This is a genomic window from Streptomyces sp. NBC_00400 (assembly GCF_036048035.1).
Lineage (GTDB): Bacteria > Actinomycetota > Actinomycetes > Streptomycetales > Streptomycetaceae > Streptomyces.
Genome location: NZ_CP107940.1, coordinates 226,721 through 455,765 on the forward strand (window position 1 = coordinate 226,721; position 229,045 = coordinate 455,765).

Annotated in this window: 200 protein-coding genes and 13 pseudogenes (1 of these 213 only partly in view); 101 read left to right on the top strand and 112 right to left on the bottom strand. The window is 70.9% G+C overall.

The genetic code is table 11. The features are described 5' to 3' along the window. Positions 1–207 carry the 5' portion of a hypothetical protein gene (locus OHS81_RS01030; RefSeq protein WP_328381526.1) on the bottom strand. Its footprint begins 117 nt before the window's first position, so the window shows 207 of its 324 coding nt (coding positions 1–207); it begins with the start codon at positions 205–207; its stop codon lies off the left edge, out of view. A 502-nt stretch (positions 208–709) separates the two neighbouring features. Here OHS81_RS01030 and OHS81_RS01035 point away from each other — a divergent pair. Further along, entirely contained in the window at positions 710–1,666 is a 957-nt protein-coding gene (locus OHS81_RS01035) for an NAD-dependent epimerase/dehydratase family protein (protein ID WP_328381527.1), read from the top strand. Positions 1,667–1,730: 64 nt separating this feature from the next. Here OHS81_RS01035 and OHS81_RS01040 read toward each other — a convergent pair whose 3' ends face one another. Continuing rightward, positions 1,731–2,267 carry a DUF4232 domain-containing protein gene (locus OHS81_RS01040; RefSeq protein WP_328381529.1) on the bottom strand — a complete coding sequence of 179 codons (537 nt, stop codon included), beginning with the start codon at positions 2,265–2,267 and terminating at the stop codon, positions 1,731–1,733. Between the two features lie 425 nt (positions 2,268–2,692). Between OHS81_RS01040 and OHS81_RS01045 the strand changes: the two genes are divergently transcribed. Then, the gene (locus tag OHS81_RS01045; protein WP_328381531.1) at positions 2,693–5,005 is read left to right on the top strand and encodes an FUSC family protein; all 2,313 of its coding nucleotides are present in this window, start codon (positions 2,693–2,695) and stop codon (positions 5,003–5,005) included. 65 nt (positions 5,006–5,070) lie between these two features. Here OHS81_RS01045 and OHS81_RS01050 read toward each other — a convergent pair whose 3' ends face one another. The 5 genes from OHS81_RS01050 to OHS81_RS01070 all read right to left on the bottom strand — a co-directional run bounded on the left by OHS81_RS01050 (position 5,071) and on the right by OHS81_RS01070 (position 11,776). Continuing rightward, on the bottom strand, positions 5,071–5,307 hold the full coding sequence (locus OHS81_RS01050) for a Rid family hydrolase (RefSeq protein ID WP_328381532.1): 237 nt from the start codon (positions 5,305–5,307) through the stop codon (positions 5,071–5,073). Further along, positions 5,277–6,005 (bottom strand): ribonuclease H family protein, encoded by a 729-nt coding sequence (locus OHS81_RS01055; RefSeq protein WP_328381534.1) that lies wholly within the window; start codon positions 6,003–6,005, stop codon positions 5,277–5,279. The genes OHS81_RS01050 and OHS81_RS01055 overlap by 31 nt, the downstream gene beginning before the upstream one ends. Before the next feature lie 52 nt (positions 6,006–6,057). Next, on the bottom strand, positions 6,058–6,735 hold the full coding sequence (locus OHS81_RS01060; RefSeq protein ID WP_328381536.1) for an AIM24 family protein: 678 nt from the start codon (positions 6,733–6,735) through the stop codon (positions 6,058–6,060). A gap of 377 nt (positions 6,736–7,112) precedes the next feature. Further along, positions 7,113–7,805 carry a hypothetical protein gene (locus OHS81_RS01065; RefSeq protein WP_328381538.1) on the bottom strand — a complete coding sequence of 231 codons (693 nt, stop codon included), beginning with the start codon at positions 7,803–7,805 and terminating at the stop codon, positions 7,113–7,115. Beyond that, complete coding sequence (locus OHS81_RS01070; RefSeq protein WP_328381540.1) at positions 7,802–11,776, bottom strand: virulence factor; 3,975 nt, start codon at positions 11,774–11,776, stop codon at positions 7,802–7,804. Before OHS81_RS01070 ends, OHS81_RS01065 begins: the two co-directional genes overlap by 4 nt. A 451-nt stretch (positions 11,777–12,227) precedes the next feature. On the opposite strand from OHS81_RS01070, the gene OHS81_RS01075 reads away from it, so the two are divergent. Together OHS81_RS01075 and OHS81_RS01080 are read left to right on the top strand one after the other, a co-directional pair. Next, the gene (locus tag OHS81_RS01075; RefSeq protein ID WP_328381542.1) at positions 12,228–13,139 is read left to right on the top strand and encodes an FG-GAP repeat domain-containing protein; all 912 of its coding nucleotides are present in this window, start codon (positions 12,228–12,230) and stop codon (positions 13,137–13,139) included. A gap of 667 nt (positions 13,140–13,806) precedes the next feature. Further along, positions 13,807–15,204: a sugar transferase gene (locus OHS81_RS01080; RefSeq protein WP_328381544.1), complete on the top strand. Its 1,398-nt coding sequence runs from the start codon at positions 13,807–13,809 to the stop codon at positions 15,202–15,204. A 76-nt stretch (positions 15,205–15,280) separates the two neighbouring features. Here OHS81_RS01080 and OHS81_RS01085 read toward each other — a convergent pair whose 3' ends face one another. Then, entirely contained in the window at positions 15,281–16,225 is a 945-nt protein-coding gene (locus OHS81_RS01085) for a GDP-L-fucose synthase family protein (protein ID WP_328381546.1), read from the bottom strand. A gap of 177 nt (positions 16,226–16,402) precedes the next feature. On the opposite strand from OHS81_RS01085, the gene gmd reads away from it, so the two are divergent. Genes gmd through OHS81_RS01100 form a run of 3 tightly spaced genes read left to right on the top strand, consistent with a single transcriptional unit; the run spans position 16,403 to position 19,094 of the window. After that, on the top strand, positions 16,403–17,416 hold the full coding sequence (gmd, locus tag OHS81_RS01090; RefSeq protein ID WP_328381548.1) for a GDP-mannose 4,6-dehydratase: 1,014 nt from the start codon (positions 16,403–16,405) through the stop codon (positions 17,414–17,416). After that, positions 17,413–17,973 (top strand): putative colanic acid biosynthesis acetyltransferase, encoded by a 561-nt coding sequence (locus tag OHS81_RS01095; RefSeq protein WP_328381550.1) that lies wholly within the window; start codon positions 17,413–17,415, stop codon positions 17,971–17,973. The genes gmd and OHS81_RS01095 overlap by 4 nt, the downstream gene beginning before the upstream one ends. Next, on the top strand, positions 17,970–19,094 hold the full coding sequence (locus OHS81_RS01100) for a glycosyltransferase (protein WP_328381552.1): 1,125 nt from the start codon (positions 17,970–17,972) through the stop codon (positions 19,092–19,094). Before OHS81_RS01095 ends, OHS81_RS01100 begins: the two co-directional genes overlap by 4 nt. Before the next feature lie 273 nt (positions 19,095–19,367). Here OHS81_RS01100 and OHS81_RS01105 read toward each other — a convergent pair whose 3' ends face one another. Continuing rightward, on the bottom strand, positions 19,368–20,576 hold the full coding sequence (locus tag OHS81_RS01105; protein WP_328390822.1) for a glycosyltransferase: 1,209 nt from the start codon (positions 20,574–20,576) through the stop codon (positions 19,368–19,370). 185 nt (positions 20,577–20,761) lie between these two features. Between OHS81_RS01105 and OHS81_RS01110 the strand changes: the two genes are divergently transcribed. The 5 genes from OHS81_RS01110 (at position 20,762) to OHS81_RS01130 (ending at position 27,608) form a co-directional block, all read left to right on the top strand. Further along, entirely contained in the window at positions 20,762–22,267 is a 1,506-nt protein-coding gene (locus OHS81_RS01110) for a hypothetical protein (RefSeq protein ID WP_328381554.1), read from the top strand. Further along, positions 22,264–23,949 (top strand): polysaccharide biosynthesis tyrosine autokinase, encoded by a 1,686-nt coding sequence (locus OHS81_RS01115; RefSeq protein WP_328381556.1) that lies wholly within the window; start codon positions 22,264–22,266, stop codon positions 23,947–23,949. The genes OHS81_RS01110 and OHS81_RS01115 overlap by 4 nt, the downstream gene beginning before the upstream one ends. Beyond that, positions 23,946–25,514, top strand: coding sequence for an oligosaccharide flippase family protein (locus OHS81_RS01120; protein ID WP_328381558.1), 1,569 nt, complete (start codon positions 23,946–23,948; stop codon positions 25,512–25,514). Before OHS81_RS01115 ends, OHS81_RS01120 begins: the two co-directional genes overlap by 4 nt. Positions 25,515–25,632: 118 nt before the next feature. Further along, positions 25,633–27,141 carry a fibronectin type III domain-containing protein gene (locus OHS81_RS01125; RefSeq protein WP_328381560.1) on the top strand — a complete coding sequence of 503 codons (1,509 nt, stop codon included), beginning with the start codon at positions 25,633–25,635 and terminating at the stop codon, positions 27,139–27,141. A gap of 38 nt (positions 27,142–27,179) precedes the next feature. Beyond that, a complete protein-coding gene (locus OHS81_RS01130; RefSeq protein ID WP_328381562.1) occupies positions 27,180–27,608 on the top strand; it encodes an adenylyltransferase/cytidyltransferase family protein in 429 nt (142 codons plus the stop codon). 66 nt (positions 27,609–27,674) lie between these two features. Here the strand turns inward: OHS81_RS01130 and OHS81_RS01135 are convergent, their stop codons facing one another. Next, positions 27,675–28,406, bottom strand: a complete 732-nt coding sequence (locus OHS81_RS01135; RefSeq protein ID WP_328381564.1) for a CDP-alcohol phosphatidyltransferase family protein — start codon at positions 28,404–28,406, stop codon at positions 27,675–27,677. Positions 28,407–28,446: 40 nt separating this feature from the next. On the opposite strand from OHS81_RS01135, the gene OHS81_RS01140 reads away from it, so the two are divergent. From OHS81_RS01140 to OHS81_RS01155, 4 genes are all read left to right on the top strand, one after another. After that, entirely contained in the window at positions 28,447–29,751 is a 1,305-nt protein-coding gene (locus tag OHS81_RS01140) for a glycosyl hydrolase family 28-related protein (RefSeq protein ID WP_328381565.1), read from the top strand. Positions 29,752–29,942: 191 nt separating this feature from the next. Further along, positions 29,943–31,004, top strand: a complete 1,062-nt coding sequence (locus tag OHS81_RS01145; RefSeq protein WP_328381567.1) for an HpcH/HpaI aldolase/citrate lyase family protein — start codon at positions 29,943–29,945, stop codon at positions 31,002–31,004. A 5-nt stretch (positions 31,005–31,009) separates the two neighbouring features. Continuing rightward, a complete protein-coding gene (locus OHS81_RS01150; RefSeq protein ID WP_328381569.1) occupies positions 31,010–31,885 on the top strand; it encodes an HpcH/HpaI aldolase/citrate lyase family protein in 876 nt (291 codons plus the stop codon). Between the two features lie 139 nt (positions 31,886–32,024). Continuing rightward, positions 32,025–32,417, top strand: coding sequence for a hypothetical protein (locus tag OHS81_RS01155; protein WP_328381571.1), 393 nt, complete (start codon positions 32,025–32,027; stop codon positions 32,415–32,417). A 152-nt stretch (positions 32,418–32,569) separates the two neighbouring features. On the opposite strand, the gene OHS81_RS01160 is transcribed toward OHS81_RS01155, so the two are convergent. Next, positions 32,570–32,965, bottom strand: a complete 396-nt coding sequence (locus OHS81_RS01160) for a hypothetical protein (RefSeq protein WP_328390824.1) — start codon at positions 32,963–32,965, stop codon at positions 32,570–32,572. Between the two features lie 231 nt (positions 32,966–33,196). After that, positions 33,197–34,480 (bottom strand): helix-turn-helix transcriptional regulator, encoded by a 1,284-nt coding sequence (locus OHS81_RS01165; RefSeq protein ID WP_328381573.1) that lies wholly within the window; start codon positions 34,478–34,480, stop codon positions 33,197–33,199. Positions 34,481–34,814: 334 nt separating this feature from the next. On the opposite strand from OHS81_RS01165, the gene OHS81_RS01170 reads away from it, so the two are divergent. From OHS81_RS01170 to OHS81_RS01185, 4 genes are read left to right on the top strand one after another with little or no spacing between them, the layout of a single operon-like run. Beyond that, positions 34,815–36,185, top strand: coding sequence for an ATP-grasp domain-containing protein (locus OHS81_RS01170; protein ID WP_328381575.1), 1,371 nt, complete (start codon positions 34,815–34,817; stop codon positions 36,183–36,185). Next, positions 36,182–38,194 carry a PEP/pyruvate-binding domain-containing protein gene (locus OHS81_RS01175; RefSeq protein ID WP_328381576.1) on the top strand — a complete coding sequence of 671 codons (2,013 nt, stop codon included), beginning with the start codon at positions 36,182–36,184 and terminating at the stop codon, positions 38,192–38,194. The genes OHS81_RS01170 and OHS81_RS01175 overlap by 4 nt, the downstream gene beginning before the upstream one ends. Further along, positions 38,191–39,516, top strand: a complete 1,326-nt coding sequence (locus tag OHS81_RS01180; RefSeq protein ID WP_328381578.1) for an MFS transporter — start codon at positions 38,191–38,193, stop codon at positions 39,514–39,516. The genes OHS81_RS01175 and OHS81_RS01180 overlap by 4 nt, the downstream gene beginning before the upstream one ends. A gap of 22 nt (positions 39,517–39,538) precedes the next feature. Next, positions 39,539–40,360, top strand: coding sequence for a class I SAM-dependent methyltransferase (locus tag OHS81_RS01185; protein ID WP_328381579.1), 822 nt, complete (start codon positions 39,539–39,541; stop codon positions 40,358–40,360). 77 nt (positions 40,361–40,437) lie between these two features. Here OHS81_RS01185 and OHS81_RS01190 read toward each other — a convergent pair whose 3' ends face one another. Continuing rightward, entirely contained in the window at positions 40,438–41,577 is a 1,140-nt protein-coding gene (locus tag OHS81_RS01190) for an agmatine deiminase family protein (RefSeq protein WP_328381580.1), read from the bottom strand. A gap of 92 nt (positions 41,578–41,669) precedes the next feature. Here OHS81_RS01190 and OHS81_RS01195 point away from each other — a divergent pair, with 92 nt between their 5' ends. The 8 genes from OHS81_RS01195 to OHS81_RS01230 all read left to right on the top strand — a co-directional run bounded on the left by OHS81_RS01195 (position 41,670) and on the right by OHS81_RS01230 (position 56,244). Next, a complete protein-coding gene (locus OHS81_RS01195; RefSeq protein ID WP_328381581.1) occupies positions 41,670–42,245 on the top strand; it encodes a TetR/AcrR family transcriptional regulator in 576 nt (191 codons plus the stop codon). Between the two features lie 383 nt (positions 42,246–42,628). Beyond that, a complete protein-coding gene (locus tag OHS81_RS01200) occupies positions 42,629–43,945 on the top strand; it encodes an MFS transporter (RefSeq protein WP_328381583.1) in 1,317 nt (438 codons plus the stop codon). Positions 43,946–44,094: 149 nt separating this feature from the next. Further along, positions 44,095–45,384 carry a non-ribosomal peptide synthetase gene (locus OHS81_RS01205; protein WP_328381584.1) on the top strand — a complete coding sequence of 430 codons (1,290 nt, stop codon included), beginning with the start codon at positions 44,095–44,097 and terminating at the stop codon, positions 45,382–45,384. A 145-nt stretch (positions 45,385–45,529) separates the two neighbouring features. Further along, complete coding sequence (locus OHS81_RS01210) at positions 45,530–48,751, top strand: non-ribosomal peptide synthetase (RefSeq protein WP_328381586.1); 3,222 nt, start codon at positions 45,530–45,532, stop codon at positions 48,749–48,751. Then, on the top strand, positions 48,748–50,685 hold the full coding sequence (locus tag OHS81_RS01215; protein WP_328381588.1) for a non-ribosomal peptide synthetase: 1,938 nt from the start codon (positions 48,748–48,750) through the stop codon (positions 50,683–50,685). Before OHS81_RS01210 ends, OHS81_RS01215 begins: the two co-directional genes overlap by 4 nt. A gap of 1 nt (position 50,686) precedes the next feature. Continuing rightward, entirely contained in the window at positions 50,687–52,603 is a 1,917-nt protein-coding gene (locus OHS81_RS01220) for a non-ribosomal peptide synthetase (protein ID WP_328381590.1), read from the top strand. Beyond that, on the top strand, positions 52,593–55,448 hold the full coding sequence (locus OHS81_RS01225) for a condensation domain-containing protein (RefSeq protein WP_328381592.1): 2,856 nt from the start codon (positions 52,593–52,595) through the stop codon (positions 55,446–55,448). The genes OHS81_RS01220 and OHS81_RS01225 overlap by 11 nt, the downstream gene beginning before the upstream one ends. A gap of 289 nt (positions 55,449–55,737) precedes the next feature. Beyond that, positions 55,738–56,244, top strand: coding sequence for a mycothiol transferase (locus tag OHS81_RS01230; protein ID WP_328381594.1), 507 nt, complete (start codon positions 55,738–55,740; stop codon positions 56,242–56,244). A gap of 80 nt (positions 56,245–56,324) precedes the next feature. On the opposite strand, the gene OHS81_RS01235 is transcribed toward OHS81_RS01230, so the two are convergent. Beyond that, positions 56,325–56,828 carry a metallophosphoesterase family protein gene (locus tag OHS81_RS01235; protein WP_328381595.1) on the bottom strand — a complete coding sequence of 168 codons (504 nt, stop codon included), beginning with the start codon at positions 56,826–56,828 and terminating at the stop codon, positions 56,325–56,327. Between the two features lie 47 nt (positions 56,829–56,875). Continuing rightward, positions 56,876–57,694 (bottom strand): SDR family oxidoreductase, encoded by an 819-nt coding sequence (locus OHS81_RS01240; RefSeq protein ID WP_328381596.1) that lies wholly within the window; start codon positions 57,692–57,694, stop codon positions 56,876–56,878. Positions 57,695–57,911: 217 nt separating this feature from the next. On the opposite strand from OHS81_RS01240, the gene OHS81_RS01245 reads away from it, so the two are divergent. Both OHS81_RS01245 and OHS81_RS01250 read left to right on the top strand, forming a co-directional pair. Beyond that, positions 57,912–58,415, top strand: a complete 504-nt coding sequence (locus OHS81_RS01245) for a hypothetical protein (protein ID WP_328381598.1) — start codon at positions 57,912–57,914, stop codon at positions 58,413–58,415. Positions 58,416–58,559: 144 nt separating this feature from the next. Further along, the gene (locus OHS81_RS01250) at positions 58,560–58,955 is read left to right on the top strand and encodes a thiol-disulfide oxidoreductase DCC family protein (RefSeq protein WP_328381600.1); all 396 of its coding nucleotides are present in this window, start codon (positions 58,560–58,562) and stop codon (positions 58,953–58,955) included. Between the two features lie 159 nt (positions 58,956–59,114). Here the strand turns inward: OHS81_RS01250 and OHS81_RS01255 are convergent, their stop codons facing one another. After that, positions 59,115–59,846: a L,D-transpeptidase family protein gene (locus OHS81_RS01255; RefSeq protein WP_328381602.1), complete on the bottom strand. Its 732-nt coding sequence runs from the start codon at positions 59,844–59,846 to the stop codon at positions 59,115–59,117. A gap of 111 nt (positions 59,847–59,957) precedes the next feature. After that, a complete protein-coding gene (locus OHS81_RS01260) occupies positions 59,958–60,380 on the bottom strand; it encodes a hypothetical protein (protein ID WP_328381604.1) in 423 nt (140 codons plus the stop codon). A gap of 347 nt (positions 60,381–60,727) precedes the next feature. On the opposite strand from OHS81_RS01260, the gene OHS81_RS01265 reads away from it, so the two are divergent. Next, complete coding sequence (locus tag OHS81_RS01265; RefSeq protein ID WP_328381606.1) at positions 60,728–61,207, top strand: EF-hand domain-containing protein; 480 nt, start codon at positions 60,728–60,730, stop codon at positions 61,205–61,207. A gap of 259 nt (positions 61,208–61,466) precedes the next feature. Here the strand turns inward: OHS81_RS01265 and OHS81_RS01270 are convergent, their stop codons facing one another. Both OHS81_RS01270 and OHS81_RS01275 read right to left on the bottom strand, forming a co-directional pair. Next, positions 61,467–62,324, bottom strand: a complete 858-nt coding sequence (locus tag OHS81_RS01270) for an urea carboxylase-associated family protein (protein ID WP_328381608.1) — start codon at positions 62,322–62,324, stop codon at positions 61,467–61,469. Then, the gene (locus OHS81_RS01275) at positions 62,314–63,141 is read right to left on the bottom strand and encodes a GntR family transcriptional regulator (RefSeq protein ID WP_328381610.1); all 828 of its coding nucleotides are present in this window, start codon (positions 63,139–63,141) and stop codon (positions 62,314–62,316) included. The genes OHS81_RS01270 and OHS81_RS01275 overlap by 11 nt, the downstream gene beginning before the upstream one ends. 712 nt (positions 63,142–63,853) lie before the next feature. On the opposite strand from OHS81_RS01275, the gene OHS81_RS01280 reads away from it, so the two are divergent. Continuing rightward, a complete protein-coding gene (locus tag OHS81_RS01280; RefSeq protein WP_328381612.1) occupies positions 63,854–64,576 on the top strand; it encodes a transglycosylase family protein in 723 nt (240 codons plus the stop codon). 96 nt (positions 64,577–64,672) lie between these two features. Here OHS81_RS01280 and OHS81_RS01285 read toward each other — a convergent pair whose 3' ends face one another. Continuing rightward, entirely contained in the window at positions 64,673–65,110 is a 438-nt protein-coding gene (locus OHS81_RS01285) for a CBS domain-containing protein (RefSeq protein WP_129297968.1), read from the bottom strand. Between the two features lie 304 nt (positions 65,111–65,414). Between OHS81_RS01285 and OHS81_RS01290 the strand changes: the two genes are divergently transcribed. Then, a complete protein-coding gene (locus OHS81_RS01290; RefSeq protein ID WP_328381615.1) occupies positions 65,415–67,337 on the top strand; it encodes a M3 family metallopeptidase in 1,923 nt (640 codons plus the stop codon). 93 nt (positions 67,338–67,430) lie between these two features. On the opposite strand, the gene OHS81_RS01295 is transcribed toward OHS81_RS01290, so the two are convergent. Then, the gene (locus OHS81_RS01295) at positions 67,431–68,048 is read right to left on the bottom strand and encodes a maleylpyruvate isomerase family mycothiol-dependent enzyme (RefSeq protein ID WP_328381617.1); all 618 of its coding nucleotides are present in this window, start codon (positions 68,046–68,048) and stop codon (positions 67,431–67,433) included. A 116-nt stretch (positions 68,049–68,164) separates the two neighbouring features. Between OHS81_RS01295 and OHS81_RS01300 the strand changes: the two genes are divergently transcribed. Next, positions 68,165–69,166 carry a LysR family transcriptional regulator gene (locus OHS81_RS01300; RefSeq protein WP_328381618.1) on the top strand — a complete coding sequence of 334 codons (1,002 nt, stop codon included), beginning with the start codon at positions 68,165–68,167 and terminating at the stop codon, positions 69,164–69,166. On the opposite strand, the gene OHS81_RS01305 is transcribed toward OHS81_RS01300, so the two are convergent. The 3 genes from OHS81_RS01305 to OHS81_RS01315 all read right to left on the bottom strand — a co-directional run bounded on the left by OHS81_RS01305 (position 69,145) and on the right by OHS81_RS01315 (position 74,062). Beyond that, the gene (locus tag OHS81_RS01305; RefSeq protein ID WP_328381620.1) at positions 69,145–70,605 is read right to left on the bottom strand and encodes an SDR family NAD(P)-dependent oxidoreductase; all 1,461 of its coding nucleotides are present in this window, start codon (positions 70,603–70,605) and stop codon (positions 69,145–69,147) included. The genes OHS81_RS01300 and OHS81_RS01305 overlap by 22 nt on opposite strands. 284 nt (positions 70,606–70,889) lie before the next feature. Next, on the bottom strand, positions 70,890–73,514 hold the full coding sequence (locus tag OHS81_RS01310; RefSeq protein WP_328381622.1) for an MFS transporter: 2,625 nt from the start codon (positions 73,512–73,514) through the stop codon (positions 70,890–70,892). Further along, positions 73,511–74,062: a MarR family winged helix-turn-helix transcriptional regulator gene (locus tag OHS81_RS01315; RefSeq protein WP_328381624.1), complete on the bottom strand. Its 552-nt coding sequence runs from the start codon at positions 74,060–74,062 to the stop codon at positions 73,511–73,513. Before OHS81_RS01315 ends, OHS81_RS01310 begins: the two co-directional genes overlap by 4 nt. 225 nt (positions 74,063–74,287) lie before the next feature. Between OHS81_RS01315 and OHS81_RS01320 the strand changes: the two genes are divergently transcribed. After that, positions 74,288–74,680 (top strand): PPOX class F420-dependent oxidoreductase, encoded by a 393-nt coding sequence (locus OHS81_RS01320; RefSeq protein WP_328381626.1) that lies wholly within the window; start codon positions 74,288–74,290, stop codon positions 74,678–74,680. Positions 74,681–74,759: 79 nt separating this feature from the next. On the opposite strand, the gene OHS81_RS01325 is transcribed toward OHS81_RS01320, so the two are convergent. Together OHS81_RS01325 and OHS81_RS01330 are read right to left on the bottom strand one after the other, a co-directional pair. After that, positions 74,760–76,136 (bottom strand): nucleotidyl transferase AbiEii/AbiGii toxin family protein, encoded by a 1,377-nt coding sequence (locus OHS81_RS01325; protein WP_328381628.1) that lies wholly within the window; start codon positions 76,134–76,136, stop codon positions 74,760–74,762. Beyond that, entirely contained in the window at positions 76,133–76,828 is a 696-nt protein-coding gene (locus OHS81_RS01330) for a hypothetical protein (RefSeq protein ID WP_328381630.1), read from the bottom strand. The genes OHS81_RS01325 and OHS81_RS01330 overlap by 4 nt, the downstream gene beginning before the upstream one ends. A gap of 233 nt (positions 76,829–77,061) precedes the next feature. Between OHS81_RS01330 and OHS81_RS01335 the strand changes: the two genes are divergently transcribed. Next, the gene (locus tag OHS81_RS01335; protein WP_328381632.1) at positions 77,062–78,063 is read left to right on the top strand and encodes a pyridoxal-phosphate dependent enzyme; all 1,002 of its coding nucleotides are present in this window, start codon (positions 77,062–77,064) and stop codon (positions 78,061–78,063) included. Positions 78,064–78,089: 26 nt separating this feature from the next. On the opposite strand, the gene OHS81_RS01340 is transcribed toward OHS81_RS01335, so the two are convergent. Both OHS81_RS01340 and OHS81_RS01345 read right to left on the bottom strand, forming a co-directional pair. Further along, positions 78,090–78,701 (bottom strand): TetR/AcrR family transcriptional regulator, encoded by a 612-nt coding sequence (locus tag OHS81_RS01340; RefSeq protein WP_328381634.1) that lies wholly within the window; start codon positions 78,699–78,701, stop codon positions 78,090–78,092. A 115-nt stretch (positions 78,702–78,816) separates the two neighbouring features. Continuing rightward, positions 78,817–79,407, bottom strand: a pseudogene (locus OHS81_RS01345) (3-hydroxyacyl-CoA dehydrogenase family protein); the annotation flags it as partial. Between the two features lie 7 nt (positions 79,408–79,414). On the opposite strand from OHS81_RS01345, the pseudogene OHS81_RS01350 reads away from it, so the two are divergent. Further along, positions 79,415–79,807, top strand: a pseudogene (locus tag OHS81_RS01350) (aldehyde dehydrogenase family protein); the annotation flags it as partial. A gap of 199 nt (positions 79,808–80,006) precedes the next feature. On the opposite strand, the gene OHS81_RS01355 reads toward OHS81_RS01350, so the two are convergent. Then, the gene (locus OHS81_RS01355; protein ID WP_328381636.1) at positions 80,007–80,309 is read right to left on the bottom strand and encodes a TetR-like C-terminal domain-containing protein; all 303 of its coding nucleotides are present in this window, start codon (positions 80,307–80,309) and stop codon (positions 80,007–80,009) included. A gap of 1 nt (position 80,310) precedes the next feature. Here OHS81_RS01355 and OHS81_RS01360 point away from each other — a divergent pair, with 1 nt between their 5' ends. Then, positions 80,311–80,547 (top strand): hypothetical protein, encoded by a 237-nt coding sequence (locus tag OHS81_RS01360; RefSeq protein WP_328381638.1) that lies wholly within the window; start codon positions 80,311–80,313, stop codon positions 80,545–80,547. A 103-nt stretch (positions 80,548–80,650) separates the two neighbouring features. On the opposite strand, the gene OHS81_RS01365 is transcribed toward OHS81_RS01360, so the two are convergent. Next, positions 80,651–81,577: a DMT family transporter gene (locus tag OHS81_RS01365; protein ID WP_328381640.1), complete on the bottom strand. Its 927-nt coding sequence runs from the start codon at positions 81,575–81,577 to the stop codon at positions 80,651–80,653. A gap of 426 nt (positions 81,578–82,003) precedes the next feature. Between OHS81_RS01365 and OHS81_RS01370 the strand changes: the two genes are divergently transcribed. The 9 genes and pseudogenes from OHS81_RS01370 to OHS81_RS01410 all read left to right on the top strand — a co-directional run bounded on the left by OHS81_RS01370 (position 82,004) and on the right by OHS81_RS01410 (position 91,842). Next, entirely contained in the window at positions 82,004–82,774 is a 771-nt protein-coding gene (locus OHS81_RS01370; RefSeq protein ID WP_328381641.1) for a GntR family transcriptional regulator, read from the top strand. A 110-nt stretch (positions 82,775–82,884) separates the two neighbouring features. Next, positions 82,885–83,112 carry a 4Fe-4S dicluster domain-containing protein gene (locus tag OHS81_RS01375; protein ID WP_328381643.1) on the top strand — a complete coding sequence of 76 codons (228 nt, stop codon included), beginning with the start codon at positions 82,885–82,887 and terminating at the stop codon, positions 83,110–83,112. 13 nt (positions 83,113–83,125) lie between these two features. Further along, positions 83,126–84,577: an ABC transporter substrate-binding protein gene (locus OHS81_RS01380; RefSeq protein ID WP_328381645.1), complete on the top strand. Its 1,452-nt coding sequence runs from the start codon at positions 83,126–83,128 to the stop codon at positions 84,575–84,577. After that, positions 84,574–85,479: an ABC transporter permease gene (locus OHS81_RS01385; RefSeq protein ID WP_443058634.1), complete on the top strand. Its 906-nt coding sequence runs from the start codon at positions 84,574–84,576 to the stop codon at positions 85,477–85,479. Before OHS81_RS01380 ends, OHS81_RS01385 begins: the two co-directional genes overlap by 4 nt. Further along, positions 85,476–86,234: an ABC transporter ATP-binding protein gene (locus tag OHS81_RS01390; protein WP_328381647.1), complete on the top strand. Its 759-nt coding sequence runs from the start codon at positions 85,476–85,478 to the stop codon at positions 86,232–86,234. Before OHS81_RS01385 ends, OHS81_RS01390 begins: the two co-directional genes overlap by 4 nt. Before the next feature lie 144 nt (positions 86,235–86,378). Next, positions 86,379–89,128, top strand: a pseudogene (locus OHS81_RS01395) (fumarate reductase/succinate dehydrogenase flavoprotein subunit). 664 nt (positions 89,129–89,792) lie between these two features. Then, a pseudogene (locus OHS81_RS01400) lies at positions 89,793–90,419 on the top strand (PP2C family protein-serine/threonine phosphatase); the annotation flags it as partial. Positions 90,420–90,732: 313 nt separating this feature from the next. Beyond that, positions 90,733–90,918: a hypothetical protein gene (locus OHS81_RS01405; protein WP_244417136.1), complete on the top strand. Its 186-nt coding sequence runs from the start codon at positions 90,733–90,735 to the stop codon at positions 90,916–90,918. Between the two features lie 633 nt (positions 90,919–91,551). Then, a complete protein-coding gene (locus OHS81_RS01410; protein WP_328381650.1) occupies positions 91,552–91,842 on the top strand; it encodes a hypothetical protein in 291 nt (96 codons plus the stop codon). A 143-nt stretch (positions 91,843–91,985) separates the two neighbouring features. Here OHS81_RS01410 and OHS81_RS01415 read toward each other — a convergent pair whose 3' ends face one another. Both OHS81_RS01415 and OHS81_RS01420 read right to left on the bottom strand, forming a co-directional pair. Next, complete coding sequence (locus OHS81_RS01415; RefSeq protein ID WP_328381652.1) at positions 91,986–93,287, bottom strand: MFS transporter; 1,302 nt, start codon at positions 93,285–93,287, stop codon at positions 91,986–91,988. Further along, positions 93,284–93,763, bottom strand: coding sequence for a MarR family winged helix-turn-helix transcriptional regulator (locus OHS81_RS01420; protein ID WP_328390830.1), 480 nt, complete (start codon positions 93,761–93,763; stop codon positions 93,284–93,286). Before OHS81_RS01420 ends, OHS81_RS01415 begins: the two co-directional genes overlap by 4 nt. Before the next feature lie 430 nt (positions 93,764–94,193). Here OHS81_RS01420 and OHS81_RS01425 point away from each other — a divergent pair, with 430 nt between their 5' ends. Further along, positions 94,194–96,011, top strand: a complete 1,818-nt coding sequence (locus tag OHS81_RS01425) for a M4 family metallopeptidase (protein ID WP_328381654.1) — start codon at positions 94,194–94,196, stop codon at positions 96,009–96,011. A gap of 132 nt (positions 96,012–96,143) precedes the next feature. Next, entirely contained in the window at positions 96,144–97,343 is a 1,200-nt protein-coding gene (locus OHS81_RS01430; RefSeq protein WP_328381656.1) for an MFS transporter, read from the top strand. Between the two features lie 50 nt (positions 97,344–97,393). Here the strand turns inward: OHS81_RS01430 and OHS81_RS01435 are convergent, their stop codons facing one another. Beyond that, positions 97,394–98,641 carry a cytochrome P450 gene (locus tag OHS81_RS01435; RefSeq protein ID WP_328381658.1) on the bottom strand — a complete coding sequence of 416 codons (1,248 nt, stop codon included), beginning with the start codon at positions 98,639–98,641 and terminating at the stop codon, positions 97,394–97,396. 279 nt (positions 98,642–98,920) lie between these two features. Here OHS81_RS01435 and OHS81_RS01440 point away from each other — a divergent pair, with 279 nt between their 5' ends. After that, a complete protein-coding gene (locus OHS81_RS01440) occupies positions 98,921–99,217 on the top strand; it encodes a hypothetical protein (protein WP_328381660.1) in 297 nt (98 codons plus the stop codon). Between the two features lie 235 nt (positions 99,218–99,452). Here the strand turns inward: OHS81_RS01440 and OHS81_RS01445 are convergent, their stop codons facing one another. The 8 genes and pseudogenes from OHS81_RS01445 to OHS81_RS01480 form a co-directional block, all read right to left on the bottom strand. Continuing rightward, entirely contained in the window at positions 99,453–99,671 is a 219-nt protein-coding gene (locus tag OHS81_RS01445) for a hypothetical protein (protein WP_328381662.1), read from the bottom strand. Between the two features lie 182 nt (positions 99,672–99,853). Further along, a complete protein-coding gene (locus OHS81_RS01450) occupies positions 99,854–101,191 on the bottom strand; it encodes an MFS transporter (RefSeq protein WP_328381664.1) in 1,338 nt (445 codons plus the stop codon). Then, a complete protein-coding gene (gene pdxA / locus OHS81_RS01455; protein ID WP_328381666.1) occupies positions 101,188–102,279 on the bottom strand; it encodes a 4-hydroxythreonine-4-phosphate dehydrogenase PdxA in 1,092 nt (363 codons plus the stop codon). Before pdxA ends, OHS81_RS01450 begins: the two co-directional genes overlap by 4 nt. Positions 102,280–102,304: 25 nt before the next feature. Next, positions 102,305–102,532: pseudogene (locus tag OHS81_RS01460) on the bottom strand (nucleotide-binding domain containing protein); the annotation flags it as partial. Between the two features lie 15 nt (positions 102,533–102,547). Then, entirely contained in the window at positions 102,548–103,651 is a 1,104-nt protein-coding gene (locus tag OHS81_RS01465; protein ID WP_328381668.1) for a four-carbon acid sugar kinase family protein, read from the bottom strand. 118 nt (positions 103,652–103,769) lie between these two features. Next, positions 103,770–104,606 (bottom strand): DeoR/GlpR family DNA-binding transcription regulator, encoded by an 837-nt coding sequence (locus OHS81_RS01470; RefSeq protein ID WP_328381670.1) that lies wholly within the window; start codon positions 104,604–104,606, stop codon positions 103,770–103,772. 151 nt (positions 104,607–104,757) lie between these two features. Continuing rightward, entirely contained in the window at positions 104,758–105,153 is a 396-nt protein-coding gene (locus OHS81_RS01475; RefSeq protein WP_328381672.1) for an SHOCT domain-containing protein, read from the bottom strand. A gap of 52 nt (positions 105,154–105,205) precedes the next feature. Further along, positions 105,206–107,935: a SpoIIE family protein phosphatase gene (locus tag OHS81_RS01480; protein WP_328381673.1), complete on the bottom strand. Its 2,730-nt coding sequence runs from the start codon at positions 107,933–107,935 to the stop codon at positions 105,206–105,208. 448 nt (positions 107,936–108,383) lie between these two features. On the opposite strand from OHS81_RS01480, the gene OHS81_RS01485 reads away from it, so the two are divergent. Further along, on the top strand, positions 108,384–108,722 hold the full coding sequence (locus OHS81_RS01485) for a hypothetical protein (protein ID WP_328381675.1): 339 nt from the start codon (positions 108,384–108,386) through the stop codon (positions 108,720–108,722). Positions 108,723–108,791: 69 nt separating this feature from the next. Here OHS81_RS01485 and OHS81_RS01490 read toward each other — a convergent pair whose 3' ends face one another. Continuing rightward, positions 108,792–110,237 (bottom strand): APC family permease, encoded by a 1,446-nt coding sequence (locus tag OHS81_RS01490; protein ID WP_328381677.1) that lies wholly within the window; start codon positions 110,235–110,237, stop codon positions 108,792–108,794. A gap of 318 nt (positions 110,238–110,555) precedes the next feature. Continuing rightward, positions 110,556–112,640 carry a SpoIIE family protein phosphatase gene (locus OHS81_RS01495; RefSeq protein ID WP_328381679.1) on the bottom strand — a complete coding sequence of 695 codons (2,085 nt, stop codon included), beginning with the start codon at positions 112,638–112,640 and terminating at the stop codon, positions 110,556–110,558. 471 nt (positions 112,641–113,111) lie between these two features. Here OHS81_RS01495 and OHS81_RS01500 point away from each other — a divergent pair, with 471 nt between their 5' ends. After that, positions 113,112–114,656: an AMP-binding protein gene (locus OHS81_RS01500; protein ID WP_328381681.1), complete on the top strand. Its 1,545-nt coding sequence runs from the start codon at positions 113,112–113,114 to the stop codon at positions 114,654–114,656. A 55-nt stretch (positions 114,657–114,711) separates the two neighbouring features. Here OHS81_RS01500 and OHS81_RS01505 read toward each other — a convergent pair whose 3' ends face one another. Then, positions 114,712–115,056, bottom strand: a complete 345-nt coding sequence (locus OHS81_RS01505) for a hypothetical protein (protein ID WP_328381683.1) — start codon at positions 115,054–115,056, stop codon at positions 114,712–114,714. Between the two features lie 418 nt (positions 115,057–115,474). Here OHS81_RS01505 and OHS81_RS01510 point away from each other — a divergent pair, with 418 nt between their 5' ends. Then, positions 115,475–116,407 carry an EamA family transporter gene (locus OHS81_RS01510; protein WP_328381684.1) on the top strand — a complete coding sequence of 311 codons (933 nt, stop codon included), beginning with the start codon at positions 115,475–115,477 and terminating at the stop codon, positions 116,405–116,407. Positions 116,408–116,501: 94 nt separating this feature from the next. Here the strand turns inward: OHS81_RS01510 and ligD are convergent, their stop codons facing one another. Continuing rightward, positions 116,502–117,515 (bottom strand): non-homologous end-joining DNA ligase, encoded by a 1,014-nt coding sequence (gene ligD, locus OHS81_RS01515; RefSeq protein ID WP_328381686.1) that lies wholly within the window; start codon positions 117,513–117,515, stop codon positions 116,502–116,504. A 117-nt stretch (positions 117,516–117,632) separates the two neighbouring features. On the opposite strand from ligD, the gene OHS81_RS01520 reads away from it, so the two are divergent. Continuing rightward, the gene (locus OHS81_RS01520) at positions 117,633–118,694 is read left to right on the top strand and encodes an ATP-dependent DNA ligase (RefSeq protein WP_328381688.1); all 1,062 of its coding nucleotides are present in this window, start codon (positions 117,633–117,635) and stop codon (positions 118,692–118,694) included. Between the two features lie 58 nt (positions 118,695–118,752). Here OHS81_RS01520 and OHS81_RS01525 read toward each other — a convergent pair whose 3' ends face one another. The 4 genes from OHS81_RS01525 to OHS81_RS01540 form a co-directional block, all read right to left on the bottom strand. Next, complete coding sequence (locus tag OHS81_RS01525) at positions 118,753–119,739, bottom strand: MASE1 domain-containing protein (RefSeq protein WP_328390832.1); 987 nt, start codon at positions 119,737–119,739, stop codon at positions 118,753–118,755. A gap of 64 nt (positions 119,740–119,803) precedes the next feature. After that, entirely contained in the window at positions 119,804–120,637 is an 834-nt protein-coding gene (locus tag OHS81_RS01530) for a PP2C family protein-serine/threonine phosphatase (protein ID WP_328381690.1), read from the bottom strand. 271 nt (positions 120,638–120,908) lie between these two features. Then, positions 120,909–122,537, bottom strand: coding sequence for an APC family permease (locus tag OHS81_RS01535; RefSeq protein ID WP_443058635.1), 1,629 nt, complete (start codon positions 122,535–122,537; stop codon positions 120,909–120,911). A gap of 185 nt (positions 122,538–122,722) precedes the next feature. Further along, the gene (locus OHS81_RS01540) at positions 122,723–123,478 is read right to left on the bottom strand and encodes a helix-turn-helix domain-containing protein (RefSeq protein WP_328381692.1); all 756 of its coding nucleotides are present in this window, start codon (positions 123,476–123,478) and stop codon (positions 122,723–122,725) included. A gap of 136 nt (positions 123,479–123,614) precedes the next feature. Here OHS81_RS01540 and OHS81_RS01545 point away from each other — a divergent pair, with 136 nt between their 5' ends. Continuing rightward, positions 123,615–125,030, top strand: coding sequence for an MFS transporter (locus OHS81_RS01545; RefSeq protein WP_328381694.1), 1,416 nt, complete (start codon positions 123,615–123,617; stop codon positions 125,028–125,030). 57 nt (positions 125,031–125,087) lie between these two features. On the opposite strand, the gene OHS81_RS01550 is transcribed toward OHS81_RS01545, so the two are convergent. Beyond that, positions 125,088–125,576 (bottom strand): acyl-CoA carboxylase epsilon subunit, encoded by a 489-nt coding sequence (locus OHS81_RS01550; RefSeq protein ID WP_328381696.1) that lies wholly within the window; start codon positions 125,574–125,576, stop codon positions 125,088–125,090. Positions 125,577–125,905: 329 nt separating this feature from the next. On the opposite strand from OHS81_RS01550, the gene efeB reads away from it, so the two are divergent. Then, a complete protein-coding gene (gene efeB, locus OHS81_RS01555; protein WP_328381698.1) occupies positions 125,906–127,132 on the top strand; it encodes an iron uptake transporter deferrochelatase/peroxidase subunit in 1,227 nt (408 codons plus the stop codon). A 72-nt stretch (positions 127,133–127,204) separates the two neighbouring features. Here the strand turns inward: efeB and hypE are convergent, their stop codons facing one another. The 15 genes from hypE to OHS81_RS01625 all read right to left on the bottom strand — a co-directional run bounded on the left by hypE (position 127,205) and on the right by OHS81_RS01625 (position 141,757). Then, positions 127,205–128,329 carry a hydrogenase expression/formation protein HypE gene (gene hypE / locus OHS81_RS01560; protein ID WP_443058636.1) on the bottom strand — a complete coding sequence of 375 codons (1,125 nt, stop codon included), beginning with the start codon at positions 128,327–128,329 and terminating at the stop codon, positions 127,205–127,207. Further along, a complete protein-coding gene (gene hypD, locus OHS81_RS01565) occupies positions 128,322–129,446 on the bottom strand; it encodes a hydrogenase formation protein HypD (RefSeq protein ID WP_328381700.1) in 1,125 nt (374 codons plus the stop codon). Before hypD ends, hypE begins: the two co-directional genes overlap by 8 nt. Further along, positions 129,443–129,829: a HypC/HybG/HupF family hydrogenase formation chaperone gene (locus OHS81_RS01570; RefSeq protein ID WP_328381702.1), complete on the bottom strand. Its 387-nt coding sequence runs from the start codon at positions 129,827–129,829 to the stop codon at positions 129,443–129,445. Before OHS81_RS01570 ends, hypD begins: the two co-directional genes overlap by 4 nt. A 50-nt stretch (positions 129,830–129,879) precedes the next feature. Further along, a complete protein-coding gene (gene hypF, locus OHS81_RS01575) occupies positions 129,880–132,330 on the bottom strand; it encodes a carbamoyltransferase HypF (RefSeq protein WP_328381704.1) in 2,451 nt (816 codons plus the stop codon). Beyond that, positions 132,327–133,247 carry a hydrogenase nickel incorporation protein HypB gene (hypB, locus tag OHS81_RS01580; protein WP_328381705.1) on the bottom strand — a complete coding sequence of 307 codons (921 nt, stop codon included), beginning with the start codon at positions 133,245–133,247 and terminating at the stop codon, positions 132,327–132,329. Before hypB ends, hypF begins: the two co-directional genes overlap by 4 nt. A 3-nt stretch (positions 133,248–133,250) precedes the next feature. Further along, positions 133,251–133,631: a hydrogenase maturation nickel metallochaperone HypA/HybF gene (locus OHS81_RS01585; protein WP_328381707.1), complete on the bottom strand. Its 381-nt coding sequence runs from the start codon at positions 133,629–133,631 to the stop codon at positions 133,251–133,253. A 126-nt stretch (positions 133,632–133,757) separates the two neighbouring features. Next, positions 133,758–133,862: a DUF6893 family small protein gene (locus OHS81_RS37295; RefSeq protein WP_443058637.1), complete on the bottom strand. Its 105-nt coding sequence runs from the start codon at positions 133,860–133,862 to the stop codon at positions 133,758–133,760. After that, the gene (locus tag OHS81_RS01590; protein WP_328381709.1) at positions 133,856–134,425 is read right to left on the bottom strand and encodes a hydrogenase maturation protease; all 570 of its coding nucleotides are present in this window, start codon (positions 134,423–134,425) and stop codon (positions 133,856–133,858) included. The genes OHS81_RS37295 and OHS81_RS01590 overlap by 7 nt, the downstream gene beginning before the upstream one ends. Then, on the bottom strand, positions 134,422–135,843 hold the full coding sequence (locus tag OHS81_RS01595; protein ID WP_328381711.1) for a hypothetical protein: 1,422 nt from the start codon (positions 135,841–135,843) through the stop codon (positions 134,422–134,424). Before OHS81_RS01595 ends, OHS81_RS01590 begins: the two co-directional genes overlap by 4 nt. Beyond that, complete coding sequence (locus OHS81_RS01600) at positions 135,840–136,562, bottom strand: DUF6084 family protein (protein WP_328381713.1); 723 nt, start codon at positions 136,560–136,562, stop codon at positions 135,840–135,842. Before OHS81_RS01600 ends, OHS81_RS01595 begins: the two co-directional genes overlap by 4 nt. After that, complete coding sequence (locus OHS81_RS01605) at positions 136,559–137,227, bottom strand: DUF5947 family protein (protein ID WP_443058638.1); 669 nt, start codon at positions 137,225–137,227, stop codon at positions 136,559–136,561. The genes OHS81_RS01600 and OHS81_RS01605 overlap by 4 nt, the downstream gene beginning before the upstream one ends. Continuing rightward, entirely contained in the window at positions 137,224–137,835 is a 612-nt protein-coding gene (locus OHS81_RS01610) for a hypothetical protein (protein ID WP_328381714.1), read from the bottom strand. The genes OHS81_RS01605 and OHS81_RS01610 overlap by 4 nt, the downstream gene beginning before the upstream one ends. Then, positions 137,832–139,616 (bottom strand): nickel-dependent hydrogenase large subunit, encoded by a 1,785-nt coding sequence (locus tag OHS81_RS01615; RefSeq protein ID WP_311622119.1) that lies wholly within the window; start codon positions 139,614–139,616, stop codon positions 137,832–137,834. The genes OHS81_RS01610 and OHS81_RS01615 overlap by 4 nt, the downstream gene beginning before the upstream one ends. An 86-nt stretch (positions 139,617–139,702) precedes the next feature. Then, entirely contained in the window at positions 139,703–140,791 is a 1,089-nt protein-coding gene (locus tag OHS81_RS01620; protein WP_328381719.1) for a hydrogenase expression protein HypE, read from the bottom strand. Between the two features lie 219 nt (positions 140,792–141,010). Further along, the gene (locus OHS81_RS01625) at positions 141,011–141,757 is read right to left on the bottom strand and encodes a DUF4232 domain-containing protein (RefSeq protein ID WP_328381721.1); all 747 of its coding nucleotides are present in this window, start codon (positions 141,755–141,757) and stop codon (positions 141,011–141,013) included. A 480-nt stretch (positions 141,758–142,237) separates the two neighbouring features. Between OHS81_RS01625 and OHS81_RS01630 the strand changes: the two genes are divergently transcribed. Beyond that, positions 142,238–142,771 carry a GNAT family N-acetyltransferase gene (locus OHS81_RS01630; protein ID WP_328381723.1) on the top strand — a complete coding sequence of 178 codons (534 nt, stop codon included), beginning with the start codon at positions 142,238–142,240 and terminating at the stop codon, positions 142,769–142,771. Positions 142,772–142,842: 71 nt separating this feature from the next. Here OHS81_RS01630 and OHS81_RS01635 read toward each other — a convergent pair whose 3' ends face one another. Together OHS81_RS01635 and OHS81_RS01640 are read right to left on the bottom strand one after the other, a co-directional pair. Continuing rightward, positions 142,843–145,296: an MFS transporter gene (locus tag OHS81_RS01635; protein WP_328381724.1), complete on the bottom strand. Its 2,454-nt coding sequence runs from the start codon at positions 145,294–145,296 to the stop codon at positions 142,843–142,845. A 603-nt stretch (positions 145,297–145,899) separates the two neighbouring features. Beyond that, positions 145,900–146,574, bottom strand: a complete 675-nt coding sequence (locus tag OHS81_RS01640) for a ScbR family autoregulator-binding transcription factor (RefSeq protein WP_328381726.1) — start codon at positions 146,572–146,574, stop codon at positions 145,900–145,902. 172 nt (positions 146,575–146,746) lie between these two features. On the opposite strand from OHS81_RS01640, the gene OHS81_RS01645 reads away from it, so the two are divergent. Beyond that, positions 146,747–147,730: a ScbA/BarX family gamma-butyrolactone biosynthesis protein gene (locus OHS81_RS01645; protein ID WP_328381728.1), complete on the top strand. Its 984-nt coding sequence runs from the start codon at positions 146,747–146,749 to the stop codon at positions 147,728–147,730. 202 nt (positions 147,731–147,932) lie between these two features. Next, positions 147,933–148,697, top strand: a complete 765-nt coding sequence (locus OHS81_RS01650; protein ID WP_328381730.1) for an SDR family NAD(P)-dependent oxidoreductase — start codon at positions 147,933–147,935, stop codon at positions 148,695–148,697. A gap of 43 nt (positions 148,698–148,740) precedes the next feature. Here the strand turns inward: OHS81_RS01650 and OHS81_RS01655 are convergent, their stop codons facing one another. The 4 genes from OHS81_RS01655 to OHS81_RS01670 all read right to left on the bottom strand — a co-directional run bounded on the left by OHS81_RS01655 (position 148,741) and on the right by OHS81_RS01670 (position 151,935). Beyond that, positions 148,741–149,481 (bottom strand): 2OG-Fe(II) oxygenase, encoded by a 741-nt coding sequence (locus OHS81_RS01655; RefSeq protein ID WP_328381732.1) that lies wholly within the window; start codon positions 149,479–149,481, stop codon positions 148,741–148,743. Positions 149,482–149,591: 110 nt separating this feature from the next. Next, positions 149,592–150,104, bottom strand: coding sequence for a methylated-DNA--[protein]-cysteine S-methyltransferase (locus OHS81_RS01660; RefSeq protein WP_328381734.1), 513 nt, complete (start codon positions 150,102–150,104; stop codon positions 149,592–149,594). Next, positions 150,101–151,621, bottom strand: coding sequence for an AlkA N-terminal domain-containing protein (locus OHS81_RS01665; RefSeq protein WP_328381736.1), 1,521 nt, complete (start codon positions 151,619–151,621; stop codon positions 150,101–150,103). Before OHS81_RS01665 ends, OHS81_RS01660 begins: the two co-directional genes overlap by 4 nt. A gap of 86 nt (positions 151,622–151,707) precedes the next feature. Continuing rightward, on the bottom strand, positions 151,708–151,935 hold the full coding sequence (locus OHS81_RS01670; protein ID WP_086717821.1) for a hypothetical protein: 228 nt from the start codon (positions 151,933–151,935) through the stop codon (positions 151,708–151,710). Positions 151,936–152,102: 167 nt separating this feature from the next. On the opposite strand from OHS81_RS01670, the gene OHS81_RS01675 reads away from it, so the two are divergent. Beyond that, positions 152,103–153,401 carry a cytochrome P450 family protein gene (locus tag OHS81_RS01675; RefSeq protein ID WP_328381738.1) on the top strand — a complete coding sequence of 433 codons (1,299 nt, stop codon included), beginning with the start codon at positions 152,103–152,105 and terminating at the stop codon, positions 153,399–153,401. A 114-nt stretch (positions 153,402–153,515) separates the two neighbouring features. On the opposite strand, the gene gcl is transcribed toward OHS81_RS01675, so the two are convergent. Next, on the bottom strand, positions 153,516–155,297 hold the full coding sequence (gene gcl, locus OHS81_RS01680; RefSeq protein WP_328381740.1) for a glyoxylate carboligase: 1,782 nt from the start codon (positions 155,295–155,297) through the stop codon (positions 153,516–153,518). A gap of 866 nt (positions 155,298–156,163) precedes the next feature. Beyond that, complete coding sequence (locus OHS81_RS01685) at positions 156,164–157,426, bottom strand: acyl-CoA dehydrogenase family protein (RefSeq protein WP_328381742.1); 1,263 nt, start codon at positions 157,424–157,426, stop codon at positions 156,164–156,166. 163 nt (positions 157,427–157,589) lie between these two features. On the opposite strand from OHS81_RS01685, the gene OHS81_RS01690 reads away from it, so the two are divergent. Next, positions 157,590–158,237 (top strand): TetR family transcriptional regulator, encoded by a 648-nt coding sequence (locus OHS81_RS01690; protein ID WP_328381744.1) that lies wholly within the window; start codon positions 157,590–157,592, stop codon positions 158,235–158,237. Between the two features lie 60 nt (positions 158,238–158,297). On the opposite strand, the gene def is transcribed toward OHS81_RS01690, so the two are convergent. Continuing rightward, positions 158,298–158,855, bottom strand: a complete 558-nt coding sequence (def, locus tag OHS81_RS01695) for a peptide deformylase (RefSeq protein ID WP_328381746.1) — start codon at positions 158,853–158,855, stop codon at positions 158,298–158,300. Positions 158,856–159,040: 185 nt separating this feature from the next. Here def and OHS81_RS01700 point away from each other — a divergent pair, with 185 nt between their 5' ends. The 5 genes from OHS81_RS01700 (at position 159,041) to OHS81_RS01720 (ending at position 163,625) form a co-directional block, all read left to right on the top strand. Further along, positions 159,041–160,279 carry a MurT ligase domain-containing protein gene (locus OHS81_RS01700; RefSeq protein ID WP_328381748.1) on the top strand — a complete coding sequence of 413 codons (1,239 nt, stop codon included), beginning with the start codon at positions 159,041–159,043 and terminating at the stop codon, positions 160,277–160,279. 37 nt (positions 160,280–160,316) lie between these two features. After that, positions 160,317–161,045, top strand: coding sequence for a type 1 glutamine amidotransferase (locus tag OHS81_RS01705; RefSeq protein WP_328381750.1), 729 nt, complete (start codon positions 160,317–160,319; stop codon positions 161,043–161,045). 191 nt (positions 161,046–161,236) lie between these two features. Continuing rightward, positions 161,237–162,262 carry a 6-phosphofructokinase gene (locus OHS81_RS01710; RefSeq protein WP_328381752.1) on the top strand — a complete coding sequence of 342 codons (1,026 nt, stop codon included), beginning with the start codon at positions 161,237–161,239 and terminating at the stop codon, positions 162,260–162,262. A 142-nt stretch (positions 162,263–162,404) separates the two neighbouring features. Further along, positions 162,405–163,364 (top strand): cytochrome c oxidase assembly protein, encoded by a 960-nt coding sequence (locus tag OHS81_RS01715; RefSeq protein WP_328381753.1) that lies wholly within the window; start codon positions 162,405–162,407, stop codon positions 163,362–163,364. 102 nt (positions 163,365–163,466) lie between these two features. After that, positions 163,467–163,625: a hypothetical protein gene (locus OHS81_RS01720; RefSeq protein WP_328381755.1), complete on the top strand. Its 159-nt coding sequence runs from the start codon at positions 163,467–163,469 to the stop codon at positions 163,623–163,625. Between the two features lie 73 nt (positions 163,626–163,698). Here the strand turns inward: OHS81_RS01720 and OHS81_RS01725 are convergent, their stop codons facing one another. After that, positions 163,699–164,088, bottom strand: a complete 390-nt coding sequence (locus tag OHS81_RS01725; protein ID WP_328381756.1) for an SSI family serine proteinase inhibitor — start codon at positions 164,086–164,088, stop codon at positions 163,699–163,701. A 253-nt stretch (positions 164,089–164,341) separates the two neighbouring features. Next, positions 164,342–165,031 carry a hypothetical protein gene (locus OHS81_RS01730; RefSeq protein ID WP_328381758.1) on the bottom strand — a complete coding sequence of 230 codons (690 nt, stop codon included), beginning with the start codon at positions 165,029–165,031 and terminating at the stop codon, positions 164,342–164,344. Between the two features lie 154 nt (positions 165,032–165,185). Here OHS81_RS01730 and OHS81_RS01735 point away from each other — a divergent pair, with 154 nt between their 5' ends. The 4 genes from OHS81_RS01735 to OHS81_RS01750 all read left to right on the top strand — a co-directional run bounded on the left by OHS81_RS01735 (position 165,186) and on the right by OHS81_RS01750 (position 169,070). Continuing rightward, positions 165,186–165,941: a type 1 glutamine amidotransferase domain-containing protein gene (locus tag OHS81_RS01735; RefSeq protein WP_328381760.1), complete on the top strand. Its 756-nt coding sequence runs from the start codon at positions 165,186–165,188 to the stop codon at positions 165,939–165,941. A 296-nt stretch (positions 165,942–166,237) separates the two neighbouring features. Continuing rightward, positions 166,238–166,972 (top strand): lysophospholipid acyltransferase family protein, encoded by a 735-nt coding sequence (locus tag OHS81_RS01740; RefSeq protein WP_328381762.1) that lies wholly within the window; start codon positions 166,238–166,240, stop codon positions 166,970–166,972. An 84-nt stretch (positions 166,973–167,056) separates the two neighbouring features. Beyond that, on the top strand, positions 167,057–168,109 hold the full coding sequence (locus tag OHS81_RS01745) for an NAD-dependent epimerase/dehydratase family protein (RefSeq protein ID WP_328381764.1): 1,053 nt from the start codon (positions 167,057–167,059) through the stop codon (positions 168,107–168,109). A 136-nt stretch (positions 168,110–168,245) separates the two neighbouring features. Further along, positions 168,246–169,070: a TIGR02452 family protein gene (locus OHS81_RS01750; protein WP_328381766.1), complete on the top strand. Its 825-nt coding sequence runs from the start codon at positions 168,246–168,248 to the stop codon at positions 169,068–169,070. A 154-nt stretch (positions 169,071–169,224) separates the two neighbouring features. Here the strand turns inward: OHS81_RS01750 and OHS81_RS01755 are convergent, their stop codons facing one another. Then, positions 169,225–170,865 (bottom strand): alpha/beta hydrolase, encoded by a 1,641-nt coding sequence (locus OHS81_RS01755; RefSeq protein WP_328381767.1) that lies wholly within the window; start codon positions 170,863–170,865, stop codon positions 169,225–169,227. 640 nt (positions 170,866–171,505) lie between these two features. Between OHS81_RS01755 and OHS81_RS01760 the strand changes: the two genes are divergently transcribed. From OHS81_RS01760 to OHS81_RS01775, 4 genes are all read left to right on the top strand, one after another. After that, complete coding sequence (locus tag OHS81_RS01760; protein ID WP_328381769.1) at positions 171,506–171,889, top strand: hypothetical protein; 384 nt, start codon at positions 171,506–171,508, stop codon at positions 171,887–171,889. Positions 171,890–171,931: 42 nt separating this feature from the next. After that, complete coding sequence (locus OHS81_RS01765; RefSeq protein ID WP_328381771.1) at positions 171,932–172,780, top strand: hypothetical protein; 849 nt, start codon at positions 171,932–171,934, stop codon at positions 172,778–172,780. 70 nt (positions 172,781–172,850) lie between these two features. Beyond that, the gene (locus tag OHS81_RS01770) at positions 172,851–173,231 is read left to right on the top strand and encodes a roadblock/LC7 domain-containing protein (protein WP_328381773.1); all 381 of its coding nucleotides are present in this window, start codon (positions 172,851–172,853) and stop codon (positions 173,229–173,231) included. 161 nt (positions 173,232–173,392) lie between these two features. Then, positions 173,393–173,767 (top strand): hypothetical protein, encoded by a 375-nt coding sequence (locus tag OHS81_RS01775; RefSeq protein WP_328381775.1) that lies wholly within the window; start codon positions 173,393–173,395, stop codon positions 173,765–173,767. A 16-nt stretch (positions 173,768–173,783) separates the two neighbouring features. On the opposite strand, the gene OHS81_RS01780 is transcribed toward OHS81_RS01775, so the two are convergent. The 6 genes from OHS81_RS01780 to OHS81_RS01805 all read right to left on the bottom strand — a co-directional run bounded on the left by OHS81_RS01780 (position 173,784) and on the right by OHS81_RS01805 (position 178,465). Continuing rightward, positions 173,784–174,596, bottom strand: coding sequence for an urease accessory protein UreD (locus OHS81_RS01780; RefSeq protein ID WP_328381776.1), 813 nt, complete (start codon positions 174,594–174,596; stop codon positions 173,784–173,786). Next, complete coding sequence (gene ureG / locus OHS81_RS01785; RefSeq protein ID WP_328381778.1) at positions 174,593–175,303, bottom strand: urease accessory protein UreG; 711 nt, start codon at positions 175,301–175,303, stop codon at positions 174,593–174,595. Before ureG ends, OHS81_RS01780 begins: the two co-directional genes overlap by 4 nt. A gap of 55 nt (positions 175,304–175,358) precedes the next feature. After that, entirely contained in the window at positions 175,359–176,033 is a 675-nt protein-coding gene (locus OHS81_RS01790; RefSeq protein ID WP_328381780.1) for an urease accessory protein UreF, read from the bottom strand. Between the two features lie 86 nt (positions 176,034–176,119). Then, positions 176,120–177,841, bottom strand: coding sequence for an urease subunit alpha (locus OHS81_RS01795; RefSeq protein ID WP_328381782.1), 1,722 nt, complete (start codon positions 177,839–177,841; stop codon positions 176,120–176,122). After that, positions 177,834–178,145: an urease subunit beta gene (locus tag OHS81_RS01800; protein WP_328381784.1), complete on the bottom strand. Its 312-nt coding sequence runs from the start codon at positions 178,143–178,145 to the stop codon at positions 177,834–177,836. Before OHS81_RS01800 ends, OHS81_RS01795 begins: the two co-directional genes overlap by 8 nt. Before the next feature lie 17 nt (positions 178,146–178,162). Continuing rightward, positions 178,163–178,465: an urease subunit gamma gene (locus OHS81_RS01805; protein ID WP_026170153.1), complete on the bottom strand. Its 303-nt coding sequence runs from the start codon at positions 178,463–178,465 to the stop codon at positions 178,163–178,165. A gap of 533 nt (positions 178,466–178,998) precedes the next feature. Here OHS81_RS01805 and OHS81_RS01810 point away from each other — a divergent pair. Then, positions 178,999–179,943, top strand: a complete 945-nt coding sequence (locus OHS81_RS01810; protein ID WP_328381786.1) for a M28 family metallopeptidase — start codon at positions 178,999–179,001, stop codon at positions 179,941–179,943. 40 nt (positions 179,944–179,983) lie between these two features. Here the strand turns inward: OHS81_RS01810 and OHS81_RS01815 are convergent, their stop codons facing one another. Together OHS81_RS01815 and OHS81_RS01820 are read right to left on the bottom strand one after the other, a co-directional pair. After that, a complete protein-coding gene (locus tag OHS81_RS01815) occupies positions 179,984–180,298 on the bottom strand; it encodes a type II toxin-antitoxin system Phd/YefM family antitoxin (protein WP_328381788.1) in 315 nt (104 codons plus the stop codon). A 123-nt stretch (positions 180,299–180,421) separates the two neighbouring features. Beyond that, positions 180,422–180,955 carry a patatin-like phospholipase family protein gene (locus tag OHS81_RS01820; RefSeq protein WP_328381790.1) on the bottom strand — a complete coding sequence of 178 codons (534 nt, stop codon included), beginning with the start codon at positions 180,953–180,955 and terminating at the stop codon, positions 180,422–180,424. A gap of 343 nt (positions 180,956–181,298) precedes the next feature. Here OHS81_RS01820 and OHS81_RS01825 point away from each other — a divergent pair, with 343 nt between their 5' ends. Beyond that, positions 181,299–182,249 (top strand): DUF6192 family protein, encoded by a 951-nt coding sequence (locus OHS81_RS01825; protein ID WP_328381791.1) that lies wholly within the window; start codon positions 181,299–181,301, stop codon positions 182,247–182,249. A 2-nt stretch (positions 182,250–182,251) separates the two neighbouring features. Next, the gene (locus OHS81_RS01830) at positions 182,252–182,788 is read left to right on the top strand and encodes a hypothetical protein (RefSeq protein ID WP_328381792.1); all 537 of its coding nucleotides are present in this window, start codon (positions 182,252–182,254) and stop codon (positions 182,786–182,788) included. A 165-nt stretch (positions 182,789–182,953) separates the two neighbouring features. Here the strand turns inward: OHS81_RS01830 and OHS81_RS01835 are convergent, their stop codons facing one another. Beyond that, on the bottom strand, positions 182,954–183,328 hold the full coding sequence (locus tag OHS81_RS01835; protein ID WP_328381793.1) for a DUF6192 family protein: 375 nt from the start codon (positions 183,326–183,328) through the stop codon (positions 182,954–182,956). A gap of 803 nt (positions 183,329–184,131) precedes the next feature. Between OHS81_RS01835 and OHS81_RS01840 the strand changes: the two genes are divergently transcribed. Next, a complete protein-coding gene (locus OHS81_RS01840) occupies positions 184,132–185,379 on the top strand; it encodes a hypothetical protein (RefSeq protein ID WP_328381794.1) in 1,248 nt (415 codons plus the stop codon). A gap of 841 nt (positions 185,380–186,220) precedes the next feature. Here OHS81_RS01840 and OHS81_RS01845 read toward each other — a convergent pair. Both OHS81_RS01845 and OHS81_RS01850 read right to left on the bottom strand, forming a co-directional pair. Beyond that, a complete protein-coding gene (locus OHS81_RS01845; protein ID WP_328381796.1) occupies positions 186,221–187,072 on the bottom strand; it encodes an IS5 family transposase in 852 nt (283 codons plus the stop codon). Positions 187,073–187,120: 48 nt separating this feature from the next. Then, on the bottom strand, positions 187,121–187,492 hold the full coding sequence (locus OHS81_RS01850) for an IS110 family transposase (RefSeq protein WP_328390840.1): 372 nt from the start codon (positions 187,490–187,492) through the stop codon (positions 187,121–187,123). Between the two features lie 580 nt (positions 187,493–188,072). On the opposite strand from OHS81_RS01850, the gene OHS81_RS01860 reads away from it, so the two are divergent. Continuing rightward, positions 188,073–189,716: a histidine decarboxylase gene (locus OHS81_RS01860; RefSeq protein ID WP_328381798.1), complete on the top strand. Its 1,644-nt coding sequence runs from the start codon at positions 188,073–188,075 to the stop codon at positions 189,714–189,716. Between the two features lie 230 nt (positions 189,717–189,946). On the opposite strand, the pseudogene OHS81_RS01865 reads toward OHS81_RS01860, so the two are convergent. Beyond that, positions 189,947–190,402: pseudogene (locus OHS81_RS01865) on the bottom strand (NADP-dependent oxidoreductase); the annotation flags it as partial. Between the two features lie 2 nt (positions 190,403–190,404). Further along, positions 190,405–191,182, bottom strand: a pseudogene (locus OHS81_RS01870) (Tn3 family transposase); the annotation flags it as partial. A 100-nt stretch (positions 191,183–191,282) separates the two neighbouring features. Here OHS81_RS01870 and OHS81_RS01875 point away from each other — a divergent pair. Then, positions 191,283–191,462: a hypothetical protein gene (locus OHS81_RS01875; RefSeq protein ID WP_328381800.1), complete on the top strand. Its 180-nt coding sequence runs from the start codon at positions 191,283–191,285 to the stop codon at positions 191,460–191,462. 105 nt (positions 191,463–191,567) lie between these two features. On the opposite strand, the gene OHS81_RS01880 is transcribed toward OHS81_RS01875, so the two are convergent. Continuing rightward, positions 191,568–191,720, bottom strand: coding sequence for a hypothetical protein (locus tag OHS81_RS01880; protein WP_328381802.1), 153 nt, complete (start codon positions 191,718–191,720; stop codon positions 191,568–191,570). Between the two features lie 171 nt (positions 191,721–191,891). Further along, positions 191,892–192,326, bottom strand: coding sequence for a hypothetical protein (locus tag OHS81_RS01885; RefSeq protein ID WP_328381804.1), 435 nt, complete (start codon positions 192,324–192,326; stop codon positions 191,892–191,894). A 149-nt stretch (positions 192,327–192,475) separates the two neighbouring features. On the opposite strand from OHS81_RS01885, the gene OHS81_RS01890 reads away from it, so the two are divergent. The 3 genes and pseudogenes from OHS81_RS01890 to OHS81_RS01900 form a co-directional block, all read left to right on the top strand. Then, a complete protein-coding gene (locus tag OHS81_RS01890; protein WP_328381806.1) occupies positions 192,476–195,589 on the top strand; it encodes a polymorphic toxin-type HINT domain-containing protein in 3,114 nt (1,037 codons plus the stop codon). A gap of 25 nt (positions 195,590–195,614) precedes the next feature. Next, the gene (locus tag OHS81_RS01895; protein ID WP_328381808.1) at positions 195,615–196,112 is read left to right on the top strand and encodes a hypothetical protein; all 498 of its coding nucleotides are present in this window, start codon (positions 195,615–195,617) and stop codon (positions 196,110–196,112) included. Positions 196,113–196,281: 169 nt separating this feature from the next. Beyond that, a pseudogene (locus OHS81_RS01900) lies at positions 196,282–196,731 on the top strand (helix-turn-helix domain-containing protein); the annotation flags it as partial. Between the two features lie 27 nt (positions 196,732–196,758). Here OHS81_RS01900 and OHS81_RS01905 read toward each other — a convergent pair. Continuing rightward, positions 196,759–197,805: a transposase gene (locus tag OHS81_RS01905; RefSeq protein ID WP_328381810.1), complete on the bottom strand. Its 1,047-nt coding sequence runs from the start codon at positions 197,803–197,805 to the stop codon at positions 196,759–196,761. A gap of 732 nt (positions 197,806–198,537) precedes the next feature. Between OHS81_RS01905 and OHS81_RS01910 the strand changes: the two genes are divergently transcribed. Continuing rightward, positions 198,538–198,915, top strand: a complete 378-nt coding sequence (locus OHS81_RS01910; protein ID WP_328381812.1) for a DnaB-like helicase N-terminal domain-containing protein — start codon at positions 198,538–198,540, stop codon at positions 198,913–198,915. Between the two features lie 439 nt (positions 198,916–199,354). Here OHS81_RS01910 and OHS81_RS01915 read toward each other — a convergent pair whose 3' ends face one another. After that, positions 199,355–199,555: a hypothetical protein gene (locus OHS81_RS01915; RefSeq protein ID WP_328381815.1), complete on the bottom strand. Its 201-nt coding sequence runs from the start codon at positions 199,553–199,555 to the stop codon at positions 199,355–199,357. A 78-nt stretch (positions 199,556–199,633) separates the two neighbouring features. Between OHS81_RS01915 and OHS81_RS01920 the strand changes: the two are divergent. Together OHS81_RS01920 and OHS81_RS01925 are read left to right on the top strand one after the other, a co-directional pair. Further along, positions 199,634–199,921, top strand: a pseudogene (locus OHS81_RS01920) (DUF317 domain-containing protein); the annotation flags it as partial. A 23-nt stretch (positions 199,922–199,944) separates the two neighbouring features. Beyond that, positions 199,945–200,433, top strand: coding sequence for a DUF317 domain-containing protein (locus OHS81_RS01925; RefSeq protein WP_328381817.1), 489 nt, complete (start codon positions 199,945–199,947; stop codon positions 200,431–200,433). Between the two features lie 710 nt (positions 200,434–201,143). Here OHS81_RS01925 and OHS81_RS01930 read toward each other — a convergent pair. Beyond that, on the bottom strand, positions 201,144–202,769 hold the full coding sequence (locus OHS81_RS01930) for an AMP-binding protein (RefSeq protein WP_328381819.1): 1,626 nt from the start codon (positions 202,767–202,769) through the stop codon (positions 201,144–201,146). Between the two features lie 135 nt (positions 202,770–202,904). Continuing rightward, positions 202,905–203,000 (bottom strand): annotated as a pseudogene (locus tag OHS81_RS01935) (transposase); the annotation flags it as partial. A gap of 455 nt (positions 203,001–203,455) precedes the next feature. Between OHS81_RS01935 and OHS81_RS01940 the strand changes: the two are divergent. Beyond that, positions 203,456–203,581 (top strand): hypothetical protein, encoded by a 126-nt coding sequence (locus OHS81_RS01940; RefSeq protein ID WP_328381821.1) that lies wholly within the window; start codon positions 203,456–203,458, stop codon positions 203,579–203,581. Positions 203,582–203,803: 222 nt separating this feature from the next. Here the strand turns inward: OHS81_RS01940 and OHS81_RS01945 are convergent, their stop codons facing one another. Further along, entirely contained in the window at positions 203,804–204,412 is a 609-nt protein-coding gene (locus OHS81_RS01945) for a hypothetical protein (protein ID WP_030992798.1), read from the bottom strand. Between the two features lie 688 nt (positions 204,413–205,100). Between OHS81_RS01945 and OHS81_RS01950 the strand changes: the two genes are divergently transcribed. The 3 genes from OHS81_RS01950 to OHS81_RS01960 all read left to right on the top strand — a co-directional run bounded on the left by OHS81_RS01950 (position 205,101) and on the right by OHS81_RS01960 (position 207,285). Beyond that, positions 205,101–205,265, top strand: a complete 165-nt coding sequence (locus OHS81_RS01950) for a hypothetical protein (RefSeq protein WP_167538004.1) — start codon at positions 205,101–205,103, stop codon at positions 205,263–205,265. Positions 205,266–205,339: 74 nt separating this feature from the next. Then, the gene (locus OHS81_RS01955; protein WP_328381825.1) at positions 205,340–206,572 is read left to right on the top strand and encodes a JmjC domain-containing protein; all 1,233 of its coding nucleotides are present in this window, start codon (positions 205,340–205,342) and stop codon (positions 206,570–206,572) included. Then, positions 206,488–207,285 carry an aldo/keto reductase gene (locus OHS81_RS01960; RefSeq protein ID WP_328381827.1) on the top strand — a complete coding sequence of 266 codons (798 nt, stop codon included), beginning with the start codon at positions 206,488–206,490 and terminating at the stop codon, positions 207,283–207,285. Before OHS81_RS01955 ends, OHS81_RS01960 begins: the two co-directional genes overlap by 85 nt. A gap of 81 nt (positions 207,286–207,366) precedes the next feature. Here OHS81_RS01960 and OHS81_RS01965 read toward each other — a convergent pair. Then, positions 207,367–208,224: pseudogene (locus OHS81_RS01965) on the bottom strand (hypothetical protein). An 856-nt stretch (positions 208,225–209,080) separates the two neighbouring features. Here OHS81_RS01965 and OHS81_RS01970 point away from each other — a divergent pair. Beyond that, positions 209,081–209,338, top strand: a complete 258-nt coding sequence (locus OHS81_RS01970) for a hypothetical protein (RefSeq protein ID WP_328381828.1) — start codon at positions 209,081–209,083, stop codon at positions 209,336–209,338. A 2,192-nt stretch (positions 209,339–211,530) separates the two neighbouring features. Here the strand turns inward: OHS81_RS01970 and OHS81_RS37300 are convergent. From OHS81_RS37300 to OHS81_RS01990, 5 genes and pseudogenes are all read right to left on the bottom strand, one after another. Next, positions 211,531–211,909 (bottom strand): annotated as a pseudogene (locus OHS81_RS37300) (transposase); the annotation flags it as partial. 373 nt (positions 211,910–212,282) lie between these two features. Beyond that, the gene (locus OHS81_RS37305; RefSeq protein ID WP_443058825.1) at positions 212,283–212,798 is read right to left on the bottom strand and encodes a transposase; all 516 of its coding nucleotides are present in this window, start codon (positions 212,796–212,798) and stop codon (positions 212,283–212,285) included. Continuing rightward, positions 212,759–213,310: pseudogene (locus tag OHS81_RS37310) on the bottom strand (transposase); the annotation flags it as partial. The pseudogene OHS81_RS37310 and the gene OHS81_RS37305, both read right to left, overlap by 40 nt. Beyond that, the gene (locus OHS81_RS01985; protein WP_328381834.1) at positions 213,280–213,513 is read right to left on the bottom strand and encodes a hypothetical protein; all 234 of its coding nucleotides are present in this window, start codon (positions 213,511–213,513) and stop codon (positions 213,280–213,282) included. The gene OHS81_RS01985 and the pseudogene OHS81_RS37310, both read right to left, overlap by 31 nt. Before the next feature lie 163 nt (positions 213,514–213,676). Continuing rightward, positions 213,677–213,991, bottom strand: a complete 315-nt coding sequence (locus OHS81_RS01990) for a hypothetical protein (RefSeq protein ID WP_328381836.1) — start codon at positions 213,989–213,991, stop codon at positions 213,677–213,679. 416 nt (positions 213,992–214,407) lie between these two features. Between OHS81_RS01990 and OHS81_RS01995 the strand changes: the two genes are divergently transcribed. The 3 genes from OHS81_RS01995 (at position 214,408) to OHS81_RS02005 (ending at position 216,313) form a co-directional block, all read left to right on the top strand. Next, positions 214,408–215,043, top strand: a complete 636-nt coding sequence (locus OHS81_RS01995; RefSeq protein ID WP_328381837.1) for an ATP-dependent Clp protease proteolytic subunit — start codon at positions 214,408–214,410, stop codon at positions 215,041–215,043. A 5-nt stretch (positions 215,044–215,048) separates the two neighbouring features. After that, positions 215,049–215,357: a hypothetical protein gene (locus OHS81_RS02000; protein ID WP_328381840.1), complete on the top strand. Its 309-nt coding sequence runs from the start codon at positions 215,049–215,051 to the stop codon at positions 215,355–215,357. A gap of 482 nt (positions 215,358–215,839) precedes the next feature. Next, the gene (locus OHS81_RS02005) at positions 215,840–216,313 is read left to right on the top strand and encodes a C40 family peptidase (protein ID WP_328381841.1); all 474 of its coding nucleotides are present in this window, start codon (positions 215,840–215,842) and stop codon (positions 216,311–216,313) included. 239 nt (positions 216,314–216,552) lie between these two features. Here the strand turns inward: OHS81_RS02005 and OHS81_RS02010 are convergent, their stop codons facing one another. Continuing rightward, the gene (locus OHS81_RS02010; RefSeq protein ID WP_328381843.1) at positions 216,553–217,221 is read right to left on the bottom strand and encodes a LysE family translocator; all 669 of its coding nucleotides are present in this window, start codon (positions 217,219–217,221) and stop codon (positions 216,553–216,555) included. 71 nt (positions 217,222–217,292) lie between these two features. Between OHS81_RS02010 and OHS81_RS02015 the strand changes: the two genes are divergently transcribed. Continuing rightward, positions 217,293–218,207 carry a LysR family transcriptional regulator gene (locus tag OHS81_RS02015; protein WP_328381845.1) on the top strand — a complete coding sequence of 305 codons (915 nt, stop codon included), beginning with the start codon at positions 217,293–217,295 and terminating at the stop codon, positions 218,205–218,207. Positions 218,208–218,675: 468 nt separating this feature from the next. Here OHS81_RS02015 and OHS81_RS02020 read toward each other — a convergent pair whose 3' ends face one another. Beyond that, a complete protein-coding gene (locus tag OHS81_RS02020) occupies positions 218,676–219,902 on the bottom strand; it encodes an 8-amino-7-oxononanoate synthase (protein ID WP_328381847.1) in 1,227 nt (408 codons plus the stop codon). Between the two features lie 156 nt (positions 219,903–220,058). On the opposite strand from OHS81_RS02020, the gene bioB reads away from it, so the two are divergent. The 4 genes from bioB to OHS81_RS02040 all read left to right on the top strand — a co-directional run bounded on the left by bioB (position 220,059) and on the right by OHS81_RS02040 (position 224,224). Further along, complete coding sequence (gene bioB / locus OHS81_RS02025; RefSeq protein ID WP_328381849.1) at positions 220,059–221,240, top strand: biotin synthase BioB; 1,182 nt, start codon at positions 220,059–220,061, stop codon at positions 221,238–221,240. Beyond that, the gene (locus tag OHS81_RS02030) at positions 221,233–222,537 is read left to right on the top strand and encodes an adenosylmethionine--8-amino-7-oxononanoate transaminase (RefSeq protein WP_328381850.1); all 1,305 of its coding nucleotides are present in this window, start codon (positions 221,233–221,235) and stop codon (positions 222,535–222,537) included. The genes bioB and OHS81_RS02030 overlap by 8 nt, the downstream gene beginning before the upstream one ends. A gap of 24 nt (positions 222,538–222,561) precedes the next feature. Then, positions 222,562–223,344: a dethiobiotin synthase gene (bioD, locus tag OHS81_RS02035; protein WP_443058639.1), complete on the top strand. Its 783-nt coding sequence runs from the start codon at positions 222,562–222,564 to the stop codon at positions 223,342–223,344. 181 nt (positions 223,345–223,525) lie between these two features. Next, positions 223,526–224,224: a class I SAM-dependent methyltransferase gene (locus tag OHS81_RS02040; RefSeq protein WP_328381853.1), complete on the top strand. Its 699-nt coding sequence runs from the start codon at positions 223,526–223,528 to the stop codon at positions 224,222–224,224. Positions 224,225–224,371: 147 nt separating this feature from the next. Here the strand turns inward: OHS81_RS02040 and OHS81_RS02045 are convergent, their stop codons facing one another. The 4 genes from OHS81_RS02045 to OHS81_RS02060 form a co-directional block, all read right to left on the bottom strand. Then, on the bottom strand, positions 224,372–224,743 hold the full coding sequence (locus tag OHS81_RS02045) for a fic family toxin-antitoxin system, toxin component (protein WP_328381855.1): 372 nt from the start codon (positions 224,741–224,743) through the stop codon (positions 224,372–224,374). Then, positions 224,740–225,012 (bottom strand): toxin-antitoxin system HicB family antitoxin, encoded by a 273-nt coding sequence (locus OHS81_RS02050; RefSeq protein ID WP_088801450.1) that lies wholly within the window; start codon positions 225,010–225,012, stop codon positions 224,740–224,742. The genes OHS81_RS02045 and OHS81_RS02050 overlap by 4 nt, the downstream gene beginning before the upstream one ends. A gap of 312 nt (positions 225,013–225,324) precedes the next feature. Further along, positions 225,325–225,588, bottom strand: coding sequence for a CAP domain-containing protein (locus OHS81_RS02055; protein ID WP_328381859.1), 264 nt, complete (start codon positions 225,586–225,588; stop codon positions 225,325–225,327). A 175-nt stretch (positions 225,589–225,763) separates the two neighbouring features. After that, entirely contained in the window at positions 225,764–226,024 is a 261-nt protein-coding gene (locus OHS81_RS02060) for a hypothetical protein (protein ID WP_328381861.1), read from the bottom strand. Between the two features lie 5 nt (positions 226,025–226,029). On the opposite strand from OHS81_RS02060, the gene OHS81_RS02065 reads away from it, so the two are divergent. Next, complete coding sequence (locus tag OHS81_RS02065) at positions 226,030–226,200, top strand: hypothetical protein (protein WP_328381863.1); 171 nt, start codon at positions 226,030–226,032, stop codon at positions 226,198–226,200. A 168-nt stretch (positions 226,201–226,368) separates the two neighbouring features. Here OHS81_RS02065 and OHS81_RS02070 read toward each other — a convergent pair whose 3' ends face one another. The 3 genes from OHS81_RS02070 to OHS81_RS02080 form a co-directional block, all read right to left on the bottom strand. Then, positions 226,369–226,842 carry a nuclear transport factor 2 family protein gene (locus OHS81_RS02070; protein ID WP_328381865.1) on the bottom strand — a complete coding sequence of 158 codons (474 nt, stop codon included), beginning with the start codon at positions 226,840–226,842 and terminating at the stop codon, positions 226,369–226,371. A gap of 26 nt (positions 226,843–226,868) precedes the next feature. After that, the gene (locus OHS81_RS02075; protein ID WP_328381867.1) at positions 226,869–227,603 is read right to left on the bottom strand and encodes an SDR family oxidoreductase; all 735 of its coding nucleotides are present in this window, start codon (positions 227,601–227,603) and stop codon (positions 226,869–226,871) included. A gap of 146 nt (positions 227,604–227,749) precedes the next feature. Beyond that, the gene (locus OHS81_RS02080; protein WP_328390842.1) at positions 227,750–228,205 is read right to left on the bottom strand and encodes a DUF6194 family protein; all 456 of its coding nucleotides are present in this window, start codon (positions 228,203–228,205) and stop codon (positions 227,750–227,752) included. A 47-nt stretch (positions 228,206–228,252) separates the two neighbouring features. Here OHS81_RS02080 and OHS81_RS02085 point away from each other — a divergent pair, with 47 nt between their 5' ends. Continuing rightward, entirely contained in the window at positions 228,253–228,990 is a 738-nt protein-coding gene (locus tag OHS81_RS02085) for a MerR family transcriptional regulator (RefSeq protein ID WP_328381869.1), read from the top strand. The last annotated feature ends 55 nt before the right edge of the window (positions 228,991–229,045 follow it).

The following is a 229,045-nucleotide window of genomic DNA, read 5'->3' on the forward strand; positions in this document are numbered from 1 at the left end:
CCGGCCGGGCAGCGCCACGGAACACGGCTCGATCCAGGACGGCAGCAACGGCACCCACCGCAGATAGCAGTCCGGACCGGCCCCGGCGGGCGGCACACCGTACAGACGCAGCGCCGCCTGCGGACGGGCGTCGAGCACCACGCGCTGCGGCACCGCCGATGCCGCGACCGTCACCGACGTCGACCCTTCCGTGAAACCGACACCCATGACATACGCCCTTCACCTCGCGCTCCACTGGTCCGGGCGCCGCCCGTGCCGCGTAAAGCGCCCCGAACGGGGCGGCGTTCCGCCGTGGCGTCGGGGCCGTCCCGGCACCACGGCCGACCGGCCGGCGGACCCGGGGGCCGCCTGGCCGGGCACACGACCGATGCCCACGCCGACCCTGCACTCCCCCGCCCCGGCACTCCACACACCACGCACGGCGCCGCTCCCCTCTGACACCAACGGCGGCAGCCACCGATGCCGCCGGGCGAGTCCGCCGCGCGCCTTTGCCCCGCACTGATCCGGTGCCGCTCGGCGGCCTGCCGGGGTGCGCGCCTGGGCCATGGCCGGGACTGGCCACACCTCTATCGCTATGACCCATCACTAGCGTTATAGTCTCTAACAGAAGCGAGATGGCGGAGCGAAGCTCCTCTCGCCTCCCAGCTCCTGGCTCCACGGTCATCAGCCCCTCAGCCACCGGCCACCGGCCCATAGAGAAGGAATCACCATGTCTGCCGCAGAACGCCTCCTCCATGCAGTCCTGGGCGCCGGGCCCGCCGGTACCGCGCTCGCCGGCGAACTCGTCCGCCGCGGTCACGCCGTACGCCTGGTCAGCCGCTCGGCTCCGGACAACCCTGCCGAGGGCATCGAGCGATGCGCCGCCGATGTGAGCACGCCCGAGGGGGCGCTGGCCGCCATCGAGGGCGCCGCCGTCGTGTACCACTGCGTGAATGTCGACTATCACCGCCAGATCGAGGTGATGCCGCAGGTCCAGCGCGCGGTGCTGGCCGCTGTCGAGACCACGGGCGCCCGCCTGGTCGTCCTGGACACGCTGTACCCGTACGGCCCGACGCACGGCGAGGTGATGACGGAGGACACTCCGTGGCGGGCGACCAGTCGCAAGGGGCGGATGCGGGCCGAGCTGGACGAGCGTTATCTCGCCGCCCACCGGGCGGGCCGCGCCCGGGTCGTCCTCGGGCGGTCGGCGGACTTCGTCGGCCCCGGTGTGCTCAACTCCACGCTCGGCGGAGCGGTCTTCCCCGGCGCGCTGACCGGAGGGGAAGTCCTCGGCATGGGCGATATCGACCTGCCGCACAGCTACACGGACATCCGCGATGTGGCGGCCGGCCTCGCCACCCTCGGCGAGCACCCGGAAGGCGACGGCAGGGTCTGGCATCTGCCCACCGCGCCCGCCGCCACCACCCGCGAGATCCACTCGATGATCGAGGAGCGGGTGGGCCGCCCGCTGCGGCGCGTGGTCCTTCCCGAGCCGCGCCCCTTCGGGCCGTTCGATGCGGCCTTCATGGACGAGTACGCGGAGATGTTCTACCAGCACACCGAGCCACAGATCGTGGACTCCGCGGCCTTCACGCGGACCTTCGGCGTCCACCCGACGCCGCTGGGTGCCACCCTCGACGCCACCGTCGACTGGTACCGCACGCTGACGTCCGGCGCCCGGAGCTGACCCGGCCGCGGCATGCCGGAGGCCCGACGCGCGGTGCGTCGGGCCTCCGGGCTGCCACCAGCGGTCAGGAAGCGCTGGGCGGCGTCGCCGACCAGGCCGTCACGGACAGCTTCCCGCCGTCAACGGCCTTGTCGAACGCCACGACGCCGTGCGAGTTGCTGCCCGTCGGAGACACCTGCAGGTACTTGGCCTGCACGGACGGGCCGGCGTGCGTCCAGACCAGGTCGGCGAAGGCGCTCTTGCCCGGCTTCAGGGTGATGCCGTGCGCGCCCGGGTCCTTGGCGAAGTAGGTGTCACCGTGGTGCGCAGTGGTCTTCAGGGCCGTGTGACCGGCCCCCTCCAGCGCCAGCCCCGGGTAGCCGCCTATCGCGCACGCGCTCGTGCCGGTGTTGGTCACCTTGAGGTAGGTGCCCTCGTGATTCATTCCGACCTGGCTCGAACCCGCGCTGGTGGTCGTGACCTTCAGCGTCCCCGGCTCGCACGCGCCGGCCGCGCCGGATCCTGCCGCACCGGCCGCGGAAGCCATACCGGCACCCACTCCCACGGCAAGGGCCACAGCGGCGGTGACGGTGGCGGCGGTACGCAGACCACGCATGGTCATCAGTCATCAACTCCCTTTTCTCCGGCATCCGGAGAAACCTCGGTGTGTCCCACCCGCCGTCCGGCCCGCACGGCCCTCCCCGGCCCCCGCGATGACGCGCACGGGAGAGCCGGCCACGGGACCGGCCGGTGGGTGCTGGTTCGTTCGCGACCCACCCTGGGTGCCACCACTGCTGATCGGCTAACGCCTGGCTAACACCCGCAGAACCGGAGGGCGGCGCCGGGAAGGCGGAGGAGTGCCCGGGTGCGGGGAAGTTCGTGAGGCCAAAGCTCGCGAGGGCCGGGAGGCAGTTCGCGGGGTACACGGGTACGGACCCGCACATGCCGCACAGCGGCCCCCGAGACGATGCGGATGAAAGCCTTCCGATCAGGCGTGCGATGCTGGAGCACCCCTGATCATGGCAAGAAGTGGGAGTGTACGGCACCGTGAGGGCAGCGATACGGCGGGCTGGGACGAGAACCTGGGACCGCTTCGCGGCATCCGACCCAGGGCTGCTACGGCTGAAGGCGGGGCTGCGGACGGTCGGGGCGATCGTGCTCACCCTCGTCGTCCTCGCCCTGCTCGGCACCGGCGTCACCCTGATGGTCGCGGGGGCCATGGCGGCCATGGTCGCCACCTTCGCGATCAGGGAGAAGGAGGTACGCGGCCAGGCGATCACGCTGGCGCTGGGCCTGCCCGTCGCGCTGGCCGCCATGTCGCTGGCGGCGCTGCTGCACACCCTGGTCATCGCCGGTGACGTGTTCTTCGTCCTCCTGATCTTCGGCGCCGTCTACTCCCGGCGGTTCGGCGACCGCGGCACCGCGCTCGGCCTGATCGGCTTTCAGGTCTACTTCGTCTCGCTGTTCGTCCACGCCACCGTCCCCGCCCTCCCCGAGCTGTATCTGACCCTGGGCATTGCCCTCGCGTGCAGCGCGGTCGTACGGTTCGCCGTCGTCCCGGAGACACCGCAGCGCACCCTGGGCCGGCTGCGCGAGGCCTTCCGCGCGCGTCTCGCCCAACTGCTGGCCACCCAGCTGGAGCTGCTGGACGCCGGCCCCGAGGAACTGGACAAGGTCCTCGACGACCTGCGGCGGCACACCGCCCGGCTGCACGAAGCGGCCTTGATGATCCAGGGCCTCCTGGAGGAGGGCACACAGAGCGCCGCCGCGGCGGGGCTGGTGCAACGCCGCGTCGCGGATGCCGAGATCGCCGCCGAACGGCTGGGCATGCTGATACTCAACGCCCGCAGCGCCGAGCGGGCGGACACCCTCACCATGCATCTGCCGCACGCCCCCGTGCCGGCCACGGCGACCCGTACCCCGGCCGAGGACGCGGCGACCGTCACCCTGCGCCGGGATCTGAACTCTCTGCTCCTCCTGGTCGCCCGGCGCGCATCCGACGACCGCGGCACCGCGCTCGCCCATGTACGCAACAGGCTGCTCGGCTACCGCGACGAGGACAATCTGCCGCGCGCCTCGTCCGTCGTCCAGGACGTCTTCCGCGGGGTCGGTGAGAGCGCGCGGGCCGTGCTGGGTCTGCGGCTGGCGCTGGACGGGCCGCAGGACGAGTCGGACGACACCCCGGCCACCACACGCTCACGTGAAGAGTTCGACGCCGAGGATCTGGCGATCGTCGCGGCCGAGGAGACCGAAGAGGCGGAGGAGGACCGCACCGGGCTCCAGAGGCCGACCACCCGTGCCGCGTGCCAGGTCGCGGTGGGCTCGACGCTGGCCATCATCGGCGGTGAGTTCCTGTCCAGCCAGCGCTGGTACTGGGCGGTGCTGACCTGCTGGGTCGTCTTCCTCAACACCGCGTCCACGGGCGAGATCCTGGTCAAGGGCTACCGCCGGCTGGTGGGCACGGTCCTCGGCGTGGTCGCCGGTGTCGCGCTCGCCGGGCTGGTCGGCGACCACACCTGGCCCGCGTTCGCCCTCGTGCTGCTCTGCATCTTCGGGATGTACTTCACCGCACCGCTGTCGTATGCGCTGATGTCCTTCTTCGTCACGGCGATGCTCGGGCTGCTCTACACCCTGCTCAACACCTACAGCCTGACCGTGCTGGTGCTGCGCATCGAGGAGACGGCGCTGGGCGCCGCGTGCGGGATCATCGCCGCCGTACTGGTACTGCCGGTGCACACGGACCGCCGCACGGACGAGCAGCTGGGCACGGTGCTGGTCCGGCTGCGGGATGTCGTCGCCGCCGCGGTGGAACAGCTCAGCGGCGGGCCGGCCGTCGACCTGCTGGGCAAGGCCCGCGATCTGGACACGGCGCTGGACGATCTCCGTGCCTCCACCCAGCCCCTGACCCATCCGATCACCCCGCTGCGCGTGCGGCGGCGGACCGCCCGGTACCTGGTCGCGCTGCTGGAGACCGCCGCCTACCACGCCCGTTCCCTGGCGGCGACGGCGGAACTCGTGCCGTACAGCAAGACCATCGCGGCCGACCCGCGCCTGGAGCGGGCCGGCCGCCGGATCGCGCAGAACATCGATCTCATCGTCGCGCGCGTGCTGGAGGAGAGCACCGAGGGCGAGGTGGAGTCCGGCGTCAGCATCGCGGCGATGCTGGATGCCGCCGGTTCCGGGGCGCTGCGTTCGGGCACGGTCACCTTCCGCGTGCTGCGCCACCTCCAGCGCCTCGACGAGGGAGTGGTGGGCATCGCCCGCCCGCTCGGCGTACCGGTGGCGAGCCCCAAGGGCGGCAAGGGCGGCTCGGGACACCAGGCGAGTGGCGCGGCCGATGCCGCAGCGGCTCGTGGGTGACCCGGATTGCCGGACCCTCGCGTTCTCGCACCGGTGGGACCGAGCTGCAGCGCAGAACCGGCCGCTCAGCTCGGTCCGCTGCCGGTCACTGCGTCGACTTCCACTTCGACGAGCCAATGAGGATCAATGAACCGGGAGACCTCTACGACGGTGCAGGCCGGCCGGACAGAGGCAAAACGCTCGCCGTGGGCCCGTGAGGCGTCTTTCCACTGCGACACGTCCGTCAGCATGATGCGGGTCCGCACCGCCTCCTCGTTTGCTGCCGTGGAGCTCAGTCGGTGCTGCCGGTGCCCGAGCGGCACGCGGGGTGTCCCCAGCCGTCCGGGTTCTTGGTGATGGGCTCGCCTGCTGCGTAGGAGCGTCCGCAGCGGCAGCGTCCGGGGAACTTGGCGTTGAGGGTCCGCGTCGTGTTCCCCGTTCGCCGCTTGGGTGAGGACGCCGTCTTTGCGGCCGCGGCGGAGGCGCCCCGGCGCGGGCCGGCGGGCCGGGCGGGCGGGGAGGCCGGTGGTGGCTGCGGGGAGCCGAGCTCGCTGCCGGCGGCCTCCTGGACGATCGCGGCCTGGCTGGCGGCCCGGTCGGCGAAGTCGTTGAGCGGATCGCCGTCCACTTGGTGCGCCGGTACGTACCGGAACTGCACGGAGCGGTCGGTGAGCAGCGCGTCGATGCGCATCACGAGTTCCTGGTTGGCGACGGGCTTGCCCGCGGCGGTCTTCCAGCCCTTGCGCTTCCAGCCGGGCAGCCAGGTGGTGACGGCCTTCATGGCGTACTGGGAGTCCATCCGGATTTCCAGGGGTACGGCCGGTTCGGTGGCCGCCAGCAGGCGTTCCAGGGCCGTGAGTTCGGCGACATTGTTCGTTGCGGTGCCCAGCGGCCCGGCCTCCCACCGCACGACGGCTCCCTCACCATCGGCGATGACCCAGGCCCAGCCCGCGGGCCCGGGGTTTCCTTTCGACGCGCCGTCACAGGCGGCGATCACGCGTTCAGCCATGGGCGCGATCATGCCAGCCGGTGGCCCGACGGGCGAAGTCGCCTCTGCCGCTGCCCGGTGCCGATCAGTTGCCGGCCGCTTTCTCCGGGCGGAGTTCACTGGGCCGTACGATCACGAAGCCCTCGCCGTCGAGACGGAGTTGGACGGCCTCGCCGGAGCCGCCGCGGAGCATCGAGCCGAGGCTCTGCGAGCGGTGGAGCGTGGTCTGCAGGCTGCTGCTCCAGCCGACCACGGCGTCGGTGTCGACGAAGACCGGGGACTGCGGGGACACGGGTATGACCAGGGGATTGCCCTCGCACATCACCGCCAGTTTGCCCTGCCCGCTGAAGACGGAGTTGAAGAGCCCGCTGCCGACCATGCCGGCGCCCTTGACGACCTTGATCTCGTAGGAGAGCGACGGGTCGAAGCACAGCACATTGCGGCCGTTGACGGTGAGGCCGTCGCGGGGGGCGAGGTCGATGACGAAGCAGTTGGCGGCCTCGTGCGCGAACCACACCTCGCCGCGGCCCCGTACGGCCATCAGCGCCAGCCCCTCGCCGGTGACCGCGCGCTTGAGGAACTTGCCGACGCCCTGCCCCTGCTTCTCGAATTGCAGATCACCGCGGTAGGCGATCATCGAGCCCTGTCGCGCATAACACTCACCGTCCAGGACGTACTTGATGGACTTGGCGTTCTGCTGGATCATGCCGGGCGCGGTGGTGGGCGCGGCCATGTTCTCGGCGGAGAAAAGATCGCTTTTCATGGCCCGCATGCTAGCGACCCCGAGTGCGATTGGCCGGTCCTGCCGGTTCACGGATGCCCAGGCCGGCCACCTCGTCGTCGACGAACTGGCACCTCACCGGCGCCGAAATCGCCGCCCAGTCGGCCGTCCACGGGAACCGACTGGTCCACGAGACCACCATCGCGTGGTGCCCAACCCGTCATTGCGGTGCCAGGCCGGAAAGACGAGTGTGGTGGGCGCCCTGGGAGAGCACCCACCACACTCAGCTGCCTGGCACGTGTGGGATCACCGGCAGCAGTCACACTTGGCTCAGTGTTCCGACGTCCCGACAACGGTCAACCGGTCCGGCCGGCGTTTCCGGCTCAACGGCCTTGGATCGCGGCTTGCGTGAGGGGATTTCAGGCGAGTCCGCCGTATGTCACCGTCCGCCCCGGTTTCAACGCACGGGCGACCCGATGAGCCAACTCCTCGCCGCTGCACTCCAATTCGATACATCGAGCGTTATGCCCGTCTTCGTCGCGCTCTGTCACGTACCGATCTATCTCGGCGTCATAGTCGCCGGCCCAGGTGTACAGGTCGTCCACCAGATCGTCGGGCAGGTCGACGGCAGCCGCGGGGTCATCCGGCATGAAGTCACCGAACCCCTCCGCGCGGAAAGGCCCCCACTGGTACTCGGCCATCAAGGTCATGTGAAGGGGATGCGGTGGAGTGCCATGTGACTCCAGAGTCCAGTGCAGGCGTGAGCACCCCCAGCACACGAACTTCGCCGTGCCGTGCCGAGCGTCCCAATAGCGCACAACCCACTCCGGCCCCAGGTGCCGCGCCAGGGATTGAGCAAGTTCGAGGCCGGTCTTGACGTGTTTACGCAGCGCGGCCTTGGCGGTGGGGCCTTCCGGTGGAAGAGCGGAGTTCCAGGCGAGGAGGCCGTCCGCCATGCCATCGGAAAGGGCCAGGGCGGGATCGCCCACCGGCACGCCATTCGTGAAGTCGTCCGGGGCAACCGCATGGAATCCCGCGGTCGAGGTGAACAGGGGGGATTCCTCTCCTCGTGCGCGCACCAGGAGATGACGAGGCGCCTCTTGCTCGTTCATGCCGGATTTGCTCCTATGATGAAACCGTTGTTGCCCACCGAGATGGCGACGCGATGGGTCCTGCCGTTGAACACGGTCTCATAGATCGGCCGACCGTCACCCGCACCCTGTTGCACGCCAACGACCTTTCCTTCGCCCAACGCTTTCGCGAGAAGTTTCGGAAGATCTTCCGAGGCCACTCCCCTGTCGATGAATTCACCTGCGTGCCGAAAGATGATGTGGATGAGACCGGAGCGCGCATTGCCGGACTCCAGCCAGGCCACCGGAACGCCCGGCCTGGAGAAGCGTACCGCCATGATTACCTTCGACCGGTTTATTTTGGCGCCACTGGCCTCGAGCTTCCTGACCAGATCCAAGTCGACACCGTTGGCCGCCTTGGCGCGGTCAGTCATACGCTCGGAAATTCGAAGGGCCATCCCCGCGAAGCTCTCCGGATTGAGCAGATCCACTGTCGACGGTTTTTCTCCGAAGATTTTCTTCAAGTCCGCGAGGAGCTTTTCGGCACCGACCCCGGTCTTGATCGCATCCTCTACCTTGACTGCGTACTTAACAGCTTGCAGGACCTTCTCGCCGGGCACGAACGCGACAGCGGCCCAGGCGCATCCAGAAAGGCTGCCCCCGTCGTTCCCCGGAGTGATCTGGTGGTAGCAGTCGACGAAGTCCTGGGTCAGAGCCTTCCAGATACCCGCGAGGAATGCCTTGTCGACCTCCTTGACGATGTCAAGGTTCGAAAAATGCTTGGAGATCTTCTTGGTGAGTCCCTTGTAGGACTGCGTGTCGAGGAAAAGGGCGTCCGATGCCCGGCATCCTGACTCGGTGGCGGGCACGTTCGGGTTCAGGCACAGATAGAAGCTGACTGTGGCGTCGAAATGCAGGGTAAACGTCACATCGCAGCCCGAGTTGCCCATGCCCAGTACGCATGGAGTCACGTCCGGCTCGCCTGTCGGCGTGACCTTGTCCACGACGGAGAAGGTGCGATCGATCCCGGTACCGGCCCCCTTGGCGACCTGCTTGTTGGCTTGGTTTCGTTCGGCCTCGTCCGCGGCCTTCTGGGCACTCTCCGCGTAGCTCTTCGCGTCCTTGGCCGCTTCTTCGGCGGCGGTGGCGTCCGCGTCCGCGCGGTTGGCCGCTTCGCGGGCTTCGTGGGCCGCCTGTTCCGCCGCATCGGCGGCGTTGCGGGCCGCTTCGGCATCGAGGGCCGCCGCATCGGCGGAGGCCCGGGCGTCCTTGGCATAGCCCTCGGCCCTGCCTGCGGCCGCGTCGGCCGCGGCGGCGTCCTCCGTGGCCTGCCGGTCGTAGTCGACGGTACGGGTCAGTGACTGCGCGGCCTTGGACGCCGCTTCGGCGGCCTCGGCGGAGTAGCCGAGTGCCTCATTGGCGTAACCACGGGCCTCTGACGCGTAGCCGGCGGCATTCGCGGCGCTCTGTGAGGCGGCCTTCGCATCCCCGGCGGCCTTGTCCGCGAGGCTCTGGGCGAGTGCCGCTTCCTTCTTGGCGTTCTTGGCATGCGCCTCGGCCACAGCGAGCTGCTGCTCGGCGATGGTCTTCGCCCCCTGGCCGGAGAGCACGACCAGCGGGGCGGCGGAGTCGGTGGTGACGAAGGGCGAGCCCAACTGGATCGCGTCGTTGGCCGGCTTGGCGACCTGCGCCGCCGCCTGGCGGGCGTCGACGGCTGCCTGGGCGGTGGCATAGGCGAATCCGGCTGCCTTGGCCGCGGCCAGCCGGGCTTTGACGGTCTCCTTCCTGGCTTCGTCGGCATGAGACCTGGCGTCCTTGGCATGCTGTTCGGCCTCATCGGCGTCCTTGACCGCGGCCTTGGCCTCGGCAGCGGCATGCTGGGACGCGGCGATGGCATCGGCGGCGGCACTGGTGGCCGTCCTTACCGCGGCGTCGGCCTTGAGCTTGTCGGCCTGGGCCGCGTCGGAGGCGGCTCGGGCCCGGCCGGCGGCGGCTTCGGCACGCGTGGCGGCGACATCCGCCTCCACTGCGGCCTGCGTAGCCGCGTTGGCTTCGTTACGCGCCGAATGCGCCGCCGATTCGGCAGTGGTGGCTGCGCGATCCGCGGTATCGGCTGCCGCGCGGGCCTCGGTGGCGTTGTCATCGGCCTCGTGTGCGTCGGCGTACGCGTCCTTCGCGTCCGCCTTGGCACGTGCGGCGTCCGCTCTTTGCTCGGCGTCCCAGGCGTCGTCCCGCTCGGTCTTGGCGTTGTCGCGGGCCGTCTCCGCCGCTTTGCGCCTTTCGGCCGCGGTGCCGGCCGCGGAGTCAGCTTTCTGCTTCGCCTCTTCCGCCGTGGATTGATAGTTCTCGGCGTTGCGCCGGTGCTGGGCGGCCTCGGCCTTTTTGGCGTCAGCTCTCTCCTTCTCCGCCTTGGCCGTCTTCTCCTCGGCCTCCGCGGTCAGCCGCTTGGCGTGCGCACCGGCTGCCGCGGCCTTGGCGTCGGCCTCTGCCTTGAGGGCATCCCGCAGCTTGGCTTCGGCAGTCTCCTTGTCCTTCTTCGCGTTGTCGCGGTGTTCCTTCGCGGAGGCGGCCGAAGCCTTGGCCTGCTGCTCGGCGTACTGTGCCGCCTGCTTACGGAACGCGGCCTTCGACTGCGCGGCCTGAGCCAGCGCGCGCTGCGCGATCGTCGCGCTGTCGGAGGCCGAAGCGCGCGTGGCCGACTCAGCCGTCTGGGCGGCGCCGACCATCGCCTCCAGCGCCGCCGCCGCGCCATGGGTGACCTGCGCCTTTTGCCGGGCGGCCAGCAACCCACGCCCGCGCGGCGCCCCGTTGGTGTCGGCCGTGGCGTAAGCGGCCTGCTCGGCGGTGTCGGTGGCGGTGACCGCCCGCTTGGCCGCGACTTCCTGCTGCTTGAGCAGAATCAGTTGGGCCTTCGTCACCGACTGGGCGGCGGCCAGGCTCTTCTTGGCCTGGTCGAACTGCGCCGCGCCGGGCTTGGCGGGCTTGCTGCTGCCGGCTCCGCCGGGTGACCAGTAGGACTGCCACCGGGCGACATGATCGGCCACCCAGGAGTTGCCCAGCATGTTGCCGAGGATCTTCGCTCCGTTGGCGAGGGCCTTGGCCGCGTCGGTGTTCGCGTCCAGGATCCGGTTGCGCTGTGGGGCCTGTGAGGCGATCTCCTGCTGCCACTCCTCGGCAGCGTTGTTCACCTCGTCACCGAGTACCTTCTCGGGGTCGATCGGGTCGCGCCACGCGCAGGCGGCATAGCGGTTTTTCAGGTTCTCGACCGCGATACGGAATTCGGCGCTGTCCGGCTGCGGTGCCGACTTCGGAAAGCTGCCCGACTCCAGGAAGATCCGGGCGTCGTCGGCCCCCATCGGCTCGAACGCATCGCCTGACAGGGAGGTGTACGCATCGTGTACGGCGTTGGCCTGGTTCCACTCGTCGGGCGGCAGGCTCGGGTCCGGATCCTTGGAGTACAGCGGGTCGCCCAGGGCGGTCACCGCATTCTTGGTGGCCTCGTCGGCCAAGGGGGTGGAGTCCTTGTAGAAATCCTCCTCCTGCCCCCAGAAACGGCCTGTGTGCCACTGCCAGAGACCAGTCTGGTAGTAGAAATGCTTCTTCCCGTCGCCCGGAAGACCCGGCGGCCAGTGGAAGTCGGTCTCCGTGAAACCGCCTGGCGTGTCCAGGCCTTCGAGGGGCGCCTTCCATCCCTGGACCAAGGCTTCGAGAGACCGCATCGCCTTGTCCGCGGCGCCTTTGTCACTGTCATACGCCCGCCCGAGCGGGGTGTCCTGCCAGTGCCGGCGGTCTGCCAGAGCCTGCAGCTTGTCCGGAGGCTGGTTGAGGCCGTCCTGGGCGGCCGCGGCCATCGACGTTCCGCCCAGCCGCAGTACGTCGTTCATCAGGCACTGGTCCCGTCGCAGCTGCTCGGCCGCGGTGACCTCGTGCCAGTCGTAGGAGTCAGCGACCGTGCCGGTGCCCCTCTCCTGCTTTGCTGTCAGGTCTCCCGGCTGAACGGCCAGACCGGCCAACAGCGCCAGCGCGGTGACCGGAGTCAGCGCCGGCGCTAAGCGGGCAAGTCTTCGCTTCCCGCGTCTCCCTGCCGTACCTCTGGGGGGCAACTCGGCTCCTTCCGCACGCCGCCATCGGCAGCGCGAAGCATGTGTGTGGCATATCCGGTGAACTCCGTGCCTCCTGTGCCGCGTTGACGCCAGGACGTGAGCAAATGAGTGGGACGTCCGGTTGCGCCGAAAGACGCTCTTCGTCGGCAAGTCACAGGATCTACACACTAGGCACACTGAATGCGCATATGACAAGATCCGCGAGACGGTTGACCCGGATCGTGACCGTGGCGGGACCTCCATCAAGACGCACGGTCATGGGCGTCCGCCGCGATGGCCCCGTTGGCGTCAATCAGCGGCCCGTGAGGACCCTGCCGAGTCCGACCGCCGTCTGTTGTCCGATCCCGTTCAGAGGAGACCCATGTCCGGCCTCACCAACCACTGGCGTCACAGACGGTTCCCACGACTGACCGTCATGCTCGTGGCCGCCACCTTGCTGACGGCAGCAGGCAGTACCGCATCGGCGGACAACGGGACATCGCCCAAGGCACCCAACGCCTCCGAAGTGACCGAAGCGGCCCGCCACGCAGCGTCGAGGTTCTCCCGCTCGTCGACAGCTGCGACTTTCGGCATGTTCGCCATCGACGCCCAGGGCAAGCTCTACTCCTACGCCCCCGACCAAGCGCGGATTCTCGCTCCCCGAGAGCTCCTCGCCACCGACTACGGCGATGTGCGGACAGCGAGCAGCGCCGATGACGACGGGGACGGTGTCGCCGACGACACCTGGATCTGGACCACCGACGGCGGCATGTCCAGCAGCTACGGATACGTCGGAGGCGGATGGAACATCTACGACACCGTCCTCTCCCCCGGCAACCTCGCCGGCACCCCCGGCTACGACGTACTGGGCCGAGACGCATCGGGCGTCCTGTGGCTGTACCTCGGCCACGGCGACGGCACCGTCACCGACCGCCGCAGGATCGGCGGAGGCTGGGACGCCTACACGCAGATAGCCGGCAAGGGCGACCTCACCGGCGACACGTGGCCCGACATCGTCGCCCGCGACAGCTCCGGAGTCCTGTGGCTCTACCAGGGCACCGGCGACACAGCCGACCCCTTCACGGCACGTACGAAGATCGGGGCCGGCTGGAATGCCTACGGTGCCCTGGTCGCCCCAGGCGACATCGACCTCGACGGGAAAGCCGACCTCATCGCCCGTCAGCCCAACGGCGACCTCTCCCTCTACAAGGGCACCGGAATCGCAGCCGCTCCTTATGAGGCAAAGCGAAACATCGGTTCCGGTTTCCAGACCTACCGCGTGCTGTTCTCCTGACCCCGGGCCGGCCGGGCGTCGGGGGTATGCATGTGACCGGTCCGGCGTCGGCGTGGTGCGTATCTCCTTGGCGGACCGGGCGGTTGATCGGTGCGCTCTGTGCGGCCGGACCGTGCCGGTGGATTCGGCCGCCTGCCAGGCCCGTCAGCGGCCGTGCTGCGGCGGCCGCCATTGCCTGCGCTCGGCGTTGGTGTGCACCACACGGATCCGGGCGGAAGAGTCGCTCTCCGACAGGTTGCGCAGCAGCCACAACTGGGGATGAGTGCCGCCGAGTTCGGGTATCCGGGCACAGTGTCGTCAGCAGGGTGCGGGCGGCGCACACCGGAACGTCCGGCGGCCGCGTACGAGCGGTGCGGCGCGCCCGGTCCGGGCGCCGGAACAACGGCCGAAATCGGATCACGCGACCGTTGGCTTGTAAACAATCGGACACAAGAACACTCAAAATAGGTAAATCACAGCAGTCGGGCGCACCGTGCTCTAGCGTCACGTCCGACACGGAGGCGGTTGTATGGCCGGGGGGCTCCAGCCGCGCCGGAATGAGGGGACGACCAAGTGGGGGGCCATGGGGTTGTTCGAAGCTGCCGGGTCTCGGGTGATCGAATCACCTGCCGGAACAGCCGAGGTGGATCGCACGCCGCAGCGTAGCGAGTCAGGCAGGCACCAACCGATGGAACGCTGGCTGGTGCGGCTGGCGTGGGCCGTGGACGCCTTGGGCGCCCTGGTGCCGGTCGGCATGCTCTGTGCCGTGACGCGGCAGCCGCAGCCGTGGCTCACGGCGGTGCTGGCCGGTCTGTCGTGGCTGGCCGTCGGCATAACGAAGAATCGTTACACCAGAGAGGAGCTGAGCAACGGCAACACGGTGCTGCCGGTCGTGCGGGACTGGCTGACCATGCTGGGCGTGCTGGCCGTCGTCTGTGTCGGGGCGCGGATCGAGGTCGACCTCGGGGTCTGTGTGCTCGCGCTGCTGCCCTGCCTGGGACTGAGCATGGTCCGGCGCCGGCTCGTCCACCGCTATCTGCTGGCCATGCGCCGTCGTGCGCAGGCGCTGCGACGCGTCCTGGTGGTAGGGGAGGCGGGCGCCGTCGATGTGGTGCTCGCGGAGCTGGCGCACCGTACCGACCACGAATACGTCGTCGTCGGCAGCTGTCTCGTGGGAGAGGAAGCCACCGACTCGGCGCTGCCCGTCCCCGCCCGGCTCGCCTGCGACGGGGAGGCACCCGAGGGGGCGCCGGACGGGGAGACCGTCCTCAGGTGCGCCGCTCAGCTCGATGCCGATCTCGTGTTCGTGGCGCCGGGGCGTCAGCTCTCCGCCGCGCGGGTGCGTCGACTGGCCTGGGCGCTGCACGACGGGGGGCGGAATCTGGCCATACTTCCGGGACTCATCGATGTGTCACAGCACCGGGTCCGGCTCGCCAAGGCGGCGGGCCTGACGGTGATGCACATCGACCCGGCGGGCCGGCGGCGGCTTCCGGTGTTACTGAAGCAGGTCACCGATCGGTTGGGTGCCCTGCTGCTGCTCGTGCTGCTCTCCCCCGTCTTCGCCGCCGTGGCCGCGGCCATAAGGCTCACCACCGCAGGACCGGTGTTCTACGGGCAGATCCGGATCGGCCGGGATCTGATGCCGTTCCGGATGTGGAAGTTCCGCACGATGGTGGTCGCCGCCGATCGGATGCGGGGCGCGCTGGAGCCGGCGAACGAGCACGACGGGGCGATGTTCAAGATCCGGCGGGACCCCCGGGTGACCCGGGTGGGCCGTCTGCTGCGGCGCTTCTCGCTGGACGAACTGCCCCAGCTGTTCAACGTCCTGACCGGCCATATGTCCTTGGTCGGGCCGCGGCCGCCGCTTCCCGAGGAGGTCGAGCGGTATGACGGGACCGAGATCCGCCGGTTATCCGTCAAGCCGGGACTCACCGGTCTGTGGCAGGTCAGCGGCCGGTCCGACCTCTCCTGGGACGAGACCGTCGCGCTGGATCTGAGCTATGTGGACAACTGGTCCTACGGCAGGGACATCGGTGTGCTGGTCCGGACCGTGCGCGCCGTGGTGGACGGGCGCGGTGCCTACTAGCCGCACAGGGCTCCGGTGTGCGGCCGGCGCCTCGCCGAGGGGCGGGCGCCGGACGCACACCAGGGGACGGGCCCGCTCACACCCGGGCCGCCTCCTCCCGCCACGCCCGGTAGGTCCGCGTGATGCCTTCGGCCAGCGGGATGGTGGGCGACCAGCCCAGCGCATGCATCCTGCTGATGTCGAGCAGCTTGCGCGGGGTGCCGTCGGGGCGGGACGGGTCGAAGGCGATCCGCCCCTCATAGCCCACCGCGGAGGCGACACAGGACGCGAGGTCGGCGATGGTCAGGTCCTCGCCGCAGCCGACGTTGACGGTGTCGTCACCGTCATAGCGGCGCAGCAGCACCTCGCAGGCCGCGGCCAGGTCGTCGACGTGCAGGAACTCACGCAGGGGGGTGCCGGTGCCCCAGAGCGTGAGTTCCTCCTGCCCTTTCTCCTTCGCCTCGTGGAAGCGGCGGATGAGCGCGGGCAGGACGTGCGAGGTCTCCAGGTCGAAGTTGTCGCCGGGCCCGTAGAGGTTCGTCGGCATGGCCGAGATGAACGAGGCTCCGTACTGCCGGCGGTAGGAGCGGATCTGGACCAGTCCGGCGATCTTGGCTATCGCGTACGCCTCGTTGGTGGGTTCCAACGGCCCGCTCAGCAGGGCGTCTTCGGTGATGGGCTGCGCGGCGTGCTTGGGGTAGATGCAGCTCGATCCGAGGAACAGCAGACGGCGGACTCCGGCCTGGTGCGCACCGGCGATGACGCTGAGCTGGATGCTCAGGTTGTCCTCCAGGAACTGCACGGGGTAGGTGCTGTTGGCCATGATTCCGCCGACTTTGGCGGCTGCCAGGACGACGGCATCGGGCCGTGCGGCGCGCAGGAACTCTGCGGTGGCATCGGCATCTCGCAGGTCGAGCTCAGCGTGTGTACGGGTCACCACGTCATAGCCCTGGGCGGTCAGCCGCCGGGCCACGGCGGATCCCACCAGGCCTCGGTGGCCCGCGACGAAGACACGGGCGGGTGTGGGCAGCAAGTCATCCATGGGGCGGATTGTGTCAGCCATCCCGATACGTCCATCGGCTATTTCAGGAAATATCTGCCGCACTCCGCTCTCGACCACCGGCCACGGAGCGGGTAGCGTCCACGCCCCGCGGTCCGCCGGCGCGTGGGAATTCGATCGACCGATCCCGATGTACATCACTTCTCGTGGGGGGAAGCCATGCCGAAAACCGCGGTTATCACCGGTATTACCGGACAGGACGGTTCTTATCTCGCCGAATTGCTGCTCGGTAAGGGCTATGAGGTGCACGGGCTGATGAGACGCTCGTCGAGCTTCAACACCGAGCGCATCGACCACATCTACCAGGACCCGCACACCCCGGACCGCAGACTGCTGCTGCACCACTGCGACCTCTCGGACGGGGTCGCCCTGGTGAACCTGCTGCGTGATGTGCAGCCCGACGAGGTCTACAACCTCGGGGCCCAGTCCCATGTCCGGGTCTCCTTCGACGCCCCGCTGTACACCGGCGATGTGACCGGGCTGGGCGCCGTACGGCTGCTGGAGGCCATCCGCGCCAGCGGAGTGCAGACCCGCCTCTACCAGGCCTCGTCCTCGGAGATGTTCGGCGCCACCCCGCCGCCGCAGAACGAGGCGACGCCCTTCCACCCGCGCAGCCCGTACGGCTGCGCCAAGGTGATGGCCTACTGGTCCACGGTCAACTACCGTGAGGCCTACGGCCTGTTCGGCGTGAACGGGATTCTCTTCAACCACGAGAGCCCGCGGCGGGGCGAAACCTTCGTCACCCGCAAGATAACCCGCGCGGTGGCCCGCATACAGGCAGGACTGCAGGAACACCTCTACCTGGGCAACCTCGACGCCGTCCGCGACTGGGGCTACGCCCCGGAGTACGTGGAGGCGATGTGGCTGATGCTCCAGCGGGACGAGCCCGACGACTATGTGGTGGCGACCGGTGTGGCCGCGACCGTGCGTGACTTCCTCCAGGCCGCCTTCGCCACCGTGGAGCTGGACTGGGAGCGCCATGTGCGCTTCGACCCGAAGTACGAGCGCCCCTCCGAGGTGGATGCGCTCATCGGCGACGCGTCCAAGGCCAAGAGCCTGCTGGACTGGTCGGCGAAGGTGCAGTTCGACGAACTCGCCCGGATCATGGTCGAGTCGGATGTACGGCAGCTGGCGGACGAGCTCTCCGGCCACCGGGTGCGGGTGGACCGATGACCTCTACCTCGGCTTCTCCCTCTGCCTCTGCCGCCACCGACCGCCGGCTGCGCGGTTTCACCGGCGCCGGTTACGACAAGGGCCGGGGGCTGCTGACCCAGGCCGCCTGGTTCGCCGTGCTGAACCTGGTGTTCATGAAGTGGTGGTGCCCGCCGCGGCTGCGGCCCCCGCTGCTGCGGGCCTTCGGCGCCCGCGTCGGCGAACGGGTGCTGATACGGCACCGGGTGCGGGTGCAGTGGCCGTGGAAACTGACGGTCGGCGACGACGTCTGGCTCGGTGAGGACTCCTGGCTGATCAACCTGGAGCCGATCAGCATCGCCCGTGACGTCTGCGTGTCCCAGGGCGCCGTGCTGTGCACCGGAAGCCATCAACGGCGCTCGCCCACCTTCGAGTTCGACAATGCGCCGATCCATCTGGCGGAGGGGTCCTGGGTGGCCGCCCGCGCCATGGTGCTGCGCGGTGTCACCGTCGGGGCGGGTGCGGTGGTCGGCGCCGGTGCGGTGGCCCACCGCGATGTGCCCCCGGGTGCCGTGCACACCACCGGGGGTGCGGTATGAGGATCACCCATGTCGTGACCCTGGTCAGCGATGACGGGGCGTACGGCGGCCCGGTGAGCGTGGCCACGGGGCAGCTGGGCGAACTGGCCTCGCGCGGCCACGGGGTGGAGCTGATCTCGCTGTGGCGGGGGCGGGGCGCACCCCCGCGGTCCGTGGACGGAGTCCCGCTCCGGGCCCGGCCGGCCCGCACCCTGGTGCCGGGGCAGGGGTTCCTCGGCCTGTTCCACCCGGGGCTGCTGCCGCTGCTCTGGCGGAGTGCCGGACGGGCCGAGGCGCTGCATCTGCACACCGGGCGCGATCTGGTCTCGCTGGCCGCGCTCGCGGTGGCCGTGATGCGCCGCCGCCCCTTCGTGGTGCAGACACACGGCATGGTCCAGCCGCGCCGCTCGGCGGTGGCCCGGATCTTCGACCGGGTGTATGTCCCGCTGCTGCGCCGGGCGGCGGCGGCACTGGTGCTCACCGACGAGGAAGAGGCCGGGCTGCGGCAGGTGCTGGGGCCGCGCGGTCCGCGCCTGGTCAGGCTGCCCAACGGAGTCCGTACCCGGCCCGGCGACGCGGAGCGGAGCGCGGCCGATGTGCTGTTCCTCGCCCGCCTGCAGAGCCGCAAACGGCCCGAGGCCTTTGTACGGATGGCGGCGCTGGTGCACCGCAAGCGGCCCGAGGTGTCCTTCACCCTGCACGGTTCGGACGAGGGGCGGCTCGCGGAGGTCCGGCGGCTGATCGCCGGGGAAGGGCTCGGCGAAGTGGTGACGTACGGCGGGGCCCTCGATCACGACGCCGCCGTGCGGCGGACCGCACGGGCCACCGTGTACGTCCTGCCCAGCGTTGACGAACCGTTCCCGATGAGCGTGCTGGAGTCCCTGTCGGTGGGCACGCCGGTGGTCTGCACGGACAGTTGCGGTATCGCCCCGGCCCTCCAGCGGCGCGAGGCCGCTCTGGTGACCGACGGTTCGCCGGAAGCGCTGGCCGATGCGGTGCTGCAACTCCTGGAGGACCGCCCGTTGCGGGAGCGCGTCACCCGCGCGGGCCGGGAGGCCGTCGAGGCGGAGTTCTCGCTGACGGCCGTGGCCGACCGGCTGGCGGAGCTGTACGGCTCGCTCGCCCGGCCCGGCGCCGGGTGATCTGGAGCCTGTCTTCAAAGTCCCGCCTGCCTCGCGGTGTCTGGCACGCGCGCTCGCCGCGTTGTCGGGATCTCCCCGGTACACCCAGTACCGGGAAGACCCTCCGCCTTGCGATCGCGCTCGGCATCCACGGACTTCATAAGGAGCCGAGACGGAGCGAGCGGAGCGAGTGAAGTGCACCAGACACCGCGAGGCCGCCCTACGGGCGAACGACGCGACTTTGAAGACAGGCTCCAGGGCGGCGGGGACGGACACCGCCCCCGCCGCCCGCGGCTACCGGCCTGTCGTCGCGCTCCGCAGCAGCGCCGTGATCCGCTCCAGACCGGCCCGGCTGCTCAGCCGCTGCTCGACGTACTGCGGGCCCCGTGCTCCCAGCCGGGCCGCCCGCCCGGGGTCGTCGGCGAGCGCCCGCACCTCCGCCAGCAGGGCCTTCGGGTCCTCGGGGGCGATCACCGACCCGGCACCCGAGCGCAGCACCTCCTGGGCGGTCCCCCCTTCGGCGGCCACCGACGCGATCACCGGCCGGCCCGTCATGAAGTACGAGGTCAGCTTGGACGGCAGGCTCATGTCCAGCACGGAGGCCTTCTGGGTCACCGCGAGCACATCGGCGGCGGCAAGCACCTCGGGGAACTCCGCGGTGTCGGCGGGTGGCAGGAAGGACAGCGAGGAGACGCCCTCGGCGAGCTGTTGCAGGTGCGCGCGCTGGTTGCCGTCGCCCATCAGCACGATCCGTACCGGCGCGGCTTCCTGATCGGCGAGCCGGGCGGCCTCGACCAGTACCTCCAGTCCCTGCTTGAGGCCCATGTTGCCGGCGTGCAGCACCACGGTCTCCTGCTCGGACCAGCCCAGCCGTGCCCGGGTCCGTTCCCGGTCGCCGCTCGGGCCCTGCACATGCGTCCAGTTGGGCACCACCTGCACCCGGGCGCGCGGCACGCCCATCGCCGTGACCCGGTCCACGAACGATTCGTGCACCACCCCGACGACGGCCGCCCCCCGCAGGACCCTGGCCTCCACCGCTCCGGCGAGGGCGGCGGCCCGTCCGCCGCCCTGGATACCGCTCTGTTCGGCGGCGGCCCCCATCAGGTCCTGGACGACCACGACATGGGGCACCCCCGCCTGTCGCGCGAGGCGCCCGCCCAGTACTCCCCCGGCCAGACTGGGCATCTGGGTGAGCACCACGTCGGGGCGGATGCGCGGTGGTGCCACGGCGCCGTGCGCCAGGATGCCGGCCTCGAACAGCGCGCGGCGCAGGGCGGTCTGACGCCGCGGTACGGTGTGCCGCCGCCGGTGCACCGTGACCCCGCCGCGGCGCTCGCGTATCCGCCACCGGCCGCGGTAGCCCTCGGCCACCCGCCAGGCCGGGTAGTGCGGCATGCCCGCGAGGACGTGGGTGTCGGCGCCGGATGCGGCCAAGTGCTCGGCTATCTGTGTCGAGTACGGCCCTATGCCGGTGTGTTCGGGCGCGTAGTTGGTCGAGACCACCAGCACACACCGGCCCGCAAACGAGTCTTCCAAGACTGGCCCCCTCAGGATGTGCGGTCATCGTAGGAGGCAGCCGGGGCCCGCGGGCTGTGAATTGGGTTGCGATTGTGTCCCGAAGGCGACCTTGTTCTCCCGATGTCCCTTAGATTGTGATCGCTGGTGGGGAGTTGGGGGGAGGTGAGCCGATGAGGCAGGGGAAGCGGCCGGGCGCCGTGGCGCCGGTGCGTGGCATCGCCGCACTGTGCTGCTGGGCGCTGCTGCTGGTGGTGCTGCTGCCGGTGCTGATCCTGCAGTCGCTGGACGCGCGCCTCGGTGCCGCGCTCGCCGTGCAGTGCGTGGTGGTGCTGCACACCGGTGGGGCGCTGGCCCGGGTGCTGACGGATGTCCGGGCCCGGGTGATCGCCTTCGGCTTCTGGCTCTTCGCGTATGTCTGGCTGGGTCTTGCGCCGCTGGCCATGCTCGCGACGGATGCGTATCCGCGGGGGTTCATGGTCGACGCGAACACCGCGTTCGTGACAACGGCCGTGGTGGAGGCGGGACTTCTGGCCTACAGCGGGGGCTCGGCGCTGGCGTCCTGGCGGTCGGCGCGCTCCTCCGTGGTCCTCGAACCGCTCCTGGCCCGCCGGCTGTCGCCGGTGCGGGTGCTGCTGCTGTGTGGCCTGGCACTGCTGCTGGCCGTCGTGCTGATTCCCGGTCAGGGCGGGTTATCGGCGTTCTTCCTGAGCCGGCAGGCGGCCAACGAGGCGGCGGCAGCGGCGGAGCCGGCCGGATCCGCGGACCGCGCCATGGCGGCCTGGGCACTGTCGGTACCGGCGTTCTGGGCGCTGGTGGCGCTGGTGCACGTCCCGCGGTTCTCCGAGGGCGACCGGACCCTGCGCGGATTACGGTGGCTGCTGCTGCCGCTGCTGATCGCGGTGAACGTCGTGGTCAACAACCCCATCAGCCAGCCGCGTTTCTGGGCCGGGACGGTCCTGCTGGCGCTGGTCTTCAGCGCGTCCTGGCTGCGGGGGCCGCGCGCCTTCCGCTTCGGTGCGGCGGCCGTGGCGGCGGTGGTGCTGGTGGTCTTCCCGTACAGCGACTACTTCCGCTACGACAAGCGGGAACCGGTCCATGTGGTCTCGCTCGCCGAGCAGTTCACCTCCAACGGCGACTATGACGCGTTCCAGCAGATCGAGACGGGCGTGGACTACGTCCGTACTCATGGCTTCACCCCGACGGCCGCGCTGGGCCCGCCGCTGTTCTTCGTGCCGCGCGCCGTATGGTCCGGCAAGCCCGATGACGCGGGCATCCTGCTCGCCCGGCACGCGGGCTACACCTTCACCAATCTGTCCGCGCCGCTGTGGGTCGAGACCTATATGTGGGCCGGTTTCCCCTCGGTCATCGCGGTCTTCGGCCTGGTCGGCGCGGTGGGACGGCGCATCGACATCCTCCGGCACCGGCTGCGGCGGCGCCGGGGCACCCTCGCGGCGCTGCTGGTGCCCGCCTTCGGCTTCTACCAGCTGGTGCTGCTGCGCGGCAGTCTGATGGCCATCGTGGGCCCGCTGGCGCTGCTGGTGTGCATCCCCCTACTGATCACCCGTAAGGCGGGACGGCGGGTCCTGCCGCCGTCCGCGCAGGAGACCGCGTGCGCACCGGCATCCCCGGCGCACCGCGTCACCTCACCTCAACCCACAGGAGGAGCACGTACGTGAGCGTCTTCGACGAGCCCGCGGAGGAGCCGGACCAGATCCGCGACCAGCTGCGCCAGCTCCTCCGCTATCGCGCTTTGCTGGTGCTCGGGCTGGTGCTGGGCATGCTCGGCGGCGCCGCCGTGTCCGTGCTGGGCGGCTCGACGTACACAGCGACGGGTGAGGTGGTGGTGCATGCGATCAGCACGGCGCCCTTCGAGGCCGGCGGTGTCTCGGTGGACAAGCAGATCAGCATGGGCACCGAGCGGCAGATCGCCCAGAGCGCGTCGGTCGCGGCCGGTGCGGCCAAGGCCCTCAAGCTGGACGCCGACCCGGCCACGCTCCAGCGCGATCTGCGGGTGAGCAATCCGCCCGAGACCCAGACCCTGATGTTCGAGTACAGCGCGGACTCCGCCGACCAGGCGTCCGCGCGGGTCAACGCCTTTGTGCATGCGTACCTCGACTACCGTCAGGACGCCGCGACCCAGCGGATCGACAAGACCGTCAGCAAGCTCGGCGAGGAACTGAAGCCCCTTCAGGAGCAGCGCAAGGTACTGGACCGGCGGATCGCGGGGGCGAGCGGGTCGGGGCGGGCCACCGACGAGTCCGAGCGCAGCAATCTGGTGTCGGAGATAGCCGATCTGCAGGGCCGGATCTCCAGTCTGAAGTCCCTCGACACCACGCCCGGCGACATCGTCCGCAAGGGTGATCCGCCCGCCTTCCCGTCCAGTCCCGGTCTCGTCGTGCTGCTGCTGGCGGGCGCCGTGATCGGGCTGGTGCTGGGCATCCTGGCGGCCTGGGTCCGCTCGGTGCTGGAACCGCGGGTCCGGTCGGTGGCGGATGTGCAGGACAACCTGCGGGCGCCGGTGCTCGGCATCCTGCCGCGCCGGCAGGGGGGAACGGAGCTGCTGGAGGTCGGCCGGAACGGCCGCGGCAACCGGGCGGAGGCCTACCGCACGATCGCCTTCCGGCTGGTGCACGACCAGCGGTTCGCCGGGCGGGGCAGTCTGCTGATCGTCGCCCCCAGGGAGAACGCGGACGCCGTGTCGGTCGCGGTCAACCTGGCCGGTGCATTCGCCGAGATCGGCAACGACATCCTGCTGGTCGAGGCCGATCTGCGCACCCCCCGGCTCGCCCAGCGGCTGCCGGTGCACCCCGGCCACGGCCGTCCGGTGCCGGGCAGTTGGGCGGACGGCGAACGGCTCGCCGTGGACGCGGGCGTCGACGGGCGTTTCGATCTGCTGCCCGGCCGGGAGGTCCCCAACCCGGCGCGCACGCTGTCCTCCCCGCAGTTCGCCCGGCTGCTCAACGCGCCCTCGGGGCCCAACGAGAACGTCGTGGTGTTCACGGGTCCGCTGCTGTCACACGCGGACGGCCTGGCCGTTGCCAAGCAGGCCGCGGGCGTCGTGGTGGTGTGCGATATGAACGAAGTCCGCCGGGACGACCTGGACCGGGTGTGGGAGCTGATCACCACGGCCGGCGGGCACATCCTGGGTGCCGTCCTGGACAAGGGCAGCCACGGGCCGTCGCTGCGCCGGCTGACGGACGGCGGGCCCACCCACCGCAAGCGCGGCCGGAGCCACGCCCGCGCCGCCGCGGTGGCACCGCCTGCTCAGCAGCTGCCCGGCCCGCCGCCGCCCGCCGCCGGCCCCGCGCCGGTGGGCAGAGGGCCCCTGGACGCCGACACCACCTCGCTGCGCAGGTGACGGCCATCCGCCCGGCGGACTCCGGCCGGCCCGCACCGACGGCCCGCGGTCCGGCCGCGGGCGGCGGGCGCGGGGTCGCCACGACCGCCCGCGGCAGTCTCTTCGGCCTGGCGGGCTCGGCGGCGAACGCGCTGTTCGGGTTCGTCCTCGTCGCCGTGGTCACCCATGGGCTCGGGGCCCGCGGGGCCGGCGCGGTCTTCACCGGTGTGGCGGCCTTCACCATCCTGAGCAATACGCTCAAGCTGGGGGCCGATACCGCCCTGGTCCGCTTCGTCTCCCGGGACCTCGAACTCAGCGGCGGGGGCGGGGTACCGGGTCTGCTGCGCATCTCGGTGCTGCCGACGCTGCTGGCGAGCACCGCGGGGGCGGCGGCGCTGCTGTTCTCCCCGGGGCTGGCCGGCCTGCTGCTGCCCGATCTGGCACCGGGAGAGGCCGCCGCGCTGATCCGGCTGTTCGCGGTGTTCCTGCCGGTGACGACGGTGGCGTTGGTACTGCTCGGGGCCACCCGCGGGTACGGCTCGGTGGTGCCGTTCGTGGGCGTCGAGCAGATCGGCAAACCGGCACTGCGGGTCCTCCTCGCGGTGCCGCTGGTCCTGCTCGCACCGAGTGTGGCCGCGCTCTCCGCGGCCTGGCTGGTGCCGGGGGTGCTGGGTGCGGTGGCGGCCTGTCTCTCGCTGCGCAGGTCCCGCCGTACGCATCCGGGCACCGGCCGGCCGCCGCCACAGGCACGCGAGTTCTGGGCGTTCGCCGGTCCGCGGGCCATCTCGTCGGTGTTCGACATCACCGCGGTGTGGACCGGAGTGATCCTGCTGTCGGCGCTGGGCACCGCCGCCGAGGCCGGCGTCTACACCGCGATCGGGCGGCTGGTCACCGCGGGGACACTGCTCCAACTGGCGATCCGGCTGGCGGTGGCCCCGCAGATCAGCCGCCTGCTCGCGGGCGGCGACGCCCCGGGCGCCCAGCATCTGCACCGGCTGTCGACCCGCTGGATCGCGCTCTTCTCCTGGCCCGTGTTCCTGGTCCTCGCCGCCTACCCGCGGACCGTGCTCTCGCTCTTCGGGCCCGGCTTCTCCGGTGGAGCGCCGGGCCTGGTGGTGCTGGCGGCCGCCTGTCTGGTGAACGTCGGCGTGGGCAACGCGCAGACGGTCATCCTCATGGCCGGCCGGAGTGTCTGGAATCTGGCTGTTGCCGGCGCCGCGTTCGTGGTCCAACTGGGCAGCGCCGTATGGCTGGTTCCGCGGTACGGGGTACTGGGGGCGGCGGTCTCCTGGGGCCTGGCGATCGTGGTGGACAACGGCGCCTCGGCACTGCTGGCCCGCTACCGGCTGGGCTTTCGCACCGTCGACCGCGGCTATGCGGGTGCCGCGCTGGTCGGCGTGGTGGCGGTGGCGCTCCCGGTGTTCGCCATGCGGACATTTCTCGGTGACAGCGTCCCTGGCGCGTTCTTGGGAATTGTTTTGTCCATTGGGGCTTTCGGGGCCGCCGTCTGGCGCTATCGTTTGCCGCTGGGGGTAGGGGAGTTCTTCGGTGCGCTACGCAAGCGTGGTTCGGAAAACTCGCGGTGAACACCGGACTCATTTCCGCACAGAAATCGTCTCGTTCCCGCTTCCTTCCCCGACAATTCCCATCGCGCCATGCTTCCAGGGGGGACCTGTGCGCCAAAGAAACAGAACCATCCATCTCGTGCTCGCGGCCGCGGTACTGGGTACCGCGTCCACGGCACTGACCGCCGGTCCCGCTCAGGCCACCGGTGAATCCACACTGACCGCCGATCCGCTGAGCACCTGGCAGACCGACGGCATCGTGTGGGCCATGGCCTATGCCAAGGGCATCGTGTACGTAGGAGGTACTTTCAGCCACATCCGTCCGCCGGGTGCGGCCCCGGGCACCGGTGAGGTCGCCCGTACGAACTTCGCGGCCTTCGACGCCAAGACCGGTCAGCCGCTGCCGTGTGCGCCGGCGTTCACCGGCGGCACGGGCACCATCCGGGCCATGAAGGCCTCGCCCGACGGCTCGAAGATCTACATCGGCGGCTCGTTCGGGAAGGCCGGCCCGGCGGGGCGGTCCAACACGGCCGCCCTCAACACCGCCGACTGCACGATCGGGGCGGACTGGAAGCCCACGGTCAGCTCGACCGTACGGGCCATCGACGTCACCGACGACGCCGTCTACCTCGGGGGTGGCTTCGGCACCGTCCAGGGGCAGACCCGCGAGCGGGTCGCCGCCCTGCGGCCCGACAGCACCCTGCTGCCGTTCAAGGCGACGATCCGGGGTTCCTCGGTCGGCAACGACCCCACCCCGGCGGTCAACGCCCTCACGGTCGCCCCCAAGCTCAACAAGATCATCATCGGCGGCCGGTTCACCTCGGTGAACGGGAGCCTGTTCGGCGTGCACGCGCTGGCCGGACTGGACGCGACCACCGGCAAGGTCGTCAACTCCTTCACCGGCTGGATCCCCAACCGGTCGGCCGTCAAGACGCTCGTCAACGACGGCACCAACTTCTACCTGGGCGCCGAGGGCACCGGCGGCGGGGTCTTCGACGGCCGGGCGGCCGGGCGGCTGTCCGACGGCTCGCAGCTGTGGAAGGACACCTGCCTGGGCGCCACCCAGGCGGTGCTGCCGTACAAGGGTGTGCTCTACAGCGGGTCGCACGCGCACGACTGCTCCGACACCCCGGGCGGCTTCACGGACATCAACAACCGCCAGCACTTCCTGGCGCAGTCGATCTCCGACAAGACGATCCTGCCCTGGTTCCCGGACACCAACGACGGGATCGGCGAGCAGATCGGCCCGCGGGCGCTGACCATGGCGGACGGGATCCTGTGGGCGGGGGGCGAGTTCACCACCGTCAACGACGCACCGCAGCAGGGCCTGACCCGGTTCGCGGCGGCGCCGGACACGGGGGCGCCGCAGGTGCCGCTGCTCAGCGGTTCCAGCGGCTCGCGCGGAAAGATCACGCTGAACTGGAAGGCATCCTGGGACCGGGACAACGGCGTCCTGACCTACAAGATCTACCGTGACGGCGCGTACCTGACCTCGCTCAACCAGGACTCGCGCTACTGGAACCGGCCCAATATGAGCTTCACGGACACCGTCGAGCCCGGGTCCCAGCACCGTTACTCGATCGAGGTCACCGACGGCACCAATGTCTCGGGACGCAATGGCCCGGTCTATGTGACCGCCAGGAACTGACCGCAGGGCAAGTGGGGGTAAGGGCAAGTGGGGGGTAAATGACGCACCGAGTAGGTTACGCACCCGGGGTCTACGACCTATTCCACGTCGGGCACCTGAATATTCTCCGGCACGCCAAGAGCCAGTGCGACTATCTGGTGGCCGGTGTGGTGTCGGACGAGATGGCGACGCAGGCCAAGGGGAAGGCACCGGTTATTCCGCTCACCGAGCGGCTGGAGATCGTGCGCAGTGTCCGGTTCGTGGACGCGGCGTTCGTCGAGACGGTGCCCGACAAATTGGAGACCTGGCAGCAGGTGCGGTTCGACGTCCTCTTCAAGGGCGACGACTGGCGGGGGACGCCCAAGGGTGAAAAGCTCGAGCGGGATTTCGCGACGGTCGGGGTCGATGTGATCTATTTCCCCTACACCGTGCACACGTCGAGTTCCTTGTTGCGCAAGGTACTCGACGGGCTTGCGCATCCGGCATGAACCCGCTGGGCTGACCTCCGCCGCACCCGGGCAGCACGCCCGGGTGCGTTGTCCGTCCCCGGCCCGTCAGCGGCCGGGGGCGGACAATTCGCGGTACCACTTGACCAGGAACGCCACCATGAAGAGCACATGGGCGACGAGCAGGCAGCAGTACAGCACCGTGAACAGGTCCCGGCTGCCGAACAGCAGGAATATCGCGCAGAAGACCCCGTAGTCGACCGGAAGCAGGGCAACGGAGCGCAGCATGGAGGCCGGCGGTGCGGCTGCGGGTCCGCCCGTGCCGCTCTTCTGCCGTTCGGCGCGCCGGAGTTGTTCGGTGAGGATGCCGCCGAAGAAGACCACCACCGCGGCGAACTGGAAGACGACGGGAAGGAGCAGACAGCGAGGGTCGGAGAAACCGAAGTAGCGGTAGAACGAGACCAGTACGGCCATGTGGACCGCCAGCATTTTCGCGCAGTCGACCACATGGTCCAGCCACTCCCCCGCGGCGCTGCCGGTCCGGGTCAGCCGGGCGAGCTGTCCGTCGGCGGAGTCGAGGGCGAAGCCGGTGACCAGGGCCGCGAATATACCGGCCGCCACGGCGAAAGAGGGCCGCAGCGTCGCAATCATGACCACGCCGGCAAAGGTGAACACGGCACTGATCAAGGTGATGTGATTGGGTGTCAATTTCAGCGTGTAGCCCGCGGCAGCTAACACCCGGCCGGCCGGCCGGTTCACATAACGCGAGTACAGGGACACTCCCTTCGAGGATTTCTGGGCGGCCGACAGCTGTCTGATCGCATATCCGAACTGGCTCATGTCCCCCACCTGATGAATGGACCCCCGAAGGAGCAACATCATGGCAGGCAGAACCTCCCCGTCAACCGGTGGCGCCACCCGCCGGTCCGTGCTGGCGGGATCGGCCGCCGCGCTGGCAGCGGCCCTCACCGGGTGTGACGACTCCTCGCCGCCCCCTGCCACCCGGCAGTCGTCCGACGACGCCAAGGTGCCCCCGGTCACCGGTCACAAGCCCAAGGGCAAGGACGTCATCGACGTGGTGGCGGATTTCGGCGCCAAGGGCGACGGGCGCACCGACGACAGCCGGGCGTTCGCCCGCGCCTACGCGTACGCGGCGGGCCGGGTGTGGGACCACATAGGCCGGACCGTGATCGATGTGCCCGCCGGCACCTACCTGATCCGCTCCCCCAACGCCCTGCTCGACGCGCAGGGGGGAAAGCTCAAGGCCAACGGTTTACGGTTCCGCGGGGCCGGCAAGCGCATGACCCAGTTGCTCTTCGCGCCGCGCCGGGCCGAGAACACCTATCTGTGCCGCAACGAGGACAGCTGGGCGAATGTGATGTTCGAGCAGATCGGCTTCGCCGCCGTCACCCCCGGCGCCTCGTTCTTCTACTCCTACTCGACCGGGCAGGCCCAGGACTACCGCTTCACCGAGTGCGAGTGGACCGGCGAGTGGACCTACGGCCTCGCCCTCGACGGCAGCAACACCAACTCGGAGATGCGCTGGGACGCCTGCCGGGTGGGCGGTGCCTACCGCAAGGCGTTCCTGTACTCCGGGCTGTCCCAGAAGTCGCTGAGCCGCCCGCAGCAGGACCAGTTCCTGAACTACTGGTTCAACGACATGAAGGTCGAGTACGCCTGGGGCAACTTCCTGGAGTTCCCCTACGGCGGCTCCATCACCTGCCGCGGCGGCTCCTACATCGTCACCGGACGCCGCCCCGAGGACTCCGGCGACTACGGGCACACCAGTACCTTCTTCCGCTTTCCGCGCGGTCCGCACCACGACTCCGTACAGCGCTTCCACGCCGAGGACATCCGCTTCGAGGTGCGCGACCCGGACACCGTCGTGATCGACTGCGCCTGGGACAGCGGAACGGTGCACTTCAACGACTGCGACGACACCGCCCAGGCGTTCAAGTCCTTTGCCCAGGACAGCAGTCCGCACCGCTACCGCATCGGCGCCCAGGGCCCGCTCGTGCGCTACGACTCGTGCCAGCTGTCCGGGCAGCACGCCTACGAGGCGGAGAGCGGCGGGTCCGGTGCCCGGGCCCGCTACGACATGTGCCGCCTGCGCAATCACTCCCAGCAGGACTTCATCAAGGGTGCGGGCGACCGGGTGTCGTTCGTCGACTGCCTGGGGTCCTGAGGGGCCGGCGGCGGTGGCGGGCAGCAGGCGCAGCGCGGGGCATGTCCGGCAGGCACCCCGGCTGCCGACGGTGATCAACGGCACACGTACTGGCCAGTAGCATTCTTCCGGCGCGGGCCTAGAGTGAGGGCCGAATGGCGCCGCCGGGCACCCGGCGGCGGCCCGCCCTCCGAGCCGACCAGGGAGACTGCATGCGCTCTCCGAAGGACTTCTTCCGCCCGCTGGCCGTCGGGGCGCCGATCCCGGTACGCGAGGTACCGTTCCGGCCGTCCCGGATGATCCACTTCTTCGATCCGGGCAACGAGAAGATGGCCGCGAAGGTGCCGTCCATCGCGCCCACCGTGGACGTCCTGCTCGGCAACCTCGAAGACGCGGTCGCCGCCGACCGCAAGGAAGCGGCCAGGTCCGGTCTGGTGAAGATCGCCAAGGCCACGGAGTTCGGCGACACCCAGCTGTGGACCCGTATCAACAGCCTGGACTCGCCCTGGGCGCTGGACGATCTGCTGACGCTGGTCACCGAGATCGGCGACAAGCTGGACGTGATCATGGTGCCCAAGGTCGAGGGCGCCGAGGACATCCACTACGTCGACCGGCTGCTGGCTCAACTGGAGGCGAAGGCACAGGTCCGGCGGCCGATCCTGGTGCACGCCATCCTGGAGACCGCCACCGGCGTCGCCAACGTCGAGGAGATCGCCGGCGCCAGCCCCCGGATGCAGGGCATCTCGCTCGGCCCCGCCGACCTCGCCGCCAGCCGCCGGATGAAGACCACGCGGGTGGGCGGGGGCCACCCCGGATACCTGGTGCGGGAGGACCCGCACGGCGCGGACGGCGCCGCACCGCGGGCCACCTTCCAGCAGGACCTGTGGCACTACACCCTGGCGCGGATGGTCGACGCCTGTGCGGCGCACGGCATCCTGCCGTACTACGGCCCGTTCGGTGACATCAAGGACACCACCGCCTGCGAGGACCAGTTCCGCAACGCCTTCCTGCTCGGCTGCGTCGGCGCGTGGAGCCTGCACCCGGTGCAGATCGGCATCGCCAAGAAGGTCTTCTCGCCCGCTCCCGCCGATGTCGCCTGGGCCCGCCGGGTCATCGAGGCGATGGGGGACGGCACCGGTGCGGTGATGATCGACGGCAAGATGCAGGACGACGCCACGTACAAGCAGTGCCAGGTGGTCGCCGAACTCGCCGACGCGCTCGCCGCCCGTGACCCCGAGCTGCGCGACGCCTACGCCGCGGCCGAAAAGGAGTAGGTCCCGTGTCCGACGCGATCCTGCGGCCGCGCCGCTCCGTGCTCTACATGCCCGGTGCCAACGAACGCGCGCTGGAGAAGGCCAAGTCCCTGCCCGCCGACGCGCTGATCCTCGATCTGGAGGATGCCGTCGCCCCGGACGCCAAGGCCGACGCCCGGATGCGGGTCGCGGCCGCCGCGGCCTCCGGCGAGTACGGCTACCGCGAGGTGACGATCCGGGTCAACGCACCGGGCACCGCCTGGCATGCCGACGACCTCCGGGCCGCCGCCGAGGCCGGTCCGGACGCGGTGGTGGTGCCCAAGGTGGAGTCCGCCGAGACCGTGCGGGAGGTCGAGCGCGCGCTGGAGGCCGCCGGCGCTCCGGACCACACCGCCCTGTGGGCCATGGTCGAGACGCCGCGCGCCATGCTGGACGCCCGTGCGGTGGCCGCGGCCGGCGAGCGGCTGACCGTACTGGTGATGGGCACCAACGACCTGGCCAAGGAGCTGCACGCGGAACACGTCCCCGGCCGCGCGCCGCTGCTGACCGGCCTGTCGCTGGCGCTGCTGGCGGCGCGCGAGAGCGGCAAGGTGATCCTGGACGGCGTCTACAACGACGTGAAGAACCCCGAGGGGTTCGAGGCGGAGTGCGTCCAGGGGCGGCAGTTCGGTTTCGACGGGAAGACGCTCATCCATCCGTCCCAGGTCGAGCCCTGCAACCGGGTGTTCGCCCCCTCGACGGAACAGATCGCCCGCTCCCGCAGGATCATTGACGCGTTCGACGAGGCCACCCGTGAGGGACGCGGGGTCGTCACCGTCGACGGACGGCTGATCGAGAACCTGCATGTCGAGGACGCCCGCCGGATCCTCGCCCTCGCCGAAGCGCTCGACGGGCGCGGGTAGGTCCGTGCCCTCCACGGCCGTCCAGGGCCGTATCGGTGAATCCCATCATCGGACGGGGTGAACATGTGAGGCGGGCCGTTGCTCCTGCTAGGTCGTTGCGGGCATCCGGGATACCAAACGTCCGGGGACCATCAATGAGGTGCAGGAGCACACTGTGAAGAACATGGCACGCGTCAATTTCGTGATGGCAGGAGCCTGTGGCCTGCTCCTGGCCGCAGGCGGAGCCGCGCCCACCCTGGCGTGGGCCGAATCGTCCGGCGGCGACGGGATCTCCAACAGCGACACCGTTGCCCGCTTCGACGCCCGGACCCACTGCGGGCACCGGACCAGGTTCTGTGTCAACGGCCCGGTGCTCAGCGGAAACCCCAGGCAGTCGCAGAACGTCCATGTCTCCGGCTCCAACAGCAACAGCGGCAGCCCGAAGACCTCCCAGGGGAACACCAACGACGACAGCGGCGGCACCACCGGAGCCGCGAAGAAGTCCAGTAACAACCAGCAGGCCATCGGCTCCTACGGCACCCAGAAGCTGTGACGGCACACTGATTCCCGCCGGCCCCGGGACTCTTGGGGCCGGCGGGGTGCCGGAAGCGGAAACGACGATCGCCCGGCGGATGTCCGCCGGGCGATCGTGTGACGTCCCGGTCCGTGCCGGGTGGTGCCGGGTCCGTCAGTGCCTTGTCCGGATCAGTGGACCAGGAGTCCGAGGATCCGCTGCACGTGGTTGGAGCTCCCCGAGGAAGCACCCGTGACGGAGTTGGCGCCGTTGGTGGTTCCGTTGGTGTTGGAGAGATTGCCGCTGTTGTTCGGGTTCCCGTGGTTGATGAAGTTGCCGCTGTTGAGGCTGTTGCCGCTGTTCACCGGCCCGTTGATACAGGCGTGGGGCGATGCGAGCACCGGGGACTTGTAGTGGACCTGGCCGAGGCGGTTGTTGCAGACCACGCCTTGGACCGTGCCGGTCACGGTGCCGACATCGGCGTCCGCCACCGTCGAGAGCAGGGAGTCCGGGATGCTCACCGCCTGGGCGGCCCCGGCGCCGAGCAGTACCAGCCCGCACGCCCCGACCACGCTTCCCGCACGCATCATTCTTCTCACGTCGCTCCTCGCCGCCTCGTCCGTCTGCTGCCAGACGTATCGTGCTGCCGTTGCCGTCCCGCAGCCCCGTTCAACCCGCGGGGAGTGAAACGCCCGTCGGCCACAATCAGCCGGGTGGCCCAACCATGCGCTGTCGGCCGCCGCGGGAGGGGGCGCGAAGGCCCCGGCCTGTCGTCCGACGCCCGGTTCGCTGAGCGACGGCGCGGCCGGCCCGCCCCTTCAGGTGGTGCTGTGCGGATGGCAGGCCGTGGCGGAGCGGGGCGGCCACGTCTGGGGGTCGAGGATGCCCAGGACATAGGCGCGGGCGACGAGGGCGGGGCGGGTCGGTGCGTCCAGGAGGTCACGCAGACGGCTGAGGTGGTAGTCGACGGTCTGCCGGGAGAGATGCAGGAAGGTGGCGATCTCCGCATTGCTGCGGCCGGCGGCCAGCAGGGACAGGATGCGTACCTGACTGGCCGTCAGCTGGGGGTGTGCTTCATGGGCGAGTCCCTGGTGGGTGACGATCGCCCAGACGCTCGTGGCACGGTCCGCGCTCCGGCCGACCGTCGTCAGATGCAGCCGGGCGCGGCGCTGCCGGCCGCGGGCGTCCTGGAACACGGCGGAGGTCTGGATCCGCCGGCTGCGGCGGGCTATCAGATCGTGCCAGCTGCGCCGCAGCGCTCCTAACTCCGGGGCGGGCGCCAGCACGGTGTGCGCACGGCGGCCGACGAGATCCGACAGCCGGGTCTGCAGCAGTTCGGCGGCCGCGGCGCTCGCCTGCTGGATCCGCCCGCCCGCGGAGATCAGGGCGCAGGCCAGTCCGCTGTGATCGCGCAGCGCGTGCAGGTTCTCCTCGGCCTCCCGGCGCTGGCGCAGGGCGCGGGTGTAGTCACTGATGTCGACGTAGATGCCCGCGACACAGGTCTGGCCCCCTTCCCTGACGGGGAAGCGGTGGCCGGCCGCCTGGCCGCTGGTGCCGTCGGAGCGGTGGTAGGTGAGGGTGTGCCGCACGGGCTTGCCGCGGGCGAGTACTTCCCGGTCCAGGGCGAGGACCTGCGGCGAGTCGGCGGGGCCGTCGATGTCCGCGACAAACGCGCCGATGACGTGCTCCGGTGTGGTCCCGTACAGATGGGCATAGGCGTGGTTGGCCCAGAGGTAGCGGCCGTCCGCGTTCCGGATGAAGGCCGCGGCGGGGGCGAGGTCCGCGAAGGCGTCGTAGCGGCGGACGCCGGAGGCCCGCGTGGCGACTTCCACCGCCAGGCCACGGGAGCGGCCCTGCCGGGGCACGCCGAGGGGCCAGTTCACATCGAAGACACGACCGTCGAACTGGGCCTGCCAATGGCTGGATTCGGGTGCCGCGGCGGGCTCGGGGAGCTCTCTTCGCACGGTGTCGAGGAACCGCTGGGCCGTCACCGTGTCGTCGAAGGCGCCACCGCCGCTGTCGATCACGCGCAGCTCACGATCGGCCTCCCACCAGGACACCGGAAGGTGTTCGAGCAGCGACTTCAAACTGGTCTCGTCCACGACGGGCCCCTTTGTGGTGAAGAGTTCAACGGTTTTGGACGGCGCGCCATCGCCATGCGTATCCCCCAGCGCTGCGCGGCATGCCCGGTTCTCGGCCGATCTGGCGGCGTCCGCGCACCTCCAGGCCGCTGCGCACGCCATACGGCATCACGAAACCTTCACCGATGATCAACGGTATCCACAACTCTGGCATTTGCCTGAGCGGTTGCGGCCCGATGCGGGGAACGGTGTGCCGCATGGCTGCTTCGCTTGAAGCATGGCGTCCGGATGTGAGAGTCGGGCGTCCCCGGCCGTTTCGAAGGCCCCTACCCGTATGAAGAGGAGTCGGATTCCAGTGAGCAAGGTGCTGTTCGTGTATGCCAAGGGTGGTCCGCCCTTGGGGTACGCCCTGTCACGGGTCGCCGCACGGTCGGCAGTGCACCTGCTGGCACTCAGCGCGCTCCCGCCCACCGTGGCCGCGTCCGCTGACCGGCTGTGCGCTTCGGTGCTGAGCCCTTCCGAACCCGAACGGCAAGACCTGGTGTCTCTGATCGCCTCCCGGGCCCAGGCGGTCGGGGCGGACGCGGTCGTCACCTTCTCCGAGTACGCGGTCGTCGCGGTCGCGGAGGCCTGCGAGAAGCTCGGCCTCGCCGGTGCGGGCAACTCCTGTGCCCTCGCCCGCGACAAGCGCATGATGCGGCGCACCTGGCAGGACCAGGGCATATCCCAGCCCCGGTTCCGCCCCGTCGCCACCGAGCGGGACCTGCACGACGCGGCCGCCGAGCTCCGGTTCCCCCTGCTGCTCAAGGCCGCCTGGAGCGCCGGCTCCACCGCCCACCGGACCATCCGCCACGCCGACGAGGTTCCGGCGGCCTGGGAGCGGGCCCGGGAGGTGATGGCCGAATCCGCGCAACTGGGGTACGCCGAGCTCCATGTGGCCGGTGCCGGGGCGGACTTCCTCGTGGAGGAGATCGTGCAGGGCACCGCGTCGGAGTGGTTCGGCCAGGAGGGCTGGGGCGACTACGTCAGCGTCGAAGGCGTCGTCGTGGACGGCGACTTCCGCCCGGTGTGCCTGAGCGGGCGGATGCCGACGGTGGAGCCGTTCACCGAGCGGGCCGGGATCACCCCCGCCGCGCTGCCGCACGACGCCCAGCGGCGCATCGTGGCCCTCGCGCGCGACGCCGTCGACGCGCTGGGGCTGCGCAACTGCGGGACGCACACCGAGATCAAGCTCGGCGCCGACGGGCGCATGTGGGTGATCGAGACCGCCGCCCGGTTCGGCGGGGCGATGACCGTCCCGCAGATCGAGGAGGTCTTCGGCCTGGACCTGATCGGCATGCTCACCGACCACCTGCTGGGACGTCCGGTCACCTGGCCCGACGGGGCCCGTACCCCGCAGGAGGCGGACGGCGCGGCCGGATCGCTGGTCGTCCTGGCCGTCGACGGCGAGGGGGAGGCCTGGCCTGACCGGCGCATCTGGGACTTCCCGACCGTGCGCGAGGCGGTGCCCGTCAGCGCGGGCAGCCGGCTGTCCGTGGTGGCCGAGAACTCGCTCCCGGACGGCACGCTGGTGCCGGTGTACGACCCGGCCGCGGGCGCCAACACCATGGCGGCGCTGTGCCTGCTGTCCGCCGCCGACCCGGAGACCGTGATCCGCGACTTCCGGACCCTGGTGGACGCTCTCCCCCAGGTCCTCCCGCACGGCAGCACGGAGGCGCAGTCATGACCACCACCGTCCTGCCGTCCGGCGCGCCGGGCCCGGTCACCGATCGCACCGTCGTCGGCGAGAACCTGTCCCTGCCGCTCTTCCGCACCCTCTCCGGCGTCCTGGCCGGCCACCCCTACCTCAAGGTCGTGGTGGACCGCATCGAGAACACCTGGCACCTGCTCGACACCGCGGCCCACCCGTTCCACGTCAACTACATCGCCACCCGGGTGCTCGGCATGGAGCTGGCCGATCTGGACTCCTGCCTGGACGCGTTCAACGCCTCGGTCTACATGGATCCCGAGCGCCGCTTCCTGCTGGGTGTGCTCTCGCTGCACACCGACGAGGACACCGAGGGCCGGGAGCGGCCCTTCCTCGTCCTGGAGACGACCGAGGCCGACACCATGAACGGCCTCCTGCTGGAGGAGTTCTACACGTTCGTCCGCCACCGGGTCGACGGCCGGCTGCCGCTGCTGCTCAAGCCCGCGAACCACGGGCAGGAGCACGAACTCGCCGCCATCAGCGATGTCCATGTGCCCCGGATCCTGGGCCATGAGCTCTTCGGCAACCGCACCCGTACCCCGCTCAACCCCGGCGAGGCGGTCGGGCGGCTGCGCTACTTCCGGACCCAGGAGGAGTACGCGGCCGCGGCCGGCGGGCTCGGCTGGTCCGACATCGTGGCCATGGCGTCGCTGCCGGACGATGTGCCGCGGGTGGCGGGCTTCCTCAACACCGCGCCCGGCACACCGCTCTCGCACACCAATGTCCTCGCCTCCGGCTGGGGCATCCCCAACGCGATCGTCCGCGACCTGGACCGCCTCGTCGAGGCGGACGACCTGGACGACGCGTGGATCCGCTACCGGGTGCAGGACGACGAGATCACCCTCGTCCCGCTGGGCCATGCCCCGGCGCTCGAGGCCCCGGCCTGGCACCAGCAGCGGATCCGGATGGAACCGCCCCTGCTGGAGGACGTACCCGCGCTGTTCCTGCACCGGCTGCGCCGCGCCGACCAGGACCGGTACGGCACCAAGGCGGCCAGCCTCGGGGAGCTCCATCATGTCCTCGACAGCCGCTCCGTCGACCTCACCACCTTTTACGGGCAGCCGAGGCCGCCCCGCGCCGACCTCTTCGGCCACCTCGCGGCCCGCCTGGGCACCCCGGACGCGACGCCCGCCGAACTGCGCGACCTGGCCGCCGACTTCGTGGCCGCCACCGTCGCGGCGCCCGACGGCATCGCCCTTCCCTTCGCCCTGCAGCACCGCTTCCTGACGTCCTCGCCGGCCGTGCAGCAGGGCCTGGGCAAGCTGAAGATGGCCCTCGAACTCGACGCCGTCGACGTCCTGGACGCGCTCTGCCTGCATCTGCAGCAGCTCATCCGCAACACCCCCATGCCCGACGAGGTGACCCGGCAGATCACCCAGGCGCTGCCCGACGGTCCGGACGGCGGGGGCCGTCTCGTGGTGCGCTCCTCCTCCAATGCCGAGGACCTGCCCGGCTTCTCCGCGGCCGGGGTCTACGACTCGGTCAGCACTGTCCACGGCGCCGACGAACTCCTCGATGCGGTGCGCCAGGTGTGGGCCTCCCTGCTGTCGCCGCGCAGCGTCCGGCTGCGCCACCAGGCGGGCATCTCCCTCGACGACACCTACATGGGCGTGATCATCCAGCGGTATGTGCCGGCGGAGCTCGGCGGGGTGCTGGTGACCTGCAACCCGACCCGGCGCACGGACTTCCGCAACGTCTACGTCAACTGCTCCCCCGGTTCGCCCGAGACGGTCGTCGACGGAACGACGCTGCCGCTGCAGTACCTGTACAACACGGTCGAGGGCGGCGGCCGCACCGTCGCACTCGGCTCGTCCGGCAAGGACCTGCCCGTCGGCACCCGCGACAAGCTGGCCCGGCTGGCCCTGACCGGGCGGCTGCTCCAGTCGCACTTCAGCGACGGTGAGGTGGACCATCCGCTCGACATCGAATGGCTGATGACCGATCAGGGGGACTTCCGCCTGGTCCAGATCCGCCCCTACGCGCTGTGATCCGCCCGTTCGCCGGCCTGCGGACGGCCCGTGGCCCCCGGGCCGCCGGGGTGTCCCTGACCCCCCGGGCCCGCCGGATCATCCGGCTCAACAACGGCTTCCAGCTGCTGTTCAACCTGCTGTGGTGGATGCCGGTCTTCTACGCCTACCAACGGGAGGCCGGGCTCTCCGACGGGCAGATCTTCGGCATCCAGAGCATCTACTACATCGCGTTCTGCCTCTTCGAGATCCCGACCGGGATCGTGGCCGACCGGATCGGTGCCCGCAACTGTCTGCGGGCCGGTGCCGTCGTGATGACCGCGGCGAACCTGGCCCCGGTTCTGGCCCCCAGCTACACCGGCTTTCTGGTGCACTTCCTGGCCATCGCCGCGGGCCGCTCGCTGACCTCGGGCGCCGCCAGCGCCTATCTCTACGACGGCCTGGCGGCCGAGGGCGCGGGAGAGCACTATCTGAAGGCCGAGGGGCAGGCGCGGGCGCTGGGGCTGGCCGCGAAGGTGCTGTGCTGGCCGCTGGTCGGTCCGTTGATGGCCCTCGCGCACCCCACACCGTATGTGCTGAGCGCCGTGAGCGCGGCGGGCTCGCTCGTCTGCGCCGTGGTGCTGCCGCGGCAGGCGGCGCCCGCCGGCCGGGCCGGGGCGAAGGCGACGTCGCGCGGCGGGCTCGCGTTTCTGCGCGATGCCACCACGGCGCTGCGCTGTGTGTGGGCCACGCCCTGGCTCGCCCTGCTGATGGTGCAGGGCGTGGCGGTCTTCACGCTCTCGCGGATCTGCCAGGTGAACCTCTTCCAGCCGGTGCTGATGGATCACGGCATCCCGGAGGGCTCGCACGGCGGAGTGCTGGCTGCCATGACGGTCGCGGAGGCGGTGGCCTCGGCCCGTCCGCAGTGGCTGGGCTCGCGGCTGTCACCGGTGGCGTGGGTCTCGCTGCTCAGCCTCGCGATGGCGGCGGCGCTGGCGGGGAGCACCCTCGGCGGGCCCTGGACCGTGGTCGCCCTGCTGTGCGTGTTCGCCGCGGTCACCGGATTCGCCTATCCGCTCCAGCGCAAGCTGGTCAACGATGCGATTCCGGCGGGTGCGCCACGGGCCACCCTGCTGTCCGTCGAGAGCATCGTGGACCGGGCCGTGTGCGCGCTGGCGGCCGTGGCCGCGGGCGCCTATCTCTCCGCGGGCCGGCTGGACGCCCTGCTGTGGCACAGCGCGGTGGTGACCGGCGTGGTGATGCTGGTCCTGCAGCTGGTGCTGCGGCGGGCCCCGGGACGGCCGCGGAAGCAGCCGGCACCGGAGCCGGTTCCGGAGCTGGTCACCACAGCAGGAAACCCCTGAGCCGCACCGTCATACTGGGAACGTGCGGGGTACGGACACCGGGCGCTACGGCGAAGGTCTGTTCCGCCCGGAGGTGACCGGCGAGGCCGGTCGTATCGACCTGGGAGCGCTCGCCTACGACGAGGTGAGCGCCGCCCGGCTGACGGCGTTGGGAGCCGGTCCCGGCTGGAACTGCCTGGACGTGGGCGCGGGAACCGGCACCCTCGCGCGGTGGCTGCTGGAGTCGGCCGGTGTCACGACGGTCCTCGCGGTGGACCGTGACACCCGGTTCCTCACCACGGACGGGACACCGGGCCTGACGACGCTGGACGCCGACATCACCGCCCCGGACTTCGATCCCGGCCGGTTCCGGCTGGTGCACGCGCGGTTCGTCCTGATGCATCTGCGCTCGTGGCGTCGCATGATCGCCAAGCTGGTCTCGCTGGTCGCGCCCGATGGTGTACTGGTGCTCAGCGACGCCGTGGACCTGACGAGCGCCACCGCGCCGGGCACCCCGTACACCACGGTGATGCGGGCGATGTGGCAGGCGCTGCGGGAGACCATCGGCACGGACATCTCCTGGGTGCCGGACTACCCGCAGCTCCTGCACGAGGAGGGGCTGTTCCACGTGGCCGCCGAGATCCACGTTCCCCCGTTGGTGCCGGACAGTGCGATCAGCCGCTTCTGGGCCGATACGTGGGGCCGTTCACGGGACGCCATGCTGGCGACGGGGCGGGTGGACGAGGCACAGATCGCGCGGGCGGTGCACGAGCTGTCCTCGCCCCGGTGCGCCGGCCTCTCTCCCGGGATGCTCACCGCGTGGGGGTGGAAGACCGAGGAGGCCGCCCGGGGCCGGCCCTGCTGACCGGGCGCGGCGCCCCTGACCGCTGCCGCGCCCGGCCCCGGGCAAGGGTTGCGCACCGCCGTCCCGGGCGGTGACGTTCAGCGCGCCTTGGGGAGTTGCTGGGTGGAGCAGTGGATGCCGCCGCCGCCCTCGCCGAGGTTGTCGACGGGCAGGGGCACCACCTTCCGCCCCGGGTAGAGGTCCCTCAGGGTGGCCGCGGCGTCGCCGTCGGCCTTCCGGTCGCCGAAGCGGGGCATGATGACCGCTCCGTTGGCCACGTAGTAGTTCGCATAGCAGGCCAGGAAGTCCTTCCCCCGTCGCCCGATATCGGCCGGCTCGACGAGCTCGACGACTTCGAGCCGCTTCCCCCGGGCGTCGACGGCGCGCTCCAGGACCGAGCGGGCCTGTTCGTAGGCGCCGGTGAAGTCGTTCCGGGGGGCGTCGGGTGACGGGGTGCTCAGGACCACGACGCCCGGTTCGGAGAACCGTGCCAGCGCATCGATGTGATAGTCCGTGATGTCCTTGCCCTTGACGCCCTTCACCCAGATCACCGTGGTGGCGCCGAACAGGTCCTTGAGCGCCCGCTCGATGTCCTTGCGGGACGTGCCGGGGTTGCGGTTGCCGTTGACCAGCGAGCTCTCGGCCGCCATCAGGGTCCCGTGCCCGTCGCCCTCCACGGCGCCGCCCTCGGCGGTGATCGGTGCCTCGATCCTGGTGATCCGCTCGTCGTCCAGGATCGCGCGGGCGACCCGGCTGTCGCGGCCGTGGGCCTGCTTGTTGCCCCAGCCGTTGAAGTGGAGGTCGACTCCGGCGATGCCGTCGGGCCCGAGGACGAAGACCGGTCCGCTGTCCCGCATCCACAGGTCGTCCACCGGGACCGGGACGACCTCCACCCCGGACCCGCACGCCCGCCGGGCCGCCGGCGCCTCCCGTTCGTTGGCCAGGAGGTATACCGGCTCGAACTCGGCGATGGTCCGGGCGATACGGGCGATGTCGTCGCGTACGCCGGTGACGTCCGGCCCCCAGATCGTGCGGGTGGGCCATGCCATATACGTCGCCTCGTGCGGATGGGCCTCGTCGGGCAGCCGCCATCCGCCGGCCGGCTTCGCGCCTGCGGGGACGGCCCGCGCACCCCGCGGCGCCGGCCGGCCGCCGTCCTGGGCACCGCAGGCGCCCAAGGCCCCGCCCACGGCGGCGACGACCGCCGCTTGCAGTGTCTGACGTCGGGATATGTCCATGCTCAGCTCCCTGACTGAAATTTTGGTCAGGACGATCGTAGGGCATGATCGGAGCCGAGCCACCTTGATTCCTCGGACCGCGGGAGCATGCGATGCCGGACAGGCCCACCCAGATCCTCGAAGCCGCCGCCCGGCTGATCGCCCGGCGCGGCGTCCGCGGGCTGCGCGTCGAGGAGGTGTCCGCGGAGGCCGGCGTCTCGACCGCGCTGATCTACTACCACTTCAAGGACCGCACCGGACTGCTGCGCCGCACCCTGGAGTTCATCAACCAGCGCGCGGTCCGCTACACCGACGCCGCTCTCGGCCTCTCCGACGATCCCCGCACCCAGCTCACCGAGATCCTGCTGCGGGAACTGCAGGACGTGCCCCACGTCAGGGAGAACAGCGCGGCGTGGGGCGAGCTGCGCGCCACCGCCGTCTTCGACCCGGACCTGCGGGAGCTGCTGGCCACCGCGACCCGCGAGTGGAACGACGACCTCGCCGAACTGATACTCCGGGCCCAGACCGCCGACCCGGCGCTCGCCCGCACCGATCCGCATGCGGCGGCCGAACGGCTCACCGCCCTGGTCGAGGGCGTGAGCGAGCGCTGGCTGAGCGGTACCACCTCGCTCCGGCGGGCGCACGAGCTGATCCGTGGCGCCGTCGAGGCGGAACTCCGGCCGGGCTAGACCGGGCCGGGACTCCGGCACGCCCCGGGGGCTCCCTTCGCCCCGCCCGGCCCCGCGGCCCCCACGGCCTGCGGAGCCGGGCTCTTCTTCATGGCGGGGCGCCATAGCGGAGGAAATGAGCGCTTCGGTCAATAAGAGGACATCGACGGCTGTTTTCGGTCGGATTCCGGTACGTGACGCTCCGTACACGGTCGCCCGGTCGCGCCGCACAACCGCCGCGGAATCCCCTTCTCACACACAGGGGCGCCATGTGGCAGTCATGCGGTGATTGCCGGGATCTGGCGAAGAATTTTCTGTTCTGGTGAGTAAATGGTGAAGAAAGCCGACCGAAAGTGTGCATCGGGTTTTGACCCCCGATCAGCCGTTCGGCGATCGTCCACCACATGCCCGACATACCCCGACCCGCGGCCAGCGGCCCGCTGCGCCTGCGCGACTTCCGTCTTCTGCTCGCCGGTGCCGCGGCCGGACAACTCGGCGCCCAGGTCACCCTGGTCGCCCTGCCGCTCGTCGCGGTGCTCGAACTCGACGCCCCCGCCTTCCAGGTGGGGTTGCTCACCGCCGCGGAGACCGCCGCGTTCCTGCTGGTCGGGCTGCCGGCCGGGGCCTGGGTCGACCGGATGCGCAAGCTGCCGCTGATGATCCGCGCCGATGTGGTGCGGGCCCTGACGATGGCGAGCATCCCGCTGGCCGCCGTCGCCGGTGTGCTGACGATGGCGCAGTTGTACGTCGTCGCCCTGGTGACCGGCGTGGCGACGGTCTTCTTCGACATCGCCCACCAGAGCTTCCTGCCCCAGCTGCTGCCCAAGGACCAGCTGGTCTCGGGCAACGGGGCGCTGGAGACGATCCGTTCCTCGGCGCAGGTCGCGGGTCCCGGCATCGGTGGCGGTCTCGTCCAGCTGCTGGGGGCCGCGCTGGCCATCGTCACCGACGCGGCCGGCTATGCGCTCTCCGCACTGTTCCTGTGGCGCATCAAGCGTCCTGAAAGCCTCCCCGAACGCCGTCCGGACGCCTCGCTGCGCCGGGACATCGGTGAGGGGCTGCGCTTTGTGTGCGGGCACCGCCTGCTGCGCGTGATCGCCGTGACGACCGGGCTGGGCAACTTCTTCGCCGCGGTGCTGATGGCCACGCAGTCCGTCTTCCTGGTCCGGGTGCTGGGCCTTGCGCCCGGAGTGGTCGGCCTCGTGCTGGCCGCCTCCGCCCTGGGCGGACTGGCCGGCGCGCTGTGCGCGGGCCGGCTCGCCGCCCGGGTCGGCCAGGCCCGGCTCATCTGGCTGTCCCCGCTGGTCACCGGCCCGTTCGCGCTGCTGTGGCCGCTTTCCGGGCGCGGCGCCGGGGCAGCGCTGTTCGCCCTCGGCTCCGGTGTGGTCTTCTTCGGCACCGTGGTCTACAACGTCGCACAGGTGAGCTTCCGCCAGACCCTGTGCCCGCCCCGGCTGCTCGGCCGGATGAACGCCACACTGCGGTTCCTGATGTGGGGCACCCTGCCGCTCGGTGCCCTGGCCGGCGGTGCGCTGGCCGATGCCTTCGGGGCCCGGGTGGCGCTGGTGTGGTGTGCGGCCGGATTCCTGGCCGTACCGCTGCCGCTGCTGCTCTCCCCGCTGCGGCGGATGCGTGACCTGCCCGCCGCGGGGTCTGCCGAGGACCCGGAGGCCGACCCGTCGGACTCCGCCGGCGCGGCCGAACCCGCCGCCCTCGGCTGACGGCCGGCCACCGCGTCCTGCCTCACCCCTCCTGCCTCACCCCTCCTGCCTCACCCCTCCTGCCTCACCCCTCCTGCCTGCCCCCGCGCACGGCCTTCCCCCGCGCATCGCTTCAGGCGATGCGGCTCCGTCATGTCAGAGAGGATCACGTGCTCAGCATCACGAGCCAGTACCTGGCCCGCTACCGGCGACTCGACACCGGCGACGGGGCCCCGGTCCTGCTGCCCGTCACGGGCGCCCAGCGTCGCTTTGCACTGGTGCGTGCCATGGACCCCGCCGGGCGGCCGGATCTCGTGCCGATGTTCTTCGCCTTTCCGCGCGGCACGGTGGATCCCGTACGCCTCACGGCGGCCGCGAACCGGCTCGCCGCCCTGCACCCCGTGCTGCGCTCCCACCTCACCGTGCTGCGCGGCACCCCCGCGCTGCGCCCGGAGGAGCCACGGGTACCCGTGACCCGCCTGGCCTGCGGGTCCGGTGAGGACGCGGCCGCCGTGCTGCGTCGCGCCCTGGCCGGCTGGGCCCCGCAGGGTGCGCCGCTGCGGCTGTTCCTGGTGCAGGACGGGCCGCAGGGCGCGGAAGACGTGCTCGCCGTGGTCCTGGACCACGCCGCGTGCGACGGCCAGTCGCTGGCCCGGATCGTCGCAGAACTCGGCGCGGCCTACGACGAGGACGCCGGCGCCGAGCGGCCCTCCGCCTCCGAGGTCGCGGCCGAGCTGGCCGCCTACCGGGACGCCGTGCTGCTCCAGCTCGACGCGGAGGAGCGCGCGGGCGCACCGGCGGCGATGGCGTACTGGGGCGAACGGCTGCGCGCGGTTCGCGAACAGGCCGCCGCGCCACGGCCCCTCTCCGCCGGGACCACGCCGAGCGGTGCGGCCGCGGTGCGGATACCCGCGCCGCCGGCCGGGGTGCCCTTCCCCGAACTGCTGGGCGCCTGCCGGGCGGCCGCGGCGGTGCTGTTCGGAGCGGGGCATGTGGTGCCGCTCGGCTACCCGTGGGGCGGCCGGCCGCCCGGTGCCGCTCCGGTGCTCGGCTGCTTCCTCAACACCGTGGTCTTCCCGACCGCCACCGGGGACGCTCCCGCGCCGTCCGCCACGGCCGAAGCCTGGTGGGACGACCTCGACCATGCCGCCACCCCGTTCGACGCCGTGGTGCACGCCGCCCGCGCGGCCGGCTCCGGCTGGACCGGCCGGCTCGACGGCATGCTGACCGTCGACGACGCCCGGCGGCACCCCCCGCTGCGGCTGGGCGGGGTGACGGGCCGTGAGATCCGTATCGACGGCAGGGCGGTGCGCGGCCCCTTCGCGGTCTCCGTCACCCAGGGTCCCGAGCTGCAGCTGCGCATGGTGTGGGACCGCGCGCTTCTCCCCGACGACACCGCCGAGAGCGCCTTCACCGCGCTCGCCGGCGCGCTGCGAACCCCGGCACCGACGGTCGGCTGACCCTTCCCGGGGCTCCGCCCCGCCTTTGCTCACCGAACACCGCCAGACCGGCCGCGCGATCCGCGGCCGGACTGCGCCCCCCCCAGGCCGGGCCCGACCACGCCCCGGCCGGAGAAACCCGCCCCGACAACCTCAGGGACCGCCCATGCTTCCGCTCTCCTCCTCGCAGGAGATCGTCTGGCTGCACGAACAGGTGCAACCGGGCAGCCGCGCCTACAACTTCACCGCCGCACTCGACCTGTGGGGCACCCTCGACACCGAGGCACTGCGCCGCGGCCTCGCCGCCACCCTCGACCGGCACCCCGGGCTGCGGCTGGAACTCGTCGCCGTCGACGGGGCGATGCCGGGGCAGCGGGTAGCCGAGGCCTGTGTGCCGCGGCTGCACACGGTGGACCTGAGCGGGGAGGCGGACCCGGAGGCCGCGTTCCAGGAGCTGCTGCGCACCGAGGCGGAGACCCCGCTCGACACCTTCGAGGCACCGCTGCTGCGCTGGACGCTGGTCCGGCTCGCGGCGGAACGTCACCGGCTCATCCATGTCGAGCACCATCTGATCCACGACGGCCACTCGTTCGCGATCCTGCTGCGCGACGTGTTCAGCGTCTACCGGGGCCACGTTCTGGGCGAGCCGGTGGAGCTGCCGGCCGCGCCCTCGTACGCCGACCACGTCCGGACGAGTACCCGGGACGAGGAGAGCGGGGAGCGGCGGGACGGTCTGGAGTTCTGGGCCGGTGAACTGCGCGAGATGTCCTACGACATGCCGCTGCCGGGTCTGACCCGGCCCGGCTCCCGGCGCCGGCACCACGGCGGCCAGCTGCGGCAGTCGATCGGCGCGGATCTGGCTCAGGCGCTGCGCGCCCATGCCCGGGAGCGCGGTCTGACGCCGTTCGCCACCCTCCTGGGGCTCTTCGCCGAACTGCTGCGCCGGCACAGCGGCCGCTCGCAGATGGTGATCGGCACCGCGGTCGGCAACCGCCCGCGCGGTTTCGAGGACGCGGTGGGCATGTTCGTCAACACCATCCCGCTCGCGCTCCGGCTGGACCCGGCCGCTCCGGCCGAGGAGTCCATGGACGAGGTGACCGACACCCTCATCCGTGCACTGCCGCACCAGGAGGTGCCGATCCAGGAGCTGACCCGCACGCTCGGTCTGCACACCTCGGGCGCCGACAACCCGCTGTTCAGCGTCATGTTCAGCGCCCACGACGCCGAGCTGCCCGAGATCGACGTCCCCGGTCTGGACATCACCCTGTTCGAGGGCTTCAACACCGGCACCACACGCTTCGACCTGGACGTGGTGCTGCTGCCGGACGACCGGCGCGGGGTCAGCCTCCGGCACGGCGCGGCCGGGATGACCCTGGTCTGGGACTACGACGCCGATATGTTCGGCGAGGACGTGGCGAAGCTGCTCGCCGGGCGGTTCCTGGACCTGCTGCGGGCCTACCTCGACACTCCCGGCGCCGCACTGGCGGACCTGGCGCCGCCGGCCCCGCCGCAGGCCCTCCCGGCCGCCGCGCCGCCGGCCCCGGCACACGATCCGCTCGACCCGGCCACCGCACACGACCCGTCCCTGCCCGCGCTGCTCGCCGGCGCCCGCCGGATCACCTACGGCGACCTCGAGGAGCGGGTCGGCTCGCTGGCGCAGCGGATGCGGGCGGCGGGGGTGAGTGCCGGGCAGCCGGTGGCCGCCGTGCTGCCCCGCGGTGCCGATTCGGTCGTGACGTTGCTGGCGTGTCTGCGGACCCGTGCGGTCTACTGCCCGCTCTCGCCGTCCGACCCGCCGGCCCGCCTGGAGCTGCTGCTGGGCCGGCTGGGTCCGGCGCTGGTGCTGACCTCCGCGGACGCCCCCGTCACCCTGCCCGCCGGGCTGCCGACGGCCACCGTCGACGCCCCGGTCCTGCCGCCGGCGCGGCCGGCCGATCCCGTCCCCGGTGCCGCGTACATCATCCACACCTCCGGTTCGACGGGCATCCCCAAGCCCGTCGCCGTCGGCCGTGCGGCACTGGAGAACCATCTGACGGGCGCCGCCGACCGGTTCGGCCTGGGCCCGGGTGACCGGGTGCTGCTGTTCGCGCAGCCGACGTTCGACGTGGCCCTCGAAGAGGTGCTGCCGTCGCTGTACGCCGGGGCGTGTCTGGTCGCCCCCGAGCGCGAGGTGCTGACCGGCACCGAGCTGGCCGCGCTGCTGGTCTCCGCCCGGGTCACCGTGGCCAACCTGCCGACCAGTTACTTCCTCGCCACCCGCGCGGAGATGCGCCCCGTGCTGCGCGACGGGCACTGGGCACCGCGGCTGCTGGTGCTCGGTGGTGAACGCCTCCCGGCGGACGTGATGCGTGCGTACCTGGCCGACACCGACAGCACCGTGCTCAACGTCTACGGCGTCACGGAAGCCGCCATCAGCTCCACCGTCCACGAGCTCACCCTGGACGGCCTCACCGACGGTGCGGAGATCCCGCTCGGCACCGAGCTGCCCGGCGAACGGATCCATGTCCTGGACGCCCACCACCGGCCGCTGCCGGACGGCGCGGTCGGCGAACTGGCCATCGCCGGGGCCGGCTTGGCCGAGGGCTACGTCGGCAACCCGGAGACCACTGCCGCCCGGTTCACCGGCGTCGAGGCCCTGGGCGGCGAGCGCGTCTACCTCACCGGTGACCTCGGCTACCGCGGCCGCGACGGGCTGCTGTACTTCCTGGGACGACGCGACCACCAGATCAAACTGCGCGGCTACCGCATCGAACTGGAGGAGGTCGAGGCCGCCGCCTCGGCCGCGCTCGGCGGCCGGTCCTGCGCCGTCGTCCTGGACCGTGCGGCCCCGGGCGGGCCCCGGCTGGTCGGTTTCCTGGAGGGCACGGACGACGGTGCGCCGTGGGACGAGCAGGCGTTGCACACCGAGCTGAGCCGCCGTCTGCCGAGCGCCCTGGTACCGGGGCGCTGGGCACGGCTCGACGCCATGCCGCGGCTGGCCGGCGGCAAGCCGGACCGCACCGCGCTGACCCGCCGGGCCGCCGCACTGGAGCCGGCCGCCCCCGCCGAGGAGAGCCCCGGCGCACCGGCGCAGCTGCCGTCCGACCCGACGCTGCCGTCCGACCCGATGACGGAACTGCTCGCCGAGGGCTGGCGGGAGGCACTGGGCCACGGCCGTTTCGACGCCTCCTCGGACTTCTTCCGGGCCGGCGGCCACTCGCTGCTCGCCGCGCAGCTGGCGGCCTGGCTCGAACCGCGGCTGGGGCAGCGCCCACCGCTGCGGCTGCTGTTCCAGAACCCGGTGCTGGCCGACCAGGCCACCGCGCTCGCGGCCGTCGGCGCCCCCGCCGTGCCCTCCGCCGCCGTGCCCGCTCCCGCCGCTTCGACCACCGTGACGGAGTCCCGATGACCCAGCCGATGACCGCCCGGACGCCGGCCCCGACGACCGCCCCCGGCACCCGGCTGACCGCGCCGCAGGGCTCGCTCAGCATCGCCCACGGCGCGGCCCCCGCCACGGAGGGGACCAACGGGGTGCTCTCCCGCTTCGAGGAGTGGACCCGCAGCTCCCCCGAGGCCCCCGCAGTGATCGACGGTGCCCACCGCTGGACGTACCGGGACATCGACGCCGCCGCCGACGAGGCCGCACGGGCACTGCGGGACCGGGTACGCCCGGGAGACCTGGTCGGCGTCTGCCTCGACCGTTCGGCCGCCCTCGTGGTGACCGCCGTCGCGCTCGCCAGGATCGGCGCCGTCTATCTGCCGCTGGGTCCGCGCCCGGGTGAGCGCCGTACCGAGGCCGTCACCGAGGACCTGAACGTCGTCTGTCTGATCGGCGATCCCGAGGTGCTGCCGCCCCGGCACCGGAGCGCCGAGCACCTGCCGCTGGCGCTGCCGGGCGAGGGCGCCAACGCCACCGCCACGGTGGTGGCGGCCTTCGCCGCCCCCGGCACCACGGCCCGTTCCGCGCCTACCGGGGCGTTCTACGCCGTGCTGACCTCCGGCTCCACCGGCCGTCCCAAGGCAGTGGCCGTCGGCGAGCCCGCGCTCGGCGGCCTGCTGGACTGGTACCGCGCGACGAGCGGGCTGGCCCCCGGCGACCGGCAGTCCCTGCTGATCGGTGTCGCGTTCGACCCGCATCTGATGGAGCTGTGGGCCGGGCTGACGTCCGGGGCGGCTCTGGTGCCCGCGCCGGACGAGGTCCGCTGGGACCCGGTCGTGCTGGCCGACTGGTGGCGGGAGTCCGCGGTGACGGTGGTGGCCGCGGCCACGCCGATGGTGGAGCCGCTGCTGGAGCGGCCCTGGCCACAAGACCTGACGCTGCGTCACCTATTTGTGGGCGGTGACCGGATGCGGCGCCGGCCCGGCAAGGACGTGACCACCACCGTCCACAACGCCTACGGTCCGGCCGAGGCCACCGTGGTCTCCACCGTGTACGCCATGCACGGCACGGACGGCGCTGCGGGCACCGATGCCGCGCCGCCGATCGGCCACCCCCTCCCGGGCGTGACCGTGGTCGTCGCCGACGCGGACGGCAGGCCCGTCGCACGGGGCACCGAGGGTGAACTCCTCATCGGCGGAAGCGGCCTGGCCCTCGGCTACCTCGATCCCGACCTGACCGCGCGCCGCTTCCTGGCCGTGCCCGAGGGGGTCGATCTGCCGGGTGTGGAGCGCCTGTACCGCACCGGGGACCGGGTGCGGATGCCGGACGACGGTGCGCTGGAGTTTCTCGGCCGCCTCGACGACCAGGTCAAGATCAGCGGGGTACGGATCGAACCGGCCGAGGTGGAGGCCGCGTTCGAGAAGGACCCGGCGGTCCTCGGCGCCGTCGTCACCGCGCCGCGTACCGCCGGCGGCCACACCCGGCTGGTGGCGTACGTACGGCCGGCGGCCGGCGCGGTGCTCACCGCCGACGCGCTGCTGCCGGCCGTACGCGCCTGGCTCCCGGAGCAGGCGGTGCCCTCGGACGTACGGATCGTGGACTCCTTCCCGCTGGACGCCAACGGCAAGGTGGACCGCGCCGGACTGGCCCGGCAGGCAGCCGCCGAGGCACCCCGTCCCGGCGATGCCCCCGCGGACGGCGGGCGGCCCACCGGCACCACTCCCGGCGAGCAGCTTGTGCTGAGCGCCGTACGCGATCTGCTCGCCCGGTCCGAGATCTCGCTGACCGAGAGCTTCACCGGCGCCGGCGGCACCTCGCTGCTCGCCGCCCGGCTGCTGACCGTCATCGAGAAGGAGAGCGGTGTCCGGCTGCGCGCCCCCGAGCTGCTGCGCCAGCCGGACCTGCGCGCCGTCGCGCTGCTCGTCGACACCCGCCTCGCCGCCCGGCAACCGGCAGGAGCCTGAGATGACCACCCGCACCCCGTACTCCCCCGACACCCGGAAGGAAGAGCCCGTGCCCACCGAAGGCGCCCCGCAGGACGAGCGCATCCCGGCCGGTGACCACCCCGCGCCCGTCCCGGAGGCCGGGCGGCCCGCACCCGCGGCCGGACTGACGGCCCTGGTGGCCCGGCATGCCGCACGGACCCCGCAGGCCCTGGCCGTGGCGGACGGCGACACCACGCTCACCTACGCCCAGCTCGTCTCCTCGGCCCGGGCGCTCGCCGCCCATCTGCGCGAGCACGGCGTGCGCCAGGGTGACGCCGTGGCGCTGCTGATGCCGCGCTCCGCCCGCACGGTCGTCGCCCAGCTCGCGCTGTGGTGGGCGGGCGCCGTGTGCGTACCGCTCGATCCGGCGCATCCGCGCTCCCGTTCGGAGGCACTGGCAGCCGACGCGGGCGCCACACTGACCGTCGGCGACGGCAAACTCCTCGAATCGGCGGACCTTTCCGGTGCCACGCTCGCGCTGCCCGGTGAGCCGCTGGTGGACGGCGGGGACCTGCCCGGGGCCGAACTCGCGCCGGACGCCGCTGCGTTCATCATGTTCACCTCGGGCTCGACGGGCCGGCCCAAGGGCGTGGCCGTGCCGCACCGGGCGATCGCCGAGCTGGTCCGTGACCCGGCGTACGTCACCCTCACGTCCCGCGACCGGGTGCTCTTCCACTCGCCGATGACCTTCGACGCCTCGACGTTCGAGGTGTGGGGAGCCCTGGCCAACGGGGCCGCCGTGGTGGTGTGCACCACCGAACGGCCCTCGTTCGAGGACCTGGCCCGGCAGGTGGAACGCCACGGCGTGACCGTCGCCTTCTTCACCACCGCGCTCTTCCACCAGCTGGCCGGCCGCCGCTCGCGGATCTTCGCGCAGCTGCGCACGGTGATCGTGGGCGGTGAAGCGCTGTCCGCGCATCACGCCCGCGAAGTGCTCCAGGCCTTCCCCTGGCTGGAACTGGTCAACGGCTACGGACCGACGGAGGCGACGACCTTCACCACGGCCCACCGCGTCACCCTCGCCGACTGCGACGGCCAGGTGCCCATCGGCCGGCCGATCGCCGGGGCGACCGTGCACCTGCTGGACGACGACGGCCGGCCGGTCCCGTACGGGGAGCTGGGCGAACTGTGGATCGGCGGCAGCCGGCTGGCGCACGGCTACACCGGGCAGCCGGAGCTGACCGCCGAGCGCTTTGGCGACCACCCCGAACTGGGGCGCCTCTACCGCTCCGGCGACCTCGTCTCCCGGCGTCCGGACGGCACCCTCGATTTCCACGGGCGGACGGACGACCAGGTGAAGATCCGTGGCTTCCGGATCGAACCGGCGGAGATCGAACACGCCCTGCGGGAGCAGCCCGAGGTGGCGGACGCGGCCGTGACCGTGCACCGCCCCTCCCCCGACGACGCCCGCCTGGCCGCCTTCGTCGTGGCCTCGCCCGGCCCGGTGCCGCGCCCCGTCACCCTGCGGGACCGGCTCGCCGCCGTCCTGCCCGCCCATCTGGTCCCCGACGAGGTGCAGGTGGTCGACGCGCTGCCGCTCACCGCCTCGGGGAAGGTCGACCGCCGCGCGCTGACGGACCTCGTCACCGCGGACCGGCCCGACGCGGCGGCCGGACCGCTGGGTCCGCTGGAGCAGGCCGTCGCCGAGATCTGGGGCCGGTCGCTGGGCCGTGAGGTCACGCGTCCGGATGCCGACTTCCTCGCGCTGGGCGGTCATTCGCTGCTCGCGCTCGCGGTCACCGACGACCTGCGCGAGGAGCTCGGCGTGGAGCTGACGCTCGCCGACTTCTTCGCCGCCCCCACGGTGGCGGGGCACGCCGCGCTGGTCGAGCGCGCGCTCCTCGCCGCGCACAGCGATCTGCACCCCGGCACCCCGGAGGACACCGATGGCCACTGACACCCCCGCCGCCGCGGCGCTCCAGGAAGAGCTGCTGCGCCGGGCGCGCTCCCGTGCCGCCCGTCCCGCCGCCGCTCCCGCAAGCGTCCGCCAAGGACCCGCGCCGCTCTCCCACGCCCAGCGCCGTATGTGGCTGATGGACCGGCTGGGGCACGGTGACGCCTCGTACAGCGTGCCCTTCGCCACCCGGCTGCGCGGTCCGCTCGACCTGGACGCGCTGGCCGCCGCGCTGACCTCGCTGGTACGCCGTCACGAGATTCTGCGTACCCGCTACGGGCAGCGGGACGGTGAGCCGTATCAGGAGGTGCTGCCGGCTCCGGAAGCGATCGCACTGCGCGTCGTGGAGGCGGACGCGGACGGCTCGGGCGCACTGCTGGCCGAGGAGGCGCGCCGCCCCTTCGACCTCGCCGCCGGTCCCCTTCCGCGCGCCCTGGTCCTGCGGCACGGGGAGCAGGACCACACCGTATTGCTGACGTTCCATCACATCGCTATCGACGGGGCCTCGTTGGAGACCGTGGCCGGGGAACTGGCCCGGACCTACGCGGCCGCCGCCGGGGGCACCGCGGCACAGGCGCAGCCGGCACCGGCGCAGTACGCAGACTTCGCGCGCCACGAGCAGGCGGCCGCCGACCGTCTGGAAGCGGGCCTGGACCACTGGGCCGGCCGCCTCGACGGCGTCCGCCCGCTGCGTCTGCCCCGCCCCGCGCACCCGCCCGCCGACGCCGGCGCCCGCCCGGCCGGTGTCCACAGCGCCCCGCTCGCCCCACGGGTGCCGGCCGCCCTGCGCGCACTCGGCGGCCGGCACCGGGCCACCCTGTTCACCGTGGCGCTCGCCGCGTCCTTCGCCGCGCTGCACCGCTTCACCGGCCAGGACGACCTCGTGATCGGGGTGGCCGGCACCCACCGGCAGGGCCCGGAGATGCGCGGCCTGGTCGGACTGTGCGTCAACACCCTCCCGGTCCGCGTGAACACCGCCGGCGACCCGTCCTTCACCGTTCTTCTGGAGCGGGTACGGGAGGCGCTGCTGGACGCCCAGCAGCACCGCGAGGTCCCGTTCGACCTGATCCTCGACCGCCTCGGCGCCGCCGCCCGCAACGCGGACGGGACGGCGCTGATCCGGGTGACCGCGGACGTCCTGGGCGCACCCACGACGCTGCGGCTGCCCGGCCTGGCGGACACCTACGTCGAAGTCGGCGCCGGGGAAGCCAAGTTCGACCTCTCCTTCGGCATGGTGGACACCGACGCCCCCGCCGGAATCGTCCAGTACAGCCGGACCGCGCTGGACGAGGAGGCGGCGGCCGCTCTCGGTACGCACTACGCCGCCCTGCTCACCGCGGTGGCCGACGACCCGGGGCTCCTGCTGTCCCACCTGCCCGGCGGGCTGCCGGCGCCCGGGGCCGAAATCGGCGCACACCCGGCCGAGGTGCTGCTGCGCTCGCACCCCGAGGTGGCCGAGGCCGCCGTGGTCGAACCGGCCGGCGGCCCGCTGCTGGCCTATGCCGTGCTGCGCGGCATCGGCGGCCCCACCCCCGCCGAGCTCCGCTCCCGTCTGCGCACGGCGCTGGCCCCTGATCTGGTGCCCGCCGCGGTGACCCTGCTGGACACCCTGCCGCGCACGGCCGACGGCACGCCGGATCCGGCCCGGCTCCCGGGGTTCCCGACGGCCCCCGCACCACAGGGGGCGCACGCGGATGCCGTGACCGAAGGGTTCACCGACCTCCTGGGGAACCCTCCCGGACCGGACGACGACTTCTTCCTCCTCGGCGGCCACTCGCTGGTCGCCGTCCAGCTCGCCGAGCGGCTGCGCCAGGCGCTGAAACTGCCGCTGACCGGCCTGGACATCATGCAGGCCCGCACTCCGCGCGCGGTCACCGCGCTGCTGGCCGCACGTGAGGCGGAGCGGGCCGCCGCACAGCCGGCCGTCTCCTCCCGCCCGCGGCGCACCCGCGAGGGCACGGTGCTGGTCACCGGCGGCACCGGCGGGGTCGGTGCTTTCGTGCTGCGCGAACTGGCCGCCCGGGGACGTCCGGTCCTGGCGCTGGCCCGCCCCGAATCGGCCCACCTCGTGGCCGGGGACGGTGTGGACGTCATCGAGGGCGACCTCACCGACCTGGACGGCCTGCGCAAGGCCGTCGACAGCGCCGATGCGGTGATCCACGCGGCCTGCACCTTCACCCGTCCCGAGGTCGATGTGACGGCGATGGCCGCGATGGTCGGCACCTGGTCGCGCGGCCCGTTCGTCTTCGTCAGCAGTGTGGACGCCTACGGGCACCCGGCCGGCGAGTGGGTGGCGGAGGAGTCCGCCTCGCGGCAGCCGCTGAGCGGGTACGGGCAGGCGAAGACCGACTGCGAAGGGCTGCTGCTGCAGGCGGCCGGCGCCCAGGGCCGGGGAGGCGCGAGCGCCGTCCGTTCCCCGCTCGTCTGGGGAGCGCACCAACGGCTGCGGGACCAGTTGCGCTGGGGTGCGACCGGGGTGCTCTACCAGGCGGCGCAGGAGGGCCGGCCGATCGTCCTTCCGCGGCCGGGGACGCACGGTCATGCGTGGTACGGCGCGGCCTGGGTCCATGCCGCTGCCCTGGCCCGGGCCGTGGTCTCCTGTCTGGACTCGCCCGTCCACGGCGTCGCCAATGCTCTCAGCGGCCACCTCGCCTGGCGGGACCTCGCCACCGGGCTGACCGAACTGCTCGGCAGCGACAGCGAGATCCAGGAGACGGACGAGGTCCACCCGGACCTCGACCACCGCTGGCACTACCACGCCGACCGGCTGGCCCCGTCCCTGCGCGCACGGCCGGGCGAGGACTGGCGCTCCGTGCTGGCCGCAATGACCGGACCTGCCGGGCGCTGAGCCCGGCAGGTCGGCACGAGACGCCCGGTGGCCCGTGGGGGGCCACCGGGCGTCTCCCCGTTGCCGCCCCTTCCGGCGCGCGATCGAGTTCCCCGATCCGGGAAAATCCCGCCTCTCGGCCTGCCCCGCACCGATTCCCGGGGCCGGCTTGCGACCATGGGCGGGCTGCCGGGGCCGACGCCCTCCGGGTGACCGGCCGCCACCGGAGCGCAACACCTCGGTCAACCGGTACCGGTATCCGCGGACCTTCCGCGCGAGGACCTCCGCCGCCGCCGCAAAGGAGCCCTGAATGAACGCCAGCACGGATCTGCTTGTCGACGCCTTCGGACGCATCCGTGAGGTCGTCGAAGACGTGGTCTCCGGGCTCGACCCCGACGAGCTCAGCACCCGCCCCGACGACGCCAATTCGATCGCCTGGCTGGTCTGGCACCTCACCAGGATCCAGGACGATCACCTCGCCGGGGTGGCCGGCACCGAGCAGGTCTGGACCGCGGACGGCTGGTACGACCGCTTCGGGCTCCCCTTCGCGGCCGACGACACCGGCTACGGCCACTCCGGCAAGGACGTGGCGGCCGTAGGGGACCTGAGCGCACAGCTCCTGACGGACTATCACGGCGCCGTCCACGACAACACCGTGCAGTACCTCGCCGGGATCGACGACAAGGACATGAAGCGCGTCGTCGACCGCGGCTGGACACCGCCCGTCACCCTGGGAGTCCGCCTGGTCAGCGTGATCGCGGACGATCTGCAGCACGCCGGCCAGGCCGCCTACGTCCGCGGCCTGCTCGGCCTGTGAGGAGTCCGCGGGCCGACCGGTGAGGAGCGCGCGGGCCGGCAGGTGAGGAGTGCGCGGGCCCTGCGGCGGTCACCGCGGGCTCATCGGGCGCGGGGCAGACGGTGCAGCTCCACCCCGGCGAGCCGGCCCTGCCCCAGCTCCGCCGTCATGTAGGTGCAGAACGGCTGCCGGCGGCGGTCGGTCGGCGACCCCGGGTTCAGCAGGCGCAGCCGGTCGTCCGCCGTGGAGTCCCAGGGAATGTGGCTGTGGCCGAACACCAGCACATCCAGCCCGGGGAACCGTGCGGCGCAACGGCGCTCCCGCCCCTGCGCGGGGCCCGTCTCGTGCACCACGGCGAACCGGATGCCCGCCAGTTCCGCGTACGCCACCTCGGGCAGCCGGGCCCGCAGCTCCGGACCGTCGTTGTTGCCGTACACCCCGATCAGCCGCCGGGCGCGGGCCTGCAGCAAGTCCAGCGTGGCGGTGTCGACCCAGTCGCCGGCATGCACGACGACATCGGCGCGGGGCACTTCGTCGAGCAGCTGTGACGGCAGCACCTTGGCGCGCTTGGGCAGATGGGTGTCGGCGATGAGCAGAAGTCGCACGGGGCCTCTCCTCGGCTGTGCCACGGACGCGGGGGCGCGCGCGGTGGTCAATGTTCCTGGGCGGTCGGCCGCACGGCGATCTCGTTGACCGCCATATGCGGCGGCTGGGTGACCATGAACGTGATGACGCGGGCGATGTCCTCGGCGTGCAGCCAGCGTTCCTGCGGCATCCCGTGGGCCGATGCGGCCTGGCTGCCGCCACGTGTCATCTCCGTCGAGGTCATGCCCGGTTCGACGAGTCCGACCCGGACCTGCCGTCCGGTCACTTCCTGGCGCAGCGCCTCGCTGAAGGAGCACACCGCATGCTTGGTGGCCGAGTAGACGCTGTTGTCCTTGCGGGGCACCCGGCCCGCGACCGAGCTGACGGTTACCAGGTCGGCGACGCCCCGGGGCCCGTCGTGTGCCGCGTGCAGCAGATACGGGAGCGCCGCGTGCGACATCCGCAGAACCGCCGTGAAGTTCAGGCCGACCATCCGGTCCCAGTCCTCCGGGTCGCTGTCCTCCACCGCGCCGCGCGCACCAAAACCCGCGTTGTTCACCAGGACGTCCAGCCGCCCGAAGTGGTCGACGGTCTCCTCGACCACCCGCCGTGCCTGCGTCGCGTCACCGAGATCGGCCGTCAGGGCGAGGGATGCCCCTCCCCGCTCGCCGATGGTCTGCGTGAGGTGCTCCAGCCGCTCGCGACGGCGGGCGACCAGGGCGAGGGAAGCGCCCTCCCGGGCCAGCGCCAGGGCGGCGGCCGCACCGATACCGCTGGAGGCCCCGGTCACCAGCGCCACGCTGCCCGACAGCGCAGCCCCGCCGCCACTCGCCCCACCACCGTCCTGACGCCCCGTCACCGGCTCCCCGGACGCTGAACTGGTCATCGCCTTCGCACTCCTCCCGTCCGCTCTCTTCGGCCCGCAGCGGCCGAACCCGGTCCGCACACCCGTACCCCGCCGAGCGCCCGCGGTCCCTCCCCCTCCGCCATCTGCCCCTTGCCCTCCACCGTCGCCTGCCGCCACGCCCCCACCGCGGAGGGTGCGCACGCCATGACAGCGGGTATTACCCACGGGAACCCCCCTTTGGCTCTGGGAGCTGCTCATGAAGCACACCCATCCCCTGCCGGGCGACATCGGACTCACCCGGATACCCGGCGTCACCGGCCAGTTGATCCGCTTCGGACAGTGGATCAACGGAGACGGCTTCACCGACTACGAACACGCCTTCCTGGTCCTGCCCGGCAACCGGCTGCTGGAGGCCGAGCCGGGCGGCGCCCGCATCCTGTCCCTCACCGCCTACGCCGACGCGGACGTGGTCTACGTCTGCCCGGAACGGCTCACCGAGCGGCAGCGCACCGGCATCTGCGCCGCCGCCACCCGCTACGTCGGGGTGCCCTACAGCTTCCTGGACTACCTGGCGATCGCCACGCACCGCTTCCATCTGCCCGTTCCGGGGCTGCGCCGCTATGTCGCCAGCACCCGGCACATGATCTGCTCCCAACTCGTCGACCAGTGCTACCTGGACGCCGGTGTCCATCTCTTCGCCGACGGCCGCTGGCCCGGCTACGTCACGCCGATGGCCCTGTACCACCTGCCGGCCGCCTGACCCGACCACCCGCGCACCCGGCCCCGGCCACCCGGCACGGTCCGCATACGGCCCGGGGCGCGGGTGCACCGCTCCGCGGATCCTCGCGGAGCGGTGCACCTATCATGGTGATCGCCAGGGCACCGGTGCGAAGGGGACGGGAAGATGCGGCGGCAACCCGTACTTGTCTATGACGGCGACTGCGCCTTCTGTACGTCCTCGGTCCGGTTCGCCAAGCGGCGTCTGCGGCCGCGCTGTGAGGCCACCCCCTGGCAGTTCACCGACCTCGCACGGCTCGGCATCGCCCAGCAGCGCGCCGAACACGAAGTGTTGTGGGTGACCCCGGCCGGTTCCGTGCACGGTGGCGCCCAGGCCGTCGCCAAGCTGCTGATGAGCGCGGGCGGCGGATGGCCGGTCGTGGGAGCGCTGCTCACGCTCCCGCCCGTGCGGTGGGCCGCCCAGGGCGTGTACCGGATCATCGCGAGGAACCGTCAGCGGATGCCGGGCGGTACGGCGGCCTGTGCGCTGCCGCCCTCCCGCGGTGGCCGGGGGAGGCAGTGAGCGTACGGTCCGGCTGAACGGTGCCGGTCCGACGCACGGACGGCACGGCGTACGGACGACGCGGGGGCCGGACGACGCGGCGCCCGGTGGCGTTCCGCCATCGGGCGCTCTCTCCTCTCCGCAGCCGGGCCCGGCCCGCCCGGTCCGCTCGCTCAGGGCTCAGGTGCCGGACTTACGGCCGTAGACGTAGACGTCGTCACCGTTCTTGAGCAGGGACCAGTACTTCTTGGCGTCGTTGCTGCGCATATTGACGCAGCCGTGCGAGCCGGGGGCCGACCAGACGCTGCCGCTGATGGAGTGGAACGCCTGCCCGCCGTCGAAGAACTGGCTGTACGGCATGGCCACGTGGTAGATCGTCGATACGTGGTGCAGGTTGCGCCAGTAGATCTTCTTGGCGCCGGTGCGGGTCTCGTACCCGTCGCGTCCGGTGCGGACCGGGACCGGCCCGAACACCAGCTTCGATCCGTCCTGGATCCAGCTGAGCTGGCGGGTGAGGTCGACGCAGGCGATGCGGCCCTTGTCCGTGGGGCACTTGTGCGCCGTGTTCGGGTTGCCCCCGGCCGCCTGCTGCTGCGCCACGAGGCTCATCACGCCCCAGGTGACGGGACCGGCGTAGCCGATGTTCGGGGTGATGCCGTGGCTGGTCTGGAAGGCACGGATCGCCCGGCAGTCGGCCGCCGACTGCCGGCCGTCCACGGTCAGCCCGAGGAACTTCTCGGCCTGCTTCTGATAGGGGCCGCGGCTCGCGGTGCAGGACGACGCGGTGGCGGCCTGGGCCGTGGAGCCGAAGGCCACCGTCAGCGGGAGGGCCAGCGCCGTGAGGGCGAGCGTCGCGCCCGCGCGGCGTCCGGCGCCGGACCTCCGTATCCGCAGGTTCAGTTGTCTTTTCATGCCCCGTAGGACCGTTTGCCCGACCCGTCGGTTGCAGGCGTGACCGACCCGAAATATCTGATAGGTCGTGCCATGCCCCGGCCGGGGCGACGGCCGCGCTGACCGCACCGCCTACAGCACCACTACGGTCTCCTGGCGGGCGTAGCTGAAGCCGTCGTTGTCGAAGTAGAAGATCGCGACCTTCACCTTGTCGCCCTTGTCGAAGGTGGAACCGACGGCCGGGCGCATGGTGATCTGCGCCGTATGGCTGCTGTAGTCGCAGGTGAGCTTGTCCGTCTTGAGGGTGCCTGCGGCGACCGACCCGTCGTGGCCGGTCTGGCTGGCCGCATTGGCGACCAGCTGGTGGTTCATGCCGGGGTCACAGGAGTAGGTGACCTTCACCTGCACACCGGGCGCCTTCAGGGCGACCTTGTCGATGGCCAGGAGGTTGGCCTTGGCCACCGCGGAGGGCGCCGCGGTCAGTACGCCCGCGCCGACCAGGACGGTGACGGCTGCGGTACCGGCGAGGCGACGCCGGAGACGGGCTGCGTTCATCGAGGTTTCCTTCCCCCCTGCGCCGTCACCCCGGTCCTGAACGGTGGAGAAATATCCGCCTGTGCGGGTGACTGCGACAGATGTTCACTTTGGCTCGTGATCCTATGCGGTCTCCCCCGCGAAACCGCACACCTTTCCGCCCTCACGACCCGCCCCCGTACGCCACACCCACGTCGTCCCCGCCCCGCCCTCCCAAGGCCGGGAGTCCGAACACGCCCTCCGTCATAACCCTCTGCCATCACGCGGGCACTTAATGTGCTCATGGTGGCGGGTGGGCGCGGCACCCCCGCGCGCGGCCGGCCGCCTCTCCGGGATCCGCCGGAACCCACCTCCGAAAGGGATGACGCATGATCTCCGATGCCCTGCGTGCCGAGTACGAGCACCGCTTCTCCACGTACGACACCGATGGCGACGGCTACCTGACCGCACAGGACTTCACCGAGCGGGCGCGCGTGCTGACGGAAGCGGTGGGCGAACCCGCGGATTCCGCCAAGGCGCAAGCCCTCCGTGCGGGGATGCGCAACACCTTCGACGAGCTCGCCGCCCTGGCGGACGTGGACGGTACGGGGCGCCTGGACCGGGAGCAGTTCGTCGCGGCGTTCGCCCGGGCCGGCACGTCGGGGATGCTCGGCAAGGTCGTGGGGCCGTCGGTCGCCGCGACCGTCGCCCTGGCCGATGCCGACGGGGACGGTGTGGTCAGCCTGGCGGACTTCACGGCCGTGCACCGGGCGGCCGGATACTCGGCCGCCCAGGCGGAGGCGGCTTTCACGGCGCTGGACGAAGACGGCGACGGGCGGCTGATGGTCGCCGCGTGGCAGACGCCGTGAGCGAGCGGCGGCCGGCCGCGCCCGCCGCCGTCGCCGGGCGCGGCCGGCCGCCGCTGCGGTACGGAAGATCAGCGCGAGCTGCGCCGGCAGCTCCGGACCGCTCGCCCGGGCGGGGCGCAGCCCCACATAGCCGTCGGGCCGGATGAGGAATGCTTCGCCGCCGTGCGCGCCGTACATCTGCCGGCAGTCGTCACGGCTGTCCCTGCGCACGACCCCTTGCGCGCGAGCGCACGCGGCCTCGCGCGGCTGCCGCGCTGCGCTATGTCCAGCTGGGCAGGGTCACCCCGTGCAGATTGCGGTAGGCGGCCGGCTGCGGGGAGGCCCAGCCTTCGAGGAGAGCGTCATCGACCTCGTAGACCTCGATGCCGATCGGGTGGCACACCTCCAGCGGGTCGCCCGCGTCCGGCCCCCACAGCGGCACGGACAGATCGCCGCCCGGGCAGGTGGACAGCGCGCACAGCAGGTCGAGTTCGGCGAAGAACTCGAAGTGGTCGCCGGGCCGGGCCGGGCAGGCCTTCATGAAGTACTGGTCGTCCTCGTTGAGTCCGGTGCACTGGAAGACATTGAGGACGTCGTGCACGTCGAACTCCGTGAGCCCGTACGGCAGGACGGCGCGGACCAGGTTCGAGTGGCAGTGGAAGTCGAAGTCCTCGCCGGTGAGCATGCGGTTGACGTACGGGTCGCAGCGGGTGCCCAGCAGGTCGTGAACCCTGCCGCCCGTGTCATCGGTGCCGTAGTCGGCGAGCGTGTCACCGGTGACGGTCAGCAGCGGGCGCAGGAAGGGGAGGGTGGACCACAGGCGGTCGTAGGTGCTGACGTGGGCGCGCTGCAGCTGACGGGTGCGGGACGCCCAGAGGCGTTCGCGCGGGTCGTGGCGGTTCCATACGTTGAAGTCCCCGACCTGCGGCCCGTCCACGGTGACGATGCGGCACAGATGGCCTGCGGGTACTTCCCAGGCGCGGCCGGAGCGTATCGGGATGGTGAAGCTGTCGACCAGGCGGCGGCCGCCGGAGCTGCCGGAGCTGCCGGAGTTGCCCGAGACCCGGTCGTAGAAGGCCTTGTCGACATCCAAGGGGCCGCCCTTGGTGGCCTGGTAGGCGGCTTCGTTACTGACCATCGGTGTGCTCACTTTCCTGGGAGGCCCGCCGGGCGGCAGGGGGTGCGGTCGAGGGGGCAGATCGGGTCGGGTCATCGGGTCGGGTCATCGGGTCGGGGTCATCGGGTGGGTGGTTATCGGGTGGGCCGGGCTTCCGCCAGGTGCAGCGGGCCGCGCGCACGATGTCGACGACCTGGCACTCCGAGTCGTCGAGGTAGCGGGCGAGCGCGGCGGCCGCTTTGGTGCGCCGCCCGCCGCGGAGCAGATCGCACAGCTCACGGTCGCGTGGCACCCATTGGCGCTGGAATTCCGGTTCATGCGGCACCTCGGCGAAGGCCAGGCGCAGTTGGGCGACGGTCGTACGGAAGAAGCGGTTGAGCCGTTCACTGCCGAGCAGGTGCACCACGTCCCGGTGGAAGTCCAGCGAATGCGTGGCCGTGCAATCCCACCGACCGGCCGCTGCTGCCTCTTCGGCGGCTGACACATACCGGTCGAGTCCGTCGAGAGCCGCCTGGGGAGCGGTGAAGCTCTGCTCCGCGGCCCGGAGTTCCAGAGCCCGGCGGGTGGTGTAGATGTCATGGACATCCTCGACATCGAGGCATGTGACCGCGGCGCCCTTGTAGAGCCGGTGGACGGCGAGACCTTCGTACACCAGCAGCCGTACGGCCTCGCGCAGGGTGTTGCGCGAGACGCCGAACTCCTCGGCGAGAGCCGCATCGCGCAGGGGGTGACCCGGCATGAGCACACCGGTCGTGATCCGGTCGCGCAACCGGTCGGCGACCGCCTCGGCGGCGAGGTACAGGGGTGCCGCACCCGTGTCGTTCGTTTTATCGGCCACAGAACGAAGCTACTCAGGATTGTTCAGCAATATGCAGCAATCCAGAGATCCACATGGGCCGCCGCCGACCCGCAGTGGCGAATAGATACAGGTCATGACTACCTTCCGTCGCATTGGGCGCCACGGAAACACTCCACCCTCTGACAGGATCGTTCAAACATTTCCGGCTTCATCGCCGTCGCCGCCCGCTTCCGTCGGTTTCCGCCTCCGCTGACGGCGCCCGTCCGCGCCGCCGGACCCCCGACAGGGGCGATCCACGTCGCCGTACCCGTGTGCAATGCGCCGTTGCACCGGGGCAGAACGGGCCGTTGCACCGCCACAAGCCCGTGCGCGGTGCATGCGGACCTGCGCAGCGCGTGCCTCGAGTGCGCCGGTTGCGCTCGGCGGACACCCCCCGGGCCGGGCAGGTGATCACCGGCCGCGGGGGTGTGATGCGCCCGCGGTCAGACGGGTGCGCCCCTGCCCGTCTGAACAGGTGCGCACGGCCCAAGCACGGCCACGCCCCGGCGGCAAGGGTGCAGGCCGGGCCGCGGCGGCGCTACCGCGCGCTCTGCCCAGGCGAACTCGGGGCGTGGTTGTCTCTTCCCCGTCAAATTCATGGCGCCGCACGGAAATCGCGGTTCGAGCACCATTCGAACGCGTACACCGCATACGCGCCAGGATTCCTGAATGACCGCCAGGCAACTGCGCGGCGAGCGACGGGAGTAAGGGCATGGAATTTCCGCAGGCAGCAAAAGCGCCTGCCCGGAGTGAATTCCGGGGCTATGGTGTCCGGGGCATCACAGCAGCAGCGGTCCTGCTCGCGGCCGGCGCGCTGAACCTGGCATCCGGGCAGCCCGCCGAGGCCCGCTCCGGCGGCACCTGGGACCGCCTGGCCGGGTGCGAGAGCGGAGGCAACTGGCGTATCGACACGGGCAACGGGTTCTCCGGAGGGCTGCAACTCGCCCACTCCACCTGGCACTCCTTCGGCGGCGGCGCCTACGCGACACGGGCGGCGCGGGCGACCCGGTCCCAGCAGATCCAGGTGGCCCAGAGGGTACTGGCACGTCAGGGCTGGGGCGCCTGGCCGGCCTGCTCGGCCTCGCTGGGACTCAACTCGGCCGACACACACCGCACTGTGCGAAGCGCCCCGGCACGCCCCGCGCCACAGCGGCAGGCAGACCCGTCGGCCCGGGCGCGGGCCCGCCATCCCCAGCCCCGCCATCCGCAGCCCCGCCATGCCCAGTCCCATGAGAAGCGATACAAAGTGGGCCGCCATCGGAGTACCGGCGGCTCGGTCGTCGTCAACCCCGGCGACACGCTGAGCGGTATCGCGTACGCGCACGGCCTGGGATGGCGGGAATTCTACCGGCTGAACCGACAGGTGATCGGGGCGAATCCGCATCTGATTTTCCCCGGCACTCGTCTCGCTGTACCACACTCCGGCACCCACTGAGCGGGTAACGGAAAACTCGGAATTCCCCTGGCCCACAGCCGGGGGAATTCCGCCAATTCCCCGCTCTTTCACGCCACGGCGGTGCGGGCAGAGCAGTCAGCCCGCGGTCGCGTACACGCGGTTGGCGAACTCCGCGATCTCCGCGTCGCTGAGGTTCTTGGCGAGGTTCGCCTCGGTGATCATTCCCACCAGTTGGTGGCCGCCTTTGACATCGATCACCGGCAGGCGCTTGATGTGGTGGTCCTCCATGGTCCGCAGGACCTCGGAGGCGTCCGCATCGGCGTCGATCCAGTGCAGCTTGCCGCCCATGGAACCGGCCTGCACCGTCGCCGGGTCGACACCTTCGGCACAACAGGTGACGACGATGTCGCGATCAGTGATCATCCCCATGAGCCTGTTGTTGTCACCGCAGATGGGCAGGCAGCCGACGTTCAGGTCCCGCATCATCTTCGCCGCATCCATCAACGATTCATGTGCACCCACACAGCGCGCTCCGCCGGACATGATGTCGCGGGCTCGCAGCTTGCTGGCCATGATTCCTCCTGTCTCAGGAGTGTTGGTTGCCCCGCTTCGATCACATCACGGATGACCCCACGACGCTCCCCGGGGACGGGACCGGCCGCCGCCGCGCGGCCGCTCCACACGTTCGGGCTGTCAACTACCCGCGCACGCAAGCGTCGTCATAGGACGACTGCGGGACCGGACGTCACCTGCGGGCGTAGTGTCAGCCTCTGTGACGACGTCGAATCCATTCTTCGAGCCGAGTGATCTGCCCTACGCGCTGCCGCCATTCGCGCGGATCCGGAACGATCATTTTCTTCCGGCCTTTGCACGCGGCATGGCCGATCAGCTGGACGAGATCGCGGCGATCGGTGACTGCGCCGAACCGGCGACCTTCGAGAACACCGTGGAGGCGCTGGAACGCAGCGGCGCGCTGCTGGGCCGGGTAAGCAGGGTGTTCTTCAACAAGGCGGCGACGGATACCGACGAGGAGATCCAGGCGGTCGAGGTCGAGATCGCTCCCCGGCTGGCCGCCCACGACGATGCGCTGCTGCTCGACTCCGCGCTGTTCGCCCGGCTGGACGCGCTCTACGGGCGACGCGAGCAGTCCGGATGGGACACGGAGCAGTTGCGGCTGCTGGAGCGGCACCACACGAACCGGGTCCGGGCCGGCGCCCGCCTCGCCCCGGAGCAGCAACAGCGCCTGCGCGAGCTGAATGCCGAGATCGCCGCCCGGTGCACCGAGTTCGGGCAGAACCTCCGGGCGGCCACCGCGGACGCCGCGCTCGTACTGGACCGTGCCGAGGACCTGGCCGGCCTGCCCGCGGACCAGATCGCGGCCGCCGCCGCGAACGCCCGGGCACTGGGGCACGAGGGCAAGTACGTGCTCAGCCTGAAGAACTTCTCCCAGCAGACCGAGCTCGCCGCGCTGGACGACCCTGCGCTGCGCGAGCGGCTGCTGGCCGCGTCCCTCGGTCGCGGTACCGACACCAACGGCCCGGTCGCCGTCGCGCTGGCCGCCGTGCGCGCCGAGCGCGCCGCCCTGCTCGGCTACCCCAGCCATGCCGCCTGGGAGGTCGCGGACCGGACCGCCGGCACCACGGACGCCGTCGAGGAACTGCTCGGCCGGCTGGTCGCCCCCGCCACCGCCAATGCCGAGCGGGAGGGCGCGGCCCTGGCCGAGGCGGCCGGCGTGGCCACGATCCGCGCGGCGGACTGGCAGTACTACTCCGAGCGGGTGCGCAGGGAGCGGTTCGCGCTCGACGCGTCGGTGCTGCGGCCCTATCTGGAGCTGGAGACCGTGCTGCACGACGGTGTCTTCCACGCCGCCGAGCTGGTCTACGGGATCACCTTCACCCCGCGCCCCGACCTGGTGTCGTACCACCCGGACGCGCGCATCTATGAGGCGCACGACGCCGACGGCAGCCCGCTCGGGCTGTACATCGGCGATTTCCACGCCCGTGAGTCCAAGCGGGGCGGCGCCTGGATGGACGCTCTCGTCCCGCAGTCCCGTCTGCTCGGCCACCAGCCGGTCGTGGTCAACAACCTGAATATCGCCAAGCCTCCGGCAGGCGAGCCGGTGCTGCTGACCTGGAGCGAAGTCAACACGCTGTTCCACGAGTTCGGGCATGCGCTGCACGGCCTGTTCTCCGATGTGCGCTACCCGCTGCTGTCCGGCACCCGGGTGCCGCGTGACTTCGTCGAGTTCCCCTCCCAGGTCAACGAGGTGTGGGCGGACTGGCCGGAGATCCTGTCCCACTACGCCCGGCACCACGTCACCGGCGAGCCGATGCCGGCCGCACTGCCGGCCCGGCTGCGCGAGGCGGAGAACTTCGGCGCGGGCTTCCGGATGGTGGAGCACCAGGCCGCCGCGGTACTGGACTGGGCCTGGCACTCCCTCTCCCCCGGCGAGGCACCGGCCGCCGACGAGGCCGAGGCGTTCGAGGCGGCCGCGCTGGAGCGCTACGGGCTGTCGGTGTCCGCGATCCCGCCGCGCTATCGCACCGGCTACTTCGCCCATATCTTCAGCGGCGGCTACGCGGCCGGGTACTACGGATACCGCTGGGCGGAAGTGCTGGACGCCGACACCGTGCGCTGGTTCCGCGAGAACGGGAAGACGATCCGCGAGAGCGGTGAGATCTTCCGCCGGGAACTGCTCGGCAAGGGCGGCAGCGTCGACCCGCTCGGGGCGTTCCGTGCGGTGGTCGGCCGGGACCCGGACCTCGCGCCGCTGCTGGCGCGCCACGGACTGGAGGGCTGATCGCGGCAGGCCGCGCGGGCGCCGGGGCCGGTGGTGCGGGACCGGGGGTTGCCGTGTGGTGGCACGAGCCGCCGCCGGCCTGCCGGCCAGGTCTCAGGCGGCGACGAACCGGTGCTGCCGCTCCCCGTGGAGACGGCCCGGCGGGAGCTTGCGGCCGAAGGCGACCAGCAGCAGATCCTGGGCAGCGCCGGACAGCGGTGTGCCGGTGCCGAAGGACCAGTCGAGGTCGTCGGCGCGCAGCTCGACTCCGCTCAGGTCGGCTCCGAAGAACCTGGCGGACCTGAGGGTGACCTTCTCCAGGAGGAGGCGTACCCGGTCTTCGGGAACGCGGCGGTCGAGGCCGAGGGCGACCGTGATGTCCAGGCCGTGGACCACATCGTGCCCCAGTGCCGACGCGAGGCCGCCGACCGGCGGTGTCCAGGGGTGACGGGCGTTGTCCCGGAGGAAACCGGCGAGTTCACCCGTGGTGGCGGCTGCCGCGTCCCTGCGGGCACACCGGTCGGTCATCCGGTGGAGGCTGCCGCGCGCTCTGACGAGTTCGGCGGCCACCTTGGGGAGCGAGTAGCGGAACCCCATCGACATATGGGCCGCGACCTCGCGTACCCGCCACCCCGCGCACAGTGTCGGCGCCGCCCACTGCTCGGCCGTCAGACCGTCCAACAGGTCTGCCAGTTCCCGGCGTTCGGCCGCTATCGCCGCTTCGATGCTCATCCGGCTGCTCCTCCCCCATGAGGGTTCTTCTCGCGAACTGCCTCCGGTTTCCATGATCTTGCGCACTTCGCCATAAGTCCAAGAGCTAGCTGTTCTCGTCTCTAGAATCAGCAGTTATGGAACTTCGGCAGCTGCAATACTTCGTCGCCGTGGTGGAGGAGGCGGGCTTCACCCGTGCGGCCGCCCGGCTGCATCTGGCGCAGCCCGGGGTGAGCGCCCAGATCCGGCAGCTCGAAAGGGAGTTGGGGCAGCCGCTCCTGGACCGCTCCGGCCGTACGGTGACCACGACGGAGGTGGGCCGGGCCGTCCTCACCCATGCGCGGGCGGCGCTCGCCGCCGTCGAGGGGATACGGCAGACCGTGGACGAGTTCAGCGGGCTGCTCCGCGGTCGCGTCCGGGTCGGTCTGGTCTCCGGCGCCAGTACCCGCAGATTCGATCTGGCGTCGCTGCTGGCCGATTTCCACGATGCGCATCCGCAGGTCGAGATCTCCCTCACCGAAGAGACGGCGGAGCGGATGCTCGCGGCCCTGCTCGGCGGTGCACTCGACATCGCCGTGACCGGGCTGGCGGACGAGCGGCCACCGGCCGGCATCTCCTTCCGGCCCGTGATCGACGACCCCCTGGTCGCCGCCATCGCGCCGGGCGACCCGCTCCTGGCGGGGAACGCCGACCGTACGAGCGTGCCGCTGGCCGCGCTCCGCGAGCGCCCGTTGATCAGCCTGCCGCGCGGTACCGGTCTGCGCGGGGTGCTCGAACGCGCCTGTGCACAGGCCGGGTTCCGCCCCCGCATTGCCTTCGAGGCGTCCGTCCTGCCGGTGCTGGCGCGGCTTGCGGCCCGTGGCCTCGGCGTGGCCGTCGTCCCGGCGCTGCCGGCGAACGAGGCGGCGGCCGCCGGGCTGCGGACGCTGGAGATCACCGGACCGCGGCTGCGCGGCCGGGTCGCCCTCGCCTGGCGGACGGAGGGGCCCGCCGGCCCGGCGGCGAGAGCCCTGCTGGGACGGCTGCGTACCGCCCTTCCCGAACCGGGAAGCCGCGGGGAGCCACCGGCCACGCCGCGGACCGGGAACGCCCGGACCGCGGCGGCCGGCGGCCGGGATCACCAGTCCGCGGGCGCGTAGTCCTTCAGGAAGCAGCCGAACACATCCTCGCCCGACTCACCGCGGACGATCGGGTCGTACACCCGGGCCGCGCCGTCGACCAGGTCGAGGGGGGCGTGGAAGCCCTCTTCGGCCAGGCGCATCTTGTCGGGGTGCGGGCGTTCATCGGTGATCCAGCCGGTGTCCACGGCCGTCATGAGGATGCCGTCGGTCTCCAGCATCTCCCGGGCGCTGGTGCGGGTGAGCATGTTCAGCGCCGCCTTGGCCATATTGGTGTGCGGATGGCCGGCGCCCTTGTAGCCGCGGCTGAACTGGCCTTCCATCGCCGAGACGTTCACCACGTACTTACGGCGTGCGGAGGCCGCCGCCATCGCCGGGCGCAACTTGCTCACCAGCAGGAAGGGCGCGGTCATATTGCACAGCTGGACTTCCAGCAGCTCGATGGGTTCGACCTCGTCCACCTTCTGGATCCAGGTGTTGGTCGGGTGCAGATCCGGTACGAGGCCGCCGGCGTCGATCGCGGTGCCCGCCTCGATACGGGCGGGGGTGGCGGAGCCCGTGGTCAGGGCGAGGGAGGTGACGTCCTCGGCACTCAGCACGCCGGCGGTGGCGGAGGCGGCGGTGAGGGCGGCGGGCGTGCCGCTGCCGAAGTGGCCGAGGACGACGGAGGCGGGCAGCTCCCCGGCGGGCAGCGGGGCGGACTCGGCGGTGATCAGCTGTCCGTAGGCCTCGGGAGAGCGGCGGACGGTCTGGGCGGCGTTGTTGATCAGAATGTCGAGGGGGCCCTCGGCGCTCACCGTGTCGGCGAGCGCGATGACCTGGGCCGGGTCGCGGAGATCGATTCCGACGATCTTCAGCCGGTGCAGCCACTCCGCACTGTCCGGCATCGCCTTGAAGCGGCGGATGGCGTCGTTCGGGAAGCGGGTGGTGACGGTGGTGTGGGCGCCGTCCCGCAGCAGGCGGAGGGCGATATACATGCCGATCTTGGCCCGGCCGCCGGTGAGCAGTGCGCGCCGGCCGGTGAGGTCGGTGCGGGCGTCGCGGCGGGAGCGGTTCTCCTCGGCGCACGGCGGGCAGAGCTGGTGGTAGAACGCGTCGACCTCGACGTAGCGCGACTTACAGGTGTAGCAGGACCTGGGGCGCTGCAGGATGCCGGCGATCTGGGTGGTCACGGAGCTGGTGAGGGCCAGTCCCTGGGTCTCGTCGTCGATCCGGTCGGGCGCACCGGTGGCCGTGGCCGCGGTCACCGCCCGGTCGTTGGCGGTCTTGGCCGCCCGGCGCTCCTGCCGGCGGCGCTGCTTGACCTTGCGGTAGATCCCGGCGGTGGCGCGCCGTATCGCGATCGCGTCCGGGTGGTCGACGGGCAGCGCGTCGAGCTCTTCCAGCACGCTCAGGCAGACCGCCATCCGCTCCGAGTCGATACCCGTGCCATCGGCCCGGCCTGTTTCGGTCACCGTCATTGCCGCTGCCGCTTTCCTGGGATCGTGTGTTCTATTTACGCTTCGGCGGAACTTTACGTAGCGGGGGGCCGCGGCGCCAAACCCGATGGGGGCGCTCGCACTGGTGAGCGCCCCCAGGGGCGGCAGCGGCCGGTGAGCACCGTGCCGGGGACCCGACGGCCGGGGAGCGCCACACCCCCTGCTCCGGGCCGGTCACGGCCGAGGGGCCCGGCGCTCCCCGCACCGGGCCCCTCGCCCTTGCCGATTCCCCCGCATCGGGCGACGTCCGCCTCTACCGGCGTCCGTCAGCTCGCCGGGTCGTGGTTCAGCTCGATGTCGAACGCGCTGTTCCCGTCGGCCCCCAGGTGCAGCGGGGCGGCGACCGGCGGATAGCCGGCGGCGATCAGGGTGTACTCGCCGCTGTCGAGGTCGGTGAAGACGTACTCACCGTCCTGACTGCTGGTGGCGCTGGCCACCACATTGCCCGCCGGGTCCAGCAGGGTCACCCGGGCGTCGTCCACCGGGCCGCGCACCGTACGGACGGTGCCGCGGACCTGGGCGCCGAGCGTCAGCCGCACCTCGTACCAGTTGCGGTTGCCCGAGGTGACCTCCACCTGGAGGGCGGACGGGCGGTGCTGCTCGGCGCTGACGGCCAGGGTGTAGCTGCCCGGGGTCAGCTCACCGAACGCGAAGCCGCCGTCCTGGCCGGCCACGCCCGAGGCCACGACCTCGCCGCGTACGTCGGTGGCCACGACGAGTGCGCCGGGCACCGGTTCGTCGCCCTTCTCCTCGCGGACCTCACCGGAGAGACCGGCCGCGCCGCTGAGAGTCAGGTCGAACGAGACGGGCTCGCCGCCCACCACCACGGTCACGGCCTGCGGCCGGCGGGCCCCGGCGGAGCCGATCAGCACATAGGTGCCGGCGCCCGTCGTGGGCAGGGTGTATCCGCCGTCGGCCGCGGTCGACGTCCGGCCGAGCTGCCGGCCGCCGACGCTGATCAGGGTGACCGCGGCCTGCGCCACCGGCCTGCCGTCGCCGTCCCGCACCGTTCCCCGGATCACCGGGCCGCTCGTGCCGGTTGTGCGGTCCGCGGAGCCCGAGGGGACCGCGGCGCGTACCGGTACGGCGTCGGCGACCGGGTCATCGGCCGGCGCATACGGGTCCGCACCACCGGCTCCTTCGGCCGCACCCCCGTCGCCGTTCGCCGCACCGTCGACGACGTCCCCCGCGCGCTTGGCGGACTGCTCCTCGGCCTCGGCCTGTGCACGTGCCTGCAGGCCGGAGATCTGCCGCAGCGGCATCTCCTTGATGAACCACATCAGCACGAAGGCCAGGGCGACGACGATCGCGCCCATCAGGAAGACCGTGTGCATCGAGTCGGCGAAGCCGCGCTTGAACGGCTCGGCCAGCCGCGGATCGAGGTGCTGGATGAACGACGAATCGCTCAGCACGCCCGAGGAGTTGCCGTTGCCCGGGTGCTTGAGCATGTCCAGCACGGGCTTGTTGGCGGGGTCGTTCAGTACCGCGGGGTCGTGCAGTGCGGCCTGGAAACGCTCGGTGGACGCGGCGTCCTTGAACGCCGAGGAGATCTTGTCGCCGACCGTGCTGAACAGCACGGACAGGAAGATCGCGGTACCTGCCGTGGCGCCCATCTGCCGGAAGAAGGTGGACGAGGCGGTCGCCACGCCCATGTCCCGCGGCGGCACCGCGTTCTGCACGGCCAGCACCAGGGTCTGCATACAGCCGCCCAGGCCCAGGCCGAAGACCAGCATGTAGACCATGGTCTCCCACAGCGGGGTGTCCCACTGGACCCGGAAGTGGAAGAGCAGCATCGCCGCGATCATCAGCGCGGTGCCGATGATCGGGAAGATCTTGTAGCGGCCGGTCTTGGCGGTGATCTGGCCCGACGCGATGGAGGCGATGAACATGCCCGCCATCAGCGGCAGCATTTCCAGACCCGACTTGGTGGGGCTGGCGCCCTTCACGATCTGGAGGTACTGCGGGATCATCAGCATCCCGCCGAACATGCCCATACCGATCAGCACGGACAGCAGGCTGGTCTTGCTGAAGGTGCCGTTGCGGAACAGCCGCATCGGGATCAGCGCATCGTCGCCGATCCAGCGCTCGACGAAGATCCAGGCGATGATGCCGACGACCCCGATGGCGTAACAGGCGATCGACCGGGACGAGTCCCAGCCCCACTCCCGGCCCTGCTCCGCGACGAGCAGCAGCGGTACGACGCCGACGGAGATGGTGAGCGCTCCCCACCAGTCGATGCGGTGATCGCGCCGGGTGTGCGGGATGTTGAGCACCTTCGCGACCACGAACAGCGCGATGATGCCGATCGGTACGTTGACCAGGAAGACCCAGCGCCAGCCGGTGATGCCCAGCAGCTGGTCCTGTCCGGCGAGCGCCCCGCCGATCAGCGGGCCGGCCACGCTGGAGGTGGCGAAGGTGCCCAGCATGTAGCCCTGGTACCGGGCACGTTCGCGGGGCGGGACGATGTCACCGATGATCGCCAGCGCCAGCGACATCAGACCGCCGGCGCCCAGGCCCTGCACCGCCCGGAAGGCGGCGAGTTCGGTCATCGAGGTGGAGAACGTGCACAGCACCGAACCCGCGACGAAGATGCTGATCGCGGCCAGGTAGTACGGCTTGCGGCCGTACAGGTCGGACAGCTTGCCGTACAGCGGGGTGGCGATCGTCGAGGTGATCAGGTAGGCGGTGGTCGCCCAGGCCTGCTCGCTGAGGCCGTGCAGATCGTCGGCGATGGTCCGGATCGAGGTGCTGACGATGGTCTGGTCGAGCGCGGCGAGGAACATCCCCAGCATCAAGCCGCTGAGGATGGTGAGGATCTGACGGTGACTCAGGGTTCCGGGTTCGGGTATCGCCTCGGCTCCCGCGGCGGGCGGGGAGGTGGCTGTGCTCATGTACGTATGTCTCCCTGCTCCACGGCGGCGCCCTGGTCTCCCCCGGGGCCCAGCCGTGTGTGTTGTCGTTCTGCCATGTCTTCGTTGAGACGGCCCAGCAGCCGGATCAGGTCGGCCCGGTCCTCGGGCGACCACGGTTCGAGCAGCGCGGCCAGTTCGGCATCGCGCTGACGGCGGTAGTGCGCGAAGGCCGCGCGCCCCGCGTCGGTCGCCGCCAGCAAGGACCCGCGGCGGTCCTCCGGGTCGGGGCGACGGGTCACCAGTCCCCGCTCGACCAGCGAGCGCACCTGGCGGCTGACGGTCGACAGATCGAGGAACGCGTCGGCGGCCAGGTCGGTCGCCCGCTGGTCCCCGCCGACGACCAGCCTGGCCAGCAGCACCCGGTCGGCGGCGCCTCCGTCGGTCTTGGCGCGCTGTTTCCACGCGGCGATCAGCCGCGAGAACCGGACGATCTCCGTTCCCAGCCCGGCGGCCGCCTCGTCCAGCCCCGACGAGGCGGTGACCTGCACAGCAGCCCGGTCGCAGGCGTGGACCGTGCCCTTACTCATCGTCGTGATCCTTCGCGGTGAAGTGGTCGATCCGCTGCATGCATTCGAATACATTGCTTGTATCCAGCAAGCATAGCGGCTGGAAGTGAGTGCTGCGCACCACTCGATACCGGGCCATGGGAGAGGGATGGGAGGCAGGGGAGACGGGGTGGGGGTGAGAAGGTACGTCCGGCGGACCGGCAGACCGGAGAGCCCTCCGCCCCCTCGACCGGCCGGGAGACCGCTGTGCACCTTCCCCCTGAACTACTCGCGCTGCTCCGCCGGCCGAGCACCTGCTTTCTGGCCACCTCGATGCCGGACGGCTCCCCGCAGGTGACCCAGACCTGGGTCGACACCGACGGCACCCATGTGCTGATCAACAGCGTCCGGAGCCATGTGAAGACCAAGAACATCGGCCGCGATCCCCGCGTGGCCGTTGCCGTCAGCGACCCTGACCACCCCGCGCGCTACTTCCAGGTGCGCGGCCGGGTGGTGGAGACCACGACCGAGGGCGCGGTCGAGCACATCGAACAGCTCGCCCGGAAGTACCTCAACGCGCCCTACCCCTGGTACGGCGGCCGCGACGAGGAGCGGGTGCTCTTCGTCATCGCGCCGGAGAGCATCAGCGGCACGGGCTGAGGCGCGCCTTGGGGATCAGCCCGGAGCACCGACGCAGCGGCGCTCCGGGCTCCACCGGTCCCGGCGAGGGGGAGCCCGCTCAGTCCGCAGCGCCGGCCTCGTCTCCGCTCAGCCGCTGCACCACCTCATCGGGATCCTTGAGCAGCCACGCCCGCCGGCCCACGGCCGGATGGTCCTCGCGGAAGTCCGCCACCACCGCGGCCGCGTCCCGCAGGGCACAGCCGGCGCGGCCGGACAGCTCCCGGGTGATGACGACCGCGGTCTCGAACGGCATGATCCGCTCCAGCAGCAGGTTCTGCACCGCGTCCATGCCCCGCTCGGCGAGGACACCCGCGCACTCCGCGGTGAGCGAGCCGAACCAGGCCACCCGTTGCTGGTAGGCGGCGGGGGCGCCACTGCCGTCGTCCATGGCGAAGGTGGGCTCCAGAGCCGTCACGAGCCGGTAGGCGTACCCGTGCTCGACGACCCGGTTCGGGGTCGTGAACGCGGTACGGTCCGGGTACTCCTTGCGGAGCTCGAACCAGTCGGCCTCGATCCCGTCAAGACTCTCCGGCAGTACCGGATAGCGGTCGAAGGTGCCGTCGTCCACTCCCCGGAACACCTCGCGGAGCAGGGCGAACGGCAGCTCGGTGCACTCGGCGAGCAGGACGGCGTCGTAGAGGTCCTTGCCCTCGGGATGCACGTCGCTCACCAGCCAGAGCACCTTCCAGGCGAGCGAGAGCGCACGGGTCGCCGCACCGACCACCACCGGTGCCGTGCCCTGCGGTCCGCGGATCTCGGCGGGCTCCGGGGGCACGGGCAGACGCTCGTTGAAGACGAAGTCGAGCTGCACGCTTCCGGGCGGCACACCCTCGGCCTCGGCGGTCCACGGGATGACGAGCCGCCGGCCCGGCACCCGGTCGTACGACCAGATCTCGTCGCCGACCGCGGCGTGCGCGTCCAGGCGTACCGGACCGCCACGGTGGGACAGCGCCTCGGCCGCGGCGGCGATGCCGTCCAGCATCCGGTCCGTACGGTCGTCCGTGAGCTGCCAGGTCTCCGGCACCACGACGAAGTCGAGGTCCCCCGGCTCGCGCGCCGCGTCCCCGAACCACGACGTGAGCAGCATGCTGCCGCGGAGGACCAGATGACCGGCCCACGGAGACTGCGCGAGGGCGGTCAGGACGTGGTGCAGCGCATGGCGCCGTGCCTCGTACCAGCGCTCGCCGACCACCGCGTCCGTGAAGCTCGGCTCGCCCAGGCGCATCCCGAAGGCATGATGGGTTGCGGCGGGGTCGAACACCGGGCGCTGCACCACACCGTCGTCCGGTACGGGAACCAGCGTGGCCGGCAGATCCATGTCTGCTCGCGTCGCCTCGTCGGGCCGGGTCCGGGGCACGACGGCCGTGTCCTCCCACGGGCCGTACCGGAACGCCTGCCACTGCGCCGCCGCGCCCGTGTCGTCGGTACCCGTCATGAGCCCGCCCTCTCCCCCGTCATCGCGCACTCCTCGTCCAGCCAGCCCGCGTCGAGCGCGAGATTCCCGTCGTGGACCACGAACTCCCGCTCCACGGCGGCTATGTGGTGGCCCCTGGCCCGTAGCTGCCGCGACAACGCGTCCAGGCGCTGCCCGGCGGTCGCACGGCCCACCCCGCGGCACCGCTGTGTCACGAACCGCTCCACCCGGCCGTCGGGCCGTACCCGCCGTGCGTTGCGCGAGAGGTGCGCGCCGTGTCCGACGACGAGGGCGAGCAGGGAGCCGACGGGAGCGGAGCGGGCCAGTACCAGCTTGAGGTGATGCTCGAAGTAGTAGTCGGGGCCGAGCCCCGCGGCCTCCTCATCGGTGCCGGGTACGCCCGCGCTCCACGGCGTGGCCTCGATCTTCGTCCGCAGCACGTCGAACCCCGCGGCCCGCAGCCCGTCCGCCGTCGCGGCGGCCTCGGCCCTGACCTTCTCGTACGTCCCGGCCCCGCGCAGCGTCAGCATCGGCTGTGAGGGCACCTCTCCCTGCTCCAGCAGGATGTGGACGCACTTCATGCCATGCGCCGCCGCATAGGCGGCCAGGCGCGTGGCCGCCTCGCGGTCCCCGTCGTCCCGGACGGTGAGATGCACCTCGAACTCCCCCGCGAAAGCGGGCCTCCCGGCCGCTTCCGTCCGGCCTGCGGGCATCACTGTCCCGTCCTCGTCCTCATCCCGAGATGATCACACAGCATCCGGCGGCAGCGCTCCGGCATATCCCGCGGGGCCGCTTCAGGTGACGGCGGCCGTCATGTTCGTGGGCCTGATGGACGACGCCGGGGCGGGGGCCGGCGGGGCGGGGGCCGGCTGACCGGGGGCCGCCCCGCCGGGTACGGCATGGCACCCTGGCCGGCGGACCGGCACTGCAAGGCAGACGGAAGGGCATGACGATGAGTTCGGACCACGGCACCCCCCGGCGGGCAGCGCTCGCGACCTGGCCGACCCCGCTGGAGCCGGCGCCACGGCTGGCCCGCGCGCTCGGCCTCGGGGCGGACGACCTCTGGATCAAGCGCGACGACCTCACCGGTCTCGGTGGCGGCGGGAACAAGGTCCGCAAACTGGAGTGGATCTGCGGTGCGGCGCTCGCCGAGGGCGCCACGACCCTGGTGACGACCGGCGCCGCCCAGAGCAACCACGCCCGGCTGACCGCGGCCGCCGGCGCGCGGCTCGGGCTCGATGTGGTGCTGGTGCTGGCCGGTGCGGCCGGCTCCTCGGCCTCCGGGAACCTGGTTCTCGACGGCCTCTTCGGGGCCACCGTCGTCTGGGCCGGGGAGGTGGGGGGCACCCAGCTCGCGGCCGCGGCGGAGGAGGTGGCCGCGCGGCTCCGGCAGCGGGGAGCCGTCCCGGCGCTGATTCCGCTGGGCGGTTCCAGCCCGCTCGGCGCGTACGGCTATGCCGAGTGCGGGCGCGAACTCCTCGGCCAGGCCCCCGACCTGGACACCGTCGTCGTCGCCCTGGGATCCGGGGGCACGATGGCCGGCCTGGTGGACGCCCTCGGCCCCGGCAAGGTGCTGGGCGTCGACTGCGGCGCGGTGCAGGACCCGGCGGGCACCGTCACCGGCCTGGTCACCGCGCTGTCCGGCACCGTCCACGCACCGGAGACGCTGCGTCTGCGACAGGATCAAGTCGGCGCCGGTTACGGCACGTTGACCGAGGAGTCGATGGACGCCCTGACGCTGGCGGGCCGTACGGAGGGCATCGCGCTCGACCCGGTCTACACCGGGCGGGCGCTGGCCGGACTGCGGGCGGCGGTGCGGGACAAAAGCGTGGCACCCGGGCGGCGCACCGTCCTGCTGCACTCCGGCGGGCTGCCCGGTCTGTTCGGCCACGGAGACGCCGTCGCACGGTGCCAGGAAGCGCTCACGGTCCTTCCGGTCGACGGGTGAGCGCGGCGGGCTGTCCGGGGTGAAGGTCAGATCTCGGGGAAGGCGTCGGGCACGCCGAGCGTCCCGGCGACCGCCCGCCAGATGGCTGCCTGAGCGGCGGGGAGGTCGGTCCTGGGGTCGCCCAGCATCACCCGGATGCCGAAGCCGTCGCTCAGGGCGAGCAGGAGCGTGCTGGTGGCGTCCACATCGCAGTCGGTGAACTCGCCCGACGCGATGCCCCGCCGGATGGCCTGGCCGATCCACGAGTGCAGCTGGTCGTACAGGTCGACGGCCAGATGCTGGGCGGTCTCGTCGCGCAGGGCCCGCACCCACAGTTCCTGCCACAGCCGCCAGTCCTGCCGCAGCTCGGGGTCCGTGGGCAGCATGGTGTGCAGGATGCGGGCCAGGACCACCGAGGCGGGCACCGTGTCGGCGTCCCGGTCGAGTTCGGTGCCGGTCTGCGCGAAGGAGTGGGTCATCGCCTCGGCGAAAAGCCGCTCGCGGTTCTCGAAGTGGTAGTGGAGCAGGGCGGTGGACACCCCGGCGTGTTCCGCGACCATCCGCATGCGGATCTTCTCGAAGCCGGCCTCGGCGATCACTTCGCACGCGGCGGACAGGATCCGTTCCCGCGTTTCGAGAGTGCGTTCAGCCTTGGCCACGTGAGTGCTCCCCGGGTCGGTGTCGGTGTCGGTGTCCTCGGCGGGCCCGTCCGGCCCGTCCCGTCCGTCTTCCCGCATCACCGCCTCCGGCTGTCCGTCGCAGGGTGACCTCACATCGGTAGTGGTGGAAACCCCGGCCCGACTTGCGGCCGAGGAGGCCCGCGTCCACCATCCGGGCCAGCAGCGGCGGGGGCGCGTAGCGGGGTTCGCGGAACTCCTCGTACAGCGACTCGGCGATCGACCGCGTGGTGTCCAGGCCGATCAGGTCGGCCAGTGCGAGCGGGCCGAGCGGGTGGGCGCAGCCCAGCCGCATCCCGCGGTCGACGTCGTCCGCCGAGGCGGCGCCGGACCCGACCATCCGTACCGCGTCCGGCAGGTAGGGGACGAGCAGGGCATTGACGATGAACCCGGCACGGTCCGCGGCGTGCACGACGTCCTTGCCCAGGACGTCGGCGGCGAAGGTGCGGGTCCTGCGGGTGGTGTCGTCGCCGGTCAGCAGGGAGGGCACCAGCTCGACGAGCGGCAGCACCGGGACGGGGTTGAAGAAGTGCAGGCCGATGACCTGCTGGGGGCGGGCGGTGGCGACGGCCGGGCCGGTCTCGACGACGCACACCTCCCGGCCCGCGCGGGCGCACACCTCGGCGATGCCGGAGCCCATCAGGCCGCAGCCCACGACCCCGATTCTCTCGATTGCGCTCTCGGACATCGCTCCTCATGCCGAGGTGGTGGCGGGAGGTACGGCACCGGACGGGCCGGGCTGGTTCCACTCCCCCACGGTCGTTGCCGGGGTGCGCCAGGACGACGAGATCGTGCAGGAAGAGATCTTCGGCCCGGTCGTCACGGTGCAGCCCTTCACCGACGAGGCCGAAGCCCTCCGGCTGGCGAACGGGGTCCGGTTCGGCCTGGCGGCGAGCGTGTGGACCACCGGCCACGCACGTGCCATGCGGGCCACCCGCGCCCTGCACACCGGGATCGTCTGGGTGAACACCCATGGCACGACGGTGTCGGAGATGCCGCACGGCGGGGTCAAGCACTCCGGCTACGGCAGCGACCTGTCCCTCGCGGGCCTGTTGGACTACACCCAGGTCAAGCACGTCATGCTGTGAAGCGGCGGCCGGGGCCCGCGCCCAGGGGCACGGCGGGTGTGCAGGCATCCCCCGCATGGCCTGGTCGACAGACGCTGCGCATCCGAAAGGCGAAGGAACGCAACGGCGGGGAACGCAGCATCTCGTGACATCCAATTGATCACCACGGACCACCGCCCCAGCAAGGACCGGGAGGGCCCGGATACCGGCCCTGATCCTGTCAAGGCGCGAGTTCGGCTTGGCGAAGGCTGCGGAACACCGCCGGGGTCGCCCATCCGCGCAACGTGGCGTGCATCGCCGGCCGGAATGCGGCCTCGGCCGTGGCGGCGTCGAGGGCCCCGGCCGGTTCGAGCGTCACGAGCCCGTGCAGGGCGGCCCAGATCGACAGGGCGATCGACGTCGCTTCGCCGACGAGGACGGGCGCTGCCAACGCGCGATCGATCGTCGTGAGGAGCGGACGGATCGGGTCGCCGGTACCGACCTCCCCCGACGGGTCGAAGGACTGCACGCCACCGAACAGCACCGTGTACAGGTACTCCTCCCAGGTCCGTCAATGGGCGACCGCCATCCTTGCCCATGACCCCGCCATCCAGCGCACGCACCACATGCCAGGAGTGGGACACCACATGTGGAACGGCCTGGACAGCAACAATGACCGAGCCGCCACCGTCATCACTGCGTTCCTCCGGAACAAGCCGGCACCCCTGCCCAACCACCCGACCCGCGACGAGATCCCTGCCTTCCTGCGCGACCACACTTGACGACGTTGCAGCCCGCCACCGGCAACGACGGACGAACCCCCGAAGCCGTCCGCGCCTCGCGCCAAATAACAGTCAACGACGGCATCTTGGTCCGGGAAAGCGCTCAGGGGCACGGCGGCTCCGTTTCGGCGGCACCCTCGCCGGGAGCCGCGGCGGGAGTGTCCTGTGCGCCCGTCAGGTCCCGGGCCAGGGCGACGCGGGAGAGCAGCATCGCGCCCCACAGGACCAGGGCGACGCCCAGGGCCTCGGGCAGCAGCCACCAGCCGGTCCGTACCCGCTCGTCGTAGAGGGTGACGCCCAGCGACAGGCTCACCAGCGCGTCCCCGAGGGTGAGCACCGGCTGGGAGGCGGTCAGCGGGCCCGATTGCATGGCGTTCTCCAGGAGGAAGACGGCCATGATCCCGACCACGGCGAAACCGTAGGTCTGCCACGCGGTGAAGAACGCGCCGGGGCCGCCGGACAGCCAGGCGTGGGTCGCATCCTTCATCAGGGCCGCGGTCAGCGCGTAGGCGACGGCCGTGGCCCCGGCGAAGCAGGCCGCCCGGACGCCGCCCGCGCCGCGGCGCAGGGCGGCGCCGACCGCTGTCGCGATCACTGCGGCGCAGACCACGAGGGCCGGCACCCAGCGGCCGAACGGGGCGTGGGCGGTGCCGATGGTGGGTGCGGCGGCGGCGAGGGCTGAGCCGAGTCCGACGACGAGCAGCACCACCCCCGCCCAGCCGCTGCGGGGGATCCGTCCGCCGAGCAGGACCCGGCCGATGAGCAGCGCGAGCGGCAGTTCCAGGACGAAGAGGGGCTGCACCACCGACAGCGCGCCCTGCGACAGTGCCAGCGCCTGGAAGCACGCCGCGGCGACGACCGCGAGCATCCCGCCGAGCCAGACGGCACGGTGCAGCAGGTCGACGAGCAGCCCCAGGCGCAGCCCGGCGGACAGCGGGACGGTACGGGCCGCGCGCCGCTGCAGCACCGTGGCCAGTGCGTTGCTGGCCGCGGCGAGCAGCGCGAACAGCACGGACGGCCATGTGGCCACGCGCCCACCTCCTCGTCGGCCCCCGGTCACCGGGCGGTGCCGCGCCGCCCGGTGACCGTGTCGCCGGGGCGGTGTGGCGCCGTGGTGGGCTTCGACGCTAGCGGCAGCCTGCGCCGGCGCACCGGCGACACGGATGCCGGGCGGCCGCATTCGCTGAGCTGGACGGTGGTCGCCGGGGTGGCGGGGGCCGCGTCCCGGATGCGGCACGGCCGTAGCCCGCATTCCGCATGGCCGTGCCCGGGTGCGGCGCCGCCGTGCCGGGGGGCCGCCCGGCCGCGTCCGAGGTGCCGCACGGGTGTGCCCGCAGTGGCAGATCTTGGCTCGTCGGCGGCGAACCAGCAGGTCACAGCCGCCGGAAGGAGGGCGGCAGGTGGCGCAATACTGCGGCAACACCACGGGCCGGACCCGGTCGGTAGGGTCCACCGCATGCCAGCCGAACGCACCCGCCAGCACACCACTCCGGTCGCCGCCGCCCGTCGGCGCCGGCTGCGTGCGGACCGCGCCCGGCAGCTCGCCGACCTGCTGCGCCACCAGGTGCTCGCGGGCCGCTTCCCCGACGGCGTCCTGCCGCACGAGGAGGAGATCGGCACCGACTTCGGCGCGTCCCGCAACACCGTGCGCCAGGCCCTGGACCTGCTGCGGGCCGAACAGCTCGTGGCCCGCCAGCCGGGTGTGGGCACGGTCGTGGTGTGCCGTAAGTACCCGCACGCCCTGGACCGGTTGCAGGGGCTCGCCGAGACCCTGCACCCGCACGGGAGGGTCACCAACGAGGTGCGCACCATCAGCCCGGTCGCCGCACCGGGCCCGGTGGCGGACCGGCTGCGGATCCCGCCGCGCAGCGAGGTGCTGTACGTGGAGCGGCTGCGCCGGCTGGACGGTCTGCCGCTGTCCCTGGACCTCACCTATGTCCCGATGGACCTCGGCCTGTCGCTGCTCGACGCCGACCTGGAGAACAACGATGTGTTCCGGCTGATCGAGGAGGCCGCCGGACAGCCGCTGGGCACCGCCGAGATCAGCCTGGAGGCCGTCAACGCCGACCCGCACTCCGCCGCCGTGCTGGAGGCGCCGCGCGGCACCGCCCTGCTGATGCTGGAGCGCCTCACCCAACTCGCCGACGGCTCCCCCGTCGACCTGGAGTTCATCCGCTTCCGCGGGGACCGCCTCACCATGCGGGGCCTGCTGCGCCGCACGCTCTGAGTCCCGCCGCCCCCGCGCGCCGCTCACCCCGCCCCGACTCTCCCCTCCCCTCCCCTCCCCTCCCCTCCCCTCCCCGCCCTGCCCCTGCCCCGCCCTGCCCGGAGACCGCCATGCCTCTTGTGCCCCAACGCGGCGATGTGCCCGTGACCATCGACGAGTCCCTGTGCATCGACGGCTGCACGCTCTGCGTCGACATGTGCCCGCTGGACTCGCTCGCCATCGACCCGTCGAGCAACAAGGCCTCTATGCACGTCGACGAGTGCTGGTACTGCGGCCCGTGCGCCGCGCGCTGTCCCACCGGCGCGGTCACGGTCAACATGCCCTATCTGCTGCGATGAGAGGCCCCCGTTCATGAGCTCCCGATTCCCGGGCTCCCCGCTCGTGCCGTCCCCGTCCCCGTCCCCCTTCCCGCGTCCGCCGGCCCCTCCTTCCGCCGGACCGCGCACCCGACGCCGCAGGGCGTTCGCCGCGGCGCTCACGGCCGCGCTGCCGGCGGCGTTGCTCAGCGGCTGCGGCAGCACCGCGGACGCCTCGGACGGCAGGACCGTCACCGTGACCGTCGGCTACCAGTCCAAGACCATCAACACGGTCACCGCCGGCACCCTGCTGCGTTCGCTCGGTTCCTTCGAGCGTGCGCTGCGCGCCCAGGGAAAGCGGGACGGCAAGGTGTACAAGGTGCGGTGGCAGGACTACGCGACCGGTGCGCCGATCACCGCACAGATGGTCGCCGGGAAGGTCGACATCGGCTCGATGGGCGATTTCCCGCTGCTCCTCAACGCCGCCCGCGGTACACAGCTGCACGCCCCGACCCGGCTGGTCTCCGTCACCGGCTACAACCTGCGCGGGGCCCTCAACACCATTGTCACCAAGCCCGGTTCGGCCCTGCACTCGCCGGCGGACCTGCGCGGCAAGAAGGTCTCCAGCAGCGTCGGCTCGGCCTCCGACGGCACTCTCGTACGGGCCCTGCAGCGGGCCGGGATCGATCCGGAACACGGCATCCACAAGCTCAACCAGCAGCCGGCCGTGGGTGCCTCGGCGCTCCGGTCGGGCGGCGCGGACGCCCTGTCGCAGTTCGTGGCCTGGCCGGGGCTGCTCGCCTTCCAGGGCACGGCGCAGGCGCTCTACGACGGGGGCGCGCTCGGCCTGCCCACCTTTCACGGTGTGGCCGTACGGGACGCCTTCGCCGGACAACGCCCCGCCGTGGTCAGGGCGTTCCTCGCCGCACAGCGGGATGCGACGCGCTACCTGCAGGCCCACCCCGTCGACGCCGCGCAGCGGGTCGCCAAGGCCACCGGGCTGCCGCCCGAGGTGGTCTACCTCTACAACGGCGCCGGCGGTCTCGCCACCTTCGATCCCACGCTCAAGCCACAGCTGATCGCCGCGCTGAAGAAGGATGTGACGGTACTGCGCGCGGCCGAGCTGACCGGGCCGGTCAATGTTGACTCATTTGTCAATGACCATTACGTCAAACAGAGTTACGGCAGCGGGTATGCCAAGGCCCGGAGCAGCACCGCGCACCCGTCGCCCGACGAGGTGTGGCTGCGCGGTGAGGACCGCACCCACTCCTTCAGCAGCCCACAGGCCCTGCTGCGGTTCGCCGCCGCCCATCGCGGCGCGGTGCGGGCCGCGAATGCCGCCGACGCGACGACCGGCACCCGCTGGTTCGCCGACAAGTCGGTCTGGGTCCGCGACGGCGCCCGGCTGCTGCCCTTCGCCACCCGCGCCACCGCCGACACCTGGACCCGGCACCACCACGGTGCCCGCACCCTCAGCTACGCCGCCGCCCTGGAGCAGGCCCGGTGAGCGCGCCCGACGCCACCGCCACCGCCTCGGCGGCCGGTACCGGCCGGGCGGGCCCGCGCCGCCGGGCGTGGACCCGCCGGGCCCGGCGCACCGCAGCGGTCCTCGCGGCACTCGCGGTGTGGCAGGTGCTCGCCCAGTTCCGGGTCAACCTGTGGCTGCGGTTCTCCCAGTTCCCGACCGTCACCGAGACGGCTGCCGCGTTCGCCCGCCGGCTCGGCACCGCCGCGTACTGGCAGGACGTCACCGACAGCCTCACCCGGATCGTCGGCGGCTTCGCCCTCGCGGCCGTCCTCGGCACCGCCGTCGGCGCCGCCGTCGCCCGCTCCCCGCTCGCCTCCGACCTCCTCGGCCCGCTGCTCGAAGTGCTGCGCCCGATACCGGCGATCGCGCTGGTGCCGGTGGCGATCCTGCTGTTCCCCAGCAACGAACAGGGCATCGTGTTCATCACGTTCACCGCCGCGTTCTTCCCGGTCACGGTCTCCACCCGGCACGCGGTGCGGGCACTGACGCCCGTCTGGGAGGAAGCGGTGCGCACCATGGGCGGGGGCCGGTGGCGGGTACTGCGGTCGGTGGTGCTGCCGGGAGCGTTGCCCGGCATCCTCGGCGGGCTGTCGGTGGGCATCGGTGTCTCGTGGATCTGTGTGATCTCCGCCGAGATGATCTCCGGAGAGTACGGCGTGGGATACCGGACCTGGCAGGACTACACCATCGTCGACTACCCGGGGGTCTTCGTCGGGATGGCCACCATCGGCCTGCTCGGCCGGTTCACCTCCACGGCGGTGGAACTGCTGGGGCGCCGGCTGACCCTGTGGCTGCCGCGGACCGCCGACGACTTCCCTCCGCCCACGGGCGGCCGGGGCCGGTGGCGGGTGGGCCGGACGGCGCTCGGGGAGTCCTCATGACCGGCACCGGGATCATCACGGCGGCCCCGGCGCCGGAAGCCCTCCCGGGTCTCCGGCTGGCCCTCGGCGCCGCCGTGCTGGAGGGCCTGGACCTCGATGTCGCCCCCGGCGAGATCCTCACCGTCGTCGGACCGTCCGGCTGCGGCAAATCGACCCTGCTGCGCACGCTGGCCGGTCTGCTGCCGCTGCTCGGCGGCCGGCTGAGCCAGGACGGCCGGCCGGTCGAGGGGCCCGCGGCCGACCGGGCGCTGGTCTTCCAGGAAGATGCGCTGCTGCCCTGGCGCACCCTGCGGGCCAATGTGGAACTCCCCCTGGCGGTCCGGGGCGTGGCACGCGCCGAGCGCCGGACGCGGGCGGACGACTGGCTGGCCCGGGTCGGACTCGGCGAGCACGCCACGCGCCTGCCGCACCACGTCTCCGGCGGCCAGCGGCAGCGCACCCAGCTGGCCCGCGCGCTGGCCGGGCGGCCGCGTGCGGTCCTGATGGACGAACCGTTCGGGGCGCTCGACGCGCAGACCCGGGCCGGCATGCAGCAGTTGCTGGTGACGGCGCTGCGCGGCACCGGCGCCACCGTCGTCTTCGTCACCCATGACGTGGACGAGGCGCTGTTCCTTGGCGACCGGGTCGCCCTGCTGGGCACCGGCCGGGTGCTGGACGTCCCGCGGCCACGCGCCCGCGCGGCGCACGCCGAACCGGCGACGGTCGCCCTGCGCCGCGAAGTCCTCGCTTCACTGACCGACCGGCCCGCCCCCTGACCCGGTGCCGACCCCCTCATGACCCGACGAACATGACCCGATGCGACCGGCACGTCATACGACGTGACCGGGCAACCGAAAGGCACCGCCATGCCGCACGGCACCGCCCCGGAGACCACGCAAGCCGCGGAAACCACGGCAGCCATGGAGATCCCCTCCCTCGACGCCGCCGAAGAGCTGTCCTGCGACGTCCTCGTGATCGGCGGCGGCACCGCCGGGACCATGGCGGCCCTCACCGCCGCCGAACACGGCGCCCGCGTTCTGCTGTTGGAGAAGGCCCATGTCCGCCACTCCGGTGCGCTCGCCATGGGCATGGACGGGGTCAACAACGCCGTCGTCCCGGGCCGCGCGGAACCCGACGACTATGTCGCCGAGATCACCCGCGCCAACGACGGCATCGTCGACCAGTCCACCGTCCGGCAGACCGCGACCCGCGGCTTCGCGATGGTGCAGCGGCTGGAGTCGTACGGCGTGAAGTTCGAGAAGGACGAGCACGGGGAGTACGCGGTGCGCCAGGTGCACCGTTCCGGCTCGTATGTGCTGCCGATGCCCGAGGGCAAGGAGGTGAAGAAGGTCCTCTACCGGCAGTTGCGCCGCCGCGAGATGCGGGAGCGGATCCGTATCGAGAACCGCGTCATGCCGGTGAGGGTGCTGACCTCCGGCGGCCGGGCGGTCGGGGCGGCGGGCTTCCACACCCGCACGGGGCACTTCGTCACGGTCCGCGCCGGCGCGGTGATCCTCGCCACCGGTGCCTGCGGCCGCCTCGGCCTGCCCGCCTCCGGCTACCTCTACGGCACGTACGAGAACCCCACCAACGCGGGCGACGGCTACGCCATGGCGTACCACGCGGGCGCCGAACTGACCGGCATCGAGTGCTTCCAGATCAATCCGCTGATCAAGGACTACAACGGCCCGGCCTGTGCGTATGTCGCCAACCCCTTCGGCGGCTACCAGGTCAACCGGCACGGCGAGCGGTTCGGGGAATCCGACTACTGGTCGGGGCAGATGATGGCGGAGTTCGCGGCCGAGGTCGCCTCCGAACGCGGTCCGGTCTACCTGAAGCTGAGTCACCTCCCGGAGGAGTCCGTCTCCGCACTGGAGACCATCCTGCACACCACCGAACGCCCCACCCGCGGCACCTTCCACGCCGGACGCGGCCACGACTACCGCACCCACGACGTGGAGATGCACATCTCCGAGATCGGCCTGTGCGGCGGGCACTCGGCCTCCGGCGTACGTGTCGACGACCACGCCCGCACCACCGTGCCGGGTCTGTACGCGGCGGGTGACCTGGCCTGCGTCCCGCACAACTACATGATCGGCGCGTTCGTCTTCGGCGACCTGGCGGGCGCCGACGCGGCTCAATACCGGGCGTACCAGGGTGCGTTGCCCGCCGACCAGCTGCAAGCCGCCCACGAACTGGTCTACCGTCCGCTGCGCCACCCCGACGGCCCGCCGCAGCCCCAGGTCGAATACAAGCTCCGCCGCTTCGTCAACGACTATGTCGCCCCGCCCAAGAGCGGCGCCCGCCTGTCGCTGGCCGTCGAGCACTTCGCGCGGATGCACGCCGAGATCGCCGGCATGGGCGCCCGCACCCCGCACGAGCTGATGCGCTGCGCGGAGGTCGGCTTCATCCGGGACTGCGCCGAGATGGCCGCCCGGTCGTCGCTGGCCCGCACCGAGTCCCGCTGGGGCCTGTACCACGCGCGCACGGACCATCCGAAGAGCAACGACGACGACTGGCTGCACCACCTCGACCTGCGCAAGTCACTCACCGGAGCAATGGAGTTCACGGCCCGCCCGGTCGCGCCGTACCTCGTCCCGGTCGACGAGTACACCCCCGTGGGCGGCACCCCCCGGTTCCTCGGCGAGGTCCACCCGGAGCAGGTCGCCACCGCGGGGCGCAGGGACACGCCGCCGGTGGGGTCCACGGGTTCCGGAGCGGAGGCGGCGGACGAAGCGGGGCCGGGCGCCGGCACCACGACCGCCACCGGGCCCGGTACCGGGTCCGCGCCCGGCGCGTCCCCCCGCATCCTCGAACTCCTCGCCCTCACCGAGGACCAGCCGGATCTCGGCACCCTGCACCCCTACCTCACCGACGCCGATCCGGCCGTCCGCCGCGCCGCCGTCGATGCGCTCACCGAGAGCGTCCCGCCCGGCACGGGCCGGGCCCTCGCCGCCGCTCTCGCCGATCCCGCCCCGGCCGTACGAGCCGCCGCCGCTGCCTCGCTGCGGGAGTTGACCGAGGTCCTGACACCGGACCCCGGCCTGCGTACACCGCTGGCCACCGCCCTGCACGGAGCCGACGCCGTGGTCCGCTCGGCAGCCGTGGAGGTCCTGCGCACGCTCCGCCTCGGCGACCGGGCCCTGTGTTCGCCACCGCGCTCACCGACCCGGCCGTGGAGGTACGTCTCCAGGCCGTCCGCGGCCTGGTCTCCGTCGACGCCTCCGACGGACTGCAGAGCGCCGCCACGGACCCCTCCCGCGAGGTCCGGGTGGCCGCCGCGCACGGCCTCGGCACGGTCGGCGGCCCCGGCGACCTGGTGGTGCTGCTGCGCGACGATGACCTCCTCGTGCGGGCCGCTGCGCTCGCGGCGCTGGCCACCACCGGCTGCCCGCCGCCGTACGCCGCGGCGGCCGTCGCGGCGCTCGGCGACCCCGCCTGGCAGGTCCGCGCCGGTGCCGCCACGGCCCTGGCGGCCGCCAACCCCGAGCTCGCCGTGTCCGCGCTGCGCTCCGCGCTCCGCGACGAACACGCGGACGTGCGCAAGGCCGGGGTTCTCGCGCTGCGTGCGCACTCCGGCCGCGAAGACGCCCACCGGGCCTGGGCCACGGTCGCGGACGACCCGGACGCCGAGGTCCGCGCATACGCCCGGCTCGCCTCGAAGGAGTGACACACGTTCGGGCCACCCCACCACACCGGTGGCCGGAGGCTGTGGACGCACGGGGGCCGGCCGGGCGAGCCGCGAGCCTCGCCCGGCCACCGGAGCACGCTGTATAAATCTCCCCAGAACAGGCATATTCCTGCTACCCGACATGGACGGCTGGTCAGGAATCCCTATGCCCCCTTTCTCTCCGCGATGGCCTCGATATGTCCGGTTCGCTCCGAGCGTCCTGGTCGCCGGAGGGCTCGTCTGGGACGCGTTCTCGCCGGCGGACTACTGGGGCGACCCGATGCTGACGGCCGCCAGCGTCACGGCCGGCGCGCTGCTCTCCCTGCGGCACACCCTGGCGATCGGCGCCGCCATCGTCGTGGGCGTCCTCGCGCTGACGGTGAAGGACGGCACCGCCGACAGCCTCGAAGGCCATCTGGAGCTCGTCAACACCCTCTTCGCCGCGCTGATGGGCGTCGGGGTCAATCGGGTGATCGCCCGCCACGGACGCCATCTGGATGTCGTCCGTTCGGTGGCGGAGGCGGCCCAGCGTGCCGTACTGCCCGCCCCGCCGGAACACATCGGCCGGCTGGCCATCGCCGCCCGTTACCAGGCCGCGCAGAGCGAGGCCCGGATCGGCGGCGACGCCTACGCCGTCCAGCGCACGCCGTTCGGCGTACGGCTGATGATCGCCGATGTGCGGGGCAAGGGACTCGGGGCGGTGAGCGCGGTATCGGTGCTGCTGGGCGCGTTCCGTGAGGCCGCCGAGCAGGAACTGGACCTGAGGGCGCTGGCCGCCCGGATGGAGCACGCACTGCTGCGGGAGAGCGAGCACACCTCGGAGGAAAACCGGCTCGAAGGCTTCATCACGGCCCTGATCTGTGAAGTCCTCCCGGGGGCGGCAGGGCTGCGGCTGCTGAACTGCGGCCACCCCGCGCCCTACCTCTGCCACGACGACGAGGTGCGCGCCCTGGAGGTCGACGATCCTGGCCTTCCACTGGGGATGGGCGCCCTGGGCGCGGCACGGACCGGGCCCACCGACTGGCCGTTCCCGGCGGGCAGCACACTGCTGCTGATCACCGACGGCGTGACGGAGGCCAGAGACCACGCCGGAACGTTCTACGACCCCGCGACGCAGCTGGCGGACCACGGCCCGTTCCGGGGACCCCGGGAATTGATCGACCGCTTGGCGGCGGACGTCGAGCACTGGACCGGCGGGCCGCGCGACGACGACATGGCGGTCCTCGCGATCACCCGGCAGGTACCGGGCCGCGGGAGGCCCGCCCCGGGGGGAAGCAGCGCAGAACACTGAGACGTGTTCGCGGACGCGACCTGCGTAAGCGAACCCGGGTCACCGCTGCCCGGCCCGCCGGCCCAGGCAGCGCGCCCTTGCACTGCCTGACCACACCACAAAACCGGCCGTCCAACGGGAGTTCGGCGACCTTCCGGCCTCCGCACCCGCGCCCGCACCAGGCCCGCCTTGACTCCTTCCTTGACTCTTTCCGTGACTCTTTGCGAATTTCCTCGTGTGCTGCCGAAAATCCGGTGAGTGGGATGAGAAGATCAGTCAGAGCATCAGCATCCGCACCGAGCGATCCGTCGCTCCCGCGCAGATCGGAGTTGATGTGTCCGACAACAGATCAACCCTGCTGAGTCAGCGCGCCGCTGTCATCTTCCTGCTCGGCGCCCTCACCGCTATCGGCGCCGGTGTGCTCACGTTCTTCAACGGCGGCACCCCGGCTTCCGCCACTCTCGTCGGCGGCGCTGCCTTCGGGGCCGCCGTCACCTTCTTCCATACGGTCATCGACTGAGATTCCGCCGCGGCATCGGCCCTCCCCGGCCCGGCTGCTCACCGGGCCCCGGACGCTCATGGTCGACAACGAGCGCGGTGTTGCCCAAGTCCCGCACCTGGCACAGCACTTGGACCAGGCGTCCGATGCCGGAGGGACGCAGGCCGAGGGGTGGCCGTCGAGCACGTGGAGCCGCGTAGAGCACAGAGAGCGCCTCGATCACGTAGAGCACCCCGGTGCGGGCGGGCGACCGGGCAGGGCGGCCGGGCGTCGGCGTCCGACCCCGCCCGCGCGGCTCCGGGAGGTCGCGCACCGGACGGTGCACCTCGATGGCGCTTCGCCGCTCACGCGATACCAGGGCGGGACGGCCTGCCCCCGCGCCGGGCACGGACGGTGACCGATGCGGGCCCGGCGCAGCCACCCACCTCACCGAGAACAGCCCCGCCACCGCGGACCGAGACGCCGCCCGCTCCGGCCCGGTGGCGCCCTGAGTGCCTGCGCGTACGCCCCACCGGACGCGGGGCCGAGCCGCGGCCCACCCGCCGCTAGCGGAATCCGTGCCGCCGCATGCGGTGCGCTCCCGCACCTCAAGTGCCAAACTTGAGTCACCGCGCCCGGCCGCCGGCCGGGGCCCTTGTCGCCGAGGGGAACATCATGACCTGGGCATCTTGGACCACTGTGGGGATCCACGCCCTACCCGGCGCGGTTCACACCGCGGAGATCGGCGTGATCAACGGCGACCTGACCATCCATACGACCTGGTCGGACGACCTGGCTCATGTAGCTGTGCAGTACACCGGAGCCACGGACTGGTACACCATGGCCGGCAGCCCCGTCCCGTGCCATTCCGAAGAAGCCAGCCGCGCCTTCCACCAGGCCGTCGTCGAAGCCGCCCGCGGCGGAGACCGAGCCGAGGCCTCCCTGGAAGAGCTTTTCCACCGGTAGCCCGCCACGGCCCGGCAGGCAGGCAGGCAGGCAGATCAAGCATCCACTGCGCGATCCGGACGCCGCCGACCAGGAATGGCGAGGGGTCGTCAGCGGCACAGGACGCCGACGGCCCCTCGCCGGGCGTCAAGGCTGGAGGCGAATCAGCAGCCCTCACCAGCGGCCGCCGCCGCGTCGGCGACTCCGGGGGCGGTCGGCTGGGCGGCAGCAGGCGGCGTGCGGTAGGCGCGGAGGGGGGCATTGGTCGCGGACACGGCGGCGACCGCCAGGACGGCGGACAGCCCGCCGAAGACCAGGGCGAAGGGGGCGGAGGTGGCCGACGCCAACAGGCCACCACGGAAGTTGCCGAGTTCGGGGCCCGCGACACCGATGACGTGTTCCACCGAGGAGACCCGCCCCCGGTACGCGTCCGGGGTCTCCCACTGCACCAGGGCACTGCGGGTCACCACCGACACGGTGTCGGCAGCGCCCGCCACAGCCAGGCAGCCGAGCGCCGGCCACAGCGCCCCCGCCAGACCGAAGCAGGCCAGCGCCAGGCCCCAGACACCGGCCGCGGACAGCTGTACCAGGCCGCCACGGCGCCGGCGCGTCACCGTGCCGGAGAGCAGACCGGCCGCGATCCCCCCCACCGCGACGGCCGAGAGGAACAGGCCGAGGGTCTGCGGGCTTCCCCCGAAGCGGACCTCGTTGACCAGCGGGAAGAGCGCGATGGGCATGGCGAGCAGCGTTGCGGACAGGTCGGTGGCCATCGAGCCCCACAGCGTCGGGCGGCGCAGGACGATCCGCCAACCGCCACGCTGCGGCCGGCGCCTGCCGCCGGCCGCGTCGGCGCCTTCGGGCCGCACGGCAGGCAGGCGGATCACCGCGAGCATCGAGACTGCCATGGCCATGGCCTGGGTCGCGTATGCGGCAGGGAAATTCCAGCGCGCGATGATCAGCCCGGCCATCGCGGGACCGGCCAGCATCGCTGCCTGGAAGGAGACATTGGTCAGCGCAAGACCGGCCGCGACCTGGTCGCCCGGCAACAGCCGGACCGGGAAGGTGCGCCGGGCAGGAGCGCCGAGAGCACTGCAGCTCGTCCCCATGGCGACCAGGGCGAGCAGCAGCAGGACGTTTCGGTTGTCCGCCAGGGCCTGGACACACAGCCCTGCGGCGGCCAGCAGTTGACCCGCCGTGGTGGCCCGCACCACCGCACGGCGGTCAACGGTATCGGCCAACGTCCCGCCGAGCAGCCCGAACAACACCATCGGCAGGCCGGTGGCGAGCCCGATGGCGCCGGTGCCCGCCGGGCTGCCGGTCAGGTCCCAGACCTGGGCCAGCACCGCCACATTGGCTATCTGTCCGCCGAGTTGAGAGACCGAGGTGCCGATCCACAGGTCGCGAAACGACTGACTGCTGCGCAGCGGGCGGGTGTCGAGGAACCGGGCACGGACACGCCCCCTCATCTCGGCGGCTCGACAAGGTGACGGAGGATCCGCTGCCGCATCGACCGGCGTTCCAGCGCCCTTCGCACCTCCTCGACAACAGTGGTCATCGCGTACGGGACCTCGCTGTCCAGCTCGGCGACCGTCTCGTGGGTGGCGCGCCACTCCGCCTCCAGGAACGGCACCAGCGACCGGCCGCGCTCGGTCAGGTCGATCCGCCGGGTGCGGGCGTCAGGCCCCGGCTCGGAGGTGACCAGATCCTCTTTGCGCATGGCGGCGATGGTCTGGCTCACCGCGGAGTGCGAACGGTCCAGGGACTCCGCAAGCTCGCGAATGGTCAGTGGTCCGGTATGCGCAAGCCGGATCAGCGGATAGGCGAACCGGGGCCGCACCCCCTCGATGCCACGCTCGGCGTAGATCTGCTCGATCTCGGCGTCCATGGCTGCCAGAAGCTCGTGCAGGGAGTGCCAGGGGTCAGGTAGCGCTGTGGGATCCATAGATGTCACAGCGCTAATATAACAGCGCTGCGATAATCACCCTCGCAAGGCAAGGCAAGGCAAGGCAAGGCAAGGCAAGGCAAGGCAAGGCAAGGCAAGGCAAGGCAAGGCAAGGCAAGGCAGGGTCGAACAGGGCAGACGATGCCGAATCGCCCGCGGTTCACAGTTCGCCGCGACTCCCGAGCAACCAACTGGCGTCACTCCATGTCTCTCCCCATGGAGCACTGTTGGTCACCTTCTGGCCACCCAAAGCTCGCCAATTGTTAAATCTCAACCATAAATCTCGCATTCTGATCATTTCTCTTTACATGCGCATGCCAGGCATACCAGGGTTCGCGCGGGGCCCCACGGCCCCCGTGGTGCACAACAGCACCGCGCGTACGGGCGGTTGGCCAGCCGACCGCCCCCGCAGCGCTAAGGACCCACAGCAGTGCGTAGACCCCACATACGCGGGCGCCGCCTGGCCATCGCCGTCGCCGTGACGACGGCCGCCACTCTCACCGCGGGGGCGGCGGGCAGCGCCTTCGCCGGCCCCGCGGCCTCGTCGGCCGCTTCCCCCTCCGCCTCAACTCCCGCTCCCCAAAAGGCCGTGGAGGCGGCCCGCGCCGCCGCGTATGCCCACGCCTCGGCCACCGGAGTCGGCAAGAAGGACACCCTCAAGGTCACGGACACGCTCACCGATCCGGACGGGCGACAGCATGTCCGTTTCGTCCGCACGCACCGCGGGCTGCCGGTGCTGGGTGGCGACCTCGTCATCCACCTGAGCGCCAAGTCGGCGTACGAGAGCGTGACCCGGGCCTACCGTCACCAGGTCGATGTGCCCGACGCGCACCCGAAGCTGTCGGCCGGTCAGGCCAGGACGAAGGCCGCCGCCGTGGCGAAGGGCCGCGCCGGCGAGCCCGAACTGGTCGTGGACGCCCGCGGGAACCGGACCACGCTGGCCTACCGGGTGCAGGTGGCCGACAGCCGCATCTCCGAGGCCGGCGGCGCCCGTACGCTCGTCCTCGACGCGGCCTCCGGTGCGGTGCTCAGCAACACTGCGGTCGACGACTCCTTCCTGTCACCCGCCGTCCAGGCCAAGTTGCGCGCCCGGGGCGAACGGCTCAGCCCCGCCACCGGCCTGGGTTCCACCGCCCCTTCCGCCCCGTCCGCCACGGAAAAGGCGGCCGGGAGCGCCGGCTTCCCGTCCGCGGCCACCGGCTCCGGTGCCTCCCTCTTCGTCGGCAAGGTACCGCTGTCCACCACCCGGACCGCACAGAAGTCCTTCACCCTCAAGGACTCCACCCGCGGGAACACCGAGACCCGGGACGCCGGCGGCAAGGAGGCGAAGAAGTTCACCGACGGCAAGGCGTTCACCAGCACCACCAACCGCTGGGGCAACGGCACCACGAACGACCGGACGACCGCCGCCGTCGACGCCCAGTACGGCGTCACCAGCACCCTGGACTTCTACAAGAAGACCTTCGGCCGTAACGGCATCAAGAACGACGGCCGCGGGGCACACGCCCTGGTGCACTTCGGCGAGAAGGTGGGCAACGCCTACTGGAGCCCGGACTGCGGCTGCATGCTCTACGGCGACGGCGACGGCAAGACGTTCACCAAGCCCTTGGTCGTACTGGACGTCACCGGCCATGAGCTCACCCACGGTGTCGTCGAGGCAACGGCCAACCTGCAGCCCACCCGCACCGACGAGGAAGGGAACGGGTTCGGCGAACCCGGTGCCCTCAACGAGTCGCTGGCGGACATCTTCGGCAGCGCGGTCGAGTTCTCGGCCGACAACCCGAAGAACCCGCCGAACTACCTGATGGGCGAGAAGCTGGGCCTCGACCAGAAGTTCCTGCGCCGTCTGGACAAGCCGTCCCTCGACAAGCTCGAAGGAACGGTCGACTACTGGTCGAAGGCGTCCTACGACGCCGAGGTGCACGGCGGTTCCGGTGTCTCCTCGCACGCCTTCTACCTCCTCGCCGAGGGCAGCGGCAAGAAGACGATCGGTGGCGTCGCCTACGACTCCCCCACCTACAAGGGCTCGAAGGTGACCGGCATCGGCCGGAACAAGGCGACGGCGATCTTCTACCGGGCACTCACCCGGTACATGGTCTCCACGACCGACTTCCATGACGCCCGGACCGCGACGCTGCACGCGGCCAAGGACCTGTACGGCGCCGGGAGCACCGAGTACAAGACGGTGGACAAGGCCTGGGCCGCCGTCAATGTCACGGCGGACAACGCGCCCACCGCCCAGCACTGACCCTCCGGGCCGGATGCAGTGTGGTGCCCCCGCCGCGCGCGGGGGCACCACGTGCCTCCCGTCCACGGCCGGCCCGCGGGTCCTTGCCGCGGTTCTCGACGCCACGGCGGGCGGGCGCCTACGTTGGGGACCATGATCAGCGATCGCACAGGCGGCCCCCGGCGGCTCGGCTATCCGGTAGCGGCGGGCGTGTTCGCGATCGGCATGGCCGGGACGACGCTCCCCACCCCGCTGTACGGGCTCTACCGCGAGCAGCTGGGATTCTCCGAGCTGACGGTGACCGTGGTCTTCGCCGTGTACGCCCTCGGCGTGATCACGGTGCTCCTCCTCGCGGGCCATCTCTCCGACGAGGTGGGCCGGCGCCCGGTGTTGTTCTGCGCCCTGGGGCTGTCGGCGGCGAGCGCCCTGTGCTTCATCTTCGAGGGCGGGCTGCCGATGCTGCTGCTGGGGCGGATGCTGTCCGGGTTTGCCGCGGGGCTGTTCAGCGGCGCCGCCACGGCGTGTGTGCTGGAGCTCGCGAAGTCGGGCCAGGAAGCGCGGGCGGGATTCGCCGCCACCGCCGCGAACATGGGCGGTCTCGGCTGCGGCCCGTTGCTGTCGGGGCTGCTGGCCCAGTACGCACCGTGGCCGTTGACCCTGCCGTTCGTGGCGCACCTGGTGCTGCTGGCCGTGGCGGCCGCGGCGACCTGGCGCCTGCCGGAGACCGTCGGGCATCCGCACCGTCCACGGACACTGCGGCCCCAGGGCCTTCGGCTGCCGCCCGAAGTGCGGGGCGTCTTCACCCCGTCGGCCGTCGCCGCCTTCGCCGGTTTCTCCCTCCTGGGGCTGTTCACCGCGGTCGCACCGAGCTTCGTCGGTCAGACCCTGGGCGTCCACAATCTGGCCGTTGCCGGGCTCATCGTCTTCACGGTGTTCCTGGGATCGACGGCCGGACAGTCCCTCACCGAACGGATCGGTGTGCGCAGGGCCCTGCCGGGCGGTTGCCTGGTGCTGGTGGTGGGGCTCGTGCTCGTCGCCGCCTCCCTGGCCGTGACCTCACTTCCGGTGCTGGTCATCGGCGCGGTGTGCGGTGGTATGGGCCAGGGCCTGGCGTTCCGCGCCGGTCTGACCGCCGTGGGCCGCGCGGCACCGCCCGAGCACCGGGGCGGCACCATCTCGGCCTTCTTCCTCGTTGCCTACCTCGGCATCTCCCTGCCGGTCGTCGGCGTCGGAGCGCTCACGCTGGTGCTCGGCCTGCGCGGCGCGGGCCTGACCTTCTCCGCCTGCGACATCGCGCTCGCCGTCACCGTCGGCCTCTACGTACTGCGCCGGCCACTGACGGCCGCCGGCTGAACTGCCCCGGCCCTGCCTGCCATACGGTCCCGCTGACGGCGCATACCGCCTCAGGCAGTACCGGCAGACCGTGCCGCGCCTTCGCCCGGGCGGAGCCGCACCCGAAGCCGCGCCGGTCCCCGGGTGAACACTCCCTCGTCGGCGGGCGCGGTGTCCTCCGCGAAACTCATGGCCGGGAATGCGTCGAGCAACCGGTTGACGCCGACTTCGATCTCGGTCTTGGCCAGGAGTGCGCCTACGCAGAAGTGCCGGCCCAGGGAGAAGGCCACATGATCGGCGGCGGCGCTGAAGGCCGTGGCGGTGGTCAGATCGGTGCGGAAGAGGTCGAAGTCGGCGGGCCGTGCGTAGTGGCGCTCATCGCGGTTCGCGGAGCCGATGAGACAGGTGACCGTGGCGCCCGCGGGGACCGTGCCACCGCTGAGGGTGACCTCGGCAGCGGGCTGACGCATGATCATCTGGACCGGTGGGGTGTAGCGCAAAGTCTCGGCGAAGGCCGCGGGAATGAGCGACCGGTCGGCCCGTACGGCGGCGAACTGGTCGGGGTGGGCCAGCAGGTTACGGAACAGGGCGGCGAGGACCTTGTCCGTGGTTTCGCCGCCGGCGGCCAGCAGCAGGCTGACGAACGAGGTGATGTCCTGATCGTTCATCCGGGTGCCCTCGACCTCCGCGGTGCAGAGGCCGGAGAGCAGGTCGTCGCGGGGTGCGGCACGCCGTTCGGCCAGGATCGGCCGCAGGTAGGCGGCGAGCTCCTCACCGGCGCGCCGGCCGGCGGCCGCAATCCCGGGGTCCTGGGCCAGGTTGGACAGGAACCCGACGACGGATGCGTACCAGCCGTGGAAGCGGTCGTGGTCGGCCCGGTCCAGACCGAGCATGTCGACGATCACGTTGATCGGGAAACGGGTGGCGAACTGCCCCACCAGATCGGCTTCCGCGTCGTCGCGGAACGCGTCGATCAGTTCCCTCGCGTTGCGCTCGATCACCGGCAGGAATTTCTCCCGCAGCTCCCGGCCGCGGAAGGCGGGCGCCACCAGGGCGCGGCGCACGGCGTGTTCACGGCCGCTCATCTGAGGAAGGGTCCGGCCACCGTGCGCCGGTTCGAGCTGCCACTCATAGTTGTCGGTGGTGAACACCGGCTCGCGGAAGGCCCGTGCCACGTCCTCGTACCGCGAGAGCAGATAGCTGTCGGTTCCCTTGTCGTGGAACAGCGGGTAGTGCTCACGCAGGATGCGGTACGCGGGATAGGGGTCCGCCGCGAACTCCGGTGACAGGATGTCGGGCGGCTGCGGGACAGTGGTCACTACGCGTCCTCGGCTTCCCTGGGTGGAATCGGCCCCGCGCGGTGGGGCCCGGCCGGCTTGTGACGCTAGGGCACGGCGCCGGGCCCGTCCAGAGCGCTTCGTTGAGCGACCGGCGGGGGCGCCGGGATGCACCGCAGGGCCGGTCACCACTCGGATGGGCGGCCGTCTTCACTCTTCTGCCTTCCACGGGACGCTCTTCCGGCCGCAGCCGGAAACGCTGGGATCCGGCACATCCTCGATCCAGCAGCCTCCCTGTCGAGGCGGAGAAGTGAGCATCGCATGGCCGCACCACCCGCCCCGGGCCCGCTGGGCCGTCTTTGCCGTGGGCATCTCCCCGTCGCTCTCCTCACCGCTCTGCTCGTCGCGGTGTGCGCCGCCTTCGGACCGGCCTCGGCCTCGGCCGCGGGCCGTGCCGCCAGGCCGGCCGCGAAGCCCGCCGAGGCGGCGACGGGGACCAAGCCCCTGGTGTTCATGGGCTTCGGCACGATGGCCGGTCTGACCCTGCTGGCCGGCGTGGGGCTGGTCGCGAACGCCCGCAGACGGCGGGGCAACGGCCCGCCGGCTGACCGCTGTTGAGGGGCCCGAGAGCCGCCGCCTCCCGGCCCCGCGGCCCCCTCAAGGTCTGCCCGGGTGTGCCGCACGGCCTCTCGGCGGTCGGCAGGTACAAGTGAAGACTTCCGCGCCGATCTGCCGGCCTTCCTGGCCGGCTGACACAGACTCCGGGCCGGCGAGCAGCCCGGACATACAGCCGGTGCCGACCGAAGCGGACCCCTGGTCCTCTCGGCCGGCACCGGCTGGACAGCGCTCTGGATTACCGCCGGTTGCCGCCGCCCCAGCCGCCCCTCTCGCAGCCCTCGCTGAAGACCGGGCCGACATGGTCGAGCACACCCGCGGAGAGCCAGCAGGAGGCGTAGTGACCGTGGTGGTTGTGGTGGTGGCGGTCCTTGCCGTGAGCCAGGGCGGCGCTCGCACCGCCCATGACGATAGTGGTGGCAAGGGCGCTGGCTGCGATCGCGGCGCGGATGCGCATGTGTGCTCCTCAGGAGGATCAAAGGGGTATATCGACCTTTTCAGGCATCACCTTCACAGAACCTCCCAAAACCTGACTCATCGCTAATTGCGTGAGTCGGAGTAATCGCGCTCAATTGAATCTGATTATCCGTCAAAATACGTGCAACACCTCCACGCTGAAGCTATGTCAGGTCAGGCGAATCAGGCTCCCTCCGGTGCCTCCCCGGCCACCTTCCGTACGGGGCGTACCCCCGGTCGCAGGCCCAGGGTCACCAGTGCCACGGCCACGGCGAGGAAGGCGGACAGCACCGCGAAGCCGGTCACGCTGGATCCGGTGGCGTCGGTCAGCCAGCCGACCAGGTAGGGGCCGGCGAAGCCGCCGAGGTTTCCGAGGGCGTTGATCAGCCCCATGGCGACGGCCACCACCTCGAAGCGCAGCAGCTCGCCGGGGATCGCCCAGAACGGTCCGTACGGTGCGTAGACCGCGGCGGCCGTCACACACAGCAGCAGCATCCGGGGCAGGGCGCCGTCCACGGCCTGTCCCAGCAGCAGTGCGGCGACGCCCACCACGAGCGGGACGGCCACCGCCTGGCGTCGTCTGCCCGTGCGGTCGGACCAGGCGGCGTTGGCGATCATCACGGCCAGTGCCACGGTGAACGGGATCGCGGTGAGCAGTCCGACCTCGGTGGACGAGCCGTCGTGTGTCAGCTCTTTGATGACCGACGGCAGCCACAGGTTGAAGCCGTAGAAGCCGGTGATCCAGAAGAAGTAGACGCCGATGAGGACGAGGACCGGCTTCTGTTTGACCGCGTCGAGGTACGAGCCGCCGCCCGCCGAGGATTTGGCGGCTTCGTCGGCGGCGATCGCGCGCTCCACGTGACCGGCCTCGGCGCGGGAGATCCACCGGGCCTGGGCCGGCCGGTCGGCGACCGCGAACCACCAGACCACCGCCCACACCAGGGGCGGGACACCCTGCAGCACCAGCACCCACCGCCAGCTGCCCTGGTCGAGCATCCACCCCGACAGCGGCGCCATCAGTACCGAGGAGAGCGGCAGGCAGGCCATCCACAGGGCGTTGGCCCGGGCCCGCTCCCGCAGCGGGAACCACGAGGCGAGCAGGATGAGTACGGCGGGCCAGACGCCGCCCTCGAAGAGGCCCAGCACGAAACGGGCCACGTAGAACTGTGACCTGGTCTGCACCAGACCGGACAGTGACGCGGCCACCCCCCACGCCAGCATGAGGAGGAGGACGGTCTTCCGGGCGCTCCAGCGCTGGGCGAGGATCGCGGCCGGGATCTGCAGGAAGACATAGCCGAGGAAGAAGACGCCGCCGACCAGCCCCTTGTCCGCGTTGGACAGCCGTAGTTCGCCGTGCATGTAGGGGAGGATGACGGAGACGTTGTTCCGGTCGAGGTACGCCAGCATGTACATGATGGCGGCGACCGGGATGACGTACGCCCAGCGCTTGGCGGGCGGTGCGGGGGCCGCGGGGGCCGTGGGCGGCGACTGCGGAATCGGCTGCCGGCCGGTGTCCGTCACCGGGCGACCGCCGTTCCGTAGGCGGCGCGGATCCGGTCGGTGAAGCGGCTGAAGCCGGCGGCGGCACGGAAGGCGGCGGCCATGGTGCCGTGCGAGGCGCGGCCGCTGCCGGCGATGTCGAACGCGGTGCCGTGGTCGACGGAGGTGCGCAGGATCGGCAGGCCCACGGTGACGGACACGGTGCCGTCGAAGTCGACCGTCTTGGCGGGGATATGGCCCTGGTCGTGGAAGTGGGACAACACCCCGTCGAAGCGGCCTTCGAGGCCCTGGTGGAAGACCGAGTCCGCGGGGATCGGGCCCACGACGCCCAGCCCCTCGGCGGCCGCCTTCTCCACCGCCGGGCGCAGGACGGCGATCTCCTCGTCGCCGAAGTGGCCGCCCTCGCCGCCGTGCGGGTTGATCGCGGCCACGGCGAGCCGCGGGTCGTCATGGCCGAAGACGCGCAGTGCGGTGGCGGCGTGACGGATGCCCGCGGCGACCCGCTCCTCGGTGATCTGGTCGAGCGCCTTGCGCAGCGAGACATGGCGGGTGGTGAAGAAGATCTTGAGTCCGCGGACCGCGAACATGGTGTCGACGTGTGCGGCGCCGGTGAGTTCGCCGAGCATTTCGGTGTGGCCGAGGTGCTGCGAACCGGCCGCCCAGATCGCCTCTTTGTTGATCGGTGAGGTGACGATGCCGTCGACCTCGCCCGCCAGCGCGGCGCCGGTGGCGGCCTCGATGGCGGCCACGGCGGAACGGCCCGCCACCGCGTCGACCGTGCCCCAGGGGAGATCGGCGGGGGCGATCTGGAGGTCGAGCACATCGATGGTGCCGGGCTCGAAGCGTGCCTCACCGGGGGTGCCGACCGCGTTGACCTCGACGTCCAGCCCGCAGACGGCGACGGCGCGGCGCAGGACGGCGGCGTCACCGACGGCCAGTCCACGGCCGAGGGCGGAGGTCGCCGGGTCGGCGAGGGTGCGGGCGGTGATCTCGGGGCCGATCCCGACGGGATCGCCGAGAGTGACCGCGAGGAGGGGCAGCGGGCCGTCGGAGGCGGGACGGCCGGCGGCGGCCGTCCGGTCGTCGGTCGCCTGTTGGGGCTGGGTCATGGGAGCGCCTTTCGGGGTGCGGTGTTCAGGTGGTGCTCAGGGTGGGGCCGAGGGGGTGCCGGGTGCAGGCCGCGCGCAGGTGTTCCAGGCAGTCGCGGGCGGCGTCGGGGCCGCCGATCAGGCCGCCCTTCGTGGCGAAGAGCAGACCGTCGTGGGGGCCGCCCACCAGACGCCCCGCGATGGCGAGCGGCAGCACCTCGGTCTCGATGGCGAAGCCGTCGGCGCCCAGTGCCGAGGTGACCGCGGCGGCGACATCACCGCCCGAGGCTTACAGGCCGCCGGGGCACAGCTCGACGACCGCGCGCCGGGCGATCTCGGCGAGTGCGCGCAGGATGCGGGCGGCGGCGCGAGGGGCGGATTCGACAGCGGTCCCGGTGGCGGCCCCGGTGACGGATTCGGCAGCGGACCCGGCAGTGGGTCCGCCGGCGGGGGCCGGCGGGCCGGGGGCCACCCGGACGCCGAGTACCGTGGCACCCTCCGCTGCCGCCGTGCGCAACCGGGCCAGCACCGCGCCGGGGTCCGGGGCGGCGGGGTCGAGGTCGGCCCAGCGGGCGCCGAGCGCGGTTTCCGTGCGGCTGAGCTGGGTGCGGGTGCGCTCGGTGACACTGCCGACGACCGCCAGGATGCGGGCGGGCGGGCCGCCCGCGGGCCGCAGTCCCAGCTCACCGGCGAGGGCGGCGCCGAACGGGCCGGAGTCCAGCGCCACCCAGCGGATCCGGTCCTCGACGGCGAGGCGGGCGGCGGCTCTCGCGACCGTGTGCAGATGTCCGTTCTCGGTGGCGTCGCAGACCACGGTTTCGGCCGGGCTCTGCCGCAGCGCCGCGGCGACCGCGTCGGGCCCCCGCTCCACCACGTCCAGGGCGAGTTCATCCGTGCTGCGCCTGCTCTGCGCGCCGAGCACGTCCGCGACCCGGGAGTGCCGGACGGGATCGAACGGGTCGCGGGCCACGGCCGTACGGGTCAGCGGAACGCCGTCGACCAGATGCAGTCCGCCGACCGTGGTCCGGCCCGCGTCGGGAAAGGCGGGCACGGCCAGCGTCCGGATCCTGGCCGCGGGCTCACGGGCGGCCAGGACGTCCACCAGCGCGTCGAGTTCGCTGCCGGGGTTGCCCCGCAGCGTGCTGTCGACGCGCTTGACGATCAGGGGTGCCGCGCCCGCTGTCCCGGCGGCGGCCCGGACGGCCGCGGCGGCGTGGTGCGGGAGCCGGTGCCGCGATGCGGTGTTGACGACGAGGACGTCCACCCGGTCGGCGTAGCGCTCCACTTGGACGAGTGCACCGACCGTGACGGCCCGCAGGCCCAGTCGCGCATAGAGCGCGCCGGTGGCATTGCTGCCGGTGAGGTCGTCCGCGATGACGAGCACCTGGGCCACGAGGTCTCCTCCTGTCGGCTCCGGGGTCGGGTCGTCTGCACACCCCGAAGTGACCGGACCACGCATTATTGATTGCGTGGTTCACGCAATTCAGAGTGGCGACTCGTCGAACGGACTGTCAAGAGGTGTGCGGTCGGGCGCTCCCGACGGGCGCCGGGCCACCGTCCACGGCGGCGCACACCGGCCATCCCTCGTCCGTGAAGGCGGCCAGCTCCCGCTCGCCGCCCCCGGAGATCAGGCCCGTACCGGCCGGCATCGCCGCCCAGTAGGGGAATCCCCCGACGCCGCTCCCGCCCCCGCTTTCTCCCCCGCCGAGCTTGGAGTGGTCGGCGAGCACCCAGGCGGCCCGGGCGCACTCGGCCATCGTCTCCTTCAGCGCGGCCTGTTCGGGGTCGGGGCAGTTGATGCCGCGGCGGGGATCGAGACCGTCGACACCGAGGAAGGCGATGTCCGGGGTGAGCCGGCGCAGCGCCTGATCGGTCCGGGTGCCCAGCAGCGACTCGTTGGGGCGCCGCAGCCGGCCGCCGAGCACCACCACCTCCACCTCCGCGTCCGCCAGCTCGACGAGCGTGGAAAGGCCGTTGGTGACGATCGTGAGGTCGCCGCGGTCCCGCAGCTCATGGGCCAGCCGGGCGACGGTGGTGCCCGCGTCGAGGAGGACGACGTCGCCGGCGCGGACCAGCGCCGCGGCGGTGCGGGCGATGGCGTCCTTCTCGCCCCGCTGTTCGCGTTCCTTGTCGTGCCAGGAGCGCTCCACCGCCCGGTGGTCGACCGCGCCGCCGTAGGTACGGGTGATCCGGCCGAGCGCGGCGAGGGTGGCGAGGTCCCGGCGGACGGTGGACAGCGAGACGTCGAACTCGGCGGCGAGGTCGTGCACGCTGATGTCGCCGGCGCCGAGGAGTTCCACCATCCGCTCGCGTCGGCGCCGGGTGGCCGAGCGTTCCCCACTGGTCACTTCGCTGCCCGCCTCTGCCTGCCGTCGCCTGCAGGGCGCCCCGCGCGGGACACCCCTCGAAGTTGCGTGTTTCGCGCAATTCGAGGTTAGCAGTCGAGCAGCCGGCCGAGGAGGCCCCGGCAGGAGCCATCCGCCGGGACGGGGCCGCGGTTCAGGCGAGGATCTTCGCCTTGGCCTTCTGGAACTCCTCCTCCGTGATGTCGCCGTGGTTCTTCAGATCGGCGAGCTTCGCCAGGGCGTCGGCATGCCCGCCCGCCTCACCACCGGTCGCGGCGGTGTCCCTGAGGTAGGCCCGCAGTTGCTTCTGCTGCCGTTCGGCCTGCGCGACCTCCCGTTCGCTCATGCCGTGGCCGCGCGCGATGACATAGATGAAGACGCCCAGGAAGGGCAGCACGATCACCAGGATCAGCCACCCCGTCTTGGCCCAGTTGTTGAGGTCACGGCTGCGGAAGATGTCGCCGATGATCCTGAACAGCAGGATCAGCCACAGGATCCACAGGAAGATCAGGCACATGGTCCAGAAGGCGTTGAGCAGCGGGTAATCCATCACGGCCTCCTCAGGCACTCACTCGGGCCCCCGGACTCGTCCGTCCCTCGGCTCAAGCATCCCCGCCGTCGGTCTCCTCCGCGACCAGATCGAGGCCGGTGAGCGCCTGCTCCGTCCAGATGACCTTGCCGCCGCTCGTGTAGCGGGTTCCCCAGCGTTCCGCCAGCTGGGCGACCAGGAAGAGGCCGCGGCCGCCCTCGTCCATCGAGGCGGCCTGCCGCAGATGCGGAGAGGTGCTGCTGCGGTCGGAGACCTCGCAGATCAGGGAGGTGTCACGGATCAGCCGTACGCGGATGGGCCCCGCGGCGTACCGGATGGAGTTGGTGACCAGCTCGCTGAGGATCAGCTCGGCGGTGAACGCCTCCTCCGCCAGGCCCCATTCGATCAGCTTGCGGACCGCGGCGGCCCGTATCTGGGCCACGGCCGAGGGGTCGGGCGGCACGTCCCAGTCGGCGACGTGCCCGGTGCCCAGCACCCGCGTGCGGGCCACCAGCAGCGCGATGTCATCGCTGGGGCGCTCCGGCAGCAGCGCACCGAGCACCGCCTCACAGGTCTCGTCCGGTGTCCGGCCCGGCCCGCCGGACAGCGTACGGCTCAGCAGCGCCATGCCCTCGTCGAGGTCCCGGTCCCGGTCCTCGACGAGTCCGTCGGTGAAGAGCACCAGACGGCTCTCCTCGGGCAGTTGCCGCTGCCAGGTCTCGAACGGCAGACCGCCCAGGCCGAGGGGCGGGCCGCCGGGCACATCGGCGACCTCCGCGGTGCCGTCCGGCAGCACGAACATGGGCTGGACGTGCCCGGCGCGCGCCATGGTGCAGTTCCCGGACGCCGGGTCGTAGATCGCATAGAGGCAGGTGGCTCCGGTGACCGAGCCCTCGGCCTCCTCGGCGCTCTCGTCCTGGTCGATACGGGTGACGAGTTCGTCGAGGTGCCAGAGGATCTCGTCGGGCGGCAGGTCCAGGTTGGCGAAGTTGTGCACGGCCGTGCGCAGCCGGCCCATCGTGGCGGCGGCGTGCAGTCCGTGTCCCACCACATCGCCGACGACGAGCGCCACCCGGGCGCCGGGCAGCGGGATGATGTCGAACCAGTCGCCGCCGACGCCGCCGAGCCCGCCGAGCCCGGCCTGTGCGGGGAGATAGCGGTAGGCGGCCTCCACGGCGTTCTGCTCGGGCAGCCCGCGCGGCAGCAGACTGCGCTGCAGGGTGACGGCCATGGTGTGCTCGCGGGTGTAGCGGCGGGCGTTGTCGATGCTGACCGCCGCGCGGGCGACCAGTTCCTCGGCGAGGGAGAGCTCCTCGTCCTCGAACGGTTCCGGTTTGTCCGAACGCCAGAAGATCGCCACGCCGAGGACCACGCCGCGGGCCCGCAGCGGGACCGCGATCCTCGAATGGATGCCGTGCGCGACGATCTTCCTGGCCCGGCCGGGACTTTGCAGATGCCAGCCGGAGAACGCCGCCAGATCCGCTTCGAGGGCCGCTTTTCCGCTGGTGAGGCTGGCGCCAAGGGTGGTGGCCTGCTCGAACCGGATCAGCTTGCCGACGGGGTAGAGGCCGCTGTCCGCCGGGGCGCCGCTGGTGGCCGTCCGCCGCATCTCGATGGCCGCGCCGGTGGGGGGCGTGGGCTCCTCGCCGATCAGCACGTCCTCGGCCACGTCGACGGTGACGATATCGGCGAAACGGGTCGCGCCGAATTCCGCGAGCTCCTCGCAGGTGCGCACCACGTCGAGCGTGGTGCCGATCTCCGTGCCGGCGTCGTAGAGCAGCTTCAGCCGGCCGCGGGCCACATCGGCCCGGCCGGTGAGCGCCCGGAGCTCTGTGGTGTCCCGCAGCGTCGTCACGCTGCCGGGTGGTCCGCCCGCCTGGTCCGTGGAGCGCTGGTTGATCGCCAGCAGCCGCTCGCCGACCGGGTGGACCTCGTCGGTGGCGGCCCGGCCGGAGGCCAGCAGGCGGGCGGTGGCGGGGTCGAGCCCGAGGTCGCCGACCTGGCGTCCTTCGACGTCCGGCGGCAGGTCGAGCAGGCGGCGCGCCTCGTCGTTGACCAGCAGCAGACAGCCGTCGCCGGCCACGATGATCACGCCTTCGCGTACCGCGTGCAGCACCGCGTCGTGGTGCTCGTACATCCGGGTCATCTCGGCGGGGCCCAGGCCATGGGTCTGGCGCCGCAGGCGGCGGCTCACCAGCGCCGTGCCGCCGGTGGTGAGGAGGAGAACGCCGGCGGCGGAACCGAACAGCAGGGGGAACTGGTCGTCGACGACACCGCTCACCCGGTTGACGGTGATCCCTGCGGAGACCAGCCCGACGACCTTTCCCTTGTCCTTGCCGCTGTGGCCGAAGACCGGCACCACGGCCTGGACGAGGGGCCCGATGGTTCCGGTGATCCGCTCGGTGACCACCCCGCCGGACAGCGCCGGCTGCAGCGTTCCGACGAACTTCTTGCCGATCCGGTTGGGGATCGGGTGGGTGTAGCGGATGCCCTGGGTGTTCATCACGACGATGAAGTCGACCTCGGAGCGCTTGCGGGCGGCCTCGGTCCGCGGCTGCAGCACCAGCGTCGGATTGGCGCTTTTCAGTGCTTCCTCGATGCCCGGCGCATTCGCGAAGGCCTCTGCCACGGCGACGGATCTGTTGCGGGCCTCGCGGTCTCCGTCGGCCCTGGACTGGAGCACGAGCGCCGCGATGGCGGCGGCGACGAGCAACACCACGATCGCCACCTGCAGGAGAAAGACCTGACCTGCGACAGTTCGCATCCTGAGAACCGAACGCGGGCGGCCGTAGCGTCCGGCCATGTCCTCTTTCTACACCTCCCGCATACGGTGGGCGAGCCGCGCGATGCGGAGCGCAGCAGCAGTCAGGGCCCGCGCTGCGCCGGGCGGCCTCACGGGCTGTTCGAGGATCGTCCCGTGATCCGGGGCCGGGCGCCAGAGGGCGGGAAGACCCCCGGGTAGGTTTTCCCGCTGCGCATAGGCGAACCTCTTCGACGAAGGGGACATACGCGGCGCCCCTGTCGCGCCACGCCGCAGGGAACAAATCGCCCAGAGCGTGCATGGTTCATGTAACTCTTCCCACAGGCCCGGCCGCTTGTCCGACGGGCGTCTGCCGGTCGGGTGAGCCGGGCGCGGACACAACGTGCCTGGTCAGCCCCGCTCACCGAGAACAGCGCGCCGGCCGGCGGGCGGCAGCGGGACCCCCGCGACGCCATCCGCCCCGCCGAGGCGGTATGAGACGTTCGTGGGCATGCATGTTCCCGAGGAGATCCGAGCCGAGGCGGCCGCGCTCATCGACCACCACGCGCTCGGACTGTGGAAGCCGAACGACGCGGACCGGCGAGCCGCCGTGGCGTTGTACCGCTTCCTCGAAACCGGTCAGCCGCTCACGGGCGAGCAGATCCGGTCCGCCCTGGCACACGCGGAAACGGCGGCCGACGCGGACGAGCGGCTGCTGAAGCTGCTGCAGGAGACCGCCGGGCTGCTCGACGAGGGACCGGCCGCCGAGGGCCCGCCCGGGCGGGACGCCGTCGACCATGTATGCCTTCTGCTGGACGCGCTCGCGCTGTCCCGGCCCGCCGGTCAGTAGAGAAGCGAAGGCCCGCCCGAGTGCAGACCCGGGCGGGCGGTTGTGGGGCCTGGGGCCCTGCGCAGACAGCTAGGCCGCGGACGGCGCCTGTGCGGGAGCCTGCTCGTCCTCGGGGACCGCGATCACCCAGTGCGTCTCCTGGCGCGGGCGCAGGTAGCACAGCCAGTACAGCGCGGCGACGGCCACGATGAGGCCGGTGATGACCAGGCTCGTGGTGCTCTGCTGGCAGAGCACCCACGCCAGCACCACGATCAGCAGCGCCGGGACCGCGGGCCACAGCGGCATCCGCCAGGCCGGCCGGTGCTTGTGCTCCCCGCGGCGCGAGACCAGAGCGCCCAGCGCGACGAAGACATACATCGCGGCCACGGCCACGCCGGTGACCTCGCTCAGGGTGTCGAGGTTGACGAAGCACAGGGCCGCACCGGGAACACCCACCGCGAGGGTTGCCGCCCAGGGCGAGCCGAAGCGCCGGCCGACGTGGGAGAAGACGCGGTTGACGGCCGTCGGCCAGGCCGCGTCACGCGCCGAGGAGAACACCACACGGGAGTTCTGGATCACCATCACGATCGCCGCGTTGATGATCGCCAGGGCGATGCAGAGGCTGACGAACGTGCCGACGCCCGAGTTGCTCCAGCCCTGCACCATGCCGGCGACGTCACCGGCCCCGAGGGTCTTCAGGTCGGGGGCGCCGAGGGTGATCGCGACCACCGGGACCAGCACCACGGCGGCGCCGATGCCGAGGGTCCACAGCACCGTACGGGAGACGTTGCGACGGGGGTTCTCCATCTCCTCGGCGAGGTACACGGCGGTGGAGAAGCCCTGCAGGATGAAGAGCGCGGTGGCCAGCCCGGCCACGATGAGACCCGCGGTGACGGCGGTGCTGTGACCGTGTCCGGCGTCGATCACGGGGTGCACGAGCACGGAAGCGGAGCGGTGGGTGTGAGTGAAGCCGAGGAAGGCGACCACCGCGCAGGCGACGACCTCCAGCACCAGGAAGATGCCGGTGATCCAGGCGTTGGCACGCAGATCGAGCAGGCCCATGGCGGTGGCCAGCAGCATCACGGCGGCGGCGGTGTACTGCGGATCCAGTTGGATGATCGGTGCCAGATAGTCGGCGGTGCCCAGGGCGATGATGGGCGGCACGATCATGACGACGATCAGCGAGAGCACGAAAACCAGCCACCCGGCGAGGCGGCCCATGAGCGTGCCCACCATCGCGTACTCGCCACCCGAGCTCGGTATCAGCGTGCCGAGCTCGGAGTAGGTGAAGGCCACGCCGATACACAGCAGTGCCGCGACGGCGATGGTCAGCGCGGTGCCCGTGCCCAGGCTGGCGAACGAGTCCGGCACGATCACGAAGAGCGAGGATGCCGGGGTCAGACAGGACAGCGTGAGCAGGGTGCCGCCGACCACACCGATCGACCGGGTGAGCTGGGGGGCGCCGGAGGCGTCTTTCACCGTCGCACTGCGGGTGTCCCGCTCAGGAGCTGCGGAGGCAACAGGCGTGTAGGGCATATCGGTATCCGTATCCCATCAATGCTGGCGGCAGGAAGGGGTGGCGTCTTGGCGGAAGAACGCCGCAAAGCGATCCGAACCCGGACATCCTCAGGTCTCGCTTCGGTGACCGAATACAACCCCTGCCGACGACTCACGTCAAGGTCTTGTTAAGGCCTTCGGACAACGAAATCCGAAGCTCAGCAAGGCCATCGGGGTGCTTATCCACGCTGCACCCGCGGAAGACAACCGGATTCCGCGGCGGAAAGGGCAGTGCGACCTCGCGCGGCGCGCCGCGCGAATCCGTTGCGGTCCCACCAAAACCCGCTGCCCGTGCGGTCAGTCCCCGAGCGCGTGCACCCGGGCGATGAGCAGCGCGACATCGTCGTGGTCGTGCTCGTCGCGCAGCGCGGCCAGGAGACGGTCGCACAGGCCCTCCAGATCCCGCTCGGGCCGATCCAGCAGCTCCAGGAGGGTGTCCAGCCGCGCGTCTATGGGCTGGTCCCGGGTTTCGATCAGCCCGTCGGTGTAGAGCACCAGCAGGTCGCCGTCGCGGAGCGGAACCGTGGTCTGCTCGAAGGGGACGCCCCCGACGCCGAGCGGCGCACCGGTGGGCAGATCCAGCAGCTCGGGCGGCCGGTCCGGGCGCACCACGATGGGGGGCAGATGCCCGGCGACGGCGATCCGGCACAGGGCGCGGTGCGGGTCGTAGACGGCGTACAGACAGGTGGCGAAGGCCGGATCGAGACCGCCGGCGATGTGATCGAGGTGGCGGAGCACTTCGGCCGGATCGAGGTCGAGATCGGCCAGCGCGCGGGTGGTGGTGCGCAACTGGCCCATGGTGGCGGCGGCGTTGATGCCGCTGCCCATCACGTCGCCGACCACCAGCGCGGTCTTGTCGCCGGTCACCGGGATGGCGTCGAACCAGTCACCGCCGACCTCGCTGGCCGCCTGGGCGGGCTGGTAGCGGTAGGCGATCTCCATGGCCGTGGGCTGTGGCGGCCGGTGGTTCATCAGATGGCGCTGGAGGGTGAGCGCGGTGCGGCGTTCGCTCTGGTACGAGCGGGCGTTGTCGATGCAGACCGCGGCCCGGGCGGCCAGCTCGACCGCGAGCACCGCATCGTCCTCGTCGAAGGGCTCCGGGTTGCGGACGCGGTACAGCGACAGCGCGCCCAGGACCTCGCCGCGGGCGATGAGCGGTACGGCGAGGTAGGAGTGCAGCCCGGCCTTTCCCAGGAGGGCGGCGCCCTGCTGGTCCGGTGCGATGTGCGGCAGATCGTCCGGGCCGACGTGGGGAATGCGCACCGGACGGGCTTCGGTCACACAGCGGGTGATCAGCCGGTCGGCCTCGTAGGAGGCGATCTGGCCGGTGGGGTCGGCGGCGCGGACCGCCTCGGTGGGGTAGGCCGTGGCCACGGCGAGCGCCCGGAAGCGGGCCGGGCCGCCGCGGGAGAGCGAGGTCGGGCGCCGGCCGTCGAGTACGGCGTCGAGGACGTCGACCGCGGCCAGGTCCGCCAGCTCGGGCACGATGACGTCGGCCAGTTCGTGGGCGGTCTGGTCGACGTCGAGGGTGGTACCGACGGTGGCGGAGGCGTCGGCGATGACGGCCAGCCGCCTGCGGGCGCGGGCGGCCTCGGTGGCGGCGCGATGCTGCTCGGTGACGTCCACGACCGACGTGGCCAGCCCCAGCACCCGGCCGTGCGGGTCCTCCAGCCGGTAGTACGACACCGACCAGGCCCGGTCGGCGTGGGGGTCGGCGGCGGTCCGGCCGACGGTGAACTGGTCGAGCAGCGGGGTTCCGGTGTCGAGCACCTCGCGCATCTGGGACACGATGGTGCCGGTGTCCAGAAAGGACAGGGCTTCTCGGACGTCGCGACCGATGTGCTGGTCGGCGGGCAGGTCGTTGATGCGTTCCAGCGCCGGATTGACCATGACGAAGCGCAGCGCGGTGTCCAGGACCGCCAGGCCGATCGGTGACTGGGCGACGAGGCGTACGGACAGCGCCAGATCCCGCTCGACCCGCCGCAGCACGGCCTGGTCGGTGGCGATGCCCAGGGCGTAGGACTCGCCGCGCTCGTCCAGCAGCCGCATATTGCGGAACTCGACGAGCCGGGTGCTGCCGTCCTTGTGCTGGACCGGGAAGACCCCTGCCCAGCTTTCGCCGCCCGCCATGACCTGGGAGAAGAGACCCAGGACCAGATCGAAGTGCTCCGGGCCGACCAGCAGCTGCGCCGCGGGCCGGCCGAGCGCTTCCTTCGCGCTCCAGCCGAAAAGCTGCTCGGCCTGGGGGCTCCACAGGGTGATCCGCCCGTCCGCATCCAGCATCACGGCGGCCACGCCCAGCACATCCAGCAGGCCGCCGGGCTGCCCCGGTGTGGCCCCGACCGGGGCGGCACCTTCGGGGAACGCGTCGGTCGCACCCATCCAGGCACTCCTTCCGCCGGTCATCGCGGACCGACAGCCGTGGCGCTCTCCGTACATCGGCCGGTTCTCGCTGTGCTTCCGTTGGTCTCCATCATCTCTCGACACGGGACGGACCTGCAGGGAGAGCGAGATCCGCAGGGCATCGGCGACCCGTGCGCGAGCGAGCATTATCCGTCGCTGTTCCCAGGTGGGCGACCGTGTTGACGATATTCAGTGCGATGATTTCGGACGCGCTTTCGGGGCGGGCCCGTGGAGCGGTGGCCAGGCCGCGCGCGGCGGGCACCCCGGTGCGCTTGCCAGGGGTTCTCCTCACGCCCCCGTCCGACGTGGAGTCCAGTCCGGAGGCCGACTTGGAGATGTTGATCTGCAGCGACTATCCTTGCATTTGGTTGCCTGTAGCAACCAAATTCATGTACATCACATCCGGCGTAGCCGACTGCGCCCGCCGGCGTCAGGAGGAAGCCTCACATCATGCCCAACGCCGCCCGGACATTCCGCACCTATGTAGAGGAGAACCTCGATGTACTTAGCGCCGACCCGGGGCGCGAAGTCCTGGTACACCAAGGCCGCCGCGTCACGGCAGGCGAGTTCCGCTCACTGGTCCACCGCATGGCACGGGCACTGTGCGCCCGGGGCGTCGGCCGCGAAGCGACCGTCACGCTCCTGAGCGGCAATCTCCCGGAGATCATCGCAGCCCGTTACGCGGCCAACCTGGTCGGCGCCCGGGTCAACTACCTCTACAACAAGCTGTCCGCCGAGTCCCAGGCCGCCATCGTCCGCGATGTCGAGACCCGCGCCCTGATCGTCGATCCGCGCTATGCCGAACGGGCCGCCGAAGTCACCGCGTTGGCGCCGGTTCCGGAATTGCTGGTCCTCGGCCCCGCCAAGGTGGGCACGGACCTGCTGGAGCTGGCGGCCGGTCAGTCCGACGAGCCGTTGGCGAGCCGGGCCCGGCCCGACGACGTCTGCACCATCCGCCACACCGGCGGCACCACCGGCCACCCGAAGGGCATCTGCACCACCTTCGAGCAGGCACGCTGGTTCCACGGGGTGCTCCAGCAGCCGGAGACCGAGCGCCGCCAGCTGGTGTGCACCACCCTCGCGCACGCCGCGGGCCTGATGGCCGACAGCACGCTGCACGCGGGCGGCACGGTCGTACTGCTCGACGACTTCGACCCGGGCACCGCGCTCGCCGCCATCGAACGCGAGCGCATCACCGATGTCTTCCTGCTGCCGCCGCTGCTCTACCAGCTGATGGACCACCCGGACGCCCGGCACACCGACACCTCCAGCCTGCGGATGCTGACCTACGGCGGCTGCCAGGCGTCCCCGGCCCGGATAGCCGACGCGGTAAGGGCGTTCGGCCCGGTGCTGATGCAGGGCTACGGGCAGAACGAGGCCGGCGGCATCAGCGTGCTCACCCAGGAGGACCACGACCCGCAGCGCCCCGAGCGGCTGCGGTCGGCGGGGAAGGTGCTGCCCGATGTCGAGGTGGCGGTCCGCGACGAATCGGGGCGCGATCTGCCGGCCGGTGAACACGGCGAGATCTGTGTCCGCTCCGACATGATCATGAAGGGGTACTGGAAACAGCCCGAGCTGACCGCCGAGGTCCTGCGGGACGGCTGGCTGCACACCGGGGACATCGGATTCCTCGACGAGGAGGGGTACCTGACGATCGTCGACCGGATCAAGGACATGATCGTCGTGGTCGGCGGCCATGTGTACACCACGGAGCTGGAGGACCTGCTGAACTCGCACCCGCAGGTACTGCAGAGTGCCGTGTTCGGGGTCCGTGACGCCGACCGCATGGAACGGGTGCACGCGGCGGTGGTGCGGGCGCCCGGCAGCAGCGTCGACGGGCAGCAGCTGCGCGAGATGGTCTGCGCGGAGCGCGGTGCGATGTACGAGCCGGCCCGGGTCACCTTTGTCGAGGCACTGCCGCTGACCGATGCCGGAAAGCCCGACAAGAAGGAGCTGCGTCGGCGGGCCGAGCAGGAGGCCGGCACCGCGGGCTGACAGCGACGAGCCGCCGCAGCCCAGGGCTGCGGCGGCCTGTCAGTGCTACTGCCGGTCAGAGGATGCCCAGCAGGCCGAAGGGGAAGCCCCCGAAGCCGTAGCCATAGTTGCCGTAGCCGCAGCCGCCGAAGCCGCCGAAGCCGCTGTAGCCGCCGAAGCCGCCAAGGCCGCCGAAGCCGCCGAGGCCGCCGAAGCCGCCGAAGCCGAAACGGTCGAAGCCGCCGTGGTGGTGGCAGTGGTGCCTGTGGTGGTGACGACCGTGGTGGTGACGACCGTGGTGGTCGCCCTTGGATGATGCGGCCGGCGCCTGCGGGGTGGCCGAGGCTATGCCCGCGAGCGGGAGGACGGTAGCGGCGGCAAGGGCCGCGGTGGCCACGGAGCGGCCTATGAACTTGCGCATTGCGTTTCTCCTGTTTGGCAGGAAATCTGACATTTGATGAGTACCGCGCCCCGCCGCAAACCCCGCAGACACGACGGACAGCCACTCCAACGGCCCCAAGAATTGCTCCGTTAGCGGTAATGGATCGGCAAAGGGGCCTGGTGAAAGCCTTGGTCGGAGTCATGGCCCGGGTCCTCGAAGTGCGCCGCGATGACGGTACGTTCGTCACCGAGGTGCGGCCGGACGGCGACCCGCCATGTCAGCGAGGCGGAGTCCTGGGTCCAGAAGCTGCTGGACGTGGTGCGCGATCGCGATGTGCCGTGCCCCGCCGTGGGCGAGGGGCTGCGTCCGCCGGCGGAAGCGGCAAAAGCGGCGGGACAGACGGGAGAGGCAGATCAGCAGGCTCGATGCGCCCGGGCGGACGGCGCCGGAGCGGACAGTGACCGCCGTTGTGGGGCGCGCCCTGGGGAAGGCCCCGGCACCGGGGCTCGTATGCGGCGGCATCGTCGGCCTTCAGGGAGGGGCCGCGCTCTCGGTGCGCCTCTATCCGGCCGTCGGGCCCGCCGGGGTGGTGATGCTGCGGCTGGTGATCGCCGCGGTGATCCTGGGCGCACTGTGGCGGCCCCGGTGGCGCCGTCAGCCACGCGGCACCCTCAGCCTCGTCGTCGCGGCCGGCACCCTGCTCGCCGTGCACCATCTCGCGTACTACGAGGCCGTGGGCCGGATCCCGTTGGGCGCGGCCACCACCTTGGAGTTCCTCGGTCCGTTCGCCATTGCGCTGGCCACCTCGCGGCGCCCGGCCGACCTGGGGTGGTCGCTGCTGGCCGCGACCGGGGTGCTGCTGCTGGGCGGGGGCGGCCTCCCGATCAGCCTTCCGGGCATCGGACTCGCCGCGCTCGCCGGCACCTGCTGGGCCGGGTACATCCTGGTCTCGGCCCGGCTCGCCCGGCGGGTCAGCGGCGGTGGCGGCCTCGCCCTGGCCGTTGCCTGGGGCGCACTGCTCAGCCTCCCCTACGGCGTCGCCCAGGGCGGCAGCCGGCTGCTCGACCCCGGTGTGCTGGTGCTCGCGGCGGCAGTGGCGGTGCTCTCCAGTGTGCTGCCGTACTCCTGCAACCTCGAGGCGCTGCGCCGGATCCCGCCGCGCGTCTTCGGGATCCTGACCAGCCTTGAACCGGCAGCCGGCGCCCTGGCCGGGCTGCTGCTGCTCGGCCAGCGGCTCAGCCCGGTGCAGTGTCTGGGCATCGCCGCCGTGGCCGCGGCCTCCATCGGCGCGGGCCGGGCGGCCGGCGCCGACACCGGGCAGGGCGGCGCGGGACCGGCGAATGGCCCGGAGCACCAAAGCGCCCGGCCTCAACGGGAGGAGGCCGGGTAGCAGACCCGGCCGCGCGGCGCACCGCCTTCCGTCAGCTGATCGCGGCGCACGGCTTCCGTTCTCGCGGAGCGCGGCTTCGGCGCGGCGCACGGCGTCAGTTCTTGCGGGCGCGGCTCGGCTGGACCCTGGACGGCTCCCCCGGCATCTTCGGATGGTCGGGCGGATACGGCATGTCACCCAGTCCTTCGTCCGCCGCCTGACGGTCCGCGAGTTCCAGAACGGACTCCAGGCCGAAGGCGTGGTCGGCCATGTCCGCGTGCACATCGCCGAGTTCGGCGAACCGCGGGGGGACCGTCCGCAGATCGAAGTCCTCGGGCGCGGCGTCGGACAGCTCCTCCCAGCGCAGCGGGGTGGAGACGGTCGCCCGGGGCCGGGCGCGCAGCGAGTAGGCGGAGGCGATGGTCCGGTCCCTGGCCATCTGGTTGTAGTCGACGAAGACCTTCGCGCCGCGCTCCTCCTTCCACCATGCCGAGGTCACCAAGTCCGGCTTCCGGCGCTCCAGCGCCCGGGCCAGAGTGATCGCGGCCCGTCTGACCTCGGTGAAGGTCCAGCGGGGGTGGATCGGTACGTAGACGTGCACGCCGCGGCCGCCGGACGTCTTGGGCCAGCCGCGCAGCCCGTGTTCCGCCAGCAGCTCGCGCAGGAGGTGGGCCACCCGGACGGCGTCCGCGAAGTCGGTGCCGGGCTGCGGGTCGAGGTCGATGCGCAGTTCGTCGGGGTGCTCGGTGTCACCGCGCCGGACGGGCCACGGATGGAACGTCAGGCACCCCAGATTGGCCGCCCAGAGGACCGCCGCGGGCTCGGTGGGGCACATCTCGTCGGCGAAGCGGCCGCTGGGGAAAGCGATACGGGCGGTGGGCAGCCAGTCCGGCATCCCCTTGGGCGCCCGCTTCTGGTAGAAGAACTCGCCCTCGACGCCGTCGGGGAAGCGCTGCATGGTGGTGGGCCGGTCGCGCAGCCCCCGCAGCACCCCGTCGGCGACGGCGAGGTAGTACTGCGCCACGTCCAGCTTGGTGAATCCGCGCTCCGGGTAATACGTCTTGTCGGGGTGGGACACGCGCACGGTGCGCCCCGCGACGTCCAGTTCGACAGCTCCGGCTCCGGCCATGACTCCACGCTAGGTTCCGGACGCCGCCGCCGCGCGCCGGGCGAGGCGGCGGCCGGCCGGCCGCGCAGCGGCCGCCCCGGCGCGCGGGATACGGCGCCGGGCCCCAGGATCGGGACCATGGACCTGCCCGTCATGCCCCCGGTCTCCCCCATGCTCGCGAAGGCGGTGGCCGACATCCCCGCCGGCATGCTGTACGAGGCCAAGTGGGACGGCTTCCGCGTCATCGTCTTCCGGGACGGCGAGGACGTCGAGATCGCCAGCCGTACGACGAAGTCGCTGACCCGCTACTTCCCCGAAGTGGTCACCGCGGCACGGGCCGAGCTGCCGCCGCGCTGCGTCGTCGACGGCGAGATCGTCATCGCCCATGACGGCCGGCTGCACTTCGAGGAGCTGCTGGAGCGCATCCACCCGGCGGACTCCCGGGTCCGCACCCTCGCCGCGCGGACGCCCGCCTCGCTGGTCGCCTTCGACCTGCTGGCGCTCGGCTCCGATGCGCTGCTGCACGAGCCGCAGTCGGCACGCCGGGAAGCCCTGGTCGAGGCGCTGCGCCCGGCCGGGGCGCCGGTGTACACCGCGCCCGCGACGAAGGATCAGGAGCTGGCGCGCCGCTGGTTCACCCAGTTCGAGGGGGCGGGGCTGGACGGGGTGGTCGCCAAGCCGCTCGGTCTGCCGTACCGGCCCGGCGACCGTGCCATGTTCAAGATCAAGCATGCCCGGACCGCCGACTGTGTGGTCGCCGGCTACCGGCTGCACAAGAGCGGGCCGGTGGTGGGTTCCCTGCTGCTGGGCCTGTACGACGGCGACGGGCAGCTGCAGCACGTCGGGGTGTGCGCCTCGTTCCCCATGGCCAGGCGGCGTGCGCTGGTCGAGGAGCTGGCGCCGCTGCTGATGGACGAGGCCTCGGGGCATCCATGGGGCGCGTGGACCGACGAGGCGGCGCATGCCTCCCGGCGGATGCCGGGCGGGCCCAGCCGTTGGAGCGGCGGCAAGGATCTGTCGTGGGTGCCGCTGCGTCCGGAGCGGGTGTGCGAGGTCGCCTACGACCACATGGAGGGCAGCAGGTTCCGGCACACCGCCCAGTTCCGGCACTGGCGTCCCGACCGTACGCCGGAGAGCTGCACCTACGCCCAGCTGGAGGAGCCGGTGGGGTACGACCTGGGGCAGCTGCTGGCGGGCTGACCGGGCAGGTGCTGCCGGGCCGGGCGGCGCGGCGCGCCGGTGGCCACCCGACGTCAGGTCAGGTGGGGTCACCGTCCGGCGGCCAGCGGCGCCGGCTCTCCCCCGGCGCCAGCCGGTCCACCACGTCGGCCAGTTCGCCGCAGGCCTGCTCGATCTTGCGGCGGATGGTGTTCTGCTCGGTGACGATCGCCGACAGCAGCAGTGCGGTGAGCGCCGCGGACGCGTTCAGGGCCTGCAGATTGACCATCGCCTCCAGCAGGCTCTGGCCCTCGAACGGTCCGGTGCGGGCCGTCGCCGCCCTGATGACGAGCACGGACACCAGCAGCACGCAGGGCGCGGCACCCGCCAGCTGGAAGCGCAGCGCGGCCCAGACGATCACCGGGAAGACCAGGAAGAGCAACGACAGCTCGCTGCGGGTCGCCATGACCGCGACCGCAACCGTGGCGACCAGCAGGGCCGCCGCCTCCGCCCACCGGTATCCGGGGACGCCGCGGGGCCACCGGATCGTGCGGCAGACGAGGATGAGCGGGGTGATGACGAGAATGCCCATCGCGTCGCCCACCCACCAGGCCACCCAGGTCCGCCAGAAGCCGCCGCCCGGCAGGGCGCCTTTGAGGTACAGCATCCCGGTGCCCAGCGTGGCGCTGATCAGCATCCCGGCGAAGGCGCCGAGGGCGACCAGCGCCACCCCGTCGCGCAGCCGGTCGAGTGCGGTGCGGAAGCCCACCCGGCGGAGCATCCAGAAGGCGCACACCGGGGCCAGGGTGTTGCCCGCCATGATCCCGAGGACCGAGACATCGAGCGGGTTGATCGTGGCGACGACCGCGAGGGTGCCGAGGGCGATGCCCGGCCAGGTCCGCAGGCCCAGGAGGAGCAGACAGCTCAGGGAGATGCCCGTCGGCGGCCACAGCGGCGTGACCACGGCACCCGAGATGACCACCTGCTCCAGCAGGCCGATCCGGGCGGACGCGTAGTAGACGCCGGCGAGGCCGAGGGTCGTCAGTACTGCTGGTGCAAGTCGGCGAAGTTCCTCGGTGCGCACCACATCAGCCATCAGACAACGCCGGGGGCCGGGCGCCGGCTGCGACACGCACGTCCGGGGCCGCGCTTCACCCGGCTTCGGGCGGGACCGCGTCGAAGCGCAGTACGAGCACCGCCGAGTCATCGGTGTGCCCGGTGAACTCGGCCACGCTGATCGCCACATCGGCCACCGTGGCCGGATCGCCATCGGCGTTGGCGCTGACCAGGCGGGTCACCTGCGTCAGCCCCACCTCTATCGGGAAGGAAGGGCCCTCGACCACACCGTCGGTGAGCAGCACGAACGCCCCCGCGGTGGCGAACCGGTGGTGGGACACCGGGTAACACTCGCCCGGCATGATGCCCAGCGGCAGGCCCCCGGGGTCGTCGGCGAGGCCGGAGCGGCCGTCGGTGGTGGCCCAGACAGCCGGTACATGACCGGCCCGGGCGCTGCACAGCTCCCAGGCGGCCGGGTCGAAGCGGACGAAGGTGCAGGTCGCGAAGAGCCCGCAGTCGACCGAGAGCAGCAGGTCGTTGGCCCGGCTCAGCACCTCGCCCGGGTCGGCGGCATGGCCGGCGACGGCCCGCAGCCCGAAGCGGATCTGTCCCATGAAGGCGGCCGCCTCGACGTCGTGCCCCTGCACATCACCGATGCAGAAGGCGAGCGACCCGTCGGACAGGCGGAAGCCGTCGTACCAGTCACCCCCGATGTCCAGTCCGTGCCGGGCGGGTACGTAGGTGGCGGCGGCGCGCAGCCCCGGCACCCCCGGCAGCGCGGCCGGCAGCATCTCGCGCTGCAGCGCCTCGGCCAGCTCCACGCGCGCCCGCTGCTTCTCGGCGCCCTCCCGTGCCTGGGCGGTCAGCCGTCCGAGCGTGGTCAGCAGGTCGTCGGCGCTCGCCGACCGCGGGGGACGACGCCGCAGCATGGGCCGCTCCCAGGTGCATCGGTGTGCCCGCCAGGGAGCGTGCCCGTACGGCAGTCCGCGGTGGCCGCCTGACCTGGCCTGATGGGGCTCCGGTGGAGCCCGCCTCTCCCGATTCATCTTATTTCTGCGGGGGGACTTCCGCTTGACGGCCGGGAGGGGCGGGGGCCGGGGGCCGGGGCGGCGGCAGGCGGCGGGCGGCCACCCGGACGATCATGACTGCCGGGTCGTCCGGCCCACCGCCGCGTCCCACGGCCGGACTCAACGGCCGGACTCAGGCGTCCGCCGGGCGGGCCACCGCCAGATGCCGGACGCCGGACCGTACGGCCCAGAAGAAGACCGCCAGCGCCAGGACGGCCACGGTGACCGAGTCGTACGGTGCCGGCAGCCGGCCGGATCCCCCGAACGTGCCCAGCCCGGAGACCACGGTCAGGGCGACGAGGTAGACCACCAGCCAGGCACCGGTGCGGAGTTCGGCACCGAGCGGACGGCTCGGGCCGGCGCCGTCGTCCTCGACGCGCACACCGGGGCGGCGCATGACCAGGAAGATCAGCAGGCCGCCGAGGACGAGGGGCAGTGCGAGGCGCAGGTCGTCCCAGCCCGACCAGTAGACGAATTCGCTGGCCACCACGAAGCTGAGCGGTGCGATCCAGCGCAGCCCGGGGACCCAGCCGGCGGTGTGGCCGCCCGGCTCGGCGCGGAACACCGCGACCGCGACCGCCGAGGCGGCATAGATCAGCAGGTACATATCGCCCATGACGCTCACGATGTCCTGCCAGCCGCCGAACGGCAGCAAGAAGATCACGATGACGAGGAGGTTGATCACCAGGGCCCGGCGCGGGATGCCGAACCGCTCGTTGACCTTCATGAAGTACCGGGGGATGGTGCCGTTCTTGGCGAGCGCATAGGTGTGCCGCGCGTCGATCGCGACGCCCACGTACGCCGAACCGCCGGGCGAGATCACCGCGTCCGCGTAGAGCAGGCCGGCGAGCCAGTGCAGGTTGAGGATCAGCGCGAGCTGGCCGAACGGCGAGTCGAAGGAGACCCCCTGCCAGCCGTGGCCGAGCAGATGCTCGGGGACGGTGAAGAGGAACGCCAGCTGCAGCGCCAGGTACATGGCGACGGCGAGGCCGATGGCGGTGAGGACCGCGGCGGGGATGGTCCGGCGGGGGTTGCGGGTCTCGCCCGAGAAGTCCAGCGGCGCCTGGAAGCCGTTGACGGAGTAGACGATGCCGCCGCCGGCCAGCGCGGTCAGACAGGCGACATAGCCGTACGGTGCGAAGCCGCCGTGGTCCGTCAGCCGGCCGGAGTGCCAGCCGGAGGCGATCAGCGCCACCACGGTGATCACCGGGACCAGGATCTTGAACACCGAGATCAGGTTGTTGAGTTGGGCGAACATCCGCACCGCGAACCAGTTCAGCACCGTCAGCACCACGCTGAGTCCGGTGGCCAGGGCCAGTCCGGCCAGGGTGAGGGTCTGGCCGTTGTAGATGCCCGGCAGGTAGTGCGCGGCGTACTGCATGATCGCGCTGATCTCGGCGGCGGTGCCGCCCACCGACAGCATCGTCGACCAGCCGATGAGGGTGCCGACGAGCCGGCCGCTGGCGAACAGCGGCCAGCGGACCGTGCCGCCGCCCTCCGGGCGGGTGGCGCCGAGTTCGATCATGACCAGGGCGACCAGGCCGCACAGCAGCCCGGCCCCGATCCAGGACAGCAGCGCCGCGGGGCCGGCCGTCTGTGCCGCGTACAGGGCGGCGAACAGCCAGCCGGAACCGACGATATTGGAGAAGCCGATGCCCGTCAGCCCCCAGAAGCCCAGGTCACGGCGCAATCGGCGCTCCTGCGCCAGCACTTGTGGGGCGCCGGCCCCGTCGCCTCCACCTGATACCTGACGCTCCGTCACGAAAGCGGCCTCCTTGATTCACTGTTCCGGCTCGCCGGACCCTACTCGACGATCGCCGAAGAGGAATCTTCCGCTCCACCAGCGGACACTTCCTGCGCACAGCGCATCGGCCGAACACGCAGCGCAGTCAGGGGATACCGGAGGGTGCGCCCCGTTCCGTCACGGACGCCCCGCGGCGGACTGCCTCACCCGACCCGGTCGACCGGGACGCCGAAGGTCGTCGCCAGGCCGTCCCGCCCGGCGTCGGTGAGATGGACGACGCGGCGGTACTTACCGTGACGGAGCCATTCCAGGGCGAACAGCCGGGCGGTGAGCGCGGTACCGAGCGCGCCGGCCAGGTGGTGGCGCTGCTCGGCCCAGTCGACGCAGTAGCGGACGGACGCCCGGCGGCGGGGGAGGCGGTCCGTCTCGACGCCGAAGGCGGTCAGCTCCTGGCGGCCGTGCGGAGTGAGGACGTAGACGATGTCCGGGGCGGCGGCGCCCGCCTCCGGGTTCGTGGCGCCCTCACTCCGCACTGTCCGCTCGGCGGCGAGGATGTCCCGCTCCTGGAGGGCGCTCATCACGGCGACGCCGAGCCGCCCCGCCAGGTGGTCGTAGCAGAGGCGCGCGCGCCACAGCGCCTTGGCGCGGGTGTCGGCGTTCAGGGACCGCACCGGCAGAGGACGGGCGATCAGGGCGAGCTGTTCGAGAGCGCGGGCGACGTCCGTGGTGGCGAGCCGGTAGTAGCGGTGGCGGCCGTCGAGCTCGACGGTCAGCAGCCGTGCGTCGAGGAGCTTGGCCAGATGGCCGCTGATGGTGGAGTTGCTGACCCCGGCCTCGGCGGCGAGGGCGCCGGCCGGCAGCGCGCCGCCGCCGGCGAGGGCCAGCAGCACCTTGGCGCGGGAGGGGTCACCGATCGCCGCCGCGACATGGGCCACGTCGGTCTCGGTCGGGGCATCCATGTCCCCGACGGTACGCCGCACACGCTTCGGCAGAGGGCGAAACGTTCTCCCGCTCCGGCCGGGCCCTGGGGGGGGCTCCCCTTGGCGCGAGAACGTTTCGGCGCCTGCCGTACGGATCCGGCAGAACACTGGCCGTATGCCCACGCTCTGCGCACCCACCGCAGCACCACGGACCACGGACCGGCTCACGCCGCTGCCGCTCGTCGCCGTGTGCCTGGGGTACTTCATGGTCATCCTGGACGTCACCGTCGTCACGGTCGCTCTCCCGGCGGTCGGCACCGCCCTGCACACCGGGGTGACCGGCCTCCAATGGGTGGTGGACGGCTACACCCTGGTGTTCGCCGGGCTGCTGCTCTTCTGCGGCGGACTCGGCGACCGGCTGGGCGGCAGGGCGGTGTTCCTGAGCGGCCTGGTGGTGTTCACCCTCGCCTCCGCCGGGTGCGCGCTGGCGCCCACCGCCACCGTGCTGGTCCTGGCCCGGCTGGTACAGGGGCTGGGCGCGGCGCTGATGGTGCCGGCCTCGCTGGCGCTGCTGCGGACCGCGTACCCCGGCCGGGCGGCGCGGGCCCGCGCGTTCGGTATCTGGGGGACCGTCGCGGGCCTCGCCGCCGGGGCCGGTCCCGTCCTGGGCGGCGTCCTGGTCGCCGGGCTCGGCTGGCGGGCGGTGTTCTTCCTCAATCTCCCCGTCGGCCTCGCCGCACTGTTCCTCGCCTCCCGTCACGTCCCCCGCTCCCCCGCCCGGCGTGGCCACCGGGGCCTGGACCTCCCGGCCCAGAGCGCGGCGGCGGTGTGCCTGGCCGGGCTGGTCACCGGATGCATCGAGGCCGGGGCGCTGGGCTGGACGCATCCGGCCGTCCTCGGCGCCTTCGCCGGGTGCCTCGTCGGACTCGCCGCCTTCCTGGTACTGGAGCGGCGCTCACCCGCCCCGATGCTGCCCCTCGCGCTCTTCCGCGCCCGCGCCTTCTCGGCCTCGGCGGTCATCGGCGTGCTGCTCAACACCGGCTTCTACGGGCTGTTGTTCCTCGCCCCGCTGTACTTCCAGGGAGTGCACCACTACAGCGCCCTGCGGACCGGATGCGCGCTGCTGCCCGCGGTCGGAGTGGTGGCCGCCGGCTCCGCGCTGGCCGGACGGATCACGGCCCGCACCGGGCCGCGGCCGCCCATGGTGGCGGGGCTGGTGGTGGGCGCGGCCGGACTGGCCGGGTGGCTGGTGGCCGGCCCTGACACGCCGTATCTCGCGCTGGTGGCGCCCATGGCCTGCGCCGGCTTCGGTACCGCGCTGACCATGCCGGCCTCCACGGCGGCCGTGATGGAGGCCGCGCCGGGCGAGCGCAGCGGTGCCGCGGCCGCCGTGTTCAACGCCGCACGGCAGATCGGCAGCGCCCTCGGAGTCGCGCTCTTCGGCACGCTGCTGGCCGGCGGTCTCGTGCCGGGCCTGCACACCGCGGTGGGCATCGGCGCCGCGGGCTTCCTCGTCGCGGCGGTCCTCTCCGCCCGCTGCATCCCGGGCACCGGCCGGGCCGGCCACCGGACGCGGGAGCGGCGGACGTGACGGGCGAGGCCGGCGGCCGGGCGGGAATCGCGCGCCGGAGGTGCACCCGCCGGGGGGTCAGCCGCAGCTCCAGCAGCCCGACCAGCACGCGGTGTGCCGGCCGTGGGGCCGCCGGGCGGCGGACCGCTCCTCGGCGTGGCCGGGCTCGGCGAGGGCGCGCAGACCGGCGAGTTGCGCGCACAGCACAACGCTGATCGCCGCGATTTCCTCGGGCTCGGCATGGCCCCTCTCGATACGCAGCCAGGATGCGGGCGGGTCATCGGGCGGCACCCCCTCGTCGACCGGCGCGGCGATGTCGACGGCCCTGCCCTCGGCCACTGCCGAGGCGTCCCCGGCCACCGTGCTCTCGTCGGTGGCCCCGCGCTCCTCGGCACGGGTGTCCGCAGCAACGGATGCGGGCTCGCCCGTGACCGTGTCCGCGCCGACGGCCGTGCCCTCGTCGGTGACGGCGGCTGCACCGAGGTCTTCACTCGCCTCGGTGGAGGTGCCGTCACCGGCGGGTCTGGCCTCGCCGATGACTGTGCTCGCGTCGGTGGATGTGCTCATGTGGGGTCCGTCGGATCGGTGGTGGAGCGCGGTAGGTGACCGGCGGCCCCGGCGTTGCCGTGTGCCGTGTCCGGGCAGGTCACAGGGCCGACGCTAGAAGCGCTCCGGGGCCCTGTCGCGCGGGGAGCGCGTCTGCTGCGCCATTCGGACGACCGGCCCGTGGCCAGGGCGTGATATCCGGCACCGGAGCCGTGTTGCTCCCGGCCGTCGCCTCACGGGCGACGAGCATCGCGCACAGGTTGGTGCCAGGCACGCGGCTTCCGGACGACTCAGTAGTCAGGATGGGCGGGACGATGAGATGTGATCAGGCCGGGGACGAACGTACCCCTGTGCGCGAAGACGGACGCCGGGGCTTTCTCAAGTGCGCGGCGGGGATCGCGGGTGTGGCGGCCGCGACGGGGCTCGGCGGTCAGGCAGCCGCCGCCGCTGCTGCGGACCCTTCCGCGAGCGGACTCCGCGACAACGCAGGACTGCCCGACAAGGTGTCCTTCCACGGCCGCCATCAGGCCGGCATCGTGACGCCCCAGCAGCTCTTCGCCGGGTTCGTCGGCTTCGATGTGATGGCCGAGGGCCGCGAAGGCCTGACCGGTCTGTTCCAGAAACTCACCACGCGCTGCCGGGTGCTGACGGACGGGGTGAAGCCGCTGGACGAGCAGGTCGCCTCGGAACGGCCCACCCCCGACTCGCTCACCATCACGCTCGGCGTCGGCGCCTCCCTGTTCGACGACCGGTTCGGGCTCTCCGGCCACAAGCCCCGGCACCTCAAGGCCATGCCGGCGTTCCCCGACGACCGGCTGGAGCCGGCACGCTGCCACGGTGACCTGTCGCTGCAGATCTGCGCGCAGCACCCGGACGCCATCGTCCATGTGCTGCGCGATCTGGCACGGGAGACGCACGGCCTGCTGCGGCCCCGTTGGCGCGCGGACGCCTTCCTCAACCCGTCGCGGCCCTCGGGCTCGCCGCGTACCTTCATCGGTTTCAAGGACGGGATCGTCAATCCGGACACCGGCTCGTCCCGGGAGATGAACCGGCTGATGTGGGTGACCCCGCCCTGCGGGGAGCCGGACTGGGCGCTCGGCGGCAGCTATCAGGTGCTGCGTCTGATCCGCTTCCACATCGAGAAGTGGGACAAGGTGCCGGTGGCCCGGCAGGAGCAGATCTTCGGACGGCGCAAGGCGAGCGGCGCGCCCCTGGACGGCAAGCAGGAGAACGACCCGCCGCGGTACCGCGACGACCCGCACGGCAGGAAGATCCCGCTCGACTCGCACATCCGGCTGGCCAACCCGCGCACCGAGAAGACCGACAGGTCCCGCTTCCTGCGCCGGAGTTACAACTACGACCAGGGCTTCGACCAGTCCGGACGGATGGACCTGGGACTGGTCTTCTGCGGCTACCAGCAGAACCCGGAGCGGCAGTTCGCGACCGTCCAGCGGCGGCTGCGGCACGAGCCGCTGGCCAAGTTCATCACCCCGCTCGGCGGCGGCTACTTCTTCATCCTGCCCGGGGTACGGGACGCCGACGACTGGTTCGGTTCCGGGCTGCTGGAGAAGACCTGAGCGGGAGGGACACCCACGCCGAGGGCGGCACCGGTTCCGGTGCCGCCCTCGGTCGTACGCCGGGGGACCCGCTCAGCAGATCCGCGGCAGCTGCTCCCCCAGCGGCAGATCGACCACCCGGGTGCCGCCCAGCGGAGTACTGGCCACCACCATGCCGGGGTGGGTGGCGACGGCCTCGCCGATGATCGCGGCGCCGGCCCCCAGCGGGTGCGCGCGCATGGCGTCCAGCACGGCGTCGGCGTGCTCGCGGGGCACAAAGGCCACCAGCTTGCCCTCGTTGGCGACGTACATCGGGTCCAGGCCGAGGATCGCGCAGGCGTTGGCGACGGCCGACGGGACGGGGATGGCGCGTTCCTGGATGACGATGCCGGTGCAGGAGGCGGTGGCGATCTCGCACAGCGCGGCGGCCAGCCCACCGCGGGTGGGGTCGCGCAGCACATGCAGGTCAGGGGTGACGGCGAGCATCGTCTCGACGAGGCCGCCCAGGGCCGCGCAGTCGCTCTCGATCTCGACGCCGAATTCCAGGCCCTCCCGGACGCTCATGATCGCCACACCGTGCAGGCCGATGTCGCCGCTGACGATCACCACATCGCCGGGGGTCACGCGCTGTGGGCGCAGATCGACGCCCGCCGGGATCAGCCCGATGCCGGCGGTGTTGAGGTAGACGCCGTCGCCGTGGCCCGCCTCGACGACCTTGGTGTCGCCGGTGGCCACCTCGACTCCGGCGGCCCGCGCGGCCGCCCCCATGGCGTCGGCGACACCGGCCACCACCGGCATCTCCACGCCTTCCTCCAGGATGAAGCCGCAGGAGAGGTAGGCGGCCTGGGCGCCGCTCATGGCGAGGTCGTTGACGGTGCCGTTGACGGCGAGGTCGCCGATGCAGCCGCCGGGGAAGAAGAGCGGCCGGACGACATAGGAGTCGGTGGAGAACGCGAGGCGCACGCCGCCGAGGGACACCGCGGCGGAGTCACCGAGCTGGGCGAGGATTTCGCCGCCGAAAGCGGGGGCGAAGATCTGCTGGACGAGTTCCGCGGACAGTGCGCCGCCCCCGCCGTGCCCCATGACGACACGGGGCTGGTCGCGGAGCGGGGCGGGACAGGTCCAGCCGGAGATGTCGACGGTGGGCAGGCCGCGGTCGGCCGGGGTGGGACCGCCGCGGGTGGAACCGCCGGGGGTGGGGTGGAGGGTGTCAGACAACGGGGCTCGCCTCCTGGGGGGTGGGCGTGGTGCCGAGTCGGCGGTAGAGGTAGTAGGCGGCGCAGGCGCCCTCGCTGGAGACCATGGTGGCGCCGAGCGGGGTGCGCGGGGTGCACAGCGTCCCGAAGGCCTCGCACTCGTGCGGCTTGATGAACCCCTGGAGGACTTCCCCGCTGCGGCAGGCGGCAGGTTCCCTGGTGGTGATGCCGCCGACGGCGAAGCGGTGCTCGGCGTCGTAGTCGCGGTAGCGCTCCGACAGCCGCCAGCCGCTGGCGGGGATGGTGCCGATGCCGCGCCAGGAGCGGTCGGTGACCTCGAAGACATCCGCGAGCATGGCCCGGGCCGCCGGGTTGCCCTCGCTGCGTACGGCGCGGGGGTAGGCGTTGTCCACGGTGTGTTCGCCGCGCTCCAGCTGGCGGACGGTGCGGCGGATGCCCTCCAGGATGTCCAGGGGCTCGAAGCCGGTCACCACGATCGGCACCCGGTGGCGTGCGGCCAGTTCGGGGTACTCCCCCATCCCCATCACACTGCATACGTGCCCTGCGGCGAGGAACGCCTGGACCCGGCAGCCGGGCGAGGCCATGATGGCCTCGATCGCGGGCGGTACCCGGACGTGCGAGACCAGCAGGCTGAAGTTGGGGATGCCGAGCTTGCGGGCCTGATACACCGTCATGGCGTTGGGCGGTGCGGTGGTTTCGAAGCCGATGCCGAAGAACACCACCTCGCGGTGCGGGTTCTGCTGGGCGATCTTCAGCGCGTCGAGCGGGGAGTAGACGACCCGTACGTCACCGCCCCGGCTGCGCACCTGGAACAGGTCCCGGTCGCTGCCGGGGACGCGGAGCATGTCACCGAAGGAACAGAAGATCACGTCGGGCCGGGCGGCGATCTCCAGGGCCTTGTCGATGACCTCCAGGGGTGTCACACAGACAGGGCAGCCCGGCCCGTGGATCAACTCGACCTGTTCGGGCAGCAGTTGGTCGATTCCGTGGCGGATGATGGTGTGGGTCTGCCCGCCGCAGACCTCCATCAGGGCCCAGGGCCGGGTCACCGTGGAGCGGATGTCGTCGAGCAGCCGGCGGGCGAGCTCGGGGTTCTGGAACTCGTCGAGGTACTTCACCGGCCCGCCTCCTGCGCTCCGTCGCCGACCGCTGCCGTGGGTGCAGCGCCCACTCCGGTTTCCGCCCCGGTGGCGGAACCGGTGGCGGCCCCGGCGCCCCTCTCATCCCATTCCGGGGGCGCGGCCGCCGCCTCCCAGGGATCGCCGAACTCCTCCTGCAGCAGGCCCAGTTCCTCGAAGAGGGCCAGGGTCTTGCGGGCCGACTCCTCGTCCAGCCGCTGCAGCGCGAAGCCGACGTGGACGATGGCGTACTCGCCGACCTGCAGGTCGGGGACGTACTCCAGGCACACCTCCTTGACCACACCGCCGAAGTCGACGGTGGCCATCCGGGTGCCGTCCCGTTCCTCGATGTCCAATACTTTGCCGGGTACCGCCAGGCACATGGGCCTCTCCTCGTCGTGGGTACGTTGTGTCTGCCGCGCCGTGGCGCCGCTCAGCGCGCGGCGGCTCCTGCGGTGCGCGCCGCCACGACGATCTGGCCGAGCGCCAGTCCGCCGTCGTTGGGCGGGACGCGGCGGTGGCGCAGGACGGTGAAGCCGTCCTGCCGCAGGAGGCGGGCGGCGGCCTCGGCCAGCAGGGTGTTGGCGAAGACGCCGCCGGTCAGTGCCACGGTCGTCAGGCCCGCGCGCTCCCGGGCCAGTGCGCAGCCCCGGCGGACGAGGTCGGCGACCGCGGTGTGGAAGCGGGCCGCGATCAGCGCCGGGGCGGTGCCCGCCCGCAGGTCCGCGACGACGGCGGCGAGCACCGGCGCCGGGTCGGCAACGGTGTCGGCGCCCGTCGTGCCCATCGGTGCGGCCCGCAGCGCGAACGCATAGCCGGGCCCGTGGTCCTCGCCCGCGGTCAGGGCCGCGGCTTCGAGGGCGACCGCGGCCTGGGCCTCGAAGCCGGCGTGGTGGCAGATCCCGGCCAGCGAGGAGACGGCGTCGAAGAGACGGCCCATGCTGGAGGTGGGCACACAGTTGAGGTGGCGCTCCAGCTGACGGGCCAGCAACTGCCGCTCCTGCGGCGGGCAGGCGGCCACCGGCGGCAGGTCCGCGGCCCAGTCGAGGCCGGCGGCGCGCAGATGGGCCAGGGCCATCCGGTAGGGGCGCCGAACGGTGGTGTCGCCGCCGGGCAGTGGGACGTAGGCGAGCTGGCCGAAGCGCCGGTATCCGTCGTAGTCGGCGAGCAGGATCTCGCCGCCCCAGATGGCGTGGTCGTCGCCGTAGCCGGTGCCGTCGAAGGCGACGCCGATGACGGGGTGGCCGTCGGGGAGGCCGTGTTCGGCCATGGCGGCGGCGACATGGGCGTGGTGGTGCTGGACGCGGACCAGCGGCCGTCCTTCGGTGTGCCGCTGTGCCCACTGCCCGGAGCGGTAACCGGGGTGCCGGTCGGCGGCGAGCACCTGCGGGCGCACCCCGGTGACCGTCTCCAGATGCGCCTCGGCCTCCTCGAAAGCGAGCTGGGTCGCCAGGTCGTCCATGTCGCCGATGTGCGCGGACAGCCAGGCGCGGTCGCCCTCGGCGAGGCACAGCACGTTCTTGAGGTCCCCGCCGGCCGCGAGCGCGGGCCGGACCGGTACCGGGAGCGGGACGGGCAACGGGGCGTACCCGCGCGAGCGGCGGAGGAACAGCGGCTCCCCGTCGCTGACGCGGACCACGGAGTCGTCGCACGGGATGCGGATCGGCCGGTCGTGGGTGAGCCAGGCGTCGGCCAGGTGCGCAAGGCGCCGTACGGCTTCGTCGTCGTCGGTGACGATCGGTTCGCCGGCGACATTGCCACTGGTCATCACGAGCAGCCGGGGCCCGTGGGGGTCCCCCCGCTCGAGCGAAGCCGAGAGGGGGGGAGGGTCGCCGGGCAGGCCGAGCAGCAGATGGTGCAGCGGGGTGTACGGCAGCATGACGCCCAGGTCGGGGCTGCCGGGGGCGACGGCGCCGGAAACCGCCGGCGCGTCCGGGGCCGGTGCGGGGTCCTGGCGGCGGCGCAGCAGGACGATGGGGCGTACGGGTCCGGTGAGCAGAGCACGCTCCTCGGCCCGTACGCGGACCAGGTGTGCGATGTCGTCGATATGGCGGGCCATCAGGGCGAAGGGCTTGTCACCGCGGGCCTTGCGGCGGCGCAGCAAGGTGACGGCGGTGTCGTCGGAGGCGTCGCAGACGAGGTGGTAGCCGCCCAGGCCCTTGACCGCCACGATCGCGCCGTCGGCGAGCAGCCGGCGGGCGTCGGCGACCGGGTCGGGACCGGGCGCCGGGCGCGGCGGGCGGGTGCGGTCGGCCGGGTCCGCGGTCAGCAGGCGCAGCCGGGGGCCGCAGTCGTGGCAGGCGATGGGCTGGGCGTGGAAGCGCCGGTCGGCGGGGTCCGCGTACTCCTGTGCGCAGCGGGGGCACATCGGGAAGCGGTCCATGGTCGTCAGCGCTCGGTCGTAGGGGACCGCGGTGACGATGGTGAAGCGCGGGCCGCAGTGGGTGCAGGTGAGGAAGGGGTGCCGGTGGCGGCGGTCGGCCGGGTCGGTCAGCTCGGCGAGGCAGGCCGCGCAGGTGGCGGCGTCCGGGGAGACGAGGGTGCGGGAGAGGCCGTCGGCGCGGGAGGGGAGGATGCGGAATCCGGCGTCGCCGGTCACCGCGACGTCCTCGGCGTCGACGGCCTCGACCACGGCCAGCGGTGGCGCATCGGCGCTGATCCGCCGGCCGAACGCGGCGAGCGCGGCGGCGGCCCCCTCGACCTCGGTGACGACGCCCTCGCCGGTGTTGGTCACATGGCCCGTCAGGCCCAGCTCCGTGGCGAGGGTGTGCACGAACGGGCGGAAGCCGACGCCCTGGACGACGCCGCGCACGGTGATCCGGCGGCGTTCGGCGGCTGTCGCGGGGGCCGTTGCGGCGCCCGTCCCGGCCTGCCCGGTGGTCATGAGCGGCCTGACGCCACGGTGTCGGGGTCGGGGTCGGTGATGTGCGGGCGGCCGCCGTCCTGGGCCCGCGGGGCGTGGGCATGCTCGCGCTGGTGGCCGTGGTCCTTGCCGTGGGTGTGGTGGGTGTGGTCGGCGTGGTGACTGTGGTCCGTGCCATGGGTGTGGGCCCCGGCAGGGAGGTGGCCCTCTTCGCGCGGCTGGCCGTCCCCGGCGTCATGGACGTGATGGGACTTGCGGGTCATGACCGGGATGTGCACCGGCGCCCCGTCGCGCGCGGCCAGCGCCCGGTCCACCAGGACGCCGTCCCCTTCACCCCGGCGCGCCGAGGTGAGGACGACCTCGACGCCGGGATTGATGCGTTCGACGTTGGCGCGGAACTCCGCCTCGTCGAAGGAGACCGCCTCGGCGATATCGGTCTTGGTGACCACCACCAGATGAGCGAGCCCGAAGGCGGTGGGGTACTTCAGCGGCTTGTCCTCGCCCTCGGTCACCGACGCCAGCACGATGCGCAGCGTCTCCCCCAGGTCGTAGGAGGCTGGACAGACCAGGTTGCCGACGTTCTCGATGAACAGCAGCCGGGTGTCGGCGGGCAGCCAGCCGTGCAGGTGGCCGCCCAGCATTTCGGCTTCGAGGTGGCAGAGCCCGTCGGTCAGCACCTGTTTGACGGGCACGCCGGAGCGGGCCAGCCGTACGGCGTCATTCTCGGTGGCGAGGTCGGCGGTGAGCGCCGCGACCGGGATGCCCCGGCTGCGGGCGAGGGTGAGTTCCCGCTCCAGGAGGGCGGTCTTGCCGCTGCCGGGGCTGGAGAGCAGGTTGACGACGGCGGTGCCACGGGCGGCCAGGTCCTCGCGCAGGGTGTGGGCGCAGGCGTCGTTCTTGGCAAGGACCGCCTGTTGCAGGTCGACGACACGGCACATGGTTCAGCGCTCCTCAGGAATCGGGGCGGGTGCCGGGGCGTCGTTCCAGCACACACGGATGATCTGCAGTTCCCGGCCGGACAGCAGCTCGGTCGTCGCCCCGCCGCATCCGGGACAGCTGAGCTGGGGTGGCATGCCCACCGGCCAGGTGTCCGCACAGGGGCCGCAGCGGGCGCGGGCCGGGACGGGTTCGGTGATGAGCTCGGCCCCCTCCAGCACCGTTCCGGCGCAGGCGAGTTCGAAGGAGAAGGCCAGCGCGTCCGGGACCACCCCGGCCAGTTCGCCGACCTGCAGCCGGACGCTGTTGACGGTGGTGGACCCGGTGGGCCGGGCAGCGTTCTCGACCTGGTCCACGACCGCGAGCGCGATGGACATCTCGTGCATCGGTCCCTCTCTGGTGCGGGCACGACCGGGTGCCGCCCGGCTTCATTAGACGGCGGGCCCGGAGGGCGGCTGCGGTGCCTCGCCGGGTGGCGCGGTGGCGTACACCGTTCGGTGCAGCGCCACCCGTCACATGGACCGGATGCGCAAATAGCGCTTGACGTCGGGCAGTACGGCCTTGAGGACAACGGCGAGCGTGGCGGCGAGCGCCCCGCCCAGAGCGAGCTTCAGCATGGTGTCGTATTCCTCTCATCACTGGTGTGCGGTGCGGCGGCGGCCGGTGCCGGCTCCGCCGTGCCGACCAGCCGCAGGATCAGCCCCACGGCCTCGTCGACCGCGGCGTCGACCGGTTCGCTGAGCCCGATGCCCTCGGTGACATCGGCAGGTTCACAGCCGACGACCAGGACGCGCTCCGGGCGCCGGCCGTCGGTACCCGCGCTGAGCGTGTCGAGCAGCGCGAGCACGGTGTCGGGGGTCATGTGGTGGCCGTCGAGCGCGGTGTCGTGGGGACGGGCGCCGGCCGGAGCGGTGGCATCGAGGAGGTGGACGGTGCCGGGTTCGGCGCCGCGCGCGGAGGCGTCCACCAGCAGCACCGTGTGGTAGCCGTCCAGCATCCGGTAGGCCAGGTGCACGCCGCGTACGCCGATGTCGACGACCTCGACCCCGTCCCGCAGCCGGTGCTCGCCCAGCCGTCGTACGACCTCGACACCGAATCCGTCGTCGCCCAGGAAGATGTTGCCGACGCCGGCGATCAGGGTCTTGGCGAGTGGTCCGGCGACCGGCGCTTCGGCGTTCACGCGTCCTCCAGGGGGGCGATTTCGTCGGGTTGGAAGTACAGGAACCGGCCCTGCTCGCGCCGGATGTCGACGCCCGGGTCGCCCTCCACGGTCACCGCGAGGTGCACCCCGCCGTCGACGTCGTGCAACACGGCCTCGACATGGGCGGTGCGGCCCTGGAGAAAGAGGTCCTGGGCGTCGGTGCGACGGAGTCCGGGCCGCAGCAGCACCCGGCTGCCCGCGCCGACCGAGTGCCCGTCGACCGTGATCCGGTCGCGTACGGGGTCGACGCTGCGGTCGCTCTCCGGGTCCCACCAGGGGGTGTCCGGGCGCAGGCCCGGCACGTCGGGGGTCAGGTCGTCGGGGGCGGCCGGGCCCGGCCCGGTGACCTCGCGCAGTGCCCGTACGGCGCCGTGCAGGCGTTCCAGCACCTCGGGCGGCATGGTGTCGGCGAGTTCGATGACCTCGGCGGCGCGGGGGTCGGTGCCGCGGGCCTCGCGCTTCTCCTGGTCGGTGAGGGCCGCGGTGCGCAGGGCGAGGATTTCGTCGATCTCCAGGGCGTCGTAGAGCGCGCCGGGGCTCTCGGGGGCGATGGCCGGGTGGTCCTCCAGGATGATCGGGGAGGACAGGACCACATCGGCGCGGCCCGAGCCTCCGGCCAGCACGGGCCAGACATGCTCGTTGCGGCAGGCAGCGACGGCGCCCGTGGCCCACTCCGGCGGGTCGGTCATGGAGACGAACGAGCCCGCGCTCAGGCCGAGGAAGAGATGGGCGCCGACCAGCGAGTGCGGCAGCGCCGCGTCACGGTCGGCGCCGGTGTCCTCCGGTTGCCAGCCGCTGGTGTTCTCGACGGTCGCGGTCAGCCGCAGCGCCGCGTAGGGGCCGTCGAGTTCGCTCGCGGTCAGCCGCACGCGTCCTTGAAGCTCCGCGCGGCGGCGCACCAGTCTGCCGACGAGGCGCCCGTCCGCGTCGTGCACCGGCTCGGTCTCCTCCCCCGCGGGCCGGGTGAACGGGACGGTGACGCCCTCGCCGGTCAGCCGGGAGATGCCGGCCGCGAGCGGGACGCGCTCCTCGACGCCCTCGTCCCAGGGGACCAGTACCCGGTCCGGCAGTTCGAGTTCCGCGACGGTCTCGAACTCGCCGTCCGGGCACAGGCGTTGGACGGTGCGCCGCTGTGCGTGCAGAAACCGCAGCTCGGCCGAGAGCCGGGCCCCCGACCTGGGCTCCATGAGGCATTCGGTGCGCTGGAAGGAGTGCTCCGCGCTCCGGGCGCCCCAGTGCGGCGGTACGAGGACGCCGAACTGCCAGCGGAGTTTGTTCTTGGCCGCGGAGGCGCGGTACGGGTAGAGCACATAGCCCTCGAACAGCACGGCGTCCGCCACCTGGCGGGCAGTGGCGAAGCGGTCCGCCGTCTCGTCGGGCAGGACGCTGGTCGTCACGGCGCGGTCCTTTCGCTGACGGGGTGGACGGCGGCGGGGCGCGCGGCGGCGGTCCCGGGGAACAACCGGGCGCGCGGTGCGGGCGGTTCGGTGCCCTCCGCGGTGCCCATCAGCGACTCGACGGTCGCCTGCCAGGAGGGCAGGGCGTGCCGCGAGCGGTAGGCGAGCAGCGCGTCGAGGGTTTCGCGCGGCAGCCGGAGCCAGCCGCAGCCGGGGAAGTGCGTCTCGGTCATCTCCTGCCAGACGGCCACCGGCATCCGCACGGACGCTTCCTTGTTCCAGGGCACCGGCTCGACGTGGAAGCCGCCGCTGCCGGCGAACACCGTGCCGGAGAACAGCAGCAGCAGCGGGACCTCGCCGTCGCGCAGGGCGTGGAAGTAGCGGCCGGCCGCGACGTCCAGGTCGTAGCTGCACGGGACCGGCAGTTCGACCTCCCTCTCGCCGGTGAAGCCGGGGACGACCAGGGAGACCTGGGCGAGCTGCAGGGGCTGCAGGGTGCTGCCCCAGCGGGAGCGTTCGCCGAAGAGATCGCTGAGCGCTTCGGCCTCGTCGGGGCCGTAGCCGCGCCGGGCCGGCTCGATGCGGAGCTGGCAGCGCAGCGCGACGGCGTGCACCCGGGCCTCTTCGGCGGCGGTGATCCGCAGCCGGAAGAGCAGGGTGGGGGCGGCGGCGTAGCGGTCGGCGCGGACACCGGTGCAGTCGAAGGACAGATCGGTCACGGCCGGTCGTCCTCCTTCGGCTCACGGGCCCTGCGGGCGACCTTGGCGAAGAAGTCGCAGAGCGCGGTGCGCGCTTCGGCCCCGCCGTCGAAGCCCTGCCACAACAGGCGCATCCGGCCGACGAGTTCGTAGCAGATGTCGACGGGCACCAGATAGCAGTCGATCCGGCCCTCGGAGCGGCGCAGCAGCAGCGCCTCCACATCGGGCCGGAGGAGGCCGGTCAGCCGGCTGGCGGCGAGCACGCTCTGCCAGGTCGAGGGGTCGAGTTCGCTCTCGGTGGCGCCGGCCGGGCTGGGGTAGAGCGCCACCAGCCGGTCGGGGTCGGCATGGCGCAGGAAGAAGACGACGCCGACGGGGATCTGGAGGAGGTTCCAGGCCGCGTCGTCGAGGGTGTGGCCGGGGTCGACGAGATAGCGGTCGGGGACGGTCTGGAACTGTCCGCCCCCGGAACCGGGCCGGTCGAAGAGCAGTGCGCAGGGGGTGCAGGCACAGGCCAGCGCGCGGCGTTCGGTGTTCACCAGGTGGCGGTGGTTGTGCTCGGCCAGCACGACACCGCACAGTTCGCAGCGTTCGGGGGTGGGCGGTACCGGTGCGCGGAAGCGGCGCAGACCGCGGTGGGCGGCCGCCGGTCCGAGCCGCGGGGACGCCGCCTGCCGGCCGCTCACGGGGCGGTGGCGGCGGTCGGCGGACGACGGGAGATCTGCAGCAGCGCCGGTTCGGTCCGGTCCTCTGCCGCCTCCCACCGCACCGAGGTCACCTCGGGCGCGAAGCAGGACACGGCGGCCTCGACGGCCTGCTGGGCCTGCTGGTTCGTGCTCGGGCAGCCGCAGCCTCCGCCGTCTCCGGCGCGCAGGCACAGCGCCCCGCTCTCCGCGTCGAACTCCGCGACCTCGGCGGGGTGCTGGCGGCGGACGCTGTCCAGTGCGCGGCCGATGCGTGCCGCGGTGTCCTCGGGGTGCAGGTCGTGCAGCACGAGCAGGCTGGTCACCAGCTCATCGCTCAGCAGCGCCGGCCGAGGGCCGCCGTCTTCCGAGCCGCTGCCCACCAGGTGCATGATCCGGGCGAGTCCCGCGCCGTAGAAGTCCATCAGGACCCGGACCAGTTCCTCGGCGGCGGCGCTCGCCTCGCGGTCGCGCCCGGCGAGGTGGTCCAGCACTTCTTCGACGCGCCGTCCGGTCGTCTCGGCGTTCGGCACGGCGCCCCGGGACGCGGCGCCCTGGGGAGCGCCCGCTTCGGGTGCGGCGGCCGGCGCCGCGGTGGCCCGGGCGCTCATCCCGACAACCCGCTCAGGCCGGTGGGCACATGCATCTTCTGTACGGACTTGCCGCCTCCGACGTACATGTGGACGCCGCAGGGCAGACACGGGTCGAAGCTGCGCACCGCGCGCATGATGTCGATGCCCTTGAAGTTCTCCGGGGAGTTCTCCTCGAAGATCGGGGTGTTCTGCACGGCGTCCTCGTACGGGCCCGGGGTGCCGTAGGTGTCGCGGGTGCTGGCGTTCCACGGGGTGGGCGGGTACGGGTGGTAGTTGGCGATCTTCCCGTCCCGGATGACCATGTGGTGCGAGAGCACACCGCGTACCGCCTCGGTGAAGCCGCAGCCGATGGACTCGTCGGGGACCTCGAACTTCTCCCAGGTCTGGGTGCGTCCGGCCCGGACCTCTTCGAGCCCCTGCTCGGCGAAGTGCAGTGCCATGGCCGCCGTGTACGCCTGGAAGTAGGTGCGGGCGCGGTTACGCTCCAGCGCGTTGCTCCACTTGGGGATCTTCCACTCGAAGCGGGCCTCGGGCTTGGTCATGCTGCGCGGCAGGTCGATGGTGACGCTGTGGCCGGTGGCCTTGACGTACGGGGTGTCGACGAGCCCGGACAGCGCGGTGGACCACAGCCGGGCGATCGGGCCGCCGCCGGTGTCCAGCGCCAGATGCTCCTTGCCGTCGAACCAGCGCGGGGACATCACCCAGCTGTACTTGTCGTTGAAGTCGCGCTTCTGCGGCGCGGGGATGGTGTGCTGGTTCCACGGGTGGCGCGGGTCGACGGGGTTGCCGAGCGGGTCGTGGGTGACGAACAGCTCCTGGCCTGCCCAGTCCTGGTAGTAGGAGCTGCCCAGCAGGATCCGGATGCCGAGGTTGATCTCGGTGAGGTCGTTGGTGACCAGCTTGCCGTCGACGATGATGCCGGGGGTGACGAACATCTTCCGCCCCCAGTCCGTCATGTTGCGGTAGGTGAAGTCGCAGTGGTCGGGGTCGTTGAGCGCCCCCCAGCAGCCCAGCAGCACCCGCCGCCGGCCGACTTCCTCGTATCCGGGCAGCGCCTCGTAGAAGAAGTCGAACAGGTCGTCGTGGAGCGGGACGACCCGCTTCATGAACTCCACGTAGCGCATCAGCCGGCTGAGGTAGTCGGTGAAGAGCTGGACGCTGGCGATGGTGCCGACACCGCCCGGGTAAAGCGTGGAGGGGTGCACATGGCGGCCCTCCATGAGGCAGAACATCTCCCGGGTGTAGCGGCTGACCTGCAGCGCCTCGCGGTAGAACTCGCCCTCCAGGGGGTTGAGGGAGCTCATGATGTCGGCGATGGTGCGGTAGCCGTGCTCGGCCGCGTGCGGGGCCTCGGTGCGCTGGGCGAGTTCCCAGACGCCGGGATTGGTCTCGCGGACCATCTTTTCGCAGTAGTCGACCCCGACCAGGTTCTCCTGGAAGATGTTGTGGTCGAACATGTACTCGGCGGACTCGCCGAGGTTGATGATCCACTCCCCCAGGTGCGGGGGCTTCACCCCGTAGGCCATGTTCTGCGTGTAGACGGAGCAGGTGGCGTGGTTGTCACCGCAGATGCCGCAGATCCGGCTGGTGATGAAGTGCGCGTCACGCGGGTCCTTGCCCCGCATGAAGACGCTGTAGCCACGGAAGACGGAGGAGGTGCTGTAGCACTCCGCCACCCGCTTCTGCTTGAAGTCGATCTTCGTGTGGATGCCGAGGCTGCCCACGATCCGGGTGATCGGATCCCAGGACATCTCCGTCAGACCGCTGCCGTCACCGGCCGCCTTCGTCTTCGGTGCCATCGTGAGTGCCGTGCCCTTCTGTTGCGCGCGGAAGTGGGGTCGGACGGAGGTCCGGAAGGAGCCGGACGGCTACGGGCGGGGTGCGCTCACCACGGTTTCCGGTAGCCGGTGGTCAGTTGGTCGCCACGATGCCGCCACTTGGGCTCGTGATCGACGGTCTTGGCCGTGATGCCGCGCAGCCGGCGGACGACGCTGCCGTACGCGGCGCTCGCGGTGCTGGAGACCTTGCCGCCGGGCGGCTCGTCCATGAACGGCATGAACTTGTCGGGGAAGCCGGGCATGGTGCAGGCGATGCAGATACCGCCGACGTTCGGACAGCCGCCGATGCCGTCCATCCAGCCCCGCTTGGGCACGTTGCATTTGACCACGGGACCCCAGCATCCGAGCTTCACCGAGCACTTGGGCGAGTCGTAGGTGGTCGCGAACTGGCCCTGCTCGTAGTAACCGGCCCGGTCGCAGCCCTCGTGCACGGTCGCCCCGAAGAGCCAGGTGGGGCGCAGCTGGTCGTCCAGCGGGATCATCGGGGCCGAGCCCACCGCCTGGTAGAGCAGATAGACCAGCGTCTCCGAGAAGTTGTCCGGCTGGATCGGGCAGCCGGGCACACAGACGATCGGGATCCCGGCCTTGGAGGTCCAGTCCCAGCCCAGGTAGTCGGGCACGCCCATGGCTCCGGTCGGGTTGCCCGCCATCGCATGGATACCGCCGTACGTGGCGCAGGTGCCGATCGCGACCACGGCGAGCGCCTTGGGGGCGAGCCGGTCGATCCACTCACTGGTGGTGATCGGCTGGCCGGTCTCGGGGTCGTCACCGAAACCGCACCAGTAGCCTTCCGGCTTGATGGATTCGTTGGGGATGGATCCCTCGATGACCAGCACGAACGGGTCGATCTCGCCGCGTTCGCCCTTGAAGAACCACTCGATGAAATTGTCCGCGCCCTGGACCGGGCCGCATTCGAAGTCGATCAGTGGCCAGTGGACGGCGATCTTGGGCAGCCCCGGCAGCACACTGAGCGCGATCTCCTCAATGCTCGGCTGGGTCGCTGCGGTCAGCGACACGGAGTCGCCGTCGCAACTCAGACCGGCGTTGATCCAGAGAATGTGGATCGGGGACTCGTCCTCGGCGGACGGCTTTCCGTTCGCAGCGGCCTTGGCGGCCACGCTCGAAGCTGCAGACATGGGGATGGCTCCTCGGCAGATATGCAACGAAAGCACTCATTCAAGGCTTCCATCCACCTTGGTAACACCGATCCGGAGCGGCGGGGCGGTCACAAGGGGCCGTTGTGGTGACGCACCCCGAGCCCCCTCTCCGACGGATGTCCCTCCCGCGCCGCAGAACGCCGGGAGCCGGGTGACCGCCCTCGCGGCCGCCCGGCTCCCGTGTCGCCGTACAGCAGGTCAGCCCAGTCCCCCGGCCTCCACCGCGGTCACGTCGAACCGTCCGCCGCACACCCGCAGACCGGCACTGCCCGTGGTCATCGACTCCTTGGATCCGGGCGGGTAGACGAAGACAATCTGCGAACGGTCCCAGCACGGGGTGTCCGAGACGCCCTCGTTGAGGGTGTGCAGCAGGACGTGTGCGCTCTGCCCCGGCTGGAGCCGCACGGCGCCACCGGAGCCGCCCCCGCGGGTGGCGGGCTTGCCGACGGCCGAACCGTCCCGCTTGATCAGCGAGACTCCGGGGTAGCCGCGCAGGGAACAGGCCTTCTTGCCCTTGTTCGTGAAGACGAGGGGGTAGCGGATGTTGCCCGCGCCGATGTCGGAGGCGCCCAGGCGCAGCGACATCTGGTCGGCGGTGCAACGGTCCGACGCCGCCATGGCGGAGGCCTGGGACTGTGCGGCGCCCGGGGCCTTGCCCGTCGGCTTGCTGCCGGGAGGTGTCGCCTTCGCCGAGGAGGCCGAGGGCCGCTGACCGTTTGCGGAGGACTGCGGCCCCACCCCGGTCGACTTGCTGCTGCCGCCTGCCGACTGCGAGCCGTCACCGCTCTGCTTGTCGTGGGACGTGACGGGCGCGGCGTTCGACGAGGGGCGCGAGGTGGCGTCGGGCCCACTCTGGCAGGCGGTGAGCCCCAGCGCCGCGACGGCGATCAGCGATCCCGCGGCGACACGCCGGCCGCGGCCGAGTGTCTTGAAGGTGAGCGACATAAGTGTCCCCCTCGTCTGGTAGGTGCGAGCTCTCGTCGTAGGTGCGTACGGTCCGTCCCATGCTCCTGCCAGCGTGGCCTCGGGCACTGCCGGTCCGCTAACGAGGCACTAACACACCACTAACGAGCCGGGGCGCTCGGCACGCCGGTCACCCCGGAAATCGGCGTGACCGGCCGGTATCCGGGGCCTGCCGCACAGAATCGCAGAGAATTCCCGGGTTGCGGATACGCCACCGCCAGGTTCGGCCGTTCCGTCGATCAAGATCACCGGTCCCGTGGGCCCCGGCAGGCTCAGTGGCCCCGGTTTGCCCCAGCGGTCGCCGACGGGGACGGCGAGGCGGCGAGGCGGCGAGGCGCATCCTGCAGACCGAGCTCGACGGGACACCGGCGCAGCTGCCGGGCCGGTGACCTGCGCCGCACGGCCCGCGCACGGCGCCTGCCGATTACCGCTGCGCCCCCGGCATTGGACAGGATGGGCGGCATGACCGAGATCCGCACCCCCCGCCTCATCCTCCGCCGCTGGACCGACGACGACCTCGCCCCCATGGCGGACATCAACGCGGACCCGGCGGTCATGCGCTGGATCGGCGACGGCTCCGTCCTGAGCCTGGAGCAAACCGCCGAGGAGATCGAACGATGGGAAGAGGAGTGGGACGACGAGGGCTTCGGCCTCTTCGCCGTCGAATTGCTTGCCTCGGGCGAACTGGCCGGATGCGTCGGCCTGTCCGTACCCGGTTTTCTTCCGGAAGCGGCGCACGAGGTGGCGATCAGCTGGCGCTTCGGACGGCAGTACTGGGGCCAGGGCTATGCCTCCGAAGCCGCCCAGGCCGTGCTGGAGTTCGCCCTCCAGGACCGCGGCCTGGACCGTGTCATCGCCGTCAACCGGCTCGGCCACGAGGCCTCGGACAACGTCCTGCGCAAGCTCGGTATGGCCGTCGAGCGGGAGGCGACGCATCCGGAGTACGGCCATGCGCTGACGGTGCACAGCATTGATCTCACGGAGTACCAGGGCTGAGCGGGGCATGGCGCGGGGGCGGCCCGAAAGCCGGGCGGGGCCGCCCACGCACCGTGCACCGCACGCCCGGGTCAGCGGGTGGCCGCCGACGGCTGGGCGAGGTCCAGGTCGAGGACCTCGTCGGCGCCGCCGGCGAGGGATATCGGGACGGCGTGCGGCGGGAAACCGGCTGCCGTGAGGGTGTAGTGAGCGCCGCTCAGCTCGGAGAAGGCAAAGACGCCGTCCGGTCCGGTGACGGTGTGCCCCGCGACGGCGCCGTCCTCGACGAGGGTCACGGCGGCATCGGCGAGCGGCCGGCCGTTCGGGCCCCGTACCGTTCCACGGACCGTGGCGGTCGGCTGCAGGCGGGCGTCCTGCCGTTCCGGCTCGCCGCCGGACAGTTCGACGGCACGGGCCTGCGGCTGGTGGCCGGGGGCGCTCAGCACCAGGGTGTACGGGCCGGGCGGCACAGGGGCGAGGTCCCAGCTCCCATCGGTGCCGGAGGTCGTACGGGTCACCACGTCGCCACCGGCGCCGGTGAGGACGATGCCTCCGCCGGCCAGCGGGGCGCCCTCAGGGCCAGGGCCCCCGAGCAGCACGCCGCCCAGCCGGCCGGTGCCCGCGAGGATCAGATCGACCCGGGCGGAAACGTCCTCGCCTCGGTACATGGCCGAGACGGCATACGGGGTGTGGCCGGGCGCGGCGCCGGTGAGAACGTAGGTGCCCGCCGCGGGGGCCGCGAGCGCATAGCCCCCGTCGGCGTCGGCCGTGGTGACGCCGGCTTGCCGCCCCTGGCGGTCGATCAGGGTGATGCTTGCGCCCGGTATCGGAGTACGGGAGGTGTCCAGGACCCGGCCGGAGAAGCCGGAAAGGGTCCCGGCCGACTCGGCCGCGGTCGGCCCGGTCGCGGTCGGCTCGGCCCGCACATCCGGCACGGCCGCAGCGGCGGCCTCGGCGCCGGCACCGGCCACGCCCCCGGCACCGCTCTCACCGATGTCGCCGCTGCCACCACCTTCACCACTGTCACCGATGACGCCACTGTCACCGCCGTCCGTGCTCTGCGCGACCAGGGTCGGCCGGGACGTCTGGCGCGTCGAGGGCAGGAAGAAGGCCAGGGCGGCACCGACGATGACGGCGGCCGCGGCGATCAGGAAGGAGACCCGGAACCCGGCCATCGTCGGTACCGTGGCCGGTCCCATCCGCTGGGACATACGGGCCAGCACCATGCCGATCACGGCGCTGGACACCGAGGTGCCGATCGAGCGCATCAGGGTGTTCAGACCGTTGGCCGCGCCGGTCTCGGAGGGGTCGACGGCACCGATGATCAGCGCGGGCAGCGAGGAGTACGCCAGGCCGATGCCGGCGCCGAGGACCACCGCGATGATGACGGTCTGCCAGGGGGCCTTCATCAGGCCGATGCCCGCGCCGTAGCCGATCGCGATGACCAGCATGCCGAGCAGCAGCGAGACCTTGGGGCCGCGCCGGGCGGCGATCCGCGCGTACAGCGGGGCGACGAGCATCATCGTCAGGCCCAGCGGCGCCATGCACAGGCCGGCCACCACCATGGACCGGCCGAGGCCGTAGCCGGTCGACTCGGGCAGCTGCAGCAGCTGCGGGAGCACCAGGGAGACCGCGTAGAAGGCCACCCCGATGGTGATCGAGGCGAGGTTGGTCAGCAGGACCTCACGGCGGGCGGTGGTCCGCAGATCGACCAGGGGATCGGCGATGCGCAGCTCCATCACGCCCCACAGCACCAGGATCAGGGCCGCGATGCCGAACAGCCCGAGGGTGCTGGGCGAGCCCCAGCCCCAGTCGCTGCCCTTGGTGATGGGCAGCAGCAGGGCGACCAGACCGGCCGACAGCCCGAGGGCGCCCGCCACGTCGAAGCGTCCCCGGGCACGCACCGCGCTCTCCGGGACGGTCAGGAAGGTGAGCAGCATCGACAGCACACCGAGACCGGCGGCGCCGAAGAACAGGGCGTGCCAGTCGGCGTGTTGGGCCACCAGGGCCGCGACCGGCAGTGCGAGCCCGCCGCCCACACCGATCGACGAGCTCATCAGGCCCATGGCCGAGCCGAGCCGTTCGCGCGGCAGCTCGTCGCGCATGATGCCGATGCCGAGCGGAATGGCGCCCATTGCGAAGCCCTGCAGCGCCCGGCCCACGATCATGATGAGCAGATCGCTGGTGAACCCGCAGATCAGCGAGCCGACGACCATGACGGCGAGGCTGGTCAGCAGCATCCGCCGCTTGCCGTAGAGGTCACCGAGACGCCCCATGATGGGCGTCGAGACGGCACCCGCGAGGAGGGTGGCCGTCATCACCCACGTGGCGTTGCTGGGTGCCGTGTTGAGCAGCACCGGCAGGTCCTTGATGACCGGCACCAGCAGCGTCTGCATGACCGCGACGACGATGCCGGAGAAGGCCAGGACCGGGACGATGCCACCGCGGGTTCTGCGGTGCCCGCCCGTGGCCGCTTCGGGCACCGGGGGCTCGGCAGTGGTGCCCGCCCCCCTTCCGGGGAGCTGGTCCGTCGTCATCTGGGTCATGCGGGCAGCCTCCAGGGCGGCAGAGGTGAACGTCAGTGGGAGTGGGGGGTGCACGGGTTGTGAGAGCGGCGGAGCAGGGGTGAGCAGCAGCGTTCGAGGTGTGGGGCGTCTCCCCCGGACATCGGCACGATCAGGCCATGGATACGTGCATGCCGAACGTTTTATTGCGGCGGTCTATTCCGCGAGACCGGCCACCTTCGCTCCCCGGCGGCCGTGATCTGCCTCACTCCGCCCCGGCCCCGGCTCCCCCTCGCCCCGCTCATCGCGGCCTCCCCCTGACTCGTCCTCGACGCGCGGACTTTACTGAACCCGCCGAGTCCCAGTGAACAGCACACCACTGACAATCCCGTCCGGCAGAGAGCACAGGACGCCGCTGCCCGGCCGCTCCCGACAGCTCACCCACCGCTCCCCACGCCCTCGGTCCGTCCACGACGAGAGGCGTCGCGGGAGCCCCCGCGACGCCTCTGACCTGCACTGTTTAGGCACGACACTTACACAGCTCAGCAACCAACACCGCATACGCGGTATGTTTCCGCCTCCCGCCCCCGCCGGGCGATCCACGCCGCCCGGCCGCCGCAAGCCGCCCGGCCCGGGGTGCCGGAGTCAGCTCGCCGCGGCATCGATCCCGGCACTCGCCGGCACCTTCCCCTGCAGGGCCGCGTCGAGTTGTGCACCGCGCTCAGAATCCAGCTTGAGCTTGGCAAGGATGGCCGGCACCGCAACGCTCGGGAGGGTGTGCTCGAAGAAGATGGTCAGCCGGCGGCTGAGATCGGCCCGGTTGGTGAACGCCTGGGACATCATCTGCAGCCCGGCGAAGGCGCCGACGTACAGCTCCGCGGTCTCCCGCACGACGATGCTCTCCAGCACTTCACCGCGGCCCCTCGCCTCGTTCAGCAGCCCCTCCACGAACACGCTCCACGAGAGCATCGACTGCTTGCGGTCGAGATGGTTGGAGCCCTGTTCGACCGCCAGCCGCGCCGCCCCGCGCTGGATCGGGTCACTGCGCAGCCGGTACGCCAGCACCTGCCCCGCGTCGACGAACTCCTGCAACTTGATCTTCTGCGGCTCGACGGCGATGTCCAGTACGTGTTCATCGAGCACCGCCAGCGCGAGCTGCTCCTTGGAGGCGAAGTGGAAGTACAGGGCGCCCTTGGTGACGCCTGCGCGGTCGAGGACTTCGGCGATGGTCGCGCGGTCGTAGCCGAGGTCGTCAAAGACCGCGGCGGCCGCCTCCAAAATCAGTCGCCGGGTCCGGATCGCGCGGTCCTGTTGCGCCACAGGACGCCTCCTGTCTCTCGTGTTTTCCATGTTCGCATCAGTTAGCTACCGCTCAATTCCCCCCTGGGTCAGCCGCTTGCTGCAATTCGATACCCGGCGTTGAAAACAAAACCGGATGGTACGTATCTTATCAGCGATGCACCTCTTCCCGTAGAGACGCCTGGGAGCACTCATGAGCGACACGATGCACGTCAGCGGCACGGTTCAGCCCAGGGCTCCACATCAGACGCACCCGAAGGGGAATCACCACGCGGACGCCGGACATCGCCACGCCCCCTGCGTCCCCCAGGAGTTCGTTCACCGGCCCATTGTCGACGACATCCTGGTCACCTCATGGCGCCGGCTGGACGGCTCCCACTTCACGCTGACCGCCCAGTGGCCGCACGACCACGGGTACTTCACTCCGGCGCACGGCCGCCACCACCTCATCCTCACCGGCGAGACCATCCGCCAGGCGGGGCTGCTCCTGTGTCACACCGAACTCGGCGTACCGGTCGGCCACCACTTCATCCTCGGCAACCTGGTGTACACAACTCACCCCGAGCACCTGGCCGTCGGCGGCGGGCCCACCCGGCTGACGGTCGATGTCACCTGCAGCCGGATGCGCTTGCGGGGCGGCACGCTGTCCAGTGGCCACTTCACCATGACCATCCGCAAGGCGGGCCGGATCGTCGCAACGGGCTACTCCGATGTCACCGTCACCTCCCCTGCCGTCTACCGCCGGATCCGTGGTGAACGGCTGGCCGCACGCCACACCCTGGACCCACTTCCCGTACCCGTCCCGCACCAGCTGACCGGCAGCGCCATGGACATCGATGTCCTGCTGTCCCCGACCGACAGCTCCGGCCGATGGGAACTGCGCATCGCGCCCGGCCACGGCGCGATGGTGAATCCGGCGAATGACCACATTCCAGGAATGCTGCTGCTCGACGCCGCACAGCAGGCCGCCCGCGCGCTGACCGCACCCCAGATCTTCGTGCCGTACGCCTTCGGCACCGAATTCCACCGCTATGCCGAGCACGGCATCCCCTGCACCATCGTGGCCCGGCACGTTCAGTCCGCGCTCCCCTCCACCACGACGGTCCAGGTCACCGGCTCCCAGGAGGGCAAGCCGGTGTTCGTCTCCACCCTGACAGCACTGGACGCCCAGCGTTGAGCGCGCACCTCACGAGCCACAGCAATCTCGGCAGGGACTCCACACTTCATGAGCCACCGGGCCACGCGACCTGCGAAGCCGTCTGTCGCGAGTGGTGGCGGCTCTTGAGGCATGGGCATCGGGCTCCCCTGCTGTCCCACCAGCAGGGAAAGCAACCGGCGGCAGCACGCCACCACAGGTGAACGGAAGGCCAAGAACGATCATGGGTGACCTCAAGGGGAAGACCGCACTGGTGACGGGATCCAGCCGCGGCATCGGCCGGGGCATCGCCCAGCGCCTCGCGGAGGACGGTGCGCTGATCGCCGTCCACTACGGCAGCAATGACATCGCGGCCAAGGAAACGGTCGAAAGCATCACGCGTGCGGGCGGCCGGGCATTCATGGTCGGCGCGGAACTGGGAGTTCCCGGTGACGCCGAAGACCTCTTCGCCGCCTTCGACGCCGAACTCGCCGCCTCCGGCGCGGAGCCCGGCCTCGACATCCTCGTCAACAACGCAGCTCAGAACTTCCCCGGGCGCATGGACGAGGTCACCTACGAGGAGTTCGACCGCACCCTCGCAGTCAACATCAGGGCTCCGTTCTTCCTCATCCAGCACGGTCTGCAACGGATGCGGGACGGCGGACGCATCATCAACATCTCGTCGGCGGTGACGACTACGGCGCACCCGTCGCAGATCGCGTACAGCGTCGCCAAGGGCGCCCTGGAAACGCTCACACACACCCTCGCCAAGGACGTCGGCGCACGCGGGATCACGGTGAACACCATCGCACCCGGCTGGGTCGAGACCGATGTGACGGCGGCGCGGAGAGCGACGCCGGAGGGGCGGGCCGCAATGGCGGCCTATTCCGTGTTCAACCGCATCGGCCGCCCCTCCGACATCGCGGACGTCGCCGCGTTCCTGGCCTCGGACGCATCCCGTTGGATCACCGGCCAGCGCTTCGACGTCACGGGCGGCTCGATGCTCTGACCGTCGTCGGTGCGGCCCTGGGCCGGGATGCGCCGCGGTGCCGTCAGGCGTCGTGAAAGACCAGGCCCAGGGAGTGCCGGTGGCCCGAGCGGACGGTGCTCACGCCATGGCGTACGGGGCCGGCCGACCAGCCGCGGGCGGAACGTACGGGGCGGTCGCGGGTGGTGAACACCAGGGCGTGGCCCTGCCGCAGGACGGTGGAGGTGCCGCGGGACTGTGCGCGCGGCCGCTGCTCGACGAGCAGGAATTCACCGCCGGTGTAGTCGGTGCCCTGCTCGTCCAGGCCGATGACGACCTGGAGGGGGAAGACCATCTCCCCGAAAATGTCGCGGTGCAGCGCGTTCCAGTCGCCCTGCCCGTAACGCAGCAGGATCTGCGAGGACTTGGTCTGCCCGGCGTCGTGGCACATCGTGAGCCACTCCCCCAGGGTGTCCGGCCAGGGGGCCGGTCTGCCGAGTCTGGCCGCCCAGTCGCGGGCGGTCCGCAGCAGGTGCGGGTAGAACGCCTCGCGGAGGGACTGCACCGGTTCGGGAAGCGGGTCGGCGAAGTAGCGGTACCGGCCCGAGCCGAAGCGGTGCCGTGCCATGTCGACGGTCGAGCGGAAGCGGGAGGAATCGTCGTACAGCGCGGCCAGGGCGCGGCAGTCGGCCGGGTCGAGCAGCCGTGGGGTCACCGCACAGCCCAGGCTGTCCAGTTCCTCGGACAGGGCCGTCCAGCCGGCAGCCGCCACCCGCTCGGCGAGCTCCGTGGGACGGGCTCGGCGCCGGGTGGTCGTGGTGGTCATGGTGTGCTCCAGGGGGAGTTGGGGCGGGCAGGGCGGCTCTCAGGGAACGGAGCGGTGAGACTCACGGGGAGCGGGACGGTGCGGTGCGGCCCGCGTCCGGTACGGCGGAGTCAGCCGGCGTCCGGCGCGGCCCCCTCGATGCCGAGGAGCTGCCGCTTGCGTACGGGCCCGCCCGCGTATCCCGACAGGGATCCGTCGGCGGCGATCACTCGGTGGCAGGGCCGGACGACGAGCAGCGGATTCGCGCCGATCGCCGTGCCGACGGCGCGCACCGCCCCCCGCGCCGCGCCGATCCCGGCCGCGATGGCCCCGTACGTGGTCGTGGTCCCGTACGGGACGGCCTCCAGGGCCCGCCACACGCGCCGTTGGAAGTCCGTGCCCCGGGTGTCGGCGAAGGTGAGGGCGAAGCGGGTCAGCTCCCCGTCGAAGTAGGCACGGAGCTGACGGGCGATCTCGGCGAAGGCGTCCGGATCGTATGTCCAGCCGTCCTCGACGGTCGCGCCGCCCTTCTGGCCGGGCACGCTGAGCGAGGCGAGCGCGGTGCCGCCGGGTGCGGCGGCTGATTCCTCGCCCACCAGCAGGAGTTCGCCCAGCGGGCTGTCGAGGGTGGTGTAAAGCGTCATGGTCCGGTGCTTTCCGTGGTGGAGGGGCGGGTGTGCGCCGGTTCGGTGACCGGCACGTTCCAGAAGTGGTGCTGGGCGTACGAGCGCCAGGGGCGCCAGGCGTCCGACCGGGCGGCCAAGTCGTCCGTGGGGGCTCCGGCCCGGCGCATTCCGGCCAGTACGGCCGCATCGCCGGTGAGCAGCACATCGGGGTCCCCGAGGGCGCGCATCCGGATGTAGCCCGCGGTCCACGGGCCGATGCCGCGCAGACCGAGCAGCGCCCGTTCGGCTTCGTCCCGGTCGGCTCCGGCGTCCAGTGTGACGGTGCCGTCGGCGAGTGCGGCGCCGAGGGTGCGCAGGGTCGTCCGCCGCGATCCGGGCATGCCGATCTCCGCGAGCGAGGCCTCCGCCAGATCGTCGGCGCGGGGGAAGAGGTGGGTGAGCGCACCGGACGGCTCCGGCAGGGGTTCGCCGTACGCGGCGACCAGTGCGCCGCCGAGAGCGCGTCCGGCCGCGACCGAGACCTGCTGGCCGAACACGGCGCGGACCGCCAGCTCGTCCGGGTCGGCGGCCCCCGGAGACCGCAGTCCGGGATGCCGGTCCACCAGCCGTGCCAGGACGGGGTCTTCACCAAGCCGCTCGGCAACCGCGTACGGGTCCGCGTCCAGGTCGAAGAGGCGCCGCACCCGCTGCCCTGCGGTGGTGAGATCGCGCAGTTCGGTCAGGCGCAGCCGGCAGTCCAGCCAGCCGGATCCGGTCGCCTCGTCGACCTCGGCGATACCGGTGCCGTGCGGCAGCCGCAGGGTGCGCCGGTAAGTGCGGGCGCCGGGCTCGCCGCTGACCTCCTCGATGCCGGTGATCGCGCGCCGCCGGAGGTGGTCGAAGAGCTGCCGTGCCGCGTACGGGCCCCGGAAGGCCAACCGCAGCGGCAGCACCCCGGGCGTACCGTGCGACGCCACCGGGGCGCCGCGGACCGCTGTCCCGGGGCGGCCGGACCGCAGCTCGCCCGGCGTGAGCGCGTAGATCTCCTTGATGGTGTCGTTGAACTGGCGCACGCTGGCGAACCCGGCGGCGAACGCGATCTCGGCGGCCCGCAGGCCGGTGGTCTGCAGCAGGACCCGAGCCGTGTGGGCACGCTGGGCCCGCGCGAGCGCCACGGGGCCGGCGCCGAGCTCGGCGTTCAGCTGCCGCTGCACCTGCCGGGTGCTGTACCCGAGCCGGGCCGCCAGCCCGGTGACCCCCTCCCGGTCCACCACACCGTCGCCGATCAGCCGCACCGCCCGCCCGACGACATCGGCGCGGGCATTCCACTCGGCGGAGCCGGGCACCGCGTCAGGGCGGCAGCGGCGGCACGCCCGGAAACCCGACCCCTGGGCGGCCGCGGCGGTCGGGAAGAAGGCGACGTTGCGCCGTCGGGGCGTGGTGGCGGGGCAGCTCGGCCGGCAGTAGATCCCGGTCGTGGACACCGCGAAGAAGAAGGCGCCGTCGAATCTGGCGTCCCTGCTGCGCACCGCCTCGTACCTGCTGTCCTCGCTCATCACAGGTCCACTGTGCCGCAGGTCGGGCGGCGGTGCTGGCGGAAATCGGACGGCGCGTTCGGGCCCGGCGAAGGGGCCTCGGCCGGTCAGGCCGGCGGCATCGGCCAGTCGTCCAGGGAACCGCCGCGCCATTCGACGAGCCGGGGGTCGTCCAAGGCAATGTCCTCGGCCGGGCCGGCGACACCCGCGCGGCGAAGGAACTCGGCGACATCACCACGGCCGTGCGCCAGGCCGACGATCTGCCCACGCACGGTCACCCGTCGGCCACCGGAGGGCGTCGGCGGGTGCACGATGACAGGCGGATGCTCGGACATGCATCCAGCGTGCGCCGCGCTCTTGGCTCGCGCATTTCGACAGCCGCCATGAGCAGCAATCCTTGCCGCCGCAAGCATTCACTAGGCTGACCGGTGGCCGGGGCCACCAAAAGGCCGCTCCACAGCGCCCCGGAACCGGCCTCCCCGACGGAATGACGAGGCCGACCGTGAACAACCCCCTGGACTCAGCCGAGTTCTCCCGGAACCCGTATCCGCTGCTCGCCGCCCTGCGGGCGCGCGGCCCGGTACAGCGGGTACGTACGGACAACGGCCGTACGACCTGGGTCGTCACCGGGTGGGCAGAGGCCAGGGCGGCGCTGGCGGATGCCCGGCTGTCGAAGGACACCGGCCGCTACTTCGCCGACCGGCCCGGCAACCGCCGGCTGGCCCCCGCCGTCAGCCGCACCCTGCTCGCCACCGACCCGCCGCACCACGGCCGGCTGCGGAAGCTGGCGATGAAGGCGTTCACTCCGGCGGCCGTGGCACGGCTGGAGCCCCGCATCCGCGCGATCGCAGAGGAGCTGGCCGACGCACTGGCCGCGCGCGGGTCGGCGGACCTCGTCGAGGAGTTCGCCGTGCCGCTGCCGATCACGGTGATCAGCGAGCTGCTGGGGGTGCCGGAGCCGGACCGTGCGGCGGTCCGGCGCTGGTCCCATGACCTGTTCGCCGCGGCGGCCCCGGACACCGTGGACCGCGCGTCGCATGCCCTCAGCGACTACATGACGCGGCTGATCGCGGCGCGGCGCGAAAATCTGGGGGACGACGTCCTCAGCGGTCTGATCGCCGCCCGGGACGAGGCCGACCGGCTGTCCGACGCCGAACTCGTCTCCCTGGCCGTGCTGTTGGTGGTCGCAGGTCACGAGACCACCACCCATCTCATCGGCAACGGCATGGTGGCCCTGCTCCAGGACGACGCACTCCGCTCCCGCCTCCGGGCCGATCCCGGTCTGCTCCCCGCCGCGGTCGAGGAATTCCTGCGCTACGACTCCCCGATCACGCTCGCGACCTTCCGCTTTGCCACCGAACCCTTCGACCTCGGCGGCGCCCGGATCAGCGCGGGAGAGGTGGTGCTGGTGTCCCCCGGAGCCGCCAATCGTGATCCGGCGCGGTTCACAGCGCCGGACGAGGTACGCCTCGACCGTCACCGCCGTACGGAGGCAACGGAGGCAAAAGCGGCAACAGAAGGATGGGACGCTCCCGGACCTCCGGCCCCTCCCCGGTGCCCCCGGCCCCCGGAGGGGATCCCGGGCGCCGACCGCCCGGGCGGTCATCTCTCATTCGGACACGGCCCGCACCACTGCCTCGGTGCCCCGCTGGCCCGCCTCGAGGCCCGTATCGCCTTCGAGGTGCTGCTGACGCGTTTCCCGGGCATCCGGCCGGCGGTGGACAGTCGGGACGCGCTGGAGTGGCGTCACACCCGCCTGATGCACGGGCCGGCCCGCCTCCCGGTGTTCCTCGGCCCGTGACAGCGGACCGGCGCCGTGACCGCGGTGCGGCGGTCACGACGCCGCTAGCCACGGCGCCGGTAGTCCTGACGCCGGTGCGCGGCGGGCCGGTGTCAGACCTTGAGCTGTCTTGCGTCAGACCTTGAGCGGCTTGATCGCGGTGGGCGCATGGCCCGGCTCGGTGGCGATGTCCTCCCACTCCTGGACACTGGCGATGTCGCTGCCGCTCATCGAGATGTTGGTGATCCGCTCGAGGATCGCCTCGACCACGACCGGGACGCGGTGCTCGGCGGCCAGCTTCTTGGCCTCCTCGAAGGCGGCACCCAACTCGCTCGGGTCGGTGACGCGGAGGGCCTTGCAGCCCAGGCCCTCGACGACCTTGATGTGGTCCACGCCGTAGACGCCCAGCTCGGGGGCGTTGATGTTCTCGAACTCCAGGTTGACCTGAAAGTTGATGTCGAGGTTGCGCTGGGCCTGGCGGATCAGGCCCAGGTACGCGTTGTTCACCAGGACATGCACGTACGGGATCCTGTGCTGGGCGCCGACGGCCAGCTCTTCGAGCATGAACTGGAAGTCGTAGTCGCCGGAGAGGGCGACCACCGGCGTCTCCGGGTCGGCGGTGGCCACGCCCAGCGCGGCCGGGATGGTCCAGCCGAGCGGGCCGGCCTGGCCGCAGTTGATCCAGTGGCGCGGCTTGTAGACGTGCAGCATCTGCGCGCCGGCGATCTGGGAGAGGCCGATGGTGGTGACGTAGCGGGTCTCCGGGCCGAAGGCCTTGTTCATCTCCTCGTAGACGCGCTGCGGCTTCATCGGGATGTCGTCGAAGTGCGTACGCCGCTGCAACCGGGCCTTGCGCACCTGGGTGGCGGCGGCCCAGTCGGAGCGGTCCGGCAGCGCGCCCGCGTCCCTGAGTTCGCGCGCGGCCTCGACGAACAGCTCCAGCGCGGCCTTGGCGTCCGAGGCGATGCCGTAGTCCGGGGCGAAGATCTTGCCGATCTGGGTCGGTTCGATGTCGACGTGGACGAACTTCCGGCCCTGGGTGTAGACGTCGAGCCTGCCGGTGTGGCGGTTGGCCCAGCGGTTGCCGATACCCAGGACGAAGTCGGACTCCAGGAAGTTCGCGTTGCCGTAGCGGTGCGAGGTCTGCAGGCCGACCATCCCGGCGTTGAGCTCATGGTCGTCGGCGAGGATCCCCCAGCCCATCAGGGTGGGGACGACGGGGATGCCGGTCAGTTCGGCGAACTCGACCAGCAGCTCGGAGGCGTCGGCGTTGATGATGCCGCCACCGGCAACGATCAGCGGCCGCTCGGACTCGTTGAGGAGCGCGAGTGCCTTCCCGACCTGGGCGCGGGTCGCGGTCGGCTTGAAGGCCGGCAGCGGCTCGTACGTCTCGGGGTCGAAGTCGATCTCCGTGAGCTGGACGTCGACCGGCAGGTCGATCAGGACCGGACCGGGCCGCCCGGAGCGCATCAGGTGGAAGGCCTGCTGGAAGACGCCGGGGACCTGCGCGGCCTCCATGACCGTGGTGGCGGCCTTGGTGACCGGCTTGGCGATCGCGGCGATGTCGACCGCCTGGAAGTCCTCCTTCTGGATCACCGCGGTCGGCGCCTGGCCGGTGATGCACAGGATCGGGATCGAGTCACCGGTCGCCGAGTAGAGGCCGGTGATCATGTCCGTGCCGGCCGGGCCGGAGGTGCCGATGCAGACGCCGATGTTGCCCGGGTGGGTGCGGGTGTACCCCTCGGCCATGTGCGAGGCGCCCTCGACATGGCGGGCCAGCGTGTGGTCGATCCCGCCGGCGCCCTTGAGCGCCGCGTAAAAGGGGTTGATCGCGGCACCCGGCACTCCGAAGGCATGGCTCACGCCCTCCCGCTTGAGGATCTCCACCGCGGCACGAGCGGCTGTCATTCGTGGCATCGAGTACTCCTGCGTCGACCTGTCACGGGCAAGCTCCAGCGAAGGGCCAGAGGGGGTGATTCCGCATCGTGGAATTAATGTTTTGCTCTACGGAAGGAACGTAGAGCGCGGTGCCCCACCCGTCAAGGGGAGGCCGGGCCTCCCGCACGGAAGTCGGCGATGCGGCGCAGGCGGGGGCGGGGACGGGCGCGCGGTGACGCACCACAGAGACACGGGCAGCCGCTACGGGCAGCGGACGGGGGGGGCGGCCGTGCGATCAGCGGCCGCACGACGCAACGCAGCGGAGCTCCACCGCAACTCCCTTGCCGTGGGGCTCCCTTACCGGAGGCAGTGATTACCACTTACGGCGACCAGCCCATTCTTCGAGCCTCCGGGCGCCGTCATTCAGCGAGGGAGACGGCCGTGACACCGGGAAGCAATGCACTGATACCCCCCCGAGAGCCGCGGCGACGTTATAGGTTTCACCAACTCAAGACGTGGCGCTCGCCTCTGCCGGCAACCACACCGGCAACCACGCCGACATCCGCACCAGCAGCCGCACCGGCGATGACAAGCCGGGCCTCATCCACTGGTTGAAGGTTGCATGAGCGCTTTTCGGCGTCCGCGGCCGCGCCCTCCGCATACGCCGGCCCCGTCATACGCACCGCATGCCGCCTGGGCGCAGCCCGGCCCCTGCCCCCTTCCCGGCGCACCCCCAACGCACCGCCGCCGCATCCCCGGATACCCCCGGCCCGCCCCGAGTCGATCCCCCGGAATCTCCCGGAACCGTATTTCGGCGCTCGGCAGAAACGGCACAAAAAAGTCCCGCCCGACGACCGGGCGGGACCCACGCAAAAACCACTCCGCGCGCTTACGGCACGTACACCTCAGCGGATCGGCATTCCCGAAATCGTCCGGGCGATCACCAGTCGCTGGATTTCGCTGGTGCCCTCGAAAATCGTGTAGATGGCCGCGTCGCGATGCATCCGCTCGACCGGGTATTCGCGGGTGAAACCGTTGCCGCCGAGGATTTGCACGGCTTGTGCGGTGACCTTTTTGGCGACCTCGCTGGCGAAGAGCTTGGACATGGAGCCCTCGGCGGAGGTGAACGGCTTGCCGGTCACCGCCATCCAGGAGGCACGCCAGACCAGCAGGCGGGCGGCGTCGATCTGGGTGCGCATATCGGCGAGCTGGAAGGCCACGCCCTGGTTGTCGATGATCGGGCGGCCGAACTGGGAGCGGGTCTTGGCGTACTCCAGGGCCTCCTCGTAGGCCGCGCGGGCGGTGCCGACCGCCATCGCGCCGACGGCCGGGCGGGAGGCCTCGAAGGTGGCCATGGCGGCGTTCTTCACGCTCCCCCGCTCTCGGCTTCGCTCGAGCGGGGGGACCCCCACGCCACCGCTCTTGGCTTTCTCGCGGGAACGGGCGAGGCGTTCGTCCAGCTTCTCCTTGCCGCCGAGCAGGCAGTGACCGGGGACCCGGACGTCCTCCAGGACGACCTCGGCGGTGTGCGAGGCGCGGATCCCGTGCTTCTTGAACTTCTGCCCCTGGGAGAGACCTGGGGTGTCCGGGGGGACGATGAAGGACGCATGTCCCTTGGAGCCGAGGCCGGGTTCCACGGCGGCGACGACGACATGCACATTGGCGATGCCCCCGTTGGTGGCCCACGTCTTGGTGCCGTTGAGCACCCACTCGTCCTTGGCCTCGTCGTAGACCGCGCGGGTGCGTATCGCGGCGACATCCGAGCCGGCGTCCGGTTCCGACGAGCAGAAGGCCGCGACCTTCACGTCGTCGACATCGCCGTACATCTGCGGGATCCAGGTGCCGATCTGCTCCTCGGTGCCGTTCGCGAGCACGCCGACGGCAGCGAGTCCGGTCCCCACGATCGACAGGCCGATGCCGGCGTCCCCCCAGAACAGCTCCTCCATGGACATGGGGATACCGAGGCCGGTGGGGTCGAAGAATTGCTGGGCGTAGAAGTCCAGCGAGTACAGACCGATCTTGGCGGCTTCCTGGATGACCGGCCAGGGGGTCTCCTCGCGCTCGTCCCATTCGGCGGCGGCGGGGCGCATGACGTCCGCGGCGAAGCCGTGAACCCAGTCACGGACTTCCTTCTGCTCGTCGTTGAGCTCCATGGTGAACTCGGCCATGTCCCCTCCACTGCTGCCTGGCATTACTGTTGTTACTAGCGGTAACCCGCAGTGTGTTACTCGTCAGTAGGGGATGTCAACTCCCCTGAGAACGAATTCGCCGTGGAGATCGGGTGTTACGTTGCGCGAGCGCCACGGATTCACAAGGGTGGGGAGCACGACCATGGAAAGCACCAAGCACAGCGGCCGCCAGCAGACGGCGACCGAGCGCAGACGGCGGGAGTTGCTGGAGGCCGCCGAGCGCATTGTGCTGCGCGACGGCCCGGACGCATCGATGAACGCCATCGCCGCCGAGGCCGGCATCACCAAGCCGATCCTCTACCGGCACTTCGGCGACAAGGGCGGCCTGTACCGCGCCCTTGCCGTACGGCACACCGACGCCTTGCTGGCCAACCTGGCGACCGCGCTGGACGCACCCGTCCTGCGCCGGGACCGGGTCGAGGCCACCCTCGACGCCTACCTGCTCGCGATCGAGGCCCGGCCGCAGGTGTACCGCTTCCTGATGCACCCGTCGGACGAGGACAACGCGTCGGAGTCGGGCTTCGACGTCGGACGGCACTCCGCCCCGCTGCTGCGCCGGCTCGGCGAGGAGCTGGCCAAGGTGATCACCGACCGGCTCGACCTGGGACCGGGCGGCGAGCTGACGGCACGCGTATGGGGCCACGGCATCGTCGGCATGATGCACGGGGCGGGCGACTGGTGGCTGCGCGAACGCCCTTGTTCACGCGAGCAGTTGGTCACCCAGCTGGCCGATCTGCTCTGGGGCCAGCTGGCCGCGGTCGAGGACCGCGAGGGCGGCCCCGGCTTCTGAGTGCCGTGAGCCCGGCCTTTTGAGCCCCGGAGGGTGTGACGACGGGAGGCGCCCGGCCGTTCAGCGGCCGGGCGCCGCCGTCGCGGCCCACGGGGCCCTGGCCGCCGCGCGCAGCGCCCGGCGGCGGCGCAGCCCGGTGAGGTGGTCGACGTACAGCCCGCCGTCGAGGTGGTCGCACTCGTGCTGGAGGCAGCGGGCGAAGAAGCCGGTGCCCATCACGGTCCTCGGCTCGCCGGTGACGCCGAACCCGGTCACCAGGGTGTGGTCGTGGCGCGGGGTGCCGGCCTCGATGCCGGGGAGCGAGAGACAGCCCTCGGGCCCGCGGATGACCGGGCCGTCGGTCTCGACGAGCCGGGGGTTGACGAGGTGCCCGAGATGGCGGCGGTCCTCGTCGTCGGGGCAGTCGTAGACGAAGACCCGCAGCGGGACGCCGATCTGATTGGCGGCGAGGCCCACACCGTGTGCGGCGTACATCGTCGCGTACATGTCCTCGACCAGCCGGGCCAGCTCGCCGTCGAAGGCGGTGACCTCCCGGCAGGGCTCGGTCAGAGCAGGATCGCCGAGCAGGCGCAGCGGGCGGACCCGGCCGGAAGAGCCGGGGATGGTGCGGTCGGGCATGGGGGTAAGCGTACGGTCCGGCGCGCCCGGGATGTCGCCGGACGGGTGGCGGGGTTCGGGCCCGGGGCCGGATCTCGATAGGCTGATCCCCGACCGAAGCCTCGGCCGGTCATCGGCTGCGGAGGAAGCGTTCCACCGGCAGCCTCAGGGCAGGCGGGCGCCGGATGCAAGGAGGATCAAGGACGATGGCAGGCAACACGGAGCCGCTGTCGCCGCGGGCCAAGCTGGCCGTGACGGCGGGCAAGGCCGCGGCGGCGGTATCGCGCGCGGCGGGCCGCGGCAGCGGATCGGTGATCGGTGGCCGGGTGGCGCTCAAGCTCGACCCCGACCTGCTGGCGCGGCTGGCACGGCACTTGGACGTCATCCTGGTGTCGGCGACCAACGGCAAGACGACCACGACGCGACTGATCGCGGAGGCTCTGCGGGCCAGTGGGCCGGTGGTCTCCAACGCGCTCGGCGCCAACATGCCGGCGGGCATCACCTCCGCGCTGGCCGGTGGATCGGACGCCAAGTACGGCGTCATCGAGGTGGACGAGAAGTACCTCGCCGGTGTGGCACGCGATGTGACACCGAAGGCCATAGCGCTGCTGAACCTCTCGCGCGACCAGCTCGACCGCGCCGCGGAGACCCGGATGCTGGCCGAGCACTGGCGGGAGGGTCTGGCCGGTTCCAAGGCCCTGATCATCGCCAACGCGGACGACCCGCTGATCGTCTGGGCGGCCTCGTCGTCCGCGAACGTGGTCTGGGTCGCGGCCGGGCAGGAGTGGAAGGACGACGCCTGGTCCTGCCCGTCCTGCGGTGGTGTGATGCAGCGGCCGAGCGAGGACTGGTTCTGCGCGGAGTGCGGCTTCCGCCGCCCCACGCCCAGCTGGGCGCTCTCCGGCGATCATGTCCTGGACCCGCACGGCAGCGCGTGGCCGATCAAGCTGCAGCTGCCGGGGCGCGCCAACAAGGCGAACGCCACCACGTCCGCAGCGGTCGCCGCCGCCTTCGGGGTGCCGCCGCAGGTGGCCCTGGAGCGGATGTACTCGGTGCAGGCGGTGGCCGGGCGCTATGACGTGGTCACGTTCATGGAGCGGGAGCTGCGGCTGCTGCTGGCGAAGAACCCGGCCGGCTGGCTGGAGACGTTCTCGCTGATCGACCCGCCGCCGACCCCGGTGATCATGTCGGTGAACGCCCGCGGCGCGGACGGCACGGACACCTCCTGGCTGTGGGACGTCGACTACACGCGGCTCGCCGGACACCCGATCTTCGTACTCGGCGACCGCAAGCTGGACCTGGCGGTGCGCCTGGAGGTCGCGGGGCTGGACTTCCACGTGTGCGAAAGCCTCGACGAGGCGGTGGGGATGGCGCCGCCCGGACGGATCGAGGTCATCGCCAACTACACGGCCTTCCAGGACCTGCGCCGGCGCGTGGGCAACTGAATGCGGTCCACCGACGTGAGGGACAAGGACGAGCGACATGAGTGACAACTGCCTGCGCCTGGTGTGGATCTACCCGGACCTGCTGAGCACGTACGGCGACCAGGGGAACGCCCTGGTGGTGGAGCGGCGGGCGCGTCAGCGCGGCCTGGACGTCCAGCGCCTGGACGTACGGTCCGACCAGCAGATTCCCACCTCCGGCGACATCTACCTGATCGGCGGCGGCGAGGACCGGCCGCAGCGGCTGGCGTCCGAGCGGCTGATCCGCGACGGCGGGCTGAGCCGTGCGGTCTCCAACGGCGCGATCGTCTTCTCGGTCTGCGCCGGGTACCAGATCCTGGGTCATGAGTTCATCAACGACCTCGGGGAGCGGCAGGAGGGCCTGGGGCTGCTGGACGTGGTCAGCACCCGCGGCGAGGCCGAGCGCTGCGTCGGCGACGTACTCGCCGACATCGACCCGCAGTTGGGGCTGCCGCCGCTGACCGGCTTCGAGAACCACCAGGGCGTCACCCACCTGGGCAAGACCGCCCGGCCGTTCGCCAAGGTGCGGTTCGGCAAGGGCAACGGCGTCGGCGACGGCTACGAGGGCGCGTGGAACGACACCGTCTTCGGGACGTACATGCACGGGCCGGTGATGGCACGCAATCCGCATATCGCGGATCTGCTGATCAAGCTCGCGCTGGACGTCAATGCGCTGCCGCCGGTCGAGGACCGCTGGTACGAGGCGCTGCGTCAGGAGCGGATCGCCGCGGCGACCCAGCCTGCCTGATACCGCTTCCTCCCGATCCGGACGGTTCGCCGATATGTGACACCTGCCGGTCTTGACCCCTTTCCGTACGCCCGCAGTCCCGCACTGCGGGCGTACGTGTGCCCGGCGGCCCCGCGCTTGTAGGGTGAGCGGAATCCAACCGGACGACGGGGTCCGGGCCCCCGGTTGAGTTGCAGAGGGTTTTTCGAGCAATGCGTATTGGTGTACTCACCTCCGGCGGCGACTGCCCCGGTCTGAACGCCGTCATCCGCTCCGTCGTCCACCGCGCCACCGCCGATCACGGCGATGAGGTGATCGGCTTCCGTGACGGCTGGAAGGGCCTGCTGGAGGGCGATTACCGCAAGCTCGACCTCGACGCCGTCGGCGGCATCCTGGCGCGCGGCGGCACCATCCTGGGGTCCTCGCGGGTACAGCCCGCCCATCTGCGCGACGGCGTCGAGCGGGCCCGCGGCCACGTCGCCGAGCTGGGCCTGGACGCGATCATCCCGATCGGCGGCGAGGGCACGCTGAAGGCGGCGCGGCTGCTGTCGGACGCCGGGCTGCCGATCGTCGGCGTACCGAAGACCATCGACAACGACATCGCCGTCACGGATGTCACGTTCGGCTTCGACACCGCGGTGGGGGTCGCCACCGAGGCGCTGGACCGGCTCAAGACCACCGCCGAGTCGCACCAGCGGGTGATGATCGTCGAGGTGATGGGGCGGCACACCGGCTGGATCGCGCTGCACTCCGGCATGGCGGCCGGCGCCCACGCCATCGTGGTGCCGGAGCGGCCCTTCGACATCGACGAGCTGACCGCGCGGGTCGCCGAGCGGTTCGAGGCCGGGAAGAAGTTCGCGATCGTGGTCGTCGCCGAGGGTGCCAAGCCGCGCGAGGGCACCATGTCCTTCGACATCGGCGGCAAGGACATGTACGGCCATGAGCGGTTCGCCGGTGTCGCCCGGCAGCTCTCCGTGGAGCTGGAGGACCGCCTCGGCAAGGAGGCCCGTCCGGTGATCCTCGGGCACGTCCAGCGCGGCGGTACGCCGACCGCGTACGACCGGGTGCTGGCCACCCGCTTCGGCTGGCACGCCGTCGAGGCCGCGCACCGCGGCGACTTCGGGATGATGACGGCGCTGCGCGGCACCGACATCACGCTGGTGCCGCTGGCCGAGGCCGTGGAGACGCTGAAGACGGTGCCCTCGGAGCGCTACGACGAGGCCGAGTGCGTGCTGTGACTCCGCTGACCTCAGCGCGATAGTTTCGTGCTGCACGAACCGCCCCCGGCCATTGCACCGCTATGCGGCCCTGCCGCACGGCCCGGCCGGGGGCGGTTCTAGTCTTGTCGCCGGAGCATTGGTACGAATCAGGAGCGAGCGGATGGATCACAGCGGGCACGGCATGGACGGCATGAACATGGATCTGCCGCCGTTCACGCTGTCGCGGGGCCTGGAGTTCGGCGGTGATCCGTTCTTCCTCGTCGGCTGTCTGCTGGGACTCGGCCTGTACGGCTGGGCGGTGATGCGGCTGCGGCGGCGGGGGGATGCCTGGCCGGTGGGCCGGACCGTCGCCTGGGCCCTGGGCGTGGTGACGGTGGCCCTGGTGATGTGCACCAAGCTCAACGACTACGGCATGGCGATGTTCAGTGTGCACATGGTCCAGCACATGGTCATCAGCATGCTCTCGCCGATCCTGCTGCTGCTCGGGGCGCCGGTGACGCTGACCCTGCGTGCGCTGCCGCCCGCCGGGCGCGGCCGCAAGGGGCCGCGCGAGCTGCTGGTGGCGCTGCTGCAGAGCCGCTACCTGCGGATCATCACGCACCCGGCGTTCACCATCCCGCTGTTCATCGCGAGTCTCTACGCGCTCTACTTCTCGCCGCTGTTCGACTTCCTGATGGAGTCCCGGGCCGGGCACATCGGGATGATGGTGCACTTCCTCGCGGTCGGCCTGGTGTTCTTCTGGCCGATCATGGGCGTCGACCCGGGGCCGCACCGGCCGGGCCATGTGATGCGGATTCTGGAGCTGTTCGCGGGCATGCCGTTCCATGCCTTCTTCGGTATCGCCCTGATGATGGCCAGCGAGCCGATGGTCGACACCTTCCTGCACCCGCCGTCCTCGCTGGGGATCGAAGCGCTGGCCGACCAGTCGGCGGCCGGCGGTATCGCCTGGGCCTTCAGCGAGATCCCGTCCGTGGTGGTGCTGATCGCCCTCGTCTTCCAGTGGCACAAGTCCGAGGAGCGTCAGTCGCAGCGCGCCGACCGGGCCGCCGACCGCAACGGCGACAAGGATCTCGCCGAATACAACGCCTACCTCGCCTCGCTCCACGCACGGAGCCGATGACGAGCGCACCGCTCTGGCGGTACGGGCCGCGGCCGGGGACGATGGTCCCATGGCCGCGGCCCGCGCTATGGCGTACCGGGCCGCCATGAGGAGGGTGCGGGTATGCCCGGATCTGCTAGGACGATGGCCGTGTGCACGGTGGGCGGGCTGGTGGTGGCGACCGCCTACACCGTGGCGATGGGCGCCAATGGCTGGCTCTGGTTCTCCTGGGTGGTGCTGGCTCTGGTGACGATCGGCGTGGCGGCGGCGCGGCCGGTCTGACCGGCGTGGTGGCGCACGGCAGGTCCGGGCCGGTCGGTGCGGCGGGGAGGTGCGGGCGCACGCCTCGACAGCGTCAGAAGCGGAACAACGGCCCGGTCGCGGCGTCCATCGTGCAGGCGTTGGGGAAATCCTTGTGCCAGTTCACCGGGACGCCGCGCCAGGTGCCGATCGCGGTGGCAGTCATCGGGTCGTACTCCCTGGTGCAGGCCTGCGGGTGGCCGGGCAGTGCGTCCAGGTTCCCGCGCGCCCAGGTCAGCGCATCGCAGGCGGCGGCCGCGTGCGGATGCCTGCCGTGGACGTCCGGGCAGTTGAGCCGTACCCCCCGGCTCCAGGTGTTGCCGGCCCCGGACACCGTCAGCAGCAGACCCTGATCGCCGGCCGGCAGCTCATCGGCGTGCGCCGGACCGGCGGAGAGCGTGCCGAACAGGGCGGCGGACACGGCGGCGAGCGCGGACGCGCTCACGGTCAGGGTGGTCCGGAGGGATCGGCGTCTTGGGCTCACGGGCATCGATGTCTCCTGGGAAGCTCGGTGGGATCGCCTGCCGGAGCCTGACGGCGACGCGTGGCGCCCGGCGGCCCCAGGCCACCTCGCCGGGCCCCGGCGGGCAAGCGGCCACGCCGCGAGGTCGCCCGTACGGACCTTCGATTGCCGCCCTGGAGACAAGGGTGGCCGGCAGCGGAGGAGGCGGCTCCGCTGCCGGCCACCCGGACCGGGATCAGCCCACACGCTCGATCCGGGCGTTGCGGATCAGGAACTTCCCCTCCTCACGCACCTGCTCGAAGGCCGCGTTGTTGAGCAGGGCACAGCTGCCCGAGGCGGACGTCACGGAGACCGTCGTCGACTTGTTGTTGTCCAGGTTGGTCACCTTCAGTTTGGTCCCGACGGGGAACTGGTCACTGGATGCCGCCGGGGCGCCGCCCTCGCCGGAGAGGGTCACCGTCGAGCCGGCGCAGACCACATCGCCGTCGGCGGCCGGCGGGTCGTCCGAGGCCGGCGGGGCAGCGGAAGCGGAGGCGTCACCGGAGGCGGACGGGGCCGCCGACCCCTGTGGTGCTTCCGAGGCGGGCGGGGCGCTGGAGGCGGGCGGCTGGTTGCCCGTCGGCGGAGCGCCCGCGGCGTCATCCCCGCCCTGCCCGCCGGAGCAGCCGGCGGCTTTCTGCTTGACCTGGATCTCCTTGATCACGGCCTCGCGGTTGGCGATTCTTGCCGCCGACTGGGCGTCCGGGTTCGCCTTCTGGTCGGCGATGAACTTCTCGTTGTTGCTCAGGGCGGTGGCCAGTCCGTCGCACGCCACGGAGGCCTGGCTGGTGCCGGCGGTGGCGATGGCGATGCCGCCGACCAGTGCGGCGGCGCTGACACCGATGACGATCTTCTGACGCGTGCCGACTCTCTTCTTCCGGGACATCTCCGACTCCTGTCCTCGGCCTGGACCCTGGGTTCAGGCTCGGTCTCCGGGCAATACGGCGAGTCAACCCCGCTGCATTCAAGGGGAGTTCAAAGTTGTCCACGGATGCCAAAGCGGGTACCGAAGAGACCTGCGGGCCTGCGAGGATGTCCCGGTGCGCGTGCTGATGCCGGTCCCCGACCGCGATTTCGATGTCACTGAGGTGGCAGTGCCCTGGCGACTGCTCACCGATGCCGGCCACCGCGTCGTCTTCGCCACCGAACAGGCCGGTTCCCGGCCCGCGTGCGATCCGCGGCTGCTGACCGGCGTCCTCTTCGGACAGCTCGGCGCCGCGGAACAGCCCCGGCGCTTCTACGAAGAACTCACCCGGAGCGAGGAGTTCACCGCGACCGTCGGCTGGGCGGAGCTGGCCCCGGAGGAGTACGACGGGCTGATCCTGCCGGGCGGGCACGCACCGGGGATGCGGCAGTTCCTGGGCTCGGAGGTGCTGCGGCGGCAGGTCGGCAGGTTCTGGGCGCTGGACCGGCCGGTCGGGGCGATCTGCCACGGTGTGCTGGTACTGGCCCGGGCACAGGAGGCGTCCACCGGCCGCAGCCTGCTGGCGGACCGGCGCACGACCTGTCTGCCCAAGTACATGGAGCGGTCGGCGTATCTGGCCACCGCATGGCGGCTGGGCCGCTACTACCGCACCTATCCGGCGTATGTGGAGGACGAGGTCAGGGCCGCGCTGACCGGACCGGACGCCCGCTTCGAACGGGGGCCCAGGGTCCTTGCCGCGCGCGGCACCGCGACCGACGACTCCGCTGCCTTCGTCGTGCAGGACGGGCGCTATCTCTCGGCGCGCTGGCCGGGGGATGCCTATCTCTTCGGACGCCGGTTCCAGGCGCTCCTGGAGGCCCCACGGCGGTGAGGTGGCGGCGACGGTGAGATGGCAGCCGCGGTGAGATGGCAGCCGCGGCCCGTTGGCCGGCTGGGACGGCCCGTCGGCGGACCGTTGGCGTGTCCACCGGGGCCGGCCCGCCGGGCTCCGAACACCAAGCACCAGGCACCAGGCACCAGGCACCGAAAACGAGACAGCATCGATCCGACCGAAGGTGGTTACCGCCACCGACACTTGCCCATAGACTCACTGGCCTTCCCCGGGCACCCCGTGTGACCTGGAACGATGTAGCCGCCCGGGCAAGCCGACGGAAGGGGAGCTGTCCTGTGCTCTACCAGGTGCTGAAGTACCTGCTTCTGGGGCCGTTGCTGCGGCTGGTGTTCCGGCCGAGGATCGAAGGGCTCGCTCATGTGCCGGAGGAGGGCGCGGCGATCATCGCGGGCAATCACCTGTCGTTCGCCGATCACTTCGTGATGCCGGCGATCGTGCCGCGCCGGGTGACGTTTCTGGCCAAGGCCGAGTACTTCACCAGGCCCGGCCTGAAGGGGCGGCTGACCGCGGCGTTCTTCCGGGGCGTCGGGCAGATTCCGGTGGACCGGTCCGGGGGCCGTGCCTCGCAGGCGGCGATCTCTTCGGGGCTCTCCGTGCTGCGCAAGGGCCGGCTGCTGGGCATCTATCCGGAGGGCACCCGCTCGCACGACGGCCGGCTCTACAAGGGGCGCACCGGCGTCGCCTCGATGGCCATCAAGGCCGGGGTGCCGGTGGTGCCGTGCGCGATGATCGGCACCTTCGAGGCACAGCCGACGGGCCGGCGGCTGCCGCGCATCATGCGGATCACCATCCGCTTCGGCGCACCGCTGGACTTCTCGCGCTATGCGGGGCTGGAGGACGAACGCATGGCGCTGCGTGCCGTCACCGACGAGATCATGTACGCGATCCTCACCCTGTCGGGTCAGGAGTACGTGGACACCTACGCGGGCGAGGCCAAGGCCGCGGCGCAGGCACAGGCACGGGGGCGGGCGCACGGACGGCGAGGGCACGGCAAGGGTCCAGCGGACTGAGCGGGGGCCGGGTCCCGGGCGTTCCCCTTGCGCCGACGGCGAACCGTACTGCCGCCGCCCGCTGACGGTCCGTAGGGTCCGGTCATGGCTTCAGGCAGAGCAGTGGTGATCGGGGCGAGCGGGCAGATCGGGCGGGCGGCGGTGCGGGCCCTGGCGCGGGACGGCTGGGAGGTGCGGGCCGCGTCCCGAGGCGGCGGACGCGATGACTCCTGGCCCGAGGAGGTCCGCCCGGTGGCGGTGGACCGGGAGGACGACGCGGCACTGGCCGGACTGATCGGCGAGGGCTGTGACGTCCTGCTGGACTGTGTGGCGTACGGGGCCGCGCACGCGCAGCAGTTGACCACGTTCGCGGACCGGATCGGTTCGGCGGTGGTGATCTCCAGCGGCTCGGTGTACGAGGACGGCCAAGGGCGCGGTTTCGCCACCATGGGCGAGCCGGACGGCGCCCCGGCCTATCCGCTGCCCCTCCCGGAGTCCCAGCCGACCGTGCCCCCCGGCGACGAGAACTACTGCACCCGCAAGGCGGCCCTGGAGCAGGCGTTGCTGGCGCAGGGCGACCGGCTGCCGGTGACCCTGCTGCGGGCCGGCGCCATTCACGGGCCGTACAGTCCCCTGCCCCGTGAGCTGTACTTCGTCAAGCGGGTCCTCGACGGACGTCGGGTGCGGGTGCTCGCGTACGGCGGCAGCAGCTTCCACCCCGTGCATGTGGACAACCTCGCGGAGCTGGTCCGGCTGGCGGCTCGCCGGCCGGGCACCCGGGTGCTCAACGCGGGGGATCCGCAGGCGCCCACGGTCGCCGGGATCTCGGCGGCGGTGGATGCCGTGATGGGTGCGCCCCGGAGCGAGGTCGTGGCGGTGGACGGTGCCCCGCCCTCGTCCGGTGTCGGCGACACCCCCTGGTCGGGCCCGCACCCCATCGTCTACGACATGGCCGCGGCGGAGCGCGAGTTGGGCTACCACGCGGTGACGACGTACGAGGAGTCGCTGCCGGAGACGGTGCAATGGCTGACCGACCGGGTCACGGGGCGCAACTGGTGGGAGGTGTTCCCGGTGATGGCCGGCATCTACCCGGACGAGAAGATGTTCGGCTATGCGGCCGAGGACCGCTGGCTCGCGGAGCGGGGCCGGCAGGGCTGAGGCCGGCGGCGGACAGGCGGCGAGCGGCAGGCGGCAGGCGGCAGGCGGCAGGCGGCAGGCGGCAAATCCGATCGCGCGGCGCGCCACCGGCCCTTAGCTTGATCACCATGAGGAATCGGATACGGGGGTGCCGACGATGAGCGCCCGGCTGCGTGGCATCGCACAGGAAACGGAACGGATCGTGGCGGCGGGTGCGTACCGCGCACCGGACGGACGGCTGGTGGAGATCGCCGCGGCGGTCGGACGGGCCCGGGCCGGGACCCGGCTGTACGGACCGCAGCCGGTTCCCGTGGAGGCGCCGTCATCGGCGGTGCGCACGGTGTTCGAAGTGACGGCGGAAGGCAGCCTCACCGCCGGCCGGCGGCTGGCCGGGACGGGTGCGGGGCCGCTCGCCGTGCTGAACTTCGCCTCCGCGCGCAATCCGGGCGGCGGGTACCTCAACGGTGCGCAGGCCCAGGAGGAGGCGCTGTGCCGGGGGTCGGCGCTCTACGCCTGTGTGCGCGAGGCCCCGGACTTCTATGCCGCTCACCGGGCGGATCCGAGCCCGTTCTACAGCGACCGGGTGATCCTCTCCCCCGCTGTACCGGTCTTCCGCGACGACCGCGGCACGTTGCTCGACGTGCCGTACGAAGCCGGCTTTCTGACGGCCGCCGCGCCGAACGCGGGAGTGATCGCGCGGCAGCGGCCGGACGAGAGGGGCCGGGTGGCGGCGGCACTGGCGGAGCGCGCGGAGCGGGTGCTGGAGGTCGCGGCGGCCGGCGGGCACCGTCAGCTGGTGCTCGGCGCCTGGGGCTGCGGGGTGTTCCGCAATGAACCGGCCGAGGTGGCACAGGCATTCGCAGCCGCACTGCTGGACGGCGGCCGGTTCACCGGCTGGTTCGACCGCATTGTGTTCGCCGTGCTGGACCGCCGGGAGGACTCCCCCACCCGAGCCGCCTTCTCCGCGGTGTTTTCGGCGTAAGCGGTGGTGGGGGGCCAACCGGGCCGAGAGGACCGAGCGCCCTCGCGCCCCGGCGACGGAAGCGGCGGCCGGGAGGATTCCCGGCCGCCGCTCCGTACCGTCACATCATGCCGTCATGTCATGCCGACATGTCATGCCGGTGGTGTCCCCGCCGTTACCAGGCAACGCCCGGAAGGTCGGAGGCACCCTTGGCGGCGGCCTTCGCCTTCGACTTGCTCGGCTGCGGCGTGGCGTGCGGAGCGCACGTCACGTCCTTGGCGTCGGTCTTCCCTTCCAGGAAGTACGCGTCGACCCGGTCGTTGATGCAGGGGTTGACCTGACCGGTGACACCGTGCGATCCGGCGTCCCGCTCGGTGATCAGACGCGAGCCCTTGAAACGGTGGTGCAGCTCGACCGCGCCGTCGTACGGCGTGGCCGCGTCACGGGTGCTCTGCACGATCAGAACACTCGGCAGCCCCTTGCCGGTCCGGACCTCGACCGGTCGCTGCTGCTTGACCGGCCAGGTGGCGCAGGGCAGGTTCATCCAGGCATTGGACCAGGTCATGAACGGTGCCTGCTGGTGGATGCGGGTGTTGTCGCGGTCCCACTTCTGCCAGCTGGTGGGCCACTTGGTGTCGTTGCACTCGACGGCCGTGTAGACGGCGTTGCCGTTCTCCGCCGAGATGTTGCCCCCGAGATCCAGAAGGTTCGGGCCGGCGTTCTCCACCAGTGGCTTGGTGTCACCGGAGAGGTACGCGCTCCAGACCTCGGCGACCGAGGCCCACATGGAGTCGTAGTACGGAGCGTTCTGGAAGAAGCCGGTCAGCTCGGCGGGGCCGACGACACCGCTGATGGGGTTCTTCTTGGCGGTCGCGCGCAGCTTCTCCCACGCCGCCTGAACCTTCTCGGGGGTGGCACCGATGTGGTACGTGGCGTCGTTCTTGGCGACCCACTTCTTCCAGTCGCCCCAACGGGTCTCGAAGGCGACGTCCTGGTCGAGGTTGGCCTGGTACCAGATGTTCTCGCGGGCCGGGTTGACGACGCTGTCGACGAGCATCCGGCGCACGTGGTCCGGGAAGAGCGTTCCGTAGACGGCGCCCAGGTAGGTGCCGTACGAAACACCCAGGTAGTTGAGCTTCTTCTCACCGAGCCCGGCACGGATCACATCGAGGTCGCGGACGGTGTTCTTGGTCGTCATGTACGGCAGCAGACCGCCGCTGCGCTCGGCGCAGCCGTCGGCGTACTCCTTGGCGAGCTTGCGCTGGGCGAGCTTGTCGGCCTCGCTGCCCGGCACCGGGTCGGCCTTGGGCGCCTTGACGAACTCCTGCGGGTTCATGCAGGAGATCGGCGCGGAGTGACCCACGCCCCGGGGGTCGAAGCCGACAAAGTCGTACGCCTTGGCGGTCTTGGCCCACAGGGGGCTCTTGGTGGTGATGCGGGCCGGGAACTTCATACCCGAACCGCCGGGTCCGCCGGGGTTGTAGACGAGGGCGCCCTGACGTTCCTTCTTGCTGCCGGTGCTGACGGCCCGGTCCACCGCGATCTTGATCGTACGGCCGTTGGGCCGTGCGTAGTCGAGCGGGACCGTGACATAGCCGCACCGGATGGGCGACTTGAGGCCCCAGTCGGCAGGGCAGGCCTGCCAGTTGATGCCTTTCTTGGCCGCGCGCGCGGCGGCGATCGCCACACCGCGCGCTTCGGCAGAACCGCGCTGGTGCTTGTCGCCCGCACTGGCGGGCGTGGCGGATATCGCTCCGGCGAGGAGCGCGCCGGTCACCAGGGTGCCGGCGGCGCCGAGCGCTGCTGTTCTTCTCACGTGGCTGATTCCCCCTGCGTGGGATGCACTGGTGGCGGGATGGTTCACAGACTTACGGAGGGATCCTGACCTGTGGCCTCCCCTCCTGAACAGGCCTGACGCACACTTCTTTACCAACCTGTAGGTTTTTTCGACGCCGTCGGAGACGGTCCGTGGGAGTGCGGGCGTCCGCGGGCCGCGGAGTGCGGCGGGTGCTGCGCCGACGCCTCGGCAATGCGGACGCAGGACCCGCCGAACGACCTGCGAACGGCCGAAGAGCGCAGCCCGACCTCACCATTCCGGCCAACGAACCAGGGCGTCCGGTCGGAATCCCGTGTCACCCCCACCCCACCCGTGGGACCCTCAACGGGGCTGCGGTGACGCGGTGTTGACGGGGTAACAGCGCAGCTCGTTGCCGGGTGAGCCCACTCGGCACAGGGTGCACCGCCCTGGGTGACCTGCTGGAGTACGGCACGGCGCAATGGCTCCCGGAGGGGCGCGCAGGGGCGAGAATACGTCAATTGCCGTAGACCTGCCCATCGGGCATGTGCCAGCCGCACACCTTCAGTAACCTTCCGTGAAGGCTCTCCCACTCACCGCCACAAGGGAGGGCTTCGGCGTTTTCACGCCGCGTACGGGGCCGTCGCGAAGGAGAGCCGAAGTGCCGGGTATCGATCAGGTGTTGTCCCAAGCAATGGGGATCCCCGGCGTTCGATGCGCCGGACTGATCGACTGGACCAGTGGTCTGACCCTCGGTACGGCCGGGCAGGCGCCGCATAACGATCATGACGCGGCCGCCGCGGACACCGCCGAGTTGGTGCAGACCGTCGCGCGCAACGCCACCTTCGACACCGCCGGCGCCACCGGACCGGACCTCGAAGACCTCATCATCACGGCTGCGGGAAGCTACCACCTCATCCGTTTTGTGCACACGGCCTTCGACAGTCAGACCTATCTCTACCTCTGGCTGGACCGCACACAGGCCAATCTCGCCGTCGCCCGGCTCCGACTGCGCGATCTGGCGGCGGAGCTGGTCGCGTCCTGACGGCGTGCTCCGCCACACCGCACGAACGGTAAGGGAACAGCCATGGGCCTGCCCATATCTCCTCACCCGCCCGCACCGGCCGGGCTGCTCGACCGGTGCGCCGCCGAACGCGTCACCGGCGCCCTCAGCGGCCCGCACGGCTGCCTCTACCTTCTCGACGGTGCGGTCTACTGCATCGAGAGCACCACCGCCCCCGGACTCGGCCCACGGCTCACCGCGTCCGGCAAACTGCCGCCGGACGGCTGGCAGTACGCCGCCGAAACGGCAGGGCCACAGCAGGACGGCGGCCAATTCCTGGTCAGCAAGGGATGGCTGTCCCAGGGGGAGCTGGAGATATGCCACCTCGCCGCGCTGCTCGACGCCGCATTCTTCGCCCTGCCGCTGCCTCCCGAGGCCACCTCCTTCACCCCCGGTGCCGGGCACTGGCTGGGTGTCATACGCCCCGTCAGCGTCCTCGCCCTCCAGCAGGCGACGGCCCGCCGCCGACTGCTGCTCGACCGGCTCCACCCCTGGGCGGCGGTCGACTCCTCACCCGTCGTCCCCGTCCACCCGCGCATCCCGGCCCCCACCACCAGCCGCCAACGGCGGCTGCTCGACCACGCCGACGGCCGGCACACGCCCCATGAACTGGCCCGGGTGCTGGGCCAGTCCGCGTTCGGGACACTGCTCGACATCCGCCGTCTCGCGGCCGTCGGTCTCGTCCACATCCCCCGGGCGCCCACCCCGCTCCCCCGGCGGCGGCCCGGCGCCTGTCTGAACGGCCCCGTCCCCGTCGCCGCAGGAGACACCGCAGCGACCTGGCAACTACCGGCACCGGATGTCCTCGATACCGCCGATCCGGATATTGCCCTCCTTGTCCGACTGCGTACGGCGTTGGAGGAAAACCTGTGAGCCCTTGCGCACGAAGACCGTGCACCCCATGAGGCGCGTCATCAGAAGGCACGCCGTGAAAAGGAGACTGATGACGATAGAACCCCGGATACGGGAGGAATTGCATACGCTGCGCGATCAAGTACGCCATTTCCAGGGCGGGATGGTGGCGAGCGTGGACGGCATGGTGATCGCCCATGATCTGCCGGATATCGAGCCGGACGGCCTGGCCGCCCTCACCGCCGCGGCGATCGGCGTCGCCAAACGACTCACCGACGCGACCGGACAGGGCGCCTTCGAGGAATCCCTGACGCGCGGCGCCGACGGATATATCGCGGCCTATTCGGCCGGACGACGGGCGGTCCTGACCGCCGTGGCAAGCCCGGACACCAACGTGGGGCGGCTCCATCTGCAGGCCAGAAGGGCCGCGGAGCGGATCGGCGCCCTGGTGGACGCGCCGCCCCGTCGATAGGAGCCCCCGCCAGAGACCCGCACCCGCTCCCCCACCCGTACTCGCATCCGCACGAACGCAGAACCCGGAAGTCCGGAAGTCCGGAAGTCCGGAAGTCCGGAAACCCATACACCGCACGCGCCCGGCTTCACCATCAAGGAATCGAAAGGTCTGAACCCCTCATGGCTCAACTGGAATCCGCTCTCGCCGACGCGATGTCGACCATCGAGGGCGCGGTCGGCGTCGCCCTGGTCGACTACACCAGCGGTATGGCCCTGGCCACCCTGGGCGACAAGCAGGCTCTGGACCTCAATGTCGCGGCGGCCGGCAACACCGATGTCGTACGGGCCAAGATGCGCACCATGGAGATGCTGGAACTCCAGGGTGCCATCGAGGACATGCTCATCACCCTGACCTCGCAGTACCACATCATCCGCCCGGTGACGGGAAAGAGCGGCAGCGGCCTCTTCCTCTATCTGGTGCTGGACCGCAAGCGCGCCAACCTTGCGCTGGCGCGCCTCCGCCTCGCCCGCCTGGAGTCCGATCTGGAGGTGTGAGGCGGCGCGGCCGCCGTCACCCGGCGGCCTCGTCCAGCAGGCGCCGCAGCCGCAGCGCGTCCGGGGCCACGGCCGTGGCCAGTGCCCCCGGGCCCGCAAGCGGTGCCAGTACGCCCTGCCCCACGCCGTCGCCGGACCGCTCGCCCGCCACGCCGCCGAGCAGCCGCACCTCGACCGGCCGCTCCTCGAACTCCGGTCCGATGACCAGGAGTTGACCGAGAGCGCGGTGCCCGTCCAGGACGGCCGAGGTGTCCCAGCCGGGGACGCCGGGCCCGTACGCCGTCTCCTGGTCGAGCAGGGTCCGGCCGGCCCGGCGGACGGTGAGCCGGCTGCGCAGGGCGCCGGTCGGCTCCCCGCTGCGGCCCAGGACCTGTTCCTCGCGCAGCACCAGGCGTGCGGTGGGGGCCAGCTCGACGGTGGTGGTCATCCGCAGGTCGCTGCCCGCCGCCGAGATCAGCGGTTCGGGCAGCCAGTCGAGCCGTGCGCCGTCGCCCACCGTCAACCACACGTCGTAGCGGGCGTGTTCCCCCGTACGGCCGGGCAGCGCGACGGTCGCGGCGGCGGCCGTGAGGTGCAGCGCGCTGCCCGCCTCGGCAGTGGCCTCGATGCCCAGCCGGTCGCCGCCGAGCGGGGCGCTCATGGCGCCCACGACGCAGACCCGGGCCTGGTTGCCGTACCCGCGGATACGGCGCAGCGCGAACGGGCCGTCGCCGTCGAGGACGGGCAGCCGGGTGGTCCCCTGCCCGTCGGCCCGCGCGACGATGCGGGCGGTGGCGCACAGCCCGGCAGCGGCGCGGCCCGTCTCCGGCGTGGGAAGTGCGAGGGTCATGCCGGGCTCGCTGTCCAGTCGGCCAGCCGTCCGCGGACCCACTCCGCCACCGGCCGGACACCGTTCTCCGACTTCAGGGCGGTGAAGGCGACGGGCAGCTCGCCGCGCTGCGCCTTGGCGTCGCGGGCCATGCCCTCCAGGTCCACGCCGACGTACGGCGCGAGATCGGTCTTGTTGATGACGAGCAGGTCGGCGGTGGTGACGCCGGGGCCGCCCTTGCGCGGGATGTCATCGCCGCCGGCCACGTCGATGACAAAGATCTGGGCGTCGACCAGGCCCTTGGAGAAGGTGGCGGTGAGGTTGTCACCGCCGGATTCGACCAGGACGAGATCGAGCGCGCCGGCCCCCGAGGAAGAAAACACGGACTCCAGGTCCTCGACGGCTTCGAGGTTGGCGGAGATGTCGTCGCGGATGGCGGTGTGCGGGCAGGCGCCGGTCTCGACGGCGGAGATCCGCTCGGCGGGCAGGACGGCCTCGCGGAGCAGGAATTCGGCGTCCTCGCGGGTGTAGATGTCGTTGGTGACGACGGCGATGGACAGCTCGTCGCGCAGGGCGCGGCACAGCGCGGCGACGGTGGCGGTCTTGCCGGTGCCGACCGGGCCGCCGAGACCGATCCGCAGGGCGCGGCGGGTGCCGTCGGGGCGTACCGGGCCGGCGGCGCTGTAGGTGTGGCGCTCGGGGAAGGTGTCCTGGTGGTCGAGGTGCATGGTCACTCCGGTGGTGGGGGGCAGCGGCGCGGGTCGGGTGGGACGGCCGGCCGGGTCAGGACGCGAAGAGCCGAACGGGCCAGGCGGCGTGCTGTTGGGCGGTGATGTCGAGCAGCGGCGCGGAGGCCGCGGGCAGTGCGCCGGTCCCTTCGGCCGCGATCCGCAGCGCGGCCTCGGTGGCCTGTTGTGCGACCTGGTCGAGCTCGGCGGTGAGACGTGCGAGCACGGCGGTGGCGTCGAAGGGGTCCAGGCTCAGCAGCCGGACGGCCGCGGTGGCCGGACCGCTGATGTTCTCGTAGGCCACGGCGTATGCGGCATCGAGCGGCGGCAGACCCGCGGACCGGGCGGCCAGGCCCAGGACGACGGGCTGGTGGGCGCCGCGGGGACGGGCCGCGGCGAGCGCGTCCAGAGCCTCGCTCGGCCAGGTCGCGCGGGCGGCCCGCATCATCTGCCGGCCGAGCCGCCGGGCGACCTGCCGCAGCGCGGGTACGGGCGTACGGGCATCGGCGGCGTCGTCCAGGAGGAGCGGGTCGTGGCCGCCCGCGGCCGCCGCGGCGAGCCCCGCGGCGACCAGGCCCGCGGTGTGCAGCCGGCCCCGGCAGAAGGCCTCCAGGGTGGCGGCGTCCTTGATGCGTCCCGCGGTGACGGCCGGTTCGGCGCCGCCGGAGTGGGCGTGCCCTCCGGCGGGGAATCGGCCGTCGGCGAGGACGAGCAGCGCTGCGCGGCTCATCGGTGGTACGTGTCCTTCATCGCGGTACTCATCGGGTTGCTGATCGGGGTGTTCATCGGCGCGCCTCCTCGGGCTCCTCGGACTTCTCAGAAGAGGAAGTACCGCTGTGCCATGGGGAGTTCGGCCGCAGGCTGCGGCTCGACCACCTCGCCGTCGATGGTCACGGTGAAGGTGTCGGGCTCGACACGGACGCGCGGCAGGGCATCGTTGTTGCGCATATCGGCCTTGGTGAGGCCGCGGGTGCTGTGGATCGCCTCGAAGGGCTTGTCCAGCACAAGGCGTTCGGGAAGCGCGTCCTCCAGGGCCTGCCGGGAGACGAAGTTGACCGAGTTGCCGCCCGGGGCCTTGCCGGTGGCACCGAACATCGGCCGCGGCAGCACCGGCTGCGGAGTGGGGATGGACGCATTGGCGTCACCCATCTGCGCATAGGCGATCTGGCCGCCCTTGATGACCAGCTGCGGTTTGACGCCGAAGAACGCCGGGTCCCACAGCACGAGGTCGGCGAGTTTGCCGTCCTCGACGGAGCCGACGACGTGGTCGATGCCCTGGGCGAGGGCCGCGTTGATGGTGTACTTGGCGACATAGCGGCGGGCCCGGTGGTTGTCGGCACGGCCGTCGCCCGGGAGGGTGCCGCGGCGCCGCTTCATGACATGGGCGGTCTGCCAGGTGCGCAGCACGACCTCACCGATCCGCCCCATGGCCTGGGCGTCGGAGGACATGATCGAGATGGCGCCGAGGTCGTGCAGGATGTCCTCGGCCGCAATGGTGGAGGGCCGGATCCGGGACTCGGCGAAGGCCAGGTCCTCGGGGACGGCCGGGTTGAGGTGGTGACAGACCATCAGCATGTCGAGGTGTTCCTCGACGGTGTTGACGGTGTGCGGCCGCGTGGGGTTGGTGGAGGCCGGGAGCACATTCGGCTCGGAGACCATCGCGATCATGTCGGGGGCGTGGCCGCCGCCGGCGCCTTCGACGTGGAAGGCGTGGATCGTGCGGCCGGCGATGGCCGCGAGGGTGTCACCGAGGAAGCCGGCCTCGTTGAGGGTGTCGGTGTGGATCGCGAGCTGGGCGCCGCTCTCCTCGCAGACCGTCAGGCAGGCGTCGAGGACGGCGGGCGTGGCGCCCCAGTCCTCGTGGACCTTGAAGCCGAGGATGCCCGCCCTCAGCTGGTCACGCATCGAGGCGAGGGAGGTGGTGTTGCCCTTGCCGAGCAGTCCGACGTTGACCGGCAGGGAGTCCATCGACGCGAACATCCGGGCCACGTGCCAGGCACCGGGGGTGATGGTGGTGGCCTTGCTGCCCTCGGCCGGTCCGGTGCCGCCGCCGATCATGGTGGTGACACCGGAGGCCAGTGCCTCGTCCGCCTGCTGGGGACAGATGAAGTGGACGTGGGTGTCGATGGCGCCGGCCGTCAGGATCTTGCCGTTGCCGGCGATGATCTCGGTCTCGGGGCCGATGACCAGGTCGGGGTGGACACCGTCCATCGTGTCGGGGTTGCCGGCCTTGCCCAGGGCGGTGATCCGCCCGTCGCGGATACCGACATCGGCCTTGACGATGCCCCAGTGGTCCAGCACGACCGCGCCGGTGATCACGGTGTCGGGGGTGCCCTCGGCGCGGGTGGCGCGGGACTGGCCCATCGATTCGCGGATCACCTTGCCGCCGCCGAAGACGGCTTCGTCGCCGGCCCGGCCGGGCCCGCCCGCGCGGTCTTCGGTGATCTCGATGACGAGGTCGGTGTCGGCGAGCCGGATCCGGTCGCCGACGGTCGGGCCGAGAAGATCGGCGTACGCCTGGCGGGTCAGCTCAGCCATCGAGGGTGCCTCCGGTCTCGCCCCGCAGGCCCACGACGATGCGCTTGCCCCCGAGGGGGACGAGTTCGACCTCGGTGGGAATGCCGGGCTCGAAGCGCACGGCGGAGCCGGCCGGGACGTTCAGCCGCTTGCCGTGCGCGGCCGTGCGGTCGAAGTCGAGGCCGGGATTGGCCTCGGCGAAGTGGTAGTGGGAGCCGACCTGGACGGGGCGGTCGGCGGCGTTGAGGACGGTCATGCGCGTGAGGGGAAGGCCTTCGTTGAGGCGCACCGGCTCGTCGGCGTAGAGGATCTGTCCCGGGATCATGGTCTGTTCTCCCGTGGTCAGTTGATGGGTTCGTGAACGGTGACGAGCTTGGTGCCGTCGGGGAAGGTGGCCTCGACCTGCACGTCGTGGATCATCTCCGGGACGCCGTCCATGACCTCGTCGCGGGTGAGCACCTTGCGACCGGAGGACATGAGCTCGGCGACGGTGCGGCCGTCCCGGGCGCCTTCGAGGATGTGCACGGTCAGCAGGGCAATCGATTCCGGATGGTTCAGCTTCACCCCCCGGGAGCGACGTTTTTCAGCCACGTCTGCCGCCACATGAATCATCAAGCGTTCTTGTTCATGCGGGGTCAGTTGCATACGTTCCACCTCACAGTCTTCCAGCGCGGACGCGTTCGCCCAGGTCACAGGCGTGGACACACCCCGTGACGATAGATGTACCACGCAGTAATTAAAGGAGGAGCAAACCGACTTCCAGCACTTGGCCATCAACAGCCCCAGGCCCGGAGACTAGTTCGGCGGGATTTCATCGGCGTTACGACCAGGGACCTCTTCGTGTCTCCTCTTTCGCCTGATGTAACGCGGTGTCATTACCGTCCGTTACGGCGCGACAACGGATTCTCGAAGGCGGCATGTCCCCCGCTTTCCCCTGAACGTGCGCGGCTCCGCGTGGCGAAATCCGCCCCCGAGGGTCACAGGGAACCGAGGGAACAGACCCCTCCCACACCTCACCGATCATCATGATCCGTGCATAGCGGGCACGACCCGCTCCGCGAACTCAACTGTCCGGTATGCGCTCTTGACGGTTTCCGGAGTGATCGCAATTCTCATGTGCGCGTCAATCCATGACGCGCATCGAATCAGCTCCATCCCCCCACACCAGGAGCCACATCGTGACTCGTTCCACCCGAATACGCCGGGCCGCGCTGGCCTCGGGCGCCGTCGCCGCCCTGGCCGCCACCCTCTTCACCGCGGCCGGCGCCTACGCCGGCACCGCACCGAAGGCCGCGCCGGACATCGACGTCAAGGCCGTCAAGGGTGACCTGGACCAGTTCCAGTCGATCGCCGACGCCAACGGCGGCAACCGCGCCCACGGAAAGCCGGGCTACAAGGCGTCCATCGACTTCGTCAAGGAGAAGCTGGACAAGGCCGGCTTCACCACGAAGGTCCAGGAGTTCGACGGCGGCGGCACCAAGGGCTACAACCTCGTCGCCGACTGGCCCGGCGGCGACGAGAGCAAGACCGTGATGGCCGGCGCCCACCTGGACTCGGTGCCCGCCGGCCCCGGCATCAACGACAACGGCTCCGGCTCGGCCGGCATCCTCGAGGTCGCGCTCGCCGTCGCCAAGGCGGACCTCAAGCCCACCAAGCACCTGCGCTTCGGCTGGTGGGGCGACGAAGAGGACGGCATGGTCGGCTCGCAGGCCTATGTCGACAAGCTCGGCGCCGACAAGTCGAAGATCGACTCGTACCTCAACTTCGACATGATCGGTTCGCCGAACCCGGGCTACTTCGTCTACGACGACGACACCCGCCTGGAGAAGGTCTTCAAGGACTGGTACGCCAAGAAGAACATCGCCACCGAGAAGGAGACCGAGGGCGACGGGCGCTCGGACCACGCCGCCTTCAAGGACGCGGGCGTGCCCGTCGGCGGCCTCTTCTCCGGCGCGGACTACAAGAAGACCGAGGAGCAGGCGAAGAACTGGGGCGGTGAGGCGGGCAAGGCGTTCGACGCCTGCTACCACCAGGCCTGCGACACCTCGAAGAACATCGACGACAAGGCGCTGGACACCAATACGGACGCCATCGCCAGCGCCCTGTGGGAGCTCAGCTCCTGAAGCCACCCGCCCCACCGCACGGTCAGCAGCCGCTGAACCGTCAGCTCTCGCGACCCGGCCGCCGGTCCCCGGCAGCCGGGTCGCGGTGTTCTGCCGCGATACCGAAGCGCCGCCGTTCGCCCGGAGCGGACGGAAGCTGCCGCACGGACGAGACCGTGCTGATCACCTGCTCGTCCTCCACGCCCTCGTCACGCCGCCCCAGCTCTTCAAGTAGCTGCAGGTCAGCGGCGGATACCAACGCCACCAGCGGCTTGCCGTGGCGGGTGACGACCACCCGCTCGCCGCCGTAGACGACACGGTTGATCAGATCCGCCAGCTCCGCTCGTGCTTGCGTCACCGGAATTTCGTAGGCCATGCTCCTAGCCTATGTAATGTCCACCTGATCCGCCGTGGTCCGTGGCGACAGCGGATATCCAGGTCAGAGGGACTCGCGTGCTCCCGTGCGCTCTCGTATGTGAGAGATGCGTGAGACGAAGAGCTATCTGGTCGCACGGAATCCTGGCAGGTCTCCGGTGCGGCGGAACGCCCCGCTCCGCCGGCCCCGCTCGGAGCTCCGGCCGGGCGGCTGCCTGCCCGCCGATGCACCGGAGGCTGGGCGGATCTCCACCCAGCCTCCACACATCGGCAAGCCGTGGTAGGCCGTGGAGGAGGGCGGGTCCTTCAGCAAACGGTCGCCCGTGAGCGCGGCAGCTTTCTGCCAGGTGGCGCGCAGATCGGGCAGATCTGTTCCTCTACCGATGGCAGCGGCGAGGAACGAGCCATTCAAGCCACCAGCGGACGCGCCCGCGACGGCGTCCACCACGACCCGCGTGTGAGCTTCACGGATCACCCGTTGCCACAGCTCGAAGCTGGCCTGATCTTCCGTCTTCACACGCTCTGGCACCCCGGAGTGCAAGCTGCGCGAAGCCCGCCGCAGTAGGTCCAGTTCATGTGTGACACCCCCCATCCATACCGCGAGGCTCACGCCACCATTGAGGACAAGGGCGAGACGGGTCTCTTCGACGACCTCCATGCACGTGAGGTCGGATGTAACCCTATGCAACTGGCGTGCTCGCCTGTCTGCGATTGCGACCACTCGACCGGAGGCACAGCAGTGATCACGCTCCTACTGCGGGCGTCCGGGGAGGGGCGAGCCAGCATCAGCGCCAGGAAGTGGCTGGCTGGAGTTCTGTGCTCTTGAGAGCGATCCAGGGAGTGGCAGCGGGATGAGGGCCTAGCTTGATGCGAGCCGAAGCCAGGTGCGCACTGAAATCAAATCTTTTGTAGAGATTTGCCCGAAGTGCGGGCGGGGAGAAGGCCGCGGCATTTTCCCTGGCCGCTCCCGCCTGCACCTTTCGTGCCCGGTGGGAGGCATCATGCCCGCGAAGAAGATCACCAGCCCCTTCCCGCAACGATTCACGGACCGGCAGTGGGCGCGCTACGTCAAGCAGGGCCAGGAACTGGTGGAAGAGGAGACGCGGGTCCAGTTCCGGCTTGGCGATCTGACCTTGAAGATGGTTCCGGTCCAGCGCGCGGGCAGCAACAATCAGCGCGGCGTCTTCCCGGTGCTCGACCGGTTCGCCGACGCGATCGGGATGAACGTCCACACCCTGCTGGGCTACCGGCACGTGGCCACTAAATGGCCGCCGGAGAAGCGTGCCGAAGGCGTTTCCTGGTCGATCCACAAAGCCCTGGACGCCTTGGACGACCGGTTTGAATTGATTCACAACCCGCCGCGGGGCATCGAGCGGTGGACGGAGGACAAAGCCCTCAGCTACGCGGGACGGCTCCCTTCCCGGCCGCTGACCAAGGCCGAGAAACTGGATCGGGTGCGGGTGCTGCTGGACCAGGATGAGAACGCCGCCGAGGCCACCAGCGAACTGATCAAGCGGCCGGACGTCGCGCACCGGGTTATGGGCGACACCACCAGTCAGCGCATTCTCTATCGAGCCCACCACGAGCAGCGAATGCAGGCTGCCGAAGCCCGCTTCGCGGCAGCACACGAGGTCGAAGAGCAGGAGGAAGAGGAGGAAGAGGCTGCGGAGACCGCGCGGCAGCTACGGCGCCGTGAGCCGGCGGTGGAGTACACCAGGGCGTCGAGCGAGGTACTTGAGTTGATCGGAGTCGGCACGAGCTTCCTGGTGGAGATGCAGCGGCTGATCCCAGGGCTGCATGTCGCGGAGTTCACCGACCGCGAGGTCCGCGCGATCTTGGACAACCACCGTCGCATCCGCGCTGCGCTGGATTGGTGCGACACCGTCGTGACGACGGGCGAGAAGACCATGGACGAGGAGCTGGCGCGCATCCTCGGCGAAGGCGATGAATAACAATGCCAACCCGTACGACTACCGCGGAACGGAAGCCGAAGGAAGAGCCCCGGGCACCGCGTACGCCGCCCGTTGCCACCCAGCACCTTGCGGAACTGGCCTGGAACATCTTCGAGGATGCAGGCGAAGACGTCCTCATCTCCAAGGAGACGGTCACCAGCCAAATTCACGCGACAGAAAGCCAGTTCACACGCTTGAAGGGCTACATCCGTGACCGCATCACCATGGAGAAGGGCAAGGCTTTCCTGTCCTTCCGCAATGGCTATCTGATCACCACTGATCCGCTGAAGATCGCCGAGTGCGTCGGCTGGCGGCTGCGTCGTATCAATACTGAACTTCGCCGGCTGCTGTCTGGGTGGATCGACCCACTGGGTGAGGACGTCGCCCTCTATGAAGTCCTGAAGATGTACCAGGAGGAGATCGGCCACATGCTGCGCTTGTCCGAGCGGATGGAGAAGCTCAGCCACAAGATGCCGAAGCCCGTCAAGGCCACGAAGAGGCGCCGCCGCACCACAGCGGCGACTGCTCGCGCCAAGTGACAGTGAAAGTTCTCTCTGTAAGCCGACGCCGACATCATGACGCGATCGTCGGGTTCCCGGCCGGCCAGCGCTGCAGCTCTGCACCGTGCGCTGGCCGAGCTGGGCGCTGCCCCCACGCTGGATCCCACCCACCGCCCGCACGGGCCACGAGCGGAGGACGCTCCGCTACTGCTGCCGCTGCTCGCCAGTACGTGGGTCTGTGGGAGGCACCTTGATCATCTTGAATCGGTCTGGGTGGTGCGACAGAATCGCATGGGCGGTCCAGCACACGCCCTTGGCTCGCTTCTCCTTCGGCCAGGCAGCCGAGACGCGTCGGTAATTCTCAAGCTGCTCACGTTGCAGGCCAAGCGCCTCGGCGAAGCCCTCAAGGATTCCGTAAGCCTCTGCCGGAGGCTTCCTTCCGTCAGAGCGCATGGGCAGCACAGCGAGCACCGCATCACCCAGCAGAAACTGGGTCGCGGACTCCGATTTCACGAGATGACGCCCTGGTGCGACCAGGTCATTCCACTCGGCGGAGTGATAATTGGGAACCCTGGTCATGATTCCTCCAGGAACTATGATTCCCCAGACCAACATTATGCCGCCTGTGAACCTCCGCCCAGGCGCCGCATGCTGGCACCGGCCGACGGACAGGAAGCTGGCCTCTCCATCGAGGCGGCAATGAGGGCGGGGGGGTGAGTCGGACCGCCTCAGGGCCGCAAGGCGTCTTGCACAACCGAGAATGACCGAATAGACCGTGTGAAGAGTTCCGCGACCTCACGGTGGTCAGCGATCAGCTCCGCCACCACCTCACCGCTGCGCCCCACGACGTACCGCCTTTCCGCCCGGCAGCCGACCTCTCCGGCTGACGCACCACGAGTTCCCGGAATGCCGCCCGCACCACACCGGCACGCCCGAATTGCCCCACCTGCCTGACCTGCGGGCGTGGCACCCCAAACCCCGCCCCGCAGGAGCGACCCTCACAGCGGGTGCGATCCGTTCCGTGCCCGTCGCACGGCCACCGTCACTGGCCGGCAGCCCTGTGCCCCGTCTCCCACTCCCGGGCGTCCGGCGGGCACAGGGCCGACACATGCCTGGTCGCCGTCAGTCTGCTGCAAGTCTGCCGTCTCGTGGGTGCCCCGGTCGACCGGTGGGGCACAGAGCCCTCGGCTTGGGCGCGGTGCCGCTCGTGGTCGGCGGCAGATCCCCACAAGGGCTGGGCACGAGACCTGGCTGGGTCGGTTTCAGCCTGGACGACGGTCGATCTCAAGCCAGTTGACCCGATCCGCCCCGCGGGAAGCTCCACCCCGGGCAGTATACGCAGTGAACTCGACCAACTACTCACCGCGACGAAATGGGGGATGATGGCACGCCCGCCGAACCCGGACCTCACCAACACACTGACGATGCTCCACACCGCCGTCATGCACACGGACAAGAATCTCCGGGACGCGCTCGACAAGAGCGTGGAGAAGCTGGAGTCAGCCGGCCAGGCCGCCCATGACAAGACGACCCAGGAGGTCGTGGACGAGCTCAGCCGGATGCGCGCGAACTTCCGCGACGTCCACAACAAGCTGAACTCCAGCGGGGACACACTCAACAACGCCGTCCACGATGCCGTCGCCCAGCTGCGCACCGAACTGCGGGAGGTCCGTGACGTGCTCGCGGGCCTCGCCCCGCCGGCCCCCGCACCTCTCCTCCAGGAGGCGCCCCGAACCCAGGAAGACCGCAACGGCCTCCAGGCCTCGCCGGTCACCACCGTCACCGAGACCGACGAGCCCGCGGAAGAAGCGGCCCTCCACACAGCGATCCCGGCGCAGCGCACCACCGACCAGGAGGCCCCGCCCGCTCCGGAAATGTCGGTTGGCGAGGTCCGCCAGGCCGTCCGCGAGATCTTCACCGAGGAACTCGCTCCCGTGCTCGCCTTGCTCACCGCCCCCGACAGCCATAGCGACGGGCCAGTCGGCGACCAGCAGAGCGCACCGGCCGGGCTGCTCGAAGCGGTCGTTGAGATCAAGGCGGAGATCAGCACCGCCCGGGAGGAAACGCGGGTCTCGATCGCCTCCGTGCAGCAGGAGCTCGCGGATCTGCGCATCACCGTGGAAAAGCTGCTGCCCCAGCCCGACGCCACCACCACGGCCGCCGAAGAGAACGAGGAACACAGCGCTCTGCTCAAGACGGCAGCCCGCGCCTCCTCCGCAAGCCTGCTGTGCCACCGCGACATCTGGGAGTTCATCAGCGCCCACGCCGGCCGGCACCCGCACTTCCGTGTACCGCCGCAGGTCGCCGCCGAGGGGGACGAGCGCATCCGCGCCGCGCTGTCCGGCCGCTCCCTGATCGCCCTGCTGATCAGCTTGAACTCCCTCAAGCACACCGCCGCCGACGGCGACGGCAACCGTGAACTCGCCGCCACCTTGTACGAGCGGATCGAGAAGAGCCTGACCGGCCTCAGGCCCGGCGGTGAGCCGGTCACCATCACCCTCGACGACCGCACCCCAGCATCCGAGGAAGGCGCCAAGGCTGATAGCGAGCCGGACAGCACAGGGACCCCACCGACATCGACGGAGCAGGACACAGAACCCGACGAGGACGCCGGACCCGCCACCAAGTGAGCGTTGCGGGCCTCGGCTCCGGCCGGGTGAAGGCATGGACCGGATCGGACTGGCCGCCGCCCTGTTCACCGAGGGCGAGCCCGAGCAGGGCGCCGCCGCGGCCCATCAGGCGCTGGACGGCCCACCCGCGTCGACTCCACGCTCGTGGCCTCCCGACTCCACACCCTGCTGGACGCCGCCCGCCCGTACCGGACCACCGCGGTGGCGCGCCGGCGAGTCCGCCGCATGCTGCAGGGCGAGTTCACCGATCTCCGCCCCTGTGCCGCGTACGGTGAGCCCGCCGCCGCGCGCCATCGGGCACGGCAGACAACGGCGGCGGCCAGGACACGACAGCGGGAGGAAGCGCGGGATGACGCAGGCTGCGGGAAGCGAGCAAGACGAGCGGGTTCCAGGACGCCGGTGGACGGTGCGTCTGGACGCCACCGGCCGGGGCAGTGCGGCGGTACGCGTCTCGTGCAGCCGCCCGGCCTGTGCCGATCAGCGTCTGCTGTCTGCGGCCGCTGGCCGTGCGGCCGCGGTCGCCCACTCAAGGCCCACCTGCGCGCCGCCCTCGCCCCCAGGCCCGGGGTGTACTGCGCGTGCCGGGCTGAGGGCTGCCACACCCATCTGCCCGATACCGGCCGGCATACGCGTGTCGAACCCTGGCGGTGCGGCGGCCGGTCGTCCTGGCCGTGATCACCGACCGCGAAGGACGCTGGTGGCAGGCCCTGGAGTGCTGCTCGCGGTGCGCGGCCGCCACCCCCGGAGCGAAGACCGCAGCCACCTCCAGTCCCCCGGACCCCAGCCCGGGAGGTAGTTTCTCGGTTCGTTTCCCGGCCCTTAGAGGGCATCTGATCAATGTCTAGGTGGTTGTGGGTGGGATGTCCGTTTCGATTCGCCAGGTTGGTGTTGATTCTCCTGTGAGCTCGCGGCTCATTCTGTTAGCCATTGCCCAGTGGATCATCGCCCGGGACCTCTGCGGCGACGTTTCGTAGTCCCGTACCAGGCGGCGGTGCTGCATCAACCAGCCGAAGGTCCGTTCGATCACCCACCGCTTCGCCAACGGCTGGAAGCCCTTCACCCGCGGCCGCTGCACGACCTCTACGTCGATACCGACGTCGGCACCATGCTGGAGGACGCTGGCCGAGTAGCCACCGTCCGCCCAGACCTTGCTCACGCCCGGGTGGGTAGCGGACAGCTCGGTCAGCAACTGCTTGCCGCCGGTGGAGTCGTGGACCGAGGCGGCGGTGACGAGGACGGTCAAGGCCAGGCCGAGGGTGTCGGTGATCAGGTGCCGCTTGCGTCCTTTGATCTTCTTGCCGGCGTCGATGCCCTGGCTGTCCTCGGCGACGTTGCCCGAGGTCTTCACGCTCTGCGCGTCCACCACGGCCGCGGTCGGCTCCGTGCCGCGGCCGTGGATCCGGCGGGTCTTGTCCCGTAACTGGTCGTGGACCAGCTCGGTGGTGCCGTCCGCTTCCCACTTGGCGTAGTAGTCGTACACGGTCTTGTAGGGAGGGAAGGCGTGCGGCAGGTACTCCCACGGGATGCCGGTGCGGTTGACGTAGAGGATCGCGTTGACGATCTCCCGCAGGTCGTGCACCCGGGCTGCCGTGCCGGGTCCGGTCCGTTTCTCCCGCCAGGCGGTGAAGACCGGCTCGATCAAGGCCCAGCGGGCATCGGACACGTCACTGCGGTACGGACGACGAGTACTCACACACCGAGCAACGACCGCCAACGCCACCAGTCACAAAATCATCCCGAACTACCCGCTACCCAGATCAGATGCCCTCTTACTCCGCCGTCGACGAACCGAGCGATCAGCCCAGTTGACCTCGAACACCTCGACCCGGCGGGCCAGCAAATAGCGGGAGAGGGCAGCTCCGTAGCTGCCGGACCCTTCCACCCCGGCCCTGTGCACCGTACCCAGCCGGCTGACCCACTCCCAGAGTTCGCGATAGCCCACCGCTGTGGCGGGAGTGGACGCGGTGCCCATGACCACGCCTAGCGCGGAGAGCGCGACGGCCACATGAACATCCCGGTGTGTATCCACGCCAAGAATGACCTCGCCCGCAGCAGGCGGACCATGTCCAGTGGACGACGTCGGCGAGCGCCCGGGGCCGCTGTCCTTGGGCATCTGGTCGGCGCGGCGTCGTACGTCTGCGGCGACCGCGCGGGTATGACCGGTCAGGTGGAGGGCGATCTGCTCGCCGTCGCGTTCGGCGAGCGTGTCCGGGCCGGCCCCAGGCGAGGACGGCAGGAACGCGGGCCGGGTTGTAGGCCGTAGCTGACGACGCCCGGGACTGGTCCCGGCCGGAAAAGAACACGGCTGCAGCACACTCCTGCGGCACAAAGCTACCTTCCCGAGAGTTGCCGAAACGTCACTCCTGAAGGCACTCCTGGATAACTGGCCTCAAACGCTTTCCACTTGAAATAACTAGATGGAGATAAATATAGAACGATGGACAATCGGGGCGGCGCGTCACGCATATCCTGTGTACCGCGAGTTCCTGGACAGGACACCCGCGCTCCGCGGCAACCGCCGCTTCGACAGTTCAACGACAGGCGACCGACCAATTCAGCAACCGCCCGTTGACCGTCGTATAGGCGGCTGACTCGCGCAACCACCTGCCCCCTTAGATCCGAGCGATTCCCAAGACCCTGGCGCCTGGCGGCGATCCCCACTTGCAGCAGTTTCGCTCAGAATCGGACATCGAATGATTACCGAACACTCCGATACGCATCTCACGGCACGGCCGGCCAACGACGACTACCGGCTGGGTACCGAGGCCTACACCGATGAGCAGCGGACCGCGGTCCTTGCCAAGTTGGAGGGGTACCTGGGCGGGCAGCGGGAGCGTCTTCTGGGTTACCAGGTGAACCTGTCGCTCGACGGCCACGCCGCGCTGGGTCGTTTCCTGGGCTACCACATCAACAACATCGGGGACCCGTTCGTCGACAGCAACTACAGCCTGCACTCGCGGTGGCTGGAGCGGGCGGTCCTGGAGCACTACGCCCGCCTGTGGCACGCCCCACTGCCCGAGGACGCGGCCAGTCCTGGCAATGAGGACGGGTGGGGATACGTGCTGTCCATGGGCAGCACCGAGGGCAACCTGTACGCCATGTGGAACGCCCGTGACTACCTGGACGGCAACGCCCTGGTGCGTGACGAGGTCTCCGGAGATGCCAGCTGCCGCACCAGCTACCTGCGGGCCAAACACCCCGACGACAACCCCAACGCCTACATGCCGGTAGCGTTCTTCTCGCAGGAGACCCACTACTCGCACATCAAGGCGATGCGGGTGCTGGACATCCCGACCTTCTACGACCTGGGCGGCAGCCTCTACCCGGGCGAGTGCCCCATCGACGTGGCCGGCACCGGCATGCAGACGTACAACGGGTGGCCGCTCGGCGGAGTCCCGACCACCGGCGGCGACGAGGGTCCGGGCACGGTCGATGTCGACGCCTTGGTGGCCCTCGTGGACTTCTTCGCCGCCAAGGGCCACCCCGTCCTGGTCAACTTCAACATCGGCAGCGTCTTCAAGGGCGCCTACGACGACGTTCAGGGCGCCTGCGAGCGCCTGCGACCCGTCTTCGAGCGGCACGGCCTCGTCGACCGCACCGTGCGCTTCGACCCCGACGACCCCACCCGGGTCAGCATCCGCAACGGGTACTGGATCCACGTCGACGGAGCCCTCGGCGGCGCCTACGCCCCCTACCTGGAGAAGGCCCGCGACAGCGGACTCATCGAGACCGCGCCGCCGGTCTTCGACTTCCGGATCCCCGAGGTGTCCTCGATCGTCACCAGCGGACACAAGTACCCCGGCGCGCCCGTCCCCACCGGGATCTACATGTCCCGCGCGGGATCCAAGCTGCGCCCGCCGTCCGACCCGGCGGTCGTCTCCTCTCCCGACAGCACCTTCGCCGGCTCCCGCAGCGGCTTCGCCTCCCTGGCCATGTGGAACCACCTCGCCCAATTCAGCGAGGAGCAGCAGGTGCGACAGGCCGCCGAGGTCCTGCGGATCGCCGAGTACACGGCCGAACGCCTGCGCCGGCTGAGCGAGCAGTTGCGGGAACGCGGTGAGCCCTGGGCCGAGGACGGTATCGAGGTCGGTCACGGCGATCACGCGCTCAGCGTCTGGTTCCAGCAGCCGCGGGCTGAGATCACGCAGAAGTACTCGCTGGCCTGCGTGCCACTCAATCTCGGTGGACTCCGCCACGACTACAGCCACGTCTACGTCATGCCGCACGTCACCCAGGAGTTGATTGACGAACTACTCGAGGACCTCGCCCAGCCCGGAGCATTCGACCGTTCCGCGGACAAGGACGCGCAGCGGCCGCCACTTCCCCACCAGCGCTGACCCGCAGGCGGGCAGCCGGACCGCAATCGCCCGCCCGCCTCCCGGCGATGTTGCCCCGTATATCCCCGCGTGCGGGGCAACTGGCCGAGGGCGTCCGGCGACCGGGCCGAGCACTCCCTGCCCGGGCATCGTAAAGGTCCAGGTGGTGTCTTCGGTCAGGACTGCTTCCAGCTCGGGCACATTCAGCTCGTCCAGGGCGTGGGCGTAGTTCGCCAGCGCCTGCTGGAGTTGCGCAGGAACTGCTCGTGCCGGCCCGAGGCCACCGCGATGACGTGTGCCCCCTTCCATTTCGCCAGCTGCACCGCGAAGTGGCCCACTCCACCGGCGGCCCCGTTGACCAGCACGGTCATCCCTGGCGTGATCGGCACCGGCTGGTGCACCTGGCCGGTGAAAGGAGACGGCACGTCGTGGCCGAGGTCAACCAGGTACTGCCAGGCCGTGAGCACGGCCATCGGCGCCCCAGCCGCCTGCACGTGGTCGATACCGGCCGGCTTGTGAGCCAGGTCCGAAGCCGGCGCGGCCACGTACTCGGCGTACGTCCGGCCGTCGAATCCGGGGAACCGCAGCATGCCGAAGACCTCGTCACCGACGGCGAACCCCAGCACGTCCGGAGCGACCGCCTGGACCACACCCGACATGTCCGTTCCAGGGATCAGGGGGAACTCCAGCGCCGGCCTCATCCCGGCCGCGCCCGGCGGTCCGCGTCGGTGAGCTTGTCGGCCCACTTCGGATCGGCCAGGACTTCCTGCATCAGCAGCGTGTTGACGTGCACTGCGGACTGGAGCAGGTGCAGCGCGAGCATGCTGACCTCCTGGGACTCCTTATCCGCACCGGCCAGGTCGCCGTCCTTGCCGTAGAAGAGGTCCTTGTTCGCGGAGTTCCAGTTCTCGACCACCTGCACCCCTTCGTGGATCTCCTGGCGCATCTCGATGTCGGCGAGGTAGTCGCAGACGAACGAGGTCCGCACCGCCCGGCCCAGTTCCTCGATCGCCCGGTACGACGGGTGCTTGGGCCCTCCGCGGGTAAACCGGCGCAGGACCTGCTCGGCCTCGGCGGTGCCCAGGCGCAGGGCGGTGGTGTACTTCACGATCTGGTCGTACTGCTGGGCGATCAGGTCCCAGTCGATCGTCTTGGTGGAAAGCACCGGGCCCAGGTTCGGCCAGTTGTCGTCCTCCCCGGCCACTGGTCGGTACAGCTTCGCCGAGCCGATGTTCTTCAGCCGGGGCATCAGCTTGAAGTCGAGCATGTGAGCGAAGGCGAACCCGACGATGGAGGCGCCGTGGGTGTCGGTGGTACTGCCGGTCCACCTCCATGTCGGTGCAGTGCCGCAGCACACCCTCGATCATCGAGGCGACCTCGGAGACCGAACAGGACTTCAACTGCGAGTAGATGCAGACAGATTTCCGCTCGACGTGCCAATAGATCATCACGCCGGGGCCCCGGTAGCGCTGGTGCCACTCGGTCATCGGATCCGGTCACACGGTGCGGCACCGGCGTGAGGCCGTGCGTGACAGCGAATCTGGGGTGGTGGGTGTGAGCGGCCCGGTCAGCAGGACGTTATTGGACGTGGTCAAGAGCCGCGAGGGCCGGCTGTATATCGCGGCGGAGGGCGTCGGCGGCCTGCTGCGCGGCATCGCCGAGGAGTACACGGCCCTCGCCGGGCCGGGTGGGTCCGTACGGGTGCCTGCGGGCGGCGCGCAGGTGCAGTTGGACTGCGCCCCCTGTCCGCCCTCGCTGCGATGCTGAACGCCCAGGCCGACGACCTCGACATCCAGCTCATCCACATGGCCGGCCAGCCCGACCCACCCGGTCCCTGAGGTGCACCCGGCCCTGTCCCCTCGCGCTGGACGGTCAGGCCCAGAGCTCCGGGCCGCCGCCCAGCCACTCGATCAGCTTTTGGTCGTCCAGGGCGATGACGCTGTCTTCGATTCCCGCCTGCCGCAGGATGTCGACCACGTCTGCGGGGCTGTACGCCACGCCGAGCACCACGTTGCTGAGGACCACCGGCCGGCCTCCCTCGCTGGAGGGCGCAAGAACCTGCACTGGTCGGGGCCGCACCGCGTTCACGGGGGAATTGGAACACCCACTCAACGATGAAGCGGGACTACAGCAACGGTCTTACGGACAAATCGCGGGCCGGCAGCGTCCGAACCTGCCCGGCCCGCTGTCGTCGGGTCAGCCGAAATCGAACGTCTCCTGCGCGAAGTCGGCCGGGGCCGGGCTGGGCAGGGGCGGCGGTGCGCCGTCCTGGTGTGCGGCCCTCCAGCGCTCGGCCAGCTCGCCCTTCCAACCCTTGGGCGGGGGCCATGGAATGCCCCAGGCAGCGAGCTGGTCACGCTTCCAGCCACCGGCAGGCGTGCGCGCGGCTTGGATCTCTTCGGACGAGGGCAGGTCAGGCACCTCTAGCGACCGCCCATGAGGAACAGGGCCGACGCCGGGTGCGAAAGGTCCTTCGGGAAGCCGGTCGACCAACGACTTCAGCGCCTGGACGGCGTCCGACACAGCGGGCGCCGGCAGGTCCTTCGCATCGTCCAGCACCACGCGGTTGAACTCCTCGATCAGATCCCGGGCCTGACGCGCCAACTTCGCCGGATCCGTCTTCGCCGCCATCGCGACCAGAAGGCGCGGCTATCGGCCCGTGTCAGGCTCGGGGGTGGCCCTCATCCCAGCTTGGCCGCCCAGCCCGCAACGTCCCGATGTGGTGGGAACGGTCCAAGAAGGCGGCAACGGAGGCAGAGGCTTCCAAGGATGACTCCCGGATGGCCGCTGCTGCAGCGCAGCGAGCTGCTTCGGCAGCGTCTCAGGCGGCGTCTGCCGCGCAGGAGGCCATTGGTGCGGCGCGAGCGGCCACGCATTCGGCGCGCATCGCAGCGAACGCCGCGGCTCGGGCGGCGTCTGCCGCAGCCGGAGCTGCCCAGGCCGCTTCTCGGGCCCGTGGTGCCGCAGCCGCTGCTGCCATCAATGCGAGCGATGCCTCCGCAGCGCGAAAGGCGGCTACTGACGCCCGGGCCGCAGCCAAGAATGCCAGCGCGGGAGCGGACGCCGCCGACGAGGCAAACAAGGCCGCGACGGCCGCCGGTGATGCCGCCCAGGACGCCGTGGCCGCCGGCGCCAACGCCCAGGATGCCGCCAACGCCGCCGAAGCGGCGGGTAATTACGCCGGTCAGTCCGATGCAAGTGCGGCTGAGGCACGCCGCGCTGCGGCGGAAGCCCGTCGTCATGCCGATGAGGCCACCCGCGCCGCGAACGCCGCCACCTCCCTGGCCCGCAAGGCAGCAACCGCCGCAGGCCAGGCTCGCGATGCCGCCAGGTCGGCAGCCAAACACGCCAATGCGGCCGCCGACGCCGCCGAAGCAGCTGCCGATCATGCCGGTGAAGCCGCAAACGCGGCGACCAAGTCCGCCGCTGCCGCCGACGCTGCTCAGGAGGACGCCGACGCAGCAAGCGCGGCGGTCGACAAGGCGAAGGACATCTACGGCCTGGCGCGGGAGTTCGAGGCCGCGGAGATCCTCACGCGCACCAACGAGGGGATCGAGCACGCCAAGGACCTCAAGACGGACAACGACCAGTTGCAGACCGACCGGACCAATGCGGCCGAGGAGCTCCAGAAGTTCCAGACAGACGCGCAGCGTTTGGCGGCCGAGGCCGGCCAGGACGGCGCCAACCCCAAGGGCGTCGTGGCCAAGGGACGTAAGGCCGCGCTGCTGGCGATGAAGTCCGGCGGCCCCTGGAGCCAGGCGGCCGCCGAGGCGGCCCTGGGCGGTACCGATGACGATGTTGCCGAGTACGTCCACACCGGCTGGAAGCAGGCCGCCCAGCAGGACGACCGCGTCGACGTCGGGCGACTCGCCGGCGAGAGCCCGCTGGAGGCGGTGCGTACCGCCGCCGAGCAAGCGCTCAAGGGTGACGCGGCACAGGTCAATGCGTTCCTGGCCACCGGTCAGTATCAGGCGGGCAGGGAGGACTTCCGCGTCGAGATCGCGCAGGTCATTAATGACGGCGGTCCCGGAGTGCGCGAGTCTGGTCGGGCCGCGCTGAACTCCGGATCCACCGACAAGTACTACGGGTTCCTGGCCAGCGGGCAGTACACCGCCCGCACGGAGGACGAACGGGTTCGCGCAGCCCAGCTGATCAACAGCGGCGGGCCGGAGATGAAGGCCGCAGGTCGCATCGCCCTGGAAAGCCCGCCGCAGCTGCTGCACTCCTTCATCGAGTCCGGGCAGTACTCCGCGCAACGCAAGGATCTGCTGGCCGCCACCCACACTGCCCGCGTCCAGCAGCTCATCGCCGAAGCCGCACGTACGGCGGCGACCGCCCAGCAGAATGCCGCCGAGGCCCGCAAGGTCGCCGCCCTCGCGGCGAGGAAGACCGAAGAGGCCAAGAAGTACGCCAAACAGGCCCAGGCGTCGGCCGATACGGCAAAGGACTCCGCCGCCGACGCAGCGAAGTCCGCCAAGGAGGCCGAAGCCTCCGCAGCGCGCGCTGCCGAGTCCGCCAAGACCGCTCGCAAGGCCGAGGCTGACGCCAACCAAGCGGCGTCCAACGCCGCGACTTCCTCCGCCGACGCAGCGGTCTCCGCACAACTGGCGCACGTCTCCGCCAACACTGCGTGGGCCGAAGCACGTCGCGCCCACGACTCCGCCACCGCGGCTGGTAAGGACGCCACCGCCGCCCACAAGGCGGCCGGCGACGCATTCGACATCGCCGCCGACAAGTTCAAGGCCGAGGCCGAGGCCCAGCGCAAGGCCGAGGCCGAAGCCAAGAAGAAGGCCGCCAAGGATCCCGGGAAGATCGCCCGCGATCAGTACATGTGCGGAGTCATGGGCTGCGACGCCGCCCACAACTTCCCCAGCTGGTGCATACGCAACTGGGGCTACTGCACCATGCTCTCCGCCGGAACGAAGCTCGAACCCGGCCTCCAGAAGATATGGAAATTCGAGAAGGACCTCATCGGCATTGGCATGCTCCAGGAGTGCTTCCACACCGGAGACTTCGACGCCTGCACACAACTCGCACGGGACGCCGCTTTCGGCACCAAGCTCAAACTCCTCTCACGCGCCTACGAAGCACTGCGAGCAATCTACTTGGGATGCACCCAGTGCTTCCCTGCGGGCACCAAAGTCCTCATGGGCGACGCCTCCACACGCAACATCGAGGATGTCGAACCAGGCGAGACGGTACTCGCAACCGACCCTCAAACCGGCGAAACCACTCCACGCAAGGTAACGCGCCGGATCGTCACCGAAGAAGACAAACACTTCAACGAACTCACACTCACCACCCCCAACGGCCCGCGTAAACTCACCGCCACCTACGAGCACCCCTTCTGGAGCAAATCCCGCCACCGCTGGCTCACGGCACAGCAACTCACACCGGGAACCAGCCTCCAGAGCAACAGGGGAACCGCCGTTCCCGTCCAAGCCAATCGGCCCTTCGACAAGCACGCACGTACGTACAACCTCACCGTCGATGACCTGCACACGTACTATGTGCTGGCGGGAACTACGCCGATACTCGTTCACAATGCAAACTGTGGGGTCGGCAGCGCCCTCAAGAGGTGGCATAGTCAGGACTTTACTTTCGGCGACAACTCCTTCCTGCTCCGGAAACAGGACCTCACCCATATACTCGAAGAGCACCACCCTGCCTACCTTCGGGGAAATCCCGGCAGAAACACCTTGTTCGACAAGCGGATGAGCATTGAGGACGTCAAGGACGCGATATCCTCAGTAATGAGGCAGAATCAGCAAAAGCTGAGCAACTCGGAATACTCCCAGGGGAAGTGGGACAAAGTGTACGGAGAATACCAGGGACACCAATATGTCCTTGGCTTCGGAGATGGCGTAGTCGGCCAATTCTATCCACTCCCGTAAGAGCAGCCCGAACGGCAGGTACAGCATGGCACGCGACAAATCAGTGACGGTTAAAGTGCGAACCTTCGCGGTTTCCAATCTGCGAGAATTCACACCGATCGAAATCTCCGAGATCGCCTTCTCCCGTGATCAGCGAATCCAGGGGGGGATCGAACTCCATATCGGTGACACTCTGATCCTCGGACGCAGTGACACCGACACGATCGATGCGCTCTGGTCCTTGATCCTCACCTATATCGAAGGATTCATGAAGGATCGGAGCGGAGTGCTCAATTTCCCGGAGCGCGGTTTCATGTTCAGCCTCAAAAAGATGGGCCACGGAGACGCTTTGGTGAAGTTTACCGACCGAGAAGATAAGCGGGCCGCTGTAGGCCGCGAGAAGGATATTCTCGCGGCGCTGACGTCAGGTGCCGTGGAGTTCTTCAGTGCCGTTCTGGACTCCTCCCCCAAAGACGATTGGAGCTACCGAAGGGACCTCAATACGGCACAGCGTTTGTATGCGGAGTGCTCAGGCCTTCAATGACCTGGCCGATCACTTAGTTGCTGACCTTTCCGGGGAGGAAATGTGCGTGCAACGTGGACGCGCTGCCCGATACCATGCTTTTCGGACTAGGCAGCATTAGCAGCGAGAGGCCCCGCCGATTAACCTTCGGTTCCGGTGGTCGTCGCAACACCCCAGCTCAAGGGGTGCGATGGACTTCGCGATCCGTAAGGTCCGCAAGGCTCAGGGGCCTGTGAAGCTCCAAGCCGAGCGGGAGGAATACTTCCGGCTCGTGCAGATGGGGCTGACCAACAAAGAGGCAAGCCGACGCGTCGGCGTCCATGAACGGACCGGCCGTGAATGGCGAAACGGCCGGATGGACCCGAAGCGGCGGCGGGTTCCTGCTCTGGTAGAGCAGGAGCCCGAGCCCTCGGCGACGAGGTACCTGCGGGACGACGGGCGCATCCACATCGCCGACCGGCTGCGGGAGAAGGCATCCGTCCGGGCCATCGCCGCCGAGCTGAGCCGCAGCCCTTCCACCATCAGCCGGGAAATCCGCCGCAACGGCATGCCCCTGCGTGGGGACCACACCCGATGGGGCTATCGCCCTCACGCCGCCCAGCGGCAGGCCGACCGGCGCCGGCCCCGACCCAAGCCCGGCAGCCGTGAGGATGTGTTGCACGTGTGTCTAGACGATTCCGCGGTAGCGGCAGTGGCGTAGGCCGTGGGCGCGGACCGTCTCGGACACTGTGGCCTCGCGGCCGGAGCGGCCGCTTCCAGTTTGTGGTGTAAAAGTACCCGCGAACAGGTTTCGTGGGGTCGATGTTATGGCGGCCTTGGTGAGGGACACGCGGGGCCTGGGGGCGAGGTGGGTCACTTCTGCCTCGGTGGGGTGGATCAAGTCGCGTCGCATGCGTTCGAGTTGACGGACGGTGGCGGGGGTGGTGGTGAAGCCGCGCCAGCCGGTGGCAGCCCTGGACAGGACGGCGAAGGCGAGGGAGACGCAGCTGGTCTCGCCGGGGAAGCGGCCGATGACCTTGACGCGGCGGCGGGTCTCGCCGAAGGTCCGCTCGATAAAGTTGGAGCGCCGGATGCGCTTGTGGTACTCGGCGGGACACCGCAGGTAAGTGGCGAGTGAATTCCAGTCGGCCAGAAGGGAATTGGCCGCGGCCGGGTAGGTCTTCTCCCGCTTCGCCGCGAAGTCGCCGAGGCGGCGTCGACGAGCAGCCGGCCGAGGCAAGACCGAGTGCGGCGGTATCGAAGATCTCCCAGAACTCCTTCGGCGGCGGCTTCCAGGCCGATGAAGACGGGTTTGCCGTCGGTGTCGATGCCCCACGGCCAGCACCGGCTCCGCGGGCGCGTTCGGGTGCATGCGGAAGTGCAAGGCGTCGATGAACAAGTAGTCCAGCGTGACGCCGGTCAGGTCGCGCATCCACCAGGCGTCATACTCGCCGCGGATGGCCTGGCAGATGTTGAAGACCGTGGACTTCGACAGCGCCGCGTCGGAGCCGAGGGCTTCGGCGCGGGTGTTCTCCACGTCCCGGGTGGACAGGCCGCGGACGAACGAGGCGATCACCAGCGACTCCAGCGCATTCGTCCGCGTCACCATGGTGCCGAACCACCGCAGCATGCGGTCGGCGCCGTTGATCAGCGGCACCATCCACTCGCGCGGGCCCGAGCCGCGGGCGCCCTCGCCGTGACGCACATGGAGCTTGCCGAAGGGCCCAGGTCCCACTTGATGTCGGCCAGGTCGAGTTTGCAGGCCTCGCTCACCCTGAGTCCGACCTGTGACATCAGTTTCGATGCGGTGTAGTTCCGTGCGGTGAGGGCGAACTTGCGGCAGGTCGCCAGCTCGCCACCCCAGCCGGCGAACAGCGCCTGCCCTCCGGCTCGGTCGGCGGATCCGCAGGACGGCGTCCTTGGATACCCGCGGGCGGTCCATCTCGTCGATCGAGCACTCGACGACCCGCCCGGTCATCCGAAGGATCTCGACCTCGTGCCGCAGTTCCAGCAATCAATATGTGAGATATCAGCCCTCGGCGAACAGCAAAAACAGCCTCTGACCTGGGCATTTGACTTGATCACTAGAATCCAGTCCTAGCCTATATAATGTCCACCTGGTCCGCCGTGGTCCGTGGCGACAGCGAATATCCAGGTCAGAGGCTCTTGCGTGCCCCCGTGCGCTCTCGTTTGTGAGAGATGCGTGAGACGAGGTGAGACGAAGAGTCTTCTGGTCGCAACTGAATCCTGGTGGGTCTCCGGTGCGGCGGAACGCCCCGCTCCATCGGCCCCGCACGGAGGTCCAGCCGGGCGGGTGCCTGCCTGTCGACGCACCGGGGCTGGGCGAATCTCCACCCAGCCTCCGCATCGGCAAGCCGTGGTAGGCATCATGCGCGGCGGCGTGATCTCGGCGGTTTGGCTCGCCCATCGTCTCGGGATCCGCGACGTGCGGACCATCATGAGGTGGTTGCAGCCCGACGACTTCACGCACCCTCTGCATGCCGGGCTGTGGCAGTGCCTGGTCGCCCTGACGCGGCGCGATACCCCCGTCGACCCCGTGACGGCCCTGTGGGAGGCGCAGCACCGTGGCCTCCTCGGCGCCGGGGCCGAGCCGAGTGAGCTGCTCGACCTCCTCGCCGGACCGGTCGGCTCCCCGGAGTCCTGGGGCGAGCGGGTCCTCCAGCGCTCCGTCCCCGGGGTCGCCGCATCGGTGGGCGCATCGAGGCATTCGCCGAGGACCCGGCCAGCACGCCGTACCAGCTCATCACCGGCAGCCGCCGCGCTCTCGCCGATCTGTCCGCCGTACGTATCCGGTGGCAGCACGCCACCTCACCCGCGCCGGTGAGCAAACCCGCGCGCATCAGGGGCACGGCGGCGCCCCGGGCCGGTCCACCACGGACCACGGCTCCGCCCGCAGCACGCACCTTCCGCTGACCCAAGCCCGCCGCTGGCCGGCTCCCTTTGCCCGGCACCGGCAGAAAGAGCACTCCTTGGTGACACCCCCCTCCATCGACGCCCCTGTCCGCCTCGACATCCACCCCACGCACCCCAGCGCTGTGATTGCCGCCCTTACCGGCGCCCAGGCTCACATAGCCCACGTGGGCCTGGAGGCCGCCGACTGGCACGTCGCCGCCAAGAACACCCTGGTGCTGGCCCGCATCGACCACGAGGAGCCTTACTGGGCCGAGGACGCCGCCCGGGAACTGATCACCTCGGGGATCGCCGTCGAGATCACGCCGTGGCTCCGGGAAGCCATCGACGTTGAGTGGGCGTTGGCCACCGACTCAAAGCCCTGGAGTACCCTCGCCCAGCTCCGGGAGATCTTCGCCGAGGCACAGACGATCTTTGACGACATCCGTCACGGTCGCCTCCTCATTCACGCCCACGCCCTGGACAGCCGCACCACGGTCGCGGTCGGGACCTACCTCGACAGCGGCAAGAGCGTCCATCTCCACGGCGAGGACCGTCGGCGACAGGTAGAGCACCTCTTCGACTCACCCGCCCAGGCGCTGGTCGCCTTCGAGCGGCTCCACGGCGACACCATGCGTCCCGGCCCCGCGCCGATGACCGACACCGAGCGCGCCGCTGACGAAGCCCGGACCTCACTCAACGCACCTCCCGCCGGGCCCGAGCCTCCCCGCCCGGAGCCGGAGACCGTACCCGCCTACGCCGCCGATCCCGGCGACCACGACGCCCTCCTTGACGAATTCCTCGACGCACACGGCGAATGGTCGAAGTGGCGCACCGGGTCAGACGAGACCACCCACGCCATCCACGAATCCCAGACCCTGCGCATCGAGCGCATCCACGACGCCCCCGCCCACGAGACCGCCTGGACCGTGGCCGCCTACGAGACGCCGGTCTCAGACCGCATGTGGCACCTCACCGCGACTGGAGCGACACCCGCCCCGTGCTGCAGGAGCTGCTGGACCACCTCGCCGACGGTGACGGATGGGACACAGCCGTCGGCGGCGCCGTGGATGAGAAGTCCGTCGCCGCCGCCACCAAGCCGCTCGTTGAGGCAGGCTGGACGCACACGGTCGACGGGCGCTGGATCCGCTGGACGAACCCGTCAAAGGACGCGGGAGTTCTCTTCGACGCCTTCGCTGCCCAGAAGCCGAGCAGCGCCCTCGCCACCTGGACCATCTGGGCCGGCCCGAGCGTCGACCAGCCCACCTGGACCCTCACAGCGTCCCCGCACACCCCGAGTTCGCTGCTGGCCGGCCTCTCCGAGATCCTCGCCCACGGAGTCGGCACCCGTCAGACGCACCCCGCGGGCCGCGAACGCAAGACGACTCTCGGCACCACCCCGCCGGCCACGCCGGCAGTCGTAGCCATCCCCACTGCCAGCCGTTCACGCTGATCACCAGAGCGGAACCACATAGCGCGGGATCGCCGGTTAGCCAAACCGGCGATCCCGCGGATGACCTGGTCGACCTTGTGGGCCCGGCGGGCGGCGAGGGCTTCCCGGGGATACGGCACTACGGATGACACATCTCACACGTACCGTCTCCCCACTGGAGGCCATGCGGGTGCTCAGAGTTGGGCCGCTTTCAACCGGGCTAGGTCGGCGAGTCTGCTGTACGTAGCCCCGTCGGCATCAAAGCTGATGCCGACTCAGCCGTTGCATTCGACGCCGAAGTCACCAGCGGCTTCGAGGAGTTCCCCCAACAGTCGACCGCCGTCCCTGTTTGCCCCTGAGAGGGGCGGCGGAGCGTGGAGGGCCAACGTACGGGCAGCGGTGGCTTGCTGTGGGCGGCCACTGACAGAAACGCCCTTCGAGCCTTCTGGCAACGCCTGGTGGTTTCCCCAGGTCAGCACGCTCGTCACCGAGGGTGACCCACCCGTCCGGGATCCAGATGGCGACGTGTCCCTCGGTGAAAGGATCGAGACCGGGAGGCTCCAGCACGAACACAGCCTCTGCGACCTCCCGGCAGGGCACCGAGAGGACAGCTGCGCCGCACTTCCGCTCTTTCACAGGGGAGGCGCAACCGGTCGAGGCGCGCCACAACCACCCTGTGTTCACAGTGCACTTGACCCCGAACCGGCCGGGTGCCTCCATAACAACAGAGCCTATGGCGTGGCCAAGGCGCCGCTCGTCCACGCGGCGCGCAGCGCCTTCTTGTCCACCTTGCCGACCTTGGTCGTCGGCAGCTGGTCAAGCAGCACCGTCTTGCGGGGCGTGTACAGCTCACCCAACTCGGCGGTCACCGCCGCGCCGACCGCCTCCGGGTCGACGTCAGCGCCCGCGGCCGTGGCCAGGAAGATCTGTACGGCCTCCCCGTACTCCTCGTCCGGCACACCCAGCGCCGCCGCGTTGCGCACACCGGGCAGCGTGAGAAGGAAATCCTCCAGGACCCGGGAGTAGACGTTGTCGCTGGTGCTGCCGGTGACGATGATGTCCTTGGCCCGGTCGACGAGATAGAGGTAGCCCTCGGCGTCGAGATAACCCATGTCCCCGGTGCGCAGCCAGCCGTCCTGCAGTGCCGCCGCGGTGCGCTCCGGGTCCTCGTAGTAGCCGAGCATCACCGCGTTGCCCCGGACACACACCTCGCCGACCTGCCTAACGGGCAACGCCGCAGTGCTGTCCTCGGCACGGATCTCGATCTCGGTGTCGGATATCGCGCGACCGCAGCTGCGCCAGAGCTCGGGGCGCAGGGCACACTCCGAAGCGAGCTCCTCCGCGCCGAACGCGGCGATGCCGAGCGCCTCCGACTGCCCGTAGCCCTGGCCGAGCACCGGCCCGAAGACCTCGACCGCCTGCTGCAGCCGACTGGGCGACGTGGCCGCGCCGCCCACGACGATCCGCCGCAGCGCGGGCAGGACGCCCGGCTTGCACTCCGGATGGTCGAGAACCGCGTACATCATGGGCGGCACGAACATGGTGGCGGTGATCCGCTCCTCGCGCAGCACCGTCAGCGCCGCGCCCGCTTCGAACTCGGGCAGCACGACCAGGGCGGACCCCGTCAACAGGGCCTGGATCGAGGTGATATGGCCGCTGCCGTGCGTGAGCAGCGTGGCAGCGAGCACCCTGTCCGTGCTCGGGTCCATGGCCGGGAAGAACGCGGGGCCGGAGTCCTCCGCGGCATCCGTCACCAGGTCGACCAGCGTGTCGTAGAGCCGGTGGGTGTGCGCGGCAAGCTTGGGGCGGCCCAGGGTTCCGCCGGTGTAGAGGACGGTGACGGCCTCGTCCGCTCCCGGGGCGGGTACACCGTCGGGGCGCGCGTCCGGGCACTCGGCCGCCAGGGCCAGCAGGTCCGCGCACCGCTGCTCACAAGGGCCGAGGCTGAGCAGTGCGGGGGCGTGGACGCTGCGGCCGGCCGCATCGGCGGCCCGTTCCGCGAAGAGCGGGTCGGTGACCACGGCGCGCGCCCGGGACTGCTCGACGAGCGCGGCGAGCTCGCCGGGCCCCGGCTCGGGCGGCAAGAAGACGACGCGGCAGCCGATGAGATGGACGGCGAGCTGAACGAGGACCGAGTCGACACGGTTGGCCAGAAAAAGCCCCACCCCGTCGCCGGGCGCGAGCCCCTGCCCCCGCAGCGCATGCCCCAGCCTGAACAGCTGCCGCCGGGCTTCCCCTCTGGTCAGCCGCTGCTTCCCCTGGACGAGCGCCTCGGCGTCCTCGTCCTTGTTCCAGTGCTCCAGAATGCGGTCCACGTACGTCCGCGGCTCGGATATTTCCTGTGCGTTAACGATCACCAACACATGCAAACATGCCGCTCAGCGGCCTTGACCTCACGGGGGCCACCTTCGGCCATCGCCCGGCGGAGTATTATCCCCGCGATGCAAATCCGGTATTCGCAGGTCAGTTGAGCGTCTGAGAGAGCGCACCCGGCCGAACTCGTCGAACGCGAAGACCCGGTCGGGGAAGCGTTCCAGCACCTTCTCGATGCGGTCGAGTTTGGCGTCGCGCTCGGGATCGGCCGACTCCGCTGACCGACGGACATAAGTGTGGCTTCACAGACGGGGGATGCCGCGGAGCCACCCTCTCAGCGTACTGTCCGTCTGTCCCTTCCACAGGGCCTTGCGCCGGACGGCTATCCCCTGAGCAGGGCTTCGGCGTAGTCGGCGGGCGTCCGTTTCGTGACCACTTGCAGTGAAGGGAGTGCGAGCGGACGGTTCCTGTCTCATGTCCATTGCGCCTCGGTGGCCTGCGTCTCCGCGCACCGTCGGGCGGAGCCAGCCGACGGTGCCGGGGGGGGTGACCCCTGCGTGGCTGAAGAGACGGGTGCAGATGCGGATGACGCTCGTGCATGGGATGAGCGGCGGGGCTGGGCGTTCGGGCTGATAGCAGATCATCCGGCTGCGAGGAGTGCGGCACACGCTGGCCGTCGTCCTCGACCTGACCGCGTGCGCCGTGGCGGACCGACAGCGCACCCCGCGCTATGGCGACCTGGCGCAACCTCGCGGTCGGCGCCCTGCGACTGAACGGCGCGAAGAACATCGCCTCCGGCCGTTGCCGCAATGCGCGTGACGCCCGCCGACCCCTCACACTCCTCGGCCTCGCCTGAGCACGAAGTGGACCTCACTCGACTACGCCGAAGCCCTGAGGGCTGTCGCAGAATAACTTCAGGCTTTGATCTTGGTCAGGCGGGCTGTCTCGCGAGGTCATCGAGTGGAACGGCGCTTCGGCGTTCGTAAGTTATTTTCCGACGGCTCCCTGGGCCGCTCAGGGGGCGACCGGGTCCGGCGCACGGCGTTCTCTCAGGCCGAGACCGAGAGGTAACGCCGCCTCAGATGGTCGGGGTGTCGTCAACAATCGGCCTGTGAATCTCAACGACCGGCTTCCACCCCGCGGAGAACTCGATGAAGTCCGCACGGGTGGGGTAGGTGTCGACCGCGCGACGGTCACGCTTGGGGCTGTCGCTCCCCTTGCGCCCCCGGGGAATCTGCTCCTCGAAGATGTCGACCTTCACGTCGGGAACCTCCTTGAGTCCCTGGCGCCAGATCTGCACGACGTCGGCACCGAAGGCCTGCCGGGCCGCAGCGTAAAGGGCCGTGAGGGCCCCCTTGTCCCCACTAGGGACGAAAAGCGCCAGGTCCAGCACGACACCGGCGGACTGGAGGACCTCGATGGTCACCGAGCCGTTCTCGTCTGCCAAGTAGATTCCGGCTTCATTCTCGTCGTCGGGAAGGCAGGAGACCTCTTCCTGGAATACGGTTCTCGCCGTGATCAAGCCGCCCTCGAAATCCTCACCGGACTTGGTCAGAAAAGCAGGGACATAGCAGTCGGGAAGCTTGAGTTCTGCCGTTTCGGCGGAAATGAAGAGCCTGTCTTTCACGCCGAGCTTCGTCACCTCTTCCAGCGAGAGGCGGCGAGCGGCGATCTTCTCCGTGTTCACGATTTCCCTTTCAGGTTGCATTGTCCCTCGAACAAGGACGCTACCACGAAACGCTGAGGTCAACTGCCCAGCAATCTTTTGGTAGATGGCCTCCGATGACCTGCACGGGAGGATACCGAAGCGAGTGCCACTCGACCGGGAACACGCATCCGCCAGGTAGTGTCCCTCGTCATGCTGTTGGGGATCAACTGGCGGCTGCATTTCGGTGCGTTGGATAGCACGGAGGAACCAAAAGAGAGCTTACGGCAGATATCACCCATATCACCTTCGGGGAGGTGGCGGCGCGGTAAGGCGATCCATTCGTCGCGCATCTCGAAGAGCGCAGCGGAAACCAACCGGATGGTCCGACAACGCAACAACGGAGACCCCCACCGGCAACATCTGGATGAAGCGCGAACCGGAAGTCGCGTACTACCGCGCCCTCTTCGTTCAGGACTCGGCGTAGTCGACTGACGCCCGCTTGCTGACGTCTCGTCATGTTGAGCGGGGTTCAATACACAGCAGGCACGGACGTCCGCGATCGCGGGCGCGCCGGTGGGGAAGCTGGTCCGTCCCCGTGCTCTCGCCGACACCCACAGAGGCCGCGGAGCCCACCACGGGGCACCAGCACCCTGCATGGCGTCTTTTTGCTTGCCTCCGTGAGGCGTGGGCGGCACTGTGTGTGGCTCGCATCGGAGGGAGCGAACGCATGAGCAATCAGCGAAGGCTCGAAGGGCGCAGTGAACTGCTTGTGGCGGTCGAGGTGCTGTCCGGCGTCCACGATCGCAACGACGCGAGCATGTCCGACCCGCCACCGGACGCCACAGGCGACACCCAGCCCGACGGTGACGGTCTGAACCACCCCGCCGGTTAACCGCCCCGCCGCGGGCCGTTCGGCAACCGCCGCACGGCCCGTCGCTCGTGCCCCGGCACAAATAGAGGAGCGCTGTGGAGCACCGGCTTATCCGTGAGGTCGAGGAAGCGCTGGGGTGGAGCGGCCCCGAGCCGCTGGGCGAGCAGTTCGCCCGTGGGCGCATCGCTCACCCGGATGTGCTGGAGCGGTTGCTAACAGCCAACCGGCTGCTCGACATGGTGATGCGCCGGAGCCTGACGAATCCGCAGTTCCGTTGCTTCCGCGGGGGTGAGGAACTGCACCCTCGCGCGTATTTCAGCCAGGACGTCAACCGCAGAGGCCAGAGCATCCGCATGGTCAACATGCGTCGCCTGAGGCACCTCCTGGCGGGCGGCGCCACGCTGGTACTTGATCAGGCAAACGTCTTCGACCCGACCATGGAGGTCGCCTGCCGGGCCATGCAGTGGTGGTCTCGCGAACGGGTCCAGGTCAACGTCTACCTCACCACCAATGACGCCTCGGGCTTCGACCTTCACTGGGATGACCACGACGTCCTGGTGATCCAGCTTGCCGGTGAAAAGGAGTGGGAGGTGCGCGGAGCCTCACGGCCGGTGCCGATGTTCCGTGACGCCGCCCGCAACGACGAACCCAGCCAGGAGACCATCTGGGCCGGCAGCATGACGGCCGGGGACGTGATGCACATCCCCCGCGACTACTGGCACCAGGCCACCCGCAACGGACGCGGTACCGGCCAGAGCATGCACATGACGCTTGGGTTCGAGAAGCGGACCGGCGTCAACTGGCTGGCCTGGCTGGCGGACTGGTCCCGCGAGGTCGAGGTCTTCCGCCGAGACCTCGACCGCTGGAGCGGGTGCCCCACCGACCAGCATGCTCAGCAGCAGGAGCTGGCCGAAGCCGCCCGTACCCTGATCGACTCCCGCGGCCCCACTGGCTTCCTTGCGGCCCGCGAACAAGCCGCCGCCCCGGGCCGCCACGTTCCCTTTCTGGACATCTTCGGCCCACTACAGGCAGTCGTGTGCATCACCGAATTCTCGCCGCAGATCATCGAGCACGATGAGAGCGTCAACGTGCTGGCCGGCGGAAAGAAGCTCACTTTCACCGCCAAGGCCCTGCCCGCCCTCCGACTCTTGCTGAGCGGTCATCCCGTACACCTGGCCCATGCGGCCACCGCGGTCGGCGCGGAGGTCGAAGAACTGGCGACGATCTTGACGGATGAGGAGCTGTGCGCGCCCCTGACCACCGAATTGTCCTCGGGCTACACCGATCTCGTCACGAATGCGGCCTGCTGGCCGCCGCCCTCGACCTAGGCATCACCCGGATCGACACCAGCTTCAACTACCGGGATTTCACTTCCCATGCCGCCCTGTCGCGACTCGGCAGCGGTCTCCTGGACCGGTGTTCCCTCTCCACGAAGGTCGGCTTCTTCCCTCGCCACGACGGCACCGCAGAGCACTCGCTCGATGCCGCCCGCCTGCGGCAGGCGCTGGAGCAGACCAACCGGGATCTGCGCCGGGCTCCGGATCTGGTCTTCCTGCACAACCCCGAGCGCTCCCTCCCCGGCACACCGAGGGACGCGCGGGAGAAGCTGGGGGCGGCGTGCGCAGTACTGGAGGACGCCGTGGCGGGGGGTCTGTGCGGGGCGTGGGGTATCGCGTCGTGGGATCCGGCGCCGCTGGCTGCCGTCGTGGACGGTGCGTTGCCCGCCCCGTCCGTGCTCACGGTCCCCGCTGGCCTGCTGGCTGGCATCGCCACACTGGATGCCGCGCAGACTCTGGCCGAGCAGTGGCAGTTGGGCATGGAGGCGCGATGGGGCATGAGCCCCTTCGGCGGCAGTACGAACAGTGCGGTGTGGGAAGCGGTGGACGCCCGTATGTTCCTGCAGCCTGAGCACCGCGGAGCCTCGCGGGTGCAGGCCGCGTTCCGCGCCGCCTACCTCCTGCCTCCTGCCTCCTGCCTCCTGCCTCCTGCCTCCTGTCGCCACGGTCGCGGTGGGCTCGGACGACGCAGAACACCTGCGTGAGCTGGTCGACGCACTGCACCTCAATGCCAACGAGGCGACAGTGCGCCAGTACCGGAAGCTGCTGCGCGACCACTCGCGTCGTCAACGGGCCTGAATTTCGCCCACGATCCGTTCAGCCGCGATCCGGGCGGGCGCGAGCTTGGGATCAGCCTCGTCTGCCCAGCGGCCGACGACCTTCGTGCAGTAGAACAGCGCCATCAGCAGCCCGTCCCTGCTTCCCAATTCCTCGCGGCGCTCCCGCCACACCCGTTCCGCAAGGCCGGGGGCCGCCAGAGAATTCCCCCACAGCGAGGCAGCGTCCAGGCCCCTGGGGGCCATGCCCCAGTCCTCCCAGTCGAACAGGCAAAACGTCGGGCCCGTCACGTTCGCCCAGTTCAGGTCCGCGTGGGCCGGCCTCCAGTCCGCGAGGGTGGTGTCGAGGTCGCCGAAGGTCGAAGTGATCTCCTGTGTGACCCGGGCTTGAGTGATGGTGATGGTGTCCGGCGTCGCGATGCGGGTGGTGGTCTGGCCGGCCAGGGCGTCCAGGGACCTGTTCAGCTGCCCCCATCAGGCGCCGGGGAGCTGCGGATCGACGGTGAGGGTTCCCCCCGGCTTTACCGGGGCACCGGGAAGCAGGGTCGTCTCATCCGCCCGCCACATCGCCTCGCCTGACGCGTCCCGCCACGCGACTCCGGCCAGCCACCGCGGCATAGCGATGCCCTCCAGCGCTGCCGCGGCCTCCGTGCCGTTCCACCCCTGGCCGTCGACCCGCGCCAAAGGCCGGCGCTCCAACCGCACCCAGGTCCCGCGGTCCGTGCGCGCGCCGACCGAGCGACGCTTGCGCACCACATTCCCCCGCTCCGATCGAACGTCCAAAGACCGCTCGACCCGGTCGAGCACCTCGTCGACCGGTTCGGCACGCAGATCGACAGCAGAAGGGGAAGAAGCCATAGCCACAATGTGCCATGTTGAGGCGCGGAGCGGCCTCGGTTCCCGTGGAGGAGTGCGCCTAACGTGCCCCGCGACAGATGGCGCATCGAACGAGCTGCTCGAGCAACCGCGGCGAAGCGGCCGAGCGGTGCGTTTTTCCCGCCACCGCGCCTGCCCTCGCGCGACCACCGCCGAGCCGACCACGGAAAGGGCGCTGGCTCTGAACCGGCCGACATTGATTCGCCATGGCCCACCGGACACTGGTTCGCCGACCGGACGAGCGCCAAGCGCGCCGCCGTGCATGCGCTGCTGGCAGCAGGCCACAGCCGACGCTCAATCCAGCGTCAGCTCAGCATGACCTACCGAACCGTCCAGCGACTGGCGGACGCGCCTAGATGATCAATTCCAAGGGGTTCAGTGGTCCTTACGTTGTTCATGGTTTGGTCCAGCCATTCGTAGGGTTGGGGCATCCGAGGGGTGCGAGGTGTGGCTTTCAGCGGTCTGCCGACCGTGGCTTCCTATGACTGGCCGCCTCGCACCCTGCGACGACTCGGCCGCTGCCTGCCGGTACTTCCTGCCGTCCCGCCCGGTCACGGTGCCCACCGGGGCGGGCTGTACGACATGGAGGTACTGCGCGGTCACCCGGTGCGCGTACGGGCTGAGCCTCTTCATCGCGTCGGCGACCAGTGCCAGCAGCCGCTGACGGGCCCGCACATGCCGTTGCTGCTTCTCCCGCTCCTCGGCATCCTGCGCGTCCCGGGCCTCGGGACTGGTAGCCCCGCATGTTGAGATGTCACGTATTCCAGCTTGGATGGTCCTCGTTGGTCACTCTGGGTGGCAAGGCCCGTGTTCGTGGTCTGTCCTTGGGCGGATAGGTTCACGTGGTGTGTCCGAGGCACTTCTGGAGGGGTCACTGGTGGACGTTATTGCGATCATGGAAGCGCTAGCTGAACAGGGGATAACCGTGCTGTTCAAGGCTGATGCTGAGCGGATGGCAGAGAGGCGGAAGCCCTGGACGTTCGTGGCCAGTGGCGCCCCGTTGCGTGACGATGTCCTCGTGCGTACCGATGCCGCGTCGGTGGAGCAGTGCCTCGAATCCTGCCTGCCCCGCCTGCGTGAACTGGGCTTTTCTCTTCCCGAGTGACAAGGCATGCCAGCTGGAGTGGAGCGACAACTCACCGCGTGTGGTCACCGGGGGCATATCGGCTCCAGGTGAGCCGACGCTCCGCCGGAGCCGCCCTCCACAGCTTGGCGCACCCCGGGGGAACCCGGCGTAACGGTCCGCGACTACGCAGATCGTCGCCACGGTCCGTTGTCCCGCAGCGGTCATGGCCCCGGCACCCGCTGAACACTCCACCGCCAGCCCTCAGCAACGGACGGCCATCGCTTCGGCTCAGGCTCGACGCAGCTTCCAGGCTTGGCGCTCCACCACGGGCAAGAGTAGACGCGAGGTCGCCAAGTACCGGTTGTCCGGCCCAGGGCTGATGACGACGCCGCCCCGGTAGGTGATGTGGGTTCCGGGCCCGAGTTGCGCACGCTCCTGGGCTGATGACGACGGCGCGGAGTCCGGGTACGCCCGGACCGTGCTGCCCCGGTTGCGATCCCTCCTGGGCTGATGACGACATGGAGACCGGCCACGTCCCGTCCGCCGAGTACCCGTTGCGAGCCTTCGTGGGCTGATGACGACCTGCCGATTCGCCCCGGGGAGGCGCAGGTGCCCTCGTTGCGAGCCCTCCAGGGTATGACGACCCGGCGGGGGGGGCGACGTGCCACTACTGCGGGCACGTGTTGCCAGCCCTGCAGGGCGGATGGCGCCCCGGGCCCGAGGGCCCGGCGGATGGCCGTGCCCTGGGTGTTGCGAGCCTTCAGGCCTGATGACGACTGGCCGCACCCTCGCCGAGCCCCACCCCTCCCGCCTGTTGCGAGCCCTCCTGGGCTGACGACGACCTCAGGACGACTGACGGCCGCACGGAAGAGGGCGGCGTTGCGAGCCGTCCAGGGCTGATGACGACGCGATCGGAAACGGCACCAACAACCTCCTGACCGGGTTGCGAGCCCTCCCAAGGCTGATGACGACCAATGCCTGGGGCGGCCACCACCCCTGCACGGTCATGTTGCGAGCTCACCTGGGCTGATGACGACCACCGGCATCGGCGGACTGACCGGCTCGGAGATGTGGTTGCGAGCCCTCCAGGGCTGATGACAGCGCGGCACGGATACCTTCCGGACGTTCAACTGGTCGGGTTGCGAGCCATCCAGGGCTGATGACGCACCTGCCCGCCAGCCCCGTCTTCGGCTGCCGCTTCTGGTTAAAAGCCCTCCAGCGGTGCTCAAAGATCGCCGATTTTCGGCTGCCTGATGCCGCTCTTCGCAGGTGCCCTTTGGCTGCCGCATCTGGCGTTTTGGAGAAGCTCGGGCGCCTCCGATGCCTAATGCTGCTAGCACCTTCAGGAATCAGGGCTAGCTGCGAATCCGACTTCCACAAGCCTCCAATTAAGACACACACGAAGGGCGAAGCAAGATCTTTCTGGAGGGCCGCCCCGCATCGAGGGATGCCCCTGCCCCTTGCTGGGGCGATGAGGGTGTGAGGTTTTCAAATAGTCGGGCGCTCCCGTCAGGTCGACGCGGCGCGGCTGCCACGGACGCTATCCCATTCCGTCGGCCGCACCCCAACTTGACGATCATTGACCCTTTTTAGCTCTTGGCGATCGATTTCGATCGCCTGTCAGTGGCCGCTGGTAGACCTTCAACTGGCGTCAGAGTCAGGGGGTTTCTATGTGATAGATATACCGCTCCGTATCGAGTTCTTAGGTAAAGCTCGTACCGATACCACCAGGCTTGAAGGGCACACGTGTGCTCTCTGATCAGCAGAAAGGAGGGGAGGCATGCGACTTCGTGTTCACATCAGCACCAGGGCCCATGAGATCCCGTGGGACAACGTCATCGCCCCCGGCCGCGGGATCATCTACTCCGCGCTCAAGAGGCAGGCGCCTCAGCTCGGTGCCACGATCCACGCGCAGGGGTGGGGACCACACAAGATGGCGCCCTTTGGCCACAGTGCTCCGGAATTCCCCAGGCCGCAGCGCGTCCGCGGCGCATATGTGGCCGGTGGGACCGGAACCTTGGAGTTCGGCAGCCCCTTACCCGAGTTGATCGACGCTCTTGAGCGCGATCTGCAGATGATCCCCATCTTGGACTGGGGCGGCATTGCCGGGTCTCAGCCCAAGTTGACGACGCGGCCGAGGGAGGACGATAAGGTGCACACCCGTAATTTCCGGTGCAGGGAGGAGCTGACCACCCGTTCCGCCTTCGGAGACCCCCAGATCACGCTGCGAAGAGGACCATCTCGTCCAAGCCGCCGATCCGCCGCGCACACTTCGGCAGCAGGCTGGAGGCGAACGTGCCCGGCCCGGTCCCTCGGGACCTGCACCGCCACGGCGCCGACCTCCGTCATGACCTTCCTGGGCCGGTAGCCGTTGCGGGCGTTGCCGCCAGAACGAGAGCCCCGGCCACCGGTGCGGGCGGCCTCCTCGCCCAGATGCTGGTCCATCTCCGCCTCGACGGCGGCCTGCATGAGATGCCTGGTCAGCTCAACCAGCAGGCCGCCCCCCATCAGCTTCAGCCCGCCGTCGCGGACCTTGACCTCGGCGAGTTCGGCCAGCTCGTCGAGCAGGCGCGGGCTCAGCCCGTGCGCAGCCGCCGCCTCACGGCTCAGAGTTGTTGCTTTCGATGCCACACCGGCACCGTCAACGTCACCGTCCAGCGACGCAACCGATACACCGTCAGCGCCCTCGATCAGGTGACCGTTCTTCGCTTCCATCAGGGGTCCCTTCTGAGTGGGTGCCCACCTGATTCATAACACTCCCGAGTGGCGCGGTGCCCCGCTTGGGCGTGTTGGGCGAGGCGGATGATGTTGGTTCCGGCGGCCGTGAGGATGTGTTGCACGTGTGTCTAGACGATTCCGCGGTAGCGGCAGTGGCGTAGGCCGTGGGCGCGGACCGTCTCGGACACTGTGGCCTCGCGGCCGGAGCGGCCGCTTCCAGTTTGTGGTGTAAAAGTACCCGCGAACAGGTTTCGTGGGGTCGATGTTATGCGGCCTTGGTGAGGGACACGCGGGGCCTGGGGGCGAGGTGGGTCACTTCTGCCTCGGCGGGGTGGAGCAAGTCGCGTCGCATGCGTTCGAGTTGACGGACGGTGGCGGGGGTGGTGGTGAAGCCGCGCCAGCCGGTGGCAGCCCTGGACAGGACGGCGAAGGCGAGGGAGACGCAGCTGGTCTCGCCGGGGAAGCGGCCGATGACCTTGACGCGGCGGCGGGTCTCGCCGAAGGTCCGCTCGATAAAGTTGGAGTGCCGGATGCGCTTGTGGTACTCGGCGGGACACCGCAGGTAAGTGGCGAGTGAATTCCAGTCGGCCAGAAGGGAATTGGCCGCGGCCGGGTAGGTCTTCTCCCGCTTCGCCGCGAAGTCGCCGAGGCGGCGCTGGACGGCGTCGACGAGCAGCTGGCCGGGGCAAGGCCGATTGCGGCGGTATCGAAGATCTCCCAGAACTCCTTCTTGACCTGTTCCTGGTCGTGCAGGCTGACCTTCGAGACGACGTTGCGGCATTTATGAATGAGACACCACTGGCGCAGGGTCCGGCCCAAGACGAGCTCGCAGGCGGAGATGAGTCCCTTGCCGCCGTCGGATATGATCAGCAGCGGAGGCTCCAGCCCGCGATCCAGGAGCCCGGCAGAGAAGTTGACCCAGGCGTCGTGGGACTCGAAGGCGGCGGCTTCCAGGCCGATGAAGACGGGTTTGCCGTCGGTGTCGATGCCCCAGACGGCCAGCACCGGCTCCGCGGGCGCGTTCGGGTGCATGCGGAAGTGCGAGGCGTCGATGAACAAGTAGTCCAGCGTGACGCCGGTCAGGTCGCGCATCCACCAGGCGTCATACTCGCCGCGGATGGCCTGGCAGATGTTGAAGACCGTGGACTTCGACAGCGCCGCGTCGGAGCCGAGGGCTTCGGCGCGGGTGTTCTCCACGTCCCGGGTGGACAGGCCGCGGACGAACGAGGCGATCACCAGCGACTCCAGCGCATTCGTCCGCGTCACCGCGGTGCCGAACAGACGCGAGCGCACGCCTCCGTGGTGCCCCGCACCCTGGGACGGGCCACCGTCACCGGTCCGGACGTCGTCTTGATCGTCGCCTCGCGATGTCCGTTGTGGTGCCGGCCCCGCACCACCGGTACGGCCCGCTCCGTCTCACCGGCCTCACCATCAGCGGCGGCACCGGCGCGCTGGTAGTGGGCCCGGCCGAGGAACTCCTCGACCTCAACTTCCAACGCGAACTGGATGATCACCTGGCACCGAAACAGGCAACATCCTCCAGACACTCGGCCAACGGCCGGCCCTGGGCGAAGACGGCATCGATCTCGGCATGGATCGCCTCGATGGGCGATACTCGTGACTGCACGAGCGTGGGTCCTTTCGTGCGAACTTGGCCGTTCAGTCCGAAACCTTCGCTCGTCGCCTTTTACACCACCTTCTGGACGCGACCTCCGCCGCGGCGGCCAGACCGTTGCGCAACGCGTCGTCGCCAACGAGGCACGAGGAGCCGTCGGTGCCCTTGCGCTCGGAGGGGAACAGCGGGGCACCGGGTCGAGTGCGGTCGTCGTCGAACTGGCCCCGGACGTCCTCGATGAACCACCGCAGCATGCGGTCGGCGCCGTTGATCAGCGGCACCATCCGCTCGCGCGGGCCCGAGCCGCGGGCGCCCTCGCCGTGACGCACATGGAGCTTGCCGAAGGGCCCAGGTCCCACTTGATGTCGGCCAGGTCGAGTTTGCAGGCCTCGCTCACCCTGAGTCCGACCTGTGACATCAGTTTCGATGCGGTGTAGTTCCGTGCGGTGAGGGCGAACTTGCGGCAGGTCGCCAGCTCGCAGCCCCAACCGGTGAACAGCGCCTGGCCTCCGGCTCGGTCGGCGGATCCGCAGGACGGCGCCCTTGGATACCCGCGGGCGGTCCATCTCGTCGATCGAGCACTCGACGACCCGCCCGGTCATCCGAAGGATCTCGACCTCGTGCCGCAGTTCCAGCAATAAATATGTGAGATATCAGCCCTCGGCGAACAGCAAAAACAGCCTCTGACCTGGGCATTTGACTTGATCACTAGGATGCGATCCCATTCTAACTGGATGTACATCCTGTACATTTTTTACGGAGGAGAGGAGCAGACATGCTGCGACCGACGGCCCGCTATGTCCTTCCGGAGTTCACCGAGCGCACCGCACACGGGACGCGCACCATGGACCCGTATTCCAAGCTGCTCGGCGAGCGCATCGTCTTCCTGGGCACCCCGATCGACGACGCCTCCGCCAACGACGTCATGGCGCAGTTCATCCACCTCGAACATGCCGCGCCCGACCAGGACATCTCGCTCTACATCAACTCCCCCGGCGGCTCCTTCACCGCGATGACCGCCATCTACGACACGATGCATTTCGTGTCGTGCGACGTGGAGACCGTCTGCCTGGGGCAGGCCGCCTCGTCCGCCGCGGTCCTGCTGGCCGCCGGCGCCCCCGGAAAGCGGCTGGCGCTGCCCGGCGCCCGGATCCTGATCCATCAGCCGTCGTTCAGCGAACCCGTCCAGGGGCAGGCCAGTGACCTGCAGATCCAGGCGGAGGAGATGCTGCGCACCCGCGACGTGCTGGAAGAGATGCTGGCGAAGCACACCGGGCAGACCCGCGAGCGGATCGCCACCGATATCGAGCGCGACAAGATCTTCGACGCCCCCGCCGCCCAGGAGTACGGCCTGATCGACCAGATCACCCGCAACCGCAAGCTGTCGGCGCTCCGGCCCGCGGCGCGGTGAGCCCGATGCTGCCGCCCGAACCGCCGCCGCTGCCCGCACTGACCCGCGCGGAGGGTGAACTCATCGACAGCTATCTGGAGGTGATCGACCTGCTGGGCCGGATCAACCCGGCCCGCTGCGGTGGCACCTACAGCGGGCTGCGCGCCGCCCAGGCGCTGGCCGGCAAGGCCACCCGGCTGCGGGACGCCCTGACACTGATGCACCAGCGGGGCGAGACCGAACTGCACCGCGCGACGCTGACCCGGGCGCTGCGGGTGCTGGACGGTGAGCGCCGGGCCGGACTGGTGACGATGCCGCCACCCGAGGAAATCTGACCCGGCACGCGCTCCGAGGCTGCGCATACGGCGTAGCCTCCGCACCCGATCTGAGGAGGCGACGAATTGCGCGGCGCGGACACAATTCCTTCGGTCCCGGATGTTTCGCCGCTGGTCCGCGGGGTGCAACGCCACGCGCCGCAGCACCTGAGGGAACAAATCTAACCATTCGGGTCAATTGTGACCCATCTCACATACGGCATTTTCAACTCGGAATTCGGCTGCCAGGTGCGTGACGATCCCTTCGACGACAAGACCCCGCCACAGCGACGGGGCGGTCCGGACGGGCGCCTAATCCCGCCGCCGTGCCGGACGTCCGGTCGACGAGGTGGACCGGCGGGAGCGGAGGACCCGAGCAGGACGGGGTCCCGGCCTACACGGCCGAGGGCTCCTTGGGGTGAAGCCGTACGCACGGCCGGGCATCTTCGCCTGCCCGAACCCGACAGGTCTTCCTTCGCAGGCGGCTGACGAAGGGTTTGCGCATGACCATGCGCATGCATACGCCGAATCTGCTGGCACGCGCCGGCACCGTCACCGCTCTGACGCTGGTCACGCTCGGCGGGACCACCGTCGCTCCGGGAGCGGCCGGGAATGCCGAAGCCGCATCCGTGTCCGCCCATGCGCTGCGGATCGCGGCTTCCAAGAGCGGAGCTCCCTACCGGTACGGCGCCCAGGGGCCGCATGCCTTCGACTGTTCGGGGCTGATGCTGTACTCGTTCAAACGCGCCGGCCGGCTGCTGCCACGCACCGCCGCGGCGCAGTACGGCCGCACCCGGCACATCCCGTCCGGCGCGCGCCGCCGCGGCGATCTGGTCTTCTTCCATTCGCGCAGCGGCATTTACCACGTCGGCATCTACGCGGGCCGGGGCCGGATGTGGCATGCGCCCAAGGCCGGGAGCGTAGTGCGGCTCGAACGGATCTGGAGCCGTTCGGTCTGGTACGGGCGGGTGGGCTGATCCTGCGCATTCATCTCACGATCGGTCAATTACCGGTGTGTTCGGCCGATTTCACGAACCGGTCGATCTTGCCGGTCCGGCAGATGCGGCCGATCCGGCCCGTCCGTTTCGCCCCGCGGCGGGCTGCTGAGTCCGCTGCCCCGGGGGGACTGCCGCCACCCGGGGGGACTGCCGCCACCCATGGGGGCTGCCGCCGCCCTGCCCGCCGCGCCCCGTGATGAGCCCTGGGCGCTCCGCCCTCAGGACAGCGCCAGCTCGACGAGCAGGATGCCTCCCAGAGCCGTGAGCAGCGCCCCGGTGGTGGCTTCCAGGGCGCGGGCCACCGTGGGGCGGCGCAACCAGACGCCCAGCCGGTCGACCAGCAGGGCGACGGCGGGGAACCACACCAGTGCCATGGCGACGACCATCGTGGCGAGCAGCAGCGTACGGGGCAGCGCGGGCGCTCCCGCCGGAACGAACTGCGGGAGCAGGCTGAGGAAGAGGACGGGCGCCTTGGGGTTGAGCGCATTGGTCAAAAAGCCCTGGCGCAGACTCTGCGTAGTGCCCAGGAGGGCGGCGTGCGGGCGGCCGTCGGCCGGTGTGCCCGCCGCCGTGCGGGCCGTGCCGTCCGTAGTGACCGCCGGGCGCCGGACGGCCGCGATCAGGGCGCGGGCGCCCAGGTACAACAGATAGCCGCCGCCCAGGAGTTGAACCGCACCGAAGAGCGCGGGCACGGCGACCAGCACCGCGGCGAGCCCGGCCACCGCCAGGGCGGTGTGCACCAGCAGCCCGCCCGCGACTCCGACGGCGGCCGCCACCCCCGCCCGGCGCGAGTCGAGCGCATTGCGCACCACGACCGCGAAATCCGCGCCCGGCATGGCGACCATGCCCGCGGCGACTCCGGTGAAGGCGATCAGCTGTCCGTCCATAAGAGCAGCTTCGCCGGTCAGAGGCTTTAATGGGTATTGGCAATGTTCTTGGTGAGCCTGAAGAGATTCTTATGTACGACCCCACCCGGCTGGCCGCCCTGGTAGCAGTGGCGGAGGCCGGTTCGATCACCCGGGCCGCCGCCCGGCTGGGGTACACCGCTCCGGCGCTCTCCCAGCAGCTCGCCAAGCTGGAGCGGGAGGCCGGGGCGGCCCTGCTGGTCCGCCACCATCGCGGTGCCCGGCTGACGGCGGCCGGTGAGCTGCTGCTCGTACGGGCCCGCCGGGTCCTCGACGAACTGGATCAGGCGCGGCACGAGCTGTCCCGGCTGGCGGGGCTGTCCGGTGGGCGGCTGCGGGTCGGCACGTTCATGACCGCCGGTACGCATCTGCTGCCACCCGCGCTCAGCGCGTTCCGGCGGGCCCACCCCGATGTGGAGCTGAGCGTGACGGAGTACGTCCCGCCACAGGCGAGCGCGGCGGTGGCGCGGGGTGAGGTCGATCTGGCCCTGACGCACGAGTATGTGCCGGGCGAGGCGATGCCGGCGCCGGAGGGAGTGCGTCTGGAGCCGCTGCTGACCGAGGAGCTGGTCCTGGTCACCGCGCCCGGTCATGCCCTGTCGGCGGGCTCCGGACGTCTGCCGCTCGCCGAGCTGGCCGGTCAGCCGCTGGTCAGCATGGCACCGGCCAACCCCAACCGGCGCGAGGTGGAGGCCGCACTGGCGGCCGCCGGGGCGAGTGTGGCGGTGCGCTGCGAATCGCCGAGCTATGCGGTGGCGTGTGCGCTGGTGAGCGCCGGGCTCGGGGTGGCGGTGGTCCCGGAGATGGTGGCGGAGGGGACGATGACACCGCTGGGAGTCCGCCGGCTGGACCCACCGGAGCTGCACCGCCGGATCTCGGTGGCCTACCGCCCCGGAGGCACCCCCGCCGCGGACACCCTGCGGGCCCTGCTGCGCGGGACTTTCCTCCGCCACTCGCCCGGGTCGTAGGACACACGGTTGCCAAGATCAGGGTGATGTTCCGGTGGCACCGGCAGACCCAGGACAGCCGCGGCAAGCTGCCGGGACACAAGGGCAAGATCGGTACGATCACCGCCTGTTGCCGGGGCGTCAACCGTTGCCCGTACGTCGTGAATACCGTCCGCCTCGCGCTCCCGGGGAGAACCGATCACCGTGGTTGAGGACGACCCCGCCGCCGGCCGAACCCCGCGCGACGTACTCCTGGAATGCCTGCTGGGAAGGCTGCGGGAGTTCGTGGCCTCGCCTGTGGCGCCGGTTCGTATGTGCTGCGGGGGCTGCTCCCGCCGACGGAATCACGCGGCGGGAGCAGCCGACATGGTCTTCCCGGCGCCGGCGTCGTCCGGCGGCCTCGAACGTTTCCGGCGACCGGTCTCCGATCAGCGCTGCCGGGCCGTGTACGACCTCACCACCTGGTGCTGACTCCGCGCGCCGCCGGCTTCAGTGCGTCGGCGCGGTGGCCACGATCGTGTCGACCGCCGTGTCGAGCTGGTCGTCCGTCAGGTCCGCGCGGGCGGTGAGCCGGAGCCGGGAGATGCCGTCGGGGACGGACGGCGGGCGGAAGCAGCCGACCGCGAGTCCGGCCGTGCGGCAGTCGGCGGCCCAGCGGAGCGCCCCTTCCGGCGACGGGGCGCGGACGGAGATCACTGCCGCGTCGGGACGTACCGCCGTCAGGCCCGCCGCGGTGAGCCGGCCGTACAGCCCCTGGGCGACCGCGACGGCCCGGGTCGCGCGCTGGGGCTCGCGGCGCAGCAGCCGCAGCGCGGCGAGGGCGCCGCCGGCCGCCGCCGGGGCGAGACCGGTGTCGAAGATGAACGACCGGGCGGTGTTGACCAGATGCTCGATGACCCGGGCCGGGCCGAGCACCACACCTCCCTGGGAGCCGAGCGACTTGGAGAGCGTCACGGTGGTCACCACGTCCCCGTCACCGGCGAGGCCTGCCGCCCACGGCGCGCCACGGCCCCCTTCGCCCAGTACCCCCAGCCCGTGTGCGTCGTCGACGAGGAGTCCGGCGCCCCGGGTCCGGCAGGCCTCGGCCAGCGCGGGGAGCGGCGCGGCGTCCCCGTCGACCGAGAACACCGCGTCGGTCACGACGAGTGCCCGGCCGTCGTGGCCGGTCAGCGCGGCGCGTACGGCCTGCGGATCGGCGTGCGGGGCCACTTGGGTACGGGCCCGGGAGAGCCGGCAGCCGTCGATGAGGGAGGCGTGATTGCCGGCGTCGGAGACGATCAGGGTGCCGGGGGCGGTGAGCGCGGTCACCGCGGCGAGATTTGCGGCATAGCCGGAGGACAGCACCAAAGCGGCCTCGAAGCCGCAGAACGCCGCGAGTTCCGTCTCCAGCCGGGCGTGCAGCTCGGTGCTGCCGGTGACCAGCCGGGAGCCGGTCGCGCCGGCGCCCCAGCGGTGCGCGGCCTCGGCGGCGCCGCGGGTGACCTCGGGGTGCCGGGCGAGTCCGAGGTAGTCATTGCCGGCCAGATCGAGCAGCGGGGAGTCGGCCGGGCGGGGGCGCAGGGTGCGCACCAGCCCGGCGTGACGGCGCTCCGCAGTGGCCACATCCAGCCAGTCGAAGGCCGCGTCGTACGCCGGGCGGGCCGGCTCGGCACAAGGCTCGGCGGGCCTCGCCGGGGAGGTGTCGCACAGCAGCGGCGGGGCGGAGTCCTGCGGCATCGGCGTCCTTCGTCTGTCGGCCTCGATTGTGGGCTGTCGATAGACGTTAGCGGTCGTTTTGCAGGCCCACGGTGTGGCGATACACACACCTCGATCGCGGCACCTTGTGGGAATCCTCCTTGGCCGGGGGCGGTGGCGTAGGCCAGGATCAAGGCCATGGACCTGCTGAGCGCACTGGTGGACAAGGGACTGCGGCGCGAGTTGCCGACCCGCGAAGAGGCACTGGCCGTATTGGCCACCTCCGATGACGAACTGCTCGATGTCGTGGCCGCGGCCGGAAAGGTGCGCCGCCAGTGGTTCGGGCGGCGGGTCAAACTCAACTATCTCGTCAACCTCAAGTCGGGCCTGTGCCCCGAGGACTGCTCGTACTGTTCGCAGCGGCTGGGGTCGAAGGCGGAGATCCTCAAGTACACCTGGCTCAAGCCGGACGACGCCTCCAAGGCGGCCGCCGCGGGGGTCGCCGGCGGGGCCAAGCGGGTCTGTCTGGTGGCCAGCGGCCGCGGCCCGACGGACAAGGACGTGGACCGGGTCTCGGAGACGATCTCCGCCATCAAGGAGCAGAACGAGGGCGTGGAGGTGTGCGCCTGCCTCGGTCTGCTCTCCGACGGCCAGGCGGGACGGCTGCGCGCGGCGGGCGCCGATGCGTACAACCACAACCTCAACACCTCGGAAGCCACCTACGGCGACATCTGCACCACCCACGACTTCTCGGACCGGGTGTCCACCGTCCAGCAGGCCCAGGCGGCCGGCATGTCCGCCTGCTCCGGACTGATCGCCGGTATGGGCGAGAGCGACGCCGATCTCGTCGATGTGGTCTTCGCACTGCGCGAGCTGGACCCGGACTCCGTCCCGGTGAACTTCCTGATCCCCTTCGAGGGCACCCCGCTCGCCAAGGAGTGGAACCTCACCCCGCAGCGGGCGCTGCGCATCCTGGCGATGGTGCGGTTCGTCTGCCCGGACAGCGAGGTACGGCTGGCCGGCGGCCGTGAGGTGCATCTGCGCAGCATGCAGCCGCTCGCCCTGCATCTGGTCAACTCCATCTTCCTGGGCGACTACCTGACCAGCGAGGGGCAGGCCGGCAAGGACGACCTCGCGATGATCGAGGACGCCGGCTTCGAGGTCGAGGGCTCGGACACCACGACGCTGCCCGAGCACCGCAGGCCGTGCGGCGACCACGCGGACACCGAAGCCGCCGCCGAGGACACCGGTGCCCCGGCCGCCACCGAGGACCCCGCAACCCCGGCCGCCACCGTCCCGGCACCGTCCGACGAGGCCCGCCGCGACCTGGTCTCGGTGCGCCGCCGCGGCGCCGGTACCGATCTTCCGCCCAATGCCTGAGCCACTCACCTCCGACGCACTGCTCGCGCTCGACCGGCAGCATGTGTGGCATCCCTACGGGCCGATGCCCGGCAAGGCCGCACCGCTGCTGGTGGAGTCGGCATCCGGCGTCCGGCTCCGGCTGGCCGAACCGGTCGAGGGCCAAGACGAGTTGGTGGACGGGATGTCCTCCTGGTGGTCGGCCGTGCACGGCTACAACCACCCGGTGCTCAACGACGCCGCGCGGGGCCAGCTGGAGCGGATGAGCCATGTGATGTTCGGCGGGCTCACCCATGAGCCCGCCGTGCGGCTGGCGAAGCGGCTGGTGGACCTCACCCCGGAGCCGCTGCAGCATGTCTTTCTCGCCGACTCCGGTTCGGTGTCGGTCGAGGTCGCCGTCAAGATGTGCCTGCAGTACTGGCGCTCGCTCGGCAAGCCGCGCAAACAGCGGCTGCTGACCTGGCGGGGCGGCTATCACGGCGACACCTGGCAGCCGATGTCGGTCTGCGACCCCGACGGCGGTATGCATGAGCTGTGGCAGGGGGTGCTGCCGCGGCAGCTCTTCGCGGACGCGCCGCCGGCCGGCTTCGACGCCGCGCCCGACGAGGCGTATGCGGCGCATCTGCGGGAGCTGATCGGCCGGCACGCCGAGGAGCTGGCAGCGGTGATCGTGGAGCCCGTGGTGCAGGGGGCGGGCGGGATGTCGTTCCACTCCCCCGGGTATCTGCGGGTGCTGCGGGAGGCCTGCGACGAACACGACGTGTTGCTGGTCTTCGACGAGATCGCCACCGGCTTCGGCCGTACGGGCGCGCTCTTCGCCGCCGACCACGCAGGGGTCGCACCTGATGTGATGTGTCTCGGCAAGGCGCTGACCGGCGGTTATCTGACCCTGGCGGCGACGCTGTGCACCACGGCCATCGCCGACGGCATCTCCCGCGGCGCACTGCCGGTGCTGGCGCACGGCCCCACCTTCATGGGAAATCCGCTCGCCGCCGCCGTCGCCGACGCCTCGATCTCCGTGCTGCTGTCCCAGGACTGGGGACAGGAGGTCAAGCGGATCGAGGCCGGGCTGCGGGACGGTCTGGCACCGGCCGTGGGCATCGCCGGGGTGCGCGAGGTACGCGTACTCGGCGCGATCGGTGTCGTCCAGCTCGATCACGAGGTGGACATGGCGGCCGCGAGCCGGGCGGCGGTCCGGGAGGGCGTATGGCTGCGCCCGTTCCGCGATCTGATCTACACCATGCCGCCGTACATCACCGGTGACGAGGATGTGGCGCGCATCTGCGCGGCGGTGTGCGCGGCGGCCCGCGAGGGCTGAGCGCACCGCACCGGCCGCGCACGCGTGCCGGTCACCTGCGGGCCGGCCACCAGGAACCATTCGCACCATCCCCGCGCGGCCGCCGCGCAGAGTCGGAGGCAGACCATGTCGGTGCTGTTCGTGACGGGCACGGGCACGGAGATCGGCAAGACCGTGACCACGGCCGCGATCGCCGCGGCGGCGCTCGCCCGGGGACGTTCGGTGGCTGTTCTCAAGCCGGCCCAGACCGGTGTCACGGCGCACGAGAGCGGCGATGCGGCGGAGGTCGAACGGCTGGCCGGCCCGGTCACCACCGCCGAACTCGCCCGTTTCCCCGACCCGTTGGCACCCTCGACGGCCGCACTGCGGGCCGGTCTGCCGCCGGTACTCCCCCAGGACATCGCCGAGGCCGCCGCCAAACTGGACGCCTCGCACGACCTGGTCCTGGTCGAGGGCGCGGGCGGGCTGCTCGTCCGCTTCGACGCCGACGGGCATACGCTTGCCGACGCCGCGCGGCTGGTGGACGCCCCCGTACTGGTCGTCGCCCAGGCGGGCCTGGGCACCCTCAACGCCACCGCACTGACCGCGCTGGCGCTCCGCTCGTACGGACTCGACTCCCCGGGCGTCGTCGTCGGCAGCTGGCCGGCCGAGCCCGACCTGGCATCCCGCTGCAATCTGGCGGATCTCCCCGACGCCGCGGGCGCACCGCTCCTCGGCTTGATCCCTGAGGGGTCGGGCGGGCTCTCGCCACGGGACTTCCGGGCCGCGGCCCCCGACTGGCTGGCGCCGGTGCTCGGCGGTTCGGGTGCGTTCCGTATTCCCTCGTGACGACGGCGGGCATCCGGAGGGGCATGCGGAGGGGCACGCGTCGCTCTCGGGGCGCCCTTCCGCTCCGGGGTCGGCCCGTACAGATTTCCGGACTCCGACCGAGGACGCTCCTTGCGGCTCCCGCTCCGCGCAGTGGGGAGACTGACAGCGGGAGCGGGCATCGTCGGCGAAAGGGTCCGTCATGTGGCAGGGCAGGAGAGTTCCGCACGTTCCACGAGTTCCGCGAGTTCCGCAAGGCAGCGTCCATCACCCGGTGTTCGCCCGCTTCTACGCGAGCTGCTGCGGTCCGGCCGCGGACGCGCGGGCAGGGGTGGCCACGCTCCGGAAGGAGCTGCTGACGGGCGCCACCGGCCGGGTCATCGAGGTCGGCGCGGGGAGCGGGCTGAACTTTGCGCACTATCCGGGCACGGTCACGGAAGTGGTGGCGATCGAACCGGAGGCCACACTGCGGGAGGTGGCCAGGTCGGCGGCGGCGCGTGCGGAGGTCCCGGTGGATCTGGTGCCCGGAGTGGCGGAGGCCCTGCCGGTCAAGAGCGAGGCATTCGATACGGCGGTGGCATCGCTGGTGCTGTGTTCCGTCCGCGAGGTGCAGCGCGCCCTCGCGGAGCTGCGGCGGGTACTGCGTCCAGGCGGTGAGCTGCGGTTCTTCGAGCACGGGCGGGCGGCGGGGCGCGGGCTGGCGGCCGTGCAGTGGTCGCTGGACCGGACGGTCTGGCCCCTGCTGATGGGCGGCTGTCACACCGGCCGGGACCCACTGGGCGAGATCCGGACGGCCGGGTTCGAGGTACTGCGGGTGCGCCGGCTGAAGGTGCCGGAGCACGGGCCGACGCTACCCACGTCGCCGGCGGTGCTGGGCACGGCGCGGCGGCCGAGCGACTGACGGTCCCGAGGCGGACGGCCGACTGACGTCCCTACGGCGGACCGGCGGCCTGGCGGCACGGCGGACGGGCGGCTGAGCAGCCCCCACAGCGGACGGTTGGCTGCGCAGCCCCCGTCGGTCCCTCCGCGGCCCGTCGGCAGCCGTCGCTCACACCGTCCAGGTGCGCAGTTCGTCTGCGATGGTGCGGACGTCGGCCGTGCCCTCCTTGACGAGGCGGGCGAGGTCACGGACCTGCTCGGGAGAGATCGTGATCTTCAGCCCGCTGGCGACGAGATAGCCGTAGGCGACGGCGGTGGCGAACATGGCGTTCGAGCGCTCCAGCGCCGGTACCTGGAGCAGGAGTTGCAGGAGGGAGGCGGCACGGTCCTGGGGTTCGGTGTAGACGGGTACACCGAATATCTCGGCTTCATGGCGGCTGACGGCGGCCACCAGAGCGCCCCAGTCGGTGACCTGGGGGTCTCCGGGTGTGTGCTGTTCGGCGATCAGAAGGAGCCAGGCGAGGTCGATGCGCAGCGTCACGTGGTGCCCGGCAGTCCTTCGTGGTGGGTGGCGGTCGCGACGCCGTCGGCGCCGCCTGGTTCCAGGCCGAATTCCTCGGCGAAGACGCGCTCGTACTGCTTCATGAAGTCGGAGGCGGCCTCGACGAAGGTCTGGCCGACCTCACCGGCGTCCTTGAGGACGAGCTCCTCGATATAGCGGTTCATGCTCACTCCCCGCTGCAGGGCGCGCTCCCGCGCCGCTTCGGCGGTGGCCTCGTCCACGCGGACGTTCAGCTGTGTCTTCGCCACCCCTCCAAGCTAGCGCGCATCCGCTAGCAGCGGCAAGCACTGCCGGTCCGGAGCAGGCACCGGCTGGTCCGGAGGGCGGGGAGGGGCGGAGGGCAGGGAGGGCCGGGGAAGGAGGGGAGCTGCTGGAGACCGAGCGAGCGCACGGGAGACCGACGGCGCACAGGAAGATCACCTTCGGGGCGTCCGGACCGGGGTCGGCACCTCGGCAAGCACCTCGGCAAGCACCTCGGCCGCCCCTCGCGCACCAGGCGCCGCCCACCGGATGCCATGCAGCGCGGCCATCGGGCGGGCGGCGCCCCGCGGGCCGGCGTTTTACTTGTAGCCGAAGTCCTGGGTCCAGTAGGCCCGGAGCTTGCCGCCCAGGGCGACGCCTATCCCGGTGCCCTTGGAGTGGCAGCTGAGGATGTTGGCGCGGTGGCCGGGGCTGTGCATCCAGGCGTCGAAGGCACCCTGGGGAGTCCTCGGCCAGGCGTCGATGTTCTCCCCGGAGGCGTCGCGGTACCCCTGTGCCTCCATTCGTTCCTTGGGGCCCTTGCCGTTGCGGCCGGTGTGCGCGTAAAAGCCGTGGGCGGCCATGTCCTGGCTGCAGCCACAGAAAACCTACGCCTGAGGGCAGCACGGCACCCCGCGCGGATATCGGGGTTCCCTCTCTGATATTCCGGAGGCCATTTCTCGGTGCGTCGCCACCCATCGGGGCCGTTGACGGCGGGCCGCACCGGCCGGGCCCGGGCCACTGGCGCGTGCGGGGTCCTCAGGCACGTGGCCCGCGGGGGCGCGGAGTCAGTGCGGTGTTGGCGGTGTCGAGGATGTTGCGGAAGGTCCGGGTGGTAATCGGCCTCGCGAGGCGCCGGGTGAGGAGGGTGCCGAGCAGCGGAAGGGGGATCTCGGCGCGGGTGGTCCAGCGCACCTGCGTGCCGCCCTCGGCCTCGGCCTCGGTGAACGTCATACGGCCGAGTGCATGGCGGGACGGCGGCCAACTGCGCTCGACGACGTACTCGGTGGCGTACTCCACGGCTGGTGACCTTCTCGCTCGAGTGGGAGCACCGTCTCGGCGCGGTGCAGCTTGTCCGGGTTGCGGATGGCGCAGAGGCCGGTGATCCGTCCGTCGTGGATCTCGAACGCGACCAGCCAGTCGAGCTCGCCACCGGTGACGAACCGTGCCGCGGGCATGCCGTAGCCATGGCCTGACCTCACCACCATGCGTCGGTACCCGGGTTCCACGCGCGGCTCCCCTCTTCGGCTGCCCATCGGGACACCTCACCTCAGCGAACCGTGACAGTCCGCCGCCATGATGTGCGTCACAGCTGCTGCCGATGCCGTCCGCCGCCCCGGCTCCCCGGCTCCTGGCCCGCCCCGCTACTCGAAGGCCTTCAAGGTGTCCTCACCCTGGGTCCACCGGACACCGAGCCTCTGGCGCGTCAGGAGCCAGCCGTCCGGGCCCCGGCTGAACTCCCAGTCGTACGGTCCGCCCATCGCGTAGGGAGAGGAGGTCTTCCCGGCTTCGGTGACGGCGACGAACCACATGTAGCCGATGCCCGTCGCCCGGTCGCCGTCTACGTCGAAGTGCATGTTCAGGATGTGATGCTGCATGCTCGGATACGGCGATTCCGCTGCTTCCACCGTGGCCCGGACCGCGTCCTTCCCGTGGATCTGCTCCCATGGCCCGAACTCCAGCACCGCATCGTCGGCCCAGCATGCGATCCAGGCCTGCCAGTCCTTGCGGTCGAGTGCCCGCCACCCTTGGATCATGAGGGCGCGCAGGGCTTCTTTGTCCTCCAGGTCCCGCAGTCTTCGTACCAGGCTGTCGTAGTCGGCGGCAGTGGGTGGCATACCCGCTCCTTTCCTTTCGGGGTGGGTCACTGGGCGCTTGCGGTGGGACGGACGACGATCTCGTTCACGTCGACCTGCGGCGGCTGTGCAAGGGCGTAGGCGATGGCCTCCGCGATGGCCGATGCGGGCAGTGCCACGGCGCGGTACGTCTTCATCGCCTCCCTGGCGGCAGGGTCGGAGATGCTGTCCGCGAGTTCGGACTCGGTCACGCCGGGAGAGACGAGGGTGACCCTGATGTCCCCTGCCGACTCCTGGCGCAGCCCTTCGGAAATCGCGCGGACGGCGAATTTGGTGGCGCAGTAGACGGCGGCGGTGGGCGAGACCTCGTACGCGCCGACGGAGGCGATGGTCACGAAGTGCCCGCCGCCCTGCGTGCGCATCGCGGGCAGGGCGGCGGCAATGCCGTGCAGGACTCCGCGCACATTCACGTCGATCATGCGGTCCCACTCATCGGTCTTGAGCGCTTCCAGCGGGGAGAGGGGCATCACCCCCGCGTTGTTCACGAGGGCGTCGATCCGGCCGTACCGGCGCAGCGCCGCCTCGATGAAAGCACGCATGTCGGCCGCGTCGGTGACATCCAGCTTGGCGAAGGCAGCGGTGCCGCCCTCCTTCGCGATCTCTTCGACCAGGCGCTCCAGCCGGCTGGTGCGGCGCGCACCGAGAAAGACCCGGTGTCCGTCCGCCGCCAGCCGGCGTGCAGTCGCCTCACCGATACCGCTGCTCGCACCGGTGATCGCGACAACCTTGGAGGTCGGTGGCATGGTGTTGGCTCCTTGTAGAGAACGTGGCGGGTGATCCGCTCTCCGGAGTCTGGGCGGCAGTGGAAGGACCAACCAGGACAGGCTGATCCTGGGTACGGCGCACCCAGGGACGCAGCCGGGGCCCGGGTCGCCCTGCCCGAGGTGCCCTACGACCGACGCCGCGCGAACCTCGCACGAGCCGCGTCGTGGGCACCGCGCAGAAGCTGCACCACCGTGTCCGTGGTCCTCTCCCCCGGATTGACGACAGCGAGCCAGCCGAGTGCCCCGTACACCGGGTGCGGCATCACGCTGTCGGCGGCTGCGTAATCGCGCGGCCGGATGAGACCGCGTGGCTCCTCCCCGGTGAGCTCGCGGAACGTCGCTCGGTCGACGTGGATGTTCACGCGCCACCGGCCCGGAGCGTCAAGGGCGGAAGCGGTGTCGTCGGGGTAGTTCTTGGCGACGATCGTGCCGTAGGGCTGGACGTTCTGCGGGATCTGGCCGTCGGGGGCGAAGTAGAAAAAGGCGCTCCCCCACGTGAACTCGGGGAAGTCGCCGCCCGGCTCCGGGCCGACCACGAGCGCGTCGTCGAAGCCCCGTACGGCCGCGATGATCTGTTCCATACTCATGGTTCAAGCATCACCTTCAAGTGCTTATGTGGGGTTGGCCGATGGGCAAGCCGGCGAGCGGTGCGCAACGGGTACTGCTGCGCACCGTCGACGTGGCCGGAGAGTCGGGGTACTCGGTGCAACAGGTGCGCGACCTGGAACGGCTGGGGGTCATTCCCGCAGCCGCTCGATCGGCCAACGGCTACCGCTCCTACACACCGCTTCACGTGCACGCGCTTCGGGCCTACCGGGGACTCGCGGGTGCCATGGGGCCTGTCGCGGCCCGGCAGATGCTCGCGCGGCTGCGAACGGGGACGATCGCGGAGGCGGCCTCGGCGATCAACGCGGTCCATGTGCGGCTCGCTCGGGAACGTGAGGAGGCGCTGCGCGCCCAACAGGCGTTGCGGGCGATCCAGGCCGAAGCGGAGGCAACCGGGTTCGAGCACGAGAGCGACGCGATGACGATCACGGAGCTCGCCGAAGCGCTCCGCGTACGCCCTTCGACCCTGCGGTTCTGGGAGCAGGAAGGACTTGTCACCCCCGAGCGGGTGACGTCACTGCGAGCACGTCGCTACGACCTGTCGGCCATCAGAGCAGCGCGCATCGTGACGGCTCTCCGCGGCGCCGGCTACGGCATTCCCGCCGTGCGCGAGGCCATGGACTCCCTGGGGCAACTCGACGGCCCGGCAGAGGCCCAACGCATCCTGCAGCAGCGTGTGGAGCAGATCGCCACGCGCACCGTGGCCCTCCTCCGAGCGGGCGCCGACCTGGCCGTCGTTGTCGAGTCGGCCGGGGGTTAGGGGGCACACCCAGGCTACGTCCCATCACGGCGTTCCAGGAAGGGGTCGTTCCCGC

Coding starts and splice junctions, on each gene's coding strand:
- OHS81_RS01325 (WP_328381628.1), bottom strand. CDS start 76,136: ATGACGGGTACCGACGACACGGGCGCGGCGGCGCAGTGGCAGGCGTTC.
- OHS81_RS01135 (WP_328381564.1), bottom strand. CDS start 28,406: ATGAGCCAGTTCGGATATGCGATCAGACAGCTGTCGGCCGCCCAGAAA.
- OHS81_RS01835 (WP_328381793.1), bottom strand. CDS start 183,328: ATGACCAGGGTTCCCAATTATCACTCCGCCGAGTGGAATGACCTGGTC.
- bioB (WP_328381849.1), top strand. CDS start 220,059: ATGGACCTGCTGAGCGCACTGGTGGACAAGGGACTGCGGCGCGAGTTG.
- OHS81_RS01215 (WP_328381588.1), top strand. CDS start 48,748: ATGACCCAGCCGATGACCGCCCGGACGCCGGCCCCGACGACCGCCCCC.
- OHS81_RS01720 (WP_328381755.1), top strand. CDS start 163,467: ATGCCCGGATCTGCTAGGACGATGGCCGTGTGCACGGTGGGCGGGCTG.
- OHS81_RS01635 (WP_328381724.1), bottom strand. CDS start 145,296: ATGACCCAGATGACGACGGACCAGCTCCCCGGAAGGGGGGCGGGCACC.
- OHS81_RS01805 (WP_026170153.1), bottom strand. CDS start 178,465: ATGCAACTGACCCCGCATGAACAAGAACGCTTGATGATTCATGTGGCG.
- OHS81_RS01705 (WP_328381750.1), top strand. CDS start 160,317: ATGAGTGACAACTGCCTGCGCCTGGTGTGGATCTACCCGGACCTGCTG.
- OHS81_RS01295 (WP_328381617.1), bottom strand. CDS start 68,048: ATGAGCATCGAAGCGGCGATAGCGGCCGAACGCCGGGAACTGGCAGAC.
- OHS81_RS01520 (WP_328381688.1), top strand. CDS start 117,633: ATGGACCTGCCCGTCATGCCCCCGGTCTCCCCCATGCTCGCGAAGGCG.
- OHS81_RS01690 (WP_328381744.1), top strand. CDS start 157,590: ATGGAAAGCACCAAGCACAGCGGCCGCCAGCAGACGGCGACCGAGCGC.
- OHS81_RS01335 (WP_328381632.1), top strand. CDS start 77,062: ATGACGATGAGTTCGGACCACGGCACCCCCCGGCGGGCAGCGCTCGCG.
- OHS81_RS01650 (WP_328381730.1), top strand. CDS start 147,933: ATGGGTGACCTCAAGGGGAAGACCGCACTGGTGACGGGATCCAGCCGC.
- hypB (WP_328381705.1), bottom strand. CDS start 133,247: ATGTGCCGTGTCGTCGACCTGCAACAGGCGGTCCTTGCCAAGAACGAC.
- OHS81_RS01245 (WP_328381598.1), top strand. CDS start 57,912: ATGAAGCACACCCATCCCCTGCCGGGCGACATCGGACTCACCCGGATA.
- OHS81_RS01840 (WP_328381794.1), top strand. CDS start 184,132: ATGGCACGCCCGCCGAACCCGGACCTCACCAACACACTGACGATGCTC.
- OHS81_RS01745 (WP_328381764.1), top strand. CDS start 167,057: ATGGCTTCAGGCAGAGCAGTGGTGATCGGGGCGAGCGGGCAGATCGGG.
- OHS81_RS01280 (WP_328381612.1), top strand. CDS start 63,854: ATGGAATTTCCGCAGGCAGCAAAAGCGCCTGCCCGGAGTGAATTCCGG.
- OHS81_RS01220 (WP_328381590.1), top strand. CDS start 50,687: ATGACCACCCGCACCCCGTACTCCCCCGACACCCGGAAGGAAGAGCCC.
- OHS81_RS02000 (WP_328381840.1), top strand. CDS start 215,049: ATGCTGCCGCCCGAACCGCCGCCGCTGCCCGCACTGACCCGCGCGGAG.
- OHS81_RS01225 (WP_328381592.1), top strand. CDS start 52,593: ATGGCCACTGACACCCCCGCCGCCGCGGCGCTCCAGGAAGAGCTGCTG.
- OHS81_RS01750 (WP_328381766.1), top strand. CDS start 168,246: ATGAGCGCCCGGCTGCGTGGCATCGCACAGGAAACGGAACGGATCGTG.
- OHS81_RS01270 (WP_328381608.1), bottom strand. CDS start 62,324: ATGGTCAGTAACGAAGCCGCCTACCAGGCCACCAAGGGCGGCCCCTTG.
- OHS81_RS01890 (WP_328381806.1), top strand. CDS start 192,476: ATGGCCGCTGCTGCAGCGCAGCGAGCTGCTTCGGCAGCGTCTCAGGCG.
- OHS81_RS01265 (WP_328381606.1), top strand. CDS start 60,728: ATGATCTCCGATGCCCTGCGTGCCGAGTACGAGCACCGCTTCTCCACG.
- OHS81_RS01065 (WP_328381538.1), bottom strand. CDS start 7,805: ATGAACGAGCAAGAGGCGCCTCGTCATCTCCTGGTGCGCGCACGAGGA.
- OHS81_RS01775 (WP_328381775.1), top strand. CDS start 173,393: ATGGCTCAACTGGAATCCGCTCTCGCCGACGCGATGTCGACCATCGAG.
- OHS81_RS02030 (WP_328381850.1), top strand. CDS start 221,233: ATGCCTGAGCCACTCACCTCCGACGCACTGCTCGCGCTCGACCGGCAG.
- OHS81_RS01825 (WP_328381791.1), top strand. CDS start 181,299: ATGCCCGCGAAGAAGATCACCAGCCCCTTCCCGCAACGATTCACGGAC.
- OHS81_RS01160 (WP_328390824.1), bottom strand. CDS start 32,965: ATGCGTGCGGGAAGCGTGGTCGGGGCGTGCGGGCTGGTACTGCTCGGC.
- OHS81_RS01995 (WP_328381837.1), top strand. CDS start 214,408: ATGCTGCGACCGACGGCCCGCTATGTCCTTCCGGAGTTCACCGAGCGC.
- OHS81_RS01430 (WP_328381656.1), top strand. CDS start 96,144: ATGATCAGCGATCGCACAGGCGGCCCCCGGCGGCTCGGCTATCCGGTA.
- OHS81_RS02015 (WP_328381845.1), top strand. CDS start 217,293: ATGTACGACCCCACCCGGCTGGCCGCCCTGGTAGCAGTGGCGGAGGCC.
- OHS81_RS01550 (WP_328381696.1), bottom strand. CDS start 125,576: ATGAGCACATCCACCGACGCGAGCACAGTCATCGGCGAGGCCAGACCC.
- OHS81_RS01110 (WP_328381554.1), top strand. CDS start 20,762: ATGAGGCAGGGGAAGCGGCCGGGCGCCGTGGCGCCGGTGCGTGGCATC.
- OHS81_RS01140 (WP_328381565.1), top strand. CDS start 28,447: ATGGCAGGCAGAACCTCCCCGTCAACCGGTGGCGCCACCCGCCGGTCC.
- OHS81_RS01145 (WP_328381567.1), top strand. CDS start 29,943: ATGCGCTCTCCGAAGGACTTCTTCCGCCCGCTGGCCGTCGGGGCGCCG.
- OHS81_RS01175 (WP_328381576.1), top strand. CDS start 36,182: ATGACCACCACCGTCCTGCCGTCCGGCGCGCCGGGCCCGGTCACCGAT.
- OHS81_RS01495 (WP_328381679.1), bottom strand. CDS start 112,640: ATGGGTGCGACCGACGCGTTCCCCGAAGGTGCCGCCCCGGTCGGGGCC.
- OHS81_RS01820 (WP_328381790.1), bottom strand. CDS start 180,955: ATGGAGGTCGTCGAAGAGACCCGTCTCGCCCTTGTCCTCAATGGTGGC.
- OHS81_RS01685 (WP_328381742.1), bottom strand. CDS start 157,426: ATGGCCGAGTTCACCATGGAGCTCAACGACGAGCAGAAGGAAGTCCGT.
- OHS81_RS01615 (WP_311622119.1), bottom strand. CDS start 139,616: ATGGCACCGAAGACGAAGGCGGCCGGTGACGGCAGCGGTCTGACGGAG.
- OHS81_RS01655 (WP_328381732.1), bottom strand. CDS start 149,481: ATGACCACCACGACCACCCGGCGCCGAGCCCGTCCCACGGAGCTCGCC.
- hypF (WP_328381704.1), bottom strand. CDS start 132,330: ATGACCACCGGGCAGGCCGGGACGGGCGCCGCAACGGCCCCCGCGACA.
- OHS81_RS01545 (WP_328381694.1), top strand. CDS start 123,615: ATGCCCACGCTCTGCGCACCCACCGCAGCACCACGGACCACGGACCGG.
- OHS81_RS01475 (WP_328381672.1), bottom strand. CDS start 105,153: ATGGATTACCCGCTGCTCAACGCCTTCTGGACCATGTGCCTGATCTTC.
- OHS81_RS02070 (WP_328381865.1), bottom strand. CDS start 226,842: ATGCCACCCACTGCCGCCGACTACGACAGCCTGGTACGAAGACTGCGG.
- OHS81_RS01375 (WP_328381643.1), top strand. CDS start 82,885: ATGCCTCTTGTGCCCCAACGCGGCGATGTGCCCGTGACCATCGACGAG.
- OHS81_RS01620 (WP_328381719.1), bottom strand. CDS start 140,791: ATGTCTGCAGCTTCGAGCGTGGCCGCCAAGGCCGCTGCGAACGGAAAG.
- OHS81_RS01540 (WP_328381692.1), bottom strand. CDS start 123,478: ATGGATGCCCCGACCGAGACCGACGTGGCCCATGTCGCGGCGGCGATC.
- OHS81_RS02040 (WP_328381853.1), top strand. CDS start 223,526: ATGTGGCAGGGCAGGAGAGTTCCGCACGTTCCACGAGTTCCGCGAGTT.
- OHS81_RS01310 (WP_328381622.1), bottom strand. CDS start 73,514: ATGAGCACAGCCACCTCCCCGCCCGCCGCGGGAGCCGAGGCGATACCC.
- ureG (WP_328381778.1), bottom strand. CDS start 175,303: ATGCACCTCGACCACCAGGACACCTTCCCCGAGCGCCACACCTACAGC.
- OHS81_RS01315 (WP_328381624.1), bottom strand. CDS start 74,062: ATGAGTAAGGGCACGGTCCACGCCTGCGACCGGGCTGCTGTGCAGGTC.
- OHS81_RS01585 (WP_328381707.1), bottom strand. CDS start 133,631: ATGCACGAGATGTCCATCGCGCTCGCGGTCGTGGACCAGGTCGAGAAC.
- OHS81_RS01630 (WP_328381723.1), top strand. CDS start 142,238: ATGACCGAGATCCGCACCCCCCGCCTCATCCTCCGCCGCTGGACCGAC.
- OHS81_RS01485 (WP_328381675.1), top strand. CDS start 108,384: ATGCATGTTCCCGAGGAGATCCGAGCCGAGGCGGCCGCGCTCATCGAC.
- OHS81_RS01330 (WP_328381630.1), bottom strand. CDS start 76,828: ATGCCCGCAGGCCGGACGGAAGCGGCCGGGAGGCCCGCTTTCGCGGGG.
- OHS81_RS37305 (WP_443058825.1), bottom strand. CDS start 212,798: ATGCCGCAACGTCGTCTCGAAGGTCAGCCTGCACGACCAGGAACAGGT.
- OHS81_RS01250 (WP_328381600.1), top strand. CDS start 58,560: ATGCGGCGGCAACCCGTACTTGTCTATGACGGCGACTGCGCCTTCTGT.
- OHS81_RS01885 (WP_328381804.1), bottom strand. CDS start 192,326: ATGGCGGCGAAGACGGATCCGGCGAAGTTGGCGCGTCAGGCCCGGGAT.
- OHS81_RS01035 (WP_328381527.1), top strand. CDS start 710: ATGTCTGCCGCAGAACGCCTCCTCCATGCAGTCCTGGGCGCCGGGCCC.
- OHS81_RS01190 (WP_328381580.1), bottom strand. CDS start 41,577: ATGGACATATCCCGACGTCAGACACTGCAAGCGGCGGTCGTCGCCGCC.
- OHS81_RS01075 (WP_328381542.1), top strand. CDS start 12,228: ATGTCCGGCCTCACCAACCACTGGCGTCACAGACGGTTCCCACGACTG.
- OHS81_RS01795 (WP_328381782.1), bottom strand. CDS start 177,841: ATGGCTGAGCTGACCCGCCAGGCGTACGCCGATCTTCTCGGCCCGACC.
- OHS81_RS01255 (WP_328381602.1), bottom strand. CDS start 59,846: ATGAAAAGACAACTGAACCTGCGGATACGGAGGTCCGGCGCCGGACGC.
- OHS81_RS01645 (WP_328381728.1), top strand. CDS start 146,747: ATGAGCGACACGATGCACGTCAGCGGCACGGTTCAGCCCAGGGCTCCA.
- OHS81_RS01055 (WP_328381534.1), bottom strand. CDS start 6,005: ATGATCGCGCCCATGGCTGAACGCGTGATCGCCGCCTGTGACGGCGCG.
- OHS81_RS02085 (WP_328381869.1), top strand. CDS start 228,253: ATGGGCAAGCCGGCGAGCGGTGCGCAACGGGTACTGCTGCGCACCGTC.
- OHS81_RS01815 (WP_328381788.1), bottom strand. CDS start 180,298: ATGGCCTACGAAATTCCGGTGACGCAAGCACGAGCGGAGCTGGCGGAT.
- OHS81_RS01095 (WP_328381550.1), top strand. CDS start 17,413: ATGACCTCTACCTCGGCTTCTCCCTCTGCCTCTGCCGCCACCGACCGC.
- OHS81_RS01800 (WP_328381784.1), bottom strand. CDS start 178,145: ATGATCCCGGGACAGATCCTCTACGCCGACGAGCCGGTGCGCCTCAAC.
- OHS81_RS01415 (WP_328381652.1), bottom strand. CDS start 93,287: ATGAGGGGGCGTGTCCGTGCCCGGTTCCTCGACACCCGCCCGCTGCGC.
- OHS81_RS01730 (WP_328381758.1), bottom strand. CDS start 165,031: ATGTCCCGGAAGAAGAGAGTCGGCACGCGTCAGAAGATCGTCATCGGT.
- OHS81_RS01440 (WP_328381660.1), top strand. CDS start 98,921: ATGGCCGCACCACCCGCCCCGGGCCCGCTGGGCCGTCTTTGCCGTGGG.
- OHS81_RS01895 (WP_328381808.1), top strand. CDS start 195,615: ATGGCACGCGACAAATCAGTGACGGTTAAAGTGCGAACCTTCGCGGTT.
- OHS81_RS01410 (WP_328381650.1), top strand. CDS start 91,552: ATGACCTGGGCATCTTGGACCACTGTGGGGATCCACGCCCTACCCGGC.
- ligD (WP_328381686.1), bottom strand. CDS start 117,515: ATGGCCGGAGCCGGAGCTGTCGAACTGGACGTCGCGGGGCGCACCGTG.
- OHS81_RS01850 (WP_328390840.1), bottom strand. CDS start 187,492: ATGCCCAAGGACAGCGGCCCCGGGCGCTCGCCGACGTCGTCCACTGGA.
- OHS81_RS01420 (WP_328390830.1), bottom strand. CDS start 93,763: ATGGATCCCACAGCGCTACCTGACCCCTGGCACTCCCTGCACGAGCTT.
- OHS81_RS01370 (WP_328381641.1), top strand. CDS start 82,004: ATGCCAGCCGAACGCACCCGCCAGCACACCACTCCGGTCGCCGCCGCC.
- OHS81_RS01530 (WP_328381690.1), bottom strand. CDS start 120,637: ATGCTGCGGCGTCGTCCCCCGCGGTCGGCGAGCGCCGACGACCTGCTG.
- OHS81_RS01940 (WP_328381821.1), top strand. CDS start 203,456: ATGGCGACCTGGCGCAACCTCGCGGTCGGCGCCCTGCGACTGAACGGC.
- OHS81_RS01390 (WP_328381647.1), top strand. CDS start 85,476: ATGACCGGCACCGGGATCATCACGGCGGCCCCGGCGCCGGAAGCCCTC.
- OHS81_RS02020 (WP_328381847.1), bottom strand. CDS start 219,902: ATGCCGCAGGACTCCGCCCCGCCGCTGCTGTGCGACACCTCCCCGGCG.
- OHS81_RS01380 (WP_328381645.1), top strand. CDS start 83,126: ATGAGCTCCCGATTCCCGGGCTCCCCGCTCGTGCCGTCCCCGTCCCCG.
- OHS81_RS01195 (WP_328381581.1), top strand. CDS start 41,670: ATGCCGGACAGGCCCACCCAGATCCTCGAAGCCGCCGCCCGGCTGATC.
- OHS81_RS02075 (WP_328381867.1), bottom strand. CDS start 227,603: ATGCCACCGACCTCCAAGGTTGTCGCGATCACCGGTGCGAGCAGCGGT.
- OHS81_RS01670 (WP_086717821.1), bottom strand. CDS start 151,935: ATGTCCGAGCATCCGCCTGTCATCGTGCACCCGCCGACGCCCTCCGGT.
- gmd (WP_328381548.1), top strand. CDS start 16,403: ATGCCGAAAACCGCGGTTATCACCGGTATTACCGGACAGGACGGTTCT.
- OHS81_RS01240 (WP_328381596.1), bottom strand. CDS start 57,694: ATGACCAGTTCAGCGTCCGGGGAGCCGGTGACGGGGCGTCAGGACGGT.
- OHS81_RS01625 (WP_328381721.1), bottom strand. CDS start 141,757: ATGTCGCTCACCTTCAAGACACTCGGCCGCGGCCGGCGTGTCGCCGCG.
- pdxA (WP_328381666.1), bottom strand. CDS start 102,279: ATGACCCAGCCCCAACAGGCGACCGACGACCGGACGGCCGCCGCCGGC.
- OHS81_RS01780 (WP_328381776.1), bottom strand. CDS start 174,596: ATGACCCTCGCACTTCCCACGCCGGAGACGGGCCGCGCCGCTGCCGGG.
- OHS81_RS01710 (WP_328381752.1), top strand. CDS start 161,237: ATGCGTATTGGTGTACTCACCTCCGGCGGCGACTGCCCCGGTCTGAAC.
- OHS81_RS01830 (WP_328381792.1), top strand. CDS start 182,252: ATGCCAACCCGTACGACTACCGCGGAACGGAAGCCGAAGGAAGAGCCC.
- OHS81_RS01290 (WP_328381615.1), top strand. CDS start 65,415: ATGGCCGATCAGCTGGACGAGATCGCGGCGATCGGTGACTGCGCCGAA.
- OHS81_RS37295 (WP_443058637.1), bottom strand. CDS start 133,862: ATGCTGAAGCTCGCTCTGGGCGGGGCGCTCGCCGCCACGCTCGCCGTT.
- OHS81_RS01210 (WP_328381586.1), top strand. CDS start 45,530: ATGCTTCCGCTCTCCTCCTCGCAGGAGATCGTCTGGCTGCACGAACAG.
- OHS81_RS01285 (WP_129297968.1), bottom strand. CDS start 65,110: ATGGCCAGCAAGCTGCGAGCCCGCGACATCATGTCCGGCGGAGCGCGC.
- OHS81_RS01260 (WP_328381604.1), bottom strand. CDS start 60,380: ATGAACGCAGCCCGTCTCCGGCGTCGCCTCGCCGGTACCGCAGCCGTC.
- gcl (WP_328381740.1), bottom strand. CDS start 155,297: ATGCCACGAATGACAGCCGCTCGTGCCGCGGTGGAGATCCTCAAGCGG.
- OHS81_RS01300 (WP_328381618.1), top strand. CDS start 68,165: ATGGAACTTCGGCAGCTGCAATACTTCGTCGCCGTGGTGGAGGAGGCG.
- OHS81_RS02080 (WP_328390842.1), bottom strand. CDS start 228,205: ATGGAACAGATCATCGCGGCCGTACGGGGCTTCGACGACGCGCTCGTG.
- OHS81_RS01950 (WP_167538004.1), top strand. CDS start 205,101: ATGAGCAATCAGCGAAGGCTCGAAGGGCGCAGTGAACTGCTTGTGGCG.
- def (WP_328381746.1), bottom strand. CDS start 158,855: ATGCCCGACCGCACCATCCCCGGCTCTTCCGGCCGGGTCCGCCCGCTG.
- OHS81_RS01230 (WP_328381594.1), top strand. CDS start 55,738: ATGAACGCCAGCACGGATCTGCTTGTCGACGCCTTCGGACGCATCCGT.
- OHS81_RS01305 (WP_328381620.1), bottom strand. CDS start 70,605: ATGACGGTGACCGAAACAGGCCGGGCCGATGGCACGGGTATCGACTCG.
- OHS81_RS01665 (WP_328381736.1), bottom strand. CDS start 151,621: ATGAGCGAGGACAGCAGGTACGAGGCGGTGCGCAGCAGGGACGCCAGA.
- OHS81_RS01100 (WP_328381552.1), top strand. CDS start 17,970: ATGAGGATCACCCATGTCGTGACCCTGGTCAGCGATGACGGGGCGTAC.
- OHS81_RS01790 (WP_328381780.1), bottom strand. CDS start 176,033: ATGAGCCGCGCAGCGCTGCTCGTCCTCGCCGACGGCCGATTCCCCGCC.
- OHS81_RS01500 (WP_328381681.1), top strand. CDS start 113,112: ATGCCCAACGCCGCCCGGACATTCCGCACCTATGTAGAGGAGAACCTC.
- OHS81_RS01130 (WP_328381562.1), top strand. CDS start 27,180: ATGACGCACCGAGTAGGTTACGCACCCGGGGTCTACGACCTATTCCAC.
- OHS81_RS01860 (WP_328381798.1), top strand. CDS start 188,073: ATGATTACCGAACACTCCGATACGCATCTCACGGCACGGCCGGCCAAC.
- OHS81_RS01060 (WP_328381536.1), bottom strand. CDS start 6,735: ATGAAAAGCGATCTTTTCTCCGCCGAGAACATGGCCGCGCCCACCACC.
- OHS81_RS01765 (WP_328381771.1), top strand. CDS start 171,932: ATGGGCCTGCCCATATCTCCTCACCCGCCCGCACCGGCCGGGCTGCTC.
- OHS81_RS01700 (WP_328381748.1), top strand. CDS start 159,041: ATGGCAGGCAACACGGAGCCGCTGTCGCCGCGGGCCAAGCTGGCCGTG.
- OHS81_RS01570 (WP_328381702.1), bottom strand. CDS start 129,829: ATGTGCCTGGCGGTACCCGGCAAAGTATTGGACATCGAGGAACGGGAC.
- OHS81_RS01660 (WP_328381734.1), bottom strand. CDS start 150,104: ATGACGCTTTACACCACCCTCGACAGCCCGCTGGGCGAACTCCTGCTG.
- OHS81_RS01770 (WP_328381773.1), top strand. CDS start 172,851: ATGACGATAGAACCCCGGATACGGGAGGAATTGCATACGCTGCGCGAT.
- OHS81_RS01480 (WP_328381673.1), bottom strand. CDS start 107,935: ATGGCCGGACGCTACGGCCGCCCGCGTTCGGTTCTCAGGATGCGAACT.
- OHS81_RS01080 (WP_328381544.1), top strand. CDS start 13,807: ATGGAACGCTGGCTGGTGCGGCTGGCGTGGGCCGTGGACGCCTTGGGC.
- OHS81_RS01610 (WP_328381714.1), bottom strand. CDS start 137,835: ATGAGCGCCCGGGCCACCGCGGCGCCGGCCGCCGCACCCGAAGCGGGC.
- OHS81_RS01445 (WP_328381662.1), bottom strand. CDS start 99,671: ATGCGCATCCGCGCCGCGATCGCAGCCAGCGCCCTTGCCACCACTATC.
- OHS81_RS01490 (WP_328381677.1), bottom strand. CDS start 110,237: ATGCCCTACACGCCTGTTGCCTCCGCAGCTCCTGAGCGGGACACCCGC.
- OHS81_RS01040 (WP_328381529.1), bottom strand. CDS start 2,267: ATGACCATGCGTGGTCTGCGTACCGCCGCCACCGTCACCGCCGCTGTG.
- OHS81_RS02005 (WP_328381841.1), top strand. CDS start 215,840: ATGACCATGCGCATGCATACGCCGAATCTGCTGGCACGCGCCGGCACC.
- OHS81_RS01505 (WP_328381683.1), bottom strand. CDS start 115,056: ATGCGCAAGTTCATAGGCCGCTCCGTGGCCACCGCGGCCCTTGCCGCC.
- OHS81_RS02055 (WP_328381859.1), bottom strand. CDS start 225,588: ATGGCCGCCCACGGCTTTTACGCGCACACCGGCCGCAACGGCAAGGGC.
- OHS81_RS01085 (WP_328381546.1), bottom strand. CDS start 16,225: ATGGATGACTTGCTGCCCACACCCGCCCGTGTCTTCGTCGCGGGCCAC.
- OHS81_RS01200 (WP_328381583.1), top strand. CDS start 42,629: ATGCCCGACATACCCCGACCCGCGGCCAGCGGCCCGCTGCGCCTGCGC.
- OHS81_RS02010 (WP_328381843.1), bottom strand. CDS start 217,221: ATGGACGGACAGCTGATCGCCTTCACCGGAGTCGCCGCGGGCATGGTC.
- OHS81_RS01715 (WP_328381753.1), top strand. CDS start 162,405: ATGGATCACAGCGGGCACGGCATGGACGGCATGAACATGGATCTGCCG.